Source organism: Bradyrhizobium sp. USDA 376 (genome assembly GCF_054063675.1).
This window is the reverse complement of the sequence record NZ_JBSSGN010000001.1, coordinates 115,344-346,029: the sequence shown is the minus strand read 5'-3', so window position 1 is coordinate 346,029 and position 230,686 is coordinate 115,344. Positions and strand designations below refer to the sequence as shown.

At 59.2% G+C, this 230,686-nt stretch carries 180 protein-coding genes and 17 pseudogenes (2 of these 197 only partly in view); 128 read left to right on the top strand and 69 right to left on the bottom strand.

Annotation, left to right across the window (positions count from 1 at the left end; genetic code table 11):
- The 7 genes from nifE to ACVJ19_RS01455 all read left to right on the top strand — a co-directional run.
- On the top strand, positions 1 to 407 hold the final stretch of the coding sequence (nifE, locus tag ACVJ19_RS01485) for a nitrogenase iron-molybdenum cofactor biosynthesis protein NifE (protein ID WP_011084554.1). It extends 1,237 nt beyond the left edge of the window; only the last 407 of its 1,644 coding nucleotides appear in the window; its start codon lies beyond the left edge, outside the window; it ends in the stop codon at positions 405 to 407.
- A gap of 9 nt (positions 408 to 416) precedes the next feature.
- The gene (gene nifN, locus ACVJ19_RS01480) at positions 417 to 1,826 is read left to right on the top strand and encodes a nitrogenase iron-molybdenum cofactor biosynthesis protein NifN (RefSeq protein WP_011084555.1); all 1,410 of its coding nucleotides are present in this window, start codon (positions 417 to 419) and stop codon (positions 1,824 to 1,826) included.
- On the top strand, positions 1,823 to 2,218 hold the full coding sequence (nifX, locus tag ACVJ19_RS01475; protein WP_011084556.1) for a nitrogen fixation protein NifX: 396 nt from the start codon (positions 1,823 to 1,825) through the stop codon (positions 2,216 to 2,218). The genes nifN and nifX overlap by 4 nt, the downstream gene beginning before the upstream one ends.
- Positions 2,219 to 2,224: 6 nt before the next feature.
- A complete protein-coding gene (locus tag ACVJ19_RS01470; protein ID WP_011084557.1) occupies positions 2,225 to 2,689 on the top strand; it encodes a NifX-associated nitrogen fixation protein in 465 nt (154 codons plus the stop codon).
- A 19-nt stretch (positions 2,690 to 2,708) separates the two neighbouring features.
- The gene (locus ACVJ19_RS01465; RefSeq protein ID WP_026312876.1) at positions 2,709 to 2,903 is read left to right on the top strand and encodes a CCE_0567 family metalloprotein; all 195 of its coding nucleotides are present in this window, start codon (positions 2,709 to 2,711) and stop codon (positions 2,901 to 2,903) included.
- Between the two features lie 10 nt (positions 2,904 to 2,913).
- Entirely contained in the window at positions 2,914 to 3,207 is a 294-nt protein-coding gene (gene fdxB / locus ACVJ19_RS01460; RefSeq protein ID WP_011084559.1) for a ferredoxin III, nif-specific, read from the top strand.
- An 893-nt stretch (positions 3,208 to 4,100) separates the two neighbouring features.
- The gene (locus ACVJ19_RS01455; RefSeq protein ID WP_453947812.1) at positions 4,101 to 4,406 is read left to right on the top strand and encodes a hypothetical protein; all 306 of its coding nucleotides are present in this window, start codon (positions 4,101 to 4,103) and stop codon (positions 4,404 to 4,406) included.
- A 30-nt stretch (positions 4,407 to 4,436) separates the two neighbouring features.
- Here ACVJ19_RS01455 and istB (ACVJ19_RS01450) read toward each other — a convergent pair whose 3' ends face one another.
- Both istB (ACVJ19_RS01450) and istA (ACVJ19_RS01445) read right to left on the bottom strand, forming a co-directional pair.
- A complete protein-coding gene (gene istB, locus ACVJ19_RS01450) occupies positions 4,437 to 5,198 on the bottom strand; it encodes an IS21-like element ISFK1 family helper ATPase IstB (protein ID WP_011090937.1) in 762 nt (253 codons plus the stop codon).
- An 18-nt stretch (positions 5,199 to 5,216) separates the two neighbouring features.
- On the bottom strand, positions 5,217 to 6,758 hold the full coding sequence (istA, locus tag ACVJ19_RS01445; RefSeq protein ID WP_060907903.1) for an IS21-like element ISFK1 family transposase: 1,542 nt from the start codon (positions 6,756 to 6,758) through the stop codon (positions 5,217 to 5,219).
- Positions 6,759 to 7,036: 278 nt separating this feature from the next.
- Between istA (ACVJ19_RS01445) and ACVJ19_RS01440 the strand changes: the two genes are divergently transcribed.
- Together ACVJ19_RS01440 and ACVJ19_RS01435 are read left to right on the top strand one after the other, a co-directional pair.
- A complete protein-coding gene (locus tag ACVJ19_RS01440) occupies positions 7,037 to 7,534 on the top strand; it encodes a hypothetical protein (protein WP_390894454.1) in 498 nt (165 codons plus the stop codon).
- Positions 7,535 to 8,132: 598 nt separating this feature from the next.
- Complete coding sequence (locus ACVJ19_RS01435; protein ID WP_011084562.1) at positions 8,133 to 8,516, top strand: Rieske (2Fe-2S) protein; 384 nt, start codon at positions 8,133 to 8,135, stop codon at positions 8,514 to 8,516.
- A 21-nt stretch (positions 8,517 to 8,537) separates the two neighbouring features.
- Here the strand turns inward: ACVJ19_RS01435 and ACVJ19_RS01430 are convergent, their stop codons facing one another.
- Positions 8,538 to 9,128, bottom strand: a complete 591-nt coding sequence (locus ACVJ19_RS01430; protein ID WP_014497969.1) for a hypothetical protein — start codon at positions 9,126 to 9,128, stop codon at positions 8,538 to 8,540.
- Between the two features lie 259 nt (positions 9,129 to 9,387).
- Between ACVJ19_RS01430 and ACVJ19_RS01425 the strand changes: the two genes are divergently transcribed.
- The 9 genes and pseudogenes from ACVJ19_RS01425 (at position 9,388) to ACVJ19_RS01385 (ending at position 16,536) form a co-directional block, all read left to right on the top strand.
- Positions 9,388 to 9,708: an iron-sulfur cluster assembly accessory protein gene (locus ACVJ19_RS01425; protein WP_011084564.1), complete on the top strand. Its 321-nt coding sequence runs from the start codon at positions 9,388 to 9,390 to the stop codon at positions 9,706 to 9,708.
- Between the two features lie 323 nt (positions 9,709 to 10,031).
- Positions 10,032 to 11,213: a cysteine desulfurase NifS gene (gene nifS / locus ACVJ19_RS01420; protein ID WP_011084565.1), complete on the top strand. Its 1,182-nt coding sequence runs from the start codon at positions 10,032 to 10,034 to the stop codon at positions 11,211 to 11,213.
- Positions 11,210 to 11,434: a putative nitrogen fixation protein NifT gene (gene nifT, locus ACVJ19_RS01415; RefSeq protein ID WP_011084566.1), complete on the top strand. Its 225-nt coding sequence runs from the start codon at positions 11,210 to 11,212 to the stop codon at positions 11,432 to 11,434. Before nifS ends, nifT begins: the two co-directional genes overlap by 4 nt.
- A 747-nt stretch (positions 11,435 to 12,181) precedes the next feature.
- Positions 12,182 to 13,681, top strand: a complete 1,500-nt coding sequence (nifB, locus tag ACVJ19_RS01410; RefSeq protein ID WP_011084568.1) for a nitrogenase cofactor biosynthesis protein NifB — start codon at positions 12,182 to 12,184, stop codon at positions 13,679 to 13,681.
- Positions 13,682 to 13,691: 10 nt separating this feature from the next.
- Positions 13,692 to 13,916 carry a 4Fe-4S binding protein gene (locus tag ACVJ19_RS01405; protein WP_011084569.1) on the top strand — a complete coding sequence of 75 codons (225 nt, stop codon included), beginning with the start codon at positions 13,692 to 13,694 and terminating at the stop codon, positions 13,914 to 13,916.
- A gap of 250 nt (positions 13,917 to 14,166) precedes the next feature.
- Positions 14,167 to 14,481, top strand: coding sequence for a nitrogen fixation protein NifZ (locus ACVJ19_RS01400; RefSeq protein ID WP_028153326.1), 315 nt, complete (start codon positions 14,167 to 14,169; stop codon positions 14,479 to 14,481).
- A gap of 251 nt (positions 14,482 to 14,732) precedes the next feature.
- Positions 14,733 to 15,091, top strand: a pseudogene (locus ACVJ19_RS01395) (DUF3024 domain-containing protein).
- A gap of 33 nt (positions 15,092 to 15,124) precedes the next feature.
- Positions 15,125 to 15,469, top strand: coding sequence for a hypothetical protein (locus ACVJ19_RS01390; RefSeq protein WP_011084572.1), 345 nt, complete (start codon positions 15,125 to 15,127; stop codon positions 15,467 to 15,469).
- A gap of 719 nt (positions 15,470 to 16,188) precedes the next feature.
- Complete coding sequence (locus tag ACVJ19_RS01385; protein WP_011084574.1) at positions 16,189 to 16,536, top strand: (2Fe-2S) ferredoxin domain-containing protein; 348 nt, start codon at positions 16,189 to 16,191, stop codon at positions 16,534 to 16,536.
- Positions 16,537 to 16,921: 385 nt separating this feature from the next.
- Here the strand turns inward: ACVJ19_RS01385 and ACVJ19_RS01380 are convergent, their stop codons facing one another.
- A complete protein-coding gene (locus ACVJ19_RS01380; RefSeq protein ID WP_018647470.1) occupies positions 16,922 to 17,665 on the bottom strand; it encodes an OmpW/AlkL family protein in 744 nt (247 codons plus the stop codon).
- Positions 17,666 to 17,874: 209 nt separating this feature from the next.
- Entirely contained in the window at positions 17,875 to 18,300 is a 426-nt protein-coding gene (locus ACVJ19_RS01375; RefSeq protein WP_453947811.1) for an ArsC/Spx/MgsR family protein, read from the bottom strand.
- A 74-nt stretch (positions 18,301 to 18,374) separates the two neighbouring features.
- On the opposite strand from ACVJ19_RS01375, the gene ACVJ19_RS01370 reads away from it, so the two are divergent.
- From ACVJ19_RS01370 to ACVJ19_RS01340, 7 genes are all read left to right on the top strand, one after another.
- Positions 18,375 to 18,686, top strand: coding sequence for a hypothetical protein (locus tag ACVJ19_RS01370; protein ID WP_161170736.1), 312 nt, complete (start codon positions 18,375 to 18,377; stop codon positions 18,684 to 18,686).
- A gap of 181 nt (positions 18,687 to 18,867) precedes the next feature.
- Positions 18,868 to 19,752, top strand: a complete 885-nt coding sequence (nifH, locus tag ACVJ19_RS01365; protein ID WP_011084578.1) for a nitrogenase iron protein — start codon at positions 18,868 to 18,870, stop codon at positions 19,750 to 19,752.
- Positions 19,753 to 19,857: 105 nt separating this feature from the next.
- Positions 19,858 to 20,676: a nitrogen fixation protein NifQ gene (locus tag ACVJ19_RS01360; protein ID WP_011084579.1), complete on the top strand. Its 819-nt coding sequence runs from the start codon at positions 19,858 to 19,860 to the stop codon at positions 20,674 to 20,676.
- A gap of 654 nt (positions 20,677 to 21,330) precedes the next feature.
- Entirely contained in the window at positions 21,331 to 21,672 is a 342-nt protein-coding gene (gene nifW / locus ACVJ19_RS01355; protein ID WP_011084580.1) for a nitrogenase stabilizing/protective protein NifW, read from the top strand.
- A 950-nt stretch (positions 21,673 to 22,622) separates the two neighbouring features.
- The gene (locus ACVJ19_RS01350; protein WP_014497958.1) at positions 22,623 to 23,732 is read left to right on the top strand and encodes an electron transfer flavoprotein subunit alpha/FixB family protein; all 1,110 of its coding nucleotides are present in this window, start codon (positions 22,623 to 22,625) and stop codon (positions 23,730 to 23,732) included.
- An 11-nt stretch (positions 23,733 to 23,743) separates the two neighbouring features.
- A complete protein-coding gene (locus ACVJ19_RS01345; protein WP_011084583.1) occupies positions 23,744 to 25,051 on the top strand; it encodes an FAD-dependent monooxygenase in 1,308 nt (435 codons plus the stop codon).
- 38 nt (positions 25,052 to 25,089) lie between these two features.
- Positions 25,090 to 25,386, top strand: a complete 297-nt coding sequence (locus ACVJ19_RS01340) for a ferredoxin family protein (RefSeq protein ID WP_011084584.1) — start codon at positions 25,090 to 25,092, stop codon at positions 25,384 to 25,386.
- A 212-nt stretch (positions 25,387 to 25,598) separates the two neighbouring features.
- Here the strand turns inward: ACVJ19_RS01340 and ACVJ19_RS01335 are convergent, their stop codons facing one another.
- The 4 genes from ACVJ19_RS01335 to modC form a co-directional block, all read right to left on the bottom strand.
- Entirely contained in the window at positions 25,599 to 26,147 is a 549-nt protein-coding gene (locus ACVJ19_RS01335; RefSeq protein WP_011084585.1) for a carboxymuconolactone decarboxylase family protein, read from the bottom strand.
- A 6-nt stretch (positions 26,148 to 26,153) separates the two neighbouring features.
- Complete coding sequence (locus ACVJ19_RS01330; protein ID WP_011084586.1) at positions 26,154 to 26,708, bottom strand: peroxiredoxin; 555 nt, start codon at positions 26,706 to 26,708, stop codon at positions 26,154 to 26,156.
- A gap of 1,028 nt (positions 26,709 to 27,736) precedes the next feature.
- Positions 27,737 to 29,005 (bottom strand): IS256 family transposase, encoded by a 1,269-nt coding sequence (locus ACVJ19_RS01325; RefSeq protein WP_014497957.1) that lies wholly within the window; start codon positions 29,003 to 29,005, stop codon positions 27,737 to 27,739.
- A gap of 56 nt (positions 29,006 to 29,061) precedes the next feature.
- Positions 29,062 to 30,171, bottom strand: coding sequence for a molybdenum ABC transporter ATP-binding protein (gene modC, locus ACVJ19_RS01320; protein WP_014497956.1), 1,110 nt, complete (start codon positions 30,169 to 30,171; stop codon positions 29,062 to 29,064).
- A gap of 3,452 nt (positions 30,172 to 33,623) precedes the next feature.
- Here modC and ACVJ19_RS01315 point away from each other — a divergent pair.
- On the top strand, positions 33,624 to 34,013 hold the full coding sequence (locus ACVJ19_RS01315; protein ID WP_014497954.1) for a hypothetical protein: 390 nt from the start codon (positions 33,624 to 33,626) through the stop codon (positions 34,011 to 34,013).
- A 66-nt stretch (positions 34,014 to 34,079) separates the two neighbouring features.
- Positions 34,080 to 34,541 carry an NEL-type E3 ubiquitin ligase domain-containing protein gene (locus ACVJ19_RS01310; protein WP_074076604.1) on the top strand — a complete coding sequence of 154 codons (462 nt, stop codon included), beginning with the start codon at positions 34,080 to 34,082 and terminating at the stop codon, positions 34,539 to 34,541.
- 546 nt (positions 34,542 to 35,087) lie between these two features.
- Here the strand turns inward: ACVJ19_RS01310 and ACVJ19_RS01305 are convergent.
- The 12 genes and pseudogenes from ACVJ19_RS01305 to ACVJ19_RS01250 all read right to left on the bottom strand — a co-directional run bounded on the left by ACVJ19_RS01305 (position 35,088) and on the right by ACVJ19_RS01250 (position 47,324).
- Positions 35,088 to 35,807 (bottom strand): hypothetical protein, encoded by a 720-nt coding sequence (locus tag ACVJ19_RS01305; protein ID WP_011084599.1) that lies wholly within the window; start codon positions 35,805 to 35,807, stop codon positions 35,088 to 35,090.
- 54 nt (positions 35,808 to 35,861) lie between these two features.
- Positions 35,862 to 36,611: a P-loop NTPase family protein gene (locus ACVJ19_RS01300; protein WP_011084600.1), complete on the bottom strand. Its 750-nt coding sequence runs from the start codon at positions 36,609 to 36,611 to the stop codon at positions 35,862 to 35,864.
- Between the two features lie 519 nt (positions 36,612 to 37,130).
- Positions 37,131 to 38,536 (bottom strand): annotated as a pseudogene (locus ACVJ19_RS01295) (M16 family metallopeptidase).
- Between the two features lie 53 nt (positions 38,537 to 38,589).
- A complete protein-coding gene (locus tag ACVJ19_RS01290; protein ID WP_453947810.1) occupies positions 38,590 to 39,936 on the bottom strand; it encodes a M16 family metallopeptidase in 1,347 nt (448 codons plus the stop codon).
- A 1,114-nt stretch (positions 39,937 to 41,050) separates the two neighbouring features.
- Positions 41,051 to 41,473 carry a hypothetical protein gene (locus ACVJ19_RS01285; protein ID WP_011084606.1) on the bottom strand — a complete coding sequence of 141 codons (423 nt, stop codon included), beginning with the start codon at positions 41,471 to 41,473 and terminating at the stop codon, positions 41,051 to 41,053.
- Between the two features lie 567 nt (positions 41,474 to 42,040).
- The gene (locus tag ACVJ19_RS01280; RefSeq protein WP_011084608.1) at positions 42,041 to 42,631 is read right to left on the bottom strand and encodes a tetratricopeptide repeat protein; all 591 of its coding nucleotides are present in this window, start codon (positions 42,629 to 42,631) and stop codon (positions 42,041 to 42,043) included.
- Between the two features lie 30 nt (positions 42,632 to 42,661).
- Positions 42,662 to 44,761: a type III secretion system export apparatus subunit SctV gene (gene sctV, locus ACVJ19_RS01275; RefSeq protein ID WP_011084609.1), complete on the bottom strand. Its 2,100-nt coding sequence runs from the start codon at positions 44,759 to 44,761 to the stop codon at positions 42,662 to 42,664.
- Positions 44,762 to 44,770: 9 nt separating this feature from the next.
- Complete coding sequence (locus ACVJ19_RS01270) at positions 44,771 to 45,199, bottom strand: tetratricopeptide repeat protein (RefSeq protein ID WP_011084610.1); 429 nt, start codon at positions 45,197 to 45,199, stop codon at positions 44,771 to 44,773.
- Between the two features lie 2 nt (positions 45,200 to 45,201).
- On the bottom strand, positions 45,202 to 45,738 hold the full coding sequence (locus ACVJ19_RS01265; protein ID WP_011084611.1) for a hypothetical protein: 537 nt from the start codon (positions 45,736 to 45,738) through the stop codon (positions 45,202 to 45,204).
- Between the two features lie 33 nt (positions 45,739 to 45,771).
- Positions 45,772 to 46,665, bottom strand: coding sequence for a SctD/MshK family protein (locus tag ACVJ19_RS01260; protein ID WP_011084612.1), 894 nt, complete (start codon positions 46,663 to 46,665; stop codon positions 45,772 to 45,774).
- Between the two features lie 116 nt (positions 46,666 to 46,781).
- Positions 46,782 to 46,973 carry a hypothetical protein gene (locus tag ACVJ19_RS01255; protein ID WP_014497948.1) on the bottom strand — a complete coding sequence of 64 codons (192 nt, stop codon included), beginning with the start codon at positions 46,971 to 46,973 and terminating at the stop codon, positions 46,782 to 46,784.
- A 42-nt stretch (positions 46,974 to 47,015) separates the two neighbouring features.
- Positions 47,016 to 47,324 carry a hypothetical protein gene (locus ACVJ19_RS01250; RefSeq protein ID WP_011084613.1) on the bottom strand — a complete coding sequence of 103 codons (309 nt, stop codon included), beginning with the start codon at positions 47,322 to 47,324 and terminating at the stop codon, positions 47,016 to 47,018.
- A 908-nt stretch (positions 47,325 to 48,232) separates the two neighbouring features.
- On the opposite strand from ACVJ19_RS01250, the gene ACVJ19_RS01245 reads away from it, so the two are divergent.
- Positions 48,233 to 49,687, top strand: a complete 1,455-nt coding sequence (locus ACVJ19_RS01245; protein ID WP_014497946.1) for a DUF1521 domain-containing protein — start codon at positions 48,233 to 48,235, stop codon at positions 49,685 to 49,687.
- A 154-nt stretch (positions 49,688 to 49,841) separates the two neighbouring features.
- Positions 49,842 to 50,906, top strand: a complete 1,065-nt coding sequence (locus ACVJ19_RS01240) for an IS630-like element ISRj1 family transposase (protein WP_039228620.1) — start codon at positions 49,842 to 49,844, stop codon at positions 50,904 to 50,906.
- 570 nt (positions 50,907 to 51,476) lie between these two features.
- Here the strand turns inward: ACVJ19_RS01240 and ACVJ19_RS01235 are convergent.
- Positions 51,477 to 51,680: a hypothetical protein gene (locus ACVJ19_RS01235; RefSeq protein ID WP_011084616.1), complete on the bottom strand. Its 204-nt coding sequence runs from the start codon at positions 51,678 to 51,680 to the stop codon at positions 51,477 to 51,479.
- Between the two features lie 416 nt (positions 51,681 to 52,096).
- Between ACVJ19_RS01235 and ACVJ19_RS01230 the strand changes: the two genes are divergently transcribed.
- Positions 52,097 to 52,273, top strand: a complete 177-nt coding sequence (locus tag ACVJ19_RS01230; RefSeq protein ID WP_161966260.1) for a hypothetical protein — start codon at positions 52,097 to 52,099, stop codon at positions 52,271 to 52,273.
- Positions 52,274 to 52,829: 556 nt separating this feature from the next.
- Here ACVJ19_RS01230 and ACVJ19_RS01225 read toward each other — a convergent pair.
- A complete protein-coding gene (locus tag ACVJ19_RS01225; protein ID WP_020608155.1) occupies positions 52,830 to 53,522 on the bottom strand; it encodes a secretin N-terminal domain-containing protein in 693 nt (230 codons plus the stop codon).
- Between the two features lie 170 nt (positions 53,523 to 53,692).
- On the opposite strand from ACVJ19_RS01225, the gene ACVJ19_RS01220 reads away from it, so the two are divergent.
- From ACVJ19_RS01220 to ACVJ19_RS01170, 11 genes are read left to right on the top strand one after another with little or no spacing between them, the layout of a single operon-like run.
- Complete coding sequence (locus ACVJ19_RS01220) at positions 53,693 to 54,205, top strand: nodulation protein NolB (RefSeq protein ID WP_011084620.1); 513 nt, start codon at positions 53,693 to 53,695, stop codon at positions 54,203 to 54,205.
- A gap of 8 nt (positions 54,206 to 54,213) precedes the next feature.
- Positions 54,214 to 55,077 carry a type III secretion system inner membrane ring lipoprotein SctJ gene (sctJ, locus tag ACVJ19_RS01215; protein ID WP_011084621.1) on the top strand — a complete coding sequence of 288 codons (864 nt, stop codon included), beginning with the start codon at positions 54,214 to 54,216 and terminating at the stop codon, positions 55,075 to 55,077.
- Positions 55,078 to 55,088: 11 nt separating this feature from the next.
- Positions 55,089 to 55,727: a nodulation protein gene (locus tag ACVJ19_RS01210; RefSeq protein WP_011084622.1), complete on the top strand. Its 639-nt coding sequence runs from the start codon at positions 55,089 to 55,091 to the stop codon at positions 55,725 to 55,727.
- Positions 55,724 to 56,344, top strand: a complete 621-nt coding sequence (gene sctL / locus ACVJ19_RS01205) for a type III secretion system stator protein SctL (protein WP_453947809.1) — start codon at positions 55,724 to 55,726, stop codon at positions 56,342 to 56,344. Before ACVJ19_RS01210 ends, sctL begins: the two co-directional genes overlap by 4 nt.
- Positions 56,341 to 57,696, top strand: coding sequence for a type III secretion system ATPase SctN (sctN, locus tag ACVJ19_RS01200; protein WP_011084624.1), 1,356 nt, complete (start codon positions 56,341 to 56,343; stop codon positions 57,694 to 57,696). The genes sctL and sctN overlap by 4 nt, the downstream gene beginning before the upstream one ends.
- On the top strand, positions 57,672 to 58,208 hold the full coding sequence (locus ACVJ19_RS01195) for a hypothetical protein (protein ID WP_011084625.1): 537 nt from the start codon (positions 57,672 to 57,674) through the stop codon (positions 58,206 to 58,208). Before sctN ends, ACVJ19_RS01195 begins: the two co-directional genes overlap by 25 nt.
- On the top strand, positions 58,205 to 59,326 hold the full coding sequence (sctQ, locus tag ACVJ19_RS01190) for a type III secretion system cytoplasmic ring protein SctQ (protein ID WP_011084626.1): 1,122 nt from the start codon (positions 58,205 to 58,207) through the stop codon (positions 59,324 to 59,326). The genes ACVJ19_RS01195 and sctQ overlap by 4 nt, the downstream gene beginning before the upstream one ends.
- Positions 59,319 to 59,984: a type III secretion system export apparatus subunit SctR gene (gene sctR / locus ACVJ19_RS01185; RefSeq protein WP_011084627.1), complete on the top strand. Its 666-nt coding sequence runs from the start codon at positions 59,319 to 59,321 to the stop codon at positions 59,982 to 59,984. The genes sctQ and sctR overlap by 8 nt, the downstream gene beginning before the upstream one ends.
- 2 nt (positions 59,985 to 59,986) lie before the next feature.
- On the top strand, positions 59,987 to 60,262 hold the full coding sequence (locus ACVJ19_RS01180) for an EscS/YscS/HrcS family type III secretion system export apparatus protein (RefSeq protein ID WP_011084628.1): 276 nt from the start codon (positions 59,987 to 59,989) through the stop codon (positions 60,260 to 60,262).
- 10 nt (positions 60,263 to 60,272) lie between these two features.
- On the top strand, positions 60,273 to 61,094 hold the full coding sequence (gene sctT / locus ACVJ19_RS01175) for a type III secretion system export apparatus subunit SctT (protein ID WP_011084629.1): 822 nt from the start codon (positions 60,273 to 60,275) through the stop codon (positions 61,092 to 61,094).
- On the top strand, positions 61,091 to 62,128 hold the full coding sequence (locus tag ACVJ19_RS01170) for an EscU/YscU/HrcU family type III secretion system export apparatus switch protein (protein ID WP_011084630.1): 1,038 nt from the start codon (positions 61,091 to 61,093) through the stop codon (positions 62,126 to 62,128). The genes sctT and ACVJ19_RS01170 overlap by 4 nt, the downstream gene beginning before the upstream one ends.
- Before the next feature lie 10 nt (positions 62,129 to 62,138).
- On the opposite strand, the gene ACVJ19_RS01165 is transcribed toward ACVJ19_RS01170, so the two are convergent.
- A protein-coding gene (locus ACVJ19_RS01165) for an IS5-like element ISBj2 family transposase (protein ID WP_109866547.1) occupies positions 62,139 to 62,898 on the bottom strand; the annotation gives its coding sequence in 2 pieces (ribosomal slippage) (positions 62,139 to 62,571 and positions 62,570 to 62,898; 762 coding nt in all).
- Positions 62,899 to 63,027: 129 nt separating this feature from the next.
- Between ACVJ19_RS01165 and ACVJ19_RS01160 the strand changes: the two are divergent.
- Positions 63,028 to 63,821, top strand: a pseudogene (locus ACVJ19_RS01160) (IS630 family transposase); the annotation flags it as partial.
- 254 nt (positions 63,822 to 64,075) lie between these two features.
- Here the strand turns inward: ACVJ19_RS01160 and ACVJ19_RS01155 are convergent.
- A pseudogene (locus ACVJ19_RS01155) lies at positions 64,076 to 64,405 on the bottom strand (transposase); the annotation flags it as partial.
- Between the two features lie 325 nt (positions 64,406 to 64,730).
- On the opposite strand from ACVJ19_RS01155, the pseudogene ACVJ19_RS01150 reads away from it, so the two are divergent.
- The 5 genes and pseudogenes from ACVJ19_RS01150 to ACVJ19_RS01130 all read left to right on the top strand — a co-directional run bounded on the left by ACVJ19_RS01150 (position 64,731) and on the right by ACVJ19_RS01130 (position 69,980).
- Positions 64,731 to 65,752: pseudogene (locus tag ACVJ19_RS01150) on the top strand (IS110 family RNA-guided transposase).
- Between the two features lie 234 nt (positions 65,753 to 65,986).
- A pseudogene (locus tag ACVJ19_RS01145) lies at positions 65,987 to 66,145 on the top strand (IS630 family transposase); the annotation flags it as partial.
- A 324-nt stretch (positions 66,146 to 66,469) separates the two neighbouring features.
- Positions 66,470 to 67,534: an IS630-like element ISRj1 family transposase gene (locus tag ACVJ19_RS01140; protein WP_011084514.1), complete on the top strand. Its 1,065-nt coding sequence runs from the start codon at positions 66,470 to 66,472 to the stop codon at positions 67,532 to 67,534.
- A gap of 1,003 nt (positions 67,535 to 68,537) precedes the next feature.
- Complete coding sequence (locus ACVJ19_RS01135) at positions 68,538 to 68,939, top strand: hypothetical protein (protein ID WP_011084637.1); 402 nt, start codon at positions 68,538 to 68,540, stop codon at positions 68,937 to 68,939.
- A gap of 834 nt (positions 68,940 to 69,773) precedes the next feature.
- Entirely contained in the window at positions 69,774 to 69,980 is a 207-nt protein-coding gene (locus tag ACVJ19_RS01130; protein ID WP_011084638.1) for a hypothetical protein, read from the top strand.
- A gap of 129 nt (positions 69,981 to 70,109) precedes the next feature.
- Here ACVJ19_RS01130 and ACVJ19_RS01125 read toward each other — a convergent pair whose 3' ends face one another.
- Positions 70,110 to 71,444 carry an IS5-like element ISBj2_B family transposase gene (locus ACVJ19_RS01125; protein WP_041960889.1) on the bottom strand — a complete coding sequence of 445 codons (1,335 nt, stop codon included), beginning with the start codon at positions 71,442 to 71,444 and terminating at the stop codon, positions 70,110 to 70,112.
- 625 nt (positions 71,445 to 72,069) lie between these two features.
- Here ACVJ19_RS01125 and ACVJ19_RS01120 point away from each other — a divergent pair.
- From ACVJ19_RS01120 to istB (ACVJ19_RS01105), 4 genes and pseudogenes are all read left to right on the top strand, one after another.
- Positions 72,070 to 72,630 (top strand): annotated as a pseudogene (locus ACVJ19_RS01120) (sigma factor-like helix-turn-helix DNA-binding protein); the annotation flags it as partial.
- A 93-nt stretch (positions 72,631 to 72,723) separates the two neighbouring features.
- The gene (locus ACVJ19_RS01115) at positions 72,724 to 73,992 is read left to right on the top strand and encodes an IS256 family transposase (RefSeq protein WP_038952271.1); all 1,269 of its coding nucleotides are present in this window, start codon (positions 72,724 to 72,726) and stop codon (positions 73,990 to 73,992) included.
- Between the two features lie 22 nt (positions 73,993 to 74,014).
- Positions 74,015 to 74,854, top strand: a pseudogene (istA, locus tag ACVJ19_RS01110) (IS21 family transposase); the annotation flags it as partial.
- Between the two features lie 8 nt (positions 74,855 to 74,862).
- Positions 74,863 to 75,594, top strand: coding sequence for an IS21-like element ISFK1 family helper ATPase IstB (gene istB / locus ACVJ19_RS01105; RefSeq protein ID WP_014497992.1), 732 nt, complete (start codon positions 74,863 to 74,865; stop codon positions 75,592 to 75,594).
- 771 nt (positions 75,595 to 76,365) lie between these two features.
- On the opposite strand, the pseudogene ACVJ19_RS01100 reads toward istB (ACVJ19_RS01105), so the two are convergent.
- A pseudogene (locus ACVJ19_RS01100) lies at positions 76,366 to 76,806 on the bottom strand (transposase); the annotation flags it as partial.
- Between the two features lie 370 nt (positions 76,807 to 77,176).
- On the opposite strand from ACVJ19_RS01100, the gene ACVJ19_RS01095 reads away from it, so the two are divergent.
- The gene (locus ACVJ19_RS01095; RefSeq protein ID WP_223153747.1) at positions 77,177 to 77,794 is read left to right on the top strand and encodes a reverse transcriptase domain-containing protein; all 618 of its coding nucleotides are present in this window, start codon (positions 77,177 to 77,179) and stop codon (positions 77,792 to 77,794) included.
- Positions 77,795 to 77,842: 48 nt separating this feature from the next.
- Entirely contained in the window at positions 77,843 to 78,373 is a 531-nt protein-coding gene (locus ACVJ19_RS01090; RefSeq protein WP_223153746.1) for an RNA-dependent RNA polymerase family protein, read from the top strand.
- A 292-nt stretch (positions 78,374 to 78,665) separates the two neighbouring features.
- Here ACVJ19_RS01090 and ACVJ19_RS01085 read toward each other — a convergent pair whose 3' ends face one another.
- From ACVJ19_RS01085 to ACVJ19_RS01065, 5 genes are all read right to left on the bottom strand, one after another.
- Entirely contained in the window at positions 78,666 to 80,981 is a 2,316-nt protein-coding gene (locus tag ACVJ19_RS01085; protein WP_018647880.1) for a hypothetical protein, read from the bottom strand.
- A gap of 195 nt (positions 80,982 to 81,176) precedes the next feature.
- Complete coding sequence (locus tag ACVJ19_RS01080; RefSeq protein WP_011084647.1) at positions 81,177 to 81,839, bottom strand: CpaD family pilus assembly lipoprotein; 663 nt, start codon at positions 81,837 to 81,839, stop codon at positions 81,177 to 81,179.
- Between the two features lie 10 nt (positions 81,840 to 81,849).
- Positions 81,850 to 83,304: a type II and III secretion system protein family protein gene (locus tag ACVJ19_RS01075; RefSeq protein WP_018647881.1), complete on the bottom strand. Its 1,455-nt coding sequence runs from the start codon at positions 83,302 to 83,304 to the stop codon at positions 81,850 to 81,852.
- Positions 83,305 to 83,330: 26 nt separating this feature from the next.
- On the bottom strand, positions 83,331 to 84,020 hold the full coding sequence (locus ACVJ19_RS01070) for a response regulator (protein ID WP_011084649.1): 690 nt from the start codon (positions 84,018 to 84,020) through the stop codon (positions 83,331 to 83,333).
- 2,013 nt (positions 84,021 to 86,033) lie between these two features.
- On the bottom strand, positions 86,034 to 87,014 hold the full coding sequence (locus ACVJ19_RS01065) for a hypothetical protein (protein WP_014497925.1): 981 nt from the start codon (positions 87,012 to 87,014) through the stop codon (positions 86,034 to 86,036).
- A gap of 685 nt (positions 87,015 to 87,699) precedes the next feature.
- Between ACVJ19_RS01065 and ACVJ19_RS01060 the strand changes: the two genes are divergently transcribed.
- Positions 87,700 to 88,134 carry a VirK family protein gene (locus ACVJ19_RS01060; RefSeq protein WP_011084653.1) on the top strand — a complete coding sequence of 145 codons (435 nt, stop codon included), beginning with the start codon at positions 87,700 to 87,702 and terminating at the stop codon, positions 88,132 to 88,134.
- 462 nt (positions 88,135 to 88,596) lie between these two features.
- Here ACVJ19_RS01060 and ACVJ19_RS01055 read toward each other — a convergent pair whose 3' ends face one another.
- Positions 88,597 to 89,505 carry a hypothetical protein gene (locus ACVJ19_RS01055; protein ID WP_014497924.1) on the bottom strand — a complete coding sequence of 303 codons (909 nt, stop codon included), beginning with the start codon at positions 89,503 to 89,505 and terminating at the stop codon, positions 88,597 to 88,599.
- 1,406 nt (positions 89,506 to 90,911) lie between these two features.
- On the opposite strand from ACVJ19_RS01055, the gene ACVJ19_RS01050 reads away from it, so the two are divergent.
- The 4 genes from ACVJ19_RS01050 to ACVJ19_RS01035 all read left to right on the top strand — a co-directional run bounded on the left by ACVJ19_RS01050 (position 90,912) and on the right by ACVJ19_RS01035 (position 97,921).
- Positions 90,912 to 92,393, top strand: a complete 1,482-nt coding sequence (locus ACVJ19_RS01050; RefSeq protein WP_011084657.1) for a pentapeptide repeat-containing protein — start codon at positions 90,912 to 90,914, stop codon at positions 92,391 to 92,393.
- A 184-nt stretch (positions 92,394 to 92,577) separates the two neighbouring features.
- Positions 92,578 to 93,459 carry a pantoate--beta-alanine ligase gene (locus ACVJ19_RS01045; protein ID WP_011084658.1) on the top strand — a complete coding sequence of 294 codons (882 nt, stop codon included), beginning with the start codon at positions 92,578 to 92,580 and terminating at the stop codon, positions 93,457 to 93,459.
- 550 nt (positions 93,460 to 94,009) lie between these two features.
- Positions 94,010 to 95,251 carry a cytochrome P450 gene (locus tag ACVJ19_RS01040; RefSeq protein WP_011084659.1) on the top strand — a complete coding sequence of 414 codons (1,242 nt, stop codon included), beginning with the start codon at positions 94,010 to 94,012 and terminating at the stop codon, positions 95,249 to 95,251.
- A 426-nt stretch (positions 95,252 to 95,677) separates the two neighbouring features.
- Positions 95,678 to 97,921: a hypothetical protein gene (locus tag ACVJ19_RS01035; protein ID WP_011084660.1), complete on the top strand. Its 2,244-nt coding sequence runs from the start codon at positions 95,678 to 95,680 to the stop codon at positions 97,919 to 97,921.
- A gap of 330 nt (positions 97,922 to 98,251) precedes the next feature.
- Here ACVJ19_RS01035 and ACVJ19_RS01030 read toward each other — a convergent pair whose 3' ends face one another.
- From ACVJ19_RS01030 to ACVJ19_RS01020, 3 genes are all read right to left on the bottom strand, one after another.
- The gene (locus ACVJ19_RS01030) at positions 98,252 to 99,262 is read right to left on the bottom strand and encodes an IS481 family transposase (protein ID WP_011084661.1); all 1,011 of its coding nucleotides are present in this window, start codon (positions 99,260 to 99,262) and stop codon (positions 98,252 to 98,254) included.
- 142 nt (positions 99,263 to 99,404) lie between these two features.
- The gene (locus ACVJ19_RS01025; protein ID WP_011084662.1) at positions 99,405 to 99,698 is read right to left on the bottom strand and encodes an IS5 family transposase; all 294 of its coding nucleotides are present in this window, start codon (positions 99,696 to 99,698) and stop codon (positions 99,405 to 99,407) included.
- 583 nt (positions 99,699 to 100,281) lie between these two features.
- Entirely contained in the window at positions 100,282 to 100,596 is a 315-nt protein-coding gene (locus tag ACVJ19_RS01020; protein WP_321576610.1) for a hypothetical protein, read from the bottom strand.
- 296 nt (positions 100,597 to 100,892) lie between these two features.
- Between ACVJ19_RS01020 and ACVJ19_RS01015 the strand changes: the two genes are divergently transcribed.
- Positions 100,893 to 101,318, top strand: a complete 426-nt coding sequence (locus ACVJ19_RS01015; RefSeq protein ID WP_223153745.1) for a hypothetical protein — start codon at positions 100,893 to 100,895, stop codon at positions 101,316 to 101,318.
- Between the two features lie 151 nt (positions 101,319 to 101,469).
- Here the strand turns inward: ACVJ19_RS01015 and ACVJ19_RS01010 are convergent.
- Together ACVJ19_RS01010 and ACVJ19_RS01005 are read right to left on the bottom strand one after the other, a co-directional pair.
- Positions 101,470 to 102,266, bottom strand: a pseudogene (locus ACVJ19_RS01010) (IS1380 family transposase); the annotation flags it as partial.
- 191 nt (positions 102,267 to 102,457) lie between these two features.
- Complete coding sequence (locus tag ACVJ19_RS01005; protein WP_014498653.1) at positions 102,458 to 102,997, bottom strand: GNAT family N-acetyltransferase; 540 nt, start codon at positions 102,995 to 102,997, stop codon at positions 102,458 to 102,460.
- 556 nt (positions 102,998 to 103,553) lie between these two features.
- Here ACVJ19_RS01005 and ACVJ19_RS01000 point away from each other — a divergent pair.
- Positions 103,554 to 103,760 (top strand): hypothetical protein, encoded by a 207-nt coding sequence (locus tag ACVJ19_RS01000; protein WP_011084669.1) that lies wholly within the window; start codon positions 103,554 to 103,556, stop codon positions 103,758 to 103,760.
- A 389-nt stretch (positions 103,761 to 104,149) separates the two neighbouring features.
- On the opposite strand, the gene ACVJ19_RS00995 is transcribed toward ACVJ19_RS01000, so the two are convergent.
- Positions 104,150 to 105,496 (bottom strand): citrate-proton symporter, encoded by a 1,347-nt coding sequence (locus ACVJ19_RS00995; protein WP_174719444.1) that lies wholly within the window; start codon positions 105,494 to 105,496, stop codon positions 104,150 to 104,152.
- Positions 105,497 to 105,822: 326 nt separating this feature from the next.
- Between ACVJ19_RS00995 and ACVJ19_RS00990 the strand changes: the two genes are divergently transcribed.
- From ACVJ19_RS00990 to ACVJ19_RS00975, 4 genes and pseudogenes are all read left to right on the top strand, one after another.
- Positions 105,823 to 106,197 (top strand): transposase, encoded by a 375-nt coding sequence (locus ACVJ19_RS00990; protein WP_011084671.1) that lies wholly within the window; start codon positions 105,823 to 105,825, stop codon positions 106,195 to 106,197.
- Positions 106,198 to 106,216: 19 nt separating this feature from the next.
- Positions 106,217 to 106,504: pseudogene (tnpB, locus tag ACVJ19_RS00985) on the top strand (IS66 family insertion sequence element accessory protein TnpB); the annotation flags it as partial.
- Positions 106,505 to 106,521: 17 nt separating this feature from the next.
- Positions 106,522 to 107,196 carry an IS66 family transposase gene (gene tnpC / locus ACVJ19_RS00980; RefSeq protein WP_223154101.1) on the top strand — a complete coding sequence of 225 codons (675 nt, stop codon included), beginning with the start codon at positions 106,522 to 106,524 and terminating at the stop codon, positions 107,194 to 107,196.
- A gap of 1,612 nt (positions 107,197 to 108,808) precedes the next feature.
- Positions 108,809 to 109,384, top strand: coding sequence for a hypothetical protein (locus ACVJ19_RS00975; RefSeq protein WP_018648617.1), 576 nt, complete (start codon positions 108,809 to 108,811; stop codon positions 109,382 to 109,384).
- Between the two features lie 2,156 nt (positions 109,385 to 111,540).
- On the opposite strand, the gene ACVJ19_RS00970 is transcribed toward ACVJ19_RS00975, so the two are convergent.
- Positions 111,541 to 113,199 (bottom strand): outer membrane beta-barrel protein, encoded by a 1,659-nt coding sequence (locus ACVJ19_RS00970; RefSeq protein WP_224517533.1) that lies wholly within the window; start codon positions 113,197 to 113,199, stop codon positions 111,541 to 111,543.
- Positions 113,200 to 113,709: 510 nt separating this feature from the next.
- On the opposite strand from ACVJ19_RS00970, the pseudogene ACVJ19_RS00965 reads away from it, so the two are divergent.
- Positions 113,710 to 114,492, top strand: a pseudogene (locus ACVJ19_RS00965) (IS5-like element ISBj2 family transposase).
- Between the two features lie 738 nt (positions 114,493 to 115,230).
- On the opposite strand, the gene ACVJ19_RS00960 reads toward ACVJ19_RS00965, so the two are convergent.
- The gene (locus tag ACVJ19_RS00960) at positions 115,231 to 115,647 is read right to left on the bottom strand and encodes an SET domain-containing protein (protein WP_011084680.1); all 417 of its coding nucleotides are present in this window, start codon (positions 115,645 to 115,647) and stop codon (positions 115,231 to 115,233) included.
- Positions 115,648 to 116,331: 684 nt separating this feature from the next.
- Positions 116,332 to 117,660 (bottom strand): hypothetical protein, encoded by a 1,329-nt coding sequence (locus tag ACVJ19_RS00955; protein WP_011084682.1) that lies wholly within the window; start codon positions 117,658 to 117,660, stop codon positions 116,332 to 116,334.
- A 1,405-nt stretch (positions 117,661 to 119,065) separates the two neighbouring features.
- Here ACVJ19_RS00955 and ACVJ19_RS00950 point away from each other — a divergent pair.
- From ACVJ19_RS00950 to rpoN, 3 genes are all read left to right on the top strand, one after another.
- Positions 119,066 to 119,680, top strand: a complete 615-nt coding sequence (locus ACVJ19_RS00950; protein WP_011084684.1) for a J domain-containing protein — start codon at positions 119,066 to 119,068, stop codon at positions 119,678 to 119,680.
- Between the two features lie 1,101 nt (positions 119,681 to 120,781).
- Entirely contained in the window at positions 120,782 to 121,567 is a 786-nt protein-coding gene (locus ACVJ19_RS00945; protein ID WP_018645272.1) for a helix-turn-helix transcriptional regulator, read from the top strand.
- A 2,293-nt stretch (positions 121,568 to 123,860) separates the two neighbouring features.
- A complete protein-coding gene (rpoN, locus tag ACVJ19_RS00940; RefSeq protein ID WP_011084688.1) occupies positions 123,861 to 125,315 on the top strand; it encodes an RNA polymerase factor sigma-54 in 1,455 nt (484 codons plus the stop codon).
- 684 nt (positions 125,316 to 125,999) lie between these two features.
- Here rpoN and ACVJ19_RS00935 read toward each other — a convergent pair.
- Positions 126,000 to 126,374, bottom strand: a complete 375-nt coding sequence (locus ACVJ19_RS00935; protein ID WP_269465757.1) for a di-heme-cytochrome C peroxidase — start codon at positions 126,372 to 126,374, stop codon at positions 126,000 to 126,002.
- A 36-nt stretch (positions 126,375 to 126,410) separates the two neighbouring features.
- On the opposite strand from ACVJ19_RS00935, the gene ACVJ19_RS00930 reads away from it, so the two are divergent.
- The 4 genes and pseudogenes from ACVJ19_RS00930 to ACVJ19_RS00915 form a co-directional block, all read left to right on the top strand.
- On the top strand, positions 126,411 to 126,581 hold the full coding sequence (locus ACVJ19_RS00930) for a hypothetical protein (RefSeq protein ID WP_014497906.1): 171 nt from the start codon (positions 126,411 to 126,413) through the stop codon (positions 126,579 to 126,581).
- 557 nt (positions 126,582 to 127,138) lie between these two features.
- Positions 127,139 to 127,483: a hypothetical protein gene (locus ACVJ19_RS00925; protein WP_014497905.1), complete on the top strand. Its 345-nt coding sequence runs from the start codon at positions 127,139 to 127,141 to the stop codon at positions 127,481 to 127,483.
- Positions 127,480 to 127,842, top strand: a complete 363-nt coding sequence (locus ACVJ19_RS00920; protein WP_026312353.1) for a Wadjet anti-phage system protein JetD domain-containing protein — start codon at positions 127,480 to 127,482, stop codon at positions 127,840 to 127,842. Before ACVJ19_RS00925 ends, ACVJ19_RS00920 begins: the two co-directional genes overlap by 4 nt.
- Before the next feature lie 79 nt (positions 127,843 to 127,921).
- Positions 127,922 to 128,177 (top strand): annotated as a pseudogene (locus ACVJ19_RS00915) (IS5/IS1182 family transposase); the annotation flags it as partial.
- Between the two features lie 44 nt (positions 128,178 to 128,221).
- On the opposite strand, the gene ACVJ19_RS00910 reads toward ACVJ19_RS00915, so the two are convergent.
- Positions 128,222 to 128,440 (bottom strand): hypothetical protein, encoded by a 219-nt coding sequence (locus tag ACVJ19_RS00910; protein WP_161966258.1) that lies wholly within the window; start codon positions 128,438 to 128,440, stop codon positions 128,222 to 128,224.
- Between the two features lie 358 nt (positions 128,441 to 128,798).
- On the opposite strand from ACVJ19_RS00910, the gene ACVJ19_RS00905 reads away from it, so the two are divergent.
- The 8 genes from ACVJ19_RS00905 to ACVJ19_RS00870 all read left to right on the top strand — a co-directional run bounded on the left by ACVJ19_RS00905 (position 128,799) and on the right by ACVJ19_RS00870 (position 137,539).
- Positions 128,799 to 130,184: an ABC transporter substrate-binding protein gene (locus ACVJ19_RS00905; RefSeq protein ID WP_011084694.1), complete on the top strand. Its 1,386-nt coding sequence runs from the start codon at positions 128,799 to 128,801 to the stop codon at positions 130,182 to 130,184.
- Positions 130,185 to 130,253: 69 nt separating this feature from the next.
- Complete coding sequence (locus ACVJ19_RS00900) at positions 130,254 to 131,216, top strand: carbohydrate ABC transporter permease (RefSeq protein ID WP_011084695.1); 963 nt, start codon at positions 130,254 to 130,256, stop codon at positions 131,214 to 131,216.
- Positions 131,217 to 131,228: 12 nt separating this feature from the next.
- Complete coding sequence (locus tag ACVJ19_RS00895) at positions 131,229 to 132,089, top strand: carbohydrate ABC transporter permease (protein ID WP_011084696.1); 861 nt, start codon at positions 131,229 to 131,231, stop codon at positions 132,087 to 132,089.
- Positions 132,086 to 133,027 (top strand): ribokinase, encoded by a 942-nt coding sequence (locus ACVJ19_RS00890; RefSeq protein WP_018645268.1) that lies wholly within the window; start codon positions 132,086 to 132,088, stop codon positions 133,025 to 133,027. Before ACVJ19_RS00895 ends, ACVJ19_RS00890 begins: the two co-directional genes overlap by 4 nt.
- On the top strand, positions 133,024 to 133,794 hold the full coding sequence (locus ACVJ19_RS00885; RefSeq protein WP_011084698.1) for an SDR family NAD(P)-dependent oxidoreductase: 771 nt from the start codon (positions 133,024 to 133,026) through the stop codon (positions 133,792 to 133,794). The genes ACVJ19_RS00890 and ACVJ19_RS00885 overlap by 4 nt, the downstream gene beginning before the upstream one ends.
- The gene (locus tag ACVJ19_RS00880) at positions 133,787 to 134,614 is read left to right on the top strand and encodes an HAD-IIA family hydrolase (RefSeq protein WP_011084699.1); all 828 of its coding nucleotides are present in this window, start codon (positions 133,787 to 133,789) and stop codon (positions 134,612 to 134,614) included. The genes ACVJ19_RS00885 and ACVJ19_RS00880 overlap by 8 nt, the downstream gene beginning before the upstream one ends.
- On the top strand, positions 134,614 to 135,726 hold the full coding sequence (locus tag ACVJ19_RS00875; protein ID WP_011084700.1) for an ABC transporter ATP-binding protein: 1,113 nt from the start codon (positions 134,614 to 134,616) through the stop codon (positions 135,724 to 135,726). The genes ACVJ19_RS00880 and ACVJ19_RS00875 overlap by 1 nt, the downstream gene beginning before the upstream one ends.
- The gene (locus ACVJ19_RS00870) at positions 135,680 to 137,539 is read left to right on the top strand and encodes a sigma-54-dependent Fis family transcriptional regulator (protein ID WP_028144081.1); all 1,860 of its coding nucleotides are present in this window, start codon (positions 135,680 to 135,682) and stop codon (positions 137,537 to 137,539) included. The genes ACVJ19_RS00875 and ACVJ19_RS00870 overlap by 47 nt, the downstream gene beginning before the upstream one ends.
- Before the next feature lie 4 nt (positions 137,540 to 137,543).
- Here ACVJ19_RS00870 and ACVJ19_RS00865 read toward each other — a convergent pair whose 3' ends face one another.
- Complete coding sequence (locus ACVJ19_RS00865) at positions 137,544 to 138,050, bottom strand: hypothetical protein (RefSeq protein ID WP_018645264.1); 507 nt, start codon at positions 138,048 to 138,050, stop codon at positions 137,544 to 137,546.
- Between the two features lie 799 nt (positions 138,051 to 138,849).
- Between ACVJ19_RS00865 and ACVJ19_RS00860 the strand changes: the two genes are divergently transcribed.
- From ACVJ19_RS00860 to ACVJ19_RS00810, 11 genes and pseudogenes are all read left to right on the top strand, one after another.
- Complete coding sequence (locus tag ACVJ19_RS00860; RefSeq protein WP_035711506.1) at positions 138,850 to 140,019, top strand: Tm-1-like ATP-binding domain-containing protein; 1,170 nt, start codon at positions 138,850 to 138,852, stop codon at positions 140,017 to 140,019.
- A complete protein-coding gene (locus tag ACVJ19_RS00855; protein ID WP_035711502.1) occupies positions 140,012 to 140,872 on the top strand; it encodes a phosphoenolpyruvate hydrolase family protein in 861 nt (286 codons plus the stop codon). The genes ACVJ19_RS00860 and ACVJ19_RS00855 overlap by 8 nt, the downstream gene beginning before the upstream one ends.
- The gene (locus tag ACVJ19_RS00850; RefSeq protein WP_049802025.1) at positions 140,869 to 142,644 is read left to right on the top strand and encodes an FAD-dependent oxidoreductase; all 1,776 of its coding nucleotides are present in this window, start codon (positions 140,869 to 140,871) and stop codon (positions 142,642 to 142,644) included. Before ACVJ19_RS00855 ends, ACVJ19_RS00850 begins: the two co-directional genes overlap by 4 nt.
- Positions 142,645 to 142,789: 145 nt before the next feature.
- Positions 142,790 to 143,647, top strand: a pseudogene (locus ACVJ19_RS00845) (pyruvate kinase); the annotation flags it as partial.
- An 845-nt stretch (positions 143,648 to 144,492) separates the two neighbouring features.
- Positions 144,493 to 145,356, top strand: a complete 864-nt coding sequence (locus tag ACVJ19_RS00840) for a branched-chain amino acid ABC transporter permease (RefSeq protein WP_035711497.1) — start codon at positions 144,493 to 144,495, stop codon at positions 145,354 to 145,356.
- Complete coding sequence (locus ACVJ19_RS00835) at positions 145,353 to 146,573, top strand: substrate-binding protein (RefSeq protein ID WP_035711494.1); 1,221 nt, start codon at positions 145,353 to 145,355, stop codon at positions 146,571 to 146,573. Before ACVJ19_RS00840 ends, ACVJ19_RS00835 begins: the two co-directional genes overlap by 4 nt.
- A gap of 65 nt (positions 146,574 to 146,638) precedes the next feature.
- Entirely contained in the window at positions 146,639 to 147,649 is a 1,011-nt protein-coding gene (locus ACVJ19_RS00830; RefSeq protein ID WP_018645258.1) for a branched-chain amino acid ABC transporter permease, read from the top strand.
- Positions 147,636 to 148,370 carry an ABC transporter ATP-binding protein gene (locus tag ACVJ19_RS00825; RefSeq protein WP_018645257.1) on the top strand — a complete coding sequence of 245 codons (735 nt, stop codon included), beginning with the start codon at positions 147,636 to 147,638 and terminating at the stop codon, positions 148,368 to 148,370. The genes ACVJ19_RS00830 and ACVJ19_RS00825 overlap by 14 nt, the downstream gene beginning before the upstream one ends.
- Complete coding sequence (locus tag ACVJ19_RS00820; RefSeq protein ID WP_018645256.1) at positions 148,363 to 149,058, top strand: ABC transporter ATP-binding protein; 696 nt, start codon at positions 148,363 to 148,365, stop codon at positions 149,056 to 149,058. Before ACVJ19_RS00825 ends, ACVJ19_RS00820 begins: the two co-directional genes overlap by 8 nt.
- Positions 149,059 to 149,134: 76 nt before the next feature.
- Positions 149,135 to 150,391, top strand: coding sequence for an amidohydrolase family protein (locus ACVJ19_RS00815; protein ID WP_157158159.1), 1,257 nt, complete (start codon positions 149,135 to 149,137; stop codon positions 150,389 to 150,391).
- Positions 150,392 to 150,539: 148 nt separating this feature from the next.
- Positions 150,540 to 151,759: pseudogene (locus ACVJ19_RS00810) on the top strand (substrate-binding protein).
- A 59-nt stretch (positions 151,760 to 151,818) separates the two neighbouring features.
- Here the strand turns inward: ACVJ19_RS00810 and ACVJ19_RS00805 are convergent.
- Entirely contained in the window at positions 151,819 to 152,601 is a 783-nt protein-coding gene (locus ACVJ19_RS00805) for an enoyl-CoA hydratase-related protein (RefSeq protein ID WP_028144089.1), read from the bottom strand.
- Between the two features lie 713 nt (positions 152,602 to 153,314).
- Between ACVJ19_RS00805 and ACVJ19_RS00800 the strand changes: the two genes are divergently transcribed.
- Both ACVJ19_RS00800 and ACVJ19_RS00795 read left to right on the top strand, forming a co-directional pair.
- On the top strand, positions 153,315 to 154,640 hold the full coding sequence (locus ACVJ19_RS00800; RefSeq protein WP_063615341.1) for an MFS transporter: 1,326 nt from the start codon (positions 153,315 to 153,317) through the stop codon (positions 154,638 to 154,640).
- Positions 154,641 to 154,841: 201 nt separating this feature from the next.
- Entirely contained in the window at positions 154,842 to 157,475 is a 2,634-nt protein-coding gene (locus ACVJ19_RS00795) for a CehA/McbA family metallohydrolase (protein WP_453947807.1), read from the top strand.
- A gap of 164 nt (positions 157,476 to 157,639) precedes the next feature.
- Here the strand turns inward: ACVJ19_RS00795 and ACVJ19_RS00790 are convergent, their stop codons facing one another.
- Positions 157,640 to 158,731 carry a LacI family DNA-binding transcriptional regulator gene (locus ACVJ19_RS00790; protein ID WP_018645249.1) on the bottom strand — a complete coding sequence of 364 codons (1,092 nt, stop codon included), beginning with the start codon at positions 158,729 to 158,731 and terminating at the stop codon, positions 157,640 to 157,642.
- 264 nt (positions 158,732 to 158,995) lie between these two features.
- On the opposite strand from ACVJ19_RS00790, the gene ACVJ19_RS00785 reads away from it, so the two are divergent.
- The 4 genes from ACVJ19_RS00785 (at position 158,996) to ACVJ19_RS00770 (ending at position 164,171) form a co-directional block, all read left to right on the top strand.
- A complete protein-coding gene (locus tag ACVJ19_RS00785) occupies positions 158,996 to 160,198 on the top strand; it encodes a CaiB/BaiF CoA transferase family protein (RefSeq protein WP_028144091.1) in 1,203 nt (400 codons plus the stop codon).
- 247 nt (positions 160,199 to 160,445) lie between these two features.
- Positions 160,446 to 161,594 carry a hypothetical protein gene (locus tag ACVJ19_RS00780; RefSeq protein WP_018645247.1) on the top strand — a complete coding sequence of 383 codons (1,149 nt, stop codon included), beginning with the start codon at positions 160,446 to 160,448 and terminating at the stop codon, positions 161,592 to 161,594.
- A 171-nt stretch (positions 161,595 to 161,765) separates the two neighbouring features.
- Complete coding sequence (locus tag ACVJ19_RS00775; protein ID WP_018645246.1) at positions 161,766 to 162,695, top strand: dihydrodipicolinate synthase family protein; 930 nt, start codon at positions 161,766 to 161,768, stop codon at positions 162,693 to 162,695.
- Between the two features lie 9 nt (positions 162,696 to 162,704).
- Positions 162,705 to 164,171 (top strand): NAD-dependent succinate-semialdehyde dehydrogenase, encoded by a 1,467-nt coding sequence (locus ACVJ19_RS00770; protein WP_370126336.1) that lies wholly within the window; start codon positions 162,705 to 162,707, stop codon positions 164,169 to 164,171.
- 702 nt (positions 164,172 to 164,873) lie between these two features.
- Here the strand turns inward: ACVJ19_RS00770 and ACVJ19_RS00765 are convergent.
- Genes ACVJ19_RS00765 through ACVJ19_RS00755 form a run of 3 tightly spaced genes read right to left on the bottom strand, consistent with a single transcriptional unit; the run spans position 164,874 to position 168,027 of the window.
- Positions 164,874 to 165,776, bottom strand: a complete 903-nt coding sequence (locus tag ACVJ19_RS00765; protein ID WP_041956566.1) for an NAD(P)-dependent oxidoreductase — start codon at positions 165,774 to 165,776, stop codon at positions 164,874 to 164,876.
- A complete protein-coding gene (locus ACVJ19_RS00760) occupies positions 165,773 to 166,459 on the bottom strand; it encodes an HAD family hydrolase (RefSeq protein ID WP_028144093.1) in 687 nt (228 codons plus the stop codon). The genes ACVJ19_RS00765 and ACVJ19_RS00760 overlap by 4 nt, the downstream gene beginning before the upstream one ends.
- On the bottom strand, positions 166,456 to 168,027 hold the full coding sequence (locus ACVJ19_RS00755; protein ID WP_223153742.1) for an amidophosphoribosyltransferase: 1,572 nt from the start codon (positions 168,025 to 168,027) through the stop codon (positions 166,456 to 166,458). The genes ACVJ19_RS00760 and ACVJ19_RS00755 overlap by 4 nt, the downstream gene beginning before the upstream one ends.
- Before the next feature lie 1,376 nt (positions 168,028 to 169,403).
- Between ACVJ19_RS00755 and ACVJ19_RS00750 the strand changes: the two genes are divergently transcribed.
- The 5 genes from ACVJ19_RS00750 to ACVJ19_RS00730 all read left to right on the top strand — a co-directional run bounded on the left by ACVJ19_RS00750 (position 169,404) and on the right by ACVJ19_RS00730 (position 175,938).
- The gene (locus tag ACVJ19_RS00750) at positions 169,404 to 170,597 is read left to right on the top strand and encodes a pyridoxal phosphate-dependent aminotransferase (RefSeq protein WP_049802023.1); all 1,194 of its coding nucleotides are present in this window, start codon (positions 169,404 to 169,406) and stop codon (positions 170,595 to 170,597) included.
- A gap of 500 nt (positions 170,598 to 171,097) precedes the next feature.
- Entirely contained in the window at positions 171,098 to 172,852 is a 1,755-nt protein-coding gene (gene nodU / locus ACVJ19_RS00745; protein ID WP_080588739.1) for a nodulation protein NodU, read from the top strand.
- A gap of 432 nt (positions 172,853 to 173,284) precedes the next feature.
- Positions 173,285 to 173,554: a site-specific integrase gene (locus ACVJ19_RS00740; protein ID WP_028144096.1), complete on the top strand. Its 270-nt coding sequence runs from the start codon at positions 173,285 to 173,287 to the stop codon at positions 173,552 to 173,554.
- Positions 173,555 to 173,615: 61 nt separating this feature from the next.
- Positions 173,616 to 174,805, top strand: a protein-coding gene (locus tag ACVJ19_RS00735) for an IS3 family transposase (RefSeq protein WP_095425220.1) whose coding sequence is annotated in 2 segments (ribosomal slippage) — positions 173,616 to 173,862 and positions 173,862 to 174,805 — 1,191 coding nt in all. Because the reading frame shifts where the segments join, the coding sequence is not laid out codon by codon here.
- Between the two features lie 89 nt (positions 174,806 to 174,894).
- Entirely contained in the window at positions 174,895 to 175,938 is a 1,044-nt protein-coding gene (locus tag ACVJ19_RS00730; protein ID WP_018273859.1) for an IS110 family RNA-guided transposase, read from the top strand.
- A 1,015-nt stretch (positions 175,939 to 176,953) separates the two neighbouring features.
- Here ACVJ19_RS00730 and ACVJ19_RS00725 read toward each other — a convergent pair.
- Entirely contained in the window at positions 176,954 to 177,175 is a 222-nt protein-coding gene (locus ACVJ19_RS00725; protein WP_028143557.1) for a hypothetical protein, read from the bottom strand.
- Between the two features lie 332 nt (positions 177,176 to 177,507).
- On the opposite strand from ACVJ19_RS00725, the pseudogene ACVJ19_RS00720 reads away from it, so the two are divergent.
- The 5 genes and pseudogenes from ACVJ19_RS00720 to ACVJ19_RS00700 form a co-directional block, all read left to right on the top strand.
- A pseudogene (locus ACVJ19_RS00720) lies at positions 177,508 to 177,707 on the top strand (transposase); the annotation flags it as partial.
- Positions 177,708 to 178,291: 584 nt separating this feature from the next.
- Complete coding sequence (locus tag ACVJ19_RS00715; protein WP_028143556.1) at positions 178,292 to 178,603, top strand: hypothetical protein; 312 nt, start codon at positions 178,292 to 178,294, stop codon at positions 178,601 to 178,603.
- Positions 178,603 to 179,091 (top strand): hypothetical protein, encoded by a 489-nt coding sequence (locus tag ACVJ19_RS00710; RefSeq protein WP_028143555.1) that lies wholly within the window; start codon positions 178,603 to 178,605, stop codon positions 179,089 to 179,091. Before ACVJ19_RS00715 ends, ACVJ19_RS00710 begins: the two co-directional genes overlap by 1 nt.
- Positions 179,092 to 179,095: 4 nt before the next feature.
- Positions 179,096 to 179,644 (top strand): hypothetical protein, encoded by a 549-nt coding sequence (locus tag ACVJ19_RS00705; RefSeq protein ID WP_453947805.1) that lies wholly within the window; start codon positions 179,096 to 179,098, stop codon positions 179,642 to 179,644.
- Between the two features lie 98 nt (positions 179,645 to 179,742).
- Positions 179,743 to 181,209 carry a ThiF family adenylyltransferase gene (locus ACVJ19_RS00700; protein ID WP_453947804.1) on the top strand — a complete coding sequence of 489 codons (1,467 nt, stop codon included), beginning with the start codon at positions 179,743 to 179,745 and terminating at the stop codon, positions 181,207 to 181,209.
- A 593-nt stretch (positions 181,210 to 181,802) separates the two neighbouring features.
- Here the strand turns inward: ACVJ19_RS00700 and ACVJ19_RS00695 are convergent.
- The gene (locus ACVJ19_RS00695) at positions 181,803 to 182,084 is read right to left on the bottom strand and encodes a hypothetical protein (protein ID WP_154694114.1); all 282 of its coding nucleotides are present in this window, start codon (positions 182,082 to 182,084) and stop codon (positions 181,803 to 181,805) included.
- Here ACVJ19_RS00695 and ACVJ19_RS00690 point away from each other — a divergent pair.
- From ACVJ19_RS00690 to ACVJ19_RS00635, 12 genes are all read left to right on the top strand, one after another.
- Entirely contained in the window at positions 181,993 to 182,286 is a 294-nt protein-coding gene (locus ACVJ19_RS00690; protein ID WP_223153741.1) for an Ig-like domain-containing protein, read from the top strand. The genes ACVJ19_RS00695 and ACVJ19_RS00690 overlap by 92 nt on opposite strands.
- A complete protein-coding gene (locus ACVJ19_RS00685; protein ID WP_131233136.1) occupies positions 182,213 to 182,461 on the top strand; it encodes a hypothetical protein in 249 nt (82 codons plus the stop codon). The genes ACVJ19_RS00690 and ACVJ19_RS00685 overlap by 74 nt, the downstream gene beginning before the upstream one ends.
- Positions 182,462 to 182,808: 347 nt before the next feature.
- Entirely contained in the window at positions 182,809 to 183,708 is a 900-nt protein-coding gene (locus ACVJ19_RS00680; RefSeq protein WP_049806740.1) for a trypsin-like serine peptidase, read from the top strand.
- Positions 183,705 to 183,980 carry a carboxypeptidase-like regulatory domain-containing protein gene (locus ACVJ19_RS00675; protein WP_157461078.1) on the top strand — a complete coding sequence of 92 codons (276 nt, stop codon included), beginning with the start codon at positions 183,705 to 183,707 and terminating at the stop codon, positions 183,978 to 183,980. The genes ACVJ19_RS00680 and ACVJ19_RS00675 overlap by 4 nt, the downstream gene beginning before the upstream one ends.
- A gap of 25 nt (positions 183,981 to 184,005) precedes the next feature.
- Positions 184,006 to 185,166 (top strand): trypsin-like serine peptidase, encoded by a 1,161-nt coding sequence (locus ACVJ19_RS00670; RefSeq protein WP_080588718.1) that lies wholly within the window; start codon positions 184,006 to 184,008, stop codon positions 185,164 to 185,166.
- 1 nt (position 185,167) lies between these two features.
- Positions 185,168 to 187,267, top strand: coding sequence for a trypsin-like serine peptidase (locus ACVJ19_RS00665; protein WP_038936579.1), 2,100 nt, complete (start codon positions 185,168 to 185,170; stop codon positions 187,265 to 187,267).
- Positions 187,268 to 187,305: 38 nt separating this feature from the next.
- Positions 187,306 to 190,695 carry a hypothetical protein gene (locus ACVJ19_RS00660; protein WP_453947802.1) on the top strand — a complete coding sequence of 1,130 codons (3,390 nt, stop codon included), beginning with the start codon at positions 187,306 to 187,308 and terminating at the stop codon, positions 190,693 to 190,695.
- Between the two features lie 196 nt (positions 190,696 to 190,891).
- Positions 190,892 to 193,000 (top strand): hypothetical protein, encoded by a 2,109-nt coding sequence (locus ACVJ19_RS00655; RefSeq protein ID WP_456739345.1) that lies wholly within the window; start codon positions 190,892 to 190,894, stop codon positions 192,998 to 193,000.
- Positions 192,994 to 202,917, top strand: coding sequence for a hypothetical protein (locus tag ACVJ19_RS00650; RefSeq protein ID WP_453947798.1), 9,924 nt, complete (start codon positions 192,994 to 192,996; stop codon positions 202,915 to 202,917). The genes ACVJ19_RS00655 and ACVJ19_RS00650 overlap by 7 nt, the downstream gene beginning before the upstream one ends.
- Positions 202,918 to 202,935: 18 nt before the next feature.
- The gene (locus ACVJ19_RS00645) at positions 202,936 to 204,243 is read left to right on the top strand and encodes a DUF6973 domain-containing protein (RefSeq protein WP_028143544.1); all 1,308 of its coding nucleotides are present in this window, start codon (positions 202,936 to 202,938) and stop codon (positions 204,241 to 204,243) included.
- 324 nt (positions 204,244 to 204,567) lie between these two features.
- The gene (locus ACVJ19_RS00640; protein ID WP_148311847.1) at positions 204,568 to 205,590 is read left to right on the top strand and encodes a hypothetical protein; all 1,023 of its coding nucleotides are present in this window, start codon (positions 204,568 to 204,570) and stop codon (positions 205,588 to 205,590) included.
- Between the two features lie 60 nt (positions 205,591 to 205,650).
- Positions 205,651 to 208,452 carry a trypsin-like peptidase domain-containing protein gene (locus ACVJ19_RS00635; RefSeq protein WP_453947797.1) on the top strand — a complete coding sequence of 934 codons (2,802 nt, stop codon included), beginning with the start codon at positions 205,651 to 205,653 and terminating at the stop codon, positions 208,450 to 208,452.
- Between the two features lie 713 nt (positions 208,453 to 209,165).
- Here ACVJ19_RS00635 and ACVJ19_RS00630 read toward each other — a convergent pair.
- From ACVJ19_RS00630 to ACVJ19_RS00560, 15 genes and pseudogenes are all read right to left on the bottom strand, one after another.
- Positions 209,166 to 210,434: a type II toxin-antitoxin system HipA family toxin gene (locus ACVJ19_RS00630; protein ID WP_453955054.1), complete on the bottom strand. Its 1,269-nt coding sequence runs from the start codon at positions 210,432 to 210,434 to the stop codon at positions 209,166 to 209,168.
- Positions 210,435 to 210,454: 20 nt separating this feature from the next.
- A complete protein-coding gene (locus ACVJ19_RS00625) occupies positions 210,455 to 210,748 on the bottom strand; it encodes a helix-turn-helix domain-containing protein (RefSeq protein WP_035711448.1) in 294 nt (97 codons plus the stop codon).
- A gap of 264 nt (positions 210,749 to 211,012) precedes the next feature.
- Entirely contained in the window at positions 211,013 to 211,135 is a 123-nt protein-coding gene (locus ACVJ19_RS00620) for a hypothetical protein (RefSeq protein ID WP_306330604.1), read from the bottom strand.
- 742 nt (positions 211,136 to 211,877) lie between these two features.
- Complete coding sequence (locus tag ACVJ19_RS00615) at positions 211,878 to 213,293, bottom strand: hypothetical protein (RefSeq protein WP_035711445.1); 1,416 nt, start codon at positions 213,291 to 213,293, stop codon at positions 211,878 to 211,880.
- Positions 213,294 to 213,318: 25 nt separating this feature from the next.
- Positions 213,319 to 213,717 (bottom strand): hypothetical protein, encoded by a 399-nt coding sequence (locus ACVJ19_RS00610; protein WP_028160485.1) that lies wholly within the window; start codon positions 213,715 to 213,717, stop codon positions 213,319 to 213,321.
- A 389-nt stretch (positions 213,718 to 214,106) separates the two neighbouring features.
- The gene (locus tag ACVJ19_RS00605; RefSeq protein WP_028160486.1) at positions 214,107 to 214,415 is read right to left on the bottom strand and encodes a hypothetical protein; all 309 of its coding nucleotides are present in this window, start codon (positions 214,413 to 214,415) and stop codon (positions 214,107 to 214,109) included.
- Between the two features lie 405 nt (positions 214,416 to 214,820).
- Entirely contained in the window at positions 214,821 to 216,167 is a 1,347-nt protein-coding gene (locus ACVJ19_RS00600) for a radical SAM family RiPP maturation amino acid epimerase (protein ID WP_100213762.1), read from the bottom strand.
- Between the two features lie 248 nt (positions 216,168 to 216,415).
- Positions 216,416 to 216,790 (bottom strand): Nif11-like leader peptide family natural product precursor, encoded by a 375-nt coding sequence (locus tag ACVJ19_RS00595; RefSeq protein WP_453947794.1) that lies wholly within the window; start codon positions 216,788 to 216,790, stop codon positions 216,416 to 216,418.
- Positions 216,791 to 217,879: 1,089 nt separating this feature from the next.
- Positions 217,880 to 218,116, bottom strand: coding sequence for a hypothetical protein (locus ACVJ19_RS00590; protein ID WP_232208683.1), 237 nt, complete (start codon positions 218,114 to 218,116; stop codon positions 217,880 to 217,882).
- Between the two features lie 17 nt (positions 218,117 to 218,133).
- Positions 218,134 to 218,349: a hypothetical protein gene (locus ACVJ19_RS00585; RefSeq protein ID WP_453955053.1), complete on the bottom strand. Its 216-nt coding sequence runs from the start codon at positions 218,347 to 218,349 to the stop codon at positions 218,134 to 218,136.
- Between the two features lie 52 nt (positions 218,350 to 218,401).
- Positions 218,402 to 218,755: a hypothetical protein gene (locus ACVJ19_RS00580; protein WP_453955052.1), complete on the bottom strand. Its 354-nt coding sequence runs from the start codon at positions 218,753 to 218,755 to the stop codon at positions 218,402 to 218,404.
- Complete coding sequence (locus ACVJ19_RS00575; protein ID WP_245289550.1) at positions 218,742 to 218,972, bottom strand: FAD-dependent oxidoreductase; 231 nt, start codon at positions 218,970 to 218,972, stop codon at positions 218,742 to 218,744. The genes ACVJ19_RS00580 and ACVJ19_RS00575 overlap by 14 nt, the downstream gene beginning before the upstream one ends.
- A gap of 34 nt (positions 218,973 to 219,006) precedes the next feature.
- Positions 219,007 to 219,493: pseudogene (locus tag ACVJ19_RS00570) on the bottom strand (sugar phosphate isomerase/epimerase); the annotation flags it as partial.
- A 913-nt stretch (positions 219,494 to 220,406) separates the two neighbouring features.
- Positions 220,407 to 220,706, bottom strand: a complete 300-nt coding sequence (locus ACVJ19_RS00565) for a hypothetical protein (protein ID WP_223153739.1) — start codon at positions 220,704 to 220,706, stop codon at positions 220,407 to 220,409.
- Positions 220,703 to 220,972 carry a hypothetical protein gene (locus tag ACVJ19_RS00560; protein ID WP_223153738.1) on the bottom strand — a complete coding sequence of 90 codons (270 nt, stop codon included), beginning with the start codon at positions 220,970 to 220,972 and terminating at the stop codon, positions 220,703 to 220,705. Before ACVJ19_RS00560 ends, ACVJ19_RS00565 begins: the two co-directional genes overlap by 4 nt.
- A gap of 235 nt (positions 220,973 to 221,207) precedes the next feature.
- Between ACVJ19_RS00560 and ACVJ19_RS00555 the strand changes: the two genes are divergently transcribed.
- The 6 genes from ACVJ19_RS00555 to ACVJ19_RS00530 all read left to right on the top strand — a co-directional run bounded on the left by ACVJ19_RS00555 (position 221,208) and on the right by ACVJ19_RS00530 (position 226,724).
- On the top strand, positions 221,208 to 222,746 hold the full coding sequence (locus ACVJ19_RS00555; protein WP_049803097.1) for a phosphoenolpyruvate hydrolase family protein: 1,539 nt from the start codon (positions 221,208 to 221,210) through the stop codon (positions 222,744 to 222,746).
- 28 nt (positions 222,747 to 222,774) lie between these two features.
- Positions 222,775 to 223,143, top strand: coding sequence for an FAD-dependent oxidoreductase (locus ACVJ19_RS00550; RefSeq protein WP_456739344.1), 369 nt, complete (start codon positions 222,775 to 222,777; stop codon positions 223,141 to 223,143).
- Entirely contained in the window at positions 223,035 to 224,555 is a 1,521-nt protein-coding gene (locus ACVJ19_RS00545) for an FAD-binding protein (RefSeq protein ID WP_456739518.1), read from the top strand. The genes ACVJ19_RS00550 and ACVJ19_RS00545 overlap by 109 nt, the downstream gene beginning before the upstream one ends.
- 329 nt (positions 224,556 to 224,884) lie before the next feature.
- On the top strand, positions 224,885 to 225,361 hold the full coding sequence (locus ACVJ19_RS00540; RefSeq protein ID WP_038950841.1) for an Lrp/AsnC family transcriptional regulator: 477 nt from the start codon (positions 224,885 to 224,887) through the stop codon (positions 225,359 to 225,361).
- 129 nt (positions 225,362 to 225,490) lie between these two features.
- Positions 225,491 to 226,264 carry an IS5 family transposase gene (locus ACVJ19_RS00535; RefSeq protein WP_014498128.1) on the top strand — a complete coding sequence of 258 codons (774 nt, stop codon included), beginning with the start codon at positions 225,491 to 225,493 and terminating at the stop codon, positions 226,262 to 226,264.
- Between the two features lie 16 nt (positions 226,265 to 226,280).
- Positions 226,281 to 226,724, top strand: coding sequence for a pyruvate kinase alpha/beta domain-containing protein (locus tag ACVJ19_RS00530; RefSeq protein WP_244464281.1), 444 nt, complete (start codon positions 226,281 to 226,283; stop codon positions 226,722 to 226,724).
- A gap of 238 nt (positions 226,725 to 226,962) precedes the next feature.
- Here the strand turns inward: ACVJ19_RS00530 and ACVJ19_RS00525 are convergent, their stop codons facing one another.
- Both ACVJ19_RS00525 and ACVJ19_RS00520 read right to left on the bottom strand, forming a co-directional pair.
- Entirely contained in the window at positions 226,963 to 228,012 is a 1,050-nt protein-coding gene (locus ACVJ19_RS00525) for a hypothetical protein (protein ID WP_038958519.1), read from the bottom strand.
- Complete coding sequence (locus ACVJ19_RS00520; RefSeq protein ID WP_453947793.1) at positions 228,009 to 228,539, bottom strand: hypothetical protein; 531 nt, start codon at positions 228,537 to 228,539, stop codon at positions 228,009 to 228,011. The genes ACVJ19_RS00525 and ACVJ19_RS00520 overlap by 4 nt, the downstream gene beginning before the upstream one ends.
- A 476-nt stretch (positions 228,540 to 229,015) precedes the next feature.
- Between ACVJ19_RS00520 and ACVJ19_RS00515 the strand changes: the two genes are divergently transcribed.
- The 3 genes from ACVJ19_RS00515 to ACVJ19_RS00505 form a co-directional block, all read left to right on the top strand.
- Positions 229,016 to 229,714 (top strand): DUF433 domain-containing protein, encoded by a 699-nt coding sequence (locus tag ACVJ19_RS00515; protein WP_248889163.1) that lies wholly within the window; start codon positions 229,016 to 229,018, stop codon positions 229,712 to 229,714.
- 85 nt (positions 229,715 to 229,799) lie between these two features.
- Positions 229,800 to 230,560 (top strand): IS5 family transposase gene (locus tag ACVJ19_RS00510; protein ID WP_453947792.1). Its coding sequence is split into 2 segments (ribosomal slippage): positions 229,800 to 230,139 and positions 230,139 to 230,560, totalling 762 coding nucleotides; the frame shifts between segments, so codons are not numbered across the junction.
- 18 nt (positions 230,561 to 230,578) lie between these two features.
- A protein-coding gene (locus tag ACVJ19_RS00505; RefSeq protein WP_264621868.1) for a hypothetical protein crosses the window boundary here: on the top strand, positions 230,579 to 230,686 show its 5' end (the start). It continues 279 nt past the right edge of the window; 108 of the gene's 387 nt are visible here — the first part of the coding sequence; its start codon is at positions 230,579 to 230,581; its stop codon lies beyond the right edge, outside the window.

Below are 230,686 nucleotides of genomic sequence, written 5' to 3'. Positions count from 1 at the left end.
CGGTGCCATGGGTCGATATCAACCAGGAGCGTTGCCACGCCTATATGGGCTATGCCGGAATAGTCAAGCTGGTGGAGGAGATCGATAATTCGCTCTCAAGCCCGATGTGGGAGCAGCTACGTCGGCCAGCGCCATGGGAGGCTTTGGCCAAAGCGCGGGAGCAGATGCAGTCCATGGCCGCGATCGCCGGCGATCCGGTCCTCGCCGAAACAGCGCGCCGCGCGAGGAATATCTGCGTGTGTAACAGGGTTGATCTGGGCACGATTGAGGACGCAATCTCCGTGCACGGCTTGAGGAGCGTCGCAGCGGTCCGAGAGCATACCAATGCGGCCGGTGGCTGCTGTCAAGGACGCATCGAAGATATGTTGATGTCCGAGCCATCTGATATGCGACAGGCCGCAGAGTAGGGAGTCGCCATGGCCCTGGTCACGGCGCCGACAAAAGCCTGCGTTGTCAACCCGCTGAAGATGAGCCAGCCGATCGGCGGCGCATACGCCTTCATGGGGCTGCGCGGTGCGATGCCGCTTCTGCACGGCTCACAGGGGTGCACATCCTTCGGTCTCACGCTCTTTGTCCGGCACTTCAAAGAAGCAATACCGCTGCAGACCACCGCGATGAGCGAGGTCGCGACCGTACTCGGCGGATATGAAAATTTGGAGCAGGCGATACTTAACATCTCCAAGCGCGCTAAGCCGAAGATCATCGGAATCTGCTCGACCGGTGTCACCGAGACCAACGGCGACGATGTGGAAGCGTACCTCAAACTAATCCGGAGTGCGTATCCGCAACTCACAAAGTTGCCGCTCGTATATGTATCAACGCCTGATTTCAAGGGCGCGTTCCAGGATGGGTGGGAGAAGGCAGTTGCACGCATGGTGGAGGTGCTGGTGGACCGGCCAAGTGCCAATGGCCTGCGGGACCCCTCGAAGGTAAATGTTCTACCGGGGTGTCACCTGACGCCCGGCGACCTTGATGAACTCCGTGCCTTGCTGGAGGATTTCGGATTGTACCCCTCCTTTCTCCCTGACTTGGCGGGATCGCTCGACGGGCATATCCCCGATGAGTTTACGTCAACGACCATCGGCGGCATTGACGTCGACGAGATCGCGAGCATGGGGCGCGCAGGGTGGACCATTGCAATCGGTGCGCAGATGCAGCGCGCGGCTGAGGTCATGCAGACTAAAACCGGGGTGCCTTTTCGTGTGTTCGAGCGACTGTGTGGTCTTCATCCAAACGACGATTTCATGATGTTTTTGAGCGAGATTAGCGGGCGCCCGATACCCTCGAAATATCGACGCCAGCGCAGTCAGCTCGCCGATGCTATGTTGGACGCGCACTTCCATATTGGCGGCCGCAAAGTCGCGATCGGTGCCGAGCCAGACCTTCTGTTCGATTTATCCGGCATGCTGCACGATATGGGCGCGCAGGTGACCGTCGCCGTGACGACCACTCAGTCTGAGGTGATCGAGCGAATCAGGACCAAGGAGGTTCTCATTGGTGACCTCGAAGATCTGGAAGGATTTGCAAAAGAAAAGCATTGCGATCTGCTGATCACGCATTCGCATGGAAGGCAAGCGGCGGGGCGGCTGAAAGTGCCGTTCTATCGCGTAGGTTTTCCGATATTCGATCGGCTTGGCGCGGGCCACCAAGTATCCGTCGGCTATCGTGGTACCCGCAATGTGATCTTCCAAATCGCCAATCTCGTGATCGCGCATCGCGACGAGAATGACCGACCTACACCCGATAGGTGGCGGACCACGCCCGGACTGCCACAACACGTGGGGCATCGCCGCTCCACTGGCGCGCCTGAAAGGTCAATTGCATGAAGGTCGCTTTTGCCACTCAGGATCTGAGACGCGTCGATGCTCATTTTGGCTGGGCAAAGAATATTGCAATCTACGATGTCGCGCCCAGCGGGCATGTCTTTCTTAAAGCTATCGAGTTTGAGGGCGATCTTGAGGAGGACGGCAGTGGTGACAAGTTGGCGCCAAAGATCCAGGCGATCAAGGATTGCGCCATCCTATACGTCGCGGCCATTGGTGGTGCCGCGGCTGCGCGAGTGGTGGCCAGCAAAATTCATCCTATCAAGGTGAGCAAACCGGAAAGCATTCACGTGTTGCTGGAAAAGCTCGAGTCGGTGCTGAAGGGCACGCCACCTCCCTGGCTGCGCAAGGTCCTTGCAAAGGACCAACCGCGATCGTTTGAGTTCGACGAATGAGATGATATGACCGCAAAAATAGCGCAGCAGGGCAGCGTCGTCGACGCACCATTTCTAATCGAGTTAGTCAAGCTTTGGCGCGCCCAGGATACCAATGAAGCCTGGGAAGGGAAGAGCGACCTTGATCTGCTCGAACCCTATATCCTGAACAGGGAGAGACGACGCGCATTGCCGATCATCGGTGATCCCGATCCCAATACACTATGGCGGCTTGAGTTGTTCTTCAATGCGGTCGGCCTGTCAGTAGAGAGGGAGACCGGCATTATGGTTCAGCCGATCCTGAAGCTGCATCATGAAGGCTTCGGGCGCATAGTGCTCATCGCAGGGCGGTTGGTCGCCGTAAACAAGCAGCTGCGCGACGTGCATCGCTTGGGATTCGATAATTGCGTCAAGCTGGCTCAAGAGGGGGATAGATATGTCAGCGAGGGAATTGGCCTGATTCGGAAATTTCCAGACGTGGCTAACTATTGAGGATACTCACTCATGGGCGATCAGTGAAATACTGAAGGCCGAACTAAAGAAAGTGTCCGCCAAGGCGATACAGGCCAAGATGGATCTGCACGACCTTTCGGAAGAATTGCCCATCAACTGGACGTCGATTATGGCGGTGGCGCAGAAGGCGTACGATGTCTATGTCGAACTGGAGCGCAAGAGTCGCGAGCTAAAAGAGCTGGAAAATACTTGAAGGGCAATGCATGTCATTTGCAACGCGAGACGGCCGCGACTGGATGCCACAATACCTAGCCTCGATCGATGCCAAGAAGTGCATCGGCTGTGGCCGCTGTTTCAAGGTGTGCGGTCAAGATGTCATGACTTTGAAAGGCATCAACGAGGAGGGCGAACTCGTCAACCTTGACAATGACGCGGACGATGAAGTCGAAAAAAAGATTATGGTTCTGAACGATCAGGGCGCCTGCATCGGCTGCGGTGCGTGCGATAGGGTTTGCCCGGCCAGCTGCCAGACCCACGTCCCAGCCGCAGCTGCATGAGCGAAGGGGATCTATCTCCCGTTCGCCGCAGCGCGTGGAGGGAGGCCCCGCTGGATCAGGTCAATCCGCAACGGAGACTCGTGCCAGCCGGCCCGAATGGCCCGATTTTTTCCCTGAATGGCAAGACGGAACGAGCGGAGATGCGCATGGCCGAATGCTGCTCAGCCCCGAGGCAAGCCATACCGGCTGTCTGGCGCCTGCTTGCAAGTCTCGCTCGTATCGCAGGATCCGCGTTTTTTTCGAAAAGCGACTTGGCCTTGGGCGGGCGATCATATTACCGTCGTGGTCGTCTAGTCGGTTTTCCGAATAGGCACTTCCTTCGGAGCCAGTCGTGCTCATCCTATCCTGTGGCCTTCGGTTGCGGGATCGGCAGGAGCGAAAGTCTGCCGCGGTCCACGGGTTTTACAATTGTCCGGCCGATCATAGCCGCCGATCGCGTTGAAGCGCATGTGATGGTGGCACCTGTGTCTTCGCGATTCTATCCTGGGACCGGATGGTGCTGCTCCGAATTGGATGACAGTGCAATAGCACGTGCGAGTCGCGGACGCCGCGACAAAAGCACCGGGCAGCAATTCTGCGCGCACGCCGCCGATCCTCGATAGACGGCTGCATTGGTCAATGGCAGCGACGACCGAAAGTAAAGGGCGGTGCTGCAGATCTGCGCCGTTGAACGTCACATTTTTGATGATCAAGCGCGGACAATATCGCACGCCATCAGCCTGCGATTGCTGGCCAGCGGGTGCGTGACTCGCTTGCGGATTGCGCAGCCGCAGCCTCCGAGCGCCGGCAGATGCTTAGGTCAGGTTGTGGTCAGTTAGGTTGTATATTATGAACGCGAGCTTGCGCGGCATGAGCTCAATCGCGTGCAATGTTGCCGATAGGAGAGCGATCTGATGTATGGCAGAGTCGTTGGCTCATCCAGCCAATCCACAAGCGCTAATCAAGTTGATGAACCGGGAGATAGCCCCCGCTTTGCGGAAACACTTGCAGGTATGGAGCCAGGCGGGTCGTCATCTGAAACAAGGGCGTACTATCTGAATTCCGGTCCGCCCATTGTTGAGATCGACCAGCGTTCCTTCGATCGAGGGCTGCGGAGATTTTTGGGCCGCGACATCATGAACATCGCCATTAATGCGGATTTCACGGATCGTGAGCATCGATTTCGCGCGATCGTGAGCACTGAATTCAGACGATCGTGAGCAGCCCGCTACGGCCGATGGGAGATAGAGTCAGTGTTCTGGTTGGCCGTCAAGGGTGATGGTTTTGGCGCTGCGTTTTCGCATGCTTTCTCCGGTGAGCTGGAGGCGGTGGGCGTTGTGGACGAGGCGATCGAGAATGGCGTCGGCGACCGTGGGGTCCCCAATGGCTCCATGCCAGGTGTCCACGGGGAGCTGACTTGTGACGATGGTGGATGCGCGGCCATGGCGGTCCTCGAGGATTTCGAGCAGATCGCGGCGTTCCGCGGCGGTGAGCACCGATAGTCCCCAATCATCCAAAATCAGAAGCTGAGCGCGGCCGAGGCTTTTGAGGAGCCGAGCGTAACGTCCGTCTCCGCGCGCGAGCGCGAGCGCCTCGAACAGCCTTGGAACGCGATGATAGAGGACTGATCGGTTGTCGCGGCAGGCCTTGTGGCCGAGCGCGCAGGCTAACCAACTTTTGCCCAGGCCGGTTGCCCCGGTGACGAGCAAATTCTCGTGGCGATCGATCCAGCGACCTTCGACGAGTTTGGCGAAAACGGCGCGGTCGATGCCCCGCGGGGTGCGCAGATCGACGTCCTCGACGCAAGCAGTCTGGCGCAGTGCGGCGATCTTGAGGCGCGTGGTGAGCCGCCTGGTGTCGCGTTCGGCGGCTTCGCGGTCGACCAACAGGCCGATGCGATCTTCGAACGGCAGGGCTTCGAGATCGGGCGATCGGCGCTGCTCCTCGAAGGCCTTGGCCATTCCGGTCAGGCCAAGCTCGATCAGCCGTTCGTGGGTTGGGTGGTTAAGCATGCCGGGTCTCTCCTTGCTTCAGTGGAAGTAGTCGCGTCCGCGGATGTTGCCGTGGCGCAGGGGCTGGTGCTCGAAAGATTCGTCGAAGAACGTGCGATCGAGGCCGTTCTGGAGGATCGATCTAATCGAGGCGACGGAGCGCGCCTTGATGAGGATGCCCCTCCGGCAGGCTGCGTCGAGGCGTTCGGCGCCGTAGCTTTTGACGAGCGCCAGAATGCCAAGGCAGGTTCGAAAGCCTTGTTCTGGATGGGGCCGGGCGTCGATCACGGCCTGGAAAAACGCTGCTGTCGAAGGACCGATCCGCTCGCCGGCGGCGATCACCGCGGCGGGGGTCCATTTGCCGTAGCGGCGATGGGCGCTGGGCATGTGGTCGGCGATGGTGGTGTGTCCGCGTCGGTTGGGCGCGCGGGCATGGCTGGCGATCCGCTGGCCCTTGTGGAAGATCTCGACCGTCCGATCGTCGATACGGGCATCGACCAGCTCGCCAATCAGACGATACGGCGCGGAGTACCAATGGCCGTCGACCTCGACATGATAATCGGGAGCGAGGCGGCAGCGCTTCCAGCGTGCGAAGGCATAAGGCTGATCTGGCAGCGGGGTTAGCTTGGGTTTGTCGAGTTCGGCAAACAGTTCGGCGCGGCTTGAGCCGAAGCCACGCATTTGACGAGCATTGAGTTCGTCGACGAGTGTCTTGATGGCGGCGTTGAGCTCGGCCCGGGAAAAGAAGCGCTGATTGCGCAGCCGGGCCAGAATCCAGCGCTGGGCGATTTGCACCGCGACCTCGACCTTCGCCTTGTCTTTTGGGCGCCGCGGCCGTGCGGCGAGAATGGCCGTGCCGTAATGGCTCGCCATCTCGGCATAAGTGCGATTGAGGCCGGGATCGTAGCGGTCGGGGTTGCTGACGGCGGCTTTGAGGTTGTCGCAGACCACGAACGTCGGCGTTCCGCTCAAAAACGTGAACAAGTTGACGTGGGCCCGGATCCAGTCGGCCAAGCTCTCGCTGGGGCAGGCCTCGGCGTAGGTGTAGTTCGAAGCGCCCATCGCCGCGACGAACAGCTTCATCGGCTGCACTTCCCCGGTCAGGGGATCGACGATGTCGATGGTGTCGCCGGCGAAATCCACGAACACCTTCTCGCCGCCCAGATGAATCTGCCGCATCGAAGGTCGGACCCGCCCCTTCCAGGCCTCGTAGGTAGTGCAGAACCACGTGTACCCGAAACCGTCGGGATTAACGGCGCGATACTCCTCCCAGAGCAGGCGACGGGTTACGTTGCGCCGGCGGAGCTCTTTATCGATGTAGCTCCAGTCGGGCACCGGCCGCTGCGGGCTCTGAGACGCTGGTCGTGGGGCCGGGAAAAGCAAAAGCTCCAGGTCTTCATCGGTCATTCCCTCCGGAAGCGGCCAGCTCAACCCAGCAGAGCGGGCGCGGCTCAGGTAGCTGTGCACAACGCCGTTGCTGACGCCCACGCTCCGCGCGATGGCCCGCTCTGGCAGGCCTTGAAAATGTTTTAACCGAAGGACTTCCTTGATCCGGCGCATCGACAATCTCTGGGTAGGCATTGGACTTCCTCGTTAACCACGAGGTCATCCCTAAGCCGGTTGAGTTGTCGGCCGAAGCGCTGCAAGGCTCCGAAAGCCTTGCTCACGATCCCGCGAAATCGTTGCTCACGATCGTCTGAAATCTCTGCTCACGATCCCCTGAAATCCGCGCTCACGATCCCGCGAAACGCGCAGCCATTAATCCGCAAGAGTACTCAGACTTCGTATCAAAGAAAGCTGAGCGGGCAGCAACGGTTGCTGGCAGCTATAGCGCCACTCACTATGATCCAGCCAGGCCCGTGCGCTTCTTCAGCTATCAATTGGGTGACGAAACAGTTGGCCTGTTGAGAGCAGGAGGTCCGGTTCGGATCAAGGGGGAGACCTTCCGGGAAAAGTTTGGGCGCAACGATCTCACGTCCGTGGTGGACCTTCGGGTCACTCATCCCCTGGTTGAGAACGCGGGCGATATTTTGCTTGAGCACCAGCTGAGAGAGGATGGTGATGATCCCTTGATCTTGTCAAAACCAGGCTTGCCCGGCATGGAACCCCGCCTAGCAGAAATGGGTTTTGTTCATGTGGGGCGAAATCACTGGGTGCTTGATCCTCACCAGCATCCCGAGGTGTGGACGAAGAATGAGAACGACCAGTGGCAGCGAGTAGGCAAGCCTACGAAGTACCTTAGTAAGGTGGAGGATGATGATGCCGCCGCTGAATCGACGGTCCAGGCGGACTATTCTGACGAAGATGATCCGTCAGTCTATTTGGAGCGCGTCTTCACGGGGCTAAGCATGGAGTAACGCAACGGCGACCCTGAGCCATTTTTCGAAAGCTGAGAGCAGTGATATCGACACTCAGTTTCGAAAGCGAATTGTTGCACGATGAGCCGTCACCTTGCTTGAAGTGCATGTTGCCGAACGCGCATGGAGTAAGGTGGCTGCAATAGCAACACCGAACCTGAAGTGATGGGCGTTTGACCGTTCAAAGCGCGGGCGCAACAGTCTTAGTTCAAAGGGGGCGCGCGCTCGCTGCGCGCGCCCTGCGCCGGCTGGAAGCGAGCACATGGCTCTTCTGCGAAGGCCGCGACGCCGTGAGACATACGCCATCGGAGGGCACCGTGGCCCCGCTATGCGGCGTGGCCATTAACGAGCAGCAGCGACATCCGCCGCGTTTGGCCGTCCGGCAAGCCCGGAGCGCGGAGCAGCAGTTCTGCAGCTAGCACGGAGGGAACGAGAAGGCTCAATGTTCCTTTGTCTGAAATATACGCCGCTGTGCAACGAGATCTGCTGAAATAGCCAAGTTTGCGCGTCGGATGACCAGACACGATTCGTTTCGGCGCTCGTACGGTTATTGCAGGGGCAATTGCACAGCGACAATTAAGTCTTGCAAGAGCAACCTATGCAGCCAACTCTCGTCTATGCGATTTGCAGCTTTAACGACATTCCGAGCCGCCAGGCCATCGGATTTCATCTTATGGTCCTCGAAGATGACGGCAATCACCGGCCGTGGCCCATCATTGTGGTGCGATGGGGCAAGAAGGTGCTTGGCTATGTCAATAAATGCCCGCACCACAGCGTCAATTTGGACTGGGAGCAGAACGAATTCCTCGATCCAAACGGTATCCGGCTGATGTGCGGCAAGCACGGTTCGACCTTCGAACTCGGCACCGGGCGGTGCGTCGAAGGTCCATGTCAAGGTAGAGCGCTTACGCCGATCGCGTTGGTAGTTGTGGATGGCGACATCTGCGCCGTCGGTGTGCATCTCGCGGAGGACGATGCATGAGCCAACAACTGAAGACCGCCCTCAGACCGGGCGGTTCTCGTTGCGGTTTTTCACAGCCTCCATCCTCTTTAGTCCGTCGTCATACGAGATTTCCTCATAGGATAGATCGAGATCCCTTGTGGCATCGAGGAGGTAATCAAGCTTGCCGGCCGGATCGAGCTTCTTGATGTCGTCCTTGTTCAGCCCGACCAAGTCCATCATCTCCTTCCAAACCGTGGATTCATCGCAGGGTAAGACGTGGAAGTTAATATCGCCGAGCTTAACTCGATACTTCGCCAGCAAATCGATGTTGTTGCAGAAAATGAAATAGCTGCCGATTGGGCTCAAGGCACCGTCGAGGACGGTCGCGACGTCAACAAGATACGCGAAGGAATGTAGGTAGCCGGCCAGCACGGGGATAGTGCGTTCTCCGTTTTGGGCGATCGTCAGAACCTGCTCAATGGAATAGTCTGGCGGTCGTTTCTCGTCCGCGACCTGAGTCTGGAACTTTAGTGCGACGTCGCCGCGAAAGCCGAACCGACCCGGCTTGGTGGTCGCGCCTTTGAATACGGCGTTGAGAAGGCGGCTCTCCTTCTCAAGTCTGCCGAGTGCAGTGTTCTCGATAGCGGTCATTAAATCTGTCCTTGATCTATGCTCTTCACCGACGCGTTGTCGGAGCCAGATGCGATGCAAATTGCCTGCCGTCGCCTGCGTGGCGGCGTTCAGTGAAGCTCGGAAAGAAAACGCGCCGGTGGCTGGCACCGCCTTACGTGCCTTGTCAGGAACCCGACATCCGTTGCCAGCCAAGGGGCGCGGAAATGAGCATCATCAGGCGTCTGCGCGCTGGCACGTGACTTGCTCTTAGCTGGGCCTAAGCTGACGAGGCAAAGACGTGATCAACCTGACCGATAGCGCAGTCAATGCAATCAAGAGCGCGATTTCATCTTCGGAGCGGCGGGCGGGTGGTCTGCGCGTCATGATCGAAGCAGGCGGCTGCAATGGATTCAAATACAAGATGGGCATCGCCGATGAGCCAAAGCCTGACGACACCGTGATCGACTGCGATGGGCTCAAGGTGTTTGTCGATAGCAAGAGCCGAGAGCATCTGGCCGGCACAACCATCGATTTCGTGCTGGCACCGGAGAGCTCTGGCTTTACCTTTCATAACCCGAACGCGGCCACCAACTGCTCCTGTGGAAAATCATTCGGCTGATGGAAACATTGATCAGGCGATAAGGAAAGGGCAATGAACCACACCGGCCGAACCAGACCGACTGAAGAACTCGTCGATCCCCACGATGCGAGAGGGTCCCGTTCGCTGCGCGAACGAAGAGATCGGACCCAATCGCCAAGCCGAAGCTGGCGCCTGTTAGCTGATCGGCACGATAGCAGCATGCTCTTGGCGCGGCTCGACAATGCTGGCAAGCCGTACAAGCTTCCGAGCGTGAGTCTAGAAGGGATTCAGGGGCACCTGGTAGGTAAGATCGGAGGTTTGGATCGCCTGGTCCTCGTTGTTGCTGCAGGCGGGGTGGTGCAGTGAGCGAGAATCGAGCGCCGATTTACCTCGATAACAATGCAACGACGCGAACTGATCCATCCGTCGTGCAAACCATGTTGCCTTTCTTCACTGAGCAATTCGGCAATGCCTCGTCCGCGCATGCCTTTGGCAACGAGGCCGCAATTGCGGTGAGGCAGGCACGGAGAAGCTTGAGCGGCCTGCTAGGTAGTGCATACGATCACGAAATCGTCTTCACCTCGGGAGGGACCGAAGCCAATAATGCCGCAATCCTCTCGGCACTTGCAACCCAGGAAGGTCGAGACGAGGTTGTCACCACTTCGGTTGAGCACTCCGCCGTACTTGCGCTAACGGAGCAATTGGCGGCAAGGGGAGTCAAGACGCGCATTATTGCCGTAGATGCTTGCGGCCGGCTCGACATCGAGGCGTTTCGCTGCGCGCTTGGGCCACGCACAGCGATTGCCTCGGTTATGTGGGCCAATAACGAGACCGGAACGATATTTCCCGTGAAGTGTCTGGCCGGGTGGACCCGTGAGGCGGGAGCGCTATTTCACACAGATGCGGTGCAGGCCATTGGTAAAGTACGCTTAAACCTAAAGGACAGCACGATCGACATGCTTTCACTATCCGCGCACAAACTGCACGGCCCGAAGGGGGTAGGTGCGTTATATTTGCGTAAAGGGACAAAATTCCAGCCGCTGATCTGCGGCGGATCACAGGAACGAGGGCGGCGCGCTGGGACCGAGAATATTCCCGGAATCGTCGGACTAGGAAAAGCTGCCGAACTTGCGGCGGAGCGGCTTGAACCCGAGCGCATCCGCATTGGCGCGTTACGTGACCGCCTTGAGCAGGGAATTTTGCGCAATGGCGAGTGCGTTGTGCTTGGCGACATTCGCAATCGTTTGGCGAATACGACTAATATTGCCTTCGACCATCTCGAAGGTGAAGCGATTGCCCACCGTCTTAACCGGGCGGGCATCGCCGTATCGCTCGGGTCAGCCTGCAGGTCGGGCTCAATGCAGCCATCGCATGTTCTGCGTGCCATGCAGGTGCCTGCGTGGCGGATGCACGGCGCCGTGCGCTTTTCTCTTTCGCGCGAAACCTCCCTCGCCGAAGTCGATGAGGCCGTGTGCGCTGTGTCAGATATCGTGACTCGCATGCGCGCCAGCTCCCGCGCCACGGTCAGGGAGCAGACCTCGTGAAAATCATGATCCGCCGCTCTCCGGACACGGGCTTGTCAATCTACGTGCCAAAAAAGGATATCGAAGAGTCAATCGTGGCCTCCGAGTACGAGACCCTATGGGGCGGCTGGATCAAAGTCGCTAACGGTTGGGTGCTCGATTTGCCCGAGATGGCGAGCGACACACGGTTACCGATCACAATCGACGCGAAGAAGCGGGATGAGAGCGGCGACGATCCATGAAGCGCTCACGGAGATGAGCGCTGTCGATGCGGCGGATGCAAAGGTTACTCTCGCGGACCTTGGCGCCCGCCCTGGGGACCGAGATCATTGTCGTCTCTCTCGTCCTGGCATCAGGGAATTGAAAATGCGATGTGCTGAGCACACCAGATGCATCGGTCGGCTTATTCGCCGGTAAGTCGGCGCTGTCTCGGGGCTTTGGGGGTCGACTGGCTGCGGCGCAGCATATCAAGATCAGCAAACGTCGGCCCGCCGCGACGGCATTGATGAGGCGGGGTTTACTCAGCCAGTCGGGACAAGGCGATTGCACCATCATCTTTGGCCCTCATTGCTGCCTGTCATATTCGGACGCGTGTTGCCCTAGTATTGGCCTTATGATGTCCGGCTTCCCCAGTTCGGATCGGGCCAATTGAGAGCGGCAGCGCGCGAAAGCCCGTTCAGATGAGCTGGATCGGGGCGAGCCCCGCGAGAGTGAAAAGCACACGAGATGGAGCCCCGAGTGAGAATGGCGACGCATCTGTCGCTTTGCCAACAAGCTCATCATTGCTGTCTTGCAAGTGCCAACGCTATCGCTGCGCCTACTCGGTGTACTGTGGTTGCATTCGCATCATCCTCGCCACGGCATGCAAGTTGCTAATCTTCCTGAAGCGCGCTCTAGGATGATCTGTGGGCGTCGATGCTTGCAGGGGAGTGATCTCGGTCGTGGAGCGCGGAAAATATATCAAAGCAGCGGTCAATAGCGGGAAGATCATGCAGTCCATAACCGAGCATAAGGGCTGCCGCGCTTCGGCGAAGACCGGGCGGGCGAGCTGCGGCTCGCAGGCCGGCCGAGGCGATCTGCCGGTCGAAATCTGGGAAAGGGTGAAAAACCATCCCTGTTACAGCGAGGATGCGCACCATCATTACGCTCGCATGCATGTCGCGGTCGCACCTGCCTGCAATATCCAGTGCAACTACTGCAACCGAAAATACGACTGCGCCAATGAATCGCGTCCGGGTGTGGTGAGCGAGAAGCTCACCCCTGAGCAGGCAGTGAGAAAAGTGATCGCGGTCGCGACGACCATTCCGCAGATGACGGTACTTGGCATCGCTGGTCCCGGCGATGCCCTGGCCAATCCAGCAAAGACGTTCAAAACGCTCGCGTTGGTCACCGAGGCTGCTCCTGACATCAAGCTGTGTCTGTCAACCAACGGACTAGCGCTGCCAGACTATGTCGATACCATCGTGAGGGCCAAAGTTGACCACGTCACCATCACCATCAACATGGTCGATCCTGAAATCGGAGCCAAGATTTATCCATGGATCTTCTTCAACCACAAGCGATACACCGGCATCGAGGCGGCAAGGATACTCACCAATCGCCAGCTTCAAGGGCTCGAGATGCTTAGCGAACGGGGCATTTTGTGCAAGATCAACTCGGTGATGATCCCCAATATCAATGATGACCACCTGGTCGAGGTCAACAAGGCGGTCACGTCGCGCGGTGCCTTCCTTCACAATATCATGCCGCTGATCTCCGTACCCGAGCACGGAACAGCATTTGGCCTCAACGGTCAGCGCGGTCCGACGGCTCAAGAATTGAAGACGCTGCAAGATGCTTGCGAAGGGAAGATAAACATGATGCGGCATTGCCGGCAGTGCCGCGCTGATGCGGTCGGTCTACTCGGCGAGGATCGCAGCGCGGAGTTCACCAATGATCAGGTGATGAAAATGGACGTCCATTATGACCTAGAGATGCGCAAGGCTTATCAAAAAAGGGTAGAGAATGAGCGCGTCTCCAAAGTCGCGGCCGGTCAAAAGGAGTTGGCGGGAGTCTCCGGAGAGATGAGCGCGATCACTGTTCTAGTAGCCGTCGCAACTAAGGGCTCGGGATTGATCAACGAGCACTTTGGACATGCAAAGGAATTCCAACTGTACGAGCTCTCCACATCCGGCGCCAAGTTCGTCGGGCTACGTCGTGTGGAGGGTTACTGCCAGGCCGGCTATGGCGAGGAAGATAGGCTATCCGTGATCATGCGCGACATCCGTGACTGCCACGCGGTCTTCGTGGCTAAGATCGGCGGCTGCCCCAAGAGCGGCCTGATCAAGGCTGGGATCGAGCCGGTCGATCAATTCGCCTATGAGTACATTGAGAAGTCGACGATCGCTTGGTTCAGGGCCTATGTCGGCAAAGTAAAGCGCGGGGAGATCCAGCATGTGCAGCGCGGCGTGCCCCCGCGTTGGCCTGGAGATCGGATCTCTGCGGCGTAAGGAGGAATATGTGCCATTCAAAATCATCGCCTCGCAGTGCACGAGCTGCTCAGCTTGCGAGCCTTTATGCCCGAACGTTGCTATTTCGGAGAAGGGGGGAAACTTTGTCATTGAAGCGGCGAAATGCAGCGAATGCGTGGGGCATTTTGACGAACCGCAATGTGCCGCTGCCTGTCCGGTCGACAACACCTGCGTGGTTGACAGGGCCTTGCCTCGCTACCAGGCGCCCGTCTGAAGTGTGGAGCCTGACCGGCAATGCAATCGCTGGTGCTGAACACGTCCCAAACGTCGCGCTGCGAACTGGCGGCTCCGCAGGCGCCGGCGTCTGCTCTTACGGACGGTGGCCGCTCTGGATTCCTGCGATGGGGCTGTTGCTGGCGGGCAGCACAGCCTGGCGACATTTCGGCGCTCGAGGGCGCCTCGTGATGCGGAGCAGAGTGTCCCCTCGGCGTGCCCCCGCGCCGTCGGTGCATGAGGAGCGAAATATGAACAGAATTCTCCGGGATAGCGACGCCGTCGAGCTAAGCGACCCACCCGCCTTCAGCTTTGGCCAAAAGCTTCGCGCCAATCGCGTCATCCGGAATGATGGCACCTATCCCGGCAAGGAGATCGGAGACGTCTTGGTCAAGAAGGGGGAGGTGGGCTACGTCGTCTCGATCGGCACGTTCTTGCAGCAATTCTACATCTACGGCGTGGAGTTTTTGGAAAGCGGCTACCGCGTTGGCATGAAACGCAAGGAACTTGAGCCAGTGGATGCAGGCGAGGAGGTCGATGATTTGCCACTACCGGAGGAGTCATGACTCAGCGAGGTTTTCCAAAATATTGGTGGGCCAGCGGGGTAAACCGACAGCCGACCTGATCAAGCACCGCTCATCGGTCGATACGGAGACGGACGGAGCTTCGCTCGCCGCCAGGCCGAGCCGCCAGACCGTCATCGATACTCTCAACAACAAAGCGCATGAGCCTATCTTTATCGTTGATTTTGGTGAGGAGCTGCTCATCTGCTGGAGTTCAAGAGAACATCAAAAGGCATTGAAGGGAGGCTTTCATCATGAATTCCGCACTGATGAGGAAAGTAAAACCGGGGTTGGCGCGTCATCTCAACGAGCTTGATCGCAAACGGATCGAACGCGGCTTGAGCGCGCGGAAGCGCTATCTCTACGTCTCGCCAAACGTGACGCCCGTGTGGGGCGGCTACTGCATCGAGAGTCCCTGCTGCTCGCGCAATATCGACAAGGATGGCGCGCTCGTCGATGTCGCGCTGATCCTTTATGATGGCGTGACCGGGATCTGGAAGCTGTTTCGCAAAAATCATGCGGGGGAGTCTGGGAATTTTACAGCCTCTATCATCGCTTGATCCCTGCAATCGACGAATTGAATGCGGATCCTGAGCGCCTGTTCTGGCAATGAAGGACCACCGTCCCCGAGGATAGAAGAACGACGATGGCGATCACGACCGAGGAATTGATCGAGATCGAACGGCTGCTTGCTGCCGATAGCGACGGCATGGGTCCCTTTGTCCAGCTGCGCCGCGGGCGGGGCGTGATGCGTGAGTTCGACACTCAACGCGGGCGACCGGGATCGCATTGGCCAAAGGAATGTTGGGCCGTGAGCAATGAGCCGGCCGAATACGGCGCAGTGCTGTGCAAGCCTACCGATGATGTCTTGGAGTGGTGTCGCATGGTCGAGCAGTGCTACGACGCGCATCTGCAATCACGTGAAGGAGTCCCGCTAAGATATTCGAAATCGACCACATTACAGTCGAGCTTGTCGGGTGTCAGCTCGTGATCGTAAGCGGCCAAAATAAGGAATCGGTATGAGCTTGTAACAAATCATCATCCACGTCCGCTTCGCCCCGAATGGGCGGGTGATACAAATCGGCCAGCGTCCAGGGAAGCTCACTCCGAACGGGTGGTTCGATGTCCTCAACACCCGTGCCAGCTCGGCTTATCAGCCGCTCGCTCGTGGCCGCGGGGTATTCCGGTTGAGCCGAACTGCTGTCGATACCTTAAAGCAGGAAACGACGGGGCCGGGTTGAGCGAACCGGTAACCGCGATTTGATGAGTGAACAGATCGAGGGCGACGCCGCCTCTCCGGCCGACATTATTGTTCTGAGCGAGGCCATGGGCATTCAATCGCTGATAGCGGCGAGAACGTCGGCATTGCCGCAACTTCCCTCAATTGTGAGGCGCGCTATGACGCATTTGGTGTGCAACTTGCTCTTCGAGAAAGTTGATCGGGGGGATTGTTGCATGAATGAGAGGTCTCGATGCCGGGAGAAGAGGTTGTCATTGATCAGCAGGCGACCTTCGGACGTGAAGGTGCCTATCGCTCATCTCAGCGACGACAGCGAGTAAGGCGCCCGACCATTCCGACTGCCTTCGCAAGCGGGAGTTGGTGTCAGCAGGTGTCCATGCGCCAATGGACGGTCATCGTTGGACATTGCGGGCGGCTATGCGCTCACATCTCATCCCGACAGCTGAAATTCACTATCAGAGGATAGGCGCGTGAACTCAGAAAAAGAATTTCATCTCCCTCAACTCTATAGGCACCATGTCTTTGCGTGCAACACGCAGCGTCCGCCAAACCATCCCCACGGAAGTTGTGGCGCCTCCGGCGCGCAAGCTCTGTGGGATCGAATGGGCAAGGCGATCGAAGCGCAAGGCCTCGACGATATTGGCTTCGCGACTGCGGGCTGCCTTGGCTTTTGTAACTCTGGTCCTTTGCTGGTTGTCTATCCCGACGGAGTCTGGTATCGCGCGACCACGCCTGAGGATGTCGACGAGATCGTCATATCCCACCTCAAGCACGGCCAACGTGTCGACCGGCTTGTGATAGTGCTCAAGCGAAGCTAGAGGCGTCGCTTGGCGGCCGCTTGCCGGGTTAGCTAGCATGCGGATCGTCTGAGATTAACCGGGCACTTCGCGGCCAAGATTAGGCTGTCAGCGGCGTATCGCCTTCTTATCAGGCAAATGGGAAAATGGCTTCGGTCTTAAGCGTGGCGAAACAGACGTATGATCATATTCTGAGTCGACGTTTGTGTAATGTTACTCACGTGCTGCGCGATTCGTAACTTGCAGCGCGAGCAACGCCAGCGGTTCCCTCTCTTGCGAGCTGACGCGTCGATGGCGCGTCAGCCGGCTTTCCGTGTCAGTCCGGCGAGAGTAGGAGACGAGCTCGATGATCCTGCTGGGATCCGAGTTTATCAAACGGCCTCTCCACTCTGGCTCTGCTCTAACGTCAGAACTTGTAAGCGACGCCGCCGCTGACGAGCCATGGATCAATATGGGCGCGGCCCGTAACGGCAATCGCATTGTTTAAGGTGGCCGAGTACTCCGGCCGCAGCCACAGCTTTTTAACGTCAAAGTTGAGGCCCCAGTGGCGATCGAGCATGTAATCGAAACCGAATTGGACTGCCGCGCCGAATTGGTTTTTGATGTTTAGATCCGTGACGGAAAGCCCGGCGAGCGAAGTATTGGCTGCCGATTGGTTGAAGAATACAGTGTAGTTGATGCCCGCGCCGACATAGGGCTTAAGCGGCCCAAAATCGGTGAAGTGATATTGCAGGGTCAGTGTAGGAGGCAAGAGCCAGGCTTTGCCGATATCGAGCCCTGTGAGCGCGCCATTGCCGCTGACGTGATGGCTGGTCACGCCGAGAATGAGTTCGGCGGCTAAGTTAGCTGTGAAGAAATAGGTGATGTCGAGCTCTGGTATAGCTTGATCGCTGATCGAAAGCCCAGAGTTGGGTGATGACAGCAACGGCGTCCCTGGAACGTTGACGGAACTGCCTGCGGTATCCGGCAAAACGCCAAGCACGCGCAGGCGGATCATCCACGGGTTGCGGGGTTCAATAGGGGGAGCTTTATAGTAGACCGGCGCCGGACCCAGATCAGCACCACGTACCGAGTTGCTGGCCAACGAGGTCGCTAGCGCGAAGACCGATACAGTTGCCAGGACTGTTCTTGCTCTCATCGAATTCTCCATTCCAAAAGTCGCGCGAGAAGCCGCGCAAGGTCTCTGTCACACATAAGGAACGGCGAAAGATTTGATACCAATCAAATATGGGAGCGATCGTGCCGCTCAGTTGCATCAGGATCACAGCTGCGAAACACGTTTTGCTAAAGGAAATACTCGCGCCAAGCAAGCCGCAAGTCGAGAACGTCATTCTTCTGGTGTGATCGTCCGGAACAGGCTCATTCGCTTGATCCCATCTTCGGGCAGCGCGTGCGAGTTGCTTGGTGCAGGCATCCCTGGAGATGCTCCTGCGTCTGGTGGCCAAGCAGCGACAGCGCGGGCTCGCGATCGAGCCCGGCACATCGTATTCCGTCTAAGTCGATCAACGGTCGTCGTATCAGGAGTGGATCACTCACCATCAATGCGAGTGCGCTCGCCGCGTCGATAGAATCGAGATTGACTTCGCCCGACTTGACACGAGGCGCGGCTCGGTTGAACCAGGAGCCGACGGGCATATTGCGAAAGAAGCTGCGCAATTCGTCCGCATGCCATGGCTCCTTCAAGATGTCCTGGACGGCCACGTCATGACCGGCGGACTTTAGCGCTTGAATCTGACGCGCGTTCGTGGCGCAGCCGGGCTTCTGATAAAAGATGATTGTAGCCACGGCGTACCTATGTAGGCGTGCTATGCTGGGCGAATAGCACAGGGCTGCTGCTTCCCGGGAGCCATTCGAAGTTCTTGACAGTCAACGTCAATATCAGCGCATGGTGCGCCCTCAGCGAATTTGCAAAGCCGCTGGCCCGTCTCATTTTGACTCCGTCCGGCATCTTTACTCCTCACATGGCTGAGCTTGCGCGAGCGGCAGCAAGTTCTGTTCCACAATGGCGGCATCGGCTAAGTCAGCCTATTTGGCTGTTGGCGTTCATGTTTGCGATTGTTTGTTCGTTGTCTGACAGCCGGGCAGATCTTGTCAGATCCAAAACAGCCTACGATCGCGCGCCGGCTGGTTGCTTTTGGAAACGTAATCAGAAGCTTAAGGTGCCGGGTTAGACCTTGGCACGGCTGTTGCTGATAAGCGGCAGCAACACTGAGTGAGGGCTGAGTGCACGCCGACGTGTAAGGCGAGCGATGCGCTCCTTCCCTTGAACCCGTGTGCCCCCGCTTCTGCGAGGGAAGCAAAGCTCGCAAAAGAAGCGCGCAACGTTTGGCAAATCGGTTGATGGAGAGCAGCATGGCTTCACTAAGACAAATCGCCTTCTACGGGAAGGGCGGAATCGGCAAGTCCACCACTTCGCAGAACACGCTAGCGGCGCTGGCAGAGATGGGTCAGAAGATCCTGATTGTAGGGTGCGATCCGAAAGCGGACTCGACTCGCCTTATTCTGCACGCCAAGGCTCAAGACACGATTTTGAGTCTTGCCGCGAGCGCCGGCAGCGTGGAGGATCTAGAGCTCGAGGACGTAATGAAGGTTGGCTACCAGGACATTCGCTGCGTTGAGTCCGGTGGCCCTGAGCCAGGTGTCGGCTGCGCCGGCCGCGGTGTCATCACCTCGATCAATTTTCTTGAAGAGAACGGAGCCTACGAGAACATTGACTATGTTTCTTACGATGTGCTTGGCGACGTTGTTTGCGGTGGCTTTGCGATGCCAATCCGCGAAAACAAGGCGCAGGAGATCTACATCGTGATGTCTGGTGAAATGATGGCAATGTATGCCGCAAACAATATTTCCAAGGGGATCCTGAAATACGCGAACTCAGGTGGGGTGCGGTTGGGCGGCCTGATCTGCAACGAGCGGCAGACCGACAAGGAATTGGAACTGGCGGAAGCGTTGGCCAAGAAGCTTGGCACTCAACTGATCTACTTCGTGCCGCGTGACAATGTGGTGCAGCATGCAGAGCTGCGTCGCATGACGGTGCTTGAATATGCACCCGATTCCAAGCAGGCTGATCACTATCGGAAACTAGCGGCCAAGGTTCACAATAATGGCGGCAAGGGCATCATCCCGACCCCGATCTCAATGGATGAGCTCGAGGACATGCTGATGGAGCATGGCATTATAAAGGCCGTGGATGAATCAATCATCGGCAAAACCGCCGCCGAACTCGCAGCCTCGTAAAGGCCGCGAGTCGCCGCCTTGCGAAGGCGAGCGACAGATGCCGGTCTCCCTCACCCCCCTTCCCGGGGGGGGGCGGCATACTGACGATCGGCCGCGAAAACCAGAGTGCGCCGTGACGAACCACGCATTGTGAAAAACCGCAGAGTTATGTCCGAGCCGCACGTCCTTCCGTTCACGACTGCCTGTGCTGCTGACGCCAATAGCCAGTTGCACAAGGGAATTTCAACCTACCGGCTGCTCACCGGTGAACATCCTGCAAATGCCGATATCGCCATCGACAGCAATCTCGATCGCCATGCCCTGGCGTCTATCCTGGCGGCTGCCACGATGGATGGTGGCTGTCTGTCTGAGAAAGTTGGCCTGTCCGGCGTTGAATTGGCGGTCTTACTGGAGCAGCACTTTCTCCCAACCGGGATCAGGGCCCCGGAGCAGGCCGCGCCCTTCAAGCGGGAAGAGGATGAGGAGATCGCAATGCTTCGCGATCTGTTGCTCAAGCATCGCTCGACGGAAGGGGATATCGGCCGGTGGCTGGCTGCGATGATCGCGCGCCGCGCCATGGAGCCGGACCATCTTTGGGAAGCTCTCGGCTTGCGTGATCGTGGCGAACTCTCGCTCGTGATGAGCCGGCATTTCGCGCCGCTCGCCGCGAGCAATGTCAACAATATGCGTTGGAAGCGCTTCTTCTACCGCATGCTTTGCGAGGACGAAGGCCTTGCGATGTGCACGACACCCGTGTGCAATCAATGTAACGAATTCAACATCTGTTTCGGTGAAGAAAGCGGTGAGAGCCGGATGGCCGAGCGTCGGCGCGATTTGCTGTTGCAGGCCGCAGCATGGCCGGCTGTGTCCAGCGGCCGGGCATCTGAAACGCCAGGAGAGACCGCAGTCGCATCGTTATCCGAAAAGGCTTCACCGCATTTGTAGGCCGCAGGTCGGAGGAGGGCGCGGATCACCAACTTGGATGCGAGCGGACGGCCGTGTGGTTAAGGCGGCAAGATCGAGTGCTAGGCTACAGTTCACCCGTGTTGGTGCGCCGCAACGGACCTGTCGCACCAAAGGGCAACGCGTTCGGCCTCATAGCGCTGTCGCATTTGCCACGATGCATTTGCTGAACAAGGTCATAAAGAGAAGCGTGACTTCTTGCACTAGGTCGGCCGTTAGGATCACAAAGACTGCGGCGGTAACGGCGGGCGCGGTCAACAAAAACATCGCGTCCGCGCAATTATCGAAGCAGATCTTCCGCTTACCATGATGGAGTGCCGCACGGACCCGGGAAAGAGGCGCCGACGCGAGGGTCGACGCAAGGGTGTCGATGAAATATGTGGTCCCTTGCCACAATATCCATGCCGTCTTCGGGCTGTGTAGTCATCAGGAGCTAACGATGGAAAAGGTCAACCAAGTGTTAGGATATACCGGGCCCGCGAACTTCAGGTGTCAGTCATGAGAAGTCTTTCCGCGCCGTCACCGAGTTCTCATCAGATTGAGCGCAACCGCAAAACCCGCGGGCGCGTTGTCGTTACTGTTTCGGATCCGCTCAATGTGGGCGCTCACCAGAGCTAAACCGAAGGAGAATATTCGATGATCAGCTCATCCCCAGCAACCGGTATTCTAGATCGACTCGGCAAGGCCTCATCGGCAGAGGAGTTTTTTTCGCTGCTTGGCGTCGAGTACGACCCTAAGATCGTGAATGTCGCGCGCCTTCACATTTTGAAGCGCATGGGACAATACCTCGCACAGGAGAAATTTGCTGGTGCCGCAGAGCCGGAAATCAGAACTCGATGCAAGGCGATGCTGGAACGGGCATATGGAGATTTCGTGGCATCGTCACCGATCGACGAGCGAGTGTTCAAGGTTTTGAAGGATGCCGTCTCAGACTCCAAGAAGGCTGCGGCCTTCGTTCCTTTGAGCGAGTTGAAGTGACCTAGCGTTCCACTGTAAGCGAAGTCTGTCCGGCGGACGCCGAGGCGCTCCGTTAATGCGGCTTTCTATTTATCGCGGCAAGTCTCTTAGTCATGGCCCGGCCAACGGCTGTCGTATTCCCGACCCATGTCCGGATTATTCGTGACCAGGTATCAGCAGCTGTTTGATGTGTGGCGCAAGCCAATACGTCCCACTGACTTCAATCGTCTTTGCAACTGGTACGACACTTGCTGTTGTCCTGCTGATCTGATCATCGATGCCGACAGATGGTGGCGCCCGCGGTGAGTTTGAAGGAGGACCCATGATGCTGCTTACAGTGCCTGCCGAGCCCCCCTGCGGCATCATATCGAGGCCTACGATGCCGTCAGGTCTGTTCGCAACGGTCTTTGACGCGGTCGCAGTTTCGTAGTGACGGTGAGATGGTAGTCAATAATAGGTGTCCCCTTCGCGCGGCTCTTGCGGCGGCTATGCACAGTAGCGTCCGCATCAAATCGGCCCCCGATCCCGCTCAAATGTGTCTGCATCTCATCGCAGATAGAAACTGCGTTACGAAAAGTGGTGCCCTCCTCCCACACGGAGTGCCAGCGCTGGAGGCTCGGCACGGTCGCGTGACAGAAGCCTTGCCAGGACCTCCATCGATGGTACCGGCGAGGCGCCGCGAACGGACTAGTCAACTAAGGCATGGAAGTGGCCGGTCAGGATCACCTCGTCCTGGCCGGCCACGGTGGCGCTCGTCGAGCCCGGCACCCAAGGATTCAGTTTGCAAGATCCCTCTAAAGCCGGCCGAATGGGTGCGCCAATTGCGACGACGCGTATTGTGGTGCGACTGGTCCGAGCGCGCAGGCGGGCAGAGCAGCCAGCCACTTGCCGGCCAAAAGTGAACTTCGGTTAACGAAAGCGAAAAAGCAACCCGTGGCGCGGGCGCGCCTATCTCCAGAGGAATTTAGACTATGAGCAAGGTCAGCAAAACGGCGATGCCAGCAGGGGCCGGCCGCGGAGCAGCCAAAAAAGAACTGCCGGAGCACTTCAAGTCGTACAAGCACGTCTGGGTCTTCGTCGAGCTGGAGCGGGGCCAAGTGCATCCCGTTTCCTGGGAGCTCATGGGTGCGGGGCGTGGTCTTGCCGACAGGCTAAAGGTGAATCTTGCCGCTGTCGTTGTCGGTCCGGAGGGGCAGCACACACGCAACGCCGCACTTGAAGCCTTTTGCTACGGCGCCGATCTGGCCTATCTCGTGAGCGACAATGTGTTGTCGGATTACCGCAACGAATCTTATACGAAAGCGCTCACCGAACTCGTCAACACCTACAAGCCCGAGATATTACTGTTGGGTGCCACGACGCTTGGTCGCGATCTCGCAGGTTCCGTGGCGACGAATCTATCGACGGGGCTTACTGCCGACTGCACCACGCTGGACGTGGACGCCGACGGTTCACTTGCGGCGACGCGGCCAACTTTTGGCGGCTCGTTGCTGTGCACAATCTATACCTTGAATTACCGCCCGCAGATGGCCACGGTCCGCCCGCGAGTGATGCCGATGCCTGCACGCGTTATGCGCGATGCCGCTCGTATCGTCGTTCATCCGCTCGGCCTTGTAGAAGACGATATAGTCACGAAAGTATTGTCCTTCCTACCCGACCGCGATGCAGAAACTTCCACTCTGGCCTATGCCGATGTTGTGGTTGCGGGCGGCCTTGGACTGGGATCGCCTGAGAACTTCCGGTTGGTACGCGAGCTCGCAGCTCTGCTTGGGGCTGAATATGGCTGCTCGCGTCCTCTCGTGCAAAAGGGCTGGGTTACGTCTGACCGGCAAATCGGTCAGACAGGCAAAACCATCCGGCCGAAGCTCTATATTGCCGCGGGCATTTCCGGTGCGATCCAGCACCGGGTCGGCGTCGAGGGCGCGGATCTGATCGTCGCCGTTAACACGGACAAAAACGCTCCGATCTTCGACTTCGCCCATCTCGCGATCGTCAGTGATGCTATGCAATTGTTGCCAGCCCTGACGGCTGCATTTCGCGCGCGGCTTCTGCCAGATTCGCGCGCCAGGATCGCGGTCTAGAGGAGATATTGATGATTGAAGAGAGATTCGATGCGATCGTGGTCGGAGCCGGTATGGCCGGCAACGCGGCGGCATTGACGATGGCCAAACAGGGCATGAAGGTGCTGCAGCTCGAGCGGGGCGAATATCCCGGATCGAAAAATGTGCAGGGGGCCATCCTCTATGCCGACATGATGGAAAAGCTGATCCCCGAGTTTCGAGAGGAGGCGCCACTCGAACGCCACCTGATCGAACAGCGGTTCTGGATGATGGACGATCGCTCGCATGTCGGCATGCACTACCGTTCGGAGGACTTCAACGAGCAGAGGCCGAACCGCTATACGATTATACGCGCCCAGTTTGACAAATGGTTTTCTTCAAAGGTGCGGGAAGCTGGCGCGATCGTGCTTTGCGAGACCACCGTCACAGAGCTCGCGCAGGACGATCGTAACAGGGTCGTCGGTGTTCGTACAGATCGCCGTGACGGCGAGATACATGCTGACGTCGTCGTTCTGGCCGAAGGGGTCAATGGCTTGCTCGGCACGCGTGCGGGCCTGCGCGCCCGTCCGGCACCCGATAACGTTGCGCTCGCGGTGAAGGAAATGCACTTCTTGCCCCGTGAAACCATCGAAGCACGCTTCAATCTTAAGGGGGATGAAGGCGTCGTGATAGAGGCTGCCGGTACCATTTCCCGCGGCATGACCGGGATGGGTTTCATCTACGCCAACAAAGAGTGCATTTCGCTTGGCATCGGTTGTCTCGTCGCCGACTTCCAACGCACGGGCCAAACGCCGTATGGCCTGCTCGATGAATTCAAAAGGCATCCCTCTGTGGCGCCACTGATAGCAGGGTCCGAAGTAAAGGAATATTCGGCGCATCTCATTCCCGAAGGCGGTTACAAATCGATCCCACAGCTTTATGGGGAGGGCTGGGTCGTCGTGGGCGATGCCGCCCAACTCAACAATGCCGTTCATCGTGAGGGCTCCAATCTCGCGATGACATCGGGCCGTATCGCGGCCGAAGCGATAGGTCTGGTCAAATCGCGCGGCGAACCGATGAGTGCAACAAATCTCTCAATCTACAAAAAGATGTTGGACGATTCTTTCGTCATCAAAGATCTCAAGAAGTACAAGGATTTGCCACCCCTCATGCATACCCACTCCGAAAATTTCTTTCTCACTTATCCGCAGCTTATCTCCAAGGCGATGCAGAACTTTGTGCGCGTCGATGGTACGCCCAAGGTTGAGAAGGAGAAGGCGAGCCTCAAATCCTTTGTCAAGACGCGGTCATGGTCAGGTCTGGTCGGCGATGCTTACCGTTTTGCCAGGGCCTGGCGGTGATCGCGACAGTGTGAAGTCCAACAGTGGAAGGCAAAAGCATGAATGTCGAACCCTCCGTGCGCGTCGAAGACAAGCTGTACTACAACCGTTATCTTGTCGACGCCGGGCACCCTCACGTCAGGGTACGTGCGCACAAGACGCCATCGCCGCAGCTCCTCACACTTTTGAAGGCCTGCCCGGCGCGATGCTACGAGCTCAACGACAACGGCCAGGTCGAAGTTACAGTTGATGGCTGCATTGAATGCGGTACCTGCCGCGTGATCGCCGAGCCGACCGGCGACATCGAATGGAGCCACCCGCGCGGCGGATATGGTGTTCTGTTCAAGTTTGGGTGATGACAGAGCGAAGGGTGGTGCGGCGTTAGCCGACGCAATCTCACTGTATCTGTGGCGCGCTCACTGTCACCTGCATAGCGCCGGGTTGTTTGAGAAGACACCCGTCATCGCAACGCGACGCAAGACGTGACATGCAGATAAGCCAGCAAAAGGCTCGTTGTGGCGCCACTGAGTAGCGCCACGATGCCGTCGATCTGATGGCAGAGAAAAGATCAGTCTCCTGCCTGAGGGGAGGCAGGCCCAGCGGCCTCGAGTGCGATCGCCACTGACTGTGTGATCGCAGCAAAGCGCACGGCGGTCTGGATCGTCTCCGAATTGACGCCCGCGGCTCTCAATGTCCTCTCATGGGCATCAATGCAGATACCGCAGCCGTTTATGGAGGAGACAGCAAGCGACCACAGCTCGAAATCGGACTTGTCCACGCCGGGATTGCCAATCACGTCCATGCGCAGCCGCGGCGGCATCGTCTTGTATTCTGGGTTGGAAGCGAGGTGAACGAAGCGGTAGTAGACATTGTTCATTACCACTACGGAGGCCGCAGCTTTCGCTGCGGCGATCGCCACAGATGTCATCACGCCCGAGGCTGCCGATTCCACCGCGGCAATCAGGGCTGAATTGCGGGTGGCAACTGCACTCGCTACCAGCACCCCGTATTTTCGCCGCGGCGAAAGCGTCTCATCGGCCATCAAGGAGGTCAAGTTAATCCTGACATCCTTCGCGAAATCGGGAATCTTGTCGTAGATTTGTTCGATCGGCGACATGCTGCGTCACGCAACCTTCAGTGTTTCCCCGCCGATTTCGCGGTTGCAGGGACAGAGCTCGTCGGTTTGCAGCGCGTCTAGAACGCGGAGTGTGTCCTTAGGACTGCGGCCCACACTCAGATTGGTCGCATAGACGTGCTGAATCGTGTTTTGGGGGTCAACAATGAAGGTATAACGATAGGCAACCCCTTCGGGTGAACGCACCCCGAGGCCATCGACGAGCGTTCCCTTTGTGTCGGCAAATTGCCAGATTGGTAGATTGTGCAGGTCGACATGTGAGCGCCGCCAAGCAAGCTTGCAGAACTCGTTGTCAGTCGAGCCACCCAGTACAACCGCATCTCGGTCAGCGAATTCCTTGGAAAGCCGAGCAAATTCTGCGATCTCTGTCGGGCAGACGAAGGTAAAGTCCTTTGGGTAAAAGAAGATGATCTTCCATTTCTCCGGAAAGCTCATTTCGGTCAGCGTCTCAAACGCACTCTGCCCTTCCTCTTCCTGCGCTTGAAAACCGGGCTTCACGCCTGTGATGTCGAATGGCGGCAACTGACTTCCAATTCCGAGCATGGTGTCCTCACAAACTTGCTTTTGTAGATCGTGACCTCACTGGTGGAGCAAACCATATGCCACGCATTCTTAGACCTAGAATTGGCGCAACAAGACCAGCCCAGCGGCTTGGATACAGGCGCCTTTGAGCACGAAAGTACACGGGCGCTGGCTACGCGGTTGGCGGGAAGACGGCAGCCAGACCTAAACCGAAGCAATCTCGTCCCCGACCGGTAGGCACTGCACAGCCGGCCTGGCCGGGCTATGGCAGTTTGGCGCTCGCCGCTGGTAACTGCGACGTCGTGCCGTTCAAGGTCCACAATCGGCGCGTTCGCAAGGCATCGAGGCGGCGCAGCAGCGGACGCGGGAGCTAAGGCGGCTTCCGCAAATGGCGAAGGGTTTCGATGGGCGTGCGCCGCCCGGTATCGTTCCGACCAATAGCCGCAGCTGGGGTTGAACGGCGCCGGCCGCAAGGCATGTTTTTCGGAACGTCTGTTAAGTCCGGTACGCCTGGCTATCGTAACGATTCGGCGCGCAGGTCCGGTCAGCTCATTCCCGTTGTTTGGCGAATTTGCTGATCGCAAGGAGATGGGGTCCTGCTGCGAAGCGCCCGGGAGACGGCGGGCGCAGCCTCGGCAACCGTTTTTGTCAAGACCGGATTGTTCTGCTGCCGAACGGTTGGGAAATCGAGATCTGTTCTCCCCTCGCAACGTTCGCTTGCGAGCATAATGTGTGTGCCCCCCTCGAGTGCCGCTGCACCTGTAAGGTGATGCCTTCCTCGCTGCGCGACATCCAAAGCGGAATCGGCAGGTAGCCTCAAGATCGTCTTTGGCAGGTAAAGAACTGCCCGGAGCGCTATTCGAATCTATCTCATCTAGACTATCGATGATGGCCGCGATCTTGCTGGTGTGTTTCTCGCGTCCAGACATAGCCGTCCAAGGTGCTCATGGGGATGTGGCAGGCCTTGCAAGCCACCGCTCGGCAGCCCGAGCGGAACGGCGCGCGCGACTTCCGCGAAGAGCTATGCGGGATTTTGGGTGACGAGGCGATCAGGCGGCGTGGTTTTCCGGCACTTGGATGACCTCGATGCCGTTTTCGAATCTGACACCTGCGCTGACCTTCGGCAACTGATTTGTGCCTTTCAGCCGCCGCCAGGTCTTTGATGCGGCGCAGAGCAGCTTGAACACCATCAACTTGGCAGTCGTTGACGATAACGAACCTTTCGTGCGCACCGTTCTGTGCCGGACCGTCGCGAACACGCTTTCGATGGGATTCGTCGTCCGCAAGTGGTCCCAATGCTCGGCGGGGAATTCGTAGAACGCAAGCATTGCGTCGCGATCTTTCGTCAGGCACTCGACCGCCTTGTCGTACTTCGCTCCGTATTTCTCGGCAAAGACATCGATCGCCACTTCGGCCGAAGCTCGGTTGGACGCCAAATAGACCTCGCGCAGATCCTTCTTCATGCTGGCCTGTACCGACACTGCGACTTTGTTCAAGATATTCGCGGTTTTGTGCACCCAGCACCGCTGATGTCGCGTGGCGGGAAAGACCTCGTCGAGCGCCTTCCAGAAGCCGAGCGCGCCGTCACCGACGGCGATTTCCGGGGCGATCTTCAGCCCACGGGTTTTCGCCTCGACGAGCAGTTCGTGCCAGCTCTGCGTGCTCTCGCGCACGCCGACCTGGAAGCCGATGAGTTCCTTCTTGCCTTCCGGCGTCGCGCCGATCAGCACCAGCATGCATTCGCTGTGGTCTTCCATGCGAGCCTGCAGGAAGACGCCGTCCGCCCACACGTATACGTACCGGCGCGCCGACAGATCGCGCTTCTGCCAACGCTCGTACTCGAGCTGCCACTCCGTCGTCAGTCTGGAAACCACCGCCGGAGAAAGATTCGGCGCATCCTTGCCCAGGAGCGCCGCCAGCGCCTCCTGGAAGTCGCCCGTCGAGATGCCTCGCAGGTACAGAACCGGCAAAAGTGCATCCAAGCTCTTCGTGCGCCGTGCCCACAACGGCAGGATCGCCGAGGTGAAGCGGATCCGCTCGCCATCGCTGGTCACCGCGCGATCGCGAATCTTTACCCGGGCGACTTCGACGGCGCCGATCCCCGTCTGGATCGTCCGCACTGGACCATGGCCGTGCCGCACGAGGCGGTCGCGGCCATCGGGAAGCTTCAAGCCCTTCATCGCGGCGAGAAACGCCTCGGCTTCCATCTCGACAGCCTGCGCAAGCAGCTGCCGAGCACCAGATCGCAAAATATTCGTCAGTGGATCGTCGATCTCATCGGGCTGACGCAGTGGGACAATGTTGCTATGCTCGTTCATGGCGTATCGCTCTCCTTGAGGTTCTGGCAGGCTCGACACCCGCCTCGATACGCCGCCTATCTCATTCCGTCATCACCCAGTTTCCCGCATAGCTCTTCCGCGAATACTTCCGCTCCAATACTGAGCCGTAGGGCATCAAAGGAGCGGCGCGTGATGCGCGCCAAAAGCGGCACGCCAGAGTGGCCAGTTTCAAGGGTCAGAACCAAGGTGACCTCAGCATCGCCGTGCGGCAGAGAGGCCGTTATGCGTGCTCGAAATACATTGAGGATAGAGCTTGCGCGCGGAGGTTCGCACGCAATGCTGACGTCGCCGGCAGCGATGCGCAGCCGCAGCCTTGCGCCCGGCCTTAGCGGTACTGCTGGTATCAGAAAGCGCGCGGATTTGAGGCGGAGCTTGACCAGCCCGTAGCGCCCGTCATAACCGCCGACCATAGTATCCAGACAGATTGCCGCTTCACTGCGGCTGGCGAGCGCCGGGTCGCTCTGGGTGACATTGAGCGGACCGGCCGCAGTCACGGTGCCATCTTTCATCATGACGAGATGATCGGCGAGACGTTCGATATCGGTGATGTCATGGCTGATGTAGATCATCGGCAACGCAAGCGATTGCAGGATGCGTTCGAGAAATGGCAGGATCTCGCATTTGGCGGAGCGGTCGCGCACAATGAGTGGATCGTCCAGCAGGAGTAGCCGAGGCTGGCCTAGCAGCGCACTGCCAAGGGCAAGTCGCTGCCGCTCGGTCTTGGAAAGATGTGATGGCGTACGCTCGAGCAGTGGCGCCAAGCCGAGCAATTCGACCACACCATCAAAATCGATCAGTGTCGGTTCCGAGTTTGACGCGTTGTATAAAAGGGTGCGTCGTACCGACAAATGAGAAGAGAGGATCGGTAGCTGAAATACATATGCGACGCGACGCAGATGAGGCGGTCGAAACGTCGTCTCATCTTGCCAAATCTCCCCATCAATCGCACAGAAGCCATTCGGCAGACGCTGCACGCCAGCGATGCAGCGCGCGAGTGTAGTTTTGCCGCACCCAGGCGGACCAAAAATCGCTGTGACGCCTTTGGCCGGTACGCTGAACTGCGTATCAAGCAGAATGCTCGCGAGCGAGCCGTTGAAGGCAACCTCAATATAGCCCTTCTTGGCTTCTTTGGTGAACCCGCCCATGTGCTGTATCTTCCATCTAAGTGAGGAGCCTAGCGGCTGCACTGGAGGTGATCGTTATGCTGCTGGCCATCCAGTCTATTCCGCTCCAGCACGGCGCTGCTGCTCGCAAGAGGGTATAAAGTGGGAGGGAGGCGTGCAGAGCGGTTTCAAGTCCGGAGCCTTGTTGAGCAGCTCCACGCCGGTGGATCGTGGCAATCGGTACGGTGGCCGGCGCGCTTACCTTAAGAGTTAAGCGCCGCCTTTCCAGCAACGCGAGGTCTTTGGTCTGCTTGGCCGGGCCGAGGCCTTCTGGTGAATGTTGAATGGCGCGGCTTGAGAGGTTGGGGGGCAAAGATGCCGGCTCACGCCAAAGCTGAATACTGGCCCGCGGCCGGAAATCGGCATCAATGATCCCACAGCTTCGCGAGCCGATTTGAAGTCTGCCCAGTAGCTGATCGTAGCCTCTGCACTCTCAGGTGCGACCAGCATCAGCGCCAGGTCGATTAACATGAATCGAATAAGTCTCATTGGAACTCCGGCTCCGCCTGAGCCGCTTCCTTCCCGGCAACTGGCTGATACTTACCCAGCAATCCGCGTGCCGTTCGAAGTGATAACTGGGCGGTTAGCGGCAAGGGAGGCGTTTTATCTGTCTCCACTCCGCGTCTTAAATCGCCGCATCCTATTGTAGGACTTTGACGCTCGCGTCTCCAACCGCACATGCAGGGCCGTGAGGCGGCACCCAAGGATCATGCCAAGCCTCTCGCGTTCGAGATCGTGCTTTGGCGAATATGCGGCCGTAGAGCTCGTCAATGATGCACAACGCCATGCCATCCGACTGACGCGCCATCCGATCTACTCGGCGGAGAAGGCCTGTAGACGGTCGCTTGGCGAAAGCGCTGACCGAGATGATATGCGGTGCCCGCGCGCTCAAAGTGCTTGAATCGACCGTAACGTCAGGTTGTAGGCATGGCGAAGCAGAAAACCATATTGGGAGCCAACATGGGCACATAAGTGCTAAACGGCCGATCTCTGTTTGTCGCGGTCTTCGCAATGCGTGTTGCGAGTGGCGGGATAATGATTCGGAGCGCGGCAATCATTGCAGCCGGCCCGCGAGAAGCGAGACTCATGGCTGCCGAGGCATTCCAATCCGGTAAACAGATCACCTCTCGGGGCAAAGAAAAACAGAGAAGCACAGGCGTCTTATGAGGGGTTTGGTCAATCAAGAGCGACGAATGGGCTGGACTTGCAATGCGCATCGCTTTGCAGCCGTCCTCGCTGCGATCGCGATCGCTGCGACATGGTGCACAGGACACGCTCGCGCGCGAGATCGGCGAGCCGAGGAAGTCTTGGCGTCGTGCAAATCAGACGTGATCCGCTTCTGTGACCGCTTTACAGGCCGTAGCGATGTTGACGTGGCCATGTTTTGTCTTAGGGACAATTTCAAAAACTTGCACCGCGAATGCCGGCGCATGATGCCAACCGCGGCAAACGAAAACGATGCACCGAGACAGTCGCTCAACAAGCGCCCGGTAGGCCCTCATCGAGAGACGCGGCAGTTGCGAACTCGAACGATAGTGAAGTATTCAGACTGACGGGCGGCGGGGTTGGCCAGCTTGGTGGCTGAAGGTCGACCGGGCTGGAGCATCAGCCTGCCGAGGCGCAGTCGGCTGGGTGGGACCGATCCGTGATTGGATTGGCTCGATTAGCGATACAGTTGCCCAGGCGTGGTGCGGCCTTGAATTTCGAGTTTCGTGCTGCAGCAGTTGCGCTTTGTTCAGCGCTGTAGCCATTCGCGGCTTCGAGGTTTTGTGAAGTTGCTTTCGTCTCTCTGTGGCTGGTCCCAAGGGCAATCAGCGTCAGCTGTGGAGGCAGTGGACCGTACTGTCATCAATTTATGGCATTGTGGCCCGCGACTACGTATTTTTGCGGAAGTGGCTAAGTCGGCTGCGACAGCCAATGATTGCCGGAATATCAGCGCGTTTGTTTCATCGCGGTTGCCTTAGATTTCTCAGGATTACCTTCGGCTAGACTGAGCTGTAACAGATTGGGCTAGGAAACCTCTTTTGTTAGCCGCTGATCGATTTCCCCATGCAACCGCTTGATACCATTGCGGCGTTCTCTATGGGCGCTTCAGGGGAGTCGCTTCGCCCGATTGTGGTGCTCCTGACCGAATACACTTTAGAGCTCAAGGCGAAAGGAAACGCCGTCGACGAGAGCCGTTCAAAGGCAGAGAGCTGTTCATGCAGACGCTTCTCAAGGGCCTTGCGTTCGGTGCCAGGCAGGTCGGTGTTAAGTAGCCGGCGGCAGCGCCAGATTCCGTTTCGCAGCCATCTGATCTCACTTAGCGTATCATCAATCGAAGTCATCACGGATGTTGATCCTTAAGTGTAAAACATGGCGATGCTCGTCGAGCGGTCGTTCCCTGGCTCCGCATTCCTGCCGGATAGTTGAGCCGACAACGGCGTATCGCCCGCTCGTGTCCGGAGGAGGCGAGAAGTCCGATGTATGCGACGCTTATAAGTCAATATTATCCTACGCCGCGCGTTTGGCGAGAAATCGCGGCAGATCCTCGCGGTTTCAATGCGCCGCGAACGTGTGTCCTGCACAATTCCAGCGCTCATAGGGTTAAGCGTGTTTAACGCGAGATCAACAAGGCGCACTAGCTGCTCGAGTTATTTGGTCGCGGCGCAGCTAGGCTACACTGAGCTCGACACAGAAAATCTGTCGTACCAGTGACAGATGCACCTGTCCGATTATCCAGTCGGAAGGATACCGTGAAGAGCCGCCCGATCGCCGTTTGCCGGTTCACGTGACCAATGTTAAAATGGCTGGGAACTCCGCGTCGAAGAGAATTAGCGAGCCCGCGGTGTTGACATCGGGGCGCGCTGCGTCTCGTAGCCAAGCGCGTTAGCGCGATAGGCTGCAAGCTTTTGAGCTCAGCTATCGCCCAAGCGTTTGACCCCGGGGAGAAGTATGGCCGCCTCGCCTCACGTCACAGCAAAGTTGCCGGCCTAAACGCGCTGCTGCCGGCGGACCGGCACCCGCCACCAGCCGGTCCAGCACAAAGTGATTCGTCTGCGGAGAGCTGAGCCCAAGGTTACGGAATTACAAACGCCATCCGTCATTTCGTCGCTCCGGACTGCGTCAGGTTATCGACAGGTGGCGCTCGTATCATGAGCGCCGCTACTCCCTTGCAGGCTTGGCTCAATGGGCGCAGAGCTCGCAGGCGAGACCGGTGGACTGCAATATCAATTGATCCGCGAGCGAAACGCCGTCTGGATTCGCTACACTGTCTGCAGTGGGTGCTAGTTGCAGAAGCGTATCCGGGCCATTCGTGCCTGTCGGCACGCTTGTGGGATCGCACCTCACTCCTTGTGGGCCGGTGGCGCGTCAGCCATAGTGGAGGATTGGCGGTTCTAAGATGCGCCGCCCCGGCGCATTCGCTTCATTTTGCTACCGAAGAAACGATATCGATGAACACAGAACAGCTCGTCACTCGTATTCCTTCCGCAACTTCCGATTTGGAAAGCTCCGAACCAGGCTCTCCGGCCGCACCGCTGTGGGGAGAGACCTTGGCCGGCGTGCACACGTCCGCTGCCGGAGCGGTTGCCTCGCCGGAGGAGGTGCTGGCCAACTGGGCTGCCGAAGACGGGCAGGGGCAACATGGGGATCGGCAACAAGCGGTAAGCCGAACGTCGGCTTGGCGGGGGACGGGTGATCTCAATCAGCCGCTAGATCTGTCGTCTCGGTCCCTTACCGCCTTGCCTGCGCCCATTTTGGCCGAGGTGCGCCGCCTGAATGTGGATCACAATCAGCTCGACAGCCTGCCCGAGACACTTTCGACCGGCCTCCAGCGGCTCTAGGCCATCAGCAATGGGCTGACGCGCCTGCCTGCAGAGACCGTGAACTACCATCACTAGGCGTTCCGCCTGGCGGTCGCCGAAGATCTGCGGCAGGCAGCCGTCAGGCCCCGTTTACGCGAGCAGTATTTCGAGTTGGCTTCGGGAGCGAACGGGAGCTGCGAAGATCGCGTTACTTTGGTCTGGAACGGCATGCAGACCGCACGCCTGAACGCTGATGTCGAGGACGGACTCTATGACGGGCGCCTCGGCGAACTGCTCCAGAACGACCGCGTCTTGTTTCGCTTGGAAGCGCTTGACGGGATCGCGCGCGAGAGGGTCAACTCACTTCGCCGTGCCGATCCCGACGCGGATGTCGACGAGATCGAGGTTTATCTTGCCTACCAAGCCCAGCTGCGGGACGCCCTGGAGCTGCGGCACAACGCTCCCGACATGCGCTTCATGAATGTGTCTCAAGTGACCGAGGCCGATGTGGCCAGGGCCGAGGCGTCGGCGCGGGACGGGAAGCGGCGGAATTTCGGGACTATTTAGCGACGCGATGGCAACCATGGAAAGCGTGGTGAGGCGTATGGTACCCCAAGATTATGCTGAAATGCAGGAGCGGCTCGTCGGCGTGATGGGTGTACAATTTGAAACCCGCTTGGATGAGCGACTGGCTGAGCATGGTCTGACGGGCGATCCCGATGCCGAGCCGGTCTTCGGCGCCAGATACGAAACGAGATTGCCCGCGCGATCAAAAGCGCGCTCCTGCATCAGGTCCTCGGGAAGCTCGGCCTTCAGCTATGAGCGCACCTCCGAAGGAGGGTCCGTCGATCCGCCTCGCCGGTCACAAAAGTCAAAATTTAATCGACGCCTTCCGGGACGGACTGCCTGCATGACGGACTGTCTGCATGAGCCATTGCCGAATGAGCTCTGTTAATTGCGCCCGTGCGTCCGTGCGGACGATCATGGTATAGGATGGACATCCAAGAGAAGATTAGCAAAACGCAATGCGTTCACGTTGCGAGCGCCGTTGAACTCAGCGCTCAACGGCCTCTCATAGGCCAGACAAATAGATGGGGGATCAGACCGATCTCTTCAAGTCGCCCTCGTGCAACGTAGGCTACCGATGTCCGTCCCCCGCGGCCGATCCCACCTTCGCAGCGTCACACTCGAATCCAGATCGCGAAACATGCCGTAATTCCGCCGGATCCATTGATGCAGCTCGGTGGACCAGTCCTTCTCGTTGCGCAGATACCCAGTGAAGGAAAAGCCAAGCCGATCTATATATCTCTTAAGGAACAGCGGTAGTGCGGAAATTCGAATCACCCGATCGCCGTCCATCGCTTCAGGTAATCCGCCGCGCAGTGCGAATTCATTGTGGATGATGACCAGCGAGGCCGGGGGAATTCGCCGCCGCAGCATCTCGTAACCACGAAAGGAGATGCGATCTGCGCCCGCGACGAAGAGTACGACAGGGGTGACACAGCACCGCGCCGTCTCCTTGACGAAGCCAATCTCCTCGCACATCTTGAAGAATTCGTCGAAGGCGTGAAAGCCGAGATCGATTACTTTGGGTACACGATCGTGAACGATGAGAGGGTCCATCAGCTGCATCTTGCCGTATGTGTCGATCACATCCGCGGTCTCCGTGATGTTGGGCAGGTAGTCGAGCAATGATGGCTCTTTCAAGTTGACGTCAAACGACAGCGTTGTACCGTCTTTCAGCAGCAAGAACTCGCTCATGGCCCGAGCGATGAGGGTTTTACCGACCTGCGGGCTAGGTGAGCAGATGATGTAGATGGGGGTCGCTAACATAGCCAGCAGATCAATTTCGTTCTGTGCGTGGGCTCGAGCTTGCCGGATATACGGCTACTTCTCGCCGGCCCGGGTGGCGGACTTGGCCCCGGCCAATTCCGTCAAGTTGATGCGATCAAATTCGCTCCAGACATTTGCCAGCCAGTGCCGGACATAGCCGCGCAGCACGAAGGAGTTGTTCGCGGGTTCATCATTGCGTCCCTTGTTCGCGACGAAGTCTATGAACGGGACGGACGCGACTTCCACCTGCTCATACGCCATCTCGTTAAGCTTCGGGATGGTCAACTCAGTCGCATGTTTGATGCGATGAAAATAGGAATTATAAGTGGCTTGATCCCACTGGAAGAATTGAGTGTCGTTGATGAAGTTCTTGACCAGGTAGTACTTTGCACCGGTCATGAAAGTCGCGGTTTCCTCGATCTCGTCTAGCGACGCGATAGATGATCCCAGGATGTGGAACACGGCAAATGTGATCTGGCCAGACCGTGCCGAGTCCAGAAAGCCGATGTTGCGCAAGGAAGCCAGCGCAGAGGACAGTAGGCCTGCGCGAGCATCGATGACAGTGACGGACAGCCCTGAGTTCAAGGTATCGAAGATCTTCATCTGGTCCGCCGTCGCAGTCATGTCGACGATCTCAGTGATCCCGGGGTAAAAGCGCTTCAGCGTTCCCCGGGGCGACTCCGTGTCGAACGCGCGTATTTGCACGTTATTGACGCTAAAGTAGTCCAGTAGCGTTCGTGATACGGTCGTCTTGCCGACTCCTCCCTTGTCCGCACCGACTACAATTACCACTGGCTTCACCATAGAAACATCTCCTGAGCTCTTGCTATTGCCGCGCGCAAAGTGCGCTATCGGCGCGTCACTGCTTTGGGTGCGAACATGGCGGAAAGAAGGGGCAATGAACCGCCGATGCGAGAGCTCTGCAACTGATAAGCGTTTTCAACATCTAGCGAGTAACGTCGCGTGATGATGCAGCTCCGGCAATGGGAGTAATCACTTGTACTGGTGATTTACGTGAGGTTTGTGTGCGGCTGGAATATGCGGGGCAAGAATCAAAGTCTGCCCATGGTGATCGTTGGATTGCCGTAGGTTCGCTATGGATGCTGTCGCTGCCGCTATCAAATTTTAATGGGAGACCGAGTCTTACGTAGCGTCAGATTGCGAGCTCGATGAAAGCGCAAATCGGGGGGATGCTAGGCGGTCCGACTATGGCTTCGCAGACCATCAAAGGTCTACTGGATCAGATCGCCGTCTTTTCGGCATGCCGAGGAATATCTCCACGAGCTAAAGGTGAGTGGCTAAAGGCCTCTCTGCGCGCGAGAGCTAAGCACATGGGCTGCTAGAAAATAAATTGGGCGGCGTCGTCGGGCCGGTGTCTAGCTGATCGGCGCCCGGCGGGGGTGTAGTCCTGGACGGCACAATGGCCGCCTGCGCTGCGTCCTTTGGGGCGCGGCCGACGATAATTGTGAGCAGACCCCCGCCCCACAGCCGCTGCGCTGCTCTCTTTGGCGTCTTCCAGCGTCACCGCATCGACGACGGCATTCTGGTTTTCGAGATAGTCGATAGGCAACTTGTCAAGCTGATGCTGCAGTAGCGTTCGCGCCAGTTTTGATGATGTGTTGAGAGCTACCAGTTGCGAGCCCTTCAGGTAGGACTTTGCGTCATCGAGCTCCTGCTGAGTCGGTCCTTCCGCGGCGATCTGTCGGACCTGCTTCTCGATTTCTTCAACCGTTTCACCGGCCCGATCGGCGCAGGTGCCGCTGGTACCGAGAAACATGGCTGAATGATCCAGCCAGACAAGCTGCTCACGGACTGAATAAGCCAGTCCGCGCTTCTCGCGGACTTCGCGGAACAGGCGTGACGTCAGGCCGCCGCCGCCGAGAATGTGGTTGACGATACAGGCGGGCATGAAACCCGGCTCGCTGCGACGGACGGCTGGACCGCCAAAAGTCACAACTGTCTGCGGCACATCGAGCTGAATAAAGACCCGCTGCGGCGGCTTTGCTGCGATGACGTCGGCGACCGGCATCGCTTCCGCGTTGCTCGGCAGGCTGCCAAAGGTCTTATCGAGCAGCTTGCAGACGGCCCCTGGATCGACCCCGCCGACCACCGCGATTTTGAACGTGTCTTTTTGCAATGACGCGCCGGACATAACCCTTGAGATCCTCGGCCTCTATCTTCGGCACGCTTTCCAAGTAGCCATCGACTGGGCGAGCATAGGGATGATCCCCAAAAGCGACTTCGAGGAACTTGCGGCGAGCCAGCGACGAAGGATCGGTTGAGTCGTGCCGAAGGCGCGCAAGCACAGCGGCACGGTTCCGTTCGACGTCGGCGGCCTCAAAACGCGGCGAGGTTAGCGCGATCCGTAAAAGCTCGAAGGCCTCCTCCGCGCTGTCATTGATCGTGCGCAAGGCACCGCGGAAGTGATCATGGGTCACGTGAAAACGCAGCTCAATGGCATGGCGGTCCAGCCGCTGATGAAAGGTCTTGAAGTCAAATTTGCCGGAACCTTCCTTGAGCAGCCCAGAAACCATGTGGGCTACGCCAGGTCTTTGAGCGGGATCCTGAGCCGCGCCGCCGGTGAAGGCATATTCCATCGAGATCAATGGGACAGTGGAGTCCTGCACGAACCAGGCTTCTATGCCGCAAGACGAAATCAAACGCTTGATCCTGGTCCGGTCCAGTGATCGTGGTGCGGCATGCGAATTTGACGAAGCGAGCACCGCCATGGAGAGGGAGGCTCCTCCAAGGAGGATCCCGCGTCGAGTGCAAGGATGGATCACTAGAGCGTCTCCCAGTGTTGCGGGGTAGACTCTTTGACGAGATAGCCGGTTACCGCTCGTTTCTTGTCGAGCCATATCCGCGCGGCCTCATGCACCTGCGGTGCGCCGACCGCGCGGATGTCGTCCGGCCAGCGTTGTACATCCTCGATGCATAGTCCCGTCGTCAGGGCGCGGCCATACCAGTGAGCGAGCAGTTCCTGACTGTCTTGGGCGTAGGCGACTTGCGCGGTTAGCCGCGTCTTCGCCCGCTGGAGATCTTCGGCACTCGCGGGATTACGGGCAATACCGGCGATTACCTCGTCGATGCAGCGCTCGATCAGGCTGAGGTTGGCGCCAGGCTTTGGTATGACGGAAATCTCGAATAGCGATGGATCGAGCGCGGCAGAGTGGTAGCTCGCCCTGGCGGTGACCGCGAGCTGCTTTTCGACAACCAGCGAGAGATAGAGATATGAGTTAATGCCGCCGCCCATCAACTGCTCGAGCACCTCAAGCGCTGGACCCTCGCCCGCGGCCGCGCTGCGAGTCGAGGGTACGAGATAATAGCGGCGCAGGGCCGGCTGCTCGACGCGGGCATCGGCCAGTGTCACTCTGCGCTGCGCGGCCGGCGGCGGTTCCTGCGGCCGCAGGCGTTCCTTGGGAATCGAAGGTTGCGCGGGGATGCCGCCAAACGTCTCCTTCACCATGGAGCGCATTTCCTTGGTGGCTACGTCGCCAGCGACAATCAGGATCGCGTTGTTAGGTGCATAGAAGCGCCGGTAGAAGGCAAGCGCGTCCTCTCGGGTAAGCTTTTCGATTTCCTGGCGCCACGCGATAATAGGGTGGCCGTAGGGGTGGTTGAGGTAAAGCGCCGCCATCATCTGCTCAGCAAGCCGGTTACCTGGATGGTTGGCGACCCTCATATTGAATTCCTCCAGCACGACGTCTCGCTCGGAGAGCACGTTCTCGTCCTTGAGAACGAGACCGGTCATGCGGTCGGCTTCAAATTCCATCATCTTGCCGAGGTGCTCTCGAGGCACGTGGTGGAAGTAGCTGGTGAAGTCGAACCCGGTAAAGGCGTTCTGGTGGCCGCTGGCGCGCAGCACGGCCTTGGAGAATTCATCCGCCGGATGTTTGGAAGTACCCTTGAACATCAGGTGTTCGAGGAAATGCGCAAGCCCCGATTTGCCGGGCGGTTCATCCGCGGAACCGACCTTATACCAGATCATCTGAGTGACGACTGGTGTGCGATGATCCTGGATCACAACCACCTGCAGGTCGTTCTGAAGCGTGAAGCATGCTGCTCGATCTGATCTGACCGTGCCGGCATAGACGCTAACCGCCGGAGTGGTGCGCGTCGTCGAGTCCAAGGCTTCAGGTGGCCAAATGTAACCGTCGACATGTCATGAACACAACCTTGCGCACAACGTCTCAGGAGAACTTGGCGTCTCTGGAGATTTGGGGGTAGATCAAGCGCGATATACGCTGGCACAACACTCAGCAGCTTGCCGTCACACATCTCGCTCTACACGATGAGCGGCTTGACGATTTGTCTGCCAGCGAGCAGCTCCTCTGAGTACACTGCGCCGAAGTAGTCCAGGATGAACGTGCGACAACAGCGTAGTTTATCGGCCGCGCGCATCAGGTGCCGCGGGGGAGCGCGATTGAGAAGATTTGCCGCAAAAGCCCATCGGTTGTTGACGCGCGAGGTAAACAAATGCTCAGCGATAGCTTCGATGAGACAGTGGAAGTCACTTGCCGGCCGTCGCGGTTTACGTAAGGCAAAGGGAAGCCGAGCGCACCGCTCACCGTCCTTAAATCACCTGCCAACAAGTCACTCAGATTAAGGATACCAAGGGCACCGCAGATCGCGGTCATGTGATTTGCGGTTGCAAGCCGGAGCCTGGTTGGCGCATGTTAACTACTTCGCTATTTCTCCTCTCTCTTATCTGAACGACAAGATGCCAGAAGGGCGTGGATGTAGCAGTGCCGAGCGGGTTTGATGAGGATGTGATCCTCCCGGAGGACGTTCATGCCGGCAAGATTCTGCCAACCAATCATGCCGTCCGCTGCCGGCGGCTAAAGGGCTGAAAACGGTTTGCGAGCAAGTTTTTTCCCGGGAAGGCAGAGGAGGAGATCCTCACATGGCAGGACCGGGTGTCATGGAGATCGTGCGCCGCCATCGCGCGCTGTAGCTTCGCAGTGCCGATAGACCGCGTCATTTCGGCTGATACAAGGAGGCTCTTTGCTGGCGCAAGCTGCAGATCAGGAGGAACACGAGGCTGCGGAGTCCGAGAGATAATCGATCTGCTGCTCGTCCGGCTTGATTCCGCCAGACGAAAGGACCCACAGCGCAGTCCAACTCCGCCTGCGGATACGGAAAAGATGTCGGTGCTCAAGAGTACATGCAGCAGGAAATGAGATAGAGGCCTGATCTTGCCCCGCCGATCCGGCCAATCGCTCTTCGTGTGATGCCTGTAGGCTCTACATAAAGTCATATTCCTCATCATACGGATCGTTCGCGGGCTTCGCTACACTCTCGGTATACTTGGCATTGCCGCTGTTGTCTTCAGTCGCGGCAAGATACAAAGGCGGCTTACCCGCCCGCTGCCAATTGCCGCCTTCGTTCTTCCATTTGTCATCGTGCTTGGTGGGATCTAGCACCATCATCGAGTCACTAACCTCAAGAAAGCCCAACGCTGCCGCGCGGGCTTTCGCTTCCGGATTGGAAGAGTGGGAGAGAACGAGCGGTTTGTTTCCGTCGATCTGGAGCTGATGTTCAAGCAAGATATCGCCCGCGTTCTCGACGAGCGGATGAGTAACCCGGAAAGCTATTGTTGAGGTGATTTCATCTCGTCCAGGAAATTGATGGCGCCAATCATTGTTGCCCTTGAACAGCTCACTCATGCGGCCTCCGGGTTCCGTTCTCAGAAGCCCGACGCTCTTGTTCCCAAGCTGATAGCTGAAAAAGCACGATTTCTCCGAAATAGACTTCGTGCCGAAGCGAAATGCAGTGTCCGCTGTGCGTGAGCCTTTTCGGAAACCCAGCGCGAGTATCGCTGCGGATTGGCAGCAATATCCTCTATGTCTCCTCCATAAAAATCTGCCAGCTTATTCTCAAACGAAGATTTTGAGATCTCAACCACCGGCCGCTCGTCAACCAGCGCGTATGGCGGGACTGCTGCCAAAGATGCATCAACGGAGCAGCTCGATGGCGCCAAACTCAGAGCAGAGAATACATCCAAGAATCTTGGGCTATCCGTGTGGGAGCCATCGTCCGAGCTCGTTCCCATTTCATCGAGCTCGGACGCACGTTCGCTGTTAGATAGAGCTTTAGTGTTTTGAAACATAACACGTCCTGTTATGTCGGCGAGGCCGCGCCGGAGTGGGGTTCCGCGCTCATAGTAAGCCTAGCTGTCGGCAAGCTGACAGCTAAGCATCACGCTTCGCTATTCCTGCCCGCTCTTGATCGCCTTATCTTGAACGAGCCAATGCTTTCCGGCTGCCCGCCTGAGGTGCTGCGCTGGCATCGCCGGCGTCCATCTTGCCTTGAAGGGCGAGGGACAGTCCGAAATTGTTGCGCAGCATCGGGTTTGCAGGTTCCGCCGCGAGAGCTTGGCGGTATAGCTCTTGGGCTTCCTGATGACGGCCCTCGTGATCGAGAACAACTGCTTTGGCATTTAATGCGCGCAGGTCGCCAGGGGTTGCCAATAACACGCCGTCGAGCACCTCAAGCGCATCATTCGGACAGTTGCGTGCCAGCAGGGCTCGCGCAAGAGGAATAGCCGCATCAATGTTGTTCGGCTGTTGCTTCAATGCGTCGCGCAGAGCCCCTTCATCAGCATCTCGGCCAAGCGCGTGCGAAATGCGCTCGCGCGCGGCGGGGTCGATCTCTTCGCTGTCTGCGAGGTCTGATGCGGACCTCTGCTGCGGTGAAAGGCCATGTTTGTCTGCGGTAGCGCAACCAGCGAGCAGCACAACAGTCAGCATCGCAAGCAGAGCCGGCCGCAGCCTTGGACTGGCGGAGCACAGATATCGGCGGAAGCTGGTGTCATTAGATTTCATCGGCTACTCACAAGGTAGTGCTGCGCACTCTTAGCTTGCAGCTGTTAGGAGCCCTCCTGAGGAAGGCGCCTTTGGAAGCTTGACGGATCCGATCGGCCGGACCGTGAAGTCCGCGGCGAGATCTTGATAGGACAGAACAGGCAAGTCGATTCCGTTGCGCGTGAGAAAACCGCGCACGAAACGCCGGATATCCATCGAACCGAGGACGACAGGCTGGCTCTTACTTTGCGCGATGGTCGCATGAATCTGACGAAATTGTGCAAGCAGCTTTTCGCTCTGCCATTCATCCAAGACGAGATATGGGCCTACGGCCGTTTCCCGTACTGCGCCGCGGATGATTTCCTCGCTCTCACGCTCGATGATAAAGGCGACCACGACGCGATGGGCATTAGCATACCGGAAGCAGATTTGGCGTTTTAAGGTAGCACGAACATACTCGGTGAGCAGGACGGCGTTTTGCTCGCGCTCGCTCCATTCTGCCAATGCCTCCAGAAGCAAGCGGGTATTGCGGATTGGAATGCCTTCATCGAGCAAGCGGCGCAGGACCTCGGCGATCCGAGGGACGGTGGCCGTACGCAGTACCTCCTTCACCAGATCAGGGTATTCCTGCTCCATCCGAGCGAGCAATTGGCGGGTTTCCTGAATACCGACCAGGCGCTGTGCAAAGCGCGTCAATGTGGAATGGAGACGTAAGGCAAGAACTTCGCTTAGCCGATGATATCCGATTCCGGCGGCCTTGAGAGCCGCTGCATGCCGTTCTTCGATCCAGACCCGATTCGTTTCAGGGTCTTGTTGAAAGGGGATGCCGCTCAATTCGATGTTCGCGACATCGTCGTTGAGTGCCAAGTGCCCGGGATTGATCACATCACGCTCAACTGGCACACTATCGACATCGACCCTGAACTGCGACGAGGACAAGCTGTCGCCAATCTGGGCAGGGATCCGCGGAATGGTGATGCCAAGGTCCGCCGACACGAGCCTTGAAACACGCGAAATGCTCTCTTCCAGCTCGTCTTTGTCGATCGAATCCGTCAGGTTTGGTGCAAGGAACAACGCGATCGGAAGCGCTTCCGCATGTGCGGCCTGCTTTTGGACCGCTGCAGGAACCGGCGCCGATGCCGCGGCGCTAGCTCCTATTTTGGCGGCAGGCTTGTCGTCTTTGGGGCCGACCTTGACGTAGCTTGCGGCAGCGAACAGGACGGCCAGCACGGCAAACGGGGGCAAAGGAAAGCCAGGAACGAGCCCCATGAATACCAAGACGCAAGCGGCTAGCCTAAGTGCCTCCGTACTTGCGGTAAGTTGGTGAACGATATCGGCGCCGAGTCTGAGTTTGGAGGGTCCGTTGACGCGCGTGACAATGGTCGCGGCGGTAATTGACAGCAGCAGCGCCGGAATCTGCGAAATGAGCGCATCACCAATCGTCAAAAGAGTATATTGATGCAGCGCTTCATCGAGCGACATGCCCTTGGAGAGCAGGCCGATGCTTATTCCGCCAAGCATATTGATGCAGATCACGATCAGCCCGGCGATCGCGTCTCCCTTAACGAACTTCATGGCACCATCCATAGCGCCATGAAGCTGACTCTCTTGTTCCAAGGCGGCACGTCGGCGGCGTGCTTCGTGTTGATCGATGTGGCTGTTGCGTAGCTCCGCATCGATCGCCATCTGCTTGCCTGGTAGCGCGTCAAGCGTGAAGCGCGCAGACACCTCTGCGACGCGTTCGGCACCCTTGGCAAGAACCATGAATTGGACCATGGTCACGATCAAGAATATGACAATTCCGACCGCAATATTCCCTGAAATGACGAAGTCGCCGAAGGTGTGAATGATGCTGCCCGCGTCGCCTTCGGCGAGGATCAGCCGTGTTGTTGCAATCGTCAGCGCCAGCCGAAATACGGTGGAGATCAGGATGACGCCCGGCAAGGACGAGAAATCAAGCGGTGTGCTGAGATAGAGGGCAACCATCAGCAGCAATATGGCAAAGCCAAGATTGAAGCCGATCAGCATGTCGATCACGATGATTGGGATTGGCATGATCATCATGCCGATCGCTAGAAGCAGCATCAAGGCAACCATGAAATCCGGGTGGGCCGGAGCGCGCACGACAAAGCCGCGCAAGGTGTTGGCCATGATAGATCCCTATTGCTTTCGGATGAGGGCTGTACTCGCGCGCAATGACACATAGGTCTGGAAGACCTCGCGAGCCTCGGCCATGCGGCCAGCGTGCCGTAGCGCGTGACTGCGCAACAGCGTCATCGGTATGCGAGAAGAGGGTTGCGTATCAAGTGCGTCCAGCCGGTCCAGCACATGGAGTGCTTCCTCGCCGAGGCCCTCGGCGATGAGCGTGTAGGCTAGAATGCGGAGTAGACCGACGTCGTTGGAATGCTCGCGAGCTGCAATTCGCAACAGAGCCAGGCTGTGTGCGCTCTGCCCGCACGCGAGATGGACATATGAGAGTGCGCAAAGCAGGTCGCGCTCTGGCCCGGAGATCGACGGAATATCGCCGGATTTTGAGACTCCTGGAGCCAGGGGAACGGCGACGCGATGCAATCCATCAGGATCGGCCATGGCTAACCCTTGATTAAGCTGTTTTGGTTTTGTCGGAGCATTAGTAACCGCTGCAGCTCCTGCTGCAGGATTGCCAAGCACTCTCGCGCCGTCTTGTCTTCCGGCGTCGCCTCCAATGTTCGCGTCAAGCGTTCCAGAAGAACACCATGCTTGTCAGCGCGCAGTACGTCGGGATGACGAAGGCGCGGAACTACGAAGGAGAGTAGTCCGCGGGACAGATTGGGACCATAAAGCGAAGCCAATCTCGCGCGTGCATCTACCTCATTCGCTCCTGCTTCGCTTTCGAATAAAGTGACGCGTGAGATGGCGCCGACGGAATCGACCCCGAGCGCCGCTTCGCTCGCGCCATCAATTGGCAGATCATACGAAGCCGCATCCTGCCACGACGCCCGCTTCGTGCCGCTATCCGCATGGGCGCCTCCGACTTCGAGCTTATCACCTCGCGAAGGAGGCGAGCCGATGACTGGTGCGTGCTGGCCCGCATCTAACCCCTGCGATGAGTTGCCGGGCCCTACGGAGTTCTGAGGCAGCCTAGCCATAGCCTTCTCCTTCTCTTTTGCAGGGTAGAGACCTTAATAGGGCAAAGCGGCAGATCGGCCGTTGCGGCTGAGCAGAACTCGTCCATCCTCGATTCGATCAACGGTCCATCCATTACTTAAGAGCGCGCCGACGAAATACTTCTGCCCGGCAATAAGCAGATAAGGTTCGCTTCCGCGCCAGACGGCTTGGACAGCAATCGAAGACGGCATCTTTTCCTCTTTCACCGCGACAGCGTTCACAAGGGTCGGGGTACCATTGCTTTGACGATCGAACCATTGCTGGATTTCTTTCCATTTTGCGACGAGGTCCGGCGCAATCGTCCCTTCCGCGGTCACGACGCCGGGCCCGTGCCCGATCTTGACGTCAGGAAGGCCCTCTCGTTCGATCTGTTGGCGCAGTGATGCGGCCATTTCATCAGCAGCTCTCGCGTCAAAATGATCGACGGTTGGTTTAGCGGCAATTTCGACCGCGTGCGATGATCCGGTGCTTGGCGCCACCGCCCTATCGCCGGGGGCAAAGATGATTGAGACGGTGCCGATCGCGACAGAGCTGAGCAAGATCAGGCTGAGTGCCACGATCGAGCGGCGAGATCGCTTGCTCGAAGCAATTGGTTGGAAATCCTCTGCCGACCAGCGGATGGACATCGCGCCGGCATGAATGATCGCGGGAAGCGGCACTCTGACGCGCTCACCTGTTGCAATGCTAGCGTGACGGTCAATGCTGATTCTGGCAGCGAGCGCTTCGAGCTCGATCGAATCGCGCTGCGGGATGACGCGAAGATGATGCGGTTCGAGCCCTTGTTCAACGAAGATCATGTCCGCATCGAGGCCGCTGCCCACAATGCTCTCGCCGCCCGCCGTCTTTCCTTTGAGCCCGGTATAGACCCCCGAAAGCACCTCGAACTCAAGCGAAACAGAGTCGTTCACGATAATCCCCCGAATAACGAGAGAAGCCGTACGGCGGTGCCGTACGGCTCATCCAGACTTCGTCATTCACAGCGCGGCGACGGTAGCAACTGCGGTGAGCCACCCGTCTTGCAGAATTACTGGACGCGCTCGTCGGCGACCTTCTTCTCGGACGAGAGTTCGGTCGTAATTCTGCGCATTGCCACGGCCTGGGCCTGAACCTTCTGGCTCACACGCTCGAATTCAGCCATCTGGTTCTGGAAGCCGCTATCGCCGGTCTGCTGGGCACCAGCAGCGCCGCCATTTCCGCCAACATTGTCAACCGCCATGTCTATTTGCCTTTCTTTTGGGATAACGCTGGTTCTGATTTGTTACGAGGTGCGGGCCGGCGAGACGATCGCAGGAATGGAAAGGAACATGGGCGTACCGCCGAGCGTGCTGAGCCCGAGGTTCAGCTCCGGGCTCTTGCAGGCAGTCTCGTGCTTGGATTGCACCTCGGTCTTTTCGCCGGCGTCTTTGTGGTCTTCGGCCTTATCATGGTGACCCTCGTCGGGCACCAAGGTGTGGACCACCTTGTCAAAGACCTTGTCCACGGTCCCGCCCAGTGCCGAACCAATTGCCGCTCCGGCCGGGCCGCCTAGGTAACCGCCGGCGGCGCTTCCAATCATTTCTCCGATCATTGCGTTCTCCTATGTTCGTCTTGTTGCGCAGACGACTGTTCGCCTAGCTTCAGCGGCCTCATGCTAGGGGCGCTAGCTTTCGAAAAGCTGACGAGCCTCACGTTGAGGCGAGTGATATTCTGCGGCAGGCTTGCATCTGCTCGCAATCATCGGATCGCCCTGTCGCTCCCAGCGGCGCCCTATAGCCGGCTTGGATGAAGGCGAGTTGAGCCGTGCTTAGCTGCGCGTTCAGGAATGATTTGACTTGGCGGAACCTTCGGAGGCGCGTGGCTTGCAGGGTGGAGCACGGAAGCGGGATAAGGTCATCGAGCCGTGCGGATCTCAGCCCTCGCTTGTCCCGTTTGGCTAAGATGGCGGCTTGCGAAAGCTCACCTTTCGCGAAGTCTTGATGTTTGGGAAAATGCAGCGAGAGTTCAAGCTGTTGATCGCTCCTCGCAGATGATGTGCAGTTCCGGCGGGAGCGCTGATTGCGGTGAGGATGAGATGATTGGCTGATAACCGGCAACGTCGTGTCATTTGCCTGAAGACATGGGAGCACCGCTGGTACCAGACGAATCTTGCCAGGAGGGAATATTAAATCTTGCGATACGTTCAGCGAAGGATGCGTTTCGGACATCCGATCGATGCCAAAGTGCGTGCGGCTTGGCTCGCTGATCATCGTCAGCTTTTCGACAGGTGTTCGGGCTACCGTATCTGTGAGTTGAATGCGCGTGATGTGCTCGTGCGGTTACGGTGATGGGGCGAGAGAGGATCTCCATAGGCTGCCGGTTCTGGCAAGGGAATTAGTCGTTCGTTCGGATGAGCTGATCAGGCGCTCTCATGCAGATCTGAAGCGGCGGATCTTGGGTGACTATGCGCGTAACGCTCACAGTTTTACAGATGTCGTCTATGCAACAGGAGTGAACTAAATGCAGTATCTTCCCGTGGCCGGCCTGCCAGTGGTGGGTGCGCCCGACTCGATGAACGGAGTGGCGCCGGAGGGCGCTGTTGTCACTCCCACCTTCAACGCCATGTTGGGGCAATATGCCCCGGCGAGCTACCAGTACTTGCCGGTAGCCTCACCAGCCCTCGTCGGTACGGCCGTTGGGAGTGTCGTTCCGGTCGTCGTGGCGCCAGCCGTCGTTACGACGCAGGCGTACATGATGGCGCCTCCTCCTTCCACCATGCTGATGAGCCAGCTGAATCAGAATGCCGAGCCTGCTGTGGATCCGGTGTGGACGCATGAGGTCAAGGATGGCAAGGCCACGATCAACCTTGGGGACAAGTATACGATTACGGCCAACGAGAAGGATGGCACGTGGACAGTCCGCAACAACCAGACCGGCCATGTCACGGTCATTCATGGCGACCCGCACGTTGATGCCGACGGAGACGGCAAGGATGACTTCGATTTCAAGAAGGATATGACGTTTCAGCTCGACGACGGCACGAAGATTACTGTGAATAATGTCGACTACGGCAATGGCCAGGCCATCTCTTCAAAGCTTACGATTACGAACGGCCACAACGCGATCGTTGTCGAGGGGCTCGGCGACGACAAGGATGGCAAAAACAATCTGAGGGTGACGCAGTCCAACGCTGGGATGACCCTTGACGAGTTGACGTCTGATGGTGCCCAAACGATCCATGAGAGTGGACAGGGATGGGTCGATGGCGCCGGACGCGCCGTGAATCAGGCGAGTATCGACGACGGCGAGCAAGGGCGTGGGCCGGGCAACTACCAGTATGCAAGCGGAGCGCCCACCTCTACGGCGCCCGTCTTCTTCGTTCCTCCTCCGCCGCCGCCTCTTGCGATGGTGCCTGTTGCGGCTGCCCAGGTGCCCACGCAGTCTTCTCAGCCGGCGCCAGTGTGGTCACATGAGGTCAGGGACGGCAAGGCTGAGATCAAGCTTGGTGATAAGTATTCGATCTTGGTCGACGAAAATGACGGAACAGTGCTCATTCGTAACAGTCAAACAGGCAAGATCACCTCGATTAAAGGCGATCCCCACGTCGATGCCGACGGTGACGGCAAGGTCGACTTTGACTTCAAGAAGAACATGACTTTCCAGCTCGACGACGGCACGAAGATTACTGTCGACACCGTTGATATCGGCAAGGGCAAAACGATGGCCTCGAAGCTGACCATTACTAACGGCGACAATGCCATGGTCGTCGAAGGGCTTGGAGACCGCTTTGACGGTAAGAACAATCTCAAGGTGACGCAGTCGAATGCGGGCCGTACGCTTGATCAATTGACTTCGGACGGAGCCCAGACGATTTATGAACAACCAGGCTCGGGCTGGGTTGACCGGTCTGGACGCCAGGTGAACCAGGAAATCATCGACAGCAATGAGAATCCAGGCACAACGTCCGATGCTTGAGTTGGCCTGAGGTCTGGCTGGTACTGCGAAGCGGTTCCAGCTTATGGGATAAGTCACTGAAGTGGGCGCTAGCGCCCGCTTTTCGTGTTCAGTGAGGAGATGAAGATACTAGTACCCACTTTTCTTGGAACGTGAGTCGTGATTCAAGGTCGGGATGATACCCGAAGCAAGAGAAGTCCACCTTTCGAGGAAAGATCGCAAGGTGCTTGAGGCGTGCTGTCGCTCACCGGTGACGTTGCAGCGCGATTTGAAGCGGGCGCGGATAGTTCTGTTGGCGGCGGATGGGCGCAGCACCCGGTCGATCGCCAAGGAAGTTGGGGTCCAGCCGCGGATTGTCAGCCTTTGGCGGCATCGCTATGCCGACCATGGCCTTGAAGGGCTGCAAGACAAGCCGCGGCCTGGCAAGCAGCCGATCTATACGAAGACGACCGACAAGCGGATTCTGAAGCTGCTGGATAAGCCGCCACCGCAAGGGTTTGCGCGCTGGACCGGCCCCCTTCTGGCCGAGGCGCTGGGCGATGTCGATGTCCAATATGTCTGGCGGTTCCTGCGCAGCCACAAGATTGACCTGGTGGCTCGCAAGTCCTGGTGCGAGAGCAACGACCCGAACTTTACGGCCAAAGCCGCCGATGTTGTCGGCCTCTATGTCGCGCCGCCGGCGAAGGCCATTGTGCTGTGCGTGGACGAGAAGCCCTCGATCCAGGCTTTGGAGCGAGCGCAGGGTTATCTGAAGTTGCCCAATGGCCGCGCCTTGACCGGCCAAAGCCACGATTACAAGCGGCATGGCACCACAACATTGTTTGCGGCGCTCGAGGTCGCCACCGGAAAGATCATCGCGACCCATTCAAAACGCCGGCGCCGCGTCGAGTTTCTCGATTTCATGAACAGCGTCACCGCGGCTTTTCCGAACCGCAAGCTTCACGTCATCCTCGACAACCTCAACACCCATAAAAAGAACGAGGACTGGCTCAAGGCCCACCCCAACGTGCAATTTCATTTCACGCCGACAAGTGCGCCATGGCTCAATCAGGTCGAAGTATGGTTTTCCATCTTGCAGGGGCAGTCGCTCAGCGGCACCTCCTTCACGAGCCTCAAGCAGCTTCAGGAACACATCGATGCCTACGTCAACGCATACAACGACAGAGCCGAGCCCTTCGTCTGGACCAAGAAAAAGGTCCGTCAACGCCGTTTCAAAGGCCGCCGTATCACTCAGCTCTGATTCCGGGTACTAGGTGCGGCGGCCTCGATGAGGATCTTAGCTCTTAGCGTGATAGGGGCAGTCTGAGCTTTGGCGCCAATTCGTAGCGACAAATACGCCATAACTCAGGATCAGGCAGCAGCAACATGCCTCGATGCTGAGGGGTAGCGGTCCCCGGAGTTCTGCAGATATGGGCGCAGCGAGCGCCAAGTCTGCCTATGTTCCGGAAAATCTCGGAGGATCTCTCTAGCGCACGATCTCGCGGGCGGCTGCAGAACCAATCGAGGATAATAGATGACGAAGTTCATCGGCGGGGAGCGCTCGGGCTCGCTTAGAACGTCTGGTGCCCTGGCTAAAGAGCGCTCCTGATGGACCCTCATCGAAGAATATGTGACACGGCGGCATGAGCAAGTCGCTGCGGCGTCTTCCGAAAGTTGCGAGGTCCTGCAGAACGGCCGCACCGCCTGCCTGGAGGATCACCTAAGACGGTCTAGCGGCTGCTGTTGCCAAGTCCGCCTGCTTCACCCGATCGTTTTCGGTTCGGCTTGCCGTCCGTCAGGTCCTCCCTGTGCGCGTCTGATAATCCGGCCTTCAGCCATCATCTAGCTCGCTCATAGCGTCATCCATGTCTGACTGGGTATCGCTTATGACCTGGGTAGCGACGGCAACCAGAGCTTTTTCGAAGGCCCGCTGCAACAATGCTGCGTGCGAGTTGTCGCCGCCGTTCGCGGCGTTATCGGTGTTTGTGCCAGCGTCTGGCGCCGTTGCTGCGATATCGGCTGCGCCTGTGTCCATGTCATAAAACTCAGATAGCGGCGGTGCCGCGAGATGACCTATTCCTTTCGTGCTAGCAGGGGCAGCTTGCAAGAAGCTGACGAAGAGTGAGGCCGGATTGATGCCGCGATTCGTGCCCCGAGTGATCTCAGGTGGTCCGGTGTTTGGAGGTTTGTGCGAAGAACTGTGCTGGTTCTAACAACCGGTATGTTGAAGGTATTTAGGGGGGCCGGTCATACCCAGACTATCCTGATCCGCAACGCGCTTACCTTCATCTCGACGACATGGATCGCCTCGCGGTCCTTTCTGGCGGAGCTTCAGAAGACCCAGGTTGGGGCGGTCCCGCCTGCAATGGCCGGGCATGCGAGGGGCCGGCGTGCGGCGGCTCATCCTGAAAAAGGGGCGGTGCGCGATGGTCCTGCATGCGATGTCCCCGCTTGAGGCTCACCGTGCCGTGGCTCGGCTTCCGATGGGCCGACATCCAGAGTCTGCCATATCACATCTTGATCGAAGCCGGGATGTTCCTCGATCGCCTGAGCTATGGCCTGCGGCGAGAGATGCTGCTGGCCGTTGTCCGGCTCTGGCGCAGCGACGGCCGCAGGCGCGGCATATAGATTATCCTGCCAACCCGAGTCTGGCCCAAGGGGATGCGCTAAATCTGGGTAAGGCGGATAGAGGTGTCCTGTCTCCAAGTATGGAGAGTAGGGATGGCCCGCGTCGAGATAGGGTGAATAAGTCTCGCCCTGCAGCACTGGATGGGCGACTCCCTGCGCCGAAGCGGGAGCCTCTGAACCGCTGAGCTGCCGCTCGAACTCGGTTGCATCTGTAGCCGTCCGTGCTGTGTCGGGCTCCGGGCTCGTATTCGCCGGGGCGACTGCATTGAAATCCACCCTGTTTCTCCTTCCAACTGATGACGCGCATTGAGCTATGCGAAGCCTCAGCTAGCTCGGAAGCGCGCGTGCGGAGGCCCACATTGATCTTTAATGCCTCGCACTGCGTGAAGGCAGCGCTACCCAATTTCCCTCGAGCATCCGGTCTCTTATCCATCTATCGGGCTGCCTCAAGCAGGGCAGCCGTCAAGACCTCGCAGGCTCATGCTGGGGGCTTTAGCTTTCGAAAAGCTGACGATCGGATGCGACTTCAGTCGGAGCGGTCTTGCATCTTCGACCATCACTTCTGGCCTGGACCGGCTTCGCGCACAGCGCCCCCATGAAGCGGCGTTTCGGGAGAAGCTTCCGGCCGCCCGTCCCGGAAGACCGTGCTCGAGGAGCCGCGAAACAACATCAAAACCGACTCGTGTTGTGACCTCTCGGCGGCGGGACTGCGCCGGGCCTGCGCTTCCGCCACAAGGCCCTTGAGGGTCTGGTCCACCAGCGCAACAAATCTGGGTGGGCCAGAAGCAAGGATGAGGCCCTCTCCCGGGGCAGGTTTCACGATATAGCGCTCATCCGAGATGTTGAGCGCGTCGAGCGCGGCCTTGAGCGCATCGAAGCTGATTGGGTTCAATACAATGAGCCGGCTTTGCGCCTCTTGGGCGGCGGAGATGTAAAGGACAAGTCCGTCATAGTACCACTGGAGATTGTACAAAGCAGTCAAACGGTCAAGGAATTCTCGTGGCGGCAGGTCCGGCATTCGTCCACGAATCCGGCCCCTGACGTCGGCGCTGACATTGACCCTGATATTGAGATTGTTTCCGAACTCCTGCAGCGCCGCAGCAAGATCCTGATCGAGAACGGTGTAGCTATAAGGGGCGGGCGGCAGCGAAAGGGATGCAGCAGACGTGCGCAAAATTCCGACACAGATGAGAACACCGGCACAAAAAATTCTTTTTAAGATATGTACCACCGTGGACCGCGCGAGCATTCCTTGACGCCTTCCGCTCATTATGAAGTTAGAGTTTCGCCGCAGCTTGGAAGCCAAACGTGATCATTAGATGACCAAGTCAACCTGATCTCCGTCAGGTTTTCGTCAGCTCGGCAGCCTATGAACTTGATCGGTTCATCGGCTAAAGCTTAGGTCATCAAACCAGCACAATGACACACTCCATGTTGTTAGGCGCAACGCCGATCCCTCCCAGTTCAGCCGGTTGTCTTTCCGGTGCCTGCTCTCCGGCAGCTGCTGGCGAGCAGGCGCGTTTCGAGCAGTCCCTGGCGCAAGTAGCTCCCAATCAGGGGTCTGCTTTCCCGACCGCGAATCCACCCGCAGCGACTCCTCCGATATTGGAGGTCCAGCGCACGAATGTGCTGGCAAGTCCGCCGGGCGACCGAATCCTCCAAACCCTTTCCGGCATCTACCAGGGTCGAGCCGTTTCTCCGGCGATTGCGCCGGCTGTCGTAAATGGGGTGCAGCCTGGGCCGGCTGCGCAGCCACTTTTGCCGGCGGATAACGCCGGAGCCAATGCGGCTGTTAAGCCGGTTGGAGCTGATTTCGAATCGATGATGACGAATCTGCGAGACGTCTACAAAGACGTTGTTCAGGTTTCCCTCGTCTCCAAGGGCACCAGCGCCGTCAGCTCGTCGCTAAACAAGCTGCTATCGGCCGGCTGAGTAAGCTGATGACTGGCGATATGAAGAGGGGGAGCTCCGGCGGCCGTCAATCGTGGCGACGGCTTCGCGTGTTTCTTGCTATGCCCCTTCTCCTCTCGCTGATCGGCTGTAAGACCGATCTCTACACCAAAATTCAGGAGCGCGAGGCTAATGAGATGCTCGCGCTTCTCCTTGGCAAGGGCGTTGATGCTGTCCGTGTTGTCGCCAAGGACGGAACCAGCACAATCCAGGTCGAGGAAAAGCAGCTCGCTTATTCGATTGACCTGCTCAATGTTGAGGGGCTGCCGCGCCAATCCTTCAAGAATCTCGGCGAGGTGTTCAAGGGATCGGGCCTCGTTGCCTCGCCGATCGAGGAGCGGGCACGATACGTTTATGCTCTAAGCGAAGAATTGTCGCGCACGATCAGCGATATAGATGGCGTCCTTTCAGCACGCGTTCACGTCGTTCTGCCGAAGAACGACTTGTTGCGGCAAGGTGCGACCCCATCCTCGGCATCGGTCTTCATTCGACATGGCTCCAGCGCGAGGCTTTCGGCACTATTGCCGCAGATCAAGATGCTCGTCGCAAACAGCATTGAAGGGCTGTCCTATGACAAGGTCGCCGTTGTCTTCGTGCCGGTCGAGCGCGCTCCAGTCGAGCAGTCTGCCGGTCCGGGAGTCCCTGTGGCTCAGTCAGCAAGAGCCGGCTCATCGCCGTTACTTGCGCTTGCTGTAGGAAGCGCCGGAGCGGTATTCGGCATCGTCGCTTGCGTATTGCTGGGCCCGCGCATGCGTCAGTTTGGAAAATCATCGCGTAAGCTGAGCGTGTTCGGTAGGGGCTCGCGCCTGTCTGCTGACCAAGCGGCGGGCAAGATGATTGCTGATGCGTCATAGTCTGGACGCTCATGCCGCCATCAATGTCAACCACAGCCACAAAAACCAATCGCTCGTTCACGCTCGCAGCCGATCGGCTGCGCGAGCTTGCTGCCTCGGCCGATCCCGGTCGTTTCGCCGGGCTTCTTGACCCGCTGCTTTCACCTTCCACTTTGGCTCGGCTACAGCAGAGTGCCAGGCTACAGCCAAGGCTCGCCGAACTGCTTTTGGGCAGCAAGGGGGAGGTGAGCTGCGGCGACTGGAGCGAAGATGCTCTCCTGGGGCATGATCCGCGGCGGGCTGCGCTGCTCGCGGGCGGCATTTGGCATGCACGCTCCATCCTCAAGCTGTTCTCCAGGCACGATCTGCCTGTGTTGGTGGAGTTGATCGGTGCCGAGGCGCATGCTTTCGCAGTCCGGCATTTATCCTGCGCCGTCGCAACGGCCCCGATCGCCGATCCAGAGCAATTGTCCCGACAGATCGAATATGACGGGCATGCTTGTCTCGGCGCTTGGCTCGAAGAGACTTCATCGCTTGCTCGTATCCGCGTGCTTCTACGCTTGCCCGCTGGGACGGCCGCCGAGAGCTCAACTGCCGAGCACCGTAGCGCAGCAGGCCCGCTGCTTTCCCTCGTCATGGCTCATTTGCGCACTGAGGATGCTGGGGCATGACGGCCGATGCCCTCGCACCACCCGCGGCCCCGAAGATTCGGGCTCTTGGACCGCTGATCCCAGCTGCGCAGCTTGAGATCTGGCACGATGCCATACAGGCGCTGGCCGCTGCCGAGCGGCATCTGCAGCGGGTTCGAGGGTGGGCACGCCTGGCTTATGAGCGGGAACGTGCGCAGGGCCGCGCCGAGGGTGCAAAGGCTGGCGCAGAGGAAATGGCCCGGCTGATTGCGCAGGCGACTTGTGAACTGGCCCAACGCAAGGCGGTTCTGGAGCGGGAATTGCCGCAACTGGTCTTTGAGATCGTTCGCGATCTGCTTGGCGCATTTGATTCGGGCAAGATGCTGGTCCAGTGCGTTCGTCATGCCATCGAGCAAAGATATAAAAACACGGAGGTCTGCGTTCACGTATCCCCACTGAAAGCCGACCTGCTAGCCAGTGAGTTCAAGGATTATGACGGACTTGAGGGCCGGCCGAAGCTCAGGATTGAGGCGGATCCGGCGCTGAGCGCGGACCAATGTGTTTTATGGAGCGAGTTCGGCAACGTCGATCTTGGGCTTGCCGCGCAGCTGCGCGCGCTGCGCCTCGGCTTTGGCTTGACGGAGGAAGCTGAATCGTGACCGTGCAACGACCGACCCATCATGCCGCGGCCGCAGAAGGAACCGTAAAGGCCGCACTCTCATCCTTAAGATCTTCCGCCAAGCACATCGATACACGCGCTGTCCGCGGCCGGATCACGCGGGCCGTGGGCACGCTGCTGCACGCCGTCTTGCCGGAGGCCAGGGTCGGAGAACTGTGCTTATTGCAGGATCCTCGCAGCGGATGGTCGCTCGAGGCCGAGGTAATCGGTCTGTTGCCGGATGGGGTGTTACTCACGCCCATCGGGGACATGGTGGGGCTGTCCAATCGCGCAGAGGTGGTGACGACCGGGCGAATGCAGGAAGTGGCTGCCGGCCCCGATTTGCTCGGCCGCGTGATCGACAGTTTTGGCCGGCCGCTCGACGGCAAGGGCCCTATAAAAGCCGGCGAAGCCAGACCGCTGCGCGGCAGGGCGCCTAATCCGATGAAACGGCGCGCGATTGAACAGCCGTTCCCGCTCGGCGTCCGTGTCCTGGATGGTCTTCTCACATGCGGAGAAGGTCAGCGGATCGGAATTTATGGTGATGCCGGTTGCGGCAAGTCGACGCTGATGTCGCAAATCGTAAGAGGCGCAGCGGCCGACGTCACTATCGTTGCGCTGATCGGCGAGCGCGGTCGAGAGGTGCGTGAATTCATCGAACGTCATCTTGGCGAAGCCCTTCACCGTTCCGTCGTTGTGGTGGAGACTTCCGACCGTTCGGCGATGGAGCGGGCCCAATGCGCCCACATGGCGACAGCGCTAGCCGAATATTTTCGTGATCAGGGCCTTCGCGTCGTTCTGATGATGGATTCTTTGACGCGCTTTAGCCGCGCCATGCGTGAAATCGGACTTGCCGCAGGAGAACCGCCGACCCGGCGCGGATTTCCGCCATCCGTTTTTGCACTGTTGCCGGGCTTGTTGGAGCGCGCCGGCATGGGCGAGCATGGCTCCATTACGGCCTTCTATACTGTGCTTGTCGAAGGTGACGGCACGGGTGATCCGATAGCGGAAGAATCACGCGGCATCCTCGATGGCCACATTATTCTCTCCCGCGCGTTGGCCTCCCGGGAGCATTTTCCGGCGATCGACGTGTTGTCGAGCCGCAGCCGCGTCATGGATGCGATCGTGTCCGTGCCGCATCGCAAGGCGGCATCCTTTTTCCGTGATCTGCTGTCACGGTACGCTGAGGCCGAGTTCCTGATCAAGGTCGGTGAATACAAACAAGGCTCTGATCCGCTGACCGATCGGGCGATCGCCTCGATCGAGCAACTGCGGGCCTTTCTGCGCCAGGGGCAGGGTGAGGCGTGCAGCTTTGAGGAGACGATCGCATGGATATCGCGTCTGACCGCCTAAGTCCCGTTCACGCCTCGAAGCTGCGGCTCGTAAAGGACATGCGGGAGCGAAGCGCCATTCGTGAATTGTCTAACATGGAAGCCAAGCGCCACCTTGCGATCCAAGCTGTCCAACGAGCTTTCGAGCATCTTACACATGCCGAAGAGCGCCGGGCAAAGCTCGAGGCAGAGCTCTATCGGGAGATGCTAGCAGCCGATGCGATGTCTGTTTGCGAGCTGCAGCGGCGCTATCATCTCATCATCGGCCGGCTCACAGACGAGATTGCAGCGGCGCAGCAGGTTCTTGAAAATGCCCGTGCTGCTCAGGCGCAAGCTGAGACTGCGGTTCTTGAGGCGAGGGCCGTTTGGGCCAGGCGTTCAGCGGCGAGCCAGAAATGGCGTGAGATTGATCAAGACGTTCGGCGCACCACGAGTGCTCATTTCGAAGCCGCCGCCGAAATCGAAGCTGATGATGAAGTCTTGCTCCGCTACCGGCGCGGCCCGTCAGGGCAGACGGGAGGTGAGCCAGCATGATTGCAGATCCTCTCACGCGCGAGCTCGGGGCCTGCGGCGCGGAAGCCGCACCGGCCTCGGACCGGCCGGCTGAGCGCGCAGCCTTCATGCCGTCGCTGATCCTGTCGCACGCAGTGGCCTCGTGGCTTAACGAGATCACAGCGTTGCGTGCGCCTCTACAAGGCCTCCTCGGCGAGAAGCCGCTATCTGTGCGCGTGAGCCGGACCGTCTGGCAGGCGGAGCCGGCTGCGGCACCGATGCTCGACTGCGTCTTCGAAGTAGAAGGTGAAACCTTGATCCTGTCCTTGCCGGGTAAGCTTGCGGAAGCGCTGGTTCGGACCGTGCAGAATGGGCTTACCTTACCTTCTGAGCCGGCGCGTTCGCTGGTCCTGGAACTTGCGCTTGAACCCTTGCTTGCTGCGCTGGAAAGAATGACGCAGCGGAATCTGCAGCTTGTTCGCACCGAGGAAGCGCGGAGTACGCAGCCTTATCTTGAATTTGACGTCGCCTATGGTGAGCTCGCCAGCAAGGCTCGGCTGCTTCTATTCTCTCCGTTCGACGGTCCGGTGCCTCCGGCTTTCACCGTCCTCGGCGAGCTGCTCGGCCGATTACCGCGACAGGCGGCCAGGCTGCTTTCCGAACTCCCGGTCATCGTTGCAGGCCATATCGGCTCGCTCCGCGTCGCGATCGGCGTTCTTCGCCAAGCAGAGCAAGGCGATGCGCTGCTCCCGGACACAATTCCACTCGCGCGAGGCCAAATTGTTCTCGTTGCAGACCGATTGTGGGCCCCTGCAGAGATTGGCGGCGACAGGCTGGTGCTGCGAGGACCATTCCGCTTGCGATCCCACCCTCTAAAAAGTGAAGATGTGATGCCCCAAAACCAGATGCAACAGCAGCCCCCGTCAGAGGCGGATATCGACAGCATCGAGATCACACTCGTATTCGAATGTGGCCGCTGGCCGATGCCGTTGGGAACCTTGCGAACCATCAACGAAGGCCACGTGTTCGAACTTGGCCGGCATCTTGACGGGCCGGTCGATATCGTTGCGAACGGCCAACGTATCGGCCGAGGCGACATCGTGCGGATCGGCGAGGAGCTCGCCGTCAGGTTACGCGGCAGGTTGGCGCTTAATGACTGAAATTCAACCCAGCATCCTGGCGCTTCTTGCAATAACGGTCGGCCTTGGTCTCCTGGCCTTTGCTGTCGTCACAACTACAGCCTTTATCAAGGTCTCGGTTGTTCTCTTCCTCGTGCGCAATGCGCTAGGAACTCAATCGATACCGCCGAACATCGTCCTTTACGGAGCGGCACTCATCCTGACCGTCTTCATCAGCGCTCCAGTCTTCGAGCAGACCTATAACCGCCTTACCGATCCGCAACTTCGCTACCAGAGTTTCGATGACTGGGTGATGGCCGCCAAGGAGGGACAGGAGCCGCTGCGTGTTCATCTGAAGAAATTCACCAATGAAGAGCAGCGCCGCTTCTTCCTGTCATCCACCGAACATGTCTGGTCGGAGGAGATGCGCGGCAGCGTAACGGCAGATGATTTCTCAATTCTTGTGCCGTCGTTCTTGATTTCCGAACTCAAGCGGGGCTTCGAAATCGGTTTTCTTCTCTATCTTCCCTTCATCACGATCGATCTGATTGTCACCACGATTTTGATGGCCATGGGTATGTCGATGGTATCCCCCACAGTGATATCTGTCCCCTTCAAGCTCTTTCTGTTCGTCACTATCGACGGCTGGTCACGTCTCATGCACGGGCTAGTACTAAGCTACACCACGCCAGGAGGTTGACCATGAACGAAGCCAGCATCCTTACGCACCTCAGTCAATCGCTCGTGCTCTTCATGATCTGGGTTCTGCCGCCGTTGCTCGCAGCTCTGATCTCCGGACTGATCATTGGCCTTATCCAGGCGGCAACTCAGCTCCAGGACCAAACCCTGCCACTGACGGTCAAGCTTCTGGTTGTCGTCGCCGTGCTCGCCGGTTTTTCCCCGGTTCTCAGCGCCCCGCTGATCGACCAGGCCGAGCGCATCTTCAGCGAGTTTCCGGCACTCACCGCAAGATACTAGCAGAGCTTGGATGGCTGGCCTGTCACCCGCAGAGGCGCAAGTTCTCGTTCAGGGCTCGATCGAATTCGTCGCCGCAACCGGCCTGAGTGCGGCCCGCGCCCTAGGCATCATGCTGGTGCTTCCTGTCTTCACCCGGCCGCGTATCAGCGGCCTCATTCGGGGAAGCCTGACGATTGCGATTGGCCTGCCTTGCCTTGCTCAGATCAAGCTCGGTCTGCAGGCCTTGGACCCGAACACGCGCTTGGTTAGCGTTACCATGCTTGGCGTGAAGGAGGTGTTCGTCGGTCTGATGCTCGGCATCCTGCTCAGTATTCCACTATGGAGCATACAGGCAGTCGGCGACATCATCGATACCCAACGAGGAATTTCAAGCCAAGTTGCGGGGGAGGATCCCGCGACGCACAGCCAAGCGACTGGAACCGGGCTCTTTCTCGGTGTTACGGCGGTTACGATCTTCGTTCTGGTCGGCGGGCTGCAGACCATGGTGAGCGGCCTTTATGGCAGCTACCTAGTGTGGCCTGTCTATCAGTTTTTGCCTGCCTTGACAGTGCAAGGGGCAATGGAGTGTCTTGCCCTTCTCGATCGTATCATGATGACGACCTTGTTGGTCGCCGGGCCGGTTCTGGCCCTGCTGTTGCTGGTGGATATCTCGGTCATGATGCTCGGCCGTTTTGCATCTCAGCTCAAGATGAACGATCTCTCTCCGATGATCAAGAATGTTGCATTCGGGGTCATTATGGTCAGCTACACCGTCTATCTGCTCGAATATGCCGGTTCTGAAATCCTGACCTCGAACGACATGCTCGATCATCTGAGGAAGCTGTTGAAATGAGCTCTACGAGTGAGGAGAAAAAGCTTCCTCCGACGCCCAAGAAGCTGCGCGATGCGCGCAAGAAGGGGCAGAGCGCGCGCAGCTCCGATCTAGTGAGCGGCGTCAGCGCCTGTGCCGGTTTCGGCTGTCTGTGGTGGCGAGCGGGTGCCATTGAGGACAAGTGGCAGGAGACGGTCCGGCTGGTCGATAAACTGCAGGAGCAGCCGTTCACAAGCGCGGTGCCACAAGCGCTCAGCGGCTTGCTAGAACTTTCGATTGCCACTGTCGCTCCGTTGCTCGCCGCTGCCGTGACAGCAGCTCTTCTGGCCAATGTCCTGGCCAATGGCGGCTTTATGTTTGCTTCGGAGCCGCTCAAGCCGAAGCTCGAGAAACTCGATCCCATCAAAGGCTTGAAGCGTATCGTCTCGAAACGTTCGGCCATCGAGCTTGGCAAGACCCTGGCTAAAGTGGTTTTGCTTGGTGCGATCTTCTTTTTAACCGTGACCGCGAGCTGGAAAGCGCTGGTGTACCTGCCAGTCTGCGGCATGGGCTGTTTTGGTTTCGTCTTCACCGAGGTTAAACTGCTGATTGGCATTGCCGCTGGAGCTTTTCTGGTCGGCGGATTGGCTGACCTTCTAATCCAGCGTTGGTTGTTTATGCAGGACATGCGCATGACGGAAACGGAGGCCAAGCGGGAGAACAAGGAACAGCAAGGCAATCCGCAGGTGAAGCGCGAGCACCGGCGGCTGCGGCAAGAGTCGGCAAACGAGGCTCCACTCGGCATCAGCCGGGCCACGTTGATATTGCGGGGACCGGCAACGTTGATTGGTCTGCGCTATGTTCGCGGCGAGACCGGTGTGCCGGTGTTGGTCTGCCGTGGCGAGGGTGAAGCTGCTTCACAGCTGCTTGGTGAGGCGCGCGCGCTTCGCCTCAACATTGTGGAGGACAATGTTCTGGCGCGTCAGCTGCTCGGCAAGGCAAGGCTCGGCAACCCGGTGCCTTCGCAGTATTTCGAGTCAGTCGCAAAAGCGCTCTATGCGGCGGGGCTAGTCTAGGGTCCAGCTCTCAATTGAGCCAATATGCGACGAGAGCGGCGAGATGAACAGCGGCCAAAAAATTACGGGCGAGCTTGTCATATCGCGTGGCGATGCGCCGGAAGTCCTTGAGCCTGCCAAAGCAGCGTTCGATGACATTTCGTCCTTTGTAGGCGCGTTTGTTGAAGCGATGGATGACGACACGGTTAGATTTATTGGGGATTACGGGCTTGGCGCCACGACGAATGATTGCGCCGCGAAGCTTGTCGCCATCATACCCTTTGTCGGCGAGGAGCACGCTCATGGGTGGCGCGAGCGCCAGGACATCGGGAGCCGCAGCGATATCGGCATCCTGGCCTGGAGTCAGATGCAGGACGACCGGCCGGCAGAGCGGATCGCTCAGCGCATGGATTTTTGTCGTGCGGCCTCCGCGCGAGCGGCCGATTGCTTGATTGTGCTTCCCCTTTTCCGCCGGAGGCACACCGGTGAGCTTTAATCGAGGTCGAGTCGAGCGACAGTACGACGCCGTCTTCGCCAGGCTTGGCCAGCGCTTCGAAGATTGCGCACCATCGTCCTCGCTTGGCCCAGCGATTGAAGCGATTGTAGATCGTCGTGTAAGGGCCGTATTCACGTGGACAATCACGCCATCGTGCACCCGATTGCAGCATGTGAATGATGCCGCTGACGATGCGTCGGTCGTCGTCCCGATCCGGCCCCGTCAGTCCCCTCGGCAGATGCGGTTCGATACGCGCCCATTGCCTGTCGTTCAGCCAAAACAAACCAGCGCGCATTCTCTCGCCCCCGAATCAACACGTAGGCAAGAGAATCACGTGGCGCTATTTAGGTACAGACCCTAGTCATCCGGAACGCAAGTTCGTCGCATTGGTTGATAGCTTGAATCTCGAGAGAGGAGAGCGCTTGTGGCGAATGCAGGTGGGAAAGGCCGGCCGATCGCGCCGTTGGTGCTGAGTCCGCAGGAGCGGGCGTACTTGGAGAGGCAAGTTCGTCGTCATCGTGCTGCGCGGTTGCTTTCCTGAGCGATGCCGCGCGATCCTGCGGTGGGCGGATGGCTTGCCAAGCAAGTCTGTGGCTGCCGAACTCGGCCTCCACGAACACACCGTTGGCAAGTCGCGCCGCCGATTTTTGAAGGATCGCTGTGATGGCTTGCTTGACGAGGCACGCCCTGGCCGCCCTCGCACCATCAACGACGATCAGGTTGCCGCCATGATCGATCGCACGCTGCGTACGACGCCGGCCAAGGCGACGCAATGGTTGATCCGCTCGATGGCTGCGGAAACTGGCTTTTCCCGCACCACGATCCGCCGAATGTGGTCGGCGTTCGGCTTGCAACCGCACCGTAGCCAGACATTCAAGTTGTCGAGCGATCCGCGGCTCGTCGACAAGGCACGCGACATCGTCGGCTTTACCTGTCCCCGCCGAACCGAGCCCTTGTCCTCAGCATCGATGAGAAAAGCCAGACTCAGGCACTCGATCGCGAGCAGCCGGTCTTGCCAATGATGCCCGGCATACCGGAGCGTCGTACGCACAGCTATGTGCGGCATGGTGCGACCACGCTGTTTGCCGCGCTCGATGTCGCCTCGGGGTTCGTCATCGGCAAATGCTACAAGCGCCACCGGGCAGTCGAGTCTTGAAGTTTTTAAAAGAGATCGATGCTCAAGTTCCTGAAGGCCTCGATGTCCATATCGTCATGGACATGTGTAGACGCCCCCGTTGGTGCAAGAAGAAGCTTTCGAAGAGTGCGGAGCGTGGTCGGGCGCTGACATGTGTTCGGCCTTTTGTTGCGGCTGCCACATGCCGCTGGCCCGTATGGGAGTTCGCGGAACGGGTCCAATTCAACTTCGCGTGCTCGAGGCGCGTATCCATGATCTGGTTTTCCCATTCCTGTCTCGTGACCGTGCGCCATACTCTCCGGTTGACCTTCTCACACTCACGGTCCCTGCCGCGGAACTACTTCGCCGCAGCCGGAGCCCGATAGGTTCCGCCTCTCGCCATCAATGCCCAGACGATGCGCGCCATCTTGTTAGCGAGGGCGACGATCACCAGCATGGGCGGCTTGAGGGCAAGCATGCGCGCAAGCCAAGAATCCGCTGTCGAGTCTTTGCGCATTGCCCAGCGCACGGCCGCGCTCGCGCCGATGATCAGTAGTCGTCGCAGGGTTCGTTCGCCCATACGTGACGTCTTGCCGAGCTTCTGCTTGCCTCCGGTGGAGCGCTGCAGCGGGGTAAGCCCCAGCCATGCCGCAAAGTCGCGTTGCGACCGTGCACGTCGGCTGCGCGGCAAGACATTTAAGGATCTGATCCCGGCGCAGCTTCTTGCGGAAAAGCACGGTTCCTGATGCATCCGCGCCGTGCATCTGGAACACATTCTTCGCCAGATCCAACGCGATTATGCTAAATTCCGACATGGACGCCTCCGTTCAAGTGATGGTCAACGACACCACTTTGGCACAGCGATGCCGTGAGGGGGCGTCCACATGGGGTAATCGCAGGAGCGTGTTGCCCTAAAGACAATCAATAGTCTTGGAGGGTGGCTGTTCCCCGATAGGATGGAAATACGGGCTCACGACTGGACGCCGGGCCCAAGCATCGAATGGAGAACAGCCATGGAAGAGTATATCGGTCTCGATGTGTCGATGAAAGAGACGGCGGTCTCGATCCGTCGAGCAGGTGAACGGATCTGGCGCGGCAAGTGTGCATCTGATCCCAGTGTCATCGCCGCGCTCATCCGCAAGCGGGCGCCGGCCGTGAAACGCGTGGTGTTCGAGACGGGACCGCTGTCGGTATGGTTCTATCATTCTTTGCGCACCGAAGGATTGCCGGCGATCTGCGTCGATGCGCGCCATGATAAAGCGGCGCTCGATATGGCGGCGAACAAGACGGACGCGAACGACGCCGATGGTCTGGCGCAGCTCGCGGAAGTCGGGTTCTTTCGTGAGGTGCGCGTGAAGGGATTCAACAGCATGCTGACCCGCACGCTTGTCGCGGCGCGCACGCGGCTGGTCCGGATCACCACCGAGCTTTCGAACCAGATCCGCGGCGTCATGAAGACCTTCGGTCTGCTTGTTCCCGCCGGAAAGGGAAGCACCTTCGAGAACGTCCGGAACCTTCTGGCTGATCAGGACGGACTTGCATCCATCGTGCTTCCGATGCTGGAAGCCTGGCGTGGCATTCGCATCCGCGCCGCCGAACTCGGTCGCCAGTTGGTTCGGGATGCGCGCGAGAGTCAGGCCTGCCGCATCCTCATGTCGATTCCGGGCATCGGTGCGATCACCGCAACCTCTTTTGCCACAGCTATTGAGGAGCCTGACAACTTTAGGAAATCCCGATCTGTTGGCGCGTGGATCGGCCTGACAACGCGCCGCTACCAATCCGGAGAAGTCGATTATGATGGCCATATATCCCGACGTGGCGACCGCCATTTGCGTGGGCTTCTCTATGAAGCGGCAGCGGTCATTCTGACGCGCAGCTCAACCGACAGCGCTCTGCGGACGTGGGGACGGCATCTCCGGGAGAGGATCGGCTTCAAAAGAGCCGCCGTGGCTGTGGCACGGAAACTGGCGGTGATAAGCATACGATGCTTAAGACCGGCGAGCTGTTCAATCCGAATGCCGGAGCTGCCGCATAAGCTCGGATAGCGTTCAGAACCTGAACGCCTAAGGTATCCCTGCCAGGACGTGAGCCGAGCCATTCCGCTGATGGGGTTGCACTGCTGACTCAGCAAAGTGCGTCGTCCACATTGAAGGCTCGTCCGCGAAGCTCCATCATGCGGCGACCAATGTCGACCGCGAAGACAACCACGCACCCGGCAGCGTCTCTTGACGAAACTAAATGCTTGACGTCCCAGCAGCGATTAGACGACACCTCCGTCGGGCAACTCGAGGCCGACATCTGCACCTTCATCCACCTGCACAACCAAAACCCGAAGCCCTTCAAATGGACCAAGTCCGCAGACCAGATTTTGGCTTCCGTCAAACGCTTCTGCCACAAAACCCAGCAGACTTTATGTGGCGAACATTAGATTCACGTGACTAGGTCGTCCTGTCCTGACGCTGCGATCTGCAGGCTGGCGCTCAATCGATGCTCGCATCTTCCGCGAGGCGCCGATGCGCTCGCCCGATAGCCTCTGGGCCGCGGCCTCGCCGACCGGATCACCGGATCAGCTGCGGCGCCAAGCGCAACAACTTGTTCGCCCATTTCGGGAGCTTCAGCGCCTACACCCTCGAGGACGTCGACTTGTACCACCTTGGCTAGGGGACCCTGCCACTCGGTTGACAAGCCGGTAGTGCTGATCGTCAACTAGTACCCACTTTTCTTGGAACGTGAGTCGTGATTCAAGGTCGGGATGATACCCGAAGCAAGAGAAGTCCACCTTTCGAGGAAAGATCGCAAGGTGCTTGAGGCGTGCTGTCGCTCACCGGTGACGTTGCAGCGCGATTTGAAGCGGGCGCGGATAGTTCTGTTGGCGGCGGATGGGCGCAGCACCCGGTCGATCGCCAAGGAAGTTGGGGTCCAGCCGCGGATTGTCAGCCTTTGGCGGCATCGCTATGCCGACCATGGCCTTGAAGGGCTGCAAGACAAGCCGCGGCCTGGCAAGCAGCCGATCTATACGAAGACGACCGACAAGCGGATTCTGAAGCTGCTGGATAAGCCGCCACCGCAAGGGTTTGCGCGCTGGACCGGCCCCCTGCTGGCCGAGGCGCTGGGCGATGTCGATGTCCAATATGTCTGGCGGTTCCTGCGCAGCCACAAGATTGACCTGGTGGCTCGCAAGTCCTGGTGCGAGAGCAACGACCCGAACTTTACGGCCAAAGCCGCCGATGTTGTCGGCCTCTATGTCGCGCCGCCGGCGAAGGCCATTGTGCTGTGCGTGGACGAGAAGCCCTCGATCCAGGCTTTGGAGCGAGCGCAGGGTTATCTGAAGTTGCCCAATGGCCGCGCCTTAACCGGCCAAAGCCACGATTACAAGCGGCATGGCACCACAACATTGTTTGCGGCGCTCGAAGTCGCCACCGGAAAGATCATCGCGACCCATTCAAAACGCCGGCGCCGCGTCGAGTTTCTCGATTTCATGAACAGCGTCACCGCGACTTTTCCGAACCGCAAGCTTCACGTCATCCTCGACAACCTCAACACCCATAAAAAGAACGAGGACTGGCTCAAGGCCCACCCCAACGTGCAATTTCATTTCACGCCGACAAGTGCGTCATGGCTCAATCAGGTCGAAGTATGGTTTTCCATCTTGCAGGGGCAGTCGCTCAGCGGCACCTCCTTCACGAGCCTCAAGCAGCTTCAGGAACACATCGATGCCTACGTCAACGCATACAACGACAGAGCCGAGCCCTTCGTCTGGACCAAGAAAAAGGTCCGTCAACGCCGTTTCAAAGGCCGCCGTATCACTCAGCTCTGATTCCGGGTACTAGGGACGGTGCCATCTGGAGCATGTCTCTGGTCGTCTATCTCGAGCCGCGCTGCTACAAGTTCATACGATCACAGCGTTTATACGTCTCAAGATCGGCCCGAGTGCCACATTGCGCCGCACACGTTCGAGAGCCACAGGACGTAAGCCTGCGTGCGAGAGAAAAAGCAAGCCTCCAGCTAAACTCGAGACGCAAGGGTATTGCCGCCATTGTCCATCAACGCCGTTTTCCCGCGCGGGGTGCTTGCAACGTCTATTGCTTCACCTAACCCAACCCGCTAGCTGACACCGGACAAGCTTCGCCGAACATCGCAAGTTTGCGCCGGCAGTTAGCTCGTCGTATCGAAGCATGGATTTCGCATTCGGTCGGCAAGAACCTCTGGATGATCCCGTATAGCGGTGCCGCGGCGGTTAAGTGCCTGGCGGTCGCCTGGTTGCGCGAGCCGCCGAGATGGTTCTAATAGATCATATACGCCAGCCGGCCGAATCGGCTTCCAGCCGTCGAGGGCATCCACCGCGATTCAAAGTCGCTTTCATGTGGCCCGTCCAGAAGCGCTCGTTGGCTCAGAGGGCAGGGCCGTCAACAGGCCGAGCAGGCTGCCAGTGAAGCCTTCGAAGCAGGGTAGAAGCGATCGCCCGTTCCAGCGGCTTGGAGAATCTTAAACAATTATTGAATGTTGATTGCTGCTCCATGTACGTGCGCTCACCGACTTTGCCGCCGCCAGCCATCTACGCGCAGCCGGCACCATCCTCCATCCGATCGCCCCAGTTCTCAGCCTCTGGGCCGGCACCGGTGGGCAAAGCGACAGCACACGGACGCGCGCTTTACAGCCTATGGGCTCTGGCCGTATCGCGTTCACTGCCTCCTTTGCTGCCACGTTACCAAATGAGGTAGGTATCGCGTGTTGGCAATTGTGGTACCTTGTAGGGGATGATCGAAATGAGCGGCGAACAACTTAGTACGTTATAAGCCCTTCAAGCTAGGAGATCTCGAATGGCACCGAATGCAAGCGAAGACGAGAAACGCGAGCGGCGGCCACATGTCGGGCACGACCCGGCTCTGATATCTGGCGCTTCCGCCGATGGCGCTGGGAAATCTACGACAGCCGCATCGCCTATTCCATTTACTTTTCGGGAATGGCAGAGCTCGATTGAAGCGACAAGCAACCTGTTCGCTGCGGCCCTGAAGGACGGACTAGGTTTGGCGGCTTCCTCCCTGCACGATCAGGCCACCTTTCTGAAGGATATCGCGGACTCCAAAACTTCCTCGGAGCTGTTGCGGTGTCACCTGGATTTTCTGGAGAAATTCTGGTCGAGGTCGTTCAGCGCCGGCTCGAAGATATTGGATCATCTCAAGCCACAGCCATCACCCGCGGGAAGGCAGGCGCTTCACTGAGCTTGCGATAAGAGCCCGATCGCAGCTACTTCCTCCAGAGCCGAGGGCATATGTCGCCCACTGACGAGGGTGTGGGTCGCTTTAGTGGCTTCAGCTCACCCGCCAAATCCCACGATTGCTCTGAACTCAAGATGCCGCGAGTTATCTAAGATTCGTTTGCCATAGATACCTCTCTTTTTGTCGAATAGAGCTTTTCTTAGGCGGAGGCAGGCAACCGCTGTCCGCTCAAGGGGGCGCAGATTCGGTTGGCGGCCGATGCCGGGATGAGTGATGACGTGATCGCCACAAGCCTGGGCGTCGGCCACTTGGCGGTCTCCCACCCTTCGACGTTTTTGTCGAAGGCAACCTGGCGGAGAACCAGAGCGAAGAGCCGCCTACCGGGCAGAGCGCGAACTCAACGACAAGGAAGAGGCCCTTCTGGTGGCCACCGCCTGCGGCCCTCCGGCAGGCCGGGCGCTGGACACCGGAGCTGCTAGCTGGCGAATGCTCAGGCTGACGTGGTACCAAGCGTGCCGCCGGAACGTCGTTCTCACGCTTGACTGCAACTTGCCCACACGGGCCGCTTTCGTTTTGGGAATTGCCGGGTCTCGTCAGCTTTCAGTAAGCCAGCCCGGATACAGAGCCGTTGTGGTTAACGGGACGTGGCAGGGACAGCGCTATCTATCCAGAACGGTCAGCGCCGAGTCACGCTTTCCGCTAAACTCAACGGCAGCGCGGAGCGGCAGGGATAGTGCCTTTATCCAGCCCCCCAGGTCGGTAGGCGCCAGGCCGCGCCCGCGCTGTTTCCTGTCGCTGACCTTCTGTAGTCGGCTTTAAGCGTTCAGGGGGTGGAACATGGACGGCTTCAACTCAACATCCTCGCCTTATGCGCCGCAAGTGCGGCGCAACCAGCCGCTGCCAAGTTTGTCTCTTTATGTGCCCCCGAGCTGGCAGCAGGGAGATCCGTGGGCGCCGGAAGACCTCAAGTTGCGAATGGGTTTGCACAAGCTTCTGCCCCATCCGGATCTGAGCCAAATAAAAGTCTTACTCTCGGGGACGTGAACTAAACAGCCGGTATCGGGCCGCCAGGCTCGGAACACGAGATTTTTCTCCGCAGAAACTGAACTAGCTCCCGATTGAAGTCAGCCAAGGCGGCGAGTCGCCCGCGCTGCCTGCGATCCGAGTCGATCGTTAATAAGCCGAATTGGGCTGAACTGGACAGTTGAGCGTTGGCCAGAGTGAGAGCAGGAAGAGGGACAAAAGGTCTCTGAGCCAAGCCAGGACACGGCGGAGGTTGTGGCCAACGGCCGAGAGGAGAACGTTAGCGGCATCTCCGGCGCGGCCTTTGAGATAGCAGCGGCCAAGGTGACCTTCGTTCTTCATGTGTCCGATGATGGGCTCGATGGCGGAACGGCGGCGTAGCTCGCGCTTGATGACGCCGAAGACGCCGCGCTTCTGGCCCGAGATGAAGACGCGGCGGGGATTTTGTGTGTCGTGGCCGCGATATCCCTTGTCGACATAGGCCCGTTCGATCGGGCAGCCGGTGAGGCTCTCGGTGCGCTCGATGACGTTGCGAAGGGTGTGACCGTCGTAGGGGTTGTCCGGCAGCGAGCAGGCGTGGAGCACGAACAAGCCGCCCGGAGCTCTTTGGTTGTTGGTGACGATGGAGGCCTTCACGCAGAACTCATAGGGCGCGGCGGCCTTGCCCTTGCCGATGCACTCGACCTCCGGAGCATGGAAGGAATACAACTTCCAGCCGCGCTGGCGCTGCTGCTGCGAGCCGATCTGGGTGGCTCGGCTCAGCGGCAGGGCGAATGCCCCCTCCAATGCGGCCTGGCCCTCGGTCTTGCGGCGAATGTCGCGGATGATCCGGCCCAGCCGGCTGCGCAGGATGCGCAGCTGTCGCTGATGCCGGTTGAATTGTTTGGCATGAGCGTAGCGGCCCGCCATCATCGCCGCGCTTTTGGCCACGCGAACATAGGATTGCCGGAGCCTGACCCCGTGCTTCCTCGCCAGGCGGTTCAACCCGCGGATCGCTGCATGCAGCAGCTTGGCGTCGGTCGGGAAGCTGATGGCCTTCGGTTGGACGGTCGTGTCGACCGTGACCCGCTTGAGGTCCTGGCTGCGCAACGCACCGCTCGCGTGCGCCACGCGAAGGCTCTCGGCCAACAACCGCTCCAGCTTGTCGCCGAGCCGCTTGCGCCAGTGGCTCAGGTCTGAGCGCTCATGCGGGAAAACGTGCTGGAAAAACTCTTCGCCGGTGAAGAACTGGAAGTACGGATCGTGGACCCAGCGCTCGCACACCCCCTCGTAGATGTGCTTGAGCAGCAGCAATCCGATCATGAAGCGGGTCGCGATACCCGGCCTGCCGTTGTCGCTGTAGAGCGGCGCGATCTCGCCGTCGATCCAGTCCCAATCGACCCTGCCGGCGAGCAGAACCAGCTCGTGTCGCATGTTGATGATCTGGTCCAGCCGGGACCGGAACAGATCGTTCGAGCCTGTCGTCCTGTGCTTCTTTGGTCGCATCGGTCCCTCCGATGCAGCACAGAATCACGGTTCGCAGCGGCAGGGAAATCCAAAATCGAAATTGCAGGTTTTTGCTGTGAAGCCCCAATCCCCTGCAATCTCAAATGCCGCCGCAACCGGAAAACAGACTCTCAATCAAGTGCTTGGAGGCTTGTTCACGGACAACATCCGAAGCTGATCGCCGAGACACGTGAGGCGACTACCAGTCCTGGGGCGAGAGCTTCGTCGCCCTGGCCGAGGGTCTGCAGAACGCGCTGTGGTCGCTCGGCGGGCCAGCGCGTAAGCATCGCACCGGGCCAAGGCCCGAGCCCGTATCAGAGTCCCGTGAATGGTGTCGTAGTTCAGGTATCCCTGCAACACGCGGCGGAGCCACGCGCCGGTATCAACGATGAACGCCTGGCGGCGGTTCGTTACGCCGTGTCGTATCGTGCCATCCTGGCATTGCGGGAGTCGATTGTCACCCGTCGGATTGTGATGCGCGTTTCGCGGGATCGTGAGCGCGGATTTCAGGGGATCGTGAGCAACGATTTCGCAGGATCGTGAGCAAGGCTTTCGGAGCCTTGCAGCGCTTCGGCCGACAACTCAACCGGCTTAGGGATGACCTCGTGGTTAACGAGGAAGTCCAATGCCTACCCAGAGATTGTCGATGCGCCGGATCAAGGAAGTCCTTCGGTTAAAACATTTTCAAGGCCTGCCAGAGCGGGCCATCGCGCGGAGCGTGGGCGTCAGCAACGGCGTTGTGCACAGCTACCTGAGCCGCGCCCGCTCTGCTGGGTTGAGCTGGCCGCTTCCGGAGGGAATGACCGATGAAGACCTGGAGCTTTTGCTTTTCCCGGCCCCACGACCAGCGTCTCAGAGCCCGCAGCGGCCGGTGCCCGACTGGAGCTACATCGATAAAGAGCTCCGCCGGCGCAACGTAACCCGTCGCCTGCTCTGGGAGGAGTATCGCGCCGTTAATCCCGACGGTTTCGGGTACACGTGGTTCTGCACTACCTACGAGGCCTGGAAGGGGCGGGTCCGACCTTCGATGCGGCAGATTCATCTGGGCGGCGAGAAGGTGTTCGTGGATTTCGCCGGCGACACCATCGACATCGTCGATCCCCTGACCGGGGAAGTGCAGCCGATGAAGCTGTTCGTCGCGGCGATGGGCGCTTCGAACTACACCTACGCCGAGGCCTGCCCGAGCTATGGCGGAATCTGGGTGATGACGGTGTGAGGAAGGCGGCGTATCGAGGCGGGTGACGAGCCTGCCAGAACCTCTCGAGGAGAGCGATACGCCATGACCGAGACTACCAATGTTCTTGCTTTCCGTCAGCCGTCCGCGGTTGATGATCCACTGACCGATATCGTTCGTGCCGGCGCGCGGGACCTGCTTGCCAGGGCGATCGAGATCGAGGTTGGCGCGTTTCTGGCCAGCACGGCCAATCTGACGCTGCCCGACGGTCGAGCGCGCCTGGTCCGACATGGGCACGGTCCGGTGCGCGAGATTGCGACCGGCATCGGTCCGGTGGAGGTCGCTCGTCCCAAGGTCCGCGACCGCGGAGCGAGCGGGCCAGGCGACCGCCTCCGCTTCAGTTCGGCAATCCTGCCGCTATGGGCGCGGCGGACGAAGAGCCTGGATGCCTTGATCCCGGTCCTCTATTTGCGCGGCATCTCGACCGGCGACTTCCAGGAGGCGCTCTCGGCGCTGCTCGGCAAGGATGCGCCGAACCTGTCGCCTTCGGTGATCGCCGGCCTGAAGGCCGATTGGCAGGTCGAGTACGAACGCTGGCAGAGACGCGATCTGTCGGCGCGTCGCTATGTCTACATCTGGGCCGATGGCGTGTACCTGCAGGCCCGCATGGAAGATCACAGCGAATGCATGCTGGTGCTGATTGGCACCACGCCGGAAGGCAAGAAGGAGCTGATCGGCTTCCAGGTCGGCGTGCGCGAGAGCGCGCAGAGCTGGCGCGAACTCCTGATCGACCTGCGGCAACGCGGGTTACGGATTGCCCCGCAACTCGCCATCGGCGACGGCGCCCTCGGCTTCTGGAAGGCACTGGACGAGGCCTTTCCCGGCACGCGGCACCAACGATGCTGGTGCCATAAAGTGAGCAACGTACTCGACAAGGTCGCCAAATCCGTGCAGGGCCCCATGAAGAACGACCTGCGGAACATCTATCTGGCCCCACACCGGGCCGAAGCTGAAACCGCGATCGACGTCTTCGTCGAGAAATACCACGTCAAATACGGACGTGCGGTGGAGTGCCTGATCAAGGATCGCCATGCGCTGCTCGCCTTCTTCGACTTCCCTGCTGAGCACTGGATCCACCTACGCAGCTCGAACCCGATCGAGAGCGTCTTCGCCACGGTGCGCCACCGAACGGTGCGGACCAAGGGATCGCTGTCGCAACAAACTGCGAAGCTGATGGTGTTCAAGCTCATCGACGCCGCATCGAAGACCTGGCGGCGATTGAAGAGCACGAACCAGTTGCCGAAAGTCATCGCCGGTGTAAAGTTCATCGACGGAATCGAAGTCATTCCGAACACTGAAAGCCACGCCGCCTGATCAGGCCGCGTCACCCAAAATCAGCCATAGCTCGGCCTGCCCCAGCGAGAGCTTGGCCGACTGGATCCGGGCCCACGTCAACTTGTTCACGTTTTTGAGCGGAACGCCGACGTTCGTGGTCTGCGACAACCTCAAAGCCGCCGTCAGCAACCCCGACCGCTACGATCCCGGCCTCAATCGCACTTATGCCGAGATGGCGAGCCATTACGGCACCGCCATTCTCGCCGCACGGCCGCGGCGCCCAAAAGACAAGGCGAAGGTCGAGGTCGCGGTGCAAATCGCCCAGCGCTGGATTCTGGCCCGGCTGCGCAATCAGCGCTTCTTTTCCCGGGCCGAGCTCAACGCCGCCATCAAGACACTCGTCGACGAACTCAATGCTCGTCAAATGCGTGGCTTCGGCTCAAGCCGCGCCGAACTGTTTGCCGAACTCGACAAACCCAAGCTAACCCCGCTGCCAGATCAGCCTTATGCCTTCGCACGCTGGAAGCGCTGCCGCCTCGCTCCCGATTATCATGTCGAGGTCGACGGCCATTGGTACTCCGCGCCGTATCGTCTGATTGGCGAGCTGGTCGATGCCCGTATCGACGATCGGACGGTCGAGATCTTCCACAAGGGCCAGCGGATCGCCAGCCATGCCCGCGCGCCCAACCGACGCGGACACACCACCATCGCCGACCACATGCCCAGCGCCCATCGCCGCTACGGCAAATGGACCCCCGCCGCGGTGATCGCCGCCGGCGAGCGGATCGGTCCTTCGACAGCAGCGTTTTTCCAGGCCGCGATCGACGCCCGGCCCCATCCAGAACAAGGCTTTCGAACCTGCCTTGGCATTCTGGCGCTCGTCAAAAGCTACGGCGCCGACTGACCGGAATGGCCAAGGCCTTCGAGGAGCAGCGCCGATCGCCCGATCTCGAAGCCCTGCCGTTCGAAGATCGCATCGGCCTGTTGGTCGACCGCGAAGCCGCCGAACGCGACACCAGGCGGCTCACCACGCGCCTCAAGATCGCCGCACTGCGCCAGACTGCTTGCGTCGAGGACGTCGATCTGCGCACCCCGCGGGGCATCGACCGCGCCGTTTTCGCCAAACTCGTCGAAGGTCGCTGGATCGATCGCCACGAGAATTTGCTCGTCACCGGGGCAACCGGCCTGGGCAAAAGTTGGTTAGCCTGCGCGCTCGGCCACAAGGCCTGCCGCGACAACCGATCAGTCCTCTATCATCGCGTTCCAAGGCTGTTCGAGGCGCTCGCGCTCGCGCGCGGAGACGGACGCTACGCCCGGCTCCTCAAAAGCCTCGGCCGCGCTCAGCTTCTGATTTTGGATGATTGGGGACTATCGGTGCTCACCGCCGCGGAACGCCGCGATCTGCTCGAAATCCTCGAGGACCGACATGGCCGCGCATCCACCATCGTCACAAGTCAGCTCCCCGTGGACACCTGGCATGGAGCCATTGGGGACCCCACGGTCGCCGACGCCATTCTCGATCGCCTCGTCCACAACGCCCACCGCCTCCAGCTCACCGGAGAAAGCATGCGAAAACGCAGCGCCAAAACCATCACCCTTGACGGCAACCAGAACACTGACTCTATCTCCCATCGGCCGTAGCGGGCTGCTCACGATCGTCTGAATTCAGTGCTCACGATCGCGCGAAATCGATGCTCACGATCCGTGAAATCCGCATTGTGAAGTGCGGATTTCGTTGGGTGCACCGCGCAGATGTGCGTGAACCCGAGGAAGTCGAACGTCTTCGGGCGGCGTTGCCCCGGCGCGAGAGGCGCTCGGCCGCGTACCGTCCAAATTTCAGAATCCGGGTCTTCTCCTCATTTAGCGAAAGACCGAACTCCGCTATTCGCTCACGCAGGGCGTCGAGAAGGCGTAGGACCTCTGTTTTATTTCGAAGCCCATAAGACTGCCGCCGGCATAGCTGCCGCTGCTTCTCCACTCGTGGGTCCAGAGGTCGAAGACGTGATGCACATTCATATTTACGAAGAGCGGCGGGAGCACCGCCCGTTGCCGCGTACTTACTCGTGCTACGGGCTTCGATCTGAATTTTCATTGCACGCAAGGAACTCGCAACTGACGGCATTTCTGATTCTAGAGTGGCCAAGTTCAGAAACATGGCGAAGAAGCCCGCGCACTACATCGCACAGGCGAATCGAAAAAGATTCGGGATTAGCGGGATGAAGGAGATCGTCACGTGACAACGCCAGCGGTCAGCCGCTTGCGTATCAAATCAATCGCAAGAGCCGGAGGTCTGACGGAAGATGAGTTCCTGCCCGCCGCCGTGCATTGCCCGTCAGTAGCGGATCCGGCGCTGCAAGGAAGGCGCCGCGCTTTGGCAGGGGAGCGGAGCTGGTCGGCGACGCAGCGCCATTACGCCCGCGCGTCCTCGGCATCGTCCTGGGCGCACACCGTGGCGATGAAGGCGGAGACGAGGCGCCGTGCGCTCTTGCCGGCACGTGCCAGCGCATTGCGCATGAAGTGGACGCGGCAGCGCTAGTGGCGTTGAGAACTTCGCCGACCGTGGCCGTGATCCCTCATGAGTATCGGAGACGACGAGCCCGTAGCCCCGCAGGCCGCGGCGGACGAGCTTGCGCAGGAGCGCGGCCCAGAACGTCTCGGCTTCGGATGGGCCGACGTCAATGCCGAGCGCCTCACGCCGGCCGTCGCTGTTAACTCGACGCGATGGTCACCGCGACCGAGACGATGCGCCCCTGCTGACGCAGCTTCACGTACGTGGCCGATCCACAGATAGGGCCGATCGCCCTAGAGCGGGCGGTTGAGGAAGGCCTTCACGTTGTCGCCGATCTCACTGCACATGCCGCGCCGGTCATGCCTTCGACCACCAGCGCCATCAGCCGGAGGCCGAGTGTGTTCCCTAGTCACGAAGGCAGCATGAGCATCGTCGTTATGCGAGACGATGCCGCTCCGTCGGGGTCGATGGCCGCATCACGCAGGAAGGCAATCATCGGAACATGAGAGGCCCGATCGGGTCCACTGGATTGGTCTCCAGTGGGGGACAGCGGCGAGGCACTGCCAGAGCCGCGGTCCGAGCTGAGGTCGGGAGTCGGACTGGTCCATAGTACCTGTGAAGTCGTCGAAGGAAACGAGACGTATGGAGGGAAGGGGCCAGCCCGAGGGGAGCCCGCGCGAGAAGGCCAGGGTCCGGACACAGAGCCGGGTTGCCTTGCCGCCGAACCTCGATCGGGTGAACGCGGCGGCCAAGCGGGCTGCCCAAACCCGGTTCACGGCCTTGCTGCACCACATCGACGAGGACGCTCTGCTTCGGGCGTTTCGACGACAAAAGCGGCAGGCCAGCGCGGGGGTCGATGGGGTAACGATGGCGAAGTACGAAGAGGGGCTCACGGATAACATCCGCGACCTCTGCGGACGGGTCCACACTGGTCGCTACCGGCCACAGCCGGTGCGGCGAGTCTACATCCCCAAAGCCGATGGCGGTAAGCGGCCTCTCGGTGTGCCGGCGCTCGAGGACAAGATCGTCCAAAGCGCGGTGGCCGAGGTGTTGAGCGCCGTCTATGAGGCCGACTTCCTTGGGTTCTCCTACGGCTTCCGGCCGGGGCGGAATCCTCATATGGCGCTTGATGCCTTGCATACGGCGATCATGAGCCAGCGTGTGAACTGGGTGCTCGATGCCGACATACGCAGCTTCTTCGACTCGGTCGACCACGAGTGGCTGTTGCGGATGGTGGCGCACAGGATCGCCGATCCTCGCATCCTACGGCTCCTCGAGCTGTGGCTGCGGCCCACCAATGGCGTCGTCGTCATGCCCGCGGTCGCGTCGTGACCGTGCGCTATGCGGACGACTTCGTCATGGGCTTCGAGAGCAAGGCAGATGCGCCAGGAAATGCTCTTGGCCCTCAAGGTGCGGCTGGCCAGCTTTGGCCTGATGCTTCATGAGGGCAAGACGCGGCTGATCGAGTTTGGCCGGTTCGCGGCCGTCTCGCGTCAGCGGCGCGGCGAGCGGCGACCAGAGACCTTCGCCTTCCTCGGCTTCACCCACTACTGCGGGCGGACCCGAGATGGCCGGTTCATCGTGAAGCACAAGACGGAAGGGAAACGCCTGACGCGCAAGCTGACGGCGTTGCGCCAGGACGCCTGGCGGCTCATGCACGCGCCACTGGCCACGCAGCACGAGCGGTTCGCCGCCGCACTGCGCGGGCACTACGGCTACTATGGCAGGCCGCACAATTATCCAGCGCTCAACGGCTTCTACCGCGAAGTGCGTCGGATCTGGCTACGTTGTCTGAGACGACGCAGCCAGAAAAGTCGGCGCATGGGCTGGTCGGAGTTCGACACCCTGACGGCACGCTTCCCTCTGCCCGTTCCACGCATCACTCGCACTTGGGCGCAGGCGCGGATATGACGCGGGTTACCCTCGGGAAGAGCCGGGTGCGGGAAATCCGCCCGCCCGGATCTGTGAGGGCGAAAGCCAAATGGCTGAGCTACTCGACCGCGCCTCTCTTGCTCTGCAGAGTGCGGTGCTGCCGAATGCTTACTTGATCGATAGCTGCTTGAGATCATGGTGGCACTGGAAAGGTCGGATTTGCTCACCGCCCGGCATCGTTGAAGCGTGCTTCTAAGATCTCCGGAAGGAGGATCAGACGTGGTTTTAGGTCCGCCTGAGCAGCTGTCCGAGGTGCCGACGAGCCCCTCATTCAGCCAAATTGTGGCTGATGGAAGAGAAGAACGCGGCTTCCCGGTAGGCTCTCTGCCGTGTAGAGCTGACCGTGGATAAAAAAAGCGGTCATTGGGACGTCCCGGCTCGGCAGAAGGCCTAGATTCTGCAATATGTCGATCACGGCGGGCGAAGCCTCTTGGGAGGCGTGCGTCCAGCCGTCGCCCAAGAACTCTCCCAGTTCAGGCACTTGCGGGACTGGCTGATGGCCTGATGCAGGTGCGGCAGACGGCAGAGGAAGGTTCGGCGCCAGCGCCGAGGGAGCGTCCCTACTCCATTCGAACGGAGCCGCCGAATCAAGCCCTGGCGCAAGACCGCCGTAGATATCTGAGGAAGTCCTCAGTGCCGCAGGCCTAGCTTCGCCCGGCAAAGCGGGCCGAGGGTGATGAATGAGCTGAACGTCCTTGGGCCCTTCCGGTCCCAAGATGGCCGTGTAGCGTTCGCCGCCGATCTCAAAGTTCATGATTGGATGTTCCACAACAGGCAAGAAGTCCCACTCGCCTAACTTGGACAGCATCTCGTCGGGGGCCGGCTGGGTGCGATGGGAAAAATTCTTGGGAACGGCGAAAGAAACATCAAACGTATCGCCGACAGCGGGCGACAGCAGATGGACGAGCTGAACATCGTTGAGCCCTCCCGGTCCCAAGACGGCCATATAGCGCTCACCTCGAATGTCGTAGGCCTTTACCCGCTGTGCTGCATCCGGCAAGAGGCCCCAGCGGCGAAGCCTGTGCATCATATTCGGCGCGGCCTGAGTCCCGTGGGAGAAATGTTCGGGAACGCTCAAAGACGCATCAAAGGCTTCGCTGGCTGCTGCGATCGTCTGCTCAAGGGTGGTCTGCGCCGCAGCGCCTTCGTTCATCATCTGTCCAGAGTGGTCTTCAGAGGCGAAATCGGGCTGCCGCAAGCTCGGATGCCAAGCAGGGGCATCGAAAGGCGCTTCTTGAGCAACACTCTGCGCTGGCGAGGGAACGGTTGGACTCATCGTTGGCCAAGGCATCAGCGCATCGAAGGTCGGCGTTGGCAAAAGGTTCTCGCGGTCCGCTGCATCGAAAAGCGCGTCCTGAGGGACACTTTGCACCGGCGAGTGGATGATTGAACTCATCATTGGACCAGGCACCAGTGCATCGAAGGTCAGCGCGCGAAAGAGGTTCTCGCGACCCTCGGCATGGAAAAGCGCGTCCCGAGGGACACGTTGCACCGGCGAGGGAATGGTTGGACTCATCGTTGGCCAAGGTACCGGCGCATTGGAGGTCGCCGCCGACAAAAGGTTCGCACGATCCGCGGCATCGAAAAGCGCCTCCTGATCGACACTTTGCACCGGCGAGTGAACCATTGAACTGACCGTTGGCCCAAGCATGGTCGCCGGCAAGAAGCTCTCGGCTTCTGCAGCATCGAAAAGCACGTCCTGGGCGACACTTTCCGTAGGCGAATGGACGGCCAACCCCACTCCATGCCAGACCTGCGGAGCATTGAACCCCGGCGGCCGTGAGCTGCGCTCATCTGCATCGTCCCCAATCGGCTGCTCATCGGCCGGCATAGCTGAGGGGGTGGACGGCTGGATGACCTGGCGCGAACTGCCTCCTTCTCCGCCTAAATTGGTCTGCAGGGTAATGGCGCGATAGTCCCGAAGGCCATTCAAGGCGGAGATGAGCATCTTGTCCTTCGGGAACAACCTATCCGCGTGTCCGAGCAGTTTATCATCACTGAGGTCGGCAATGGACAAGGGTCGGAGCGCTACCGCCAACTTCCGCAGTCCGCTCGCATAGCTCTCGGCCGTTTTCCTGCCGATCTGTCGACCAAAACCTGCCTCGGCGGCATCCCTGATAAGACCCTCATCTTCCCTGGAAGGACGATAATGTGTTGAGAGGGGGCGAGCGTTGGCGTCGGGCTCGCGGTACCGACTGATCATTAACAATGCTGGCGCGATGACCCTGTCGTTTGGCAGCAGCTTCCTAGCGTTAGCGAGTAAGGCATCGTCATCGAGCCCAGCAATTGATTTGCCGGACTTCTTCAGCCCCTCGGCGAATTTGCGAAGCCGACGATCATAAATTTTGACGGTGGTCTCACTCGGCGGCGGCCCTCCATTGAGAGCAGCGGCCGATGCCGCCTGGATGAGGTGATCGTCTTCCTCAGTGACATCATGAAGCGCCGCGTGCGGATATACAGGGCCCGCCTCTCGCACGCCTGCCAGGTGCTGCTCAAACGCCACATGCTTTTGATCCGGCTGTTCCACGGCGGCATCCGACGCAGCGGACGCCTTATCGGCTGGGTTGATCGTGTTGAATCGGTCCATGTTCAGTCCGCAGGGCTCGCTCTCTCGCTATTTCGCTACTCACGTTTGCTTTCCAAAACCTGACATCGCCAAGCGGAAAGGTAGAATGAAAGGATAAATGATGGCTCGCAATTGCCTTCTCTGCGCCTTGCAGCATCGCTCGTGCGCCTGAGCGCCAGGTGCTGCACAGTAGGTTCCGACAAGCGCTTAAAGCGCCTATCGGAGCGGCTGCACATTCTGTGTTGTTGGTCCCGCTGCGTCCGGCGCTGTCGTGCTTGCTCCATCTTCTCCGTTGCCCTTGTTGCGCGCTGCGAGAGTAGAGTGACTAGCAAGAGGAGCGGCGGCGCGATCGCCATTTACCGTGCTGACAGACCGATTATCAACCAGGTCGAGCGGATCGTTCACCATCACTCCCAGGTTGTTTTTGGTCGAGCAACCAAGAGTCGGTTCGAACGAATTGTCGTCCACTGCTGGTCCTGCGATCAAAAGCGACGGACAGTTCGGAAGATGCGCTTCAAACGTAATCGCCTCGATCCTGACGGCGGAACGGCCCGATAAATTGAGGGGAGAAGCGGACAGCCGGATGTTAGAGGGAACAACCCCCATGGCGCGTGCTTCGTGCGCCACCTGCGCAATGAGCTTATGGGAGCCGCTGACATCCACATGGAGCGCATCCCGCCGGCCACCACTTGCGTCGGCGATAAAATTACGCAGCTGAAGCTTTTCGAGGGCATGGAGGCTCTGCAGAAGCAAGACACGCTTTTTCTGTTCGACCTGGACTCCTTGTTCGGCAGGATTGGGATGGATCGACGCAGTATTTGCGCAGCCCCCCAATATTGCGGCAAGGACAATCGAATGGGACAAATATCGCATGTTCATATGTCGATCCTCATTCGATGATAAAGCCGGCGTTGCCCGTCAGTCCCGGTGCGCTCGCGCGCGGCGCATCGCGGCCTTGAGGCGGCCGTGCCACCGTGTTCGTCAAGATGCGGCCTGCATCTGATGGCGGTGCGATGCGGTTGGTCGGAATACTTATCTGGCTTGGATTTGATCCCGGCCGTACGATGTAAGGTGTAACAACGATAACTAGCTCGGTTTCGCGTTTTTGAAACGATGAAGAGCGAAAAAGCGCACCAAGGATCGGTACGTCGCCGAGCCAGGGAAACTCGCCGATATCAGTGTTGAAGTTGCGCCTGATGAGGCCGCCGATTGCAAAGCTCTGGCCGCTGGCGAGCTCGACCACGGTGCTCGCCCGCCGCGTCGAGAGGGCAGGAACCGCCATACCATTGATCTTGACTTCGCCTTCGGTCGATAGTTCGCTGACTTCGGGCTTCACACGGACAATGATCTGGTTGTTGCTGAGCACTGTCGGGACGAATTCCAAGCTCACGCCGAACTGCCGGAATTGGACCGAAACCTGCCTGTTGTCCTGCATGACTGGGATCGGAAACTCGCCGCCGGCGAGGAAGCTTGCGGCTTCGCCGGACATTGCCGTCAGGTTCGGCTCAGCCAGGATTGAGGCGAGGTGCTCACTGGCGAGAGCGTCGAGAACAGCGCTGAGGTTGATATTGCCGGTGCTAAACCCGATCCCAATCGTGCCGCCGCCGCCAGCCCTGCCGGACCCTCCCGGTTTGCCGGTGGCAAGGAAAGCGCCGTTTGGGCCCGAGGCGGTGAAGTTGATGTTGAGATCCTTGACGGCGGTGCGGGAGACTTCTGCTACGCGCACGCTGAGATTTACCTGCAGTGAGCCGGCGACCTGGATCTTGTTGACGACCGGGGCGCCCGCGCCAACAAATTGCTCAGTGACCTTCCTCGCAGCCTCAACGACATCGGCATTGGGCGCTATACCGCTAAGGATCGCCCCGCGCGGGGTATAGCTGACCTGAATTGGATAGTCGCCGACCTCGGCCTTGAGCGCGGCCCGTAGATCCTCGAGTGGTTGGGTTACCACAATACGCAGCTCGGCAAGAGCCTCGCCGTTTTCGTTGAGGGCGAACAGGCTCGTCCGCCCGGACTTTTTGCCGAACACGAAAATTGTACTGCTCGACGGAGCTTGATAATCGGCAATTGCAGGGTCGGCGACAAAAATGGTCGCCGCCGGTGCGCTCAAATGCACCGTCTTTCCCTGTGACGAGGTAATATTGAGCGTGCCCGTGGTGCTGCCGGGTGCCGCACGTGGCATCTCTCCTTTGCCGTCCCGCTTGGTCTCGGCTGAGGCCGCAAGCGGAAACAGCAAAGCAAATCCGCATAGGAGGTAGCAGAGACGATTGAGAGCGGCAGAGCGTTGTGGGTTGGTGATCGCAGGCGGCTGGGTAGCGCCGGCGGCATTATTAAGGACCTTCAAGCGATTGTTGCCTTTAAGTGACGCTGCTAGGCAGCCGATGCTGTGCCAACGAGTTCAAGAGTGTAACCGACGCCGCGCGCGGTCTTGATTCTGAGCGTCGCACCCGCCTGGTTCAAATGCGCGCGTAAGCGATAAATCCCGACTTCCAGCGCATTGGTCGAAACCTCGTCATCGAACGCGTACAAGCTATCTTCCAGCGAAGCGCGCGGCACAGTGCGGCCGGCGCGATTGAGCAGATGCTCGAGAATGCACACCTCACGCCGAGCAATCCTCAGGATCCGGCCACCCACCGAGACTTGTCTGGCGATCGGATCGAAATGCAGATTCCCGAATGTCACGACCGGCGCCGTCATTTGCGTTGACCTTCGCAAAATGGCCCGCATGCGAGCGATGAGTTCGTCGATCGACACAGGCTTGGGCAGGAAATCATCCGCTCCCGCATTGAAGGTCGCGATCCGGCGGCTGAGATCATTGAGACTGCTCATCATCATTGCCGGCATTGATCGTCCTTCGCGCCGCAACTGCTTCAACCAGTCCAAACTATCCCCATCCGGCAAGACGGACTCCAGCAGTACGAGGTGGTAGTTTGCGCAATCCAGCGCGGCTGACGCCTCATCCAGCGTGGGCGTCACGTCCACCGCGAACCCGCAATTCACGAGCGTTGCCTTCACAGCGCGGCCAAAGTCCGCATGATGATCAACCAGGAGAATTCGCATCCATCGCCTCTCGTCCGTCCTCGGCAAGACTTGAGCGTGTTAGGGTTGACCAAGAGATCCGGCGACTGGATGCTGCCGGTCTGGCATGAATTCGAAAAGCCGTAGACGACCCGCAAGAGCTTGTTGGCAGGCGACCGATGCATGCGCATCCATTGACATCGGATATGTGACGGCTCGCGGCGGGTCGCCTGGGCGGGCGGCGCAGCTCAACATATCCGTTATGTTGGCAAGAGCTCTGCGATGACTTACGGGGTTGAGAGCCCTGGCGGCGCACTGATGCATCTGTGGGCGGCACATAGCAATGCCTGCATGCGCTGCGCGAATGCTAGCGGTAGTGATCGCGCGAGACTGCCCCAGCGAAAGCAAGGCACGGGCGAGATCAGCTGTATTTGTCGTCGAACAGGCTTGCGAAACCGACATTGAATACTTCCCAGTTCGTCTTGATCCGCGGTCAGTCTTGCGAGGCTGTTGGCCGTAGTGCCGTCAAGTCGCGGCATTGCAAGTGTTCCGCGCTAAAGACACTTCGCGCGCTATGTGCCGGCCAATGGGGCGTAAAAGGCCGAGAAGCGACGAAACGATCAACGCGTCCTTCGGGACAGACGTCCTCTCGTTTGCCGGCGTTATCCAAGTAAGATGTCAACCGTTCCAATGCTCGGTCGCTTCCGAGGCGTTCTCCGTCCCAACTGAGCTAGTGCTGCCAATGAAGGACAAATTACGTGCGGCATTGCTGTCGTGCCTTGTCTGAGGCGGCGACGCCGGCTCCATGTCGTCGGATCGGGTGCACGGCTCAGGAACTCTGCCTTTCGTCGGCATAGGCGAAACAAAGACTGCCCGCGTTGTTCTCGCGCGCTGGATCCAGGTCTGCCTGCGAAGACGGCGCTTCGCCCAGCCCTCACAGAGCAGATGAACGATGCAAGCTCTAAAAAGGAGGAGTTGGGTAGTGTGATCAACCGAATCGGCCGAGCATTGAGTTTTTGAGACGTTCGCAATTGTTGGTACCCGTCAGGAAGAGTTCACACGAGCGGACTGTGTCGCGAGACTGTCGGAAATCCTACAATCTGACGCGAGGTGAGATTCAAGTGCAATTGAATGCTCTTTGTCGGGGTGCCTTCAGTTTGGAATCGTTGTGAGGCAACGGCGACACAGTTCGACCATGCCGTCGAACTGCGCGCGGCGGTCCGTCTCGCTGTGTACAAAGCCGTGAGCATTCGTCCGTCCAATTAAACGTCTCGCAGAAGCGCTATTGAGTGCAGAAGAGGCAGGCGCTCTTGGCAAGCGGGGTAAGCCATGACACCAGGAGCGGGGCGATCCGATCCGCCTCATGCGTGTCAATTTAGCGGGGAGACCGTGGCGAGAGGTGGACGTCCACTTGATGAACAGGAAGCAACGTTCGAGGTGAAGACTGTCGATCGCTCGAGCCAAGTTGTTCGGCAAGGGATTGAGGAGAGAATCGATTGCCAGACGTCATCTTGAATGCGGCCTCCTTATATTGCGATCGACTATGAGCCTCTTAGGCGCGCTCCGCAAAATCGATTGTTTTGATGGAACGCATCCAGGTGACGGATCGGCTGTCTTGTAACAGCGCGGCTTATCGCGGGGAGCGAATGCCCGATGCGATCGCGGCCGAAACACCTGTTGCTTGACCGCGCGGCCAATTTCAGACCGAGTACAGAGAGGGACGCAGCGCGTTCAGCGGCGTAACTCCACCAAAGCCGCCAGCCAGCCGTGAGCTCGTATGTCGTTCGAACTCACAATGTCCAAGGCGCCGGGATGCTCCAACGAGCGCGCACAGGAGGAGGATTGTCCGACATCCTCGCGTCGCCGGAAGTGCATCTTGTCGGAGACCCAACCGCTCTGCCGCTCGACCGGCGAGTTGATCGGGCCGCCGGTCGCCGCATAAGCTTAAGCTGTTCTGCGTGTGCGGAGTTGGTACGCCGCTTCAAGGTCTTTCTTTTGGGAGTTTGGGTGCTTGAAAACCAACGAACCAGCCCAACGGTTTGGCCGAGAGACCATCTACTCATTGCTCTCGCGCTTATAGGGATTTTCTTCTCTGCCGGTGCGGTAGCTTTCCAAGTTTCCGCCCAAGAACAGGCGCTCGGTCTCTTTCGTTGGCGTTCTGCCAAGTGAGCACATCAAATCGACGTCCGCATCGATGTTGTCGTAGTCTTCAGCATTCATTCTGAGCGCAATGCTGCTCATCACGTCGTCTGGCGTCCAGACACTGTGCTTCGGAACAGTGTAGGTGTGCAGTGCGTTCGCATTGTTGGCGATCGCCCTCGCCCAATGATCGCGAGAAACGGCGAGTTTCGCCGGATCTTCGACCAACGATACGAAGGGTGATGTTGTTGTCTTGCCGCGCATATGCCAGCCAGCTTGGCGCGCCCGGTCAATAGGATACCGCTCTGGATGATCTCCAATGGAAGAATGATCCCGAGCCGTGTTGCGAACATGCAATATGGCGCTTGTGTTTTCGTCCGTATGCGGCTTGCAGTCACTATTCTGATTCTGAAAACGCCGCAGTGTGACATAAGACGACCTCACGACGTCGTCAAATACGCCGTCTCGGTCAATGCTAGGTGCGCTCGCCGGTGACCAGCGCGCCGCCTGCTGCACGGCAAGGTCGATCTCATTGCGAAGCACTTCAAGATTGGCACCTGTCAGTGTTGCTGCAAGCTGAGCGCGGGCACTGACAAATGATGGGGCTGGGCAGCTACCGGGTTCCGAGGCGGCCTCGCCTGGCGCAGACGAGGACGTGGCAGTCGCGGAATTTGCCGCTAAGCAGAGTGAAGGCGGCGTCGGGTAGGCCGAATCGAGGTCGTCTATATCCAAGTCATTCAGCTGCTGCTCGAAGCTTGCTTGATCTTCGGAATTGTGTGCCGTTGCGCTGCTCTCGGCGCCAAGCTCATCCTGTTGTCCATGGACGCGGCGCGCCTGCTGTACCACGTTGTGAACCTCAAAGGGAGTGTCCACGGCATTTCGTGGATCAACGTTCATATCTCTCTCCCTTCGAAGTGCCGGATGCCAGCCTAGATTGTTGCAGGCGCAGCTTTCGAGAAGCTGACAGACCAGAGAGGGCGCCATTTAGTTTCAGCTCTTGACGGAGTCGAATTGAGTCAGTCAGCATGGCGAACAGCCAGCCGGAAGGAAGTCGCGCGAAGCGTCGGATCAAAATCGGTGCTGCCGTTTGCCTCCTGGCATTGGTGTTCGATTGGGCTGCTATTGGATGCCTGAGATTGTTCGGATCGGCACGCCAGGACGCGCCCACCACTTCATTGTGGACGCGTGATCTAAGGCAGACAGCCCGTGCACAGCAAGATGGACGAGCCGGTGCTTGAGGTGGCGAAAGGCGCGTTCGTAGATCGTCTACTTATGCAGAGGCGAGAACTACATTCTCTCGCTCGAGAGGCCTGTGGCGGACCAGCGCAACCGGTTTGGTTTGCTGTTTCCAAGCGGACGACGCTGGATCAAGCCGGTCTAGTCGACGCGCGGGAAGCTAAGCCACTTCCGCAAACCTAACATACGAGGTTGTGATGTCGGAATAGCCATTACAACGTCTTGCGCGTCGTTGCGACAGGCTGCTTTGTACGAGCGCGCTTGTTGTCTGGAATCAGCCAAACGCATCGCGAGCATCACGACTTGGAGGCCGCAATCGGCGGTACTTATCGAGGGAGAAGAGCATATGAAGGTTACTGGCCGAGGACTAACGATCCTGTTGTCCTTGCTTTCGGCCGCGAGCGCGCCGGCAAGAGCCGACGACCCCTCGCCGAAATACACTGAAGTACTCAGAGCCCTCCAAGCGGGGAAGAATGTGAAGCTCATCCTCGATATGACCCACTGTACCAACGCGGATGGTGGCAAACCTGCGTCGGCGACGCAGGCCGGTCTGGTCATCAATGCCTTCAGGGTGACCAGCCAGAGCGGCATCAGCTTCGCCAATGCTCATCAAACGGTCGACAGCTCCGGACATGCCGTGACCGAGTACATCCGCCATAGCCTTAGCCGCGAAGGCAAGCTGACGGTGCGAGCCTCCAAACTTGTCGTCGGGACCACCGAACTCGCGAATCAAGGCGAATTCATCTGCGAAGTGCCGGATGGCGCAAAGTTCATCTGGTAACGAAGAGCACAGAGCAGACGGGCGCTTCGTAGACTTGATCCTCCATCGTGTGGACAGCTTCGCCGGGCATGATACGGATCTTTTCGATCGTCAGGACTGCCAGACTCTTTCTAGCCGTCTTTTCGTCAGGGAAGGATCAAGTTGCCTGAACTTGTTGCTCAGCTAACTCATGAATGTCGCCGATCTCCATTCGATCTTTGAGGTGGAAGATCGGCGGCTCATGCAGTCGTCGTATGGGGCTGAGCCAATACCTCTCGGTTGAACGTCCAGATGATCTCGCTACGTCCACGCGCTGCCCGCGGCCCTCGTGAGAACATCATATTTAAGCGGATCCAGCCAGGACCGGCGTTGTTGACGCTCCCCCTCGCCGGGCAGACGGACCGGAGGATTATAGCATGAACGCTGTTTTCGACTTTTCCAAGCATCGGAAAAGGCAAATCACCCTTTCCGGAGCCTGCGTCATCAGCCTTTTGCTCCAGACTTTTTGTACGGATTCGATGCGCTGGCCGTCCGAAAGTCGTCCAGATTCCCACCCAGAAATAGTACCTCACGCTCTTCGGTTGGGGTAGCACTCACCCATGCCAGATCGGGTTCATCATTTTCGGTTCCATCCTCGAGAATACTGACGATGTCTTCCGCCGTCCAAGTTGTGACCCTCGGCACCGTGTAGGTGTGCAACTCATTCGCGTTTTCCGCGATGACTTTGGCGCCAAACTCCTTGTCGTCGTCCGGCGAAACGAGCAGTAGTGAGGCGTCCTCGGACAGTGACACAAAAGGCGAAGAATTGGTATCGCCCCTCATGTGCTCTGCCGCTGCGCGGCCCAGATCTAGTCGTTGGCCTCCCCAGATATTCCAGGGAGCTTGCTCGTAACGCAAAGCCGCCATGGAACGCAAATGGGCCATCGCGCTTTGACGGTCCAACACATGTGGCCTGCAGTGGCTGGCGTGGTTTTGAAAGCGCTGCAGCTCCGTGTATGACGATGCCAACACGTCGTCGTAAACGCGGTCACTGTCGACGCGATAGGCTGACGATCCAGTCGCTCTTGGCCATTGTGCTGATCTTTGCGCAGCGAGTTCGATGTCTCTTCTGAGTTCCGCAAGGTTAGCGCAAGTCAACGTTGCGGCAAGCTGACCGCGCGTTCTCACGAACGATGCAGCCGCGCACCGTTCGTTCTCAGGGATAGCTTGCGCTTTCTTGTTGCCGTCCGTTACCGTCGGGTTCGATCCAGCCGCGGGTGAAGCTAATGATGCGAGGATTGGCTGAGCCTCTCCAAGCCGATGCTCAAAGTCTGCTTGCGCCGTCTCTTCCTGTTGTGGATCGAGGTTATGCATCCGAGCCTCGGATGGGTTGACGTTGTCAAATGGGGCCATTCCGGTCTCCTTTTGTCGGCCTTCAATATCGTCATGCAAAAGTTGATCAGATCAGGAGCAGGAACTGAGACGGGCGCAGTTTGTATAAGATGCACCGGTCTGGTTCTCGAACGTCCGGTGTTGAGGCGTGCGGCAGGCCCCTGACCGGCAATCCAGCTCATGCTTCTCGTCCAGATATTTGTGTTCGAGTCGGGCTCCAGTCCGGATAAAGATGCTGTTATGCTAGAAAGCCTAGCTGTCGAACAGCTGACCAGACCCAATTGCTTGAAGAAAGCCCGTGGCCATTGCGTCTGTGCCGGCGAGCCTGTTGTTTATTGCGGAGCAGAGTTTTGGCGAGATGGGCCATTGTCGCTCTCCGCTTCATGGCAGTACCGTATGAAAGGTTATGGGGAAGCAGCCCGGGGGAGGGCCCGCTTACCGTAAGCTTGAGCCGCATGGGGCAGCCTGCCTGGACTAGCTTGCATCGGCTCCCCGTGAAGGACTTTGAAAAGCTCTTCAAGAAGCTGCTGGGGATACTAACGCCGGATCATGCCGCGGCCATCGGGCTCTGACCGGGCCGCGTGGCATGAAGATCCATTGTTGGGAATACTGATGCGATGGATCGCGTCGGCGCGCCGAGCGTTAGTCGCAAAACAAGCCACGGGGGTGCGACTTCGATCGGCCCAACTCGTTCTCCCATAGATGGACCCGTCGGCTCGCGGAGCAGGCCTAGCCGATCGCGAGCTTTGGCTAACCAGGAGGCCGGCGATCCGCAAGTGTCGAATTGCAATTGATCGATTGCGTGCCCGTAAGGACTGCGGCTCTTGCCCTCCTGCAACCGAAGTCGGAATTTTTGCTTTCAAGGTGGCGTAGCGACCATAATGCGGTTTCTGTCAGCGGGACCGTGTTTGTCAGAATCAGAACATTCTGCGCCCATGTGGAAATTACGCTGCCGATTTAGCTCGACAATTCCGACTGATGCGGCTGGCACGGTTGTTGCTGCCGATGAGGTAAGGCCAGGCTGAGTGCAGAGCTAGGTGAACGATCACTGTTCCGCCCGCAAGCCGCGGGTCCATTCCGAACAAGAAGAAAGACCTAGAATGTTGCGCATTCGGGTTAATGGAGAGTGATGTGGAGTGTCGAAGAGCTGGCGAAAAGAAACACACTTTCGGACATATCAGCGCTGCCAAACAACGGATCAGGGTTGGTGGGTGTGGTAGACAATTGCACCGATTGGCAGTGGACACGCATGACAAGAATTCGGCTGACGTGGTCAAGCGTCGGCCGCCGCGGACAGCGACATGATAAGAGTCTCGTCGACACGTCGTGTCACCAAATCCCCGGCGAGTTCGCCACAAAGCCCGCAGCCTGCGTCCATGCCAAGCACAAAGAGGTCCTCGTAATCCTGGCAGTACGGAACTCTCGACATGTCGCAAAGGATCGGCGCTGATAGCGAGTGCACCGTGAATGAAGGGGCAGAGCACTACTCAGATCCGAAAGACAAGCTTTCATCAGATGGCGAGTTCGTTCGGTACTGGAGCCGGGCTGCCGACCGGCTGCTGGCGGTTGCTGCTGTTAGGAGGCGAACCGAGGAGGCAATCAGAAGGACCGGGATTGGCTTGCAGCTATCCTCCGAGAACCTTAGCGGTCATGACCTATCAGATTTCCCGCTGCGACGCTGTACCCTCAATCGCGCGCAGCTCTACGGAACAAAGTTGGATCGAGCAGATCTTTCTGAGGCGAACCTTATCTGTCCGGGGCTAGAGCGGGCAAGTTTCATGGGGGCCAAGCTCGATTTTGCCTATATGCATGCGATGGCAGCGCAGGTCTGCAACTTCGATGATGCCAGTCTGCGCAATGTAATCGATGCAACCGGCAGCCTTTTTCACGGTTGCAGCATGAAAAGAACACGCTTTGACAACGCGATGCTCAGCGGGCTCCTCGTTTACCAGTGCGACGCGAGTGATGCTGTATTCGACGGCGCGGAATTACAGGGCTCAACCATCAATGAATGCTTCCTCCCTTCAGCGTCCTTCCGCTTCGCAAAGCTGAGCCAGGTCACGATCACGAAGGCGCATCTGGCGGATTGCTCGTTCTTTCAGTCGAAGGGAGACTGTTTATCGATCGTGCGTCCCATCTCGATCGATGGTCTCGTCTTAGAGGGCGCTCATCTTCCGTATCTGAGACTCTCAAAGGTGAGCGGGCGGATTCGGGCGAGAGCCCTGAGCGCCCCATTCGCTGATCTTCACCTATCAAATCTTGCGGGAGCGGAGCTGGAACAGGCAGACTTGACCGAGGCGCGGCTTCTGTCCGTAGGCCTGTCCGACGCGAACCTCGTGGGTGCCGTGCTTACCGGTGCATCTATTCACTCCTGTCAGCTGAATGGGGCGGATCTATCTAGCGCATCAGGTGAAAGCATTTCGATAACAGAGAGCACAATGCGAGCGGCCAAATTCACCGGTTTTCGCGGCCGCTGCGCCTTTGTGCGCGACTGCGATCTGGAGCATGCGGACCTATCCCAAGCTTACCTCTACAGGTCGATGATCACCGGTGATCCGCCGCAATCAATGGCATTGAATCACGCAAATTTCGAGGGATCAAATCTCGTTCAGGCATATCTCGCCGCGGATATGACCGAAAGTAACCTGGAGGCAACGCGAGCCGCATACGTTCGCATGAACCAATCGTCCCTGCGCGATGCGAACCTGAGTGGGATATCGCCGTTCCAGGCCAGTTTCGTAAAGGTGGACTTTTCGGGCGCTAAGATAACCACTTTCGAGCCACCATTTTTCGCCGACCGTTGTCGGGGACTGCAGGTCGCTCTGGAGGGGCGGCAGCCGCGCGAACCATCAAGCTATCTGGCTGAATTCTCATCGGTGATCAGACGGGGTCGAGAAGGGTCAACCTGACTGCTTCGGAGCTGCAAGAACAGTGCGCGCGAGCTTTGGACAGTTCGTGCGGTGGTCGAGGTGTGAGAGGGCGTAAAACCTCTTTGGTGCTCGTTGGCGTGCGCGGCCCACGAGACGCTGGGCGGCGCGCCTTCCGAGATCCGAACGCGCCACTATTTTGGCGTTCAAAAAGCGGAGTAAGAAGATGCATCTGACAGGTCTTTCCGCAGGCAAGGCGTTCATCCGGGAGGTCGCGAGAACAGGTCAGACGATTGGAACGGTCCACACTCTCGGCGCCCTGCATCTTGGGCATGCAGAGCTGATTAGAAGAGCGGCATTGGAGAATGATGTCGCGATCGTCACAGTGTACCCGAACAAGATCCAGCTTAGACCAGGTGGGAGCTACGATTTCAATTTGGACGATGATATTGGACTTGCCCTACGTTCAGGAGCAACTGCCGTGATTTCGTCGAGCGACACCGAAATGTTCCCGGTCGGCTATCGAACGTATGTATCGCAAGGTGACTGTGATTTGCGTTTAGGGGGGCCTGAAACTTATTTGAAGGAAGCCGTTACTGGAGCAATCCGCTGGATCTGCTATTCGAGGCCAACTCGCAGTTACTTCGGCCTGAAAGATATAGGTCAGGCGATCCTGGTAAAGCGCGCCGTCGCAGACCTGCTTCTCGATTGCGAGATAAGGTTTGTGCCGACCGTGAGATACAAGAACGGAGTGCCCATTTCGTCGCGCTTGAGGCGATTTAACCGTTCCGAGCTTGATGAGCTGTCCTGTCTCTTCACGGCACTCAACCGTTCAAGAGAAGAGATCGCCCGAGGAGCGTCAAGCGTGAAGGATCTGGTCGCGTCGGCGACATCTCGGATAGAGTTTCGACAGTTTAGACTCGAGTTTGTTCGGATTGTCGACGCTGATAATTTCAAAGATTTAGAGCAGGTCAAGCTCCCATTCTTAATTATTGGGGCTGCAATGGCTCATGGCCTCACGGTTTCCGATAGCATCTATGTTCCAGATCAGGATACGCTCCTAAATGGTGCTCAGGATATCTGGATCGATTTGCCTAAGCAGTCGTAGCGAGTCGATTACTCATAGATCTTCGCCCGAAAAAGTAGACGGGGTTAGGTGGCTCTTAGCTCCATGTCGATTGGGGCGATATATGCGAGCGGAATGAAGCCAAGTTCGGTTGTAGGAGCCCTCAATGAAGGCGAAGTTTCGCGCTGGGCTCGCGCGGTAGCGCTCAGATAGCGATCGGGCAGCGCGATGACGTTCGTCGGCGGCCTCTGTTAGGGCGGCGCAGGACGGTGTCACTGGGAAGAACAGGACCTAGCCGCGGCAGCCGGACCAGCTCCTTCGCCGTCAGGGCAACGACAGCCACTATGTTGACGCCGATGCCGTTCCCGGAAACGGCGAGGCCAGCGGTGGTGACAGCTCTCAGCGATCCATTGAGTAGATGGAGCCGGAAAGTCAATGCGATCCTTACTGCCCGACATGGTAGGGCTGGCTAGCCGCACTTTGAGATAGTCTGTTCGGGTAGCTTGTCACAGCCAAACGCCACGACAGCTCAAACCGGTGAATCGTAAGTTTGGATCCGTAAGCTCTCGCGAACAAAATCTGCGGAGATGTTATGAACAGGCGATTGGAAATCCATAGAGCGGATGATGGATATATTATCCCGCTCAGCGAGCTGGATGTAAGCGAGGGCAAGCGCTTTCAAGACGACAGCATATGGGGTTGCTTCGAGCGGTTGCGAAGAGAAGATCCCGTTCACTACTGTCAAAATAGCGCTCATGGTCCATATTGGTCAATAACGAAATACCGGGATATCGTAGCGGTCGACACAAACCACCACGCGTTTTCGTCACAGCAAGGTGTCACCATTGTCGAGGTGCCTGATAAGCACTGGACCCCAAGTTTCATCAAGATGGGGCCTCCCCAGCACGCCGAGCAGCGCAACACGGTGAGTCCGATCGTCGGGCCGGAAAGCCTGACGAGGCTCGAAACCTTGATCCGCTCTCGGGTCCGGATGATTCTCGATGGCTTGCCGCGTAATGAAGTCTTCAATTGGGTAACCAAGGTCTCCATAGAGTTGACGACGCAAACGCTCGCCACGCTGTTCGACTTCCCATTTGAGGATCGGCGACTCCTGACCTATTGGTCGGACGCAGCTGTTACAACTCCTAAAGCAGGCTATGCCATCGACAGCTGGGACAAGCGAAGCACCATCTTGTCGGAGTGCCTGGACTATTTCACACGGCTTTGGAACGAGCGCATCAATGCCGAGCCACGCCTCGACCTGATTTCCTTGATGGCGCATTCACCCGTCACACGCCATATGGAGCCAACTGAGTTTCTTGGGAACCTCATTCTACTGATCGTAGGCGGCAATGATACCACGCGCAACTCGATTACCGGCGGCCTCCTGTTCATGAGCCAGTACCCCTCCGAACTGCGGAAACTAACTGACAATCCCAAGTTGATCTCGAGCGCCGTGTCTGAGATCATTCGATACCAGACGCCGATCGCACATATGCGCCGCACTGCTGCTATAGACAGCATCGTTGGGGGAAAACCGATCAGGACAGGCGACAAGGTCGTCATGTGGTACATCTCCGGCAATAGAGACGAAGAGGTCATTGAGAACGCCAACAGTTTCGTGATCGACCGCAAGAATGTGCGGCAACACCTCTCGTTCGGATTCGGAATCCATCGCTGTCTTGGCCGACACCTTGCGGAACTGCAGTTGAGAGTCCTCTGGGAAGAGATTTTGGATGGGGGATTGAAGATCAAGGTCGTCGGCGAACCCGAGCGAATTGCATCTAACTTCGTGCACGGCTATTCCGCTCTCCCCGTGCGGATTGAAGCTTAGGCCATGATCGGGACAGTCTCGACCGCCGGTGTGCGGTGGGTGTGGATTGATGTGAACTATCTTGGCTTCTTCAAACTGCGCAGATGAATGGATAGAAGCGAAGGTTCTGTCGGCAGCTATTTATAACCGGGCAGACGTTGAATCGCCCGTGAAGAACGATACGTGAGGCGAATGCTTGGTGCACGCGACTGTCATTTTTCTATAGCTGTCAGTTTTCTATAAGGGGGCGTCTGGCCTGTTCGCGTCTCAGCTGATGACACCGGAACTGACGCGGTTACTCCAGCAGCATGGAAGCTGCGATAGAAGTCGAACACAAGGCCGCATCTTCTTCCTTGCGCATCCGGATGAATGCTCTTGGTCAGCTAGTCGTCAGCCAGTCGGCCTATCCAGACAGGCTGCGCACCCTCAATTATCCGGAGATGAAGCATGAAAGGCATTGGCCGAGCTGGTCCATCAGAGCTTGAGGCCGCGGGAGCCGAAAGCATTAGGGAATCGAGCCGTTCGAGCCCGGAGTCTGGTCTCTTCCCTGGGGAACGCGATCAGTCCTTCGATGCCGTCGTAGGGCGGATACGGTCTGAGCCTGATGTGAGAGCGGCGACGCTTGCGAACCCGCCGCCAACTTCGGACGTAGCGGCGCCAACGAGGGAGGAGATAAAGGCAGCAAAGCGAGAATTGAGCAGCCTGCTTGAGGAACTTGAAGCTTGCCGCCGAGCGGCCGGGCATGCCCGGAACTTGCCGGAGAGACAAGATCTGATGGATCAGGTCGTCAAAGCAGGCGCAACAGTTCTGGCGTACTACGCCAGTCTGCCACCCGATTTGGCGCGCCGAATTCTGCCAAACGATCGGGCTCGCCGGCTCCGCGATGACACTGTGAGGGAGGCTGACGAATGTAATGAAGTGGCGACCCAGATTATCTACGAGCTGGAGGAGAGCAGAAAGAAAGCACAAGGCGTGCTCGACAGCCTCAAAGACATCGCCTCGCCTGCACAGCTGAGCCGCCTGTTTACAAGCGTTGCGAACCACTATGCAGCATGCATGGAGTTGTGGGGAAAGAAGGTGCTGCGCTGTGAGCGGATGCAGTCAGTCTGTGCCGCTACCGCCCACCTTCCAGGCAGCACGCCCGCCATGCGCACGGCCGAAGATGCCGCACTAAGGCATCATACGGGCTGGGCGCTCTTTACGAAGTGCATGTATCTGCAATCGCGGATCGCTCTCGTGGAGCTTTTAGTCAACTCGCAAGCGAGCACGTTGGAACCAGACGTGCGCGACGCCCTCATGGATGAGAGCGGGAGGGTGCGCCTGCTCGGGGCCTTCATCGGAGATGTTTTTCCGGCGTTCGTCTCGACGGCCCAAGCCGTTCTGTACAGCGATGGAGCGGCGCTCGAAGCGGAGCATCGCGCCGTTCTGGAAGGAGTCATGGAACGACTTTCGGAATTTGCATCGGGGCTGAGCGGCATGCTTGACAGCCTGAGGGGGACTGCAACGGAAACTGACCTTCCGTTGCCGTTGCTGGACCAGATCGTGGAAGCTGCGTGGGTGACGGCGAACGAAGTCATGCGGCTGCTGGCATTGCAGCCAAAGACGCAAGCCACGATTGAACCGCCGGCTTGGGCTGCGCTTCCGGATAATATTGGCCCAGCGGGCGGAGGCAGTCCGGCGCGCAGAACGGGCAAAGCAAGGCCCGCAGCAGCCGCAGGAGAGGGGAGTTCGACGGCCAGCCCCGCCACGCCGCAACTCGCTAGGCCCGATGCGGCGACGGCCCCGGCGGGCAAGGTCATCGTGCTCTCGGATCTCGGTACAAAGAAACTCGCCACTCCGGAGCAGGCACGCGCGTCATCCGCTGCGGCCGATAACCTCCAGATGTGGATGGCTCCGCCATCCAGGAAAGCACTGCCGGGATTACTTGAGCGATTGGACCAGCTGCTGCAGTTCGATCTGCCGGCTCAGCAAAGCGCCGCCTCGCAAGCTCGCCACATGAAGCCCGAGGACGCCGAACACGTGTTGGATGTCGTCATCAAGCGCATGCAGACGCAGTCCTCCGAGATTGAGGCCTGTGTAGCCGCGCTGGAGGAGCCTCGCCGGCGAGGCCTGCTCACGCCTGCGCAAGTGCCTGAAGTGCACGAAAAAATAGTCCGGCTGACAAGGATGTGGTCCGAGGTTCAGGGACAGGCAAGCTCATTGAACGCGCGAAAGGCAGCAATCACAAGCGATTGCACGAAGACCTATGCGTTTCCATCGCAAGAATACCTAGAACAGTTGCGGGAAGCGGGAGAACTGGCGTCAGTGGATCCACCGCACGCCTTGAAGGGAGAGCCGGGGACGCTATTCGAAATCAAGCTGCAGCCCAGGGCGCTGCGCAGCGGTGCGATGCCAAGGCCGATGTGGGTGCACATCCATACCAAGCGCCCGGTAAATGCCTGGCAATTGGCAACGCTGGGCGATCGCGAATTCGCCGCTTGCCACGTCAAGTCCGACGAACAGCGCGGCTACAATCGGCACTGGCAGAGCGCTCGAGCCGCCGAGGGGCACGACAATGTCGTGATCCATCGCGGCAGGCTCACTCCTGTGTTCTGCAAGTCCTTGTTAAGCACCGCCGCTGGCCAGCCGTGGCAGCCCCTCCCCGATCCGGAGCACGCTTCAGCGCAGATGGCTCGACTGGGGATCCGGTGAGGTATCGTCTTGCGGCGGTGAGCCATCCGGTGACAGCGCTCATGCCTCCATCGGCTTGGCGGACTGCCTGAGCAGCGCCGAGCCCCATCAAGCTCTATCTTACAAAAGCATGGAGCCTGGAGAGAACACTCCTTTCGGGAGGGTTATCAGCCCGCAGTCCGGGGGATCGCCAATCGGCGCGCAAGCAAGCTTGCCATTGCGGGGTGTGGCGAACATCGGCGCTCGGATGAGAATGTAGGCCGCTGAGTGTTGCAAGACGGAAAACTTTGTAAAAGAAGGGACTTGAGCTGACAGCGAGTGCTTTGTCGCGGCAGGTGTCCGACAAAGGTTTCATGTGCGACCCCACGCAGCCGGCAACAATTTTTCTCTCGACAGAGCACTTGCGTCACGCAAAGTTTGCATCGGCGTCTTGCCGTAGCACCAGCGCCCCTGATGTGGGCGCACCTCATTGTAGGCAGCGATCCACTCATCGAGATCGCTCTGCAAGGCAGTGATGCTCGGATAGATCTTCTTGCGGAACACGACGCGATAGAACTCCTCGAGCACGGTGCGGTGGAAGCGCTCGACAATGCCGTTGGTCTGTGGGCTCCTCGTCTTGGTGCGGGTGTGATCGATGTCTTCGACGGCGAGGTAGAGCTCATATTCGTGATGCTCCGGATTGCCGCAATACTCGGTGCCGCGGTCGGTCAGGATCCGGTTTAGCGGGATGCCCCGCGCATCGAAAAACGGCACCACGCGATCATTCAACAGTTCGGCCGCCGTGATCGGCGTCTTGCGATCATACAGCTTGGCGAACGCCACCTTACTGTAGGTGTCAATGAAGGTCTGCTGATAGATCCGCCCGACCCCCTTCATGTTGCCGACATAGAAGGTGTCCTGCGCACCGCAATAGCCGGGGCACTCGCTCTCGAACTCGCCGTGCGCCTCCTTCTCGGACTTGGCCCTTTCCAACGCAACGAGCTGGGCCTCGGTCAGCACCAGGCCGTCCTGGGCCATCTTGGCCTCCAGCGCCGTCAGCCGCTTCTTGACGTTGGCGAGGTCGTGACGCAGCCACACCGCCCGCACGCCGAACGGGGAGATCGACAGGCCGCGGCTCCTGAGCTCATTGCTGACCCGCACCTGACCCCAGGCCGGCTGGTCGATCCCCAGCTCAACGACGGCTGCCTCGACCTCCGGCGCGACACGGTTCTTCAGGACCGGTTTCTTGCGGCTGATCTCAATCAGCGCCAGCTCGCCGCCCTTGTCGTACAGTTCCTTGAACCGGTAGAAGCTGTCGCGGCTATAGCCCATCATCCGGCAAGCCTGGCTGACGTTGCCGAGCTGCTTGGCCAATTCCAGCATGCCGACATTCGCGCGAATGACTTCTGTTCCTGGGTCATGGTAACGTCTCCCTGTGAGACGCCGCGGGCTGCGCGGGAGCGCCCTTTGGGTGAGCGCTCCTGCTCGCCCGCAGCTCCATTCCCTGCCAGTTCAAACCTTGCCGTCAGATTAAGTCGAAACTTCTACAGACCATGACATATTCCATGTCCGGCTCGTCTGAGACCGCATCAAACATGCGCTTCCAGACGCCCGCCTTCGCCCAGTCGCGAAAGCGCGTGTACGCAGTTATCCAGTTGCCGAAGGCGCGCGGAAGATCGCGCCACGGACTGCCCGTGCGGGCAATCCACAGCGCGGCTTCGACAAACAGCTTGCCGCTCCGGCCGGGATCGCCCGGCTTGCCAAGACACAGCGGCTCCATCTTCGCCCATTGGGCGTCAGTCAAAACGAATCGGTCCATCCCAAGCTTGAATCACAACCAAGCCAGGATGAGAATCCTAATAAAAAGCCCAATTCTAACAATCTGCCAAAGTAGTGTTAGGGCGCGGATTCATTAAGGCGCAGCCATAGCCTGACTGACGCGAGTTGAACGAAGGCAAGGTAGTTGTCCTGACATCTGCTCCATTTTTTGATCTTCGCATCCAATGCCGGCGAGCCCGGGTGGATGGTCTCGTTGCTCGATGAGTTGGCCCGACACTTCTCGAGACGCCTACGAAGAAAACGGCCAACGAAACCCTCCTCACCCAGGCAACCCGGAAAGATCCCGAGCCATTCTGATGGCGAGGACACAACGACGCTGGCGCCTGCCATAGGCAATCCGCTCCTCCCGCCCGGGCGGGAGTCGAAAACTCCGGCTGGAAGCCGGGGTTTTCTTTTGTGCTATTATAGGCACCAGCTCTCGTAAACCGCCGCCAGTACAGTGCACCTCACGGCTTGAGCCGAATTGGCTTGGGCTTCGCTCCGTCCAAGGCTCGATCGTAAGCCGCAGGTGTCGGTTGGTCTGCGCTCTGCTCCACCTCAAATGGATTGGTAGAGATCTCACGTCACATGAAGTCTCCATCCGAGTCGGGCTCTGATGAAGGTTCATCATCGCTCGACGCTTTGGAGAGATACATCGAAGAATTGGTTGCGCGCTGCCATTCACCATCCCTATATCTCCACTGTTTGGACTGGGTGGGATCAAGTACCATATCATCGGGATCCACATGAACGAAGCCCAGTTGTTCTGCACGGGCTCTCGCTTCGTCATTGGCAGGACGCCAGTTCACTAGCGGCCGTTCGCCGTCTCGCCCTAGTTGGTGCTCGAGCAGAATATCGCCGGCGTTACCGACGAGCGGATGTGCAACCTGAAAATCCACGATTGATGTGACATCAGTCCGTCCGGGAAACAGTTCTCACCACCGCTGGCTGGTGAAACCAGTCGCCATAGGAAATCCGGCTTCCGTTCTTTGGAGGCCGACGCTCGTATTTCCTAGTTGATAGCTGTAGCCGTTGTTGCACCTTTACTCGCGTCGGATCATCCCCGAAACGACCCGTGATCGCACCTACCAGGCTTGGTGGGACGGCAAGGGTAATGGGCTGCTGCGGGCAGAACTGCTTGTGGTTGTCGCGTCTGCAATTGCCTGAGAAGAGCTTGGAGCCTGACGAGCTTGCAATGCGTTATGCCGAGAAGACCCCGTCCAATGCCAGGAAATGCCTGACGCACGTGCGAGGAAGAAGCAGCAGCACCGGGCGCGCCGAGGAAACCATGCACGAACTTCAGCCGCAGCTAAGAAAAGCGATTGGGCATGGCGGGCGACACCAAATCGGAACGGTGGGCGAGATCGAGCGGAAACCAGCACACCCATGGCATTCCCCATCCTTCATTCAAAGCTCCTGCATTCTTGAAGAAGCCAGCAATCCTGAGAGTGCGACGAATCTGTACGATATCGATCAATCGGAGAGCCTGCAGCGAAGTCCGTCCAAGATTTCACGGACGTCTCCTATGGTCACGTCTCCGCGCCTGGCCGTCGTTCGAGTCGGCGCGCATCATGTGCACATGCACAAACCTCCTAACAATGCTAGCCCGTCCTATTCGTGAGAGTGCGGCTTTGGGGCCCGATTGATGCGGCCGAACATCTTGTCTGACGAGGCGCACAGGATTGCCTTCGGCTTTTCACCGCCTGACGACCCGTACTTTGCAACGCGCTTGAGGTATAGGTTGGGCGAACGGGGGGCGGACGCCCCGCCGGTCAAGGACCGAGCGGCAGCAGCGCACCTGGCAAGCAGCGGATCAGGTCGGCTTCCGGACAGGCCGCGGCGAACGCAAGGCGAATGCGGCTCGTGGTCTCGACCACACGGGCAGCGATTTTCAAGAGCCGAAGACGCAGCGTCGCGAACTCGGCAGCGGCCAATTCCCGGACTTTGGGAATGGCCTCGCGCACGGTCAGCATCAGCCAATAAGCGGCCGTATGGAGCACGAGACGGACCTGGTTGGCGAGCGCCGAACGGCAGCTGGTGCGGTCGGAGGCGAGCTGTGACTTATGCAGCTTGTCAGATTCTCGGCTTGGCCGCGCGCGCAATACAGGCTGTCGTAGATCCACTCGGCCGAGCCGACATCGAGGCTGGTGACGACGAAACGGATGTCGAGGCCGAGCATCGCCGCCTCAATACGGGCGACAGTGCGCCGTTCGCGATCCCAGGACTTTGCCTTGTGGCGGGTCTCGGTATAGCCACGCAGAACCGGCAGGTTCTCGATGGCGCGTCGGGTGCGGATGTCGTCGGCGACCTCGTCGACTTTTCTGGCGAGAGGCTTGGTGCCGGACAGACCGAAGATGTAGTCGATGCCGTTGGTCTCGCACCACGCCATTGCCTCCGGCCGGGCATAGTGCCCGTCGCCACGGAACGTAATTTGCGTGTTGTGCCATCGCGTGCGGATATGCCGTACCAGGCGGCGCAGATGGGCACGCACCTCGACGCCGCCCGGCGTCTTGCCGGGCCGCAGCACGACGGCCACGGGCCGGCTCTTATCCGTGTCGTAGACGTGGATCGACCGCCATCGAAGGCAGCTGTGACTTTCTTGGCGTGAACGGCTGGAAACGAGGATGGCAGAATCGTATCATCGGTCATGGCGGGCGTGGTTTAAGGTGATGGGGTGGCTTCGCAACCGAATCCTACGCCGCATCAGCGCTTTACACCACGCTCGCCAGCCCTCAGGCGCACTCTTACGAATAAGACGGGCTAGCGCTCCATCTCGCCCATAAGAATTTCATCTGAGACGTATCGTGGATTGGAAATGACAGTCCGCATTTCCGCATTCTTGCCCTCGTCCGCAAACCGGAATCCCTTCTTGTAGAAAAATGCTGAAGCTCCTTCATCTTGAGAGAGAAGGGATAGCTTGGAAAGGCCCGCGGACTGCCTAGTATGATCGGCGACTTCAATCATAGCCGTCCCGACCCCTTTGTACCTCGACCGGCCGAGATTTTCTATGCTGAGAATTCGCAAACTGTTGCGCCCCGGCGCCACGGTCATCGCTCCCACCTTATTGCGTTCATTGGCATCAGTAAACAAAGAAACACTTTGGGCGTTGCCAATATTGCTACTTACTCTGTGTAGGCGGACTGACACACCTGTCCTCTTGTCAAAAGCGGAAGACGCTGGTCCAGCAGCTAAAGCGGCCGTAAAAGCAGCACCATCTGCGCCAGAAGTGCCGGCCAGCGCATCGCGCTGCTGGTCCACACTTTGCCCGTCGGAGGGCCAGTTGTTGTAATTGGTTCTCATCACAACGAGCTACTATTTGGACGAGCTGACAGAAAGCTGACAAAGCCGACGCATGAGCCGGTCCTTTACGAATAAGACGGGCTAGCGTAATGATACTCATCGTAGGATGGAACATGCGACATATTGTTAACTCGATCGTCCATGACGACCACACTCCTATGCCGGTTGCATTGTGTTTCAGGTCGTTAGACCTGACTCCGCAGATAAGCAGCTTAGCTGTCCGTAAGCTGACGCCGAGAAATTAACGGAAAACTAGGTGTTTGGCCCCGGCATTTCTGCAGCGGATTGAGTTTGAATCGTTCCGGCTGGGAAGTTCAATCCTGAATCCAAACAGACCCTAGTCGGGTGCTCCGAGAAATGCATCGACGGAGGTGCGACGAGCATCCGATCATAAGTAGGTCTACAGGTTCCGAGCGGGTAGACGGAGCGATGCGGTGATGGCCGAACTTATCCATTCGGTCGATAGATCTGATCAAGAAAATCAATTTTACCGATTGTAGCGTCGTCATATAGACCGTCACCACGGCTGGGGCTAACCTAGGGAAGCGATCTCCCAATGAAGAAGTCAGTTTTGGTGACGGCGAGCGCCCTCGCACTTGCGACCGCGGCGGTACCTCCATTTGCTGCAGAAGTTGCCGCGCAACCGCTCACCTCCAGCGTGCAGGTAGCCGATACATCGTATCCTCAGTGCGCCGATGACCCATTGAATGGTATCTGCGATCTGTTTTTTTGCTTGACCGATCCCGCGTGCGTGCTGCACTGACGACGGAAAACAATCAAGCAGAGAATGAGGATCGAGCCTCGTGCGGCCGCTGCTCCGTCAGCGGCCGCATCCTTATGCCGTTCGTTTACGCTGGCGGATGGTGCGAGCCGCGCCTTCTTGTTCTCTAAAGATGATCAGAGTCATTGCTCACTCCAGCCGGCGGGTGACGGCAGCCCGATCGCTCAACTGCAGCATCGGCGAACGTTGGGTAAACGGAGAAAGCCGTTTCAGACCGCGACGCTGCCGTTACGGCCGGAACTCCTTCACGATGTCAAGCTGCGCCAGTTTTCAGGATAGATTGCTGTTCGGGCTAGCCCCATACCGTGCTCCTGCTCGATGTTCGCATTTCGGACGTCACAGATGTCATCCTTACCTGTTCGGCTAAGCTACTAGGGCGGCGATCGTGCCGTTACAGATGTTCGTCTATGGTTTCGCTCGAAATTGAGTGGCGCCGTCTCCGGCATCATCACCATGGCAAAGAGCCCGGCCGCGCTCGCGAAAAGCATGTACCAGGCGGGCGCGAGTGCGCTCCCGGTCAAGTAGATCAGCCATGTGACGACCAGTTGAGCTGTGCCTCCGAAAATGCCTATGGCAAAAGCGTAAGTCGTCCCGAAGGCGCCACCACGAATGTTCCTGGGCAAACTCTCGGCCATGCTTACGTAGAAGGCGCTATACGGAACCGTTCCGATAAGGGTGAGCGTGCCGAGGCCTCCTAAAAGTGCGAAGGCGCTGCGGCTCTCTGCAATCCACAAGAATACCGGATAGATCATCAGCAACGCAGCTGCCTGCGGCCATATCATGATGCGCCGGCGGCCTGCGCGGTCGGCGAGCAGGCCGCCCAACAGCGCCGCAGCAATGCCTGCCATATTGCTGATGAGCGTGGCGCCGAAGGCGAGAGGCGCGGATACGTGGAGGGTGTTCAAGGCGTAGGTGGTCATATATCCCGTAACGTAAGTAGTGATCGTGCAGCTGGCCAAGATGACGAATCCCAAGCTCATGATGCGGCGAGCGGCGGGCGATCGCCTTACAGGCCGGGTGACCAGAACCGGCGCCTCCGGGCGGAGAAACGTTTCGGGTAGGACGCTCCGCAGCCAAAGTCCGAACGGCAAAGTAACGGCGCCGAGCAACAGCGCGATCCGCCATCCGTATGCATTGAGCGCCTCACTTGTCATGGTGAGCGAGAGTATTTCTCCAACCAACGCTCCAGCCGTCGCAGCGACCTGTTGGCTCGCGGGCTGAAAGGAGACAGCAAGACCGCGGGCTTTGGCTGGTGCCGCTTCCATCAAGTAGGCTGTCGTTGGACCGACTTCGCCTCCGAGAGCAAAGCCCTGCAGCAAGCGTGCGAAGATGGCTAGCAACGGAGCGGCAAATCCTATTGTCTCGTACGATGGCGTAATGGCCAATAATAGGACCGCGACGCTCATCATAGCAAAGCTGGCGGTCATGGCAGGCCGGCGGCCAACCCGATCCGAATAGGAGCCGAGCACGATGGACCCGATTGGCCTGGTCACAAAACCCGCGCCGAAGGTTCCGAGTGACAGCATGAGGCTGGCGAACTGGTCGGTTGCCGGGAAGAACGCCTGACCGATCTGTATTGCGAAAAAGCTATAGGTGCCGAAGTCGTAGAATTCGAGCATATTGCCGATGGTGGCGCCCAACACCGCCCGGCGCGTTAAGCCTTCGTCTGCCGGACTGGGGACCGGCTCCAGCCTCTCTCGAGTTAATTGCCTCGCCATCCTCAACCTGATCTGGAGCGCGAACCCTGGCCCGAACATTTCCACCAGACACCGGTCGCGCAAAGTTGCAGTCCGCTTGCCCGAACTCGTCCTTCACGGCCATTGCGCCTGTCCACATGTAGCCTGAAGCGCGTCGCTACAAACCTCACGGTAACGTCTGCAATAAGAATGCCTGCCTTTCTGGGCCGATTTGACTTCTGGTCTGATCCCAGGCCTGGCCGGTAAGAGGTAAGCGGAGCTTTTCTCCCATTTGATTGACTGGTTTCGCTTCGGCTTTCGCTCTGCGATCCTTGGCTTGTCAGAGAGCCGAGAGGAGACTGAAGGCGATGGAACAATCGGGGGAGGAAGCCGAAGCTGATGGCTTTGTGGGGAAGCTTACGCGCCGGACGCGTTCTGGATGCCGGTTATGGTCTGCGGAGATCAAGGGGCGCGCTGTTTTCGAGAGCATGAAGCCCGACGCCCGGGTATGTGATGTCGCACGGCGTTATGGTGTGAAGGCCCAGCAGTTGACGACGTGGCGCAGATTGGCGCGTGCTGGCCGGCTCGCATTGGTCACGGACGACGCGGCGGATTTCGTGTCGATCGAGCTGAGCGATCCAGTGGCGTCAGGCAAGAGCGAGGGCCCGTCGAGATTACGATTGGCAAGGTTTCGGTCCGCCTGGATGCGGACGTGTCGGCGGTGCGGATCGCGGAGATCGTGACTGCGATCGAGCGCGGCGCATGATCATTCCGGCGCAGGGACTGCGGATTGTGCTTGCTGTGCGTCCTGTTGACTTCCGGTGCGGGCACGACGCGCTGGCCGGTCTTGTGCAAAACACGCTTGGGCTCGATCCGCATTCGGGCCTGATCGTGGTTTTTCGTTCGAAGCGCGCCGACCGGCTGAAGATTTTGCTATGGGACGGCACGGGCCTCGTTTTGGTCTACAAGCGCCTTGGCCGCGATGGTCGTTTCGAGTGGCCGCAGATCAGCGACGGCGTCATGCATCTGACGCGCGTGCAGTTCGAAGCGCTGTTTGAAGGGCTGAACTGGAAGCTGCTGAGCGCATCCTCGAGGGCTTCGACGGCATCCTTCAGGTCGACGGATACCAGGGCTATCATCGGCTCGCACGGCCCAAGCGCAAAGGCGGCGTGCCGCTGCGGCTGGCCGCATGTTGGTCCCACTCAAGGCGCAAGATCATCGCAGCGACTCCGAAAGCCGGCTCACCCATCGCCGAAGCCGTTCTCGCGCGCATCGCCGCACTCTATGCGATCGAGAAGGAGATCCGTGGCGCCGACGCCCCGGCTCGGCAAACGACCCGTAACGAGCGATCACGGCCGCTCGTCGCTGAACTCGAGAGGTTTCTGCGCGAGCAAGCCGCTCGCCTGTCGCCGGGCAGCGAGATGGGCAAGGCGATCGCCTATCTCCTGAACCATTGGGATGGCCTCACCTTGTTTCTCGACGATGGTTGCGTTGAGATGGACACCAATCCCGTCGAAAATCAAATCAGGCCGCTGACTCTGACGCGTAAAAATAGTTTATTTGCTGGTCACGACGAAGGTGGTCGTTCATGGGCGCGCATAGCTTCGCTCATCGCCACCTGCAAAATCAACAGCGTGGAGCCCTACGTCTGGATGAAAGCGACGCTCAAAGCGATCGCAACCGGTCACCCGCAGTCCCGGATCGACGAGCTCCTGCCCTGGTCGTTCGGCCGCACCTCGTAATTCTCCGTCGTTGCCGCCTCCATACCCCCCGCCAGCGATTTGCAAACACGTTGATCAACAGACTGCAATCCCCACGCCAAACCTTTGCGAGTGGGACGCGAACGTCGCTTACGGTAAGAGAAATATGAGAACCTGGTGCAGTTGTCGGGCGCCGCAGACATTACGTTGCTGTGGCGGGTTTGCGACAAGACTGGCTGGCGCCGAACATGATCGACGAGGACGCGAGCCACCTCAGCGTCACGCGTTGCGTCCGCTCCTTAAACAGCCAGTCGGGGCTGCGTCATCGCCTAGACGATGCTGCCAATCAACGCGCCCGAGGCGGTCTCTTGCGCGCGAGCAAGATCACCATTCACCAGTGCTCCACTTTCCGTCGCGGCCGGATCGCCAGCGGACGGGCAAACCGCTTTCCCCCGAGCCGCTTGGGTCTGGCGACCATCAGGACCGAGGCCGTCATGCGTTCCGCGCCGCTCGCTTGCATCTTGGCTATCGCCCGAGCGAGCGCGTCGTCCAGGACGTGAGAAGGCCCAGCTGTTCGGCCGCAACACCGACGAATGCCGATCTCAAGTCGTTAGGTGAGCGCGAGCTTCAGAGTCGCCCATCTTGGTCAACCATGTGGAGAGCTGCTAAGGCTAATCGATAGCGCCACACGCAGAAGCTAGCGTTTGTGTGCCCGGGCGGGCAAGCAAGAAACGGCTACGCTTCTTCGCCAGCGGACGCTTAGAGGAAGACGGCCATTTCAGCGGCGGCTTCGCCAACAATTACAACGATTTGTCTTAATCAGGACACGAGTGAATCCTCTTTTCCAACAACAAGGCGCGAGCGCCATCTGCATGACGCGTAGCATCAATAGCAGCCGGATAAAGTTGGCGGATCGTATTGCCTCATCTGACGATGAAAATCTCAGCTTGGCCGATGTAGCTCCGGCTGACGGCCTGTCCGACGTTGCATCATGGCGCGCAGGATCGGACGCACTGGGGACATCGCGGAGTGCGCATTAAACGCAGCGGCAGCCGCAGTCCCGAGATCATCGGCCAGCGCCGCACCTTTAGCCGTGCGCGGGATGATCGTCTGGGCTGCTTTGCGTCTGAGCGATTTCTTTCTTCATTTAATCAGGTGAACAGATCGCTCCGCTCTTGCCGGACTCTCAGATCGCGCTCTCGTCTGTTCTCGCGTTGGCCCGGCTATCGCGGTCATTCTGCTTATCGGACCAAGCATAGGCTCAAGTGCAGGCCAGAACAACTGGTCGCGGACAGAGATCGAAATGCACATGTTCGGTATGGGACTGGGGCTGGCTGCGGTCAGCGTCGCCTGACCTCCTAACGAGCTTTCCGTCAGATGAAACGATGCAGGACGCAGAGCTGCGCGCCGACCGCGAGTTGAGGTGGAATGAGTTCAGGATCGGAGATGATCGCATCAGACGTGGTAGATGCAGCCGCGAGTTTGTCTTTCTTCTTCGACCTTTGTCAGCTTCTCGAAAGCCAGCCTCTCTAACACTCGAACTTGGCCTCTTGATGACGAAGCTGCCCATGCCGGAATTCGTGACGAACTTCAGCTCATTCCCTCTGGGAGATATTCTAGAGGCCTTTGGTCTCTTAACAAAAAGGAGGGCTTTATGGCTCCAAGCCCGATCGATAATGCCCGTTCACCAGAATCACCGACAGCGCACGTCTGGACACAGGAAGATCATGATTTGTTCAGCGAGATCATGAATGAAGCTGGACCATCATCGTCTGCCGCACCTGAGGAAGCGGTAGATGTCTCCTTCGCCGCTCCCCAGAGATTTTTACACGGTTCGCAAATCGCCCCTGACTCGATGGTCGATAGGCTGTTCCACCGGGGTCTCTTGCCGGACTCGGACCAGCCGACAATGACCTATGAAATCCAGGGTCACCGCTACACGGCCGGTTTGGATGAGTGTAATCGCGTTCTTCTTGTTCATAACCCTGCGGAAGACCAAGTGCTTGGGGCCGGCCGGGCGGGGGTACCGGACTTCGGAGCCTTCTTCGCGGAGAACCGACGCTATGGAAGGCCGCTACCACAGCAATGGGCCACACCTGCCCTCATAGACAAGCTGCGCGAAGAAGGTTTCATGCCGACCGCCAATAGCCCCACGACCATCCATCTTAACGGACGGGCCTACAAAGCCGAACTAGCCGAAGGAGGATTCGTTAAGCTTACGCGGGTATGAGACCAACTTGACGGTGAGCCGATCGCGCTGGGTCTGAGTCGTGCGGTCACTTTGGTTGTCCTTACCTGGATAGACGGTTCATCGCTTAGCAGTGGATTGTTCGAGCCGCCAGCGGGTACGCATCATCGGGCCCGCTGGCAGCGCTCGAGATGCACGGTCATCCTGGCCATTCGTCTGCGTGGTGCCGACCTGTCATCCGGCCGGCAATATTGTCGCCGTGTTGCTTCACTCGAGGATGTTGCTGGCGCTTGACCGATACAGCTCCGGCTGTGGGCCAGTCCGAGGTTGCACCATTGCGCGCGGGATCGGAAGAACCGGGGTGCGTCGCGGAGTGCCCAAGGCACGCCGCCGCGCCCCGGTCCCGGGATCACCGGCCAGCGCCGCACTGTTAGCCGTGCGCGGGATGATCGTCTTCTCGGCTGCTTTGCGTCTGAGGGATCCCCGTGAGCGCTGCACGACGGTGTGCCGCGGCCGAACTGCTCGGGGCGGTGCTTCGCGAGGTGACCGAGAATTACCAGGGCAAACGGGGCTCGGCCGCAAGCCAGCGCTCGATGTCGGCTGGGTTCGGCAAATTGGGCAGAAACCGGTGCCCGTTGAGCACTTGCTTGGAAACGGCGGAGGCCCTGCAAGTGCGAGGCTGGATTGTCTTGGCGGACGCGAAGGTATTCTCAAGGAGGTGGCAGCAAAGATCGCCTAGCCGCAAGGACCGTCGCAAGTGGCGCAGTCGCTTTGCGTAGCAGTGGGATTGCGTGAGCGTATTTGTCGAGGAAATCGTGTCAATTTAACACTACCAAATCTGGGCGTTCTGCAAGCAGTAGCTCCACCGTAGAGTCACGCAAGATCGCATGCACATAGGCGTGTGCAACCAGCCTCAAAAACCGGAAAAGAACGTCATGGCGAACATCAATCTCAGCTCCCAATCTATTGCAGGTGCACGCGCCGGACAGCGAGCCGCCACCGCCCGGAAAGTCATTGAATGGCGAGCGCCGGCCCCGAGACGCCGAGGCTTCCACATGATCCACGGAATGAAGCCCATGGCGCGGATGCTCGCAGCAATTAGGCGCGGGCTAGCCTTGTCCGATCTTGACCGGTGCTGCGCAATCTGGTGGCTCTATCGTCTCCATTTCGGGTTCACCGGCGACGTGATGTTGGGGCTCGCCGCGGTCAGGATTGCCCAGGAGAGATCCCGCTGCGGAATTTAGGAATCGTGGGGGCGCGCCTTCCATACGGGCTCGGCGCCCTGCCGCCGGTTACGTGTTTGGCTGGCGAGGAAAAGTGGCCGAATGCCGATTGCCTTTAGTCTCCCCCAGCCAATTGGGCCGCATTCACTTCTAGCGCCGAGGATCTGCCCGTGGGGGTGGCACCAAAGTGCAGGCAAATACGATGAGCAGATTGCAAAAACTGAACTTGCGCTCGCCCTTCACACGATCAGTAAGCTGAATTTGATGTCGGATGATGCTGCTCATGAAGGTCCCAGCAGGGGCAGACGACCGGGCCATAGCGGGGAGTGTAGGAATCAGGACGGTCTGGAATCCTTGGTCACGTCTGGTGATCGGGGGCAAGGACGCGCGGCTCGCATTCCATCTGGTGATCTTCTGCTGTTACATGAAAGGAAATGACCCGCGTGAGTTCGCGTGGCGATGCAAGGGCGGGTAGCTCGCCAAGCAATACTGCCCGAGTCGTTGCGCTGGATGGATCCTCGCGCAGAACCTCACCGACGCTGTGTACCCACGGCTTGAATTCCTCTGTGAGCGGCTCGTCCGTTGCAGACCGCCAGCCGTTCAACTCTCCCCTCGGTGAATAAGCCGTTGATCTTTCGCCAGGCACTTTGCGCCCGCCTCCGGCCGCCGCGCGATGAGACAACGGCCGCGGCTTCCCGGTCGGTCGGCGCCTTCGCAATGGTACGCGGAATCGGCTTTGGAGCGAATTCCGGGTCAACGGATCGAGCTCTTATCACCAGAAACGAGCTCCGGTTCGCGAGCGGAGTTGCGCTCGCCTTGTCCATGCGGGCGGTTTGCAATCGAAGCAAGCCGGTGTACAGGCGTGATCGCGACATAGTCCTCGGCGGCGAATGGGCGCCGAGGACTGGGGCCATCAGCGAACTTCAGAACGGCCCCTAAGCATCTGCAGTTTGGAGCCTCGTAACAGTGAAGCCCTTAGTTGAGCTTGTAAGACGCCTGGAAGAACGTACCCCACCGTTCCATGCTGTAGTTCGCAAATCCTAGCGAGCCGCAGCCGTTTCCGCAGTCCGCGGAGTCCGCTTCCTTTTTCGTCCACATGGCCCAATAGCGGCCTCCAACGCCTAGGCTGATATTGTTGGTGACAAAGTAGGACAGAAGGCCTTCAACCTGGACGCCGCCGCCACCATTGCCGTGTTGCTCACTAAAGGTGGTCTTTTTGCGCAAGAGATGATTATCGCGGCCCTTGAAGTCGGTCCAGGGCAGGTAAGCGATGTCCGCATTCAGGCGCCAGCGCTCGGTCAGCATAGTTTCGGCGCTCAAGCCGATTCGAGGCGCATTCCATTGAGTATCTTGGCTGCCAACGATCCTATCGTCGCTCGGCTTGATACGACAAAAGTCCTGCGGATTTGTGAGCGGAACGCAACCCCTCGAGTCTGAGCTCTGGCTGTAATAGGCCCAGCCTATAAATCCGCCGATCTTGTAGTTCGTACTGCGCAGGACATCGTAACCGGCGTCGGCCGTGTAATATGCAAATCGCCCGTTTGACTCACCTGAACGAGTATTTAGGTAGGGGTATCCCTCGTGGGGCAGCCAATCTTCATCGTTCGATTTCCCTTTGTTGAAGAACCCGATACCAAGGCTACTCTTCAAGAACACTCCCCAGGGACTGTCGACACGGCCGAATACCTCCCCCGAAAGTCCGTCCAGTGCATGATAAGTGAGCCTGGAAATCAGTATGCTGGGGTCTTCAGGCCAGCCATACGGGACTGCGCTTTGATCCCACTGGAATCTTCCCCGGCTCAGCCAGAGCCGCGAGCCCCCTTCGAACGACCAACCGGACGTGTAGGGAATGGGTGGTACGCTGCCGGCTGATCTCGCATGCAGCGGCGAATCGGACTTTGGTGCGGCTTCTGGGTCCGCACCAAAGTGGTAGTTCAGACCAATTTTCCCAATGTGATAGTTGCTGGACAGGCTGGTCGTGCTCGCCGGCAAAATCGTAGACGGAGATAACTTCGCGGTCGAAGCGGTCGCGACGCTCGGCCCGCCAAAATGCAGATAGTCATACTCGACGTTCACCGACCATGAAGGCGTAAGGGCTTGCTCCACACCGAGCCCGATGACGCCACCAACTTGGCCATAGTCGAAATGGGTTTTCTCCTGTGGCAGGTCGCCCCCTTCAAAGTTGTTGACGATGTCGCCTCGATTATTTTGCCAGGCTGCACCTGCCTTGAGATAGGCAAGCGTTTGCCCGAGCGAGCCGAAGGCGTAACCGATGCGACCGGTCCCGGTCGCAAAGAGGTTCGGAGCTGCGTTGCAGTTTGCGCTTACAATCAAGTCTGAGGCTGCGAGGCAGGTGTTTGAGCCGCTCGCGACAGCTGCGCTGGCATCCAGTTCGAGGCCGTACACCCAACTATTGTTCTGCCAATTGTAGCCGATTTGGCCACCTGCGACGAAGGAGGGAATATCGACGACGTCGCCGTAGATCGGTGGGCCGAACGGATTGGTGAAAGAGGTTCGACCGTACCCGCCGCCTACATGCCCGCCAATGTAGCCTCCGGACCAGTTCCACACCGACGGTGGCAGGGCTTCTCGCCCGAGGTTCGCCATAGATGTACCCGTTGTGGCGATCGCCATGGTCGCAGCCCCCAAAAAGAGAACTCTTGATCGCATAAAGATTGCCCTGAACTTTCCCGAGTTGTAGTCGCGCTCGCTAAGTATCGCCGCACGGCAAATCGTCGGAGCACCAGGCCCCCAATAACGAGCCGGGGCCGCTCCGAAGATCACCGCACGACGATTGGTGATGACGTCCTCAACGTAGCAAGCCGCGTGCCGGAGCAATTCCTTTGTTCTGCAGGAGCTTACTAAGAGCGTGCCGCGTCAACTTCCCTACATTGGGTGGAAGGCGGACGAACGAGTGTCGAGGTTCGCTGCATTGCGGAGCTAGCGTCCAAGGCACGTGCATGTGCCGGAACTTTGTGGTCTGCCCGGTGAGCACAAGCTGGTTCAGCTTGGATGAGCCGTGAGATTTCAAGCCTAGTGTTCTTTTCACTCCGCGAGCTGCCTGATGGCAACCAGCCGGCCGTTGCAAGTTCAGCTCGTACTAGGGTCTGTACCTAAATAGCGCCACGTGATTCTCTTGCCTACGTGTTGATTCGGGGGCGAGAGAATGCGCGCTGGTTTGTTTTGGCTGAACGACAGGCAATGGGCGCGTATCGAACCGCATCTGCCGAGGGGACTGACGGGGCCGGATCGGGACGACGACCGACGCATCGTCAGCGGCATCATTCACATGCTGCAATCGGGTGCACGATGGCGTGATTGTCCACGTGAATACGGCCCTTACACGACGATCTACAATCGCTTCAATCGCTGGGCCAAGCGAGGACGATGGTGCGCAATCTTCGAAGCGCTGGCCAAGCCTGGCGAAGACGGCGTCGTACTGTCGCTCGACTCGACCTCGATTAAAGCTCACCGGTGTGGCTCCGGCGGAAAAGGGGGGAGCACAATCAAGCAATCGGCCGCTCGCGCGGAGGCCGCACGACAAAAATCCATGCGCTGAGCGATCCGCTCTGCCGGCCGGTCGTCCTGCATCTGACTCCAGGCCAGGATGCCGATATCGCTGCGGCTCCCGATGTCCTGGCGCTCGCGCCACCCATGAGCGTGCTCCTCGCCGACAAAGGGTATGATGGCGACAAGCTTCGCGGCGCAATCATTCGTCGTGGCGCCAAGCCCGTAATCCCCAATAAATCTAACCGTGTCGTCATCCATCGCTTCAACAAACGCGCCTACAAAGGACGAAATGTCATCGAACGCTGCTTTGGCAGGCTCAAGGACTTCCGGCGCATCGCCACGCGATATGACAAGCTCGCCCGTAATTTTTTGGCCGCTGTTCATCTCGCCGCTCTCGTCGCATATTGGCTCAATTGAGTCTGGACCCTAGTTTTTGGGAGCGTGAGTACGCCAGGAAGCTAGGAGTCGTGCTCGGACCGCTTTAGGATCGACGCGCCCATTGTCTTGCGGCTTTCGTCCCTCGCGGCATCCTTGAGCGCGTAATGATAGTTGATCGGCAAGATCGGATGGACCTCGGCCGACGAAATCGATCACACGATAGTCGCTGATCTCTTATCTAAACAGGTCCTGATATGGCAGTATGTAGGATCGTGACCAGATGGGACGGATGCTCTCTGCATTGCGCGAAGCTAAATCGGAGGCGCAAAGATCGAGCCGCGATAAGCCCTCATCAAGTGCGTTTGTAACAGCACATCTGCTACTCTGACATCAAGCGGCACAATCGGCCTATCCTAAAGGTAATATCAGGATCGGTGCCCGGGCCATCTCAGGAAATATCGAGGATCAAGACTCAAAAGTCAGTGCGAGAACGGGCACATCCGCGGAGATCCGGCGTTGGGTAAGCTCTAGAGATGCAATGAAGTCCGCCTCGAGGAGATACCTCATCGAAAGCGCTCCCGCGACGGTGCGCCAAGGAGCTCTGCGCGCCAAGGGATGTCTGTCGAACAAGGCTCCGCTCGCAAATCTTCTTGCTCGGTAAGGCAGCTAGAAAATTGGCCGAGTCGGTCGATGGCCACAACGAGTTGCCGAAAGTCTTGCCGGCGTAATTCGCCAACGGATCAAGTCGTCAGACCGCGAACTTGAATCCACCGTCGCCTAGCCCGTTGGGGCATCAAGATTCATGGATGGTTCTTCATTCCACGATACGTCACACCGTGGATCGAAAAATAAGTAATTGCAGGTCAGTTCTTCACCGGGTTGTACGTCACGGGCTGTGAAAACTCGGCGGTCGTCTTGGTATGTGTTTGGGCGGCTGCTGTGGTTCATGAAGCGGGCATTGTCAGCATTGTACTCGATAACACCATCGTAAGCCTTGTAGTCTCTTGGATAGGCATGCTTATCAAGTAGCGCTTGGAATGTTGGAGCTAGGGCTTCGTATTGTTCAGGCGTCACCGTGATGTCAACGATTGGGTTGTGAATCCAGATCAACGAACCTTTGGGCAAACGAGTCGCGGAGAAAAGTCCAATACCGCCAAACCTGTCTGGCTTCAAAATTGTGTCGACGATCAGCATTGAAGAAGTCTCCCGGAGTTACTACCCAGCAAACTAACTGACGTGAGCTGCGAAATCTGCTGCACGAATTGGTAGGCTCGTTTATCCGCGCCTCCATCACAATTTATGTCTTCTCCAGGCGTATTGGGCCGCCTGCTGCGGATCGCCTCCAGCGACAAGGCCGTGAGCTGGGAGGGCTGCAAGTCAGTCGCATTCCGAGCAAAGATCCGTGTCGATTATAGCGGCGAGCTCGTGTCGCACGATCATGACCTGTTACCAGCGCGACGGCGCGCTCGATGCTCTCGCGGCCCGGCAAGCCGCCGACAAGCCCTTCATCGCAGCTTCAAGAGCCGCCCGCGGGTGAATGCGTCAGTGCGTGCCCAGGCAACTGTGGATGTGGAGCAGATATTGCAGGCAAAGTGCGCGGGAGGCCGGCACTCGACTGCCGATTTCGCTGCACAACCGCCTCGAGGCAATCAACGTGATCACGCCGTAGTTAGCAAGAAAACGGAGGTAGAAGTTCGGCCCAACGAGGAGTTGCTAAGCGATGATGCTGGCAAGTCATCGACGCGAGCAGCGGACATCTGTGCTGCCCAGAACCGCGCCAACCTCGCAGGAGCAGCCGGAGCAAGCTATGGTCCAATAACAAGTCCAATTCCGGAACTATCTGGACGGGCTCCATGCGTTTGAGATGTCCCTCGGCGTCTACATTCGTGGGTGATGGATGAGCCGAAGGTCATCGGAGCCTCCGGGTCCGAAAAGGGCGGTGTAGCGCTCACCATGAATGTCGTATTGTTTTGTCGGATGCGCTTCGTCCGGCAGAAGGCCCCACTGGCCGAGTTTCGCCCGCATCGTGTCCGGCGCGGGTTGGGTGCCGTGCAAAAAAGTCTCGGGAACGGAGAATGATGCAGCGTAAATCTCGCGGGCCGCGGGGTACGTCCTCTGAGCCCTGGAGGACGCCGGAGCGGCTTGCTCAATCGACCGTCCAAAAAGCGATCGGGCGGTTCGATCCGTTGGCTGCAGGCTGGGCGGCAGAACGTTTTCCGGTCGAGATCCGAATTGAATGGTTGAGCCTGGCGGATTGAGTGGGGTGCTTCGCCTCATCGCCCCCGCAGGCACGAACAGCGCCGTGTAACGGTCATTGTGAACGATAAAACTGGTAGGTCGGCTGTCCTGGCTCGGCGGGACGTTGCTGCGCTCGTGCGCAGCGGACGCGTGCTGGTCGCCGTGCTGCGCGTTGAACGGACCAACGGCCGCTTCTGAGTCCAGGGCTTGGTGATGACCCTCGTTTGGTTCGAGAGATGACGATGGGCGAGCGTTATCCACCATGGCCCACAGCAGATCCTGATCGTAGACTTCCTCAGGAAGGACGAACCGGCTGCTGGCCAGAAGCGGTGCGCCGGCGTCTTCAATTAACTCGCGACCGGTTGAATTGCCGGGCTCGGTGCGCTGGCGCGCAGTGGCATTTTCTTCCGCCAGGCTTAGTGTCCTCTGCCTCTTCGTAGGTTGGCCGGTGTAATCCTCATCCACAACGACTTCGTGACCTGAGCTGGAAGCGACCGAGGCTAGCTCGTTTGCAGCCGGCCGGTAGGCGCCGCTCCAGCTGAAGTAACGAACGGCTTCTTCGGGATCCGGTGCCAGACCACCCGGGGCTGGCCGGTTGAGAGACGATGCTAGGATCGCTTCGCGTATCGGCTCTTGCCACGGATCCTGATCGTGACCTTGCGCAGTCAGTTCCTCCGGCCCACCCTGCGGCGCGCGATGCTGCGCAGCGGCGTCCTCGCGTCTGGTGACTGCGTGTTCGGGATGAGGACGGTCCGTGCTCTGGTGCTCAAGTCCCAATGCCTGGGCCAGTCTAAGGCCTTCTTCAGACAGATGAGGGTAGTAGGGATCATGAAAAACGGGATTCTCTGCGATTGTCGAGGTATCAAGCTGGGGCACTTCATCCAAGTAAGGCTCAAACTCCGCTTGCTGCTGTTGCGGTGCCGCGGCGTGGTCACGGTCGAGTGGGTTGATGCGGTTAAAAGGGTCCATGTCGACTCTCCGGTGGTTTGAGTCGGCTCGCAATGCCGATCCAATCGTGTCACTGTCTCACTCTATTAGGATCAGCTGTCGACAAGCTGACGTGCTTAGAGACTAACCGGAGTGCGATCTCAGCTCAGTCATTTCGCCGCAATCGCGACTGGTGACGAAGCCGAGCAGGCGGCATCGTTTTTGCCTGTTTGGGACGGGCTCAAATACTGTCGGCACTCTGACGCCGCGATGATCTCGGCAACTGATTGTGGCTCTTCGGTCATCCCAACGTCTCACGCTTGCTCAGCTTGCACAATCTAATACGGTTGGTGGCCGACAACGGTTCCTGGCTCGCATGTTCGTGTGCCGTACCGCGGCGGATGCTCTCGCTCGGATTGTGGTTCTCTGCTGGTGCTCGGCCGGCAAGACACAGAAAGCCAATAGGCTTTATATCGGCGATCCTTGTCCGGTAATCGCGGCCACGCACATATTTGGTGCGCTCGCAGTAAAGATGTCGAGTGCATGCTCCGCGACCGCGCCGGCTGGGCGCCGTTGAGACCCTCCATGGCCTTCTTCTTGCCGCTCAGAACCAGCTCGGGCTCTCTTTGATCGCCGGCGGACTTGTGCTGCGGCGCACGTATTTGCCCCGCGATCGATTGTTCAGGCCCCAAAAATCGCTAATAGCAAAAGATTCGCCGCATCCTTTCCAGCAGGGCCGATCGTGCCTCCTGAAATCGCGAGTCAACATACGGCCCGGCTAAGCAGGGGATCAAAGCTCCTGGTCGCCGCGCTCGGCTGGCAAAATCAAGTACGTGAAGCGGATCCAACCGGCGAGAGTCGCGCGCCCGGTCCTCACCTTGGGCCCGGCCGCCTCGATTGCGCCGATAGCTTTTGCGGTGTTGCGCGGCCATCCTTGGCCGCTTCATCTCGCCGGCGTCTCTGGAACGATTCCGTCGCGGCACCGGGCGAGCAGAACACGCGCTCTGTTGCGCAGAATTTGTAGCACGCATGATCAACCGCAGGCGGCTGAGCGAAGGGCAGGATGTTGATAGTCTCATTCTGGCCATATCGCCTCGTCGAGAAGTTCTCGCAAATTCACCATCCGCGTTGCTCCGCTGCTTCCCTAAGCGCGTCATCAGCCAGATTCCTGCATAGCTCCCGCTTTGTTCGTATTCACCGGTCCCGTTCAAGACCTCGATGTGCAGAGCCCGACAGCACATTGCAATTGAATCGATCTGAGATCGCAAAGAGATGATTGTCTGAACCAAGCGCGCGAGTCCTGGCATGTCGATTGCTGGGAAGTGCTTGCTACACCATGCACTGAACTAGACGCAAAGGCCGAGTCAGATCCAACTTGCCGTCGAAACCAATTCTCTAGCTTAGAAGCGGCGCTGCTAACTGCCGCTCCGCCCAACGGAGCCAAGTCATGCTGAGCGACACATCCAAATTCTTCGCCTCCATTCGCATCAACAAGCAGGAAGCGCAGGAGGAGCGCCGGACCGCGGTGCGATGCGAATGGCCTGATTGCCAGAACAAGGCAACCCATCCCGCGCCAAAGGGCCGCCACAATGCGCGCGAATATTGGCACTTCTGCATCGAGCATGCTCGCGAATACAATCAGTCCTACAATTTCTTCTCCGGGATGGACGCCGAAGCGATCGCGCGCTACCAGAATGACGCGCTGACGGGCCATCGTCCAACTTGGAAAATCGGCGAGCCCATCAGCGCCCGCAAGATGACCGGCAGCCCGGCCCATTCCGAGGACGACTGCGATGCTTTTTGCATGCTCGCTGAGCTGAAGGGACGCGCCCGCGCGGAGGCCAGGCCTGAGACGCGCAAGCTTTTCAATGCCAAGCGGAAAGCGTTGCAGGTGATGGGCCTGAATGTCGATGCGACGCTCGGAGATATCAAGGCGAGGTACAGGGCGATGGTCAAGAGGCACCACCCCGATGCCAATGGCGGCGACCGCTCTACGGAGCAGCGCCTGGTCGAGATCATCAAGGCCTACCATTACCTGAAGACCGTGGTGCGGGAGAGCTAACCCGGACACGACTTGAACGGCTTCACCTCACCCGCCATTCCATAGCCCTTCATCGTGTGAAGGCTGCACCCGAGCTGGCGTGTAACCCGCTTCAGACCCTAGGCCCGAGAGGCGCAACATTTCCGCCACGCCACAAGGAGTTCTATCAACCTGCTCCCGGACCGATCAACAACGAGCCTTTGTTTCTTTCCTCGTTCATTCGCTCTCTCCTCGGGTTTGCAAGGAGGGGGCAAGTCTTCACGACGCCGATGGGAAGTTCGCAAAGGCGAGCCACAGCGAAAGTTCGAAAGTGCCGTCCTCGACTGCTCGAAAAGCAGAGCCACACTAAACTGCTGCTCCGCTGCCCGCAGGAAGGTTGGTACTGGACTTGCCTCGCGCGTTAAGATGGCACTCAGGGAGTGCCATTCGCGCCCCGTCAATGCAGGTGAGACGGCAGGCCTTTTAATCACGCTCTTGATCTATATCAAATTCTGTGTCGCGCATGAGACGTTGTCGCATGTTCGACGTATGTCACATCCGCTCAACCAGAGGAGACCATCTTTCTGCGAGTGCCCCTATTATGGGGGCAAGTTCTCCGATCGGCGAGTGGTGCGAGAATTGCTGTGCGCATCGGTGGTTCTTGGAAAGTCCTGAGGATCGCATGCACGCTGTCGTCCTCGTCAAGCAGCCATTTGTTGATGTCCGCGGGTGGTGGCCCAAAATGCGCAAGCACCTGAGGGCGCTGGACCCGTCCGGGTGTGGTGTGCCGAGCTGCGAACAGTTCCATGCCGACCTCGCTCCTTTGCGGTGGCGCTCGAGATGCCGGCATGTTCTTACGAGAAGTGCTGACCGTGTCCGCCGCAATCGTTGCATGATTTGCCAGCCGTTCTTTCGAGAGACTGGGGCACTGGCACCTCGGAGAGCAGCCCGACCGGTCAGCAGCGAACAAAGTCAGCTTCGCTTTGGCTCGACCTGCCAGCGTGCGTCAAGTCGCTCCGATTATCTTCTCGGAGCGTGCTGGGACCGTGTGAAACAGTTCTGGGCCGGCGCTTTCCTTTCGCGCGCGAGCTTTCAGCTGCAAGAAGCAAAGCCAACATCTGTGTAAGCAAACGGAAATAGAAAATGGATGACCAGTCGCACGGCAAAATGCCACTCGCTTCAAGCAGACGGGAAAGCCGCGGGCCCGACCTATTCAGCTTCATCGAGTGCGCTATACAGACAAGATCAATCGCAGCGCTGTTCGATCTTCTTGTGAATTTCGCGAGCAATGAAGGCTTTGATAAAGTCGCCTACGGAGCACTCTCCTGCTCCAATGAGCGTCGTTTGCCAGAGTATCTACCGCCCCCGCCAACTATAAACTTCCCGTCTGATTGGTGCCAACGCTATGCTGAACAAGAATATCAAGCGATCGACCCGGTGGTCCGGCGGACAGCAATGCTGCCAAGGCCCTTTCTTTGGGATGAACTAACCAGTCGATATGAACTGCAGCCCCGTGAGCTGCGCGTCTTACGCGAGGCCAAAGAAGCAGGCCTTAAGCATGGCATGAGCGTGCCATTGTTTGGATCGCAAGGCCGATCGGCTTTCGTATCGTTTGCATCTCCTTTCGATGATGCCGATCCACAGGATCGCATGGCTCATCTCACGACATTGGCGTCGGCGTTTCACAACGCTGTCGCGCAGATTACACCGCCGCTTGATGAGAGTTGCGAGACAGACATTCCGCTAACACCGCGAGAAACAGAGTGCCTATACTGGGTCGCAGAGGGGAAGTCAGCCTGGGTAATCGGGCAACTTGTTAACGTCACTGATAATACCGTCAATTTCCACATGAAGAACGTCATCAGAAAGCTAGGGGCGGCAAACCGGACAAATGCTGTAGCCAAAGCAACCCGGCGCGGCATCATTTAGCTCCGTACGCCTTCAAAGGAACGATCAAGGACCCTGCGTCGGCGGGCTCTTCCTTTGCGATTCATCTGCTGCGGTCGGGATAGCCGATCTCTAGTGGAGTCAACGATGTACTTCAACGGAATTGGCTCAAACCAGATGACGGGGCAAGCGCATCCGGCGCGCGTGTCCGGTGTTTATCAGTGGCTGGCGTGGACCTAGGGGCGTCGGCGCTTCATGCAAGTCTCGCTGCGTCAGACTCGCCTGAGGCTGGATTTCCTAGTTCGGACAATGCAGGTCCTAGGCGGTAAATCGCATGCTTTGTCATACCGACCACGCGATCCCGGCGCTATTGATATGAAGTTCCATCCGTTTCAGATCGAGGATGTCGATCTGTTTGCCAGGAATCGCGCTGTTATAGGTTTTTGCAAGTAAGTGTTGCTAAACAGGCTGCTCAACGCAATGAACGGGTTGAAGCAACAATGACAACATCTTCATTCTCGCCACCAACCGTCTCGAGGCTCTCGAGGCTGCGCCAGCCGGCCGTCCCGGCCATATCAATCAGGCAACTGAGGTGCCGCTGCTCGATGCGACCGCCCGCGAAAGCTGGTTCGTCCCTATGGCAGGGGCTTGCCGCTGGACGAAGCCGTGATCGCTGAAGCCAGGCCCTTCACCTGAGCGGCAGCGCGGCCCTTATCGAGAAGTTGATGCTTCGCGTTGTGCAATCGAGGCTTGCCAGCTGCGGTAATGTCGGCGCGATTTCCACTAACATGAAGCTACCTGCCCGTGCGCAGCGAGTTCAATCGCGATGCGCATTGCATTGTGGCTATGGTGCGCGCCCCACAACTAGGCGCGTCCCAAGTTACCTATCGAAGGATTTGTGGTGAGGGGTCTCCAGCCGTCGACCTTGCGCATGTTGATCTGGCCGGGGGTGAGCAGGCCAGGACGGCATTGCCGCGGCGGCCGCTGATGGCAAACGGTCTTGATCTTGATCCGTCGCTCGAACTCCTCACGCGGCCGCTCAATTGCGTCGGTAGCCGGAATAAGATGTCGCGGCGCCAACTTCCGCTGCGGTGTTCTACAGCGCGGTGTATGGTGCTACCATCGGCGCAGAGGCAGCGGGAGCGCGAATGGCAGGTACGACGACGCGGGCGATGAGCCGGGGTTCGGCTCGGGAGCTTGCCTCTGCGACCCGGTGAGTTGTACCAAGAGCGCGAATTCTTCTTGTCGTTTCGCCGCAGCTCAGATGCCACTGAGGCGAGTGATTGGGGGCGGCATCCCACCGAAGCTTCGGAGAGGTGTTGTTTGGGGAGGCGGCAGGCTTCACCGGCAGCACCGATATGGCGAGGAGTGGGCCAACGCGCTGGCAAGACCCCGCTGGCCAGCGATGAAATGTTGCTCGAGGTCGTAGGAACATCATGGCGGTCTCGCGCGTGCGGACGCCTCTCGCGGAGCGAGTATGTCGGCCGGCCGCTGCAAGCAAGGCGACTGGCGCAGGGCTCTCGACCAAACCGACAAGATCGTCCCGCTCAGCGGCCAAGCGGAGGAAACTAACTGTCCCAGATTTGATGCGTCAGAGGCCCCAGATTCGTCATCCCGAATACGTTGGAACTTTCGGCAGGATAAGCCGAAGAGCAGGCCAATATATGCCCGCTATTCGAACTTCTGCCGATTTGCGTCAGCAACCCGGACAAGAGACTCTTCTCGACGCACATGGGGCAGACGCTAGCGGCCAACAAGCGGCAGGCGTTGGGCAGCTGAATGGTGATCGCCTCGCAATCGCGTTTGACGCAATAGCGATCTTGCGGCCGGTTCAACCCGCTACCTCAACTATTTTCGACTGCCAGCCCTAGTGCCAATTCGTTTGGGCAACTTCCTTCCACGATCGGCTTCGAAGTTCGCGCTAATTCGAGCGTGCAGCAAGGCTCGACAGCGAGGGACTGTCTGAGTGGCGGCAGGCACTGATCCTGAGCCCCGCGCAGCTGTTGCCGGCGCTCCTGCGGGAGGGTGGAGGATCGCGGCTACGCGCAGAACTCACCGAAACTGCCGGGGACTGCAAGTCCTTGATAGGAGTATCGCCACGGGAAGCTGTCCTGTTTGTTGATGCCCTCGCGTCACAGTGCCGCATCCGAATTCCTAGTCCTCTCATCTCGCGCACAATGGGGATTGACGAGGGAGCTCCGACTGAGTGTCGGATTCCGTTGTTCGCTGCCTTCATCTCACCTCGCATCCGCTTTTGCGCGACATCAAAGCGCTTAGATCAGCTCCTGACTAGATGAGCAAAACGCAGACCAACTTCAGTAACGGTTCTTGCTTCATGGCGCTCACGCAAAGATTAGAGTTCCGGCAATCCCAGTCGCTGGTCATGTCGCCGCAGCTGATGCAGGCGATCAAGCTGCTGCAATTATCTAATCTCGACCTCATGACCTTCGTGGAGGAAGAGCTGGAGTGTAATCCGCTGCTCGAGCGTGCCAGTGACGATGCAGCTGGGGCCGAAGCCCCGACTGAGGTCGATCAGGTCAGCGGCGATCAGCTGGCCGAGGCCCAAGTGCGCGACGCCCGGGATGGCGCCATGACCACCTATACCGAATGGGGTGGCGGCGGCTCGGGTGACGAAGACTACAATCTCGAAGCGTTTGTCGCGTCCGAGACAACATTGTCCGACCACCTGGCCGAACAACTGTCGGTCGCATTCACCGCGCCGGCGCAGCGCATGATCGGGCAGTATCTGATCGATCTCGTCGACGAAGCCGGCTATCTGCCGCCGGATCTCGGCCAGGCCGCCGAGCGGCTCGGCGCAACGCAGGAGGATGTCGAGCACGTTCTTGCCGTCCTGCAGGAGTTCGATCCGCCCGGCGTCTGTGCGCGTAACTTGCGCGAGTGCCTGGCGATCCAGCTCCGCGAGCTCGATAGATACGATCCGGCGATGCAGGCCCTCGTCGAGCATCTCGATCTCCTCGCCAAGCGCGACATCGCGAGCTTGCGCAAGCTCTGCGGCGTCGACGACGAGGACATCGCCGACATGATCGACGAGCTCCGCCGGCTCAGTCCCAAGCCGGGCATGAAGTTCGGGTCGGCGCGGCTGCAGACGATGGTACCCGACGTCTATGTCCGTCCGGCTCCTGATGGCGGCTGGCATGTCGAGCTCAACAGCGACACCTTGCCGCGCGTGCTGGTCAACCAGACCTATTATTCCAAGCTGTCGAAGAAGATCGGCAAGGACGTCGATAAGTCCTACTTCAACGACGCGCTGCAGAACGCGACCTGGCTGGTGCGCGCGCTCGACCAGCGCGCCCGCACCATCCTGAAAGTTGCGACCGAGATCGTGCGTCAGCAGGACGGCTTCTTTACCCTTGGTGTTGCGCATTTGCGGCCGCTGAATCTAAAGGCCGTTGCCGAGGCCATCCAGATGCATGAATCCACGGTGTCGCGCGTCACCGCCAACAAATACATGGCAACAAATCGCGGCACATTCGAGTTGAAATATTTCTTCACGGCATCGATCCCTTCGGCGGATGGCGGTGAGGCGCATTCCGCTGAAGCGGTGCGTCACCGCATCAAGCAGCTGATCGAATCCGAAGAGCCGTCAGCGGTTCTGTCCGATGACGCGATCGTTGAGCGCCTGCGAGTCTCGGGCATTGATATTGCCCGCCGCACGGTCGCGAAGTACCGCGAAGCCATGCGCATTCGGTCCTCGGTGCAGCGCCGCCGCGACAATATGTGGTCAACGATGAACAGTAGAGCATCGGGCGGAACTGGCCTCGATAAATAAACCCCCAGCTGTCGATTTAATCCGGAAGCGTAGCTTTGGAGGTCTCTGAAAGCGGGCCTTTGGAGCGAGATTGTTGATGGTGATGGAAGGAAGCTTCTGGCGCGGCATTTGAGGAGAGGTAGTATAGGCCGACTGCCGTCTAAGAGGGGCGAGCGTTTTCAGAGGCTCCGTCGGCGCCAAGCTCTTATTCCTCCCAAGTCCTCGCCTTGGCTTATTGTCGGCCGATATACGGCCCCGATCGGTAGCAGCCGGCTGATCTCGCACGCCAATGATCGCCACCACCTCTTCCGCGATAACTTTCCGGTTCGTTGCTACGCTGCACAACAAGGTTGTAGGGCGAATTATTGGCTTAACCATAATAGCTCGGCGCTAAATGTTGTAAAAACTACACTTGGAGCGCCCAGATTTTGGAAAATGAACAGGTTTTCGAGTGCGCAACTGTAGCCGCGCCCAGCATCGCCAAGTGCGGTTGGGCGGGATCGTCAGGATTGCGCCAAGTCGGGGCTGCTTAGGACCGGCGAGCTCATGGCGGCTTCAAGACAATCGACGACGTCCCGGCAGGAGGGACACATGACCTGGCTGAGCAGGGACAATCTGCCGAATGGCACGTGTTCTGACGAGGCGCATTCGAACTCGGCGGAAGCTAGCGACGCCGGCACACAAGTCGGCGTCGAACGCCATCGCTCATAGAGTCTTGAGATATTCGACAAGCGCTCGCCGTTCGGCGTCGGTCAACTCTGGTCCGATGATGCCGGGCGGCAGTTTCCTTAAGTCGGTTTCCTTACCCTCGAAAGAATGTCCGCGATTGCTGTTCCCAAGCAGCGACACATCGAAGTTCGTCAGACCGGCCGCACAGCTTTCGGACGACTGTGCTTTCGTCGCGAGCCCGACGTTGACCGGGTCGAACGCACGGCTGCCTACGCAAAACGACATCGGCCGCTTGGCGTGCGGCACCAGCATGTCTCTCAGGGTCGGAACAGACCCGTTGTGCAGATAAGGAGCTGTTGCCCAAACACCGTCCAATGGTCGCGCCCGGTACTGAGTGAAAAGCTGTCCCAGCTATTTAGGTTCATCGAGGGTACGATCAAGCATGTCATGCCGACCATCGTTGCCGAGATCGCCTATCAAAGCCTTGGAAGCGAAAAGCTGGTTGATTTTATCGATGAGCAGATACGCAGCGAGAAGACATCTGCAATTCGCACGCTGCTCTGCTCTTTCATGTTGCTCGAGATCGACTCGTTCCCTAGCTATAACCAGGATAAGTGAGTTTTACGAATCGGAAGATACGCCACGGTGGGTGACAGCTGTCATAACCGAGCGCCTGTACAGCTATTATCGGCAACGACCTCTGGCGGGCGCAACACGCAAAAAATTTGAGGAACTTGTTGTGACGCTAGAAATGCGCTTGGCCGGTAAATCTCGTCCAAGAGTTCGAGGAAATTATTTATCCGCCTTGAAGAAGAAGGCATTCAAAGAACCAAAGTCCTAAACTCTTATTCTGGATGAAGCGCCTCCTACAGTCAAAGATCGAGCCATGTCGCTGGACTTGCGGCGCGGATGGGGCGGCGGACTCGATCATGGCCATGGATCGCCTCAAGGGTCGCGCATGGCAACCGAAAGGCTACCATACGCCGGCCAGCTGATCGTTAGGGTCGCGCCGGGCGGCGATCATGGTTCGATGAACGCCGCTGCGCGCGGATCACGCCCGGCCTGCCTTGACCAGATCGAACCACCGCTTCAGGTGCGGATGCGCGCACCAGTCGATCCGTCGTTGATCGACCGGGAGCGGTAGCCCGCGGGTCGCTTCGTCCGATGTCGATACGTTGCGCCACGCCTTCGATCTCGCCCAGGCCATCCTGGACAACAAGCATCTCGACGTGGACTATAAGACCTTCTCGCGACGGACGGTGAGGCACAGCAAGACGCTGGAACGCGTTGAAGGCGTCGTGGTTCGGCTCCTGAGTGGCGTCCTCGAGTTTCCTCCGGGCGCGCGGCCCCGCGAGGCACTGCGGGCGATCGGGCTGGAACGCTTTGCCCCGCCGCTGCTGATCGCGGGTAAGATCGATCTTCTTGGGGCCGATCTCTCCGGAGCCACTCCGCTCATCTCGGGATCGCGCCTAAGGAGGCAGATCATGTCCGCTTCCGGGAGCCGCCGGCGTATGTTTTGACGATCGAAAACTTGGCAAGCTTCAACAGGCACGTCGCCGAGGCCGACGCCGCTCGACTGGGTGCTACGCTGTATGTTGGCGGGTATCCCTCGCTTGCCAGCCAACAGGCCCTGCGCACGATCTCGGCAATGGTGTCCGAACAAACCCCGATCTTTCACTGGTCGGATATCGATCCGGACGGCACCTGGATATTCCACACGATGGAGCGCGCCGTCGGACGACCGATCCTGCCGCATCTCGGGGCGGGCGCCGACCAAAAAGTCCGCACCCGCTCGTTGCCCACCAAACTCCGGCATCGCTTCACTGGCGGCATACTTGGCCAAAGATGGATCCAAGATCCTCGAGCAGGAGGAGCTTGATCCGATTCTTCCTACGCCCACGTAGGCGTTCGGACTGACGAGGGCGCCAGCTTGCGTAACGGGCACGCTTGGCCATTGACGTAAGCGGCTCGGTGACAAGCTGGAGCTCTTGCTGGCCGAGAGCTTGAGGGGGCGCATGAGACCGGCGCGTTGCGGACGCGCGATCTCAAGCAGCGACGGTGGAGACCACCGTTCAGCCCAAGACCATCACCTCCCGACCGATGCCAAGCTGGAATATGCGGCGATTAACCAATCGGCTGGCCCGCGAGTGCGGCCTTAAGTTGCGGCAATCTTATCTGCGCATCGGCTCAGGCGCCTCTCAGTCATCGAGCCGTGAATGGCCACATGAAGAGCGACGGGCATCTCGGTCGCTGCCATCTCAAAGGGCCGGGAGGGGGACGCCGCCAACATCGCCTTCACCGCCGTCGACCACAATCTCCGCCTCACCCTCAGCCTGGCTGAGGCTTTCGTTGGGCCTAATCCGCAACGCCTTGTTGCTGATGCTCGCGGTCGCGCTCGAGCTTCGTCCTGCAATATGGCGGGTTGAGAGACCAGATTGTTTGCGGATCGAGAAAGGTTGCGGCAATGCATCAAGCACTCGTCCCTCTTAAAAGCAGCACAATCAAGAACAAGATCGAGGCGTCCGTGCCGCAAGGTGAGATTAACAGAGGGATTCGAACGAGCTACTATGCATCAGCTCGGGCGGTTGGCCCGGCTCGGCCCTCGTTTGTAGGCTGGCTGCGCGGGGTCTGAACATGGGCCTGCATTGATCATCTCCCCATGGCTTTTGCAACGGCTGCTGTAACGCTGTTTTCTTGACTTACCCAAAAATACCCAACTTCGATCTGAATGGGTGCATAAGGGCGGAAAATCACGGCTAGCGTTACCAACACTCGCGGCCCTGGAAGACGACAGGCACGTGAACTTGAGGGCCGAAGAGCCCAGAGGAGGGACCAATGCCAAGGACGCTAGCCGCACCGCGCGGCCATTCTTACCATTTCGTCAAAGCCGCTCTGATTTGCTCAACTCTCTTGTCCGGTGCGGCCGCATCTTTCGGCCAGGCCAAAGCGGAGGATATCAACTGGCGCCAGTTCGAGGGCGCTTCGATCGTTTGGGCTTACGACATCCATCCATATGCTGACGCGGTTGCAGCACAGCTTCCTGAGTTCGAGAAGTTGACGGGCATCAAGGTGACGCCCGAGCTTTATCCGGACGATGCCTATTGGAATAAGCTGACCATCCAGCTGAGCACAAAATCGCCCTCGTGGGATGTCGTCGGCACAGGAATTCAACCGGCTTGGGATCTTGCGCCCGGTCAACTGCTTGAGCCGCTCGACCGCTATCTGAACGACCCTAAGCTCACATCGGCAAGCTATGACTACAAGGACTTCTTCCCCGCATTGCGTGACGCGCTGACTTGGCAAGTCAATGGCGGGCAGATCGAACCGGGCCGGGGTCAGGTGTGGGCCATCCCGCACGGGTTCGAAAACATCCAATTGTTCTACCGTAAGGACATTCTTGACAAACACGGTATCAAGGTTCCGACAACCCCGCCGGAAATGTCGGCGGCATGCGAAAAGCTAAAATCTGCCGATCCCGCGATCACGCCCCTGGGTGTGCGAGGAGTGCGCTTTTGGAGCAGCATCCACACGGCCGCGATCTCAATCGCCAAGTCCTATGGTGTACACGACTTCGTCGTCAAGGACGGCAAGTTGGAAACCGGTCTCAATTCTCCCGAGTCGATCGCCTTCCACAAAGACTACGTGGAGATGATCAAGAGGTGTGCTGCCCCATCCTTTGCCAACGACAACTGGTACCAAGTGGTCGATGGCATCAATTCGGGTCGGACAGCGATGGCGATCGATTCTAACATGTTCGGGTTCTGGAACGATGTTGCCGGCAAGCCCGCTTCGGGCAAGATTGCCTTCGCTCCGCCACTGCGAGCTCCGAACGGCAAGACTTTCGAATCGAACATCTGGATCTGGTCCCTGGCCATGAATGCTGCTTCCCAGAAAAAGGGAGCGGCCTGGCTCTTCATTCAGTGGGCGACGTCAAAGCAGGTCGAGCTGAACGGTGCCATCGCCGGCAAGCTCGTCAACTCGCCGCGCGCTTCGACCTGGAGCGACAAGGTTTGGCTCGACTATGCGGCTAAACCGGAATTCACAAATTTCGTGGATACCTTCAAGAGTGTTCAGGACCGGGCTGCGCTCGCCTTTACGCCGCGCGTAGGGTTTGCCGAGGCCATGAACGCCTGGGCAGTTGCCATGCAGAAGATGGTTAATGGTGCGGACGTGAAGGCGACATTGGCCGACCTCGCCTCCGAGATTCGCTCCTCCATGTAAGGCAACCGGGGAGCGGCATCACCGGATTGCCGCCTCCACTACCCCCGCGTATCTTTCGAGAAGTGAGCGATGAACCTTCGAGGCATCGACGCAACCGTGATGCTACAATCATCGGTAGGCCAACTGGCACCGCCCAAAAAAGAGCAGGTGCAAAGCGCCGGGCAGCATGCTCTTGACTGGTGGAGCCTTGCTGCGATTGCTCCCGCGATCATCATACTGCTCGGATTTCTTTTTCTGTTTTTCTATGGCGTCTTCCAATCGCTGACCGATCTCAAGTTTGGCCGTCCCCTGGTTCGTTTCATTGGGGTCACCAACTATGAAGTGGCAATCAAGACTCAAGATTTCTGGAACAGCATGCGGGCGACCACGGTGTATGCCTGCTCCGCGGTCCTCGCGGAAGCGTTCTCTGGGCTTGCGCTCGCCAAATTGTTCGCAAGCCGCGTGTTTCTTGCACAATTGATGCGGCCTGTCATTCTCCTTCCGTTGGTATTGCCGCCCATGAGCGTCGCCCTGATGTGGACCACAATGATGGATCCACAAAACGGGATTCTGAACTATTTGCTTTCGCTCGTCGGGATCGGCCGCTTCGCCTGGATTTCGGACGCCGGTACGGCGATGTTCTCGCTAGTTCTCATCGACATATGGACTTACACACCATTTTTTGCGCTCATCATCTTCGCCGGTTTGCAGGGCATTAACGAGGAGATCAGAGAAGCCGCGCGGATCAATGGCGCTAAGGGTTGGGCGACGTTCCTCCATATTGAGCTTCCACTTATTGCACCGTATATCCTGATCGCCGCAGTCTTTCGGCTGATCGAGTCGCTCAATCAGTTCGATATCATCTTCGGAACAACCCAGGGCGGTCCAGGTGACAGTACCTCCGTGCTCTCGGTTCGCGCCTACATCACAGCCTTTCAAAACCTCGCCTTCGGGCGTGGTGCCGCGCTCATGGTTGTCAACTGGTTGATCGTGCTTCTCGGGACCTTGGCCATGGTAAAATTGTGGCGGTTGGTTCGGCAGCGCGTAAGCTAGAGGAGGCTGGCAATGCGCTTCAAACGCTTAACGCCCGCAAGCTTGTTCCTTAATGGACTGGTTGTTGTCTGTACGCTCATCCTGACATTTCCCCTGGTCTGGATCGTGATGATGTCGCTGAAGCAGCAGGCCGAGGTCATGACCTTGCCGCCGCGCTTTGTCTTCACTCCAACATTTGAAAACTTCCGCGTTTTGTTCGATGCCGCCCAGGCCGGGGCGACAAGCTACGGCACCATCAAGGTTGATTTCCTGACGCCGGTCGCCAATAGCGTCGTGATATCGCTTGGCGCGGTGCTCGTATCGCTGATCGCCGGCGTACCCGCAGGTTACGTCTTGGCAAGACGTGATATCCCTAGGAAGGAGGACATCGCGTTCTTCATTCTGGGCTTCCGCTTCGCGCCGGCACTCCTTGTCGTTATACCGCTGTTCAGCGTGTTCCAAACAGTTGGCCTTTATGACACTTATCTCGGCATGATCTGGGTTTATCAGGTCGTCACGCTGCCAATGATCATCTGGCTAAGCCGATCATATATCGAGGACATCCCAAAGGACATTGAGGAGGCGGCGGCCATGGATGGTGCAAAGCCGTTCCGTGTAGTCTGGCACATCGTTCTTCCGCTTCTAAAGCCCGGCCTAATCGGCGCTTCATTGCTCATTTTCTTGCTTGCCTGGCACAATTTCGCTCTCGGCCTGATCCTCAGTTCGACGAAAGCACCGGTCACCGTGGCCCTGCTCAAGCTGCTTAATCCAGGCGTTCAGTTCTATCCGGTCATGGCTGCGGGTTTGGTGGTGACCATGATTGTGCCGATCGTCCTGATTATCCTTGGCCAGCGTCATCTCGAACGTGGCCTTACCTTCGGGGCCGTGAAATGAGCCCCAGACCATTGATGTTCTTCGGAACGACCAATCTTGACCTCTGCTTCAACGTCGAGCGGCTTCCAACGCCGGGTGAAAGCCTGATGGGAAGCTTAAAGCAGAATGCGGGAGGCAAGGGCGCAAATCAGGCGGTCGCCGCCGCTCGATTGGGGCTTCGGCCGAGCTTCTACACCCGGCTTGGCGATGATGACGCTGGCCGATCGTTGCTGCAAGCGCTGCGTGAGGCAGGTGTCCGCCTTGATGCCATTGAGGTATGCCCGGGGGAGATATCCGGTTCTGCTCTTGTCCTCGTCGGCGACGACGGCTCCAACATGATTGTCATAGACCCGGGAGCCAATGCAAATGTCACTCCGAGCATGGTCGAGAAGGCGGCCGAATTCATTGAGCGGGACGCAATCGTCGTTGCCGAAATGGGCATGCCGGTCCCCGCGCTCAATCACCTTTTTGCATTGAAGAGCGTCAAGGAATTCGATCTTATTTTCAATCCGGCCCCCGTGAGGGCGGGCCTGTCGCCCGCGGCGTGGAGGAGTGTCGATTTCGTCACACCAAACCAGACGGAAGCTTTCGAGCTCACCGGTGTCGAGGTGCATGACTTCGACGGCGCCGCTCATGCGGCTGGAAAGCTTCTCGATCTCGGGCCGAAGGCAGCGCTGATCACGCTAGGTGCGCAGGGAGCCTACTACGCCGATGCCAGCGCGACTTTCGCGCTCCGCGCATTTCCTGTGAAGGTCGTTGATACGACCGCGGCGGGGGATGCCTTTAATGGAGCTTTCGCAGCCTCTCTTGCTCATCGGTTGCCGATACGAGAAGCGATCAAAAAGGCGCTCGCGGTTGCCGCCTTATGTGTGACGCGACGCGGCGCCCAAAGATCGATGCCTAGCAGTTGGGCCGTCGACGAATTTCTGAATTCTCAATCGATCTTGGAGTTGGAATGACCGAACAGTTCTCAGTTGCAGACAGGACCGTGCTTGTGACCGGTGCAGGTGGAGGCATTGGCTCAGCCATAGCTAATGCTTTCCGTCAAGGCGGTGCGAACGTCCTGGCAACCGACGCGAATTTGGAAAACCTGCGAGTCATTCTGACTCGTTTGCCGCACGGCAATGGCATCCTGCCGATGAGCATGGATGTGTCACGAGAAGATGATGTCGGCAGGGTGCTTGATGAGATCGCCAAGCGCTTCGGCAGGCTCGATGTCCTGATCAACAACGCCGGAATAAAATCGGCTCAGGCGCTTCTGACCGGAAATGCCGATCGAATCGAAAAAACCATCCAGATCAATTCCGTCGCAGTGCTTCGTTGCGCGAAGCTGGCGATCGAGCGCTTCATGAAGAGCAAAGGCGGCCGCATCGTCAATGTCGGGTCCTCGTTGTCATCTCAAGGTGCTGTTTTCAACTACCAGGCTGGCGGCGCCGACTATTGCTTGTCAAAAGCCATCGTGCACGATGTGACAAAGCTGCTCGCTTATGAATGTGCTCCGTTCAAGATCAACGTCAACGCGATTGCTCCCGGGATTATCGATACACCCTTGCACGGGCGTCCGCGGGAGGAAACCGAAGCGCGCCATAGTGGCCGAATTCCGCTGGGCCGGGTCGGACTGCCGGAAGATATCGCAGGGCTTGCGGTGTTCCTGGCCAGCCCCGCAGCTTCCTACATGACCGGGCAGATTGTCCATGTGAATGGTGGGATGCTGATGAATGGTTAGCCTCAGCTCTAAGATCAACTGGCCGCCGATAGAAGGGATTATCTCCGATCTGGATGGCGTCGTTTATCGTGGCGGCACCGCAATAGCGGATGCCATAGAGGCGTTTACGAGATGGCAGAAAGCAGGCGTGCCATTCTGCTTTGCGACGAACAATTCAACGCATACCCCGGAGGACGTCGTCGGCAGGCTGAGAGGATCTGGTCTTTCGATCGCACCGTCTCAGGTCGTTACAAGCGCTATCACCGCCGCAGAACTCGTTCGAACCAATTATCCGCACCTAACGCGAATCTATGTCATCGGAGCTTCCTCGCTTGTGACGGCCATGCGAGATGTTGGGCTGGAGGTCACGGACCGAGCGCCCGAAGCTGTCGTGATGGGGCTTGACCGGGACATCACGCATGAGAAGCTGCGAATTGCGGTTGAGTCGATCCTCAATGGAGCTGTGTTCATAGGAACCAATCCCGATCTTCTGCTGCCGACGGCCAGCGGGTTCGAACCTGGCGCTGGTGCGACCATTGCAGCTGTGGCCGCTGCTACGCAAGTGCGGCCTTCGATCGTTGGAAAGCCGCAAGTGCCGATGATCGAGACAGCGCTCTCACGCCTCGGTACGAAGCGCGGGTCGACCATCATGATCGGAGATCAAGTTCCTACGGATATTCAAGCCGGAAAGAGGGCGGGTCTTGCCACGGTGCTTGTTACAACCGGCGTGCCAACGCGTCAGGATCCGTCCTTGATGGCTCCCGACTTCATCGTATCGAGCTTGCGCGAGATTGAGGTAAGTGCTGCTCGCGCGGCTCAACCGCGACAGAGGAGGGCATAATGGCCGACGTTCGCCTGGAGGGCCTCAAGAAGACTTTTGGGACAATCGAGATCCTGAGTAATATCGACCTGACTATCGATCACGGCGAATTTGTCATCTTTGTTGGTCCGTCCGGGTCGGGCAAATCCACGCTTCTGCGCATGATTGGCGGGCTCGAGCCCATCAGCGGTGGGCGGCTCCTCATCGACAATGAGCTCGTCAACGACATCGATGCGGCCGATCGCAACCTCGGCATGGTCTTTCAAAGCTACGCTCTCTATCCGCATATGACGGTGAAAGAGAACCTGGCCTTTCCCCTGCGCATGGCCAAAGCCGGGAAAGCCGCGATCGCCGCCAAGATAGCCAAAACAGCATCGCTATTGCAGATCGACCATCTATTGGAGCGCAAGCCTCGACAACTTTCAGGAGGGCAACGCCAGCGCGTCGCAATCGGGCGCGCCATCATGCGAGAACCAAAAGTTTTCCTGTTCGATGAGCCGCTCTCCAACCTGGACACCGATTTGCGCGTGCAGATGCGGGTTCAGATCGCCAAGCTCCACAAGCAGCTCGGAAATACCATGATCTACGTGACGCATGACCAGGTGGAGGCGATGACCTTGGCTGACAAGATCGTGGTGCTCAAGGACGGCAACATCGAACAGGTCGGCAGCCCGCACGATCTGTATCACAATCCCGCTTCGCGCTTTGTTGCAGGATTCATCGGCTCGCCCAAGATGAACTTCCTGGGCGGCAAGGTCGAAGCAGCTCATGAACATGGCATGGATGTCCGGTTGGACGCCGGGCCCACGATCTCCGTTCCGGTCCAGCCGGACCAGATGCTGGTTGGCAAGCCGGTCACTGTTGGAATTCGCCCGGACGACTTCTCCTCGTCAATGCCCGGGCAGCAGGAGATCTCGATTGAACTTGGGGTCGATTTCGTCGAGCATCTCGGCAGCGTCACGTACATCTACGGTAATGCCGGAAACGAAGCTCTCGTCGCCAGGGCGCCACAATCCGGTTGGCCCAAAGGCGCCTCCAAGTTCACCCTCACCGCCGCTCCAGCCGATTGCCACTTGTTCATGGGCAATGGAAAGGCGGTATGGCGGTTGCACGCACCTGCGAGTTGGAGCTAGTCTTCACGTAGAGCCGTGCGATGATGCGCGGCTCAGGATCGACAGGCGGACGGCTGAGGTGAAGGGAGCCGGTATCAGGCAGTTCTTCCGCAATTCCCGTTCGTTTGTCCTTGGTGCGGGGATCGGGTCGGGCATGACCGCCAGAGCCGCCGAGCGGGCGGGGGCCGATTTCGTGCTCGCGCTCAATGCGGGCCGTTTTCGTGCCATGGGTGGGGCCTCGCCTGCCTCGATCCTCCCAATCCGCAATAGTAACGAATTCGTGGCAAGCTTCGGACGGACCGAAATTCTGCCCAGCACGAAACTGCCGGTCTTCTTCGGCACCTGTACATTCGACCCCGAGCTCGATGTTGATCGTTGGCTCGATCGGATCATCAAATGGGGATTTGGCGGCGTGACCAACTTCCCATCGGTCATACACATCGACGATGAGCGCAGGTCATTGCTCGAGAAGTGTGGTCTTGGTTACTCCCGGGAAATCGAGCTCCTCGTGAAAGCTGCAAAACGCGGCCTGATGACAATTGCCTATACGCGCAGTCAATCCGAGGCGCGTCGAATGGTCGAAGCGGGCGCCGAGGCCATTTGCATCAACTTCAATCTAAACCGCGCGGTTGAAAGCGGAGCCGATCCGTCGGTCAGCCTGTCTGAACTTGCAGCGCGTACGAGCGCCGTTGCGCGCGTTGCTCAATCCGTCAACAAGAGCACCATCTGCCTGCTTGGGGGCGGCCCCATTACGAAGCCGGACGAACTCCTCGACATCTGCCGCGAGACCGGAATCCAAGGTTTCATCGGAGGCTCTTCGCTGGACCGCGTGCCTCTGGAGATGTCGGTCCTCGAGGTGACGTCGGGCTTCAAGACCATCCACCTGTTGCGCGAGAAGGTGGATCTGCTCGAACGGCAGCTGCAGTTGAGTGGTTTCAGGCACGGCGTGATCGCACAGTCCTCGGCAATGAAGCGCATCCTTGAGATCACCAGACGCGTTGCGGCGACCCCCCGCCCGGTCCTCATCTGGGGGGAGGCCGGCTCTGGCAAGCGTAGAATAGCAACCCTGGTTCACGCGTTTAGCGACCGCAGGCACGCCAAAACGGCGTTGTTTCATTGCCGCCCCGGTCCGGCGATGGATATACTTGGCCCGTTGTTCGGCGCCGAGCGTCTTGAGAGCGGCAGACGCCAATTGTCACTCCTGGAGGCGTCGAGTGACGGTGCCGTCGTGCTATTGCATGTCGACCAACTTTCGCGCGATGGACAGGAGCGCCTTGCCGATTACCTCGAGACAGGCGGATTTACCCCTCTGAACGGGGTAACTGTCATGCGTTCCAACGCCCGGATCATTGCCACCGCGACCGTGGCCCGAGGCGCTGGTCTTGAAACGGTTCTGTGCGCGCGGCTTCTCGACCTTTTTACCGGGCTGGATGTCCAATTGCCTTCGCTACCCGACAGGCTTGAAGATCTGCCGCAACTCGTTCAACACTTCACCGTCGAAGCCAAAGGAGATTCCAGCGCCCAGACGCTCACGATAGAAAACTCTGCATTCCTTGCGCTCGCGGGGCACGATTGGCCAGGCAATTTGCGCGAGTTGCGGCAGGTCGTGAACCAGCTCGTGACCTTGCCATCAAGTCACATCACCGGTGAGGTGCTAAAGCCGTTGTTGGAGCCACCTTTTGGCGCACGGCCCGCGGCCTCGCTGTCCGAGCGAGACTGGATCATCGAGGGCTTGAAGAGAAACCGGCTTCACCGCGGCAAGACTGCTCGCTCTCTCGGGCTTTCGCGCAAAACCCTCTACAATAAAATCAAGAAACTGCGGATCCTCGAATAAGGCCTCATGCCCGTCGTAGCGGCTGCTTGGCCGTGGCGGCCTGCTCCAGGGAGAACCTCGGTACCGACGACGATCCATGAGAGCCAAGGCTTACGAGCCCGATATCCGATCCAATCGGCAGCGCAAGCGCCTCGGGTCGCAGATAGACGGCCCCATCCAGCTGCGAACCAAGCCGTTGCTCCGCTGCTGTCATCTTTGCCTCGTCCGCCGCGATAAACAGGACTTTGAACCCGCGCCTTGCAAACCACTCCATACGGCGAAGCTCGAGCTCCTGACCGCGATCGAGCGGCACTCCTGCCGATGTCCGTTCAATCATGCAGGCTGGCGGAAAATTCGTCACTCCGGTCATCTTTGCATCCTGTAACAGATCTCCGAGATCTTCCCAGCAGGCAAAGGGATCGATCATGACGACGGCCGCATAGCAGCAAGGGGGCGCCTTGGGGCTCGCGTGCAAGTCCCGCACGAGGCAGTCGTTCCAGTCGATGACAGGAAGTGTAGCCATGACGAGCATGGCATTCTGCGGAAGAGTCCGCAGTGACGGCGCATAGATCGTTATCTGATCACCGCGAGGCGAGGGGAGACTTGCGGCAAGGCGACCAAAGACATTGGCTCTCACGGTTCTACCCAATCCTACCCATTTGAACCTTTCGCCGATCTTACACGCCATTCCATCGAGGTCTAGACCACCACTCGTCGATCTTTGGGGGAGCAATGTCATGTCTTTCTTCGGCGGGGGAGCCGGGCTCGGCTGGATGCGATGAACGCTAACGCCGTCATAGCCGTTCTTGCTTGAGTAGCCTCTCCGCGCCTTGCTGTGAGCCGGATACGATTTGCCGATGCTGCCCGAGTTCGGCTCGTTCTGAAAAAGGGCCCGTGAAGCGTCTCGGGTAGAAAATTCCGGGCGAGCTATCGCTGCGTCCTACGGATCCGCTAGCAGACCGGCTCGTCTGCTTCCTCCCTGACTCGCGCCGCTGCTGGAAGATTCCGGCAGCGGCATCTTTTTGTCTCGGAGCGCGCCGACGATGCGGGCGGCCCAAACCACAAAGCTCCGCCAGCTGACGCTCGCCTCCTTGCAAAGGGGAGAGGCGGCTTCCCTCGTTACGGTGGCGCTCAGGATGAAGCGGCTGCTGCTATGGCCGCTTGGAGCTACCCAACTTTACCCAATCGCGCTCGTATCCGGGCTTATGGGCCATTTCACTCCGATCTAGACCTCCAGGTGTCCAGAAACGTCCAGGAGGAAGATCGTGTCTCACCATTACGCGGACGACGAAAGGTCGATCCGGGATGGTCAGCGGTGCGATCCTGCGGGCATGGCCGCGATCGTCGCAACCCTGGACACAAAGGGCCGCGAAACCGCTTATCTCGCGCGCGTCATCGAACAGTGGGGCCGCAAGACTCTTACGATTGATGTAGGCACATCAAACCGGAGGAACAGCAGCGATGCACGCGTGGTTTCACCCGCCGAGGTCTTGCGGGAAATAGCTGCAAGCGCGCGTGAAGAGGTCAAGGAGCTCCTCCGATCAGGTGCGATCGACGCCATCGTCGGCGTGGCGGGCGGCAAAGGCAGCGCGGTCTTCGGTGAAGTTGTATCGGATTTGCCGTATGGATTCCCGAAGCTACTGGTGAGCAGCGCGAGGCCAGCCCTCCTGGCCGAATTGGCCCTCCACAACGACATCATCCTCTATCCGACCCTGGTCGATCTTTTCGGGATCAACGCGTTCACCGAACGCGTTCTGGACAATGCGGGGCGGGCCATTGCGGCGATGCGCTATGTGCCCGCTCAGGATCGGCGGAAGAAGAAGACGGTTGCGATCACGGCCTTTGGGGTCACGACGCCGGCGGCAAATCGCTGTGTCGCGCGGCTGGCAGAGGCAGGCATCGACGCGATTGTCTTTCCGGCCAATGGCGCCGGGGGCCGCAAGATGGAGCAGCTCGTGTCCGCCGGCGAGTTCGATGCGGTGCTCGATCTGACCACAACCGAGCTCGCTGACGAGCTTGTCGGCGGCACCGCTAGTGCGGGTCCGGGTCGGCTCAAAGCAGCATCTCGCCGCATGATTCCGCAGCTCATCGCCCCGGGGGCCGTCGATATGGTAAATTTTGGCCCTCCCTCGAGCGTGCCTGCCGAGTTCAAGGAGCGCCAATTCTATTCGCATACCCCCTTCACGACGCTCATGCGTACGACCGTCTCGGAGAATGAGCGCATAGGCAGGCTCACAGCCGAGCGCCTTTCGCAAGCAAAGGCGCCCGCCCTCGTTCTGTGGCCGGTCAAGGGGGTCTCTGACTATGACCGGGACGGCGGCATCTTTCGAAATCCTGAAGCCGATAGGGCCTGGTTCGACGCGGTCAGGCGACATCTGCCGCGATCGATCATCGCCCGCGAGCTGGATTGTCACATCAATGATCCGGAATTTGCGGAGGCGGCCGCATCGTGGATCGTCGAACAATTGACACCAGGAGATTCATCAGTTGCGGATGTTTGATCGGGCCGAAATACTCGCAAAGATCACAGCTCAAGTTGAGGCTGGAAAGGCAGTGCTTGCCGCGGCGAGCAGTTGCGGCCTCGTCGCAAAATGCGCAGCTCTCGGCGGCGCCGACATGCTCGTGGTCTACAGCACCGGGCTGTCGCGGTTGATGGGGCTGCCGACGAGCCGGATCGGCGATTCCAATGCGCGCACGCTCGAGCTCGCGGCGGAGATCCGCAACGTCGTCTCCTCGGTTCCTGTTATAGGCGGTGTCGAGGCCTGGGATCCCCTCCGGCTCGAGCTCGATGATCTCTTGGACAAGTTCTGGGCTGCCGGATTCTCCGGCGTGATCAATTACCCGACCATTTCAACGATGGGTGAGAAATGGCGCGAGCGTCGTGGCCGCGTCGGGCTCGGCTTCGAGCGTGAGGTCGAGCTGATCGCGGCGGCCCGCAAGAAGAACATCTTCTCCCTCGCCTATGTCGCAAGCCCGCACGATGCCAAGGCGATGGCAGCCGCGGGAGCCGACTGCATTGTCCCACATGTCGGCGCAACGCGCGGCGGGCTTGTGGGTCATGAGGCGGGACAGTCGATCGAAGAGGCCATCAGGCGCATCAACGAGATCAATGCTGCCGCTCAAGCCGTTCGGCCGGAAGTCATCCTTCTCTGCCATGGCGGGGCAATCGCCGAGCCCCAGGATACCTCGGAAGTCTACCGGTCTACCGGATGTGTCGGTTTCGTTGGCGCCTCCTCCATCGAACGGATTCCGATCGAGCGGGCGGTGAAAGCTGCAGCCGAAGAATTCAAAGCCGTTCCGCTCCCGCGAAAGCGTCAGCAATCAATGCAGAAATCTGCACCGAGGCAGGAATGAACAACCCGATCACCAAATTGAAACCTAGTACCGCTTCCTCCTCCAAAGCGAACAAGCCGACGCACGATTGGGAGACGGACGTGCTCGTGATCGGCAGCGGCGCTGCCGGGCTGTCCGCGGCGCTCTATGCGGCAAAAGCCGGACTTCGCGTGACGGTATGCGAGAAGTCTGGCCGGCTCGGTGGCACGACCGCCCTCTCGAACGGCATGATCTGGGTTCCATGCTCAATGCAGGCTCGAGCGGCGAAAATCGATGATTCGATTGCGAATGCGAAGATCTATCTGCAACACGAACTTGGCGATTACTATCGCCCCGACTTCGTGGATGCCTATCTTGAAGACGGCCCAACGGCGCTCGCCAGCTTGGAGAATGGGAGTGAAGTCAAGTTCACACTGGCCTCCGCTCCGGATTATCATTCGAGCCAGATCGGCGGGATCGACATGGGCCGGGCGCTGAGCCCCGCAGCTTACGACGGACGGCTTCTCGGCAAGGATTTCGACCTGATAAGTGATCCGATTCGCGTCGTGCTCGGCGGCATGATGATTTCGTCCGGCGAGGTCAGAAGCTTTCTCAATCCCTTCCAGTCGGCTGCCTCGCTCAAGCACGTCCTTCGCCGGGTCAGCCGCTACGCAGGCGACCGGCTGCGCTACAGGAGGGGCACTGAACTCAGTGGCGGCAATGCTCTGATCGCGCGGTTATTGGCAAGCCTTCGCAGATACGACACTGAAATCTGGCCAAGCTGCCCAGCGGTTGATCTGATGAGGGAGGGAGGGAGAGTTACTGGCGCACTCCTCAAGCGGGATCGCACGGATCTCCGCGTCCGAGCCTCGCACGGAGTAATCCTGGCAACCGGTGGCTTTGCGCGGAACGGTAAATTGCGAGCCCAGCTCAGCCGAGCCCACCAGCACAATGATACGCTGGCCCACAGCGATGTCACAGGAGACGGCATTGCGCTCGCAGGCAGGCTCGGAGCTGCGATCGATAATGACGTTGCATCGAGTGGATTCTGGACGCCCGTGTCGATCCTCAGGAACGGCCGCTCCTCGCAAGTGGTCCCGTACGGCTGGCTCGATCGTGGCCGTCCAGGTGTCATCGCGGTGGGGCCAAATGCTAAGCGCTTCGTCAATGAATCCAATTCGTACCATGACATCTGTCTTGCCATGTTCAATAGCGGCTATCCGGCGGACAAGCGGTTCTATTTCATCTGCGACAAGGAATTCGTCCGCCTCAGAGGCATGGGACACCTGCTCCCCTGGCCCTGGACTTTGAGTATCAAGAAGTATGCCCGCTTGGGTTACATCGAGATTGGCCGGACGATTGCGGAGCTTGCGGCGGAATTGGGCCTCGACCCGCAAGAGCTCCAAAAGACCGTTGAAGAACATAATGCCCACGCAGCTGAAGGGCGCGATCCGCTTTTCAAACGCGGTGAATCGGCTTTCAACCGAACCCTGGGAGATCCCGCGGTTGGAAAGAAAAACCCGAACCTTGGAGCTATCAAGAACGGGCCATTCATTGCGCTCCCGATTGTCCCGGCGACCCTTGGAACTGCGACCGGCCTGTCAACGGATCCTGGCGGAAGGGTCCTAAATGGAAACGGCGTGCCGATCGCAGGTCTTTATGCCTGCGGCAACGACATGACTTCACCGATGCGTGGGATCTACCCTGGGGCCGGCATTACGATCGGACCAGCCATCGTGTTCGCCTACCGCGCGGTGAACAGCATCGTACAATCCACCCATCAGGGACAGACGGCGGCGGCATCCGGTGCATAAGTGCAGTGTTTTCACCTCTTGGTCCAGCAACGACGGACGGTGGAGAGAGCGAAAGTGCGCAACGTCGGCCAGCTCGCTTTGAATACCTTGTGAGCGGCCCTATCTCGTTTGATGCTGAACTTATCTTCTGAACTAGAGGGGCACGATGCGCCGCTCACGCCATGCCAAGATTGTCGCAACCGTTGGGTCGGCAACCGCATCACCTGAAAAGCTTTGTGCGCTCTATCTTTCGGGGGCTGATACTTTCACGCTGAACTTCAGCCGCGGGGACCCATGACGATCACGCCCGTGTGCTCGTCTCGATCCGTGCGCTGGAGCTGGAATTCAATCGGCCGATCGGCGTGCTGCAGGATCCGCAAGGCCCGAAGATCCGCATTGGCCGGCTCGATGAAGGCAAGCTCGCGCTGGATGCCGGGGAGACGGTCTGCTTCGCGCTAAGAGACAGGCGGGAAGCAGTCAATCCCGCGGCCTCATCCAGAAATATTCGCAGCCGCTTATCCCGGTCAGGCCCTGCTCATTGACGATGGGCGTTCGTCTAGCTAGTCGTCGAAAAGCTCGGTTCTGAACGGAGAATGGCGTGCGTTGTGATCGGCGGCGTCATCCGTGATCACAAGGGCGCCAGCCTGCCAGGCGCGCTGCTCAAGATCTCGCCTCTAACCAAGAAGGATCGAGCCGATCTTGCGTTCGGCCTCGAGCTTGGCGTCGACTGGGTTGCTGTCCTTTGTTCAGAAACCATCTGACCTGGTCGAGGCACGAGCTTTGATCGGTGAGGCCGCCGGTGGCGTTGCCAAGATCGAGACCCCGATGGCGCTTGATCGTATTGGGATATGATCCACTTGTCAGACGCCATCATGGTCGCGCGAGGCGACCTCAGGGTTGAAATCCCCCTGAGGAGGTGCTGGGCCGGCAAAAGGAGTTCGTCAGGGCCTGCCGGCTTGTTGCCAAGCCCGTCATCGTCGCAACCCAGATGCCGGACTCGATGATCACTGCGCCGACAGCGACCTTCTCGTTGCCATCGATGCACGCTGTACCGCTCGGCAACAGCTATGGCGGTGTAAGGGAGTGGCTCGGCGTGTAGATCGACGCGCATTACGATATACTCGCAAGGGAGCGGAGAGCCGCATCGAAGCTCACGGGGAGGCAATTGCGAGCCGCATGGGGGATGCTGAACTGGTCGGTGAAGCAGTTGGCCGAGCGAAGCGGGTTATCGTGCGCCGTCATCAGGCGGCTCGAAGAGTACAATGACACGCCTCCCGCATCCGACGATCTGCTGCAGACTCTGTGGACCACGTTTGCGGGTGCGGGAATTGAATTCACATTTCCGCTGGTCGGCAAGCCAGGTGCTCGGCCACAATGACTTGATGCCTTCTCGGTGCTGAACTCACGGCCTGCGGCCATCGCAAATGGTGCGTCAGCTCTTCTGGTTTCCTCCGATAGTTCGGTAGGCGCTAACGACGCGCGCGTTTGCGGGAGCCTGCGGTGAGGGCATGCGGATAGCTCTCTATCGCTTTTGGCTGCATCGAAATTGGGCTGGCGAGAACGGCCGGCGACCCGCCGTAGGACCTCTTTAACGTGTCCGCAATGTCGGTCGCCTGGCCAACATTACCCAACATTACCCAAATCTCCCTACGTTGATCTAGGCAATCTCGAGCCGCATGTCGTGAATGAAGCGCCGACAGGCGGGCCGCCCTAGAAGCCCACCATCGCCTGCAACTCCCATTGCCGGGATGACCTTCCAGGAGCGCTCTTGTGACAGCAGCCCTTCGCATTCCAACGAGTAGCTCACGCCTTCGCGCGGTCGGCGTGAAGAAGCTGTGCTCGCAAGCCCAAGGAATGTGACGCAGCAGCATGGATACGCTACTTATCGCGACCTTCGAGATTTTGAGCTTCGGTGCCATTGTTGTGCTGGTCGTGCTCGGTCTCGGGATCATTGCCAGCATGATGGGCATCTTCAACTTCGCCCAAGGCGAGTTCGTCCTGCTCGGCGCTTACGTCACTTATCTCATGCACAGCGTCGGTTTGCCGGTCCCGCTCGGCATGCTTGCCGCGCCCGTCGCGGTCGGCACGCTTGGTTTCGTCCTGGAAAAACTCGTGGTGCGCCGATTCTATGCCGCTCCAATCGTCGCCATGCTTGGCACCTATGCGCTGGGGCTGATCATTCGCGAAGCCGTGCGCGGCCTGACCGGGGGACTGTATCTCTCGGTGCCGGAGCCAATCAGTGGCTCTATCACGATCGGCAGTCTGCATTTCGCCGCCTGGCGCGGCGTCATCGTCATCATCACTTTGCTGGTCATGGCCGCGAGCCATGCTCTGCTCGCCTACACCTCGTTCGGCCTGCGAGTCCGCGCCTCGCTGGAGAACCCACAGCTGGCGCGTGCCTCGGGCATCTCCACGGGCATGATCTACAGCGTCACCTTTGCATTTGGTGCGGCACTCGCGGGTCTCGCCGGCGCGCTGATCGTGCCGGTCTTTTCATTGTTCGCCGATCTCGGCATCCGCTTTCTTATCCAGGGTTTCGTTGCTGTGATGGTCGGTGGGGTCGGGTCCTTCGCCGGCCCAGTCGCTGGCGCCGGCGTCATCGGCACGTTCAGTGCCTGGCTGCCTTGGCTGATGTCACCGGTTATCGCCGACGTTCTGGTGTTCGTGCTTGCCATCATTTTCATCAAGTTCCGGCCGCAAGGCCTTGTTTCGGGAAGAGGGGTCAACCGATGATCAACGCCAGCCGTCAACTGAGCCGCCGCCGCTTTCTCGGCAATTTCGCCTTCGCCTCCGCCGCCATCGCGGCGGGTCCGGGCAGCTGGATAATTCGCCCGGATTGGGCAAATGCTGCGGAAGGCCCGATCAGGCTTGGCATTGCGACCGATCTTACCGGGTCACTTGGCTTTGCCGGCAACACTGACGCCAATGTCGCTCGCATGCTGGTCAAGGAGATCAACGACTCCGGCGGCCTGTTGGGACGCCCGATCGAACTCCTGATTGAGGATACTGCCTCCGACGAATCCGTCGCCGTGGGAAATGTGCGAAAGCTGATCCAGCGAGACAAGGTCGACTTGGTGATTGGCGGTATCTCGAGCTCGATGCGCAATGCGATCAAGGACGTCATTATCTCTCGCGGCAAGACGCTCTATATCTATCCGGAAGGTTACGAAGGTAAAGAGTGCACGCCCTATCTGTTCTGCACGGGACCGGTACCGGCACAGAATTGTGACCAGTTCATTCCCTGGTTGATCAAAAATGGTGGTAAGCGTTTTGCCCTGCCTGGCTCCAATTATGTTTGGCCGCAAACAATCAACGCCTATGCACGCAAGGTGATCGAGAGCAGCGGTGGCGAAGTCGTCTTTGAAGAATACTACCCGCTCGACCAGATTGACTTTTCCTCCACAGTTAGCCGGATCATATCCAACAAAGTCGACGTGGTTTTCAACGCCATTGTCCCGCCCGGCGTCAGCCCGTTCTTTAAACAGCTCTATCAAGCCGGCTTCTCCAAAAACGGCGGGCGGCTGGGGTGCGTCTATTACGACGAAAATTTCCTGGAAATGAACCAGGCCCAAGAGATTGAAGGGCTCGCGAGCAGCCTCGACTACTACAAGATGCTTGCGGCGGAGGATCCGGTAAGCGCCAGGATTCAATCGGCCTACGACAAACAATTTCCAGCCAAGTTCCGGTTCTCGGCAGGCAGCGCCGCGACCGGCACCTATCGAGGATTAAAGCTGTGGGAGGCTGCAGTGAAGGAGGCCGGCACAATTGACCGCGACGCGGTAGCCGCCGCCCTCGACCACGCGAAGATTGCGGAAGGGCCGGGCGGGCCTGCCGAAATGGCGCCCGGCAAGCGCCACTGCAGGATGAACATGTACATTGGAGTGGCGAAGGGCGGCCAGTACGAGATTGTCGCGCGTAGCGCCGGCCTGGTCGATCCGAAGGAGTGCTGATGTCATCGACCGGCACTGGCACACAGCCCCCGCCACACGTGATTGAAGCTGCTCGTTCGCCCGTCATGGCATCTGCCATCGCAGGGCGAACGAAGGTGCTTCCAATTCTCGAACTGGCATTGCTGATTGCCGCTTCGATCGCACCGCTCGTCCTGCGGGATTACATCACTGTCTATGCAACGCGAGTGCTCATCCTGTGCCTCTTCGCGTTGTCGTTCGACCTGGTGTGGGGCTATGCCGGGATCTTGAGCTTGGGTCAGTCGTTGTTCTTCGGCACGGCCGGCTACGGTGTGGCGCTGCTTTCACGCGATTTCGGGGTCGCATCGATTTTTGCCGTTCTTCCGGCCGGAACCTTGATCGGTTTTGTAGCGGCATTGTTGCTGGCAGGTTTCCTGCTGCTTGGCCGTCACCCCTCCAGTGTGGTCTTCGTTTCGCTTGGTACTATGACCGGAGCTTATGCAGCCGATCGGCTCGCTCGGGGTTCTCATTATCTTGGCGGCCAGAACGGTATCCCTTCGATCCCGCCGATGACAATCGGCTCGCACGAATTGAGCGAGGGACCAGGATTTTACTATCTGGTTCTCGCCATTCTGGTTCTGATCTACCTTCTGTCGCGCTTTTTGCTGCGGTCGCAGTTCGGTCTGGCACTGGCGGGATTGCGAGAGAATGAACAGCGCATCGCCTTCTTCGGCTACAATGTGCAGCATTTGAAGGCCATCATATTCGCAATCAGCGGCGCGATCGCAGGTGCTTCCGGCAGCCTCTATGCGTTTCACGAGGGCTTCGTCTGGACGAACATGCTGGGCGTGGTCATGTCTACCCAGGTCGTGCTCTACGTCTTGTTCGGCGGCTCCGGGACATTGATCGGTGCGGTCATCGGCACCGCGATTGTTGAGGGCCTCAGCTTCTGGCTCTCCGACAATTATCGCGATATCTGGCCGATCATTCTCGGCGTTTTGCTGTTGCTCGTCATTCTGTTCCGCCCCCTCGGCTTGATCAGCCTCGTGCTGGGCGAGCGGGAACGTGTAGGTCATTTCGGCCCGAGCCTGAAGGAGAAGCGCAATGCCGCTCCTTGAAGCCGCCGGCATCTCCAAGGTCTTTGGCAAACTCACCGCGCTGGACGGAGCGGCGCTCAGCGTCGGCGAGAGAGAGTTTCATGGCCTGATCGGGCCGAACGGCTCGGGCAAGAGCACGCTGATGAAGTGTCTTGCAGGTGCGCTAGTGCCGACGCGAGGCAAGGTGACATTCATCAATACTGACGTCACCTCGTTGACGCCGCCAGAGCGTGCGCGAGCGGGCATGAGCCTGAAATTCCAGATCACCGCCGTGCTACCGACCCTCACGCTATACGACAACATCCTGCTCGCGCTGCAGGCCCGGTCCTCACTGCTGGATCTGGCGTTCTCGCGCAGTCGGGGACGACTGCACGAGGAGGTCATGACGTTGCTCCTCCAGTTCCGGCTCGCCGATCGCGCGTTTGATGCTGCGGCGACCCTTTCTCACGGTCAGCAGCAATGGCTGGAGATCGCGATGGCGCTCGCATGCCGGCCGCGCCTTCTGCTCTTGGACGAGCCGACCGGTGGCATGAGCCTTGAGGAGCGCCGCGTCACGGGCGAGTTGCTGCAGCCGATCAAGCAGCATTGCTCGCTTGTCATCGTGGAGCACGACCTGGATTTCATCCGAGACATCTGCGACCGGCTAACCGTGCTCGATCAGGGCAAGGTTCTGGCGTCGGGGACGGTTGCCGAGATCCAGGCCAACAGAAGCGTCCAGGAGATCTATTTGCGCCGTGCCTGAATTCCTCAATCTCAAGCATCTCGACGCCGGCTACGGACGCAGCCAGGTGCTGTTCGGTGTCAATATGACCGTCCCACCGCGGGGCGGTGTGGCCGTCCTCGGCCGTAACGGCGCCGGAAAGAGCACGCTCATGAAGGCGATCGTGGGCGAACTGCCGGCATGGAGGGGCGGCGTGCAATTCAACGGCCAAGATATCGATCGCCGCCGAACCGAAGAGCGGGTGCGGGCCGGCATTGGATATGTGCCGCAAGAGCATTCAGTGTTCGGGCGCCTGTCGGTGCGCGACAATCTCGCCGTCGGATCGCTTTTGCACCGCGATAGATCGGCAGTGGACCGGGTCATGATGATGTTTCCAAAACTCGGCCAGCGTCTGGATCAGCCGGCCGGAACGTTGTCCGGTGGCGAGCGCAAGATGCTCGCAATCGCCCGCGCGATGCTCGGAAACCCCAAACTCCTCCTGCTGGATGAGCCGACCGAGGGTGTCTGGATCGGCGTCATCGAGGAGATCACCGAGCGCTTGATCGAACTAGCCAGAGAGATCGCGATCATCATCGTCGAGCAACATCTCGATCTCGCAATGCGCGTCGCGGAGCAGGCCTATGTGGTCGATCGCGGCCGTGTCGCGCTGTCGGGCCCGTCGCAACAGCTGCGCGACGACCCGCGGCTCTTGACGTATCTGGCGCCGTAGAGGCGTCCCGGCTGCCATCCCACGCCCGAAAGATGGCGCGTTGAAGTTCCTTGCGATGACTGAACAGAGAGGGACGATGTCCAAAACCATGAGCGATTTTGTGAATGCGTGCCAGGTCGTCGATGTCCATGAACATCACATGTCCGAGGTCGCACATAGCCGGGACGTGAATCTTTTGAAACTGTTCCAGCAGAGCTATGCGGCTTGGACAAGCCACGTCCTGCCATCCGAGCCCAAGGCGACTGGCGATATGTTATCTACCGCTACCGAGCCAACCACCTGGGAGGCCCTTGCTCCGTTCCTGGAGAGGAGCGGCTCAAATGCATTCGTTCGTAACCTCGCCGGCGGTGTCGCCGAGCTTTACGGCGTCGCCGAAACCGGAATCACGCGCGACAACTGGGAGGCAGTAGACGCTTTGGTGCGCTTGCGCCACAGGGAGGCGACATGGCCAAGTGAAGTCATTGGGCGCGCCGCCATCGGAAGGATCGTAACGGACCCTTTTCTCGATCCGTTGATGGATCCGCGGCCGGTCCTAGGGCAAAGTTACGATGCGGTCCTGCGGATCAATGCATTCGCCCTCGGCTGGCACCCGGAATCTCGCGATCACAATGGAAATTGCGGCCATACGTTGCTGCGGCGCCTCGGCATGGAGGTGAAAACCTTCGACGATTATTGCGACGCAATCCGGGAGCTCGTAGCCGGCTGCGCCCGGCGCAATCACGTTGCGCTCAAAAACGCGCTCGCCTATGACCGCGATCTAAGCTTTGACGAACCGAACGAGGACCTCGCTCGGCAGGCCTGGGGACAAAGGTCTCCATCCCCTGCGGCGCGCAAGGCTTTCTGTGACTTTGTCGTCGATTTGTTTTGTCAGCTCGCAGGCGAAGCCGGCCTGCCAGTCCAAACTCATCTTGGAACGGCAATCATAAGCGGCTCCCACCCGCTACGCATGACCGGGTTGATTGAGCGTCATCCTCGGACCCGTTTTCTGCTGATGCATTTGGCCTATCCCTGGAGCCGGGACTTGTTGGGAATGGCTTTTGTGTACCGCAATGTTTGGCTCGATTTGTGCTGGTCCTTCCTGTTGAGCCCGTCCCATTTCAAGCTGGCCCTGCACGAGGCTATTGAAGTCTTGCCGGATGAATCGCGAATGATGATCGGAGGAGATTGTCTTCACGTTGAGGAGACATTTGCCGCGATACAGGGCGCACGCCGGCTCATCGGCGAGGTTCTGAAAGAAAAAGTTGCGAGCGGCTACTTTCGCCCCCGAGACGCAGAGCGCTTGGCGGTCAGGATCCTTGGCGAGAACGCGAGGGAGCTTTTCAGACTGTCCTGATTGCTGCACTTCGTTCGCGATTTTAAAAAGTTGATCCGAAGAGCCGACTTGAAACCGAAAAATGACGGATAGCGTTCCGGTTACCGCGCCCCCCAGGAAAGAGCAGGGCGCGTGGATTAAGGCCATGAGCCAAGGGGAGGTCAGTTCCATGTTGAATGATCACCGGCAACTCAGCCGCCGCCGCTTTCTCGGCAATTTCGCCTTTGTGTCTGCGGCCATTGCGGCCGGCCCGGGCAGCTGGGTGATCCGTCCTGACTGGGCCAACGCCGCTGAAGGCCCGATCAGGATTGGCATTGCCACCGACCTTACGGGGCACTCGGCTTTGCCGGGAATACCGACGCCAATGTCGCGCGCATGGTCGCGAGCGAGATCAACGAGAACGGTGGTCTCTTGGGGCGCCCGATCGACCTCCTGATCGAAGACACCGCGTCCAACGAGTCCGTCGCTGTTGGCAATGTCCGCAAGCTGATTCAACGAGACAAGGTCGACCTGGTACTCGGCGGCATTGCGAGCTCGATGCGCAACGCCATCAAGGACATCATCATCTCTCGTGGCAAGACGCTCTACATCTATCCACAGGCCTACGAAGGCAGGGAGTGCACGCCCTATCTGTTTTGCACCGGGCCGGTACCGGCGCAGAATTGCGACCGGTTCATTCCGTGGTTGATCAAGAACGGTGGCAGACGCTTCGCGCTGCCTGGATCAAACTACGTCTGGCCGCAAACAATCAATGCCTATGCGCGCAAGGTGATCGAGAGCAGCGGCGGGGAGGTGGTGTTCGAGGAGTACTACCCGCTTGACCAAATCGATTTTTCATCGACCGTGAGCCGCATCACGTCCAACAAGGTAGACGTGGTCTTCAACAGTGTTATCCCCCCGGGCGTCGGCTCGTTCTTCAAACAGCTTTATGAAGCGGGCTTTTCTAGGAATGGGGGACAGCTGGGCTGCGTCTACTATGACGAGAACACGCTCGAAATGAACCAGGCTCACGAGATCGAAGGCCTCGCCAGCAGCCTCGACTATTACAAGGCGCTCGCGGCGGAAGATCCGGTGAGCGCCAAAATTCAGTCGGCCTACGAAAAGCAGTTTCCGGGCAAGTTCCGGTTCTCAGCAGGAAGCGCCGCGACCGGCACGTATCGAGGACTGAAGCTGTGGGAAGCCGCAGTGAGGGAAGCCGGTACAATTGACCGCGAGGCTGTCGCTGCCGCGCTTGACCACGCCAAGATTGCGGAAGGGCCTGGCGGGCCGGCGGAGATGGTGCCGGGCAAGCGCCACTGCAGGATGAACATGTACATTGGCGTGGCAAAGGCCGGCCAATACGAGATCGTCGCCCGTAGCGCCGGCCCGGTCGAGCCGAAGGAGTGTTGAATGTCGCATGTTGCGCGGGCGAGCTTCGCCGGCGCCGCGTGCGAGCCAATCGCGGGGGGCTACTTCCCGCGATAATTCGGCGGCCTCTTGTCAAAGAAGGCGTTCATTCCCTCCTTCTGGTCAGCTGTGCTGAAAGCGTGACGTATCGCTTGCCGCTCGAACTCGAGCCCGGCGTCCAACGTGGTCTGAAAGGCGGCGAGAACGGCAGCTTTGGCAAGTTCAGCCGAGCGGGGAGGCTTTTGCGCTATCAGATCGGCTATTTCGAGCGCTCGCCTCTGCGCCCTGCCGCTTTCGACAACTTCCGCCACAAGGCCGGCCTGCATCGCACTCCGCGCCGTGATGGATTGGCCGCTCAGGATCATCAGCATGGCCAGTGATTTGCCAGCCACGCGTGTCAGCCTCTGCGTTGCGCCGTCGCCGGGCAATATTCCGATGTTGATCTCAGGCTGCCCAAATACCGCCCCTTCACCTGCTATCACGATATCCGCGAGCAGCGCCAATTCGTGGCCGCCGCCGAAGCAAATGCCCTCGACCGCGGCAATGAGAGGCTTGGGGAAATTGGCGACATCCCCCCAGGCAGAACGTCGGGCGGAATTGTCGATTGCCTCAAAGCCGCGCTCCCGCATCTCCTTGATGTCGGCTCCGGCAGAGAAGAACGCATCGCTGCCACAAAGCACGACACAGCGGACATCCTCATCGATTGCGGCACGGCGCAAGATGGCGCCAAGCTCCACGATCAACTGGTTGCTCAAGGCGTTTCGTTTTGATGTCCTATTCAGCGTCAATAGGCGCACGTGGGGCGCGACAGATGTCGAGAGGATGAGATCGGGCGTCTCGGACATGGAGCGGTTCTCCTGAAGGAATATGAGAACCACGCCTTAGACTGAAATCGATTTCTTCGCAACGAGGCATCCAAAAGCCTCTTCTTGGAAGAACCAGCCTCAGCGGCGCTGAGCCACCTTGCTCAACGCGGAGCCGACGGAGACCATGAGGCGGGCTTCACCCGTAAAAAACGGCTTGACTCCGCAGTTCCGAATTCTTACTAATCTTGAAATCGATTTCAGAACTCGATGTCGAAATGCCCGGTACTGCGGGAAACCAGAAGGATGCGGCCGGCGAGAGTGGGTCACATCTGAAGGATCTCATTGACGATGCGACGGGTCTTGTGACGCCGCGCTGTCCAACAAGAACATCAGCTTCTTCAGAAGCGCGCTTAGAGCAACAGGAGGAAGGCTGGCCATGGGAATGGCACGGAATCTCGCGCGCGCTTTATGCGAGTCGCCGCGCAAGTCGGAAGCAACGATGAAGGCGTCCTGCGCCATTAGGATCGTGCAATGGCCGCTCGTGAGGCGAGGCCCGCAATTACGTGAAGCCAGGCGGGCTTTCCGCCGGCATCCCGGGCAGCTGTTGCGCTTGCGCTTCCGCGGTCCGGCCTGCTCAAGGCCGCCGCTCTCGTAGACCCCCGCTCGCGGCGGGCGCAGTTGAGCCGACGAGCGGCTGCTCGTTCTCGCGCGACCCGCAAAATCATTAAGTCATCAATAGAGCCCGAGGACCCATGAACATCATTGCTCAGCCCAGCGCTGTACCCGTCCAGCTTGACAAGCAAACTGCCAACAAGCGAATGACCGCCGGCCTTGGAGGAGGGGTGGCGCTAGAGTGGTACGACTGGAATGTCTACGGCGTAATGGCGGCGTTTCTCTCGCCGCACTTCTTCCCTTCCGATGATCCCACCACCTCGCTGCTGGCGGGACTTGCCGTGTACGGCGCGGGCTTTTGCGCTCGACCGCTGGGCGCTGTTTTGCTGGGGCCGGTCGCAGATCGCATCAGCCACAAGCGCGTCATGCTGATCTCTGTCACGGCCATGGCGGTTTGCTCGCTTTTGATATCCTTGTTGCCCACCTACAAGGACCTCGGCGTCACGGCGGCCATAGCGCTGCTGATCATGCGGCTGATTCAGGGGTTTGCCACAGGCGCTGAAGCTGGTGTCGCCAACGCCATTGCAATTGAACTGGCGCCACCTGGTAAGGAGGGGCGCTATCTCGGTCTGATTGGCGGCACATTCATCCAATTGGGAAGCCTTGGATCCAGCCTAGTTGCCTTCCTGGTGAGCGCCTCGGTCGCACCTGAAGCCATGCGCGAGTGGGCTTGGCGTATACCCTTTGCGGTCGGCGGCGTGCTGGGCCTTTTGATCATCTATCTGCGCACGACGGTGCCGGAAACCTTGATCAATCGAGCCATGCATCGGCAAGACGAGTCTTCGCGCATTCAGGAATCGACTGGCGGTGTGTGGAAAACGCTATGGAGCGTCCGCCTTTCGCTGCTCGCCGTCATCCTGGTGATCGGGTCGGTGCAGATCGCCAACTATGCCTGGAACACCGGTCTTCCCAACATGGCCAATACGGTCTTCAAGGAGGACAGCACGTATGTGTACGGGATCATGACCCTGATGGTCCTGATCTGGATGTCAACGGCGCCGTTTGTCGGCGCTTTCGCGGACAAGGTGCGACCCTCGCGCGCGTTCGCGCTGCTGCGCCTGTTGCTCATCCCATGCTTCTTCCTGACACTGCTCTATTCGGAAAAAGGCATCGTCACGTTCTTCTTTGTTACGGTGTTCGGCGGCGCGATCGTGGGCTTCAACATGGCCCTCTATAACTTCATCGCTACCACGCTGATGCCGCGCGCCGTGCGGACCACCGGAGTGGCTCTCGGCTATGCGCTCGGCGTCTCCTTGTTTGGCGGGACGTCACCCTATCTGCTGGTTTGGTTGCAACGCGAGCACATCGCCTGGATGTTTCCCGTCTACGGATCGTTGATCGCGCTCCTGAGCGTGCTGGTCTACCAGATCGCAAAGAAGCGCGGCTGCCTCTACATAGGTGAATGAACACGCTCTGCCCCTGCGCTTCGCCGTGCCCGCGACGGACGCAAGGCGTCCACGTTAGCTGCAAAACATAAGGGCTCGCGCGTATCTCTTCATGCTCGGCATGAGCATGGGGTCGGCGCAAGCGTCCTTGCGCGAGCAGTGATTCACAACAAACAAAGAATGCTTGCGAGGCACTGAGTTGCTGAAACTGGAGTCCGAAGCATGAAAACACCTTCATCGCCGCACTTCACGCCTGTGGACTTGAAGCGATATTTCAACGCCGAGCGCGCAAATGCCGGTGAAGGGTTCGCCGCCCGCCCGGGTGACACCGGCTGGATCGATTCACTTCGCGGGCTCCAGACCCATCGCGGCATGCCCTTTCTCTTCGGCAGCGAAATAGGGCCGGATGTGCTGGAGCTGCGCCCCGGCGCCCCTCCTGCCGTAATCGCGTTGCCGCCGACGATGGCGAGCTATGTGCTGTTCGTGCAAGTGGCGGCAGACCGCCCCAGTGCAAGCCCCGAGGGTTTCGGAGAGATCGGCCCGGCTACGCTGCCTGTAGAAGGCAATCCACTCGGCGACCGGGTGGCGACATACGGGCTCCGCTATGCCGACGGCAGCGAGACCGACGTGCCGGTGCTGCGCCGCTTCGCGATCCAGCAGAACCACATCTCCTGGAGTGCGAGTGCGTTCGCCGCCTTGCCGCTACGCGCGCCCATCGTACATGCAAGCACCGGCGAGGACTTTGTACTCGGCAGAGCGCCGGGGGCGAACTTCTTCCAGGGCGAGGCTCGCACCCAATCGGGACGCATGGATCGACAAGGTGAGAACGTGTGGCTTTACGCGCTCCCCAATCCTTATCCGGACAAGGAGCTTTCGGCGTTGAGCTTGCGCGCGGAACAGGAAATCTCGCTTGTGTTTGCGGTGACCACGACAGCGCTCACCCAGCACCCGCTGCGCCTCCAGGGCCGTCGCAAGCTGAAGGTGAGGCTGCTGCCGGGGTTCCATCTGAACAAGCTTGGCGAGCTCGATGTCGACGATCGGGGCCAGCAGATCGGCATGGACCTCGGCACGGTCATCTCGGCACGCGCAGTGCTCGAGTACTCCAGAGCGGATTGGCTGGGCGCCAAAGTTGATGTGCAGCCCGTGCGCTGCGGGAGCGAAGTCATCGTTGAGTACTCGGCGCATCCGGACGCAAGACTCTATCTGCGCTCCGACGATGGCCGCTTGCACATGTTCGAGCTTCGATCGTTGGAAGGTGGCGGTAACGCAAGCGCCTCGCTCAATGTGGCGACAGTCGAACCGGCCACAAGGCCGGTCAAGATCCGCATCATGGAAAAGGACAGTGGCGTGCGCGTTGCCGCGCGGTTGCATGTCCATGGTGCGCATGGGGAGTATCTGCCACCCAAGGGACATCACCGCAAGGTCAATACCGGCAGGTTCGAGGACTTCTCGGGCGAATTTGCCAATGGGCTGAACCAGTACGTCTACGTGGACGGCAGTTGCGAGGCGGACCTGCCGCTCGGGCCCGTGTTCGTAGAGATCTGCAGGGGTTTTGAGGTGCGCCCGTTGCGCACCATCGTCGACATCACTGCAAGCACGGACACTCTCACCTTTGAGCTCGATCGTGTGCTGCGCTGGCGCGAACAGGGATGGGTTAGCTCTGATACGCACGTCCATTTCCTAAGCCCGCAGACAGCGCTGCTTGAGGGCAAGGCGGAGGGTGTCAACGTGGTCAACTTGCTCGCCGCACAGTGGGGCGAGCTATTCACCAACGTCGCCGATTTCGACGGACGCACGACGTTCGGGGCAAAGGATTTCGGCGGCGACGGAGAATTCCTGGTTCGGGTCGGCACGGAGAACCGGATGCAGGTTCTGGGGCACATATCGCTGCTCGGCTATGAAGGTGAGATGATCAATCCGCTCTCTTGCGGCGGGTCCAACGAAGCTGCAATCGGCCATGTTCTGGAAGCGACCATGGCCGACTGGGCGGAGCGCTGCCGTCAGCAAGGGGGGCTGGTGGTAATGCCCCATGCGCCGAACCCGCAGGCGGAGCGTGCGGCCGACATTGTGCTCGGCCTTGTCGACGCCATCGAAATGATGTCGTTCAACCCGCGGACCGCGCAGCTCAGCGCATTTGGTCTCGCCGATTGGTATCGCTACCTCAACATCGGCTACCATCTGCCGCTGGTGGCGGGCTCCGACAAGATGGACGCGGCCGCGCTCCTCGGGGGCTCACGGACCTATGTGCGATTGGGCGAACGCGACTTCACGTATCGCAACTGGATGGATGCCGTACGCAGCGGGGACACGTTCATCACTGTCGGGCCTCTGGTTGAGATGACCGTTGAAGGACGTCGCCCTGGAGGCACGGTGTCCCTTCCCCGTTCAGGCGGCACCCTCACGATCGACTGGCGGATCGAATCGGTCAGCGTCCCGCCGGCGCGGGTGGAGCTCATATGTAACGGCACGGTCCTTGAGGAGGTTCGATGCGGAGGCTTGTCGTGCAAGGGGCAGCTCTCCCTGCCCATCAACGAGTCATGTTGGATCGCGCTGCGCGTTCGGGGCAGTGTCGCCGGACGCGAGGCCGACATTGCGGCGCACACCAGTGCGGTATATGTCAAAGTAGGCGGAATGCCCATCTTTGCCACCGCGGATGCAGTGTCGGTCCTTGCTCAAATCGAGGGATCGATCGCCTATATGGACACGCTCGCTCCCAAGTCCGACGAAGCGCGACACTCGCGGCTGCGAGCTGCCCTGGAACTTGCGCATCATCGCCTGCATCATAGATTGCACGAACTGGGCGCCAGCCACCACCATGCGCCCGTTCACTCCGTTCACGTTGAACGCGAGCATTGAGAAGTCTCTTGTGCCATTGACGATCGCGCAGGCGGCGCATCGCATGCTCAGCCACCTCTACTTACGGGCGAATAATGATAAGGGGCGAGCAGCTTGCGTCATCGGGTCCTGGGATGCGGACGCCAGCCTCCGGTTCTGAAATAGTTATCAGGACCGTGGCCCGGTCAATGATCTCGACTGCGCCCGCGACGGGCGGGACGGACGCTGGACCGCGGCGGGGCGCTCGATGAGCGCATGACCAGCCGGTACGGCAACACGACACTTCTCGGGACAGGACTTCCGGCAATGGCATTGATGAGATAATCGGCGGCTCCCCGGCCGATTTCTGCTGCCGGAACGCTGACTGTTGTGAGCGGCGGGTCCATTTGCGCCGCCAGCTCCACATCGTCAAATCCTGTGATGGAAAGCGTAGCCGGTACGGCCAGCCCCATCTTGCGAGCCTCTGCCATTGCACCGATGGCAAGCGTGTCGGTGGTGCAGATGACTGCTGTCGTGTCCGGATGATCGGTGAGGAGCTGACGAAGGGCGCTACGGCCCTGGGCAAGCGAATAATCGGCCTTGACGACCTGGCTCGGCTTGAGCGGGAGACCGGCGTCCGACAGCGCGCGCTGAATTCCCTCGAGCCTGGCGCGGGATCTGTCGTTGGACGCGGCGACAACGTTGGCAATCGCGCCAAAACGGACGTGTCCAAGCCTTAGCAGATACTCCGTCATCTCGCGGGTGGCGCTTTCGTTGTCGATTCCGATCGCGGGGATGCCGCCGCCGGCCTTGGCAACATAGGTGGTGATGACGGGTACGCCTGCCTGTTCGATCAGGCTCCTCAGCTCCCGTCCGTGGGAAGCTCCGACCAGCACGATTCCATCGATGCCGCGTTCAATGAGACTTTGCAGTTCCTGAAATTCACGCCGCTGGTCATATTGCGAATTCGCAATGAACAGCGTGTAGCCGCTTTCGCTGAGGCGGTTCTGGAGGGCTTCCACGCCTTCTGCAAAGATACCGAGCGCCAGTGTCGGAACGATGACGCCGACGGTCCGCATGCGTCCCGATTTCAATGCTCTGGCTGCGCTATCGCGCGTGTAGGCGAGGTCATTGATATGCCGCATGACCCTGTCGCGAAGCTCCGGCCGTACGATATCGGGGTGATTGAGAACCCGCGACACCGTCGCCGGCGACACATTCGCCTTCCGGGCAACGTCCTCGATCTTCACGCGCGGCTGCTGCCGGCCTTTGGGCGCGATTACAGGTTTCTTGTCCATTTGCGTTGGTCAACCAGGAGAAGGAGAGGGTCTCCCCTCAAAAGGGTTAAACCATCACGAGCGCTACCTTCTCAAGCCCTGTATGCGGGCCATCGGCGCTATTTTCTGCCCCTCTCATGCACAGATGGAGCGGGATGAAGCGAATCTCATTCGAAAGTTGGTAGATTCGCTTGACTCCGCTTCTCGCACAGCCTAAGTCTGAAATCGATTTCAGAAATCGAGAGCCAGCACCTCGATTTCAGGTAAAACCGAAAGCAAGGATGTATGGTCGATCTTTTGAAGGGCATTCGAGTCCTCAGCCTCAATCACTTTCTGATGGGTCCGGTCGGCGTGCAGTTTCTCGCCGACCTCGGTGCGGACGTGATCGCCGTGGAACCGCCCGGGGGGGCCTTTCAGAGGAAATGGGGCGGGGCGGACAAGCGGGTTGACGGCCAATCAATGTTGCTTCTGACGGGAAACCGCAACAAGCGCAGCCTCACGCTCGATCTGAAAAAACCCGAAGCCGTGGTCATCGCCAGGCAACTGATCGCCAAATCGGATGTGATCGCAGAGAACTTCCGCCCGGGTGTGCTCGACAAGCTTGGTCTCGGCTACGAGGATGCAAAGAAGATCAATCCGCAGATCATCTATGCCGCTGCCTCCGGCTACGGTCCTGACGGGCCCTATGTCGATCGCCCAGGCCAGGATCTCTTGATCCAGGCGCTATCAGGACTTGCGATGATCACCGGAAGTCGCGAGCAGGGGCCGCGGGCTGTCGGCGTTTCCGCCATCGATCATCACGGCGCCGCCTTGTTTGCGGCGGGGATCCTGGCTGCCTTGGTGCGGAAGGCGCGGACGGGGCAGGGCTGCCGCGTCGATGTTAGCCTGCTGTCGGCTGCGCTCGACCTGCAGATGGAATCTTTTACCTGCTACCTGAACGGCCAAAGGCCTGACGACGTCCGTCAGCCGGGCCCGGTGGCCGGCTGGTACTACGGTGCGCCTTACGGCATCTATGCGACACGCGATGGGCACATTGCGATCTCTTTGGGATCGCTGGAGGCGCTCTCAGGCGCGCTTGGCCTTCCGGCCGACCAGCGAATTCCTGACGAGGAGGCGTATCGCCGGCGGGACGAGGCCTCAGCCATGATTGCTGCCAACATCGCCAAACGCTCAACCATGGAATGCATCGTCCTGTTCGAGGCGCGTGGAATTTGGCACGCTGCGGTGAACGATTATGCCGACGTCGTTGCGGATCCGCAGATCGCGCATAACAAAAATTTTCAGGTCGTGACCGGCGCGACCGGAGCTCCCATCACCCTTGTCAGCCATCCCGTGCGCTACGACGGCGAGCAGCCGGACGTGCGTTTGCCGCCGCAAAAGCTCGGTGCGCAAACGGAAGAGATTCTGAAAGAGCTGGGCTATGACGCTAGGAAATTGAAGCATCTTTATGAAACCGGCGCCATCGGCGCTGCGGACTCGCATCACTAACGAACAACGAGGATTGTCGAAAGCAGCACGCTTACGTCGGAGGGTCATCGTGATTGGCATAAACTTGCACGCGGCTTTCCCTGCGGTGCTGCTGACGAGGCTTGCTACTCCGCAGAGATGCAGCCAAGCACGATTGGAAGTCTCGTGAACACCAACCGTTCGCGCCAGTCCAGGATCTGTTGGTAAAGAGCTTTAAGTTGCCGCCAGGGCAAAGCCGCGCGGCGAGTATTATGTTGGACCAGAAGCCATGTCGGAAAGCCAATATCTGCCCGCGCGCGAGCGTATGCTGAAGCGCATTGCCGAGACTCGGGACACCGCACGCTCGGGCTTGCCACACTGGGCGAGTGCCGCCGACGGAAAATGGACGTTTACCCCCGATGGTGATTGGACCGGCGGGGCATTTGTCGGTGAGCTTTGGCTCGCGCACCTCGCTGATCGCAGCCAGTTCCCAATCGAAGACGCGCGTGCTGCGCTAAGCCGAATGTTGCCGCGTGCCGAGCGGCTTACGGCCTTCAAGGGCTTCGGCTTCTATCATGCCGGCGCCCTCGGCAGCATCCTGTTCAAGGAAGAAAACGCCCGCGCGGTGGCTCTGACAGCAGCAAGATCGCTTCGTGATATGTTCGATCCACACCTCGGACTGATACCGTTGGGCAGGGATGCCGAGGAGGCGAGCGCAGTGGGAGCTTCCGAGAGCAGCATCGACTCGCTCCAGGCGACAGGCCTGCTCTATTGGGCCGCGGACGAGCTTTCCGATGCCCGGATGGAGGAGGTCGCCAATGCACATATGCGGCGCGTCCTGGAGATCCATGTGCGGCAGGACAATTCAGTTATCCAGTCTTCCACCCTTGATCACACCGGTAAGGTGCTCAGAACGCACACGCACAAGGGATATAGCGATATCAGCACCTGGGGCCGGGCGCAGGGATGGGCGATGCTCTACACCGCTCACGCCGCCATGGTCCGCCCCGACGAACCGCTATGGCGCGACTACGCCGTCCGCCTTCTTGACTGGTGGATCGACCATGTCCCCGCGGATCTCATTGCCTTCTGGGATTTCGACGATCCGGCGATCCCCAACACCAGCAGGGATACTGCGGCCACTGCTATCGCTGCCGCCGCGGCGCTGCGCCTCGCATCCGCACTTGGTCCTGAGGGGGGCGCCAAATATAGATTATTTGCGGAGCGCACAGTTACTCAACTGAGCTCGAAATACCTGACACCGACTGCTCCCGATGACCCGCGCCCGCCTGGAATGCTCACCGGCGGCTGCTTCACCCGAAAGGCGATCGTGCGCGATATCGATGCGGCCCAGAACGTCGAGCTGATTTTCGGAAGCTACTTCCTGTTTGAATGCCTTGCCATCCTGACGGATCTGGTGCCGCCTGGCTGGATCTAGAGGCGCGAAAGGCTTCCAACGCGAACAAAGCCTCCAACCAATCTTGTTTGTGACGCCACGCCAGTCAATCTGTCCAAACAGTCCGACGGCATCGGCTCCACTCCTTGGATATTCGCGATGGGCTGATCGAGTTAGACAGCAACTGACTGCCTCCTGTCTGGAATCCTCTACATGAGAAATGCGAAACCCCCCATCTATCGCGGCTTGTTCCCGGTCGCTCCGACGCCGTTTACGGAATCTGGAGATCTCGATCTCGAAGGGCAGCGGCGCGTGCTCGATTGCATGATCGACCAAGGCGTGGACGGGATCTGCATTCTGGCCAACTATTCCGAGCAGTTCCTGCTGTCTGATCAGGAACGTGACCTTCTGGTCGATCTCTGCCTCTCGCATGTCGCGGGCCGCAAGCCCGTCATGGTGACCTGCAGCCATTTCAGCACGCAGATTGCGGTGCAACGCGCCCGCTATGCGGCCGAACGTGGCGCAAGCCTCCTCATGCTGATGCCGCCTTATCATGGTCCAAGCCTCAAGGCGGATGAAGGCGCCATGATCGGGCATTTCGGCCGGGTCGCGGACGCCGCCGGGATTCCAATTATGGTCCAGGACGCGCCGCTCTCCGGCGTTACATTGACGGTCCCGTTTCTCGTCCGGCTCGCTTGCGAGGTGCCGCTCGCCAGATATTTCAAGATCGAGGTGCCGTTTGCGGCTGCCAAGCTCCGCAGTCTGATCGAGCTCGGCGGTGAGGTCATCATTGGTCCTTTTGACGGGGAGGAAGCCATCACCATGATGGCGGACCTCGATGCCGGTGCGAGCGGAACAATGTCGAGCGCGCTGTTGCCCGATTTGCTCCGCCCCGTGCTCGATCATCACAAAGGGGGCAGCAGGCAGGAAGCCGCTCTTGCATATGCAAGGGTGCTGCCGCTCATCAATTTCGAAAACCGCCAGTGCGGCCTGCGCGCCACCAAGAGCGTAATGGCTGAAGGCGGCGTGATCAAATGCGAAGCCGTGCGGCATCCGCTCGAGCAGATCCATCCGGCGACGAGAGCTGGATTGATCGAGCTTGCGCGTGAGCTCAACCCGCTGTCTCTTCGCTGGGGACATTGAGATGCGGGCATGATGCGCCGAGAACAAGCCACGCAGGCAGAACCTGTGTACCCCAAGATCAGGATGTTCATTGCCGGCGAGTGGACGGAAGGGGGTTCGGATCGCTCGGAAAAAATCCTCAATCCCGCAACCGGCCAGCCGATTGGCGAAACTCCTTATGCGTCTCGTGGCGATCTCGATCGTGCGATCATGGCCGCTCAGGAGGGATTTGAGATTTGGCGAAAGGTTTCGGCCTTTGACCGATACAGGACGATGCGCAAGGCCGCCGATCTCATACGCTCGCGCGCAGCCGGCATCGCATTGATCATGACGCTCGAACAGGGTAAGCCGCTCACCGAGTCGAGTGCTGAATCGCTCCTTGCTGCCGATATCATCGACTGGCTCTCCGAAGAAGGGCGGCGCGCCTATGGACGGATCGTCCCGGCGCGCTTTGGCAATGTTGTCCAGCTCGTGACCAAGGAGCCGGTCGGGCCGGTTGCCGCATTTACGCCCTGGAATTTTCCGATCAACCAGGCCGTGCGGAAGATCTCCGCCAGCCTTGCAGCCGGCTGCTCCATCATCGTCAAGGGACCTGAAGAGACGCCAGCGAGCTGCATGGCGCTGGTGCGCAGTTTCGCGGATGCTGGCTTGCCTGCGGGCGTGATCAATCTCGTCTTCGGGGTGCCATCCGAAGTTTCAGATTATCTCATACGCCATCCTATCATCCGGAAAGTCTCCTTCACCGGTTCGACCGTGGTCGGAAAGCATCTCGCAGCCCTTGCCGGCGCCCATATGAAGCGCACCACCATGGAGCTCGGCGGGCACGCGCCTGCCATCGTTTTCCCGGATGCCGACGTCGAGAAAGCCGCAAGAATCTTGTCGGCGAACAAGTTCCGCAATGCGGGCCAAGTCTGCGTCTCGCCGACGCGGTTTCTGGTGCATGACAGTATCTATGAAGATTTCGTCAAGAGGTTCGTTGCCGAGGCCAGCGCGATCAAGGTTGGCAATGGCCTTGAAAGAGATAGCCGGATGGGGCCGCTCGCCAATTCGCGCCGGGTCGATGCAATGGAGACCCTCGTCGCGGACGCTCTCGATTGCGGCGCCCAGTTGCGCATCGGCGGCAAGCGTATCGGCAATACGGGGTACTTCTTCGAGCCGACGGTCCTGACCGATGTTCCACCTCAAGCGCGCATCATGAATGAAGAGCCGTTCGGCCCTGTCGCGCCGATTGCGCGGTTTAAAACCTATGACGAGGTTGTGGCGGAGGCCAATCGACTGCCTTACGGGCTCGCCGCCTACGCCTACACGCGATCCGCCGCAACGATGGCCGCGATCGGGGCCGATCTCCAATGCGGGATGGTATCGATCAATCATCATGGCCTTGGGCTTCCCGAAGTGCCCTTCGGAGGAACGAAGGAGTCAGGCTTCGGTTCGGAAGGTGGCCTCGAGGCAATCGAGGGCTATCTCGACACCAAATTCGTGAGCCAGGCGAGCTAGAACCGGAATACCAGATACCAAACCGGAGCAGAACGACTTCGTTAGTGCCGCCGGATCGCTTCAAGCGCTCCGCCCTTCTCCGCTGGCAGACCGGTACGTCTGCCTCTCCCCAGACTTGAGCCGCTGTCGGAGAAATCCGGCAGCGGTCCTTTTCTTTGCTGGACCGACACCTTCTTGTTCTTTCAGGCGAGAGCAGAAATGAGATACGTTGTCCGCAGATCAGCGCGGACGGATAACAGCTGCGTGTGCCAAAGCCCTCAAGTATCCGCGCCAATGATGAGGCCGCGAGCACCACGAATATTGGTGCGGTCCAGCATGACCATCGCCTGGAATTTCTCGGCGATGACCATCTCACGCGCAGAAGCGCGCAGATGCGAGCAGGAAGATCGTGGAGAACCGACAGGTCCATGTCCAGTAGACCCGATTCGACCGCATCACCAAAGGCGAAATCGATAATGATTCGGGCCTTGGCAGTATCGACCAACGCGTCGGTGATGCGCAGGCCGCCATACTCAGTTTCCTCGCGAATGCGATTGACCTTGACGCTGTTTGGATCGAACTCCACCCCATCGTATAAGAAACGCCGCTGACTTCTTTGAAGATGCGGACCATCTCGTCCTAGTCATCGCTCTCGATGCCCAGGAAGTCGAGGGGCACCAGGGACTCGTGGAAAAATGGCCCGCTTGGAACCACACCAAGCGTCTACGATCGGGCCAAATGTGGGAGGGTCAGTTCACCTTTGCCTGCGACAACTGAGAGGTTGAGTTCCTGCGCGGCAGCATCCAGGACCGGCACGGAAACGGCACTCTCGCGCGCTAGGCGCACAGCACACTCGATGTCCTTTGCAGCATTTGCAATCGAGATTGCCAGTGCATCTGGTTTCTCTCCCAACAAAAAGGCGGCGAAGGCTTGGAATATTCCACTGTTCGTAGAGCCCCGACTGACCAAAGAGCGCAGTGTCACAAGATCTATCTGAAGACTATCCGCGAATTGGCAGACCTCAGCGGCGACCGCAGCGATGCCCATAGTCATGCTGTTGTAAACAAGCTTGAGCTTGTGGCCGTGTCCGACATCTCCAACATGCATAACGGTCTCGCAAAACGCAGCAAGAATGCGTTCAGCAACGGGAAAGAGTGTTGCATCCGATCCAACCATCGCATTGAGAAGGCCGAGCTCTGCTTGCTCGGGGCTTCGTGTTACTGGAGCATCAATGAAGCTAAGACCTCGTCTTTCCGCCGTTTTGGCCAATGCAATGGTCGATGCGGGATACGAGGTCGTACAATCAATTATCAAACCTCCTCGGCACATGTTAACAAACAGTCCATCGTGATCGAGGCACACCGTCTCAACTTCGCGGCTGGACGGTAATGACAACACCACCACACTTACATGCTGCGCCAACTCAGCGATCGACGCATGCTCGCGGGCCCCTGCACCCATCAGGCGATCAGCACCGAACCGGTTCTTGTTGACTTTGATGTGGAGTTCGTTTTGCTGACGCAGCAGGCTGATCCCTATACCTGTTCCCATGCGCCCCGCTCCGATAAGCCCTATGCTCTGCTTGATCGTTTTGGGAGCCGCGTTCGCTGACGATCCCTTGCTCATGATTTAGTATTCCGAAAGAAGCCATGGCTTTGTAGGATCGGCAACAGCTCGTGATGGTTGTTGATGGTGTAATCTGGACGCGCAGCTTGCAGGCGCGAGGTCGAAACAAATCCTCCGGTAATGGATATGCTTGTCAGCCCGAGACTGCGTGCAATATCAGTCTCGACGGGCATATCGCCGACGATGAAGGTTGACGACGGCTTCAGGTTGTGCCTGTTCATATAAAGGCGAAGCCGCTCTCCTTTGCTTATCGATTTGTATTGCGTGGCGCGGCTTTCAAAGGCGAGCACGTCGGTGACGTAGTCATCCACTCCAAGTCTCCTCAGCTGAAACTGTAGAGGCGCGACTATGTGGTTGCTGAGGATGATGAGTAGAGCAGATTCTCGGCGGGCTAACGCGAGCACTCTGCGCGCCCCCTCACGTAAATCGGCTTTATCCGCAAGAGGCTCGTACGTGTCGTGAAACAGTGCGCCTTCGTCACGCTCCACCGCCTCAACCTCCTCCTGCGACATTCCGAGGCTACGATAGAGACGATCGAGGGGAACATCACAATGCTCTCGAAAGGTGTTTATATCGATGCTCGGACGACCAAAGCGGTCCAAAATTACATTGGTCGTTTCGAGCAGCGCGTATGTGTCATCGAGCAGTGTTCCGTTCCAGTCAAATACGAGAGCGGGCATCATGATGCTGACCTCAGACGGGGATTGACAGGAAGAGCGGCCAGCAAAGCTTTCAAGTTTCTGTCCGCGCGCTGACGTCCAGCGGGGGTCGGCATCTCCAACGTGAAGGGCGACAAATCGATGCCCTCTAGCCTGTTGGCCAATATGGGTACAAGGGCACGGAAGGGCAGATAAGTGATGGTGGCTGCTTGGATTGCCGTCGCAATGTTGCTTTCAATAATTTTGAGGGCTGGCGGATCCATCCTGTGGAAGCGAAGACTCTGGGCGCGTAGTTCGGGCGGCAGTCGCTTCAACGCCTGCCAGAATGCGAGCTCATCTAGCGTATCAATACCCATGCCGTAGTAGTGTGGAGCAACTATAGGCGGCGAACCAATTGCCCAATGTACGGCTTCGGCTCCAGCGGCAAGGAGCATCGTTGTGACGGCTTGGCTGGTATCTCCTCGAATGAGGGCCTCATCGACAACTATGATGGTCCGTTTAGCGACGGCAGATTCCGACACGAGATACTTCTGAGCAATGCGAGATTGTCGGGCCTTGGGTCTGCCCAGGAGCGTTCGCTCAAGAAATTGCGTTGCCACTACGTCACTACGCTCGGCGAGCACGCCCTGTTCGGCGAGAGAGTCAAACAGACCATCGGCGTACGGCCCCCCAGTCTTTGGCATGGAGGACACGATTGGCGGCATCAAGAGTGGGTCTGCTTGGACTCGCTCCGCAACGATTCTCCCCAAGGCCAGCCCGATGTTGTGACGGGTCTGGCGATGTGAATGGCCCTCAACCGATGTGTTCGGACTTCCCAAATAGAGAGTTTCGTAGGCGCAGAGTTTGGCCTTACATCCTCGGCTGTTCAGGATATGGTCAACGCTGCGGCCGGACTTGGCGTCCACGCGCCGTATGCTCCCAGGCAAGAGCTGCTGGGTCTCACCTTTCAAGCCAGCGAAGGCACAATTTTCGGAAGCAAAGAGCAACAATCCATTGCTTGCCCGCATAGTCTCCAACGGTCGCAAACCGCTTCGATTGCGATATGCAACAAGATCACCGTTCATATCTAGCAAAAGCGCGGAAATGGCACCATCGATACGATCATCAAGCTCGCGAAAGATAGCTTCGTAGTCTGCGGGCAAGCCGTGACGCCAATATTCTCGTTCGCAAGATCGTTCGATCCACCTCAGCAAGAGCTCGGCGTCTGTGTTGGTATCTATCAGTGGTCCCTGAGCGAGCAATTCGCTCCTGAGTTCATGAGCGTTCACCAAGGCGCCGTCCAGAGAAATTGCAAAATAGCGGCTGGGAATTGACTGCACATCGCCGTCATCCCCACCTCCGCTGCGGATCTGCGCGATTGCAACATGAGGCCGAAAGCGCGGGTCCTGTTCGATTCCGTCGATGCGCACTGAATTATCGTTCGATTGAATCGCCCTTGCATATCGGATCCCACGCTCTTGCATGAAAGCATAGACCGCGACACCTGCTTGCCCACGGAGTGCAAGCGTCGGAATCATTTTCTTCAGCTGATCAACAACACGCGACCATGGTTCGCTTGAAGCGCAGAGAAACGCACCGGCGACACCGGACATATAGTCACCCACTTCTTAAGAAGCCGATCTGGCGGGGCGCCTCGCATGGCTATATGAAGGCGGAAGTTCGCTTCATCCTTAAGCAAGCGTCGTACCACTCCTTTGAAAATACTGGCTGGCACTTCTAGAGCGAGGAAAATTGGAACACGAGCCACTCTAGCCACTCAGTTGAGTGTTGTGCCTCGTTCAGGCCCTCACACGATGTTCAAGATGCTACGACTGTGTGCGAAAAGCGCCACACCGGAGCGAAGGTGCGAGTGCTTGAAGTCAGTGAAAGCCTTCTGATGTTCCACTCATTTCCTTCCATTCTGCGGGGAAACCACCAAAGCGGGTCCTTACGGACGACCAGCATTAGAAAAGGGCTCCAAGCAGGCCTGGTAGCGGCGCGTTGGTATTTTCGTGTTTTGCGAGTAAGACCCGGCAGATGATGCAAAGCGACCCATTGCGCGATTGCCGATACCGAGAGCCGGGTCCTGGACAGTCGAAGTGCGCACGTCCGTCTGCGGGACAGAGTAACGAATGGACTTATAGGCAACCTAGCCCCTCCGTTCTTTGGCCAACTCACATTTGGTAGCCGCTGTGCGCACACTGCTACGAACAGGCTCTCTGGGGTAGCGAGCGCCTGACCGATCTCGCGGCCCGATGTTTTCCTGCCTTACCCTAATCAATCTCAGGGGGCGAGTGACGAATAGAACGGCTTTGTCGATCTCAACCTCCACAGAGTGAAAACCGTCCTTCTCACGCCATTGTAATCTTCGCTTCCATTTGGCTTACATATTGACCCTCTATCATCAGCTTGCATGGTGCATGATTGTCTGGAAAGGTCGCAACATCTTAACGCGCGTTTTCAACGCGTACCGGATCAACTACTAACACTGGTGATTGATCAGGCACCAAAATTCCTGGCGATGACACACCGTGCCGCCTGCGCGGATCGGGCGCCGATGCACCTTGAACGAATTTGGCAGGAGCAACTGCAATATGTCACCGTCAACGGCTCTGTCGCGGCGCACGTGCCTAGTCCTCACGTTTGCGAAATCCTTTGAGCCCGAGGTCGTTCAAGTATCCACGTGCCGGCTGCAAAACGCTTCGCAAGTAGGAGGATGGCAGGGGCCCGCATTTTGCAAGCAGTCCAGCCGTTCTATGCAGCGTAGTCGAGCCAAAGAGCCGTCAGTTTGATGTTGAGCCACAATTGTCGCACCAAGCACTCAGCATGGAGCGACGGGCGATTAGGCTGTCGGCTTTGTGTAGGGGGGCTGTGTCGGTGTAGGTGAGATCGCCAGCCTCGCCGAATATGGTTCGATGGCTAGACCGCGAGAGTACGGCGGTCGCGAGCTTTGGCTCGCTGCTCGAGTTCGACGACCGTAGGAGGTCACTTGCAGTCAGACTCGATATCGTTCTGTTTTACAGAGCGTGTGCCCGGCGCCCAGGACGTGGCGTCGGGTTCTGCTTTTGGCGGGCATGAGTTTATCGATCTCGCAAATGACGAGATCTTCCAGTCACTCTCATTAGCGCACGAGAGGGCGATGGTTACTGTCGATTCTGGGGCGAGCGGCGTCCTGGATCCCATTGGCCTCATGCCGCTCCGCAAAGCTATTGCGGAAAGGCTCGCCGCCCAGACAGGCTTTGATTGGAGTGCGGAAGAGATCGCAATCACTGCCGGCTCAAAGGAAGCGCTGCTTTGTGCGGGCCTGGCTGTCCTAGAGCGGGGCGACGAAGTTATCATTATCCGCCCCTGGCAACCGTTTGTCCCAGCACTGGTTCACGCCGCTGGCGCAGTACCAGTGTTCGTCGACGCTCAGCGCCCACGATATACTCCTGATGGCAACTCAATCCGAGCTGCCATTACATCGCGGACTAAAGCGATGATTATCAATTCACCCAACAATCCGACGGGCGCAGTCTACAGCCGAACAACATTGCAGGACGTCGGCGAGCTTGCTATCGAATTCCGAATATGGATCATTTCGGACGAGCGCTACTCAAGATTGGTATTCACTGGTTTACACCGCCATGAGTCGATCGTCGTGGCGCACCCCGCCGTGCGATCGCGAACGATCATGGTCAATCCATGTTCACAGGCGCTGGAGATATCAGGCTCTCGCTTGGGTTATTTCGCGGCTCCAAGGGCCATCGTTTCCGCCGCTAGAAAGCTTCAGGGCTATGCAGCGATGATACCAAGTCGAGAGGCGCAGCAGGCTACGCTGAGCCACTTTCAGGTCGGCGGCCGTATTGAGCGGGAGACATACCAACGGCTTTTCGACGCTCGCGACATAGGTCTTAACATCCTTTCTAATCTACGTGATGTAACGCCACCTCGTGCCGACGGGGCATTATTCTTCTATCTTGATCTGAACAGGCTTGCATCTGCTTTGCAGGACGAAGGTCGCGTTGGAGTGACGGATGATGTTGCAAGCTGGCTCCTGAAGCAAACTAACGTGGCTTGCGTTGGGGGAGACGCGTTTGGCGACGTCAACGGTCTGCGACTCTCATTCGGCGCCCCTCCGGGGGCATCGGCCATCGGCCTGACGCGCGTCGTCCAGGCGCTAAATAGCCTTAGGATCAAATAACGGCCGGTCCAGTTCCAGACGAAAGGCATGGTTGTGAATATCTGCGCTTCAGCTGATGACTTGCACTCGGCAATGTAAGCAGCTCCTATGTCCGTTAACGGCGAGCATCGGTCGAATCGTAACGTCAAAGACCGCATTTCGTCGCCGCCTCTGGAGGTCACGTCTCCTGATCTGGTCGACGATCTCACCATCCGGTAAAGAGTTCCGATGCACTCGTTCGCTCGACGTCGGAGAAGGCACAAAGGGCCGCAGGTCGCACGCACGCAAATTGTCGCCGTAGGCGGGAGTGCTTGGTCCGAAACCGAACGCGTCCGGTGTCACGAATCGGTCAAGTCGCTTCCAACTCCGACTTTGATCAGACAATCGCCAGCGATTCCACTGATTTGAACTGGCCCAGAGCGTGCATCGTGACAGATGGGAGCCCATCTGAGTCTCGCGATGAGCAACAGTTGCGGCGCCTTCAAGTCGAGTGGATCACCGGCATTAGGTTCGGAGACAGTATGCGCATCTGCGGTATCAAACTGACCCATGACGGAGCAGTCGCTCTTATCGAGGACGGACGGCTTGTCTTTTGTATCGAGCAGGAGAAGCGGGGCAATAATCCGCGATATCAAAAAATCGACAATCTCGATGCAGTTGTTGTTGCCCTGGCAGAGCACGGTTTTGATCCGCGAGACGTTGATCGCTTCGTCATCGACGGATGGTGGGGCGAGGTCGAGTCACAATTTGAGGTTTTCAGTGGGACTGCACCCATTACCCTTAAAGGGGCGCCGTATGTTGAGGGCGATGCCGAAGGCCTCCTCATAGCGCACGACGGCTCTGGGCTAATGCTCAACGGGAGCGCCTTCCCCTATCAAAGCTATCCGCATGTCACAGCCCATGTGGCTTCGGCCTTTTGTACTAGCCCTTTCGCCAAGGCCGGGCAGCCCGCGTTCTGTCTGGTGTGGGACGGCGCCTCCTTTCCACGTCTCTACCATATAGAACGCCGCGCAGCCAGGTTCCTCGAGTGCCTCTTCCCGCTGATCGGGCATGCTTATGCTGCCGCAGGCTACCACTTCGGACCATACAAGCAGTCGAACCGGACCAAGTGGGACCTCGGTGTTGCGGGCAAGTTGATGGCCTATATCGCGCTCGGTTCGGTCGACGAAGGCATCGTCGAGGTGTTTCAGGAGCTCTACGAAAAGCACTTTAGCACGTTTACGGAGCCAGTCGATCGTTGCAGCGAGGACGCCGCGCTTGAGCCTGTCCACGAGTTCTTCGATGCCAGCGCGCTACGGTTAAAAGCCAAAGCCCCCGAAGATGTGCTTGCATCCTTTCATTGGTTCCAAGAGCGTCTGCTCGTTACCAAGCTCGCGAGTGCTATACAGAGACATTCGAGGCTTCCCGCGCGCAATCTGTGCATCGCCGGCGGTTGCGGTCTCAACATAAAATGGAATAGCACACTACGAGCTGCCGGCTTGTTCGATGCTATCTGGGTGCCACCCTTTCCGAATGACAGTGGCTCGGCAATAGGTGCCGCTTGCTCCGCATTAGGGGCGGACCAAGGCTTTGTACCATTGGAATGGTCCGTCTATAGTGGTCCAGCCGTGGAACGAGGCGACGTGCCGCCCGGATGGGACGGCTCACCATGTAGCATGCGTGAACTTGCAACGATTCTCGCCAGCAACAAGCCCGTCATTTTCCTTGCCGGCCGCGCGGAGCTTGGACCTCGGGCTTTGGGTAGCAGAAGCATACTGGCCGCGGCGACATCGCCGCGAATGAAGGACCGTCTCAACGACATCAAACTTCGCGAGCACTTCCGGCCGGTAGCGCCAATATGCCTGGAGGATCGTGCGCCGGATATTTTTAGTCCTGGAACGCCAGACCCTTACATGCTCTTCGAGCACCTAACACGAGCAGAATGGCGGGCCAAGATCCCCGCTGTTGTGCATCTGGACGGATCTGCTCGATTGCAGACTATTTGCAGGACCTCTCAGCACAAAATCGCCGAACTTCTCGTCGAATACGAGGGCCTCACGGGCATTCCGCTACTATGCAACACAAGCGCCAATCACAATGGACGCGGGTTTTTCCCGAATGCGGCATCTGCCTGCCAGTGGGACCGCGTTGACCACGTGTGGTGCGATGGCGTGCTGTGGACGAAACGCGCGGGCGGAGACTCAGTGCTGGCCAACGACATCTTTCTCTCTCAGCGCGCGGAGGCGGAACCGTACGCCAAAGATCGGATACCTCCCGCCAGAGGCCGCCTTGTTTGACGAATGCGATCGCTGCAGGCCTAGGGGTAACGAAGAAAGGTAGGGATCGCGACCAAAGCAATCCGTTTTCTGCTGAAGACTTGGCCGCTATATTCCGTCAAGCTCCATGGAGAGGATGCAAGGATTCCGAAAACAGGATCAAGGCCGGTTCGCTCGTCTATCACGACGCATTGCACGTCGTACCGTACCTCGCGAGATACACTTTCGGGCGCCGAGAGGAGCTATGCGGCTTGGACATCGATGACGTTCTCGAAGAGAATGGAATCCCCTATATCTTCATTCGGCCGAACGAGCACCGAGCGCTGAAGAATCTGCAGTCGATGCGGCGAGTGCCGCTCATAAGTGAAGTTCTCCGACTTGGGTTTCTTCAATACCACTCCGCCATTAAAAAGCTGGGCCACAAGCTTTTATTTCCGGAGCTGCGAGCGGCTAATGACCGGACTCGGCGACACGTTCTATGGTGATTGGATCAAAGTGCCAAACGTCGCGGTGCCCAATGCCGCCGAGAAGAAGGTTTTCCATTCGTTTCGCAAAAGCGGAGGCGCTGATCTGAAGCACGCTGGCGTGGCTTCTGAACTCCGCGCCGACATACTCGGCCATGGCGGCGACAACATTACGGAAGAGCGATACGCCAGTTCGGCCAAACTCAAGCAGATGTTGGAAGCGCTCCAAAAGCTACCAATCGTGCCCGATCACATCTGACCTTGCCCCTCGGGCTTGATCCAGTTTGAAGTTCGTTCTGGCCCACCACAAGGACCAGAGCATGAAGCGCAGCCGCTTTTCGGAAGAGCAGATCATCGGGATTTTGAAGGAGCATGAGGCCGGCGTGTCGGTCGCCGATCTGTGCCGCAAGCATGGCGTCAGCGACGCCAGCATCTACAAATGGAAGGCCAAGTTCGGTGGCATGGAGGTGTCGGAGGCCAAGCGGCTAAAGACGCTGGAGGACGAGAACACGCGACTGAAACGGCTGCTGGCCGACTCCATGCTGGACAATGCGGCGTTGAAGGACCTCTTGGGAAAGAAGTGGTGACGCCCGCGGCCAAGCGGAAGGCTGTCGCGCATCTCGTGGCTGCCCACGGGATGAGTGAACGGCGGGCGTGTAAAGCCATCGGCTGCTGCCGCATGACCATGAGATACCGGACGACCCGGGCGGACGAAGCCGGCGTTCGCCAGCGCATGAAGGCGATCGCCCAGGAGCGCCGCCGCTTCGGCTATCGGCGCCTCCATGTTCTGCTCAAGCGGGAAGGCTATCTGATCAACCACAAGAAGCTGTTCCGGCTCTACCGGGAAGAGAGGCTTGCGGTGCGCCGCCGCGGCGGCCGCAAGCGGGCGATCGGGACCCGGGCGCCGATGATGGTGCCGATGGCGCCGAACGACCGCTGGTCGCTCGACTTCGTGTCGGATCAGCTCACCGATGGCCGCCGCTTCCGTATCCTCACCGTGGTCGATGATTGCACCCGCGAGTGCCTGGCGCTGGTAGCCGACACCTCGCTCTCCGGCACCCGTGTGGCGCGGGAGCTGGACCGGCTGCTGATGGAACGCGGCAAGCCGAAGATGGTGGTCAGCGACAACGGCAGCGAGTTCACCAGCAACGCCATCCTGACATGGGCCGATCAGAGCCGTGTTGCATGGCACTACATCGCGCCGGGCAAGCCCATGCAGAATGCCTTTATCGAGAGCTTCAATGGCCGGCTGCGGGATGAATTGTTGAACGAGACGCTGTTCACGTCGCTGGCCCATGCCCGCGTCGCGCTCCGATGCTGGCGGACCGATTACAACGACGCACGACCACACTCGCGGCTCGGATGGAAGACGCCGTCCGAGTTCGCCTTCACCTGCGATCCGCGCCGGGATCTGGCGCTGCGCTATGCCGAGGGCTCCGCGCCAGCTCCCGTCGCTACCACCGCCCAACCGGGCAAATCCAACAGCCGGGGCGAACTCAGGACTGGATAAAACTTGATGTGGTGGAACGGCCCGCTCCAACAGCATCAAAGTGCTAGAACGTGGTCGTTGTTCGAACGCCACAAAGGAGGGACCGTTCCGTGAAACAGGTTATCACCATCGGGCTGGATCTGGCCAAGCACGTTTTCCAGGTTCACGGGGCGGATGCCGAGGGCTCACCCGTGTTCAACCGGAAGCTACGGCGCAGCGAAGTTCTGCGTTTCTTTGAGAAGCTGCCAGCATGCCTGGTGGGGATGGAAGCATGCGGTAGCGCCCACTATTGGGCGCGCGAGATCGCAGCTCTCGGTCATGAGGTCCGGCTCATTCCGCCGGCTTATGTCAAACCCTTCGTCAAGCGTGGCAAGACGGATGCGGCGGACGCTGAGGCCATCAGCGAAGCGGTGACCCGAAAGACCATGCGCTTCGTGCCGATTAAGACGGCTGAGCAACAGGCTGCCGCGATGGTGCTGAAGACCCGCGCTCTTCTAGTGCGGCAGCGAACGCAGTCGGTCAACGCGTTGCGCGCGCATCTGGCAGAATTGGGGATCATCGCCACCGCCGGCCTGGCAAAGGTTGAGGCGCTGGTCGCAATCATACGGGATGAGACAGATGCACGCCTGCCCGCAGCAGCGCGCTTCGCGCTGATGGCTATTGCCGACGAGATTGAAGCTTCAGCCGACCAGATCGAGAGGCTCGAGCGCGCAATCGTCGCGGAGGCCAAGCACGACGAGGACATGCGTCGGTTGACCACGATCCCTGGCGTCGGCGCCATTACGGCGGCGACCATCAAAGCGCTTGTGCCGGATCCCGGCGGGTTCAAGTCGGCTCGCCACTTTGCCGCCTGGCTGGGATTGACGCCGCGGCCTCATTCAAGCGGAGGCAAAGAGCGGTTGGGACGAATATCGAAGATGGGAAATCCAGAACTCCGCTCTCTCCTCGTTGTCGGGGCAACGGCCGTCTTGCGGCTTGTCCGAAACGACGTTCGGGCGCGGCCGTGGCTGAAGGCGCTTCTCGCCAGACGCCCCTTCAAGGTTGCCGCCGTCGCGCAGGCCAATAAGACGGCGCGGATCATCTGGGCGCTCCTGAACAAGGGCGGAATTTATCGGCGTCCCGACCCATTGGCGATTGCCGCGGTGACGCAGTGACCGCCAAAACGATCTGACCGGCGCAGGCCGGCAGAGGGCGAGGTGCAACAACAGGCGATGAACCCATGGGACGAAATCCCGAAACGAGTGAAGCTACTGCCCCCAATGCGCTCAAGCGCGTAAACTTGATTTAGCTCCTCGTTCCGCGGATCTCATCGAGGCCAGCGGCCATATTGTGCCGCGCGCAAAGGCCGGACATATGACCGCACCGTTCCAATGTGTGAAATCGACTGAAAAAGCTCTTGCCTCGCGGGCCGTTCCACATATGGGGGCAAGGTCAAAGGTCACTGAGCAGCTCTTTGGCTTTGGCAAGCTGGGTTCCGCGGATCACTCCCCGGCTTTTTTTGGGGGATGAAGCTGCGTTTGTCGCTTATTGCCGCCCAGACAGTGACAGACCTCTCCGTCCCAGCTCGGTTTTTCGATCCGGAAAAAACCTCCAGGCCGGGGCCGGTCCACTCCGGCGCGTCGAAGTTCCGCGCGGCGCCGAGTGCGTCCAGCGGATTGGGTTCCGTATTCTTCCGGCGTGTTTCCCTCCGAGCGCAGGTTGTTGCCGAAGTCTGCGAGCTGGGTTTACAGTCTCCCCGTGTGCCGTTTGCACATGATATTTGAGATTTCGGCATCTGCGATTCACATATGTACTCGCGGGTCACTGCAGTTCAGTCAATCTTGAGAACTCATTTTGTAACGCATTTGGAACGACATGTGGTGTAAAGCAATAGTCTCAGCTTACGTTCGCTTAAGGAACCAGCAGGCGCTTGAAGATATGAGGGGCCTTCGGCGCGAATTGCTCGAGTCCGCGTCCGGCTCCGCAAGCAAGCACGTTCACGCAGATCTCCGATTGATCAAGGATGGGTTGGAACAGCTCCGCCGTCGCAAACTTTGAGGCCGGCACCGAATTCGCTGCCGCGGCCCTGCCGCTCCGGCATTGAGCGCCGTGATCGCTTGCTCCAACGCGCGCTTAGCGCCGATGTACAGATCCAACAGGTCGGTGGGGCGATGCCGTTGATGTTGCATATCAGCGCTCCTTTTGAGCGTGCTCGGCCTCGACCGCGCGGAGCAAGGCGGCAAGACAGGGATATTCCACGCCATCGCGCGCGTAGCGGTTGACGCGCTCGACATATCGGGCCGATCCGTCGGACTTGCCGCGCCAGCTGAACAGCAGCACGGCGCTGTTGTGCTGGCGCAGAACGTGGCCGGCGCCACTACCGAAATACTTGCTCATGGCGTGGCGCTTCATGGCCGGCCTCCAGCTTCCCCAGCTCCGACTCGTCCATTCCCGGATGAGCGTCCCGGACCGGGACGTTCCTATTGTAGGCGAAGAGGGATTCGGCGGGGGTGAACAGCTTCACACTTCTTGGTTTTCAGGCGGGTTGAATAGGCTGACCGCTGCACAGTTCGGGAGCCTTCCATGGAAACAGAGCTCACCGTCCAGCATGCCCCGCTGCCCGGGCCTCGGGAGCGCGAGCTCCGGGCTGCGCAGTACGTCCGGATGTCGACGGATCGGCAGCGAGAACTCTAGCCAAAAATGGTCCAGTTTGCCGGCCTCAGATATCAGAAGAAGGAGGACAGATGAAGCGAGCAAGGTTCACGGAAGAGCAGGTTATCGCGGTATTAAAGGACCATAGGCTGGGGCGAAGACAGCCGACCTGGCTCGCAAGCAGGGTGTTTCCGAGGCGACGATCTACAATTGGCAGGCCAAATTCGGCGGCATGGAGGTTTCCGAGGCGAAGCGGCTGAGGGCCTTGGAAGAGGCAGGTTGCGCAACAAAGTAAACAGCTGCTCGCGCACAGTCATCGCGTGATCTTCTCACATATTTATGGGGGGCGCTGGCAAACCACTGAAATGGTTCCGGTACCAGGCATTCGCGCTAGCTCACATTGAAAGCATTGAGCCCAACCATACGGGCGACTTGAAACGGATTGAATTACGGCTACGCTCTTAGGTGGCGCGTTTAATATTGTGCACTTCCCTACAGAAGTGTTCCGGGTTTGTCGATATCTTGTACGCGGCGATCGCAGAGTTTTCCTCCGAATGACCCGACTTCTTTGCATCGCTCGGCGAATAGCTTGCCGACGTATGTCCCGCTGGGACGGCTGACAAGGCCTGATGCGAACGTTCAGCACGAACTGCACCGTTGCCTGCAGAGAATGCGCGCTTGCAAGGCACAGGTGCGAGATTGTCCGCGACGAAGCTGCGATCGAATGGCCGTCGTTAGCGACGTCTTGCGGCTTGAAAACAACACCCCGCGCCCTTGTTCGTCGTGACTCCGTGTGAAAACGCAAAAAGCCGGCGCCGCCGCTGCTCTAGTCTGAGGGGCTCAGCTAATTAGCTGATTTTGGAAGGAGCCGAGCAGATGGCTGAAGTTGCCGATGAGAATGAAGTTGTTGATTTTGCGAAAGAAACGCGTGTCGTGGTGTTGAACACGAAGACAAACCGCGACGTGACCTTTAAGGTTTCGTGGGCGACCACGCTGCAGGCTGTATGGGACGCTTCTTACGGCAAGTTTAATCCGGCGGAGCACAAGGACGCTGACGACAAGTTCCAGTGCCAACACGCCGGCGCCGACCTGACGCCCTATCTCGGGCTCACGCTGCGGCAGGCCCAAGAGCAGCATATCTGTCCGGCACGCAAGTATCAGATCGTCGGTGGCACCGGCGGGGCGTGATGGCCAATGCCAACGAGACACCTGTCCCAGATCCTGCTCGTGGCGGCGAGGCGCTCGAGCGGGATCTTCCTCTCGCTCTGAAGGGACGGACTTTGGAAGAGGCCGGCTGGTGCAGAATCGACGCCTTAACCCTGTGCGTGCCGCTCTGGAGCCCGAGTGCCGACTTCTTCCTGCTGCGACTTCAATTTCACTGCTATCCCGAATGGCCACCGAGCGCGCAATTCGTGAACCCGATTACGAAGGACTACAAGCTGGGCGACGATGATCGGTGGCTTCCCAACATCGAGGCGCCGCACCTTAGGGTGCATCCAAATTACAACGACCAAAAGCGGCAGCTCATCTGCAACTCCACGACGCTGGAGTTCTACGACTTGCGCCACTCGGTAGAGGCGCGGCATGTCTGGGACCCTGAGCGCCACAATTTCAACCACACCTTGTTCACCATCACCGAGGCCATGCGGCTCTACTACAGGGGCCGTCAGGGGTAACCGCATGAGCAATTTCGATCAGGACGACCAGATACGCCGATCGCCGCCGCAGCAGCCCTATCAAGCCAATTCCGCTATCCTCTACGCGCCCAAGAATGCCCTCGAACAAACGGTCGGGGTGCTGCAAGGGGCCGGGCGCGTCGAGACGTGCTGCTTCTGGTACGGTCGCGATCTGCCTGGAGGGTGCGGGCGCGTGGAAGCCGTTGTTGTGCCCCCACAGCGCGGCACGTGGGGCAATTACGACGTCACCGGCGAGGCAATGGCGGCGGTGTCGGCGGCCACCCGAGCAAAGCGCTGGGTCGCGCTCGCTCAGGTGCATTCGCATCCGGGCGACTGGGTCGAGCATTCCCGATACGACGACGCCCGTGCGATAAGTCGAGGGGTCTTGTCGGTGGTCTTTCCGCGGTACGGTCACTGGACCGGTCCATGGCCGCATCGGGCCGGCATCCATGAACTCCAGATCAACTACTGGCACCTTCTTTCGATCGCCGACGCGGCCCGCCGTCTCGTTCTCGAAGGTGCCGGTACGGTTTCTTTTCTGGATTTGCGCTGATGTCTGGCCCTCTTCTCGGCGATAGGCATTTGCGGCCGGACCCTTCCGGTGCCCTTCGACCTATCGATCAGGCCCGCAAAGGTTTGGTGAGAGTCACGGTGCCCGCCGCGATCGCGTCCACGTTCGCCGGGCAGCACATGATCTGGACTCTGACGAACCAACTGGTCCGGCAAGACCAGCTTGTCGAGGGCATCGCGTTGTCAGTGCCGGAGACCCGCCTTCTCGACGGCGTCGTACCGTACGCCAAGCCTGGAAGTCTCGGTGAGTCTCTTTTGGCATGGGCGAAGGAAGCCGTAGGCGATCGTGTCCGCGTTGAGCTCGATATCGCCGCTGATAAACGCGCAGACGTTGAGATCACGGTTGGAAATGAGGGCGCGCGATTCGCCGCGGATCGACGACTGTCGATCTTCGCAGACGGATGGAATATCTACGCGGGTCCGCTCGGATCAGCTCCTAGCGTGATACCGCGGGACAAAAATCCACTCGGCCCTGCTTTCGCGGGGTGTCTAGCTGCTGCCGAGGTTTTCAAGCACCTGCGCGGAATTAACCCCGAACGCGGTTCCTTCGTCGATCAGCTTGCGTATTCGCTCCTCGATCTGCAGACCCGATCGGGGTGGGAAGATTTGCCCTCCGCTGAGCTGCCCGAGACGTTGTCCATCGGCCAGCCCTACTTGGTCGGCGCCGGTGCGGTCGGCCAGGCTTTCGCGCTGGCCCTCGGCTCCGTGCCTGGTGTGCGGGGTCACGTGACGGCCATCGATCCGGAGGCGCTGGACGATATAACCAATCTCAACCGTTATCCGCTTGCTCGCATCGTTGACTTTAACGACGATCGATCAAAGGCTGAGATCGTTGCCCAATATCTGCGGTCCCGCGGGCTGACGGCCCACCATGTGATGAAGAAGTGGGAGGAGTTTCTGCGTCGCGTGGATCGAGGCGATCAGCTTCCGGAGCTCGCGTCCGATGAGGCAATCTTCCGGTTCGACACGATACTCTCATGTGTTGACGATACTGATGGAAACTTCGCCCGGCACGCGATCCAGAATGTATGGCCGCGCACGTTGATGGGCGGCAGCACGCACGCTACGGGTCTGCGGTCAAGCGTCTCCATCTACGACGTTCGCTCGCCGTGGATGTGCCTGAAGTGCCACAACCGGCTTCGCGATCCACGCAAAGAACTCGTTGCCCTGGTTGATGAGTTGCGCGGGTTGTCGCAGGTGCAACGGGCAGCGTGGACATCTGCTCGCGGCATGAGCGCTAACGAGGTCGAGGAGGCATTAAGCAATCCAGGGTGCGCGTCGGTCGGCATCCAGCAACTTGCCGACTACGTCAACCGGCCAGGTGACCCGCAATTCTCGGTGGGGTTCACATCCATGGCCGCGGGAATCATTCTGGCTGCCCAGCACATTAAGATGTCGATCGGAATTGCTGCTTTTCCAACCGATCGTGGTTGCTCCAATTTCTTCTATTTTCTCCATCCAAGTTCTCGCTGGTTCGTGCAAGGCGCAAATCCGAACTGCACCTGCCAGACCGAAGGCAGGTCTCGCCATCTTCGTCTGTGGCGTTGAGCGGTCCCGCCTTCGGTCTAGAAGATCGTCCGTTAGAGAAAACCAGTTGCGCGCCAGATAAACGCGAACGCTCGAGAAGAGGTCGTCCGCTGCCTGGACGACCAACCTGAGCGCCATAGCAGGGACGGTGGTCAGGCGAAGGGATGGAGTGAATCAGCGCAGTTGCGCAGCAACGCTGATCGGCCGAGCTCTGGCCGCGGCAACTTGGTCTCCTGCGGCTGATCTCTCCTTAAGAAGTGACGAATATCTGTTGCCGATTTTGCATACCAAGCCAGCATTTGCTCCGAAGGCCCGTTCTCGAACTGAGTCGCATCGGCGCGCTTGTTGGCCCATCGAAAATTCTGGACAAAATAGTGCCGCAAGCCTTTTCCGGGGGAAGTGTTACAAGCACAGATAGTCGTCGCTCTCATTCTGTTGTTCGGTTGAACACTCATGGTGTTCTGGCGCTGGCCTCATCACGACGTCTCGGATCGCCCTGAGGACTGCTTCAACGGCGAAGAGTTTGGCGTTGTTCGGGAGCTTGAGCGGACAGCGATTGATCCCCTTTAAAACTCGAGTTGCCGCGCGCTTTGAATGACGAAAGAAACGATTTGTCACCAGTGATGCGTCGCCTGGTGGGCGATCTCTTCGCCGATCTCCGCCGCCTCGAAGAACGGATTCGCGAAGTGACAAAGGAGATCGAGGCGGTCGCCGATCGAGAGGACGTCACACGCCGGCTGATGACAATCCCTGGTATCGGCGCATTGGGTGCGACCGCCGTACTTGTCGCAATAAGGATAGTGGGTGTTGTTCACCCCAACCAACCACGATCCGGTCGCAATTTCCGACAGCAATGGCGTAGCAAAAGGCAGGGTTGTTACAGCGTCGGCAGCCATTGGCGTACTCTCAAACGACAGCGACCTCGATCACGATCAACTGTCAGTCGGCTCGGTTACGGAGATGATCTTGGCGCAGGAGCAAGCCGCAAACTGGGGCAGAGGTGGACTCCTTCCGCAGTCCCAGCGTGGACACGAGTCTGGCTGGAGAGATCAGCCTCGTCAGATCCGCCGAAATGGCGTTCACGAGCGAAGGGCTTAACCTCACTACCAAACTCTCGGGCTCGAGCGGGGAAAGGCCGGACAGCCTTCTTGGATTGTCGGAAGTGAATACGGACAAACTGACTTTCGCCTTTGCCGAGCGATCGGCGACGGGAACCATTGCCCGCGCGGCGCAAACTTCGCGAGCGCTCTCTCTACTGAACAACATTCTTTAGTGGTTCGTCATTACAGTGTGTTGCGAGAAAGTCGGAGGAGGAACGCTATCAGGAATGTCGAGGTGAAGTTTCTGCCTATGCCCGCCGCCACATGCTCTCGGCAGAGTAATGCAGCTGAACTGAATGTCGTCCCTTCAGTCGCATACGTGCTCAACGGACTTTGCCCCAGTTTTCCAGCAGAAGACAGGCCACAAGCTCATCGTTCAATATGGAATAGCTCCTGACCTTAAAAGATCCCGTCGTCGATGGCGAGACGGGAACGAGGATCCGATTTTGGTTGCAGAAAATTCTGACGCAACTAGGATGTAGCCGTAATCTCTTGATTTATTTTTTGAGGAGGATTTGGCATGAATGCGTTGCCCTGGTCGTCGTCAGCGGCCTTGCCGCCCACCGAAAATCAACCCATTGCGCCCGTCATCGAAACTGCCGGCAGTGATGGCAGCGCCGAGTCCAAGGGCGAATCGCAGCAGGATCTGCTTGTCTTTGGAAAATCGGATGTCAAGATAAAACCGAAGGGCGTGCGGGTCGGCAACGAAACAGTGCTGGGCACCGACGACCGCGTCAGAATTACCAATACAAAGGCCCCGCCGTGGCGCAAGATTGCCGGGCTGAAATTGAAGCCTCGGCCGCCACAGACATCTTCGTATATCGGGACGGGGTGGTTTATCGGCCCCAAGACCCTGCTGACCGCAGGACACTGCGTCTACAGCCCGTCGGATTTCAACGGCTGGATTGGTTCGATCGAGGTCTCGCCGGGGCAGGACGCAGGCGTGTCTCCCTTCAGGACCGTGACCGCAACGAAGTTCTTTGCGCTTCAGCAATGGATCAACTCGGCCGATCCCGATCATGACATCGGTTGCATTCAGCTGGCGGAGCCGCTGGGCGAGGAGGTCGGCTATTTCAAGATCGCGTCGCAGACGGATGCCGAGCTGGAGAACGCTCTCGTCAACATTTCGGGCTATCCGGGTGATCTCGACAACGGGCGAAACCAGTACTTCCACCAGAACAGGGTGCTTCGGACGTCCGCACACCGCATCTATTACGACGTCGATACGTACGGAGGCCAGAGTGGCTCGCCTGTCTGGGTCCAGGCGTCGGCGACCAGCGAAGCTGTTGCCGTTGCGGTGCACGCTTATGGAATAGGTGGCACGGCGCCCAGCCTCGGCGTGACGGCGAATTCCGGACCGCGACTTTCGCCGGAGATCGTGTTGACGGTGAAGGAGTGGTTGCAGGCCGCCTCGGCTTGACAGCTTCCGTGCCGCGCAGCCGGTGCTTCATTCATGTGACCCTCCGCGATGGGCGGCCGCTTGCCGGTGCCCGGATCGCGGTCGAGCAGGCAAGCGGTCCGGTGCCGGAACTGATGTATCAAACGGATGCGGACGGGCATGCCCAGATCGGGCTTCCAACCGGAGAGGTTCGGCTGCGCATCTTCACCGCCTCTGGCGAGAGCCGCTCCGTAGACATCAATGTCGGAGCGGAGCCGGACAAGACCTATGACGTAACAATCGATCCGCCCTGATGACGGTCCCCTGCGGAGAGACGCCATGATAAGTCGAGCCCGCTTCCCGGAGTCCACTGAGGAACGCGCCGAACGAGTCATCAAAGAGATCAAGAAGCTGGGGCTCGGACCAGCGGCGGCGCCGCGAGAAGCCGGCGGATTGGAGTCAGTCGCGCCGAAGTCACCGTCGTTGCAGGAGGTTGAGCAGCGCATCGAATGGAATCTCAAAGCGGCGTCTCCCGGCGCGACGGAGCTCGCTCGCGCGGTTGCCAACAAGACCGCACGGGAAGGACTCGACCTTGCCGCCTCGCTCGCCGGCGGTCACGTCAGCCATCGCGATCTCAACGCAGGGCAATTGGCGAATCTGGAGGCCGTGATCCAAGTCATTGGGCGGCCAGCCTGGTTCGTCGAGGGCGATGCGCCCGACACCAGTGCGGCGACTGCGAAAGACGACTTCTGGGTTGCGTATATCAATACGGCACAGAACGCGATCCTGGACATCTGCGCTCGGGTTGGCTGCATCATGGTCGGAAGCGCTGAGCCGTTCGTTCCTGTTGCGACCGGGTGGTTGATTGGCAGGAACACGCTGGTGACCAATGCGCATGTCGCCGGTGCGGTGGCCCGACAGAACGCTGCGCTGGCGGCCACCGACGTGCGCCAGGGATGGCGGTTGCGGACCGATCGGCCATGCGTCGTAGATTTCCGCTTCGAGAAGGGAGGCTCGAAGCATTCGCGGTTCGCCCTCGACGAGGTGCTTTATGTCGAGGGCGGTGACAAACCGGATCTCGCGATTTTCCGGCTGAAGCCGCCGACGGCGGACGCGGCAGGCGGCATGCCGTCACCGATCGTGATGGATCTGAAGGCGCAGTCCAACGGATGGGCGAAACGGAATGTTTTCGTCGCAGGGCACCCGATCAAGGACCTCGCGGACGATCAGAACGTATTCAAAGTTTTCGGTGAGCTCGACGGCACCAAGCGCTTTTCTCCGGGTTGCGTGCTGGAGCTTCTCGGCACGGATGTACTGGCCCACGACTGTTCGACGACCAATGGGTCCTCCGGCAGTCCGCTGGTGGATTTCGCATCGTCGAAGGTTGTGGGACTGCATTATTTTGGCCGCCCCGGAGCGCGCAACGAAGCCGTGCTCCTGTCGGCGATAGCCGATCACCCTGCGATCGTCCGAAGCCAGACGGGGGAGTGGGGTATCTAAAATGCCGACGCAGGCGATTTTACCGAAAGTCTTGAATCTCTACGCCTCGTGGGCGGTGATAACGGCGGCGGTCGACGCGATCCTGCCGCCCGACACGCAGCCGAGCGATCGCAAGAACTATATCGAGCGTCTTGCGCCACAGGATCCGGGCAACAAGGTCGTCTTGACGGAAGCGCTGGTACCGCACTTGGCCAGCCAGGGATGGCTCGAACGGTTTTGTGTCGAGCTCATCAGTCGCAGTCAGACCAATGCCGTGCTTCGCGGAATCCTCTCGGACCAGATTGCCGTGAATGCGGACGGAGTGGCCGATCAGGCTAACCTCCAGAGCCTGAACAACAAGGTTCAGCCCTTCCTGGTTTCGAAGACGTTCTTTGAAGGAATGGAGGCCGCCCGTTACCGTGTGTGTGCGATCTGGATCGACGATCCGTACGAGCCGGGCTTCAAGGGGACCGGTTTCCTCATCGGGGCAGATCTCGTTCTGACGGCGCGTCACGTCGTCGAGCGCTTCCTGGTCCCCGGCCCGGCCGGGGATGTTGCGCTGGCGGGAGCGGAGCAGAGCCTAGCTTTCGTGTTCGACTACTGGGCGCCCGTCGGCGCCTTCGCCGTCGCAGCCCCGCCGAGTGGTCTGCGCGTGGTCAGGCTCGTGACTCCTCGGGAAAATCCGCCAGCCAGCCGTTGGCTCGAATGGTCGAGCATGAAGCATCCGGATGACGGACGGACCCACCTTTTCGGCCCGCCGCCGATTGACCAGCGCCTCGACTGCGCAATCATTCGTCTGGCCGAACGGATCGGTGCCGAATCCATTGGCGGAGGCGGAGGCAAGCTTCGCGGATGGCAGCGTTTGGGCGCCCCGGTGCGCCCGCCGCGTCCTGGCAGTGCAATCGCGCTTCTGCAGCATCCCTCCGCCGGTCCCCAGATGTTCGATAAGGGGGACTTTGTCGACAGCGATCCCGATCCCTCGACCCGATTGTTTTATTCGACCAACACGAACGGAGGCTCCTCCGGATCACCTTGCTTCGACGCAACGCCGGATATCGTCGGGTTTCACAATGCGGGGCACCCGTCAGCCTATCCGAACAGGCCCACCAGTCTCTGCAATCAGGGTGTGTTTATAAATCAGGTGATCGCCCGGCTTTCGGTGGAGAAACCAGGCCTTCTGCTGGAATCATCCGCCGTTTTCGGGACCAACGACGGGCTGTGGTCGTTGTCCGATGATCGCCAGAAGCCCGAGCCAGTGCTGGGAAGGGTGGATTTCAAGGAAGCCGCATTCGCGATGTTCGATTCGCATGCGGTGCAGCGGGTTCTGGTCGTCAGCGAGCAGAACGCATCTAGTGTTCCTGGAAAGTCCGGCAAGAGCTTTTCCACCCGCATCCTGCGCGCCATTGCACGACGTCGGCCCGCGATCGTGGTCGAATTCTCCGCCGAGGAAATGAAGGAATTTAAATCCGACAGGCCGGAGGATTTTCTCCTGGAACTCGGCCGCCGCATCGATCTTGGCGAAATGAGGGGTATGCCGGAAAAACCTACGGACGAGCGGCAACGGACCCGCTGGTGGGCAAACGATCTGCCGGCCTGGTTCGGTCGGCTGTTGGAGGATCGCGCCAAAAACGCTGGACTTACCGTGAGCGAAACCGTGATCGACAGAACGATGGGGCCGGCGGCAGGTCAGGAACTGGTATTGCGCGAACTCGTTTGGATCGTCATCGATGACATCCACAAGTCGCCGCCTGACGGAGGGCTGAAGGAACTCATCGCGGGGATGATCGGTGTCACGGACACGCAGCAGGTGTTGGGACCGGGCTTGAAATCGATGCGTTGGCTGCTGATCGGTCATATTCCCGATTTTGTGCGCGAATATACAAGTCAGTACAAGCACGATGTCGTCGCTTACGACACGATTGGCATCGAAGCCTGGAAGAGCTGCATTCGGGCAGCAGTTTCTGCCGCTGGCGCGGACGGCCGCTACAACGATGATACGGTTGCAGCGCTCTACGAATATTCGAAGGCCACGTTGCCGGATTTGGCCGATCCTGGGCTCAGGCTGAAGACGTTGGCTGGCGGTGTGGTCCCAGCGCTGAAGGCAATCAAGGTCATGCAATAGAGGTGAATGGCATGGCGGCACCGGATAGCACGTCTTCAATGGCTGACATCGTCGCGCGATTGCGAGCAGCCGGTATCGATACGGCAAAGCTCGATAGCGATTTGAGCGTGGTGCGGGACGCTGCGAATTCCGTGTCGGGCAAGACCGAGACGGCTTTCCCTGGTGACCTCGCGTCACAGCAGCTGCTGGCCGCCGCCACCCGCGGCTACTTCCTTCCCAACAGTATCGGCTTCTCGCCCGACAAGGACGAAAGTCCGGATCTTCGTGCGTTGCTTGCCCAATCCGAACTGGTGCCGCGGAGCGGGACGCCCATGTGGCAACTCAAGCCCAGCGTCCGTCGGCAGGTGCTGCTGGATGCCAACGCGTCCAACACGCTGAAGTCCGCGATCGACATACCTGCGGACAGCGACGATCTGGAGGGCGCCATGCTCCGCCGGGTCATAAAGGGTGATTTGCCCGAGCTAGACGCCGCCACGGCCTCGGAGCTCGATCAGTTGATGGTCGTGTCCGGCTGGCTCGCCGGGACCGACTTCGCGGCGGTGCCGCCAACGGCAGATGTCCGCAGGCAAATCGCCAAACGCGAATTGTTGGAGCCCTTGAGAGTCCTGGTTGGGCGGACGGAGCAGGATGGCGCGGACGGCAGCAGAGACCGCATCGTCGGCCGTGAAAAGCAGATCGAGACGCTGCGCGCATATGTTGGAATCGTGCCGCCCGAAGAGCTCAGGCAATATGCAAGTCGAGCCATTCGGAGCTTGTGGCAGAGAATAACCTTCAGCGACGCCGCCAACGAGCCGCTGATCATCAGCGGCATCGGCGGCATGGGCAAGTCAAGTCTGATCGGAAAATTCATTCTCGACCATGCCTTGTTTCCGGGCATCGATCTACCCTTCGCCTATCTCGATTTCGATCGCGCCGCGCTGGCACCGCGCCAGCCGCTGCAGATCCTCATCGACATTGCCCTCCAATTCTCCACGTGGTTTCCCGGGCTGGAAGCGCCGCTGGCCAAATTCCGAGCCGATTTGCGAGGTGCAATCGATCTGCTGGCCAACAATCCGTCGCAGCGGCTGCTCGAAGATACGACGCGATCGCAGCTCAATGCATATTGCTTCGAGCTGAGGTCGATCATCGAATCGATCAACGAGGGTCGGGCGCCGGTACTGCTCGTCTTCGACACATTCGAAGTGGTTCAGTACGACCAGCAGGCGGTTAAAAGCATCTCAGATCTAATCGCAACGCTGCGCGCACCGACGCCGCCGACGGGCGCGAGATCCGGGGGGAGCTGGGAGAATTTGCGGGTGGTCGTTGCAGGCCGCGCCGGCGCGCCGGAGATCACCACCAGTCACACGCCCATCAAGCTGGGGCCGCTTCCACTCGCGGCCACCGTCGAACTCATCCGCCGGCGCAACCAAAGCGATGCCCTCGGAATCGCGAGTTCGCACATCACGGCTCTGGCGAAGCTGCTGCGGGGCAGTCCTCTCGATGTCGCGATCGTCATGAACTGGCTCAAGAGCAGGGACCAAGCGGAGCGTGCGTCTCTCCTGGACGAGATCATTTGGGAAGTCGAGGCATCTGACCGCGAGTCAGGGGACGCGCGGGAATCGACCGGAGACGACGATCGTGATGCCCGCGCGGACCTGGTGACGAGCAGGCGTATTACGGGGATCCTGATCAACCGGATGGTCAATCACATCAACGACCCTCAGGTACGGCAGCTCGCGGTGCCCGGGCTGGTCGTGCGCGCCGTCACCGCCGATGTCATCCGCGAGGTGATGGCCCCGGCCAGCGGTCTCGTCGAAAGCGCCGATGCGCTGTCTACGGACGAAGCGATGGAGCTGTTGCGGAGGCTCGAAGCCGAGCGCTGGCTTGTGACCCGCAGCGGCGAGTGCCTGCGGCACCGAAGCGATGTAAGACTTGCGATGCTCGACCTGATGCGCCGGCAGGATCGGCAAGATGGGCGGGATCGACAGGAACGCCGGCGGTTCGACGACGCCAATCTGCTGGCCATGAATTTCTTCCGCGCCCGGGCCAACAGCAGCACCGACATGCGCGCGGAAGCGATCTACCATCTGCTGTTGAGCGGCGACGAGAGAATCGAAGAGGCTGATTCCTATTGGAGGCCGGAGGTGGGTGCGCTCCTGGCCAGTGCCGTCGACGACCTGACGGGGGCAGCGCAAGTCTACCTCAAGATCAGGCTCGGACGGGCGGTCTCTGCGCAGGCGCTCAGAACGTTGCCGCCGAAGGTGGCGTCCTCGTTGCTGGTGGCTTTCGGCGGGCGTCTTCTGCAACGGGGAGTGGTCGCCGGGCTTTCGTCCCTGTTGGACGATCTGCAGAGGGGCGCGCACAATCCTGCGCTCGCCGGGATGGTCTGCGAAACCCAGTATCGTTCGGGGAACTGGGACGAGCTGCGGGAGTGGCTCAATCGAGGCACGACCTCCGGACCGCTGGCGCCTGCGTTCGCTGCACTTGGCGACGGCGACTTCGATGCCGCGCGCATGGCCGATGAAGCTGCCGGCGGGCCGTTGCGCTTCTGCTTGCGTCTTGGGGCACGCGACCCGCAGGCCATTCCCGTCCTCCTACAGTCCGGGATGGCTGACTGGAAGCTCGTATCGTTCCCGACCGGGTTGGGCGATGCAGCCTGGGACTATGCAGCGTGCATCCTGCATGCGGATGACTTCTTTGCCGGCTCGGTCGTTCTGGAACGAAAAGCTCGCATCCTCGATGCAGTCGGAGCGATGTGCAGGAGCGGACAAAAGGTGCCGGCGGCCGCGACCACGAGCGGCGCATTGCGCGTGCTCGCTTTCCATGAAACGGATACGGCGCGACCGATTTTGCGAAAGCTCGATTTCAACGCCGTTTTCTCCACGATCGGGGCGCGGATGTTGCAGGAGTTCGGAAAGTCATTTGAAGCCGTCGCTTCCCAATTGCAGCCCAATTTTCCGGAGCTAGTCTCCGGCATGAGGACCTTGCTGAAGGGCTCGTCCGCGATTCCGGGCAACGCGGTGATCGCCGACCCAAAGTTCACGCGCGAATTCGCGGGGTTGGTCGCACAGATGGCCGCATCGGGCTCGGAGGCCGCGGCGCGATGTGTCCTGAACACGCTCGCCGGAACACATCCCGATTGGATAGAGCCGGCTGGGCACGCCCTGACCAGGGCGTTTCCAGGAGAGATTCCGAGCAAGCTTGGATGGTGGTCGTCGGTCGACAAATACCTGGCGAACGGCGGCCGCCAGGCCCGCAGTCGGCGGCCCCTCGATGGCTACGCCATTCTATCGCTGGCCGACGAGGCCGGCAGTTTCGTCGAAGCCTTATCTGCATATGCGGAGATCGTCGACCACCACAGCGATCGGGCGCAGGATTTCATTGCGATAGCTGCCGCATTTCAGGGATGGAGACGTTGGCTGACGTCTATGCTGTCACCGACTGCTTGAGAATTATATTCATTGAAAGTCATTTGCTGACGGGGCAATCTTTCTAAGGGGGTGGGGGATGAGGTACAACCGAACGAGTCGGCGGGCGTCATGGCTGCCGTGCGCCGCTCTGTTGACGCTCCTTTGTCTTGCGACCGCCACTCCTGCAACGTCCGCCGCAGTCCGTGAAGACAACTGCGGTGCACACGGTACCTGCGTGAATGCGCTGTATCAGAAACTGGCGCTCATCAATGGCGGTCCTTTCGAAACCGGCGGCACTATCGTCATTCGCGAGCCTCTGATCTGCTTTCCCCGCGGTGCGAGCAGGTTGAGCGGCCATGCCTGGTCGTCCGACAAGAAGCGGCCGGCTGCCATCATCCGCGAGATCAAGGAGCTGGGAGCCCTGCTCCTCGCGGCGTATCGTGACAGTGGCAGGCCGTCGAACTCGCGCCTGCTCGTCCGCGTTTCGGGTTTCGCCGACAGCGAGGGCGGGGACGATTCCAACCTGAAGCTTTCGTTCCAGCGTGCGCAGACGATCGCCGCACTGTTGCGACAAAGCGCGCCGGGCGTGCCGCTCGCGCTCGAGATCGAAGGACGCGGGCAGGCCAAGGCGAATTCAGGAGCAGGCGGCGCTTGTGCGGATCCTGCCAGGCCGGCCACCGAGGCTGCAGGCGAGCCGGCGCCGCAACCGTCCCATCGTCGGGTCGAGATCGAGATTCTTTCCGCGGCGCTGACGCACGCGTCGGCTCCGTCGCCCGAGTCCGACGATATGGCGCTTCGACTGTTTCCGGAGGGAAGCATGCCGTATGGTCCGTTTCGCGTCACGCTCGCTGAGGGCGACCTGAAGATTGACGCGATCAGCAAGGCGTGCCGGACACCGATCGCGGCGCCTGCGCCGGCGGCTCCCGCAAACCGCCCGCCGGACGAATTCGAGTATCCATCGACACCTTGGGTCGAGCTCGCTCGACCTGGCGGCAGCGTCGATTCGGCGAAATACCCTCTTCACCAGTTCGAGCCGAACTTGTCCGGCTCGGTCGAGGTCGTCCCGGTTCGCCGCCTCAACGGATCGCGCACGACCGACGGGGTACGCATCGTCCTTCGGCTCGCCAAGGCCGAGAGCACGCCATACCTGATCCCCGGATACTGGGCCGTCGCCCTGCATCTGGCGACGCTACCTCAAAAACTTACGTCTTCCGTCGGAAATCCCGCCGTGGAGAATCCGGCCACGAAGCCCTGGGAACGGATCGTCGATTGCTACGCAAGCATCGCCGCAGGACGAACGGCTTCGAAACTTGTTGACGAGAGTCACAAGCTCCTGAACGGGCAGATCGTATCTGAAGTGGTTTCGCGCCTGCCGAAGACGATCGACGGGATGATGCTACACACGCATCGGGCGGATCGAAATTTCCATTTCTTCGATCTGCACCCGGGGATGTCGCTTCGTTTCAAGTCGACCAGCGTGGATCCGGTGTCGCGCACGATGCAGCCCGGCGGGCCACTGGATCTGGCCACCCAGGCCGATCCGATTGATCCCTACGCATTGGTTCCTGGGCCGCGAAAGGTGGCCGCGCCGCGCGGGCGCGCCGCCTCTGACCTGTTTTTGGCGTACATGTTGTCGGGCAGGCTTAACCGGCCGAGCAGCCTCGGGGCGGAAAGCGCCGAGGCCGAGAGCGCCAAGGCGGAGAACGCCAATGCCGAGAATGCCAAGGCCGAGAGCGCCGCCGGGGCTGCAGTGGAGGCCGGTACCACGCTTAAACTCGGGGCCCTCGCGTCCCATGTCGTCTTTGAGGATTTGCTCCAGCAAGGGGTTGTGCGGGTTTTTCTCCCGAGAAACTTGCGGCAGGTCCAGACCATAGCGACTATTCCGAGCCCGGCCATTTATTTCAGCAAGGCGCCTGACTCGCTAGCTCAAAATCCGGCCACGTTGATCGTGGCGGCGCAGGATCTGGCCGCGTTGGACAAGTTCACAGCCGACGCTCATACGACCGCATTCGACCGAACGGTCCTTTGCAAGCCGGAATATCAGGTTGCATGTGCGGTCGCCCTCGGTGGCCTGACCTATTCGCCGAACGTCAAGATCGAGATCGGCGGGCAGGATCGTCAGGTGCCGCTGGGAGCACGCCTTGCACATGTCCTCCCGGCGGATATTCAAAAAGGCTGCTTCGAACCGATCAAGGACGCCACCGATCAATGGCCGCCCGGTGCACGGCTCGGCAAGGCGGTGACGATTGAACTCGGTGGCCTTCCAGCCCCCCTGATTATTGACCGTAAGGATTGTCGTTTACTCGGATTGCCGTTGACCGAAGGGAGTCGCATTTCATGGTGACATTTTCCCGTTGTGGAACTTCGTCCATTTTTGCCAACGATGCTGTAAACCCCAGAATCCTGTTTCGTCCTATCAACGATGTCGCGTCGGAGCCGTCGTTGACCTTGGACGACAGCGTCGTTCGCAACGGCATCTTTTGGGTGCTGCCGTCAGCGCAACCGTTTGCCGGACTTTCGGAGATCGTTGCATGGCTCGATCATCGGGCGGCCGAGCAGGCAACAATCGGGCTCGCCCAGACAGCGGAGCGAATTGCTTTCGGTCGCGCCGGCGGCGGTGTGCCGCTGTTCGTATTGAAAGGCGGGCGCAGCGGGTCCTTTCCGCTCGGCGCTAACCAGGTCCAGCTCGAGGATCCGGCAACAGGATTGCTGGAATACGTCCTTGACCTCGACCGATCGATGCTTTCGGCCGGCCCGATCGGTCTGGTATTCACGCCCCAGGGATCCGGACATGTTTTCGGTCGACGGCGCGCACTGGACACAAGCCGCTCGCCCTTCGCCATCATGCAATTGGAGCTCGATCTCACGGACGCTTCCGCGATCGGATGTTTCCGTGGCGAGGGTCACCTCAGCTCGAGTAGCGATGTCCTGACGCCGACGTCGATCGACGAGATCGTCGGCGCGGGGCTCGTCAACCGCTTTACTTACCTGAAGCGGAACGATGGATCGCCCGCGACCTCTACGGAAGAGGCTGCCGTGCTGCACGGCGGCGAGGCCGGCACGAGAAGCGGTCGATGCGTGCTTTCGCTTGATCCGTTTGCACCGCTGGACCAGCTCCGGTCGTTTCTCCAACCATTGCCTCGCTCCGACACCGAAGCGCTCGTCCTGGCGATCCCGACAGCGCCCGGGCACGACGTTGAAGTCGTGCCGCATCCGACCCCGGCGCTGCAGCGGGGACCGGTTTTTGTATTCACGCGCCAGCCGCTGAAACTTGAAGCAGGTGCCAGTGACTACGACGACACGATGTCGTTGCGCGGGACCTTCAAGGCAAAGGTGAAGCCACCTGCGGGAGGCACCGAAGCCGGTGCGGCGCTCGACCTTGCGCTGCTCGGGCTGCTGCCTGGTTTTGCGCCCAGCGAGACTTTGGGGCCTTCAGCTTCCGGAACTGAAGCGTCCGGAGATATATTCGTCACGTTCGACCTCGGCCCCGCGATTGACAAGCGCCCGCCGGAGGGGTTTGCCGAAGCCGCCGAGAGCACTGCAGCCACGAACATGCCCGCGCTCTCGGCGCAAGGTGACAGCCTCGGCGTTACGTCGTGGATGAGCGTGCACCGCGGCGATCCCTCCGGCACCATGCGAATGATCGCCGAGCCACCCAGTGGCCGCAACCTGAAGATGGATGGCGGTGTGCTCGAGCATGCGCCGCTCGAGCTGACGGTCGGGAGGCAGGACGCCGCGAATATTCCGGCGGGTTTTGTGCCTGTCCTGCCGCCGCGCGGCGTTCAGCAGGACAAGCGCAAGTCCGCTCAGGCGTTCGACATAGAAAGGCTGGCGCATGAGCGCCGCAAGCTGGCGGCCCCAAAGGGATATACTGTCACCGAGAGTTCGCCCGCGACCGAAACCGATCCGGTCATCAGCAGATCGACGACGCCGCTCGGCTTCGAGGTCGAGCGCCTGCCGGACGGGCGCATCGCGGCGATCGTCTTTGCCGTTTCGGTTGGCACCGCCAAGGGGCAGCCGGCGCAGTTTCAATTTGCCGTTCGCGGCCGGACCCCGGGCGGAGGGAAGGGGCCGGTGCTGCCGGCCGTTGCCGACGCATTGATCCGCAATCGCTTGTTCCTGGTCGCGAACAAGATGCCCGACGTGACGGCGCAAGGTGGCACCTCCCTCGAGAGCCGGTTGGCAATCGGGGGCTGGCCTTTCGATGTCGGCATTCCGGGCGCAGAAGGGCGCGCGGACCGTCAAAAACTACGCCCCGAGACGCTTTTCATCATCAAGGGATATGAAAGCAGAAGTATCATCGAACTCGCCGATGACCCGGCATCCTGGTCGGGCAGGGATCAGTTTCTGCGCCCGGGACCCGAGGGAAAAGAGGATCCGACCGCGAATGCGCGTGATATCCTTAAGGCCTTCATCAACCGTGCGAAGACAGAAGCCGCTGCCACCGACTCCGCTGCGGCCAGGCAATACCAGCTACTGCTGAGCATTCTCAACGACGGCAACTGGGCCGGCGTTCTCATCATCAATTGCGATCTGGGGCTCGGCGATCTCCCCGCGCAGGTCCAGGGTCTGCTCGGCGGCATGGATCTCGACCGGCTGCGCGGCGAGTATGTTGCAATCGAACTCAAGGGTATCGGCAATTCGGGCGGGTCCACAAAATCGCGCCTTTCCGGTCTGGTCGACTATCGGGACGACGGCTCGGCGATCAAACCTGCCCTAGCAAATGAGGAAGAGCCCGAACACGACGGTTCTTACGGCTTCAAGATCCGGCGCTTGCTCGTCAGCTTTGCGAACGGCGAAATTTCGACGTTTCAAGCCAAGATCGACTTCTACCTGGGACGTCTGTTCCATGGGTTCGGCGACATATGGGAGAAGAGAGGGAGCACGGCCTGGCAGAGAAAGGGTGACTCCATTCTGTCTTTGGTCGGACGCTACGAGCGGATACGCGAAGGCGGAGCCACGCGTGAAGTATACACCTATGAGACCGACCCCGAGCAAAGCTTCAGATACGCCGCCAAAAAGGAGGGGCAGGTTGCACCTGAAGAGGGCGATGAAGATGCAATCATCCGTATAGTCGACGTCAATCGCATTGCTTATGTGACCGACGATTCGAAACCCGACGGGGCGGATGCAAGATCGGTCGTCTCCCGCTTTCTTCTGGACGGCAGGGTCAAATTTGGCTCCCTGGGCGGGCTTGATGTCATCGATATCGAGGCCCTCGATTTCAGCGACATGGGCATTGCGACGGGGTTCAGGATTCCGAACCTGCCCGGCCACGCGATTGAGCGAGCCCTGCGAATGTTCTTCAATCCGGGGCGGCTGCGCTTTCAGTTCGGCTCCGCCGCCAAGCGGCCCGGCCGCGGATTCTGGTCCTCCTTTCCATTGAAGTTCAAGGCTCTGAACCTGTTCGGGAAGGGATTGAGACTTCCCGATCTCGGCTATCTTGGATTCGGAAATTTTCCGGAGACCGACGGCTTCCGCTTTGGTCTCGAGTTCGATCTTGATCTCGGATTCCTCGGCTCGCTGGCGCCGAAGAAGGGATTCAAGCTGTCGGTGCTGTTCGGCTTCAGTGACGGAGTGAGGACGGGTGGCGGATGGGCTCCGCGCTGGGCGCTGGGCATCAAATTCCCGGAAAGCGATGGCAAGCTCGACATCGGCATCGAAGGCGTGATCAAGCTGCGGGCCGAACGGTTCAAGATTCTCGACAAGCAGTTCCGGCCGCCGGGGGGCGGCGCTTCATCGCAGATCAAGCTGCTCTATGCGATCGGCGCCCAGCTCGAAATTCTCGGATACAAGTTTCCGAAGGATGAGGCAGGCATCTCCCTGTTCCTGTTCGTGGACCCCAAGACGCTGGGGAGCGGACAGGCGTCGAGTGGCATCGGCTGGTTCGCCGCCCGCAAGCCCATCGATGGCAAGATTGGCGTGTTCGATCTGAAGGCGATTGCGCTCGGGCAGCGTGTCGATCCGCTTCCGGCGACCCTGCCTCCTCCCAGGACCACCAAGGAGGTCGTCGGTCGCTTTACGGCCCTGACATCGAAAGCGCCGTATGATCAGGATCCTGGAAACAACGAGGCGGCCGCGCTGGACAAGATATCCACCGCGATCGAGAGGGACTACATCCGCTTCGACCCGTCGCGAGGCTGGTCCGTCGGCTTCTCCGCAGTATTTGCCGATCGCGTTGAGCTCGGCCTTGCGATGCGCGACGACGACATCTATGGCATTCGCTTCGGTGTCACGCTTTCGCCCGGTTCCAGCGACTATCTCTTCTCGTTGGATGTGCTGTATCGGAAGCTCAGTGAACAGCTCGGCGTCTATTCGATCGAGATCGTCGCGCCGCCGGCCTGGCGTCAGCTGGAATTCGGCGTCGTCAGTGTCACGCTTCCGGCGATCGCATTTGAGATCTATACCGACGGCGGTTTCACCGTCGATCTCGGTTATCCCTTCAACAAGGATTATGGACGCGCCTTCGGCGTACAGGTATTCCCGTTCATCGGATCTGGCGGGCTCTACTTCCGCCGCGTATCGGGGCCTGCTGCATGGTTGATCCCACAGCCTAGATTTCACCAGGGCGGCGGATCGGGCGCATTGATCGTCGATGATAGCCTTCTGACCTACAAGCCCGTCACCGAGGTCGGCATGGCGTTTCGTGTCGGCCTCGGCAAGGAGATCAACAAGGGTATCTTTCGTGCCGGGCTGTCGGTCACGGTGTTCGCCGAGATCGAGGGAGGCTATGGCGTGCTCTGGCACGATCCGGCTCGCCCGGAGGTGCGCCAGTGGACGCAGGCAGCATCCACCTTCGTCGCGATCCGCGGGCAGGTCGGCATACTCGGCGAGATATACGGCTATGTCGACTTCGGCATCGTGAAGGCCGGAGTCTCCATTCGCGTATGGGTTGCCTACGGCTTCGATATGAAAACGGACCACCGCATTCGCCTCTATATCGAGGCGGGTGTCAGCGTGCGGATTTCGGTCGTGATCGCCCGCTTCAGGGTGTTCGGCAAGACCATCGAGATCAGTCTGCATTTCAGCTTCTCGACGACCGTAGACTATTCCGTCTACGTCGGGTCGGACCGCAACACGCAGTACTACCTGTTCCAGCCGCGTGCCGGCACCGAGTCGATTGTCGTGACCGAAGCCGGCAGGCCGCGTCTGGTGTTCAAGGAGCCGCCGGCCTGGACCGAAAACATCAATCCGGCAGACTGGCGGCTCGCACCGGATCTTGGGCCATGGCGGATGCCCGTGTATCTGATGCCGGACATGACGCTCGCAGCGGCAGCCGACGCGTCCGTTCGCGCCAACGCCGTTTTTCTCGGCGTCATTCCGGATAGTACGGCCGATGGGCATCCAGTCGGCGGATCGAGCCTGGCTGTCTTGATGGCGGCCTGGACGATCGCAAACACCACGAACCGGAGCCCCGGTGTCGCCTTGCGCGATCACGAGATCACGTTCGACACGCTCGACAGAATTTCGCTTTGGGTTGCTGCGGGCGACACGATCTTCGACGGAACCGCCCACGCATCCGAGCGTCGGAAGCGCCAACCGTCTTTCCTGTTTATCGATGCGCTGTTTCGGACCAATGTCGACGCGACGATCTCGCGTGCGCCGGACGCGGTCGATGGTGCCGCGCAGATCGGCGGCGTGTTCTTCCCGCTTCCGCCCACCGCGACGATCACACGGAGCGGATTCGCCGAGTCGGAATGGCCGGCGACGACGCGCCTTGCCGACAAGCAGGTCGTCAACGATGCCTACCGCGAAAAGATCGACGCCGAACTCCAGCGTCAGATGGCCGCTCTTGCGCCTTCCCGAGTTGCCGAGTCGCTCGGCGCCGAGGCGGAGCCGCAGCGGCTCCCGATCGCGCAGGTCCTGTTCGAGGACTATGTCGGGTTGATCATCCGCGGCTCGATCTCGCGCCTTTGTGCCATCGCCGCGGAGAAGATCAGGACCGCGGCGCCGCGTGCGGATGGATCGCCTCATGCCTTCAGGCTGGGCGATCTGCTCGACGAACTGGAACGGGACGAGGTTCGCTCCGGCGTTCTCGCAATGGCGACACGCCTGTTCTTGCATGGACCGCGGCTCCCCGACCCGGATTCGCCGCCCGCCGGCGTCCTGCCTCCGAACCTTGCGCCCGGAATGCATCATGGTCTCTACCAGCTCGCCTGGCTGCAACATCCGCTCGGGCGCCCCGCCGTCCCGGCTGCGCGGCCGGCCTTCGTTGTTGAGACGGGAGATTCGTTCCTGCGTGGCGGGGCGCTCACCTTTGCTATCGACGGCGTCGAGAGCGATGCCTTGGTCCAGTTCGCGGCCAGTGCGCACCTGTTTACCGACCTTGGCGGGCGCATCAGCGCCGCCGACAGGTTTCGAACGGTGCCGCGCGACTTCGCCGTGGGGCGCCCCCGCGTTCTCGGTGGCAACCGTGCCCATCTGGTCCCGTTCCCGGCCGAGGTCATTCGTCACCAGGCGAGGACGCGTAGCGAGGGCCTTGTCAGTCGTCCAGCCCTCCGTGCCTTCAGAATCGGCGAGCGGACGCGTCCGGAAGCCGCGGCAAAAATCGGCTCGCACGTCGTCATCGCGGTGACGCTGCGGCTGCAACTGGTGAAACCGGCCCCGGGTGCTGCCGTCCTCGATCGCTTCGAGATCGCCGGTATGCCCGAAGGCGATCGCGTTTGGCTGGATGCCCTCAACCTGGAGGCCGGCGGCGCGCAACGGATCGCACGCGCCGAGTTCTACAACGTCAAGCCGGATGGGCTTGAGCCGCTGGTTGGTGCAGCGACTTCGGCCGTGGTCGTGCAGAGTGACCTGTCGGCCGAAGCAAGGCCTTTCGGAGCGACAGAGCTGGCCGCGGAAACGGCTATCTCGGAGACCTATGTGGCTTCGATCGACGAGCTTCAGGCTTTTGTCGAAATCGTGCGGCGCGCGGGCGTCACGAACCGCGCCGGCACGAGTATCGGCTGGCCGACGGCTGGCAGTTCGATCCAGCAGGTCCCGCCTCGCCCGGAGGGAGATGGAAGCACGCCGCCGATCGAGCTAATGATGATCCTGTACCTGACCGAGGAGAGCGCGGGATACGCGAACGCAGTCGTATTCGATGTTCCTGCCGACCAGGACGATCCTGCGGCTTATCTGGATGGTCACTCGTTCACGTTCCAGATCGACAGCGAAAACCCGTTGGCGCGGGCGGAGCTCAGCGAACCAATCGCTCCGGCCGGGGTCTTGCCCATCATCGTGACGCGGCCGGAGCGGCCCGCCGTTCCGACCGGTCTCAACGAGGAGCTTTGGGACCAGTTCGCCGCGCGCTTCTCCATGTTCGCCTATTCGGTCAGGGATGACAATGCCGAGCTGGTCTCGATATCCGAGAGCCTCGCTGTGGGGCACACCGACGACGAGGGCGTGACGGAGATGCTCACCTACCGGCTGGCCCTGCCGTTCGCCAAGCTGATGAATGCGAGGTCGCCCTATGCTGCCGTAGGCACGACGCTGCAGCTCGCCGGTCAATGGCGCGACGTCTACGGCAACGATTGGTCGGGGCCGCCGCTCGCGAGCGTCCCGATCAAAATCCGATACTCCGATCGCCTGATCCCGCTGAACGATTTGCCCGGGCTGCTGCTCGCATGGTGGCCTGGCAGCACTGCCGGCCGGCTCAACGTAGCCATGGTGCTTGATCCCCGCTCTGCGTCGTCAATCGTGCCGGAAGGTGAAGGCCCCCTGACCGACGACCAGTACCGGGCGCTGATTGAAATGTCAGATCGCGCCAGGGTCATCTACGCCCAGGCGGCATTGCAGCTTCGTGACGAACACATCGGCGTGTCGTTGACCGATGGCGGGAGCGAGCAGACTCGTGCCCTGAAGCGGTCGGTCGCGTTTGCGAGGCCCGACGTCGAGAAGCTCTGGAAGTTCATGGAGGCTGCCAGCGCAGCGTTCGGTGCGATGACGAGCGTGAGAGACTTGCGGACAATTCCGGCGACGACGGTCAGGACGGAAGCCGAACGGCTGTTGTCTCGCGATCCTGTCGTGTTCGGATTTGATGTCGAAGTTTCGGATGGAGAGTTCGCTGAGCTTGCATTGGCGCTTCGGGTCGAGCGCACCAGCCTGGATGGGCTGGATGGCACTGAGCCTTCCGATGTGAAGAGCGTGGTTGTGCCGTTGCCGCTGCCGCTGCGCCATGACGGCTCTGCCAAGCCTGCAAACACCGTGGCGTTCCCCGCCGGTTTTGGGCGCACCCTGGAAGAACTGGAGGCTTCCATGGCACACTTTGCGCCGCAGTTCCTGCTCGCAACGGGGTATGGCAGCGTCCCGGGGCTGGTCGAGCGGGCGATCTGGCTGGTGCGGCAAGACGTGCTTCCGCCGGCCAATCATTTCACCACCGCCGTGCGCCACGACCTCGCACTGCCACCCATTTCAACCGGCCTGCACAGCTTCGTTGCCGACGTGCCGACGTTCGGGGACGAAAAGCCCGTGCGGTCGGTTGGCTTCGACCGGATCGATGCAGATGCAACCGCTGCCCGTGCGCTTACGCTGTACGACGAAGTGCTCGATGTTCCGGCCGTGCAAAGACTGTCCGACACGCAAGGAGGCCGCGACGCTCTGCAGCAGATCCTGATCGCCAAGGCGTCGATTGCCGCGTCACTTGTCGCAGATCTTCGCCCCGTTCTCGATGGCCGGCCGGCCATCGGAAACGTTCCAAACGCGATTTTGAAGGACAGGGTTCTGATGCGGCTCTCCGCTGCAGATGCAATCGACACGATCTCGTATTACGAGGATCAGGCTGCCGTCCCGCATGACGAGGAGAAGCGACCGCAGGCCTATGGAAGCATCGTGTCGCGTGACACCGGCGTCGTGCCGTACACGATGCGGCCGTCCGCGATGCAGATCGGAGCTCCGGCGAGCGGGAGACGGCACTTGTTTGTCACAACCGACGTGACGCCGAACTACGACAAGAACACCGTTCCTTCGCCGGCCGGGTATCGGCTGACGCACGTGCAGCGATTGCCGCGACCCGCACTCGAGGCCGTGGTGCCGGGAGATCCGGGGCGTTATCGGCCGACCGCATGGCTCAAGCTCGCGACACCACGGGTCTATGAGCTGCCCGATGCGGACATCCCGATCGTGCGAAAGCGGTATCCGCGGACGCCCGCGATCGAGGTTGAATCAATTAGAGACACGGTGGCGAACACGATCGGCGATGCGCGGCTTTGGAGGCATTCGCGAACGTGGAGCTACGAAGGCAGCGGAAGCGATCGACTCAAATTGACCCTCCGCTACAATCCGGGAACCGGCCCATTGCCCACGGAAGCATTACTCGGCCTTACCCGGGACGCGCTGCGAGCAAGGGCGTTTGCGATCTTTGCCGAGGCGGTCGAGCCCGTTCTGCGACAGCTCGGCAGGGAGGCGACCGGCGAGGCTGCTGCCAAATTCCTCGCGGCACGCGCGCAAGACCTCGCAAGCGCATTGTCGCAACAGATTATCGAATCCGAGGCCGCGCTGGTCGAGCGTCTCGATGTTTACGATGTTGCAGAGGAGGTCATGGCTGACGGCCGGCGCCGTCTTGTCATCAAGCGTGATAAGAGCCGCGCCGGTCTGCCCGGGCCCGGGAGCTTTGAGCTTTATTGTCCGGCCGACGCCGCCCATCCGAAGACCGACGATGTCGGTCCGCTGATCTTCAATGAGGGGGATCTGGCGAAGCGACTGAGACGGCTCGATGCGTTGGATCTCGACATTCTTGCCTATCGCTCCGTGCAGACGGAGCTGGATCTGACACGTAATGCCGAAATCCGGGGGGAACCTGTCGCCAAGGAATTCGTCTATCGGGTTCCGACCGTTGCGTCGGGTGCTCCGCTGGTGCCCATACTCACCGTGGCCGAGGTGGAGATGGCGTCGCAAGCTCGCTCGTTCGGCGAACACTTCGCCGCAATGCTGAAGGATCTGCTTGGGCCGCGCGGTGGCAGTGCTTCCGACCACGACGCGATTCTCGGAGAACTTTCATTGGATGTGCTCCTCACCTTCGAGCCGCTTCTTGCTGAAGAGGTCGATATCAAGGGAGACGGCCTGCACGTGTCGGGCCTTGCGCGCTCCGGACTTCGGACCGGGGACTGGGCGGGCTGGGTCGGCCCGTTTGTCGAATCGGTAGCGGCGTGGCGCCGGTCTTATCGGCCCGCAGCCGGCGGCAATTATGTCTTTGACCTTCGTGTATTCGAGGCTGCGTCGAACCGGCCGATCATCCGGATCCGGCGCTGCGTCCTTCCCGCAAAGTTGATTTCTGGTTGACGGTAAGGGTTTAACGAAATGAATCTGCAAACGAAGTGGTGGCGTATTTCCGCGGCAATGTTGGCATTCATCGTGGCTTCCGCGGTTTCGCTCGGATATGCGGAGGCGGCGACGCCAAGCTACCTGCGATTGGTTGTCGGGGGTGTCTGTCTGCTCGGCGTATTTATGTTTGCAAGCGGCATCACCGGCGTGAAGACCGCGCTGGTCGACGAGTTCAATTGCTACTCACTGCAGCGCGTCATTACGTTCGGGTGGTTTGTCGTCCTCTCTTCGGCCTTCCTCGCAATTTCGTTCTGGAACGTTGCCTTGTGGAAGGCGGGCGGAAGCGGCGTGGTGCAGTCCTTCGTTGAGATTGATGCAAGCATCTGGGCGCTCGCTGGTGTCGTGCTCGGGGGCCTCGTCGGAAACGGCGTGGTTAATTCGATCCATGCCGCGACCCCGCCAAAGGATGCAGGTGCCCACGAGAGCGCTCTCTCCCCGGACCCCCGGCGCCAGGGGTCGATGTACCGCAATATCGAGATCGATGACGCGAAGCCTGCCGACATTACAACCAATAGCCAGTTTGGCGTTCAGAACACCGTCGATATGACGGCCGTGCAGCAACTGCTGCTTCAAGCCGCGGTTCTCGTTGCCTATGTGGTCGCGGTAGGTCGGCTTGTCGTGGCAACTGCCAGCAACGAGCCTATCGGACATCTTCCGGGTCTTCCCGCCGAACTGTTGGCTTTGCTCGGCGTGAGCGCGGTGGCTCAGGTCGGAAATGCAGCGGTCCCGAAGGCCAAGATCAATGGTGAGGCCGCGGCCCCGAAGCCGACGGAAAGATTTTGGACCGAGGGCCGCGAGCGGGCCGCGGAGAGGCTCGCACATGAAAAGTCTGGTCAGGAATCCGGCGGGCTGCCGATCACCTCAGGTGTTCTCAGTGCCCCAGAATGGGATTTGTTCAGGCAAAATCCCGTCGTCGGCGCTCTGGTTCTGTTACACGCGAAAACTGCCGTGAACGAGGCTCTCGCCCGCTACAAGTCGACGGCGCTCGAAGACGACAATGGCGATGCCTTTCGTCATGCGTTGTGGAACGCCCGTATGGCGGCCGACAGCGGCGTGGGCGTTGTCTGGGCCGAGAAATGGGCGACTACGCATGAGGACGGAAATCCCGGCAAGCCGCTCGCGACGCAAATGGACTTGTTCAACAACGGGGTCGGCCGCAAGGCGGGCGACGGCATGAAGGTCGATGAGGTCTTGAAAAAGGTGCAGGACTGCGTCGATACCGGCAGGTGCAGGGTCTTGCGCGCCGGAGTCCTGGTAAACTCGGACGGCAAATACAAGCTGTAGTTCGATCGCCGCGTCGACCGAATTTCGAATTTCAAGCAGCCATATGAGCCAAGGCGTACGCTTGCCTGGATTGAGTCAAGTGCCGCATTGACGAGCGGTGGTCGTTCATGCATCTTGAAGTAGTATGTTGATCCTATTTTGTCTGCCTGGGCCCGCGCGAATGGCGGGACCCTGGGTGCGGAATGTGTATTGCAATCACGATAGCATGCTGTGCGTATGGCAAAGCAGAAGCGGACCAGGAAGGTCACCGTCAAGCCGCGGTCCGGCAAGGGCAAGGCCGGCTCGCAATCTGGCGCAAGGGAGGCGGCGGTCGCGGCCGGGCCCGTGACCCTGGACGAAGCGCGCGTGCTTGCCGGCGTATCAGCGCCGGCGCGGCCACGCGCGGCTGGTCTCGAGACCGCACGGGCAGCGGTAGCGCAGTCGCCCTCGCTAAGGACAATTGGCCAGGAGCGCGAAAAGCTGCGACGCGAACAGCGCAGCGAGCGCGTTCGCCGGACCCGCGAATACCAGGCAGTCATGAAAATCATGAAGGCCCGCGGCACGTTGCCGCCGCGAGCGGGACGCGGGGAAGGCGGCGCCGAGGCGGCAGGCGAGCGCGGCGAGGCGTTCGCGCCTCTGCAGATCCTCGCCGAAGGCGATTCGTGGTTCGAATATCCCGTGCCGCTGTTCGGCGGCGGCATCGTTCCGCGACTGGAGCGACGGCTGGGCGTGCCCATCCTCAACCTGGCGAAGACGGGCGATGAGGTTCGTTTCATGCTGGGTGTCGAGGAGCGCACGACCCTGACCGAACGATTGACGAACGGCAGTCCCGCGGGCGGCGATTGGGACCTGCTGCTGTTTTCCGGAGGTGGAAACGACATCGTCGACAATCCGATGGCGCTCTGGGTCAAGGACTGGAATCCGACTCAGCCACCAGCGGCGCACGTCAATCAGCCGCGCTTTGCTGCGGCCTTGGCGCTGGTGCGCGCCGGATATGAGGATCTGATTGCAATCCGCGACAAATGCAGCCCCGACACGCATCTCATCTTTCATGGTTATGATTTCGCCATACCCGACGGCCGCGGCATCTGCAAATTCGGACCGTGGCTCAAGCCGACCTTCGGTCTGCGCAACTTTCCGACGATTGCGTCGGGCCAAGCCGTCGTCAGCGAGATGCTCGGGCAGTTTGAGGCGATGCTGGAGTCGCTGAGCGGTCCTCGGGTGACGGTCGTCAGGACGCAAGGTGTGCTGGCGCCGCAGGTGTCCTCCTGGCACAACGAACTCCATCCTGCGAAGGCGGGGTTTGAGCAATTCGCCGACTTGTTTCATCAGAAGATCAAACAACTTTTTCCGGCGCGCGTCGCTTGACCGGCGACAAGTTCGCCGGCGACGCCGTAATCATTTTCCAGCAACCGCGGAGCGCGAACGATGGCCGACAAATCCCAACGAAGCGATCTGATCGAGTTCGTCAAACGGTTGCTCGCGCGCAATCCCGACGCGGCGCAGAGCATCGCCAAACGGATAAGGGACAAGGCCGGTCTCGAGACGGCAAACCTCGAGGAAGCGCCGCCAAGCCCGCGTGATGTGATTGACCTTTTGACACGCAGTCCGATCGCCGATCTGGAGACGATCGTGTCTGAGGAGAGACCGGTTTTCTTCGTCGAGCGAAATGGAGAAGCCGGTCTCAATTTTGAGGATGTGTCGCTTATCGGTGTCGAGGCACAGACGCTGTTCGAATTGTCGAAGCAAAGTCGCGCGGTTCCGGAAGGCTTGGTCGACCGGGTCGGCCGCATCGACCTCGTGGACTTTCCGGGCGGTGCGCCATTCGCGGGGACAGGCTGGTTGATCGATGCCGGAATTATCGTGACCAACCGCCACGTGGCGAATGTCTTCGCGCGGCGACAAGGGCAGGGCTTTGTGTTCCGTCAAGGCGCCGGCGGCGGGACGATGAGCACGGTTTGGGATACCGGTCATTTTCGCGATGCGGCATCTGGTGGGCTGCGCCGCCAGATTGCCGAAGTGCTCTACATCGAGCCGGATGATGGGCCGAACGACATCGCCTTCATGAGGCTTGCGTCCCTTGGCCACGGGGATGAACTGCCGCCGTTCAAGATCGCAGGATCCGACGCTCTGGAAAACACCGCCGTTTTCACGCTCGGCTACCCCGCCAAGGCACCGCCATCGCGCATCTCCGATCAGGCGCTGATGCAGCGGCTCTATCGTGGCATATATGACGTGAAGCGGTTTGCCCCCGGCTACATCACGGCGCCGCGTGCCGGTGCCACGACGCATGATTGCACGACGCTGGGCGGCAACTCCGGATCGGTGGTCGTCGATTTCAAGACCCGCGAAGTCGTCGGCCTGCACTTCGCCGGCATCTATAAGGAGACGAACCTGGCGGTCCCGGCCAGCCAGCTCAACTTTTACGTAGCGAAAAAGCGCTGGACCCTGCCTCTGGTGATCGCGTCCCGGCCGGCGATCGCACAGGCGCCGCAGCCCGCCCCCGGCGGGCGGGGCACGGTGAGCGTCACGGTGCCGGTCACCATCACGGTCGACCTCGGCACGATATCGACTGTGGCCGGTGCGGCCCGTGTCGGGATGTCGGTCGAGCATGCCGCCGAGGCGTTCTGGAAGCAGAAGCCGGAAGGCGTGCTCGCAGCGCGCGTCGGCTATCTTGAGGATGACGGCCGCATCGGCGATACGCCCTGCATCGCCGTGTCAGCGCAACCAGGCGCGCTGGAGGGGCTGCGCGCGGACGGACCGCATTCGTTCCAGGGCTATCAGGTCCAATACGCCCCGGCCACGGTCGAAGAGCAGCTCGAGGGCCTGATGTCTCTCGAGGCCGCCGCGGCTCCGAACGCTTACGACGACGATGCCCGCCGCGATCCAAAATACCAGTTGAGTCCGGTCGAAGAACTGATGACGGTGCGCGCGCACGTCAGCCCGGAATACGGCTTCGATGAGCTGAAGGCCTTTATGAGCGAGGATGCAGGCTCCTGGGTTTCGGCGATATACGAATTTCGTGCATCAGCCATTAGCGACCTGATGGCAAAACGTCTCGCTGCCGGAACGAAGATCATCCTGGCAGCCGACTTCAAGACGTTCGCTGACGTTGACGACGAGACTACCGAATTCGATGCAGAGGCGATCTTTCAGAAGTGGGCCGATCGGTTCGGCGATGGCAAGTTCAAGCGCATCGCCGTTCCGCTCGGAACAACCGGCCTGGTTCAGCAGTCCTATCACATCAAGGTCACCGTCCGGAACGATGACAAGTTCTGGCTGTCCTCTGGCAACTGGAAGAGTTCGTCGAGCCAGCCGATCATCGATCCATCCGAGCGCGACAGGGCTACGGAGGAGGACCTGCCCGGCAATCGCGAGTGGCACGTGATTGTTCAAAGCCCAACTCTAGCCGAGCGATTTCGCGAGCACATCCTTCAGGATGTGCGGCGGTCGCATGACCTTGGCGGCAAGGAAGTGCCGGTGAAAGCGGATGATCGCGAGCCGCTGGTCGATGTGCCGGAGTCCGTCTTCGAAGCCATCGAGCGGCCGCGCGAACGCCGGCCGCCAGCGCGGCTGAAGAAGCCCCTGGAGATCACCGAAAGCATTGTCGCGGCCCCTCTGCTCACGCCCGACCGCGAAGGCGGAGTGTACAGCGAGGCCGTTTTGAAGCTGATCCGCTCCGCAAGGCGCAGCCTCGTTTTCCAGATCCCCTATATCGGAATGCCGAGCAACCCGCGGCAGCATCGCGGCTACATCGACGATCTGATCGGCGAACTGACCGACAAGCTGGTTTCGCTGGACGATGCCCGCGTGATCCTGCGCGCGGACAGCAGCAAGAAGTTCTCGGATCCCACCCACTCTGCCTGGTATTTTAAGTCGAAGGGGGTCGACATCGACTCGCGTCTCAAGCAAATCCCCAACCATCATACCAAGGGTATGGTCGTCGACGGCAAGCGCGTCCTGATCGGGAGTCACAATTGGAGTGGCATGGGGGTATCGACCAACCGCGATGCTTCACTGATCTTCGATCACGCCGGAATTGCAAAGTACTTTGCGGACGCGTTTGAGATCGACTGGGATCGCGCCGACCCGGTCCCGCCCAAAAAGTTCGTCCCACGGCCGCGCGGCGAGGAGAGCGTCCTGATGGTTCCACCGGGAGACGAGGCGCCGCAGCGGCCCGGCTATCGTCGGATGCGACTCTCGGACTATCTCGCAATGGTGGATGAATGAGAGCGACTCAAGCCGCCATGTCCAACTGCCCATTGCCGCCAACATCGAGCAGATCGAAATTGCCGTGCTCCTTCAGCCAATAACAGGTCGGCCGTCTTCGATCTAGGTTGTCCATTAGCCGGGCCCCCCGGATGGGTGCAAATCGAACTTCTCCTCCATTTTGGACGACGTCTTTGGAAAGCTTGGAAAACGGGCGCAGGTCTATACGTTTTCGGGAAACCACGACATGTACCGGGACGGCGCGGAGATTTCAGTTGCAAGTAACTACCGACGCCGAATCTGGTGATCCACTTACAGGGGGTTCCGCTCGTTAGCTCGGGCCGGTCGCTCGCGAATCCCTCTGCAAAGTAGCACCCTGCGACAACATGGCGCGTGTAATATCAAGCTTGAGCCGGCCAACCCTCAGCTTCTTCGGTGTCCACATCGAAGAACTTGAGCGGTCGGGATGGCAATTGGCACTGGCTGTCCTATCTCGGCGTGCGCGAGAGCCAATCGTACACCTTCGATATTATGTCTTTTGATAATTGTTTTCTTAGTTGATTGTCTGCCTCGCGGTCGAACGATTTTATTAGCTCGTCCTTTTCCGGCGGTGTCTTCGATGCCTTCCAAATCTTCACCCAAACTTTGGTCATCGGATTTGAGCGTCGGAACGGGCGCCGACGGCGTCCGTCGGCGTCACGCCTATCTCATCGACGATCCCGAGCGCGGCGCGTTCACGCCGAGTATTGCTGCACAATCGCTTTGCCGCGCGCCGAGATTCCGTCCAGCACCGTGTCAAGCACCGGTTCTTTCAGGCCCTCGACCCTCGCCTCCTTCACGACGTCGCTGAGCGCGTCGGGAATCTTCTCGCCGAGCGCCACCAATCGCGCGATCATCTCGTCGGGATCCATTTTCATCAGTTCCCCCTGGCGTCTCCAATGCCGCGGCAGGACTTCTGAGAACTTGTAATAGCCGCCGATCTTCATCGCCATGCGCAGGCGTCGCCGCTCATGTTCGTCGTTGTCGTAAGGCACGAGGCTCAGGACGTCGTAGAGTGGCGCAAGAAACATCCGCCGGCCCGGGAGGTGGATGACTGAGAAGTTCTTCGCGTGCGCGTCGGTACCGAGCACCAGGAAGCTGAAGGCGATCATGTCAGCGAACGCCGCCTTGTCCGCCTCCGGATCGGTAGCATAGCGCAGCACGTCGTTGGTGATCTGCTCGATCGAGGGTCCGCCCTCGCTCTGGTACTTGACGGCGGGATGCACGCCGAGCGCCTGGCACATGTCTTCCTGGTGGAATCGTCTGACGACGCCATCCTTGTCGATCTCGCGGTCGTACCGGGTGACGACGATCGCGACCTCTTCGCCAAACTTCCCGACCTTAGCTTCGGCCGCCGTGATCCCGAGGTGGTTCGCGAGGCGCAGGCACGCGTACTCGTTCTCGGTCGTGCCTCGCAGGTGAGGCATCGGCGGCTTGAGGATGTGCGTGGTCGCCCGGCGGCCGCTCGGTACGCCCCATCGCTTTCCGTCGAACAGTAAGGCCATCTTCGGCTGCGCGCCGGCGAGACTGAAATGCCCCCGGTCGCCGTCGCGACGTCCCGTCCAGGTCCTCTCCTCGCGCAGGCGCTTGAGGCGGTTCGCGACCTCCGCCTCGTCGATCCACTGAACCTCCCCAGGCGAATCCGCATTGGCGGCCATCCACTCGTCGGTGACGATCTGGATCGCGCCGGCGCAATCCTCTCCGACCTTCGACAGCAGAGCGAACGCGCTGTTCGGCGACACGCCGTAGATCTGTCCCCATTTCTGCAGGGTCTGGTCGCTGTCCGGAAGCAGATTCCAGAGATAGTTGGCCACCTTCGCGCCGGAGTGCTTCTTGGCGGCGAGAGGCAGGGACATCGAAAGCGGAATTTGAACCCTGTCGGCCGCGAGCCAACCATCGGCGTACTCGATGGCCAGGACGCCGGTATCCATCTGCTCGAGACGGCCGATCGGGACGCCGCCCATCAGGACGTTCATGAATTTGCTCATCGCCGCCGTCCCTTGAGAAAGCTCGGCTCGTCGAGCGCCAGATCACCGGTATCCAAGTCGTTGTTCCGTAGAGATCCCGGCACACTGTCGATGTTCAGGTCGATCCCCAGCGCGGCGAAGGCCTTTAGCACCGTTCCGAGGCTCGGATTCTCCAGGCGGCCGGTCTCGAACTGCGAGATCCACTCTTGGGTGGTCCCCAGCGTCTGGGCGAGTTGCTTCTGGGTCAGCTTCCGCCGACGGCGGGCTTCCCGGACGGCCAGTCCTAAGTCACTGATTGTCTTCAAAATCATGCCGTCATCCCGTATGAGATTTAAGATATATAGGCCGAATATGATTTTTACGCGATATCAAAAGGATATTAGTTTTACATAATATCTTAGAATAGGCCATAAAACTCATATGGGTGCGATCGGCGCTCGCTCGCTCGCCCGCGATCAGCCTGAACGACTTCGCCGCCTTGGTTGCGGGTCCGCCGCATGACCACCGTGCCGCGGCCCCGGTGAAGTACCCGGGGGCACGTTTCTATGCCCACGGTGAAAAACGGATAAAGGCGGTCAACGTCTGCAGGCGAGGGCGATCTCGCGCAGGTAGATCTCCGCCTTGAGGAAAGCGATCTCGTCGTTGACAGCCGCCTCGCCGACGTCGATGTACCAGGATCTGGGCTGCCGTCGCTCCATCTGTAGCCGCGACGTTTCAGGACATCCTTCAGATCGAACGGCGACTGCTCGGCCCACAGCCTTACCGTTCTCTTTCGGGCTTGCTCTAGCAGCACCGCAAGCGCCGGCGCGCCTGCGGATGGTAGTCAGGATCTTGATGAGGGCGTGACAGTCGTCGGCCCTGTGCGCATGGTGAAAGAAGCCGGCACCGTTCAACAGGGATCCGAGTTGGGCTCCCGCGAATCCATGGTGGCGCCGTTCCACCTCGGTGGCCGAGCAACCCCATGCCTTGTGCTCGAACACGGCCCCGAAGCGAAGGCTTCGGATCCTAGGGCAATCAGCAGCAACGCAACAGTGACCCCCGCCGTACGATTCTCACCCTCCCTCTATATTCTGTTTGGCTTGGAGAGAGCAGGCCTGAATCGTGCAGGCGACGCAAATTAGCAATCGTGCGCTGGAGCAAAGTGCTCTGAGACTGTTGCTCGAACGCTTCGGTGCTGCAGCGTCAAAGGCCGGACAAGAGCGTGAGTTCTTTAAGACGTGGGGTCGTTCGCGGCTGTTACGCAGGCCGCACCGACCGCGTTGCTTTTGACGTCCTCGACCTCAACCGCGATTTCGAAGTCAGGAGGCGGTATCATCCAAACAGCACCGCCACTGCGACGTGATCGAGAAGGCTGGAAGTAGAGCGCCAGCCGCGCGTTGAACGCAGGCGTCCTCCGGTATCAGGTATCGAGCATCCCGACGAGCGCCGAAAAGCAGACAGTCAACTATCGGTCGCCGCTCGCGCTCTCGCATAAAAGGCCTGAAGTTTTCTGGACAAGAAGTTGCTCGGCGCGGCCAGAGCCGCATCGAACACCCAGTTTATTAGCCCCAACTGCTCTTTTGCGCGGCCATCCTGCTGATCGCTCTCAATCCTTCGCTCCATGCAGACGCGCAGGCGGGCCAACTCCCGGCAGAGGCGTGAAGGCGCGCCAAATAGTAGCCATCGCGGCAGCTGGTCGTAGAACATCTCATGCCGGCCGGTCTGTGCGCACATGCTTAGAAACCGCGACAGCGGAAACTCCATGGTGAGGACGCCAGCTGACTTCGCTTCCTCAAAAAGCCGTTTCTGCATACTCGCCATGGCGTCGAAAACTTCCAGGGCGCGCGTCATCGACGGCTGTTCCTGCTCTCGAGACCGCAAGTAGGCGCGGAGACGTTCGAGGCGTTCCCTTGCCGGTGGATGTGATCGAGGCGCGGTCTCTTGGGACAGATCCTCAATCCATGCAGCCAACGTCAGGATCAGCCACGCCCCCAGAGTGCCCGATATAGCCACATCATCTCCATCGGCAGAGCCGATCAATTCCCGAAACGCGAAACCATCAGCAGCGAATTCCATCTCGAAGTGACTTGTATCTGTTGTGGACAGGTCTCCAGCCGCCACATGCCCGCACTCATGCAGGAGAAGGAACTGGATTGCGAAAAATCTAAGGTTGCTCCCAGCCTCAAGTGGGTGCCCCCAACGCCGGACGTCGGTGACAAGTGGAATTGCTCCAAGTTCCCTGATCACGTCCGGCGTGTCAGCTGTTCCGAGGTGAACGTACCGGTGGATCATCATTCCGAACTGCCAGCCGATCTGCTTAGAACACCGCTTGGCGAGGTAGGGCCGGCTGGAGAAGCGGACCAGCCGACGCCTTAGCCGCAGCAGCCACGGCTCTGAATCCTTTCCAAGCCCCTTTTTGGTCAATGCGTTTCCGAGCGTCTCGCATAGACTTGTGTCCGCGGGCAGCATGAGCATTTCGGCACCGCTCGAGATTAACGGCATCGCACCCATCGGCAACGCGATCACGTAGCCGAGTCCTTGTGATGACCTGAAGGAGTAGACGTGTCCGTTGAATTCTGCGTCGTTGACGGTTCCGGACGCGATCCCCGCGTCCGCTCGGCAGATTTGGCGGAGAGCCGGAGACTTCGAAATCAAGTCCTCGAAGGCGTTGTGCACCCAGTCTGTCCGCTTCAGAAACGAGGAGTAGCGATCGATAAACGTCCCATCCGCGATGCCTAGGACCTTGAATTGTGCTTCCAGATCCGGCGGCGCCCACAATAGATTCGACCCACCGCCGCACGGCGGCACGAGCTTCAGTATCCAGTCCAGCAACTCGGTCGTTTTCTGCAGCTCGGCTAGGAGTTGTTGTGGCGTCATCACTTTCTTTCCGGTCCCGGGCAGATCAGTCGCTTTTGTCCTTGGCTGGAACGCACCCTTTGCAGAGCGTCGCCACGCCTACCCGGAAGAAGAGTACCGCGACGCCCGCAAAGACTAGCGGACTCAGGGGGACAGTGCCTGCAATCGCCATCGGAAGGAGAACCGGCGTAATCCATTTGGCGAGAGCTTGCGCGTCGCCTGCGACGGACTGAAGGCCGGGGCAAATCCTCTCCAGCACATCTCGTCTCTTTACGAGAGACACAGCCTCGTTCAACGCAGATTGCTGTTCGGCTCTCTCCGGGTTCGTGTCGACTGGCTGTTCAGGTAGCGCGTTCATGCTGCCCCGGAGCGCCAGCTCGAGCTCCATGGACTGAAGCGAGTTAAGTACCTCTTGCTCAAATTGTGCCGTCTTAGCATTTTGCATTTGTCTGTACTCCGTATTCAGGTTGGAGCAGGGGCGCGCCGGGTTAGGCAGTAACCGGTATCAATGATCGTCTAGCCACTCTCGTAGGTTAGTCCCCCGGTCGGCACGAATAGTCGAAAGAAATAACGCGCAGGCTGAATCGTTGACGAAAAAGGGCTATGCCAACCGGATAGCTCCAGAGCGCGGCTCTGGTCGCTGCCCGTCAAGGCCCAAGCCCGCTCCCCGGCCGGTCGCTTCGGCGAGATCTGGCAGCATTACTACGGCGGCCGCCGCAAACAGGCGTGGCAGGACGGCAAAATCAGTGAAGTCATTGGGACTACGGCGTTACGACCTGTCCCGCCCTTGTCATCAAGCTGTTCTGGCTCGCAACCGTGTACGGATCGTGCTGATCATTTCGTGAATAGATCCGGTAGGGCCCAGCCGTTCGCTAGGGGCGTCTCGTGGATCACGATCCTGTGGTACGGCTTAGCTACCGGATTGGGAAATGCGAACAAATCTGTCGAGCCTTCGACGAACATGTTTGCTCCGAGCGGCGTCAGGGACGGCAGATGATCTTCAAGATAATCCACATGAGCTCGATTTGGAGCAAGCCCGTCCGACGGATAGAACGTGTAGCGCCCGCTGAAATCGGCCGCGATAATCTCAATCGCTACAAAGTACGTCTCGACCCGGTGAACATCCTGGGTAGCACCCGGCACGACTGCAGCATCTTTAAGATGCTTCCATTTTCCGCGACCAGGAATCAGTTCAGTCTCTCAGGTAATTGAGCATACTATTGCAGGCGTCATCGGCCTCAGCGAAGCTCTGCAGCGGCGAGCCGAGCACCCTGATCGCGCCACGGCTCTGGTCAAGCGGACGCCACGAAGCGACGTAGCCGAACCTTCCGCGAAAACCAGGACCGGTCGGGCCCTGCAAGCTTATAACGAACGAGTAGCCGCCGCTGCGTGCACTCCAAATTTCCATGTTTTTGACAGCGCGGTGGAACTGCAGGGGCATCATGCACCGTTCGCCTGGGCAACTCGACAATGAAATTCTTCCGGCGGACCCACTGGCGTACAAAATCCGAAACTCTAACCGCTGCCGGATGAAAGCGCAGTAGCAGGTCAGCTGGTCTGCCAGGCGAAGCTGTCGTCTAAGTCCTCTTCAATCACCCCGGCCGCGTATAACTGATCGAGCAGGTCGGCTACTGCGAGCACGCTCGCTCCGTCAGTTGTGACCTGCCTAACCAGCTCCGACGCTGTGCAGTTGCCGCAGGCGATTAGATGGCCAACGGAAGTCGGAGCGATGTCGTCGAGCACCCGGTGTTCCATGTTGCGTGACCGGAGATGAAAGCATCGGTTCCCGGCCTGGTATTGCAGGTCCCTGCGGAAGCGGATCGGCAATTTGGGAGCTGGGCTCTCGAGCATATGCTGGTCAATCATGCGCTGCAGCCCCTCGCGGAACTCGTCAGGCGTCCTGAAGAAGCGTTCACTCAAGACGCGGTAGCCGAGAGGCCAGCGTTTGCTACCCGGCACCGGCGTCACCAATTGTAAACGCCCCTGCAGCATATTTACGAGAAAGCCGGAAACACAGGCGATGGTCGTGTGATCGCCCTCCAGCAAGGCGATTGCATCATCTTTGTTGGCGACCCTAAGTTTCTCGCTCCGCTCGCGCGCGCGCCCAGCAAAAGCCTTTGCAGTCAGCGCCTCCTTGCCCTGCAGGACGAGTTCGACACCGATCAGCTCCTCAGGCGAAAACGCCATGTGAATCTGGTCGAGATGTGTTGTGCTCAGCGCGGAGAAACGATTTGTCACGGTGCGATAGCGCTTGAACAGTTCGAGCACGCGCGTGGTGAGCGCGCGATCCCTGATCGGGGCCGCCGTCGTTGTTTGTGGCAATGCGCCCGTGATCTGATAGTAGTCGAATAGAAAGCGGTCGTAGTGTGGGTTGTCCATAGGCTCTGTGGCCCAGTAGCAGAAACCAGTACGGGCAGCCGAACCAAACATCTCGCTCGCGATACCGACCACACCGCGCCAAAGCGCTGCATGCTCTTCGCTATATTCGTAATAGCCTTTGAAGCGGTCGGCCGAGAGGCCGCAGAACCAACAACCGACGGAGCAGCCGTCGCTCAGCTCGAAAGCGATGATCGGGTACGTGACCGACGCCGCCGTTACGCCCAATTCGTCGTTGCAGCGCCGGATTTGGCGCTCGCGCCAAGCATGAAAGCGAGAGTTGATCGTCGACATTTCGCCCTCTTCGCGCAGGATGCCGCGATGGCGCAACATCTCGCAGATAAACTCGTCCCACATCATAGCCAGGGGCCAGGGCGTAGACTCCGGCTTGAAGCGGTGTTTCAGGTAGCCGCCGCGCCAGAGCGGCAGCATCTTCATTGGGTCAACTTCGATGCCGTAGCGCTCTGTTACCGCGCGAGGAGAATCAACGTTCTCCGAAAGCGCCCTGCGGAACTCCAAGTCACAGCCAGCCGCTCCATGAAGCGCTTGATGTGTGACAACGTGCGCAGTTGCTCGGGGGTACGCCGGTCAAAGATCTGTCGGCAGTGTTCGGTGGCAGTGTGCGTCATACGGTGCGGGTGCGCCCTAAAGCCGCATCTCTAGGCCTGAAAGCAATGATCTCACGCCTGACGAGGCGTGATTTCAGTTCTCTTCGCACCGGTTCGTCTCCTTGAGGACGAGCCAATGCGATCAGAGCTGAAAACATGTCAGGCCGCGACCGCGACAACAACTACAATAAGCAAAACGATAGCGACCAGGTCACGGCCGGCTTCCGCGGCTTGCACGGCGCTCGTGGGTGCCTCCGACGATGAACTAGCCAACGCAGTGGTATGCACAATGCTGCTCAAGCCCGCACCGCTTAAATCCTGCCTGCCGCCGACAATCGCGTCGACCTGCATCAACTCGTGTCGGCCTGGCGCTCGGATGCTGCTCCTAATCTCGTCAACCGTGAAATCGTAGCCGTGACTTCTTCCGACCGCTACAATCGGTGCAAGACCTGTAGCACTCTGCTTAAGGTTTTCGAGCAGACTACCCTCTTTCGTTAGATCCTTGACAAACCGTTCTACCTCAGCCTGCGACATAGCCGGGCCTCTGCTGTTGCTACCTATCCGTCGCCTTGGAAGCGATCGGTGATCATGCCGTAACAAAGCAATCCGCATACCAAACTGAAGTTGCCGCTTTTGCGCTTTGTCCGACCGTGCGTATCGTCAACTTGCCGACATTGGTCTCGAACCTAACAAGCGCTCAGTGTCGAAGTCGCCGCTGAAATGTCCGCTTCCTCCAAGCTCGCCCTGACACGAGCGCCATCTGCATCACGCTGAGCGTCAATAGCAGCCGGGACAAAGTTGGCCGTTCGTATTGCCTCGCCTGAGATGAAACACGCCGCTTGATCGATGTAGCTCCGGTTGTCAGTCGGAGGTTGCATCATGACGCGCAGGATCGGAGGCGCCGGGGACGTCGCGAAGTGCCCATTACACGCAGTGGCAGCCGCAGTCCCGGGATCACCGGCACGGCCGCTCCTTTAGCCGTACGCGGGATGATCGGCTCGGCCGCTTTGCGTCTGAGCGATTTCGTTCTTCATCTAATTAGGTGAACAGTTCGCTCCGCGCTTGCCGGAACTCTCACGTAGGTCGCGCTCTCGTCTGTTCTCGCGCTGGCGCGACTATGATTAGCGGCCCGAGCATGGCTCAAATTGTAAGGCAGAACGACTGGTCGCGAGTAGAGATCGAAATTCACATGTTCGGTGCAAGACTGGGTCTGGCCGCGGTCCGCATCGCCTGGACCTCCTAACCAGCTTTACCGCCAGATGAATGCGATGCACGACGCAAATCTGCGCGCCGACTGCGAGGTCGGGCGGAATGAGACGTTGCTCGGAGATGATCGCATCAGACGTGGCAGATGCGGCCGCCGGTTTATCTCCCTTGCTTGACCTTTGTCAGCTTCTCGAAAGCCAGCCTCTTTAACACTCGAACTTGGCCTCTCGATGACGAAGCCACCCATGTCTGAATTCGTGACGAACTTCAGCTCACTCCCTGGGGGAGATCTTCAAGTGGCCTTTGTTCTCATAATAGAAAGGGGAGCTTTATGGATCCGAACCCGATCGATAATGCCCGTTCACCAGAATCACCAACGGCGCACGTCTGGACACAGGAAGATCATGATTTGTTCAGTCAGATCATAAATGAAGCTGGACCGATCATCATCTGCCGCACCTGAGGAAGCGGTAGATGTCTCATTTGCCGGGACTGAAGATAGTTGCCGCTCTCGTTGTGGAGCAAACAGTTCTCCGGCTCCGCCAGCAGATCGGGCACCGTCTGGCAGCCATGATTTCCAGCGGCAACACTCAGACCGAGCACCTCTTCGAAAGTCGTGCCCGGAACAACGAGCTCAGGCGAAAGATCAAAGATCTCACGGAAGCGCCGGTTTACAACTCGCAGCCGCCCCCACTATCGTAGAGGCAGAGACCCTGAGACATGTGCGTCAGCGCCGCATCCAGTCTCAGGTTCGTCGCATGCAACTCGGCTTTCTGATGCTTCAAACTGGTGATATCGCTATAAACGAGGATAACGCCCCCCTCTTGGGTCGGACTGCGGCTGACTCGTAGCCACCGTCCATCTGGGAGTTGAGCCTCGCTCGCCAATCCTTCGACGTCGTCAAAGACCTCACGTTGGGTAATTTCAGCTGCGGTTGATTCATCGCTCGGTACCTGGTCGGCTCGCAAAAGATCGGAATGGATAAGCTGCGAGGAGCAGCCGATGAATTCGCTCGCTCGGGAATTGATCAAATGCTATCTGTCCGTTCGCATCTGTTTGTAGGAGCGTAGCCTGCGGGCCCAAGGTATCGATGCCCGAATCATGGCAGTCAGCAGCAGCCGCTCTGGAGCATGAGACGACAGATGTCCGCAGTGTCGCCGCATTGGCTCCTTCGGCGATCGGGATGCTCAATTTCCGAGGTCGGGCTCCCGTCGCCAGCATGAGCCGGTGATACGCTATTGCTGATCCGTTTGAGAGCGTGACAATACTGGCCGCGCGATCAATTGAAATCACTTCGCTGCCCTGGCGATAATCGATCCCCAAGCTCGGCAAGGCGTTCCGACGTGACAATCAATTTTGGTCCAGGGTTGACCTCGTCGCTCAGGACCGCCTTCGACAGAGGTGGGCGCTCATACGGCAGCGTACTTTCATTGCCGATGACCACCATGCCAGCAGCCTCCCGCAGAGCGACGGCAGCGGCGTTACCAGCTTCGCCCGCCCCAACGATCACTATCGTGGATTGGTTACTCACGCGACTAAACGATTTACGGGTGACGACTGCTCATCGTTCGCCGCCTCCTCAAACAGATTGCGCGCACCAGGGATTTGAGCAGGACAGCTTCCTGCCAGCGGTCCGTGGTGTCGTTGCCCAGCCGATCGCTAATTGCGTAAGGCTGTGGGCCAAGTTCGCATGCGAAGGTGAGGCGGGCATCCGCAGCAGCGCGTCTTCCAGCTCTTGAATCCGTATTTCGACCATCCAAGAAATAGGTCCAGCCAGATCTTGTGTTGAGGGAACGTGATCTCGACCTGTATCTGCTCGCGAGACGCAACACGGCCATGAAATGCCCAAGTGCGATCGAGCACTCGCCGCACCAGCGCTTCGTCCTCGTCCGAGATCGGATACCAGAATTCGCAGCTCACCAAGAAGTGCGAGAGATCGGCAAGCAGGCGCATCTCCGGAACCTGATCCATCAGGTCGAGCGTGAAGAGGAGATCCGTCGTCATCCTGTTGCGATGCGTTTCGAAGTAGATTACCCAACTTTACCCGGATGCTGAGTTCGTGCGCTGTGACCAATCCGACATCTTTTGAATAATAGCGAGCGGGGGCCAGAATTCCGCTCTTATCTCTTCTCCGCTGGCAGACCGGTTCGTCTGCTTTCTCCCAAGACTTGAGCCGCTGCCGGACAAATCCGGCGGCGGTCTTTTTTGGGGCGTCATCATGCCCACTTGGCAGTCGAGATATCGAGGTGATTGCAGCCGGTCCGATGGACGGATAGCGTAACGATAGTCGTGCCTGACACATCCCGCCCGTTGCGCCGTCTCATGTAACGAAAAAGACGGGCTACGAAGTAGATCATGGGACGGAGCAGCACCGGAAACGATGTGATAAGTGGTTCAGGCTCATCCGAGGCCCGAACGGCGAGTTCATCGAGCTGGAAGCGCGCGCTGTCGCGGCCTCCCGATGCCGTGCACCCCCGCTGCAAATCGCTCGGAAATCTGTAATCCCGTGGGGTTCTTCAGCGGCGTCACCACGATCGCCTCCATAGAATAGCAATTAGCGACGGGGCCGCATCCAACTTTTAGCTATTGCCTATTGCAACGCCAGCTGCGATTGATTCCGGCGATATCGACGAGATCACCTCGCGAGGCAGCCCAGCATTGCCAGTCCCGAGCAGGAAATGCACAAACTGCGCTGAATTCCCCCTAGATCGTGAACCTGCTGTTGACGCTCCCAGATACGCATATCAGGTCGTCCTGAGACCGCTGTTGAGCGCGTCCTCACCAGCCAAACGGAAAAATGCATTCTCTCGAGCGACAACGATTCACCGAAGGCTTGAACCCGCACAGACTTCATCGCGGAAAGGCGGCCAGTCTTCTGGGGTCGTCAAGACAAACCCATGCTCGGGAAGCTGCGGATCACAGACAGTCCCGCGCGTCACTTTGCTCAAGTTGGCCGCTTCGAAGTCGTCCCATCCAAAAGCGCGGCCATTGGAAATGACGATCCGTGCTGGCCAAGACTTACCAGCTCCATCTCCTCGCTCATCGTCCGTGTAAGAGCCTCTGCTGGTAGATGGATGAGTCCGTCCAGATGGGAGCCAAATCGCTTCTCCGCTGCAGTAATTTCAGAATCGCTCGCGACGGCAAACAACGCCTTGAAGCCAAGGCTTATGAACCATTCCTTCCGCCGAAGTTCGAGCTCCTGTCCGGCATCAACAGGTACGCCCGCCGCCGACCGCTCGATCATAGATGCGCGCGGAAATTGGCGACGCCGGTGATGCCGGCATCCTTCAACGATTCGGCCCTATCCTCCCAGCAGGCGAACGGGTCGATCATGATTATCGCCGCATAGAGAGCCGTCGTTGCCTGGTCGAGGGTTAGCAAGTCTCGCAAAAGACAGTCGTTCCAGTCCAGGATTGGCAGGGTCGCCATGACCAGCAGGAAGCCTTTTGGAAGGCTGCGCAAGGAGGGCGCGTAGACTTGCAATTGTGCGCCTTTAGCTATGTCCGACATCTGTGTAGCAAGTTTGCCGCGAACTCTCGCTCTCAACGTTTCTACCCAATATTACCCATTTGGCCGCCTCACCAATCTTATACCCGGGTAGAGCCGGGTCTAGACCACCTATAGTTAGGTATGATCTGGGAGGAAGATCGTGTCTCACCATTGTACGGACGACCAGAGGTCGGCCCGTGATGGTAACCTGTCCGAACTAGCGACTGGATCCGCGACTACGGATGCGGTCGCGATCGTGGCCACGCTGGATACCAAGGGCCGCGAGGCGTCTTACCTTGCGGACATTATCGAGGCGTGCGGCCGCAAGACCATCCTGATCGACGTCGGCACTGGGAGGGATGGCGGCGACAAACCAGCCGATGCGAAGACCCCCACGGAACTCTTGAAGCAGATTGCTGAAAGGACGCGCAGTAAGGTTGGTGACCTCCTGGGGGCAGGAACGATCAGCGCGATTGTCGGGGTTGCGGGGGGTAGGGCAAGCGCGGTTTTCGGCGAAGTTGTGTCTGAGCTGCCTTATGGCTTTCCGAAATTTCTGGTGAGCAGCGCAAGGCCTGCGCTACTCGCCGAATTGGCCACTCACAGCGACATCATCCTCTATCCGACGCTGGTCGATCTGTTCGGCATCAATGTCTTTACCAGTAGGGTGCTCAAGAACGCGGGGCGGGCCATTGCGGCCACGCACTATGCTCCCGTCAAGCTTGGACGAGACAAGAAGATCGTTGCGATAACGGCCTTCGGCGTGACCACGCCGGCCGCGAATCAATGCGTAGCGCGGCTTGCCGACGCCGGTGTAGACGCGATCGTCTTTCCGGCTAACGGGGCGGGCGGCCATAAAATGGAGCAGCTGATCGCGGCTGGTGAATTCGACGCCGTCATTGATTTGACCATAACGGAGCTCGGAGACGAAATCGTTGGAGGCACCGCAAGCGCCGGTCCGGATCGGCTCAAGGCAGCGTCGCGGCAACAGATTCCGCAAGTGATCGCGCCCGGTGCGATCGATATGGTCAATTTTGGCCTGCCATCGAGCGTTCCTGATCAGTTTCGGGGTCGCCAGTTCTACGCCCATACGCCTTACACGACGCTCATGCGCACAACTGCGTCTGAGAACGCGAGCATTGGCCGGCTTACGGCAGAACGGCTATCGCGTGCCAAAGGACCCACGATGGTCCTTTGGCCGGCGAAAGGCGTATCCGATTACGTAGTTGGCGGTATCGAGGCTTGGGATCCTCTCCGGCTCGACCTCGATGCTCTCTTGGACAAGTTCTGGGCTGCTGGGTTCTCCGGCGTCATCAACTATCCGACGATCTCAACCATGGGCGACAACTGGCGTGACCGCCGCGGCCGCGTCGGCCTTGGCTTTGAACGTGAGGTCGAACTGATCGCTCTCGCGCGAAAGAAGAATATCTTTTCGCTCGCCTATGTCGCAAGCCCTCAAGACGCCAAAGCGATGGCAAGTGCAGGGGCCGACTGCATCGTCCCACATGTCGGCGCAACGCGCGGTGGCCTTGTCGGTCATGAGGAGGGGCAATCCGTTAAGGAGGCGATCCGGCGCATCAATGAGATCAACGCGGCGGCGCGAAGCATCCGGTCGGACGTGCTCTCGCTTTGCCATGGTGGGGCAATTGCCGAGCCTGAAGATACGATCGAGGTCTATCGGACGACCGAGTGTGTTGGCTTTGTTGGCGCATCCTCGATCGAAAGAATTCCAATTGAGCGGGCAGTGAAAACAGCGGCGGCGGAATTCAAAGCTGTCCCGCTTCCGCAAACTCATTGATGTTCACTGCAACGTGCAGCGAGGCCGCATGAACGCGCCAAATGACCGAGCTAAGCCGGACACGATTGCTTTCGCCTCAAAAGGAGGGACGAGAGCGGATCAGGACTGGGAGACAGATGTCCTCGTGATCGGAAGCGGTGCGGCCGGGCTGTCGGCGGCGCTCGATGCGGCAAAGGCCGGACTGCGCGTCATTGTATGCGAGAAATCTCCGCGACTTGGCGGAACGACGGCCCTTTCGAATGGCATGATCTGGGTTCCTTGTTCTGCTCAGGCGCGCGCGCGGCTAACATCGATGACACCATCGCCAATGCGAGGACATACCTGCAGCAAGAACTCGGCGTTCATTATCGTGCGCAATTCATTGATGCTTATCTTGAAGACGGCCCGGCGGCGCTAACCGCGCTCGAGAACGGCACGAGTGTCAAGTTTACTCTGGCCACTACGCCCGATTATCACTCGAGCCAACTTAGCGGCGCTGATAAGGGACGGGCACTGAGCCCGGCCCCCTATGATGGGCGGCTTCTCGGCAAGAACTTCGATTTGATTGGTGATCCCATTCGGGTTGTGCTCGGGGGCATGATGATCTCATCGAGCGAGGTGAGAAGCTTTCTCAACCCACTCCAATCTGTTGCGTCGCTCAAACACGTCGTAACTCGCCTGAGCCGCTATGCGCGGGACCGGCTCAGCTTCAGGCGTGGTACTGAGCTCAGCGGTGGGAATGCCTTGATCGCGCGGCTGCTGGTGAGCCTGCACGAGTACGGCGTAGAAATTTGGCCATCTTCTCCAGCGGTCGAACTCACGCAGGAAGGCGGGCGCGTCACGGGTGCCATTATCAAGCGGATCGATGTTGGCATCCGCGTGCGCGCCTCACGTGGTGTTGTTCTCGCATCTGGCGGCTTTGCCCGGAACGCGCAGTTGAGAACGGACGTCAGTGGTGCACACCAGCATGATGTTACGTTGGCCCACGTCGATGTTAACGGTGATGGCATTGGGCTTGCAACTACGCTCGGGGCCGCCATCGACAAAGATGTCGCATCGGCAGGCTTCTGGACGCCGGTTTCAATCCTGAAACGCGGCAGCGGCTCGCAGGTTGTGCCATACGGCTGGCTCGACCGGGGCCGTCCTGGGGTCATTGCTGTCGGTCCAAACGCCAGACGCTTCGTCAACGAATCGAATTCGTATCACGATATTTGCCTGGCAATGTTTGAAAACGGCTATCCAGCAGATAAGCGATTCTGCTTCATCTGCGATCACCAGTTCGTTCGATTGCGGGGCATGGGGCACCTACTGCCATGGCCCTGGACGTTGAGTATCGGTAAATATGTCCGCCTTGGCTACGTCAAGGCGGGTGAAACGATTTCTGAGCTCGCAAAGCAGCTGGGACTAGATCCGGCTGTGCTTCAAAAGACGATCGAGGAACACAACGCGCACGCTGCCCAAGGACGGGATCCCCTCTTTAAGCGTGGGGAATCGGCTTTCAATCGCACGCTCGGCGATCCGACCGTCGGAAAAAATCCAAATCTTGGACCAATCAAGAACGGACCATTTTTCGCGCTGCCGATCGTTCCGGCAACGCTTGGCACGGCGACCGGATTGGCGACGGACAGTTACGGAAAAGTCCTGGATGCACAAGGCAATGCAATCCAGGGGCTTTATGCTTGCGGCAACGACATGACGTCGCCGATGCGCGGGATTTATCCCGGGGCAGGCATAACAATCGGTCCCGCCATCGTATTCGCATATCGCACCGTCAACGCAATAGTGCTTTCCGCTGATCAGGAGCAAAAAGCCGTCGCCTCCAGAGCTTGACGATCTACCACACTCGTCTTGTGGCGGGGAATATGCGCTCGGGTCCGGGGCGCGCATCGATAGAAACGTCGGCCCCAACCCCCGACATCCTCGACGGGCGGCCGGGTTCGAGTTTGGTGAGCCCGGCGGAGGGGGAGATCGCCGCACCAACTGTCTACGATGTATCGCAAAGAGCTGGGCTCCCAACAGGTGTTCCAAGACATATGACAGCGCGAGAAATCGATCGTTCAACAGCTAGGCGGAGTAGTGAGGAGTCGAAAATGTCAGGACAAGCAGCGCAGGCGTCTGCTTCCCCGACGCGATCGCAATCCGCTGGCCGCGAGGCAGTGATGCAACTCGACAAGATCGATTTTCGTCTTCTTGATCTTGTCCAACGAGACAATCGCCTCTGTAGTGAACAACTTGGAGGGAAGGTCGGCCTATCCGCATCCGGAGTTCAACGTCGGCTGAAACGCCTTCGATCGACGGGTGTCATAGAAGCCGACGTTTCCATTATTTCTCCAAAAGCAATTGGCCGTAATGTGACCGCAGTGGTTCTCATTTCCTTGGAGCGCGCGCGTGCTGATACCGTTGATCGTCTAAAGAGGCAAATTCGCAACATGCCTGAAGTGATGAGCGCATTCTGCGTTACAGGCCTGGCTGACCTCGTCTTGCTCGTTACCGTAAACGATATGGAAGATTACGAGCGGTTTGCCCGGCGCCTTACAGACGAAAGTTCAGACATAAAGCGCATTGAAACAATGGTTGTCATGGATCGGTTCAAAGCAGGATTTACTTTGCCAATAGCCTCCATCGCATGGTGTTGAGCGACTGGCGAAGAGGACATTGGCTGGCTCAACTACCGTCGACCGCAGTCCGTAAGGGGCGGCTTTGGTCTTTATGACTAGAACCTATCTCAAAATTGAAGATCAGCGTCGATCGGCTATAAAGGAAAGATGATTCGGCTGACGGACGAGCAATGGGAGCGCATCCGGAAACACTTTCCGGAAGAGCACATTGCCGACGGCCGGCCGGGCCGGAAGCCGATTGCGACACGTCAGGTTCTCGAAGCCGCTCTTTGGATTTTGAACACGGGCGCGCAGTGGCACATGCTGCCGCAGTGCTATCCGAACTATAAGACCGTACACCGTCGCTTTCAGAACTGGTGTCGCAATGAAGTGTTGCGGCGCGTTCTGACCGATATAGCCAACGAACTTCGTGAGAAAGGCTTGCTCGACGAAGAGGAGTGTTTCATCGACGCGACCTTTGCGATGGCCAAAGGCGGCGGTGCAGAGATCGGCCCAACGAGGCGCGGAAAAGGCTTAAAAATCATGGCGATTGTGGATCGCCACGGTTTGCCGCTTTCAGTGAGCACGCATGCCGCGAACCATCACGAAGTGCGCTTGGTACAGCTCTGCTTCGACTTCTACATGATCGAGGCCAAGCCAGAGAACCTGATCGGCGACCGCGCCTATGACAGCGATTCGCTCGACGATGAACTGCGCTCACAAGGCATCGAGATGATCGCGCCACATCGTTCAAACCGAGTGAGGTCGCTCACCCAGGACGGCCGCAGGCTCCGTCGTTATACTCGGCGTTGGCTGGTCGAACGCTTCTTCGCCTGGATACAGTGGCGGCGGCGCCTGCTGGTCCGCTGGGAGTTCTATCCGCAAAACTTCCTCGGCTTCGTCCAGCTCGCTTGCCTGCTGATCCTGTTTCGACAATTTTGAGATAGGTTCTAGATTGATGTATCGGTCGCTGATTGAGGCTTCTCGAGCTGACGTGGAGAGTTCCCCTTCGCATGCCGTCGCGGCCGCGGGGGCAGATCTTGCCGCTAAAATTGGCGCCAAGGTCATCATCGGGTTCACGGCAGGCGGGACGACGGCTGCTCGGATCTCGCGCAGCCGGCCGCCGGTGCCGATCCTTGCCCTTACCCCGGACGAGAAAGCGGCTCGGCGCATGACGCACCTCGTATGGCGGAAGGGCTGGGCCTACTTCTGCTTCAAGCTACCTGACGATCTCGCTGGCAAACCTGTCCCCACTGTTTGGCCGGATGATCTGAATGCGCTCGTCAACAGCGCGCGTCGTACGTCAAGGTCGAGATTTGGAAATCGCTCGAACTCTCGAAGAAGGACGAACAGCGAGCAAAGCGCGTCGTCGCAGCCAGAATTGCAGAAACCACCAGCCTGATTGACGAAGCACGATTGCTCTTGGCGCGTGGCCCAGTCTCGGCGATCAGTGACGAGGACATTGCCGCCATCGCGGCCCGCGTCCATGTTGATCGCCTCGCCCATGACGAACAGTTGCGGTTACAGGGGATGGGCCTTCGCCTTCCTCGTGCCGCCGATGTTCTTCGCATCCCGTCAGTGCGTCAGCCAATCGCCTCTGAAGGGTCTTCGTAAACAGCTGAAATGGCCCAGAGAGTGTGTCATGAAAGATAGGCGCTCGGTTCAAATCGATCCTCAATTTCGAAGCCAATCACATTGCCATTCGCCTCAACATCGAGTGTCGTGTAGCGAGTTGGTATGCGGCAAATGATCTCCATGCGCGGCTGGCTGAGTGCAGCTATACCTAGCGCAAGAGCGTGAGTCTTTGAGCCGATAGCAAGAGCCGTGATTGTGTCGGCGGATGATTTCTTGCAAAAGTCTATCGAATATCTAACCGTACCTATTACGTCGGAAAGCGACAAATTTACGCGTTCCACGTTCGGTTCGCCCTGGAGTTCGCTCAAAGCATATTGCTCGCTCTTCGGGAGTTTCTCGGGCGTCTGCACCTCGCTCTCCGAAATCATGACTAGTCCCAATCGACGCGGTTCATATTTCTCAATGAACGGCAAGGTCAAGCCAACCTCGCCGCCGAGTGTGACCAAGACGTCGCGATGATTTGGAATCGTGCTCTCGGATTCGAAGAAAGGTACCGGAAGAGACTCCCAAACACCCTCAGAAGTTATGCTTCCAGTCGAGTTTGCGAGAGAAGCGGATGCTTCATGCTGCTTGCCGAGCGGATATCTTCCTTCGGCATACAGGCAGTCCAATCGGGCAAAGTAATTTTTTCGGAAGCCCAAGCCGATAAGTAGCAAGAGATAAGACTTGGGAATGCAGGTGATGTCACAAAGTACCCGAAGCGGTCGTTTCTTAGTAACGACCCTGGCTTGCAAGAAATCATCTATCTTTTGCACATTCGCGGAGAAAGAGGTCGAACTGTCGAGCTCTATTGTGGTGGAGGCTCTTGAGAACTTTGCGAGCAGCTTCAGCTGTTCGTCCTTGCGTTCGTTCGCGGGCCGGTTCGTCGATGAATTAAATCTTAGAAGGCAGAGTTCACCAATTTCTCTCCCGAGCGTTTCGAAGGCCGCAGTACCGCGCTTTTCCCAGCTTAGTGTGGACAGTACCAAATCGTATTCGCGACCGCGAAAGGCCCCCAAATCGTTAGACGATTGTCTCAACAGCACGTTAGCGCTGGCGAAGGCCTGTTCGCTCACTGATCAGCATCCCATCCCAGTGATAGTTCGCTCTGATCGAGCATGTTCGGATTAGTCGCCATCGAGTCAGCCCAAAGAACCGGATCGACGGGGCTGCCTCGATCGCAAAGCTGCCAAATCTCAGAAGCCGAAACAGCAACGGGCTCGTACGGCCCCCTATAAGAGAAGCCATAGTAAGGCGCGAGTCTTCGATGAAGGCGAAAACGTAGTAACTGCCCTTGTCTCGGGTCTCCCCGCACATCGTGATTCGGCGGATCGACCATTCTTAGATATCCGGCTAGGCGGTTCGAAACCTGTTCCTCAACCTGCTCCCGGTCCCTGGCGAGCTGCGCACGCTCCAGCCGCAGCGCCTCGGTCTTGCGCGAAACCTCGGCATCCTTGCTGGCCAACTGCTCCTGGAAGCGTTGCCGGGTCTCAGCCAAGAGCGGAGCGGCAAGAGATTCGGTTAGCGGGATCTCGTGATTGCAGTTGGGGCATCGAAGGGTGGGTTCATGAACGGTGCCGACCGCGGTTGCTCTGAAGGTCAAGAGTCGTCTCCGTCATCGATCAGACCAAGGCTGCCGGACCTAAAAGGCTATCCGGCGAGACTCGCCACGGTTGTTATGCGGCTGTACCGCGATTTCCACGCCCCGGTCGAAAGTTACGAGCACCGGCTTTGGCTTTTCCACCGAAACTGTCCGAATGCAGGCGATTTTCCGCGCGGACATCCGGCGGCCTTCGGCTGCTGCTCGGCGGCGTTTGGAGACCGAGCTCGTATCTCCATCAACAACAAAGGGACTTTTGTCTGATCGATGCCCGTCGTGGCGCGCACTCCGTGCCGTCCTGAATCCTACGGATACCTCGTACATCGTGTCTCTCGACGCGCTGTCTTAGCTCGCAGAGAGTCACTAGAACAAAAAGAGAACAAAGAGTCAAGCTCTGGCAACAGGAACGAAGGTGAAATGAAAGCCGTGACTGCGGCCAAGCTTACCCGCGGGCCTTGTTTTTCAACGCTAGAAATTATATGTTCCGATGGATCGGAAGAATTATTGGTGCCGACATGTCAACGGAGTCTGAACTACTCACGACCCCCGAGGCCGCCGTCGTGGCCGGCGTTGACGTGCGCGACGTCAACCGGTTGATAGACGAACGCATTCTCCCCGAGGATCTCTATACAAACGAGGACAGTCGACGGGTTTGGGCCGGAGCTTGTGCACTCATTCGTTTCTATTATGACGCCGCGCCGTCCCTCACAGCACAAGAGCGCAAATATGCGATCGACACGCTTTGCGGCGAGATGAACGCGAAGGCCGTCGTGCGATTGATCAAGACCTGGCGACACAAGCGCCCACATTGGAAGATCGAACATCACTTCCTGACGCTGAACTTCGATCGCTTCATTGCGGACACGTTGGCCGAACACGACAAGCTGACGCGTGCTCGTACCGCCGTAACGGAAGATCCGGAAATCCTCGGCGGCACACCCGTGATCAAGGGAACGCGCGTGCCTGTCTATGATGTTGCGGCATCCGCTGCCGCAGGCGTTCCGATGCGCCGGCTTCAGGAGACCTATCCGAGCCTGACACGAGAACTCATCGAATTGGCGATTCTCTATGCCAAGGCGACGCCGCCCCGGGGCCGTCCACGTCAAGTGCGGCGCACTATGGCAACGTCGCCGTCGCGAAAGGTCCTTCGGCGACGGCGGCATGAAGCTTCTCGTTGATGAATGTCTGAGTCCTGAGTTAGGGTCTGTACCTAAATAGCGCCACGTGATTCTCTTGCCTACGTGTTGATTCGGGGGCGAGAGAATGCGCGCTGGTTTGTTTTGGCTGAACGACAGGCAATGGGCGCGTATCGAACCGCATCTGCCGAGGGGACTGACGGGGCCGGATCGGGACGACGACCGACGCATCGTCAGCGGCATCATTCACATGCTGCAATCGGGTGCACGATGGCGTGATTGTCCACGTGAATACGGCCCTTACACGACGATCTACAATCGCTTCAATCGCTGGGCCAAGCGAGGACGATGGTGCGCAATCTTCGAAGCGCTGGCCAAGCCTGGCGAAGACGGCGTCGTACTGTCGCTCGACTCGACCTCGATTAAAGCTCACCGGTGTGCCTCCGGCGGAAAAGGGGGGAGCACAATCAAGCAATCGGCCGCTCGCGCGGAGGCCGCACGACAAAAATCCATGCGCTGAGCGATCCGCTCTGCCGGCCGGTCGTCCTGCATCTGACTCCAGGCCAGGATGCCGATATCGCTGCGGCTCCCGATGTCCTGGCGCTCGCGCCACCCATGAGCGTGCTCCTCGCCGACAAAGGGTATGATGGCGACAAGCTTCGCGGCGCAATCATTCGTCGTGGCGCCAAGCCCGTAATCCCCAATAAATCTAACCGTATCGTCATCCATCGCTTCAACAAACGCGCCTACAAAGGACGAAATGTCATCGAACGCTGCTTTTGCAGGCTCAAGGACTTCCGGCGCATCGCCACGCGATATGACAAGCTCGCCCGTAATTTTTTGGCCGCTGTTCATCTCGCCGCTCTCGTCGCATATTGGCTCAATTGAGTCTGGACCCTAGTACACATGGCGCGCAAGCGCGGCCATGGCGAAAGCTCTCATGTCGTCTGGATTGGTCGCCAGGGCATCAAGGATTGGGACCCGCTCAAGATGGTCCTTGAAGGCGATTGGACT

What these genes read in the sequence shown, in the direction of transcription:
- ACVJ19_RS01280 (WP_011084608.1), bottom strand. Translation starts at nt 42,631, where the DNA reads ATGAAATCTAATGACACCAGCTTCCGCCGATATCTGTGCTCCGCCAGT.
- ACVJ19_RS00960 (WP_011084680.1), bottom strand. Translation starts at nt 115,647, where the DNA reads ATGCTGATCGTCGACACAATTTTGAAGCCAGACAGGTTTGGCGGTATT.
- ACVJ19_RS00775 (WP_018645246.1), top strand. Translation starts at nt 161,766, where the DNA reads ATGAGAAATGCGAAACCCCCCATCTATCGCGGCTTGTTCCCGGTCGCT.
- ACVJ19_RS01340 (WP_011084584.1), top strand. Translation starts at nt 25,090, where the DNA reads ATGAATGTCGAACCCTCCGTGCGCGTCGAAGACAAGCTGTACTACAAC.
- ACVJ19_RS01225 (WP_020608155.1), bottom strand. Translation starts at nt 53,522, where the DNA reads ATGCTCGCGCGGTCCACGGTGGTACATATCTTAAAAAGAATTTTTTGT.
- nifX (WP_011084556.1), top strand. Translation starts at nt 1,823, where the DNA reads ATGAAGGTCGCTTTTGCCACTCAGGATCTGAGACGCGTCGATGCTCAT.
- ACVJ19_RS00995 (WP_174719444.1), bottom strand. Translation starts at nt 105,496, where the DNA reads ATGGCGAGGCAATTAACTCGAGAGAGGCTGGAGCCGGTCCCCAGTCCG.
- ACVJ19_RS00875 (WP_011084700.1), top strand. Translation starts at nt 134,614, where the DNA reads ATGGCCGACGTTCGCCTGGAGGGCCTCAAGAAGACTTTTGGGACAATC.
- ACVJ19_RS01390 (WP_011084572.1), top strand. Translation starts at nt 15,125, where the DNA reads ATGGCGATCACGACCGAGGAATTGATCGAGATCGAACGGCTGCTTGCT.
- ACVJ19_RS01350 (WP_014497958.1), top strand. Translation starts at nt 22,623, where the DNA reads ATGAGCAAGGTCAGCAAAACGGCGATGCCAGCAGGGGCCGGCCGCGGA.
- ACVJ19_RS01305 (WP_011084599.1), bottom strand. Translation starts at nt 35,807, where the DNA reads ATGTTAGCGACCCCCATCTACATCATCTGCTCACCTAGCCCGCAGGTC.
- ACVJ19_RS00970 (WP_224517533.1), bottom strand. Translation starts at nt 113,199, where the DNA reads ATGGCGATCGCCACAACGGGTACATCTATGGCGAACCTCGGGCGAGAA.
- ACVJ19_RS01035 (WP_011084660.1), top strand. Translation starts at nt 95,678, where the DNA reads ATGAAAGGCATTGGCCGAGCTGGTCCATCAGAGCTTGAGGCCGCGGGA.
- ACVJ19_RS00530 (WP_244464281.1), top strand. Translation starts at nt 226,281, where the DNA reads ATGTATCGGTCGCTGATTGAGGCTTCTCGAGCTGACGTGGAGAGTTCC.
- ACVJ19_RS00895 (WP_011084696.1), top strand. Translation starts at nt 131,229, where the DNA reads ATGCGCTTCAAACGCTTAACGCCCGCAAGCTTGTTCCTTAATGGACTG.
- nifW (WP_011084580.1), top strand. Translation starts at nt 21,331, where the DNA reads ATGATCAGCTCATCCCCAGCAACCGGTATTCTAGATCGACTCGGCAAG.
- ACVJ19_RS01040 (WP_011084659.1), top strand. Translation starts at nt 94,010, where the DNA reads ATGAACAGGCGATTGGAAATCCATAGAGCGGATGATGGATATATTATC.
- ACVJ19_RS00805 (WP_028144089.1), bottom strand. Translation starts at nt 152,601, where the DNA reads ATGTCCGAGACGCCCGATCTCATCCTCTCGACATCTGTCGCGCCCCAC.
- ACVJ19_RS00610 (WP_028160485.1), bottom strand. Translation starts at nt 213,717, where the DNA reads ATGCAAAATGCTAAGACGGCACAATTTGAGCAAGAGGTACTTAACTCG.
- sctQ (WP_011084626.1), top strand. Translation starts at nt 58,205, where the DNA reads ATGATTGCAGATCCTCTCACGCGCGAGCTCGGGGCCTGCGGCGCGGAA.
- ACVJ19_RS01455 (WP_453947812.1), top strand. Translation starts at nt 4,101, where the DNA reads ATGTATGGCAGAGTCGTTGGCTCATCCAGCCAATCCACAAGCGCTAAT.
- ACVJ19_RS01430 (WP_014497969.1), bottom strand. Translation starts at nt 9,128, where the DNA reads ATGACCGCTATCGAGAACACTGCACTCGGCAGACTTGAGAAGGAGAGC.
- ACVJ19_RS00625 (WP_035711448.1), bottom strand. Translation starts at nt 210,748, where the DNA reads ATGATTTTGAAGACAATCAGTGACTTAGGACTGGCCGTCCGGGAAGCC.
- ACVJ19_RS01080 (WP_011084647.1), bottom strand. Translation starts at nt 81,839, where the DNA reads ATGAACATGCGATATTTGTCCCATTCGATTGTCCTTGCCGCAATATTG.
- ACVJ19_RS00795 (WP_453947807.1), top strand. Translation starts at nt 154,842, where the DNA reads ATGAAAACACCTTCATCGCCGCACTTCACGCCTGTGGACTTGAAGCGA.
- ACVJ19_RS01245 (WP_014497946.1), top strand. Translation starts at nt 48,233, where the DNA reads ATGCAGTATCTTCCCGTGGCCGGCCTGCCAGTGGTGGGTGCGCCCGAC.
- sctV (WP_011084609.1), bottom strand. Translation starts at nt 44,761, where the DNA reads ATGGCCAACACCTTGCGCGGCTTTGTCGTGCGCGCTCCGGCCCACCCG.
- nodU (WP_080588739.1), top strand. Translation starts at nt 171,098, where the DNA reads ATGCGCATCTGCGGTATCAAACTGACCCATGACGGAGCAGTCGCTCTT.
- ACVJ19_RS00560 (WP_223153738.1), bottom strand. Translation starts at nt 220,972, where the DNA reads ATGTCGGACATAGCTAAAGGCGCACAATTGCAAGTCTACGCGCCCTCC.
- ACVJ19_RS01325 (WP_014497957.1), bottom strand. Translation starts at nt 29,005, where the DNA reads ATGAACGAGCATAGCAACATTGTCCCACTGCGTCAGCCCGATGAGATC.
- istB (WP_014497992.1), top strand. Translation starts at nt 74,863, where the DNA reads ATGGCCAAGGCCTTCGAGGAGCAGCGCCGATCGCCCGATCTCGAAGCC.
- ACVJ19_RS01000 (WP_011084669.1), top strand. Translation starts at nt 103,554, where the DNA reads ATGAAGAAGTCAGTTTTGGTGACGGCGAGCGCCCTCGCACTTGCGACC.
- ACVJ19_RS01435 (WP_011084562.1), top strand. Translation starts at nt 8,133, where the DNA reads ATGCAGCCAACTCTCGTCTATGCGATTTGCAGCTTTAACGACATTCCG.
- sctL (WP_453947809.1), top strand. Translation starts at nt 55,724, where the DNA reads ATGACGGCCGATGCCCTCGCACCACCCGCGGCCCCGAAGATTCGGGCT.
- ACVJ19_RS00725 (WP_028143557.1), bottom strand. Translation starts at nt 177,175, where the DNA reads ATGAAGCGCCACGCCATGAGCAAGTATTTCGGTAGTGGCGCCGGCCAC.
- ACVJ19_RS01170 (WP_011084630.1), top strand. Translation starts at nt 61,091, where the DNA reads ATGAGCTCTACGAGTGAGGAGAAAAAGCTTCCTCCGACGCCCAAGAAG.
- ACVJ19_RS01045 (WP_011084658.1), top strand. Translation starts at nt 92,578, where the DNA reads ATGCATCTGACAGGTCTTTCCGCAGGCAAGGCGTTCATCCGGGAGGTC.
- ACVJ19_RS01050 (WP_011084657.1), top strand. Translation starts at nt 90,912, where the DNA reads ATGTCGCAAAGGATCGGCGCTGATAGCGAGTGCACCGTGAATGAAGGG.
- ACVJ19_RS00695 (WP_154694114.1), bottom strand. Translation starts at nt 182,084, where the DNA reads ATGGCTGCCGACGCTGTAACAACCCTGCCTTTTGCTACGCCATTGCTG.
- ACVJ19_RS01330 (WP_011084586.1), bottom strand. Translation starts at nt 26,708, where the DNA reads ATGCTCGGAATTGGAAGTCAGTTGCCGCCATTCGACATCACAGGCGTG.
- ACVJ19_RS01380 (WP_018647470.1), bottom strand. Translation starts at nt 17,665, where the DNA reads ATGGAGAATTCGATGAGAGCAAGAACAGTCCTGGCAACTGTATCGGTC.
- sctR (WP_011084627.1), top strand. Translation starts at nt 59,319, where the DNA reads ATGACTGAAATTCAACCCAGCATCCTGGCGCTTCTTGCAATAACGGTC.
- ACVJ19_RS00660 (WP_453947802.1), top strand. Translation starts at nt 187,306, where the DNA reads ATGGCTGACATCGTCGCGCGATTGCGAGCAGCCGGTATCGATACGGCA.
- sctJ (WP_011084621.1), top strand. Translation starts at nt 54,214, where the DNA reads ATGACTGGCGATATGAAGAGGGGGAGCTCCGGCGGCCGTCAATCGTGG.
- ACVJ19_RS00650 (WP_453947798.1), top strand. Translation starts at nt 192,994, where the DNA reads ATGGTGACATTTTCCCGTTGTGGAACTTCGTCCATTTTTGCCAACGAT.
- ACVJ19_RS00710 (WP_028143555.1), top strand. Translation starts at nt 178,603, where the DNA reads ATGGCCAATGCCAACGAGACACCTGTCCCAGATCCTGCTCGTGGCGGC.
- ACVJ19_RS01065 (WP_014497925.1), bottom strand. Translation starts at nt 87,014, where the DNA reads ATGAACGTTGATCCACGAAATGCCGTGGACACTCCCTTTGAGGTTCAC.
- ACVJ19_RS01250 (WP_011084613.1), bottom strand. Translation starts at nt 47,324, where the DNA reads ATGATCGGAGAAATGATTGGAAGCGCCGCCGGCGGTTACCTAGGCGGC.
- ACVJ19_RS00535 (WP_014498128.1), top strand. Translation starts at nt 225,491, where the DNA reads ATGATTCGGCTGACGGACGAGCAATGGGAGCGCATCCGGAAACACTTT.
- ACVJ19_RS00565 (WP_223153739.1), bottom strand. Translation starts at nt 220,706, where the DNA reads ATGATCGAGCGGTCGGCGGCGGGCGTACCTGTTGATGCCGGACAGGAG.
- ACVJ19_RS00865 (WP_018645264.1), bottom strand. Translation starts at nt 138,050, where the DNA reads ATGCTCGTCATGGCTACACTTCCTGTCATCGACTGGAACGACTGCCTC.
- ACVJ19_RS01235 (WP_011084616.1), bottom strand. Translation starts at nt 51,680, where the DNA reads ATGGACACAGGCGCAGCCGATATCGCAGCAACGGCGCCAGACGCTGGC.
- ACVJ19_RS00540 (WP_038950841.1), top strand. Translation starts at nt 224,885, where the DNA reads ATGCAACTCGACAAGATCGATTTTCGTCTTCTTGATCTTGTCCAACGA.
- ACVJ19_RS00800 (WP_063615341.1), top strand. Translation starts at nt 153,315, where the DNA reads ATGAACATCATTGCTCAGCCCAGCGCTGTACCCGTCCAGCTTGACAAG.
- ACVJ19_RS01335 (WP_011084585.1), bottom strand. Translation starts at nt 26,147, where the DNA reads ATGTCGCCGATCGAACAAATCTACGACAAGATTCCCGATTTCGCGAAG.
- ACVJ19_RS00780 (WP_018645247.1), top strand. Translation starts at nt 160,446, where the DNA reads ATGTCGGAAAGCCAATATCTGCCCGCGCGCGAGCGTATGCTGAAGCGC.
- ACVJ19_RS00840 (WP_035711497.1), top strand. Translation starts at nt 144,493, where the DNA reads ATGGATACGCTACTTATCGCGACCTTCGAGATTTTGAGCTTCGGTGCC.
- ACVJ19_RS01135 (WP_011084637.1), top strand. Translation starts at nt 68,538, where the DNA reads ATGGCACCGAATGCAAGCGAAGACGAGAAACGCGAGCGGCGGCCACAT.
- ACVJ19_RS00515 (WP_248889163.1), top strand. Translation starts at nt 229,016, where the DNA reads ATGTTCCGATGGATCGGAAGAATTATTGGTGCCGACATGTCAACGGAG.
- ACVJ19_RS00860 (WP_035711506.1), top strand. Translation starts at nt 138,850, where the DNA reads ATGGCCGCGATCGTCGCAACCCTGGACACAAAGGGCCGCGAAACCGCT.
- ACVJ19_RS01240 (WP_039228620.1), top strand. Translation starts at nt 49,842, where the DNA reads ATGATACCCGAAGCAAGAGAAGTCCACCTTTCGAGGAAAGATCGCAAG.
- ACVJ19_RS01195 (WP_011084625.1), top strand. Translation starts at nt 57,672, where the DNA reads ATGGATATCGCGTCTGACCGCCTAAGTCCCGTTCACGCCTCGAAGCTG.
- ACVJ19_RS00930 (WP_014497906.1), top strand. Translation starts at nt 126,411, where the DNA reads ATGCCGACCATCGTTGCCGAGATCGCCTATCAAAGCCTTGGAAGCGAA.
- ACVJ19_RS00890 (WP_018645268.1), top strand. Translation starts at nt 132,086, where the DNA reads ATGAGCCCCAGACCATTGATGTTCTTCGGAACGACCAATCTTGACCTC.
- ACVJ19_RS01005 (WP_014498653.1), bottom strand. Translation starts at nt 102,997, where the DNA reads ATGAGAACCAATTACAACAACTGGCCCTCCGACGGGCAAAGTGTGGAC.
- ACVJ19_RS00830 (WP_018645258.1), top strand. Translation starts at nt 146,639, where the DNA reads ATGGCATCTGCCATCGCAGGGCGAACGAAGGTGCTTCCAATTCTCGAA.
- ACVJ19_RS01125 (WP_041960889.1), bottom strand. Translation starts at nt 71,444, where the DNA reads ATGCGACCAAAGAAGCACAGGACGACAGGCTCGAACGATCTGTTCCGG.
- ACVJ19_RS00885 (WP_011084698.1), top strand. Translation starts at nt 133,024, where the DNA reads ATGACCGAACAGTTCTCAGTTGCAGACAGGACCGTGCTTGTGACCGGT.
- ACVJ19_RS00975 (WP_018648617.1), top strand. Translation starts at nt 108,809, where the DNA reads ATGGCTCCAAGCCCGATCGATAATGCCCGTTCACCAGAATCACCGACA.
- ACVJ19_RS01270 (WP_011084610.1), bottom strand. Translation starts at nt 45,199, where the DNA reads ATGGCCGATCCTGATGGATTGCATCGCGTCGCCGTTCCCCTGGCTCCA.
- ACVJ19_RS01025 (WP_011084662.1), bottom strand. Translation starts at nt 99,698, where the DNA reads ATGGACCGATTCGTTTTGACTGACGCCCAATGGGCGAAGATGGAGCCG.
- ACVJ19_RS01315 (WP_014497954.1), top strand. Translation starts at nt 33,624, where the DNA reads ATGAACACAGAACAGCTCGTCACTCGTATTCCTTCCGCAACTTCCGAT.
- ACVJ19_RS01220 (WP_011084620.1), top strand. Translation starts at nt 53,693, where the DNA reads ATGACACACTCCATGTTGTTAGGCGCAACGCCGATCCCTCCCAGTTCA.
- ACVJ19_RS00705 (WP_453947805.1), top strand. Translation starts at nt 179,096, where the DNA reads ATGAGCAATTTCGATCAGGACGACCAGATACGCCGATCGCCGCCGCAG.
- ACVJ19_RS01115 (WP_038952271.1), top strand. Translation starts at nt 72,724, where the DNA reads ATGACCGAGACTACCAATGTTCTTGCTTTCCGTCAGCCGTCCGCGGTT.
- ACVJ19_RS01070 (WP_011084649.1), bottom strand. Translation starts at nt 84,020, where the DNA reads ATGCGAATTCTCCTGGTTGATCATCATGCGGACTTTGGCCGCGCTGTG.
- nifN (WP_011084555.1), top strand. Translation starts at nt 417, where the DNA reads ATGGCCCTGGTCACGGCGCCGACAAAAGCCTGCGTTGTCAACCCGCTG.
- ACVJ19_RS00715 (WP_028143556.1), top strand. Translation starts at nt 178,292, where the DNA reads ATGGCTGAAGTTGCCGATGAGAATGAAGTTGTTGATTTTGCGAAAGAA.
- ACVJ19_RS00870 (WP_028144081.1), top strand. Translation starts at nt 135,680, where the DNA reads ATGGAAAGGCGGTATGGCGGTTGCACGCACCTGCGAGTTGGAGCTAGT.
- ACVJ19_RS00815 (WP_157158159.1), top strand. Translation starts at nt 149,135, where the DNA reads ATGTCCAAAACCATGAGCGATTTTGTGAATGCGTGCCAGGTCGTCGAT.
- ACVJ19_RS00645 (WP_028143544.1), top strand. Translation starts at nt 202,936, where the DNA reads ATGAATCTGCAAACGAAGTGGTGGCGTATTTCCGCGGCAATGTTGGCA.
- ACVJ19_RS00680 (WP_049806740.1), top strand. Translation starts at nt 182,809, where the DNA reads ATGAATGCGTTGCCCTGGTCGTCGTCAGCGGCCTTGCCGCCCACCGAA.
- ACVJ19_RS00740 (WP_028144096.1), top strand. Translation starts at nt 173,285, where the DNA reads ATGACCGGACTCGGCGACACGTTCTATGGTGATTGGATCAAAGTGCCA.
- nifB (WP_011084568.1), top strand. Translation starts at nt 12,182, where the DNA reads ATGCAGTCCATAACCGAGCATAAGGGCTGCCGCGCTTCGGCGAAGACC.
- ACVJ19_RS00665 (WP_038936579.1), top strand. Translation starts at nt 185,168, where the DNA reads ATGCCGACGCAGGCGATTTTACCGAAAGTCTTGAATCTCTACGCCTCG.
- rpoN (WP_011084688.1), top strand. Translation starts at nt 123,861, where the DNA reads ATGGCGCTCACGCAAAGATTAGAGTTCCGGCAATCCCAGTCGCTGGTC.
- fdxB (WP_011084559.1), top strand. Translation starts at nt 2,914, where the DNA reads ATGTCATTTGCAACGCGAGACGGCCGCGACTGGATGCCACAATACCTA.
- ACVJ19_RS01140 (WP_011084514.1), top strand. Translation starts at nt 66,470, where the DNA reads ATGATACCCGAAGCAAGAGAAGTCCACCTTTCGAGGAAAGATCGCAAG.
- ACVJ19_RS01085 (WP_018647880.1), bottom strand. Translation starts at nt 80,981, where the DNA reads ATGGACCGATTCAACACGATCAACCCAGCCGATAAGGCGTCCGCTGCG.
- ACVJ19_RS01255 (WP_014497948.1), bottom strand. Translation starts at nt 46,973, where the DNA reads ATGGCGGTTGACAATGTTGGCGGAAATGGCGGCGCTGCTGGTGCCCAG.
- ACVJ19_RS00850 (WP_049802025.1), top strand. Translation starts at nt 140,869, where the DNA reads ATGAACAACCCGATCACCAAATTGAAACCTAGTACCGCTTCCTCCTCC.
- ACVJ19_RS01285 (WP_011084606.1), bottom strand. Translation starts at nt 41,473, where the DNA reads ATGAGTGAGCTGTTCAAGGGCAACAATGATTGGCGCCATCAATTTCCT.
- ACVJ19_RS01470 (WP_011084557.1), top strand. Translation starts at nt 2,225, where the DNA reads ATGACCGCAAAAATAGCGCAGCAGGGCAGCGTCGTCGACGCACCATTT.
- ACVJ19_RS00835 (WP_035711494.1), top strand. Translation starts at nt 145,353, where the DNA reads ATGATCAACGCCAGCCGTCAACTGAGCCGCCGCCGCTTTCTCGGCAAT.
- ACVJ19_RS00855 (WP_035711502.1), top strand. Translation starts at nt 140,012, where the DNA reads ATGTTTGATCGGGCCGAAATACTCGCAAAGATCACAGCTCAAGTTGAG.
- ACVJ19_RS00905 (WP_011084694.1), top strand. Translation starts at nt 128,799, where the DNA reads ATGCCAAGGACGCTAGCCGCACCGCGCGGCCATTCTTACCATTTCGTC.
- ACVJ19_RS01265 (WP_011084611.1), bottom strand. Translation starts at nt 45,738, where the DNA reads ATGGCTAGGCTGCCTCAGAACTCCGTAGGGCCCGGCAACTCATCGCAG.
- ACVJ19_RS00615 (WP_035711445.1), bottom strand. Translation starts at nt 213,293, where the DNA reads ATGACGCCACAACAACTCCTAGCCGAGCTGCAGAAAACGACCGAGTTG.
- ACVJ19_RS00790 (WP_018645249.1), bottom strand. Translation starts at nt 158,731, where the DNA reads ATGGACAAGAAACCTGTAATCGCGCCCAAAGGCCGGCAGCAGCCGCGC.
- istA (WP_060907903.1), bottom strand. Translation starts at nt 6,758, where the DNA reads ATGCCTACCCAGAGATTGTCGATGCGCCGGATCAAGGAAGTCCTTCGG.
- ACVJ19_RS00990 (WP_011084671.1), top strand. Translation starts at nt 105,823, where the DNA reads ATGGAACAATCGGGGGAGGAAGCCGAAGCTGATGGCTTTGTGGGGAAG.
- ACVJ19_RS00630 (WP_453955054.1), bottom strand. Translation starts at nt 210,434, where the DNA reads ATGGGCGGCGTCCCGATCGGCCGTCTCGAGCAGATGGATACCGGCGTC.
- ACVJ19_RS00945 (WP_018645272.1), top strand. Translation starts at nt 120,782, where the DNA reads ATGGATGACCAGTCGCACGGCAAAATGCCACTCGCTTCAAGCAGACGG.
- ACVJ19_RS00880 (WP_011084699.1), top strand. Translation starts at nt 133,787, where the DNA reads ATGGTTAGCCTCAGCTCTAAGATCAACTGGCCGCCGATAGAAGGGATT.
- ACVJ19_RS01030 (WP_011084661.1), bottom strand. Translation starts at nt 99,262, where the DNA reads ATGCTGGAATTGGCCAAGCAGCTCGGCAACGTCAGCCAGGCTTGCCGG.
- ACVJ19_RS00550 (WP_456739344.1), top strand. Translation starts at nt 222,775, where the DNA reads ATGAACGCGCCAAATGACCGAGCTAAGCCGGACACGATTGCTTTCGCC.
- ACVJ19_RS00955 (WP_011084682.1), bottom strand. Translation starts at nt 117,660, where the DNA reads ATGGACCCTTTTAACCGCATCAACCCACTCGACCGTGACCACGCCGCG.
- ACVJ19_RS00595 (WP_453947794.1), bottom strand. Translation starts at nt 216,790, where the DNA reads ATGTCGCAGGCTGAGGTAGAACGGTTTGTCAAGGATCTAACGAAAGAG.
- ACVJ19_RS01060 (WP_011084653.1), top strand. Translation starts at nt 87,700, where the DNA reads ATGAAGGTTACTGGCCGAGGACTAACGATCCTGTTGTCCTTGCTTTCG.
- ACVJ19_RS00785 (WP_028144091.1), top strand. Translation starts at nt 158,996, where the DNA reads ATGGTCGATCTTTTGAAGGGCATTCGAGTCCTCAGCCTCAATCACTTT.
- ACVJ19_RS00950 (WP_011084684.1), top strand. Translation starts at nt 119,066, where the DNA reads ATGCTGAGCGACACATCCAAATTCTTCGCCTCCATTCGCATCAACAAG.
- ACVJ19_RS00900 (WP_011084695.1), top strand. Translation starts at nt 130,254, where the DNA reads ATGAACCTTCGAGGCATCGACGCAACCGTGATGCTACAATCATCGGTA.
- ACVJ19_RS00620 (WP_306330604.1), bottom strand. Translation starts at nt 211,135, where the DNA reads ATGGAGCGACGGCAGCCCAGATCCTGGTACATCGACGTCGGCGAGGCG.
- ACVJ19_RS01015 (WP_223153745.1), top strand. Translation starts at nt 100,893, where the DNA reads ATGCGTTATGCCGAGAAGACCCCGTCCAATGCCAGGAAATGCCTGACG.
- sctT (WP_011084629.1), top strand. Translation starts at nt 60,273, where the DNA reads ATGGCTGGCCTGTCACCCGCAGAGGCGCAAGTTCTCGTTCAGGGCTCG.
- ACVJ19_RS01130 (WP_011084638.1), top strand. Translation starts at nt 69,774, where the DNA reads ATGGACGGCTTCAACTCAACATCCTCGCCTTATGCGCCGCAAGTGCGG.
- ACVJ19_RS00760 (WP_028144093.1), bottom strand. Translation starts at nt 166,459, where the DNA reads ATGATGCCCGCTCTCGTATTTGACTGGAACGGAACACTGCTCGATGAC.
- ACVJ19_RS01210 (WP_011084622.1), top strand. Translation starts at nt 55,089, where the DNA reads ATGCCGCCATCAATGTCAACCACAGCCACAAAAACCAATCGCTCGTTC.
- nifH (WP_011084578.1), top strand. Translation starts at nt 18,868, where the DNA reads ATGGCTTCACTAAGACAAATCGCCTTCTACGGGAAGGGCGGAATCGGC.
- modC (WP_014497956.1), bottom strand. Translation starts at nt 30,171, where the DNA reads ATGGGCGGGTTCACCAAAGAAGCCAAGAAGGGCTATATTGAGGTTGCC.
- ACVJ19_RS00765 (WP_041956566.1), bottom strand. Translation starts at nt 165,776, where the DNA reads ATGAGCAAGGGATCGTCAGCGAACGCGGCTCCCAAAACGATCAAGCAG.
- ACVJ19_RS00670 (WP_080588718.1), top strand. Translation starts at nt 184,006, where the DNA reads ATGATAAGTCGAGCCCGCTTCCCGGAGTCCACTGAGGAACGCGCCGAA.
- ACVJ19_RS01055 (WP_014497924.1), bottom strand. Translation starts at nt 89,505, where the DNA reads ATGGCCCCATTTGACAACGTCAACCCATCCGAGGCTCGGATGCATAAC.
- ACVJ19_RS01180 (WP_011084628.1), top strand. Translation starts at nt 59,987, where the DNA reads ATGAACGAAGCCAGCATCCTTACGCACCTCAGTCAATCGCTCGTGCTC.
- ACVJ19_RS00635 (WP_453947797.1), top strand. Translation starts at nt 205,651, where the DNA reads ATGGCCGACAAATCCCAACGAAGCGATCTGATCGAGTTCGTCAAACGG.
- ACVJ19_RS01300 (WP_011084600.1), bottom strand. Translation starts at nt 36,611, where the DNA reads ATGGTGAAGCCAGTGGTAATTGTAGTCGGTGCGGACAAGGGAGGAGTC.
- ACVJ19_RS00770 (WP_370126336.1), top strand. Translation starts at nt 162,705, where the DNA reads ATGATGCGCCGAGAACAAGCCACGCAGGCAGAACCTGTGTACCCCAAG.
- istB (WP_011090937.1), bottom strand. Translation starts at nt 5,198, where the DNA reads ATGCTTAACCACCCAACCCACGAACGGCTGATCGAGCTTGGCCTGACC.
- ACVJ19_RS01090 (WP_223153746.1), top strand. Translation starts at nt 77,843, where the DNA reads ATGCGCCAGGAAATGCTCTTGGCCCTCAAGGTGCGGCTGGCCAGCTTT.
- ACVJ19_RS00755 (WP_223153742.1), bottom strand. Translation starts at nt 168,027, where the DNA reads ATGTCCGGTGTCGCCGGTGCGTTTCTCTGCGCTTCAAGCGAACCATGG.
- ACVJ19_RS01400 (WP_028153326.1), top strand. Translation starts at nt 14,167, where the DNA reads ATGAACAGAATTCTCCGGGATAGCGACGCCGTCGAGCTAAGCGACCCA.
- ACVJ19_RS00825 (WP_018645257.1), top strand. Translation starts at nt 147,636, where the DNA reads ATGCCGCTCCTTGAAGCCGCCGGCATCTCCAAGGTCTTTGGCAAACTC.
- ACVJ19_RS01345 (WP_011084583.1), top strand. Translation starts at nt 23,744, where the DNA reads ATGATTGAAGAGAGATTCGATGCGATCGTGGTCGGAGCCGGTATGGCC.